General features: G+C 36.7%; 162 protein-coding genes, 7 pseudogenes and 1 CRISPR repeat array (2 of these 170 cut by a window edge). Of the genes and pseudogenes, 80 read left to right on the plus strand and 89 right to left on the minus strand.

All coding sequences use genetic code 11. The features are described 5' to 3' along the window. The 10 genes from F6K06_RS11270 to F6K06_RS11315 form a co-directional block, all read left to right on the plus strand. Positions 1–76: the 3' portion of a M23 family metallopeptidase gene (locus F6K06_RS11270; protein ID WP_124154554.1), read on the plus strand. The gene continues 842 nt to the left of window position 1, outside the view; 76 of the gene's 918 nt are visible here — the last part of the coding sequence; its start codon lies off the left edge, out of view; the stop codon is at positions 74–76. A 1,391-nt stretch (positions 77–1,467) separates the two neighbouring features. Beyond that, positions 1,468–2,247 carry an MBL fold metallo-hydrolase gene (locus F6K06_RS11275; RefSeq protein WP_124145321.1) on the plus strand — a complete coding sequence of 260 codons (780 nt, stop codon included), beginning with the start codon at positions 1,468–1,470 and terminating at the stop codon, positions 2,245–2,247. Positions 2,248–2,690: 443 nt separating this feature from the next. Next, positions 2,691–3,191, plus strand: a complete 501-nt coding sequence (locus tag F6K06_RS11280) for a DUF3122 domain-containing protein (RefSeq protein ID WP_124145320.1) — start codon at positions 2,691–2,693, stop codon at positions 3,189–3,191. A gap of 41 nt (positions 3,192–3,232) precedes the next feature. Next, positions 3,233–3,568 carry a cytochrome c6 PetJ gene (gene petJ, locus F6K06_RS11285; protein WP_124145319.1) on the plus strand — a complete coding sequence of 112 codons (336 nt, stop codon included), beginning with the start codon at positions 3,233–3,235 and terminating at the stop codon, positions 3,566–3,568. 414 nt (positions 3,569–3,982) lie between these two features. Then, positions 3,983–4,159, plus strand: a complete 177-nt coding sequence (locus tag F6K06_RS11290) for a hypothetical protein (protein WP_161564562.1) — start codon at positions 3,983–3,985, stop codon at positions 4,157–4,159. A 1-nt stretch (position 4,160) separates the two neighbouring features. Beyond that, the gene (locus F6K06_RS11295) at positions 4,161–4,271 is read left to right on the plus strand and encodes a GTP-binding protein (protein ID WP_124145318.1); all 111 of its coding nucleotides are present in this window, start codon (positions 4,161–4,163) and stop codon (positions 4,269–4,271) included. Then, positions 4,264–5,247, plus strand: a complete 984-nt coding sequence (locus tag F6K06_RS11300; protein WP_287241019.1) for a GTP-binding protein — start codon at positions 4,264–4,266, stop codon at positions 5,245–5,247. The genes F6K06_RS11295 and F6K06_RS11300 overlap by 8 nt, the downstream gene beginning before the upstream one ends. A gap of 123 nt (positions 5,248–5,370) precedes the next feature. Next, on the plus strand, positions 5,371–6,009 hold the full coding sequence (gene folE, locus F6K06_RS11305) for a GTP cyclohydrolase I FolE (protein WP_287241021.1): 639 nt from the start codon (positions 5,371–5,373) through the stop codon (positions 6,007–6,009). Positions 6,010–6,291: 282 nt separating this feature from the next. Continuing rightward, entirely contained in the window at positions 6,292–6,429 is a 138-nt protein-coding gene (locus tag F6K06_RS11310) for a hypothetical protein (protein WP_240038973.1), read from the plus strand. 193 nt (positions 6,430–6,622) lie between these two features. Beyond that, the gene (locus tag F6K06_RS11315; RefSeq protein WP_161564561.1) at positions 6,623–8,065 is read left to right on the plus strand and encodes an ATP-binding cassette domain-containing protein; all 1,443 of its coding nucleotides are present in this window, start codon (positions 6,623–6,625) and stop codon (positions 8,063–8,065) included. Positions 8,066–8,182: 117 nt separating this feature from the next. On the opposite strand, the gene F6K06_RS11320 is transcribed toward F6K06_RS11315, so the two are convergent. From F6K06_RS11320 to F6K06_RS34535, 13 genes and pseudogenes are all read right to left on the minus strand, one after another. After that, entirely contained in the window at positions 8,183–9,331 is a 1,149-nt protein-coding gene (locus tag F6K06_RS11320) for a glycosyltransferase family 4 protein (protein WP_124145314.1), read from the minus strand. Positions 9,332–10,029: 698 nt separating this feature from the next. Further along, positions 10,030–10,461 carry a type II toxin-antitoxin system HigA family antitoxin gene (locus tag F6K06_RS11325; protein ID WP_287323240.1) on the minus strand — a complete coding sequence of 144 codons (432 nt, stop codon included), beginning with the start codon at positions 10,459–10,461 and terminating at the stop codon, positions 10,030–10,032. Then, positions 10,415–10,717 (minus strand): type II toxin-antitoxin system HigB family toxin, encoded by a 303-nt coding sequence (locus tag F6K06_RS11330; protein WP_287241026.1) that lies wholly within the window; start codon positions 10,715–10,717, stop codon positions 10,415–10,417. The genes F6K06_RS11325 and F6K06_RS11330 overlap by 47 nt, the downstream gene beginning before the upstream one ends. 367 nt (positions 10,718–11,084) lie before the next feature. Next, complete coding sequence (locus tag F6K06_RS11335) at positions 11,085–12,620, minus strand: MFS transporter (RefSeq protein ID WP_287241027.1); 1,536 nt, start codon at positions 12,618–12,620, stop codon at positions 11,085–11,087. A 194-nt stretch (positions 12,621–12,814) separates the two neighbouring features. Next, on the minus strand, positions 12,815–13,699 hold the full coding sequence (gene recO, locus F6K06_RS11340; protein ID WP_124145311.1) for a DNA repair protein RecO: 885 nt from the start codon (positions 13,697–13,699) through the stop codon (positions 12,815–12,817). 314 nt (positions 13,700–14,013) lie between these two features. Beyond that, the gene (gene deoC / locus F6K06_RS11345) at positions 14,014–14,697 is read right to left on the minus strand and encodes a deoxyribose-phosphate aldolase (protein WP_287241028.1); all 684 of its coding nucleotides are present in this window, start codon (positions 14,695–14,697) and stop codon (positions 14,014–14,016) included. A gap of 545 nt (positions 14,698–15,242) precedes the next feature. Next, positions 15,243–15,431 carry a 30S ribosomal protein S21 gene (gene rpsU, locus F6K06_RS11350; protein WP_011613894.1) on the minus strand — a complete coding sequence of 63 codons (189 nt, stop codon included), beginning with the start codon at positions 15,429–15,431 and terminating at the stop codon, positions 15,243–15,245. 317 nt (positions 15,432–15,748) lie between these two features. Next, positions 15,749–16,387 (minus strand): Uma2 family endonuclease, encoded by a 639-nt coding sequence (locus F6K06_RS11355; RefSeq protein ID WP_287241029.1) that lies wholly within the window; start codon positions 16,385–16,387, stop codon positions 15,749–15,751. A 69-nt stretch (positions 16,388–16,456) separates the two neighbouring features. Further along, entirely contained in the window at positions 16,457–17,098 is a 642-nt protein-coding gene (locus F6K06_RS11360; protein WP_287241030.1) for a Uma2 family endonuclease, read from the minus strand. Between the two features lie 83 nt (positions 17,099–17,181). Beyond that, on the minus strand, positions 17,182–17,436 hold the full coding sequence (locus F6K06_RS11365) for a type II toxin-antitoxin system ParD family antitoxin (protein ID WP_287241031.1): 255 nt from the start codon (positions 17,434–17,436) through the stop codon (positions 17,182–17,184). Between the two features lie 53 nt (positions 17,437–17,489). Then, positions 17,490–23,627 carry a hypothetical protein gene (locus F6K06_RS11370; RefSeq protein WP_287241032.1) on the minus strand — a complete coding sequence of 2,046 codons (6,138 nt, stop codon included), beginning with the start codon at positions 23,625–23,627 and terminating at the stop codon, positions 17,490–17,492. A gap of 329 nt (positions 23,628–23,956) precedes the next feature. Continuing rightward, a complete protein-coding gene (locus F6K06_RS11375; RefSeq protein ID WP_375340272.1) occupies positions 23,957–25,000 on the minus strand; it encodes a hypothetical protein in 1,044 nt (347 codons plus the stop codon). A gap of 174 nt (positions 25,001–25,174) precedes the next feature. Beyond that, positions 25,175–25,498: pseudogene (locus F6K06_RS34535) on the minus strand (ATP-binding protein); the annotation flags it as partial. 474 nt (positions 25,499–25,972) lie between these two features. Between F6K06_RS34535 and F6K06_RS11380 the strand changes: the two are divergent. Then, complete coding sequence (locus F6K06_RS11380) at positions 25,973–26,890, plus strand: Rpn family recombination-promoting nuclease/putative transposase (protein WP_287241033.1); 918 nt, start codon at positions 25,973–25,975, stop codon at positions 26,888–26,890. Between the two features lie 394 nt (positions 26,891–27,284). Here F6K06_RS11380 and F6K06_RS11385 read toward each other — a convergent pair whose 3' ends face one another. Beyond that, on the minus strand, positions 27,285–28,154 hold the full coding sequence (locus F6K06_RS11385; RefSeq protein WP_124145305.1) for an MBL fold metallo-hydrolase: 870 nt from the start codon (positions 28,152–28,154) through the stop codon (positions 27,285–27,287). Positions 28,155–29,633: 1,479 nt separating this feature from the next. Here F6K06_RS11385 and F6K06_RS11390 point away from each other — a divergent pair. The 3 genes from F6K06_RS11390 to F6K06_RS11400 all read left to right on the plus strand — a co-directional run bounded on the left by F6K06_RS11390 (position 29,634) and on the right by F6K06_RS11400 (position 34,791). Next, on the plus strand, positions 29,634–31,784 hold the full coding sequence (locus F6K06_RS11390) for a Tex family protein (RefSeq protein WP_124147688.1): 2,151 nt from the start codon (positions 29,634–29,636) through the stop codon (positions 31,782–31,784). A gap of 1,359 nt (positions 31,785–33,143) precedes the next feature. Then, a complete protein-coding gene (locus F6K06_RS11395; protein WP_287241035.1) occupies positions 33,144–33,938 on the plus strand; it encodes a radical SAM protein in 795 nt (264 codons plus the stop codon). A gap of 223 nt (positions 33,939–34,161) precedes the next feature. After that, positions 34,162–34,791, plus strand: a complete 630-nt coding sequence (locus F6K06_RS11400; protein ID WP_124147687.1) for a 4Fe-4S single cluster domain-containing protein — start codon at positions 34,162–34,164, stop codon at positions 34,789–34,791. A 1,151-nt stretch (positions 34,792–35,942) separates the two neighbouring features. Here F6K06_RS11400 and F6K06_RS11405 read toward each other — a convergent pair. Together F6K06_RS11405 and mnmE are read right to left on the minus strand one after the other, a co-directional pair. Next, entirely contained in the window at positions 35,943–36,335 is a 393-nt protein-coding gene (locus F6K06_RS11405; RefSeq protein ID WP_287241037.1) for a hypothetical protein, read from the minus strand. Positions 36,336–36,751: 416 nt separating this feature from the next. Continuing rightward, positions 36,752–38,131: a tRNA uridine-5-carboxymethylaminomethyl(34) synthesis GTPase MnmE gene (gene mnmE, locus F6K06_RS11410; protein ID WP_287241039.1), complete on the minus strand. Its 1,380-nt coding sequence runs from the start codon at positions 38,129–38,131 to the stop codon at positions 36,752–36,754. Between the two features lie 355 nt (positions 38,132–38,486). Here mnmE and F6K06_RS11415 point away from each other — a divergent pair, with 355 nt between their 5' ends. The 6 genes from F6K06_RS11415 (at position 38,487) to F6K06_RS11440 (ending at position 46,975) form a co-directional block, all read left to right on the plus strand. Continuing rightward, positions 38,487–38,651 carry a hypothetical protein gene (locus F6K06_RS11415; protein ID WP_161564749.1) on the plus strand — a complete coding sequence of 55 codons (165 nt, stop codon included), beginning with the start codon at positions 38,487–38,489 and terminating at the stop codon, positions 38,649–38,651. Positions 38,652–38,804: 153 nt separating this feature from the next. Further along, the gene (locus tag F6K06_RS11420) at positions 38,805–39,356 is read left to right on the plus strand and encodes a DUF2062 domain-containing protein (RefSeq protein ID WP_124147684.1); all 552 of its coding nucleotides are present in this window, start codon (positions 38,805–38,807) and stop codon (positions 39,354–39,356) included. 681 nt (positions 39,357–40,037) lie between these two features. Beyond that, entirely contained in the window at positions 40,038–40,337 is a 300-nt protein-coding gene (locus tag F6K06_RS11425; RefSeq protein WP_287241042.1) for a hypothetical protein, read from the plus strand. 477 nt (positions 40,338–40,814) lie between these two features. Further along, a complete protein-coding gene (locus F6K06_RS11430; protein ID WP_287241044.1) occupies positions 40,815–42,251 on the plus strand; it encodes a tetratricopeptide repeat protein in 1,437 nt (478 codons plus the stop codon). A 651-nt stretch (positions 42,252–42,902) separates the two neighbouring features. Then, positions 42,903–45,116 (plus strand): serine/threonine-protein kinase, encoded by a 2,214-nt coding sequence (locus tag F6K06_RS11435; protein ID WP_240039198.1) that lies wholly within the window; start codon positions 42,903–42,905, stop codon positions 45,114–45,116. Between the two features lie 1,043 nt (positions 45,117–46,159). Continuing rightward, a complete protein-coding gene (locus F6K06_RS11440; RefSeq protein WP_124147682.1) occupies positions 46,160–46,975 on the plus strand; it encodes an S-adenosyl-l-methionine hydroxide adenosyltransferase family protein in 816 nt (271 codons plus the stop codon). A gap of 516 nt (positions 46,976–47,491) precedes the next feature. Here the strand turns inward: F6K06_RS11440 and F6K06_RS11445 are convergent. Further along, positions 47,492–48,247, minus strand: a complete 756-nt coding sequence (locus tag F6K06_RS11445) for a phycobilisome rod-core linker polypeptide (RefSeq protein ID WP_124147681.1) — start codon at positions 48,245–48,247, stop codon at positions 47,492–47,494. 205 nt (positions 48,248–48,452) lie between these two features. Further along, positions 48,453–49,043 (minus strand): phycobiliprotein lyase, encoded by a 591-nt coding sequence (locus F6K06_RS11450; RefSeq protein ID WP_124147680.1) that lies wholly within the window; start codon positions 49,041–49,043, stop codon positions 48,453–48,455. Between the two features lie 239 nt (positions 49,044–49,282). Between F6K06_RS11450 and F6K06_RS11455 the strand changes: the two genes are divergently transcribed. Continuing rightward, positions 49,283–49,453 carry an NblA/ycf18 family protein gene (locus tag F6K06_RS11455; RefSeq protein ID WP_124147679.1) on the plus strand — a complete coding sequence of 57 codons (171 nt, stop codon included), beginning with the start codon at positions 49,283–49,285 and terminating at the stop codon, positions 49,451–49,453. Between the two features lie 433 nt (positions 49,454–49,886). Here F6K06_RS11455 and F6K06_RS11460 read toward each other — a convergent pair whose 3' ends face one another. The 3 genes from F6K06_RS11460 to F6K06_RS11470 all read right to left on the minus strand — a co-directional run bounded on the left by F6K06_RS11460 (position 49,887) and on the right by F6K06_RS11470 (position 54,589). Then, the gene (locus tag F6K06_RS11460; RefSeq protein WP_124147678.1) at positions 49,887–50,651 is read right to left on the minus strand and encodes an RNA polymerase sigma factor SigF; all 765 of its coding nucleotides are present in this window, start codon (positions 50,649–50,651) and stop codon (positions 49,887–49,889) included. Between the two features lie 1,508 nt (positions 50,652–52,159). Then, positions 52,160–52,990: a photosystem II manganese-stabilizing polypeptide gene (locus F6K06_RS11465; RefSeq protein WP_287241050.1), complete on the minus strand. Its 831-nt coding sequence runs from the start codon at positions 52,988–52,990 to the stop codon at positions 52,160–52,162. Positions 52,991–53,290: 300 nt separating this feature from the next. Next, positions 53,291–54,589, minus strand: a complete 1,299-nt coding sequence (locus tag F6K06_RS11470; RefSeq protein ID WP_287241051.1) for a transposase — start codon at positions 54,587–54,589, stop codon at positions 53,291–53,293. A 321-nt stretch (positions 54,590–54,910) separates the two neighbouring features. Here F6K06_RS11470 and F6K06_RS11475 point away from each other — a divergent pair, with 321 nt between their 5' ends. Further along, a complete protein-coding gene (locus F6K06_RS11475) occupies positions 54,911–55,213 on the plus strand; it encodes a hypothetical protein (RefSeq protein WP_287241052.1) in 303 nt (100 codons plus the stop codon). Here F6K06_RS11475 and F6K06_RS11480 read toward each other — a convergent pair. Further along, positions 55,208–56,383, minus strand: coding sequence for a calcium-binding protein (locus F6K06_RS11480; protein ID WP_287241053.1), 1,176 nt, complete (start codon positions 56,381–56,383; stop codon positions 55,208–55,210). The genes F6K06_RS11475 and F6K06_RS11480 overlap by 6 nt on opposite strands. 81 nt (positions 56,384–56,464) lie before the next feature. Here F6K06_RS11480 and F6K06_RS11485 point away from each other — a divergent pair, with 81 nt between their 5' ends. The 3 genes from F6K06_RS11485 (at position 56,465) to F6K06_RS11495 (ending at position 57,723) form a co-directional block, all read left to right on the plus strand. After that, positions 56,465–56,794 (plus strand): hypothetical protein, encoded by a 330-nt coding sequence (locus F6K06_RS11485; RefSeq protein ID WP_124147674.1) that lies wholly within the window; start codon positions 56,465–56,467, stop codon positions 56,792–56,794. 308 nt (positions 56,795–57,102) lie between these two features. Then, positions 57,103–57,249, plus strand: a complete 147-nt coding sequence (locus F6K06_RS11490; RefSeq protein WP_161564748.1) for a hypothetical protein — start codon at positions 57,103–57,105, stop codon at positions 57,247–57,249. A gap of 243 nt (positions 57,250–57,492) precedes the next feature. Then, positions 57,493–57,723: a hypothetical protein gene (locus F6K06_RS11495; RefSeq protein WP_124147673.1), complete on the plus strand. Its 231-nt coding sequence runs from the start codon at positions 57,493–57,495 to the stop codon at positions 57,721–57,723. Positions 57,724–58,126: 403 nt separating this feature from the next. Here F6K06_RS11495 and F6K06_RS11500 read toward each other — a convergent pair whose 3' ends face one another. Continuing rightward, a complete protein-coding gene (locus F6K06_RS11500) occupies positions 58,127–58,789 on the minus strand; it encodes a phosphoribosylanthranilate isomerase (protein ID WP_124147672.1) in 663 nt (220 codons plus the stop codon). A 181-nt stretch (positions 58,790–58,970) separates the two neighbouring features. Here F6K06_RS11500 and psaK point away from each other — a divergent pair, with 181 nt between their 5' ends. Further along, on the plus strand, positions 58,971–59,252 hold the full coding sequence (gene psaK, locus F6K06_RS11505) for a photosystem I reaction center subunit PsaK (protein WP_124147671.1): 282 nt from the start codon (positions 58,971–58,973) through the stop codon (positions 59,250–59,252). Between the two features lie 1,186 nt (positions 59,253–60,438). Next, positions 60,439–61,644, plus strand: coding sequence for a site-2 protease family protein (locus F6K06_RS11510; protein WP_124147670.1), 1,206 nt, complete (start codon positions 60,439–60,441; stop codon positions 61,642–61,644). Positions 61,645–62,711: 1,067 nt separating this feature from the next. Here the strand turns inward: F6K06_RS11510 and F6K06_RS11515 are convergent. From F6K06_RS11515 to F6K06_RS11525, 3 genes are all read right to left on the minus strand, one after another. After that, on the minus strand, positions 62,712–62,837 hold the full coding sequence (locus F6K06_RS11515; RefSeq protein WP_287287167.1) for a hypothetical protein: 126 nt from the start codon (positions 62,835–62,837) through the stop codon (positions 62,712–62,714). A 23-nt stretch (positions 62,838–62,860) separates the two neighbouring features. Continuing rightward, positions 62,861–63,697, minus strand: coding sequence for a bifunctional 2-polyprenyl-6-hydroxyphenol methylase/3-demethylubiquinol 3-O-methyltransferase UbiG (gene ubiG, locus F6K06_RS11520; protein ID WP_124147669.1), 837 nt, complete (start codon positions 63,695–63,697; stop codon positions 62,861–62,863). A 186-nt stretch (positions 63,698–63,883) separates the two neighbouring features. Further along, positions 63,884–64,354, minus strand: a complete 471-nt coding sequence (locus F6K06_RS11525) for a tetratricopeptide repeat protein (RefSeq protein ID WP_124147668.1) — start codon at positions 64,352–64,354, stop codon at positions 63,884–63,886. Positions 64,355–65,081: 727 nt separating this feature from the next. Between F6K06_RS11525 and F6K06_RS11530 the strand changes: the two genes are divergently transcribed. Next, entirely contained in the window at positions 65,082–65,813 is a 732-nt protein-coding gene (locus tag F6K06_RS11530; RefSeq protein ID WP_124147667.1) for a TIGR04283 family arsenosugar biosynthesis glycosyltransferase, read from the plus strand. Positions 65,814–66,009: 196 nt separating this feature from the next. Here the strand turns inward: F6K06_RS11530 and F6K06_RS11535 are convergent, their stop codons facing one another. From F6K06_RS11535 to F6K06_RS33910, 3 genes are all read right to left on the minus strand, one after another. Then, positions 66,010–66,174: a hypothetical protein gene (locus F6K06_RS11535; protein ID WP_161564747.1), complete on the minus strand. Its 165-nt coding sequence runs from the start codon at positions 66,172–66,174 to the stop codon at positions 66,010–66,012. Between the two features lie 226 nt (positions 66,175–66,400). Further along, positions 66,401–66,643 (minus strand): hypothetical protein, encoded by a 243-nt coding sequence (locus tag F6K06_RS33905; protein WP_124147666.1) that lies wholly within the window; start codon positions 66,641–66,643, stop codon positions 66,401–66,403. Then, on the minus strand, positions 66,580–66,771 hold the full coding sequence (locus F6K06_RS33910; protein WP_124147665.1) for a ribbon-helix-helix domain-containing protein: 192 nt from the start codon (positions 66,769–66,771) through the stop codon (positions 66,580–66,582). Before F6K06_RS33910 ends, F6K06_RS33905 begins: the two co-directional genes overlap by 64 nt. Positions 66,772–67,052: 281 nt before the next feature. Here F6K06_RS33910 and F6K06_RS11545 point away from each other — a divergent pair, with 281 nt between their 5' ends. After that, positions 67,053–67,955 carry a hypothetical protein gene (locus F6K06_RS11545; RefSeq protein ID WP_124147664.1) on the plus strand — a complete coding sequence of 301 codons (903 nt, stop codon included), beginning with the start codon at positions 67,053–67,055 and terminating at the stop codon, positions 67,953–67,955. A 284-nt stretch (positions 67,956–68,239) separates the two neighbouring features. Then, complete coding sequence (locus F6K06_RS11550; protein ID WP_124147663.1) at positions 68,240–68,848, plus strand: Npun_F5749 family FMN-dependent PPOX-type flavoprotein; 609 nt, start codon at positions 68,240–68,242, stop codon at positions 68,846–68,848. 31 nt (positions 68,849–68,879) lie between these two features. Here the strand turns inward: F6K06_RS11550 and cysE are convergent, their stop codons facing one another. Continuing rightward, positions 68,880–69,587 carry a serine O-acetyltransferase gene (gene cysE / locus F6K06_RS11555; RefSeq protein ID WP_124147662.1) on the minus strand — a complete coding sequence of 236 codons (708 nt, stop codon included), beginning with the start codon at positions 69,585–69,587 and terminating at the stop codon, positions 68,880–68,882. Positions 69,588–69,677: 90 nt separating this feature from the next. Here cysE and F6K06_RS11560 point away from each other — a divergent pair, with 90 nt between their 5' ends. Both F6K06_RS11560 and mrdA read left to right on the plus strand, forming a co-directional pair. Further along, positions 69,678–69,836, plus strand: a complete 159-nt coding sequence (locus tag F6K06_RS11560) for a hypothetical protein (protein WP_161564746.1) — start codon at positions 69,678–69,680, stop codon at positions 69,834–69,836. Between the two features lie 1,412 nt (positions 69,837–71,248). Next, positions 71,249–73,054: a penicillin-binding protein 2 gene (gene mrdA / locus F6K06_RS11565; RefSeq protein WP_124147661.1), complete on the plus strand. Its 1,806-nt coding sequence runs from the start codon at positions 71,249–71,251 to the stop codon at positions 73,052–73,054. Positions 73,055–73,751: 697 nt separating this feature from the next. Here the strand turns inward: mrdA and F6K06_RS11570 are convergent. The 3 genes from F6K06_RS11570 to F6K06_RS11580 form a co-directional block, all read right to left on the minus strand. After that, on the minus strand, positions 73,752–75,023 hold the full coding sequence (locus F6K06_RS11570) for an RNA-guided endonuclease TnpB family protein (RefSeq protein WP_287241064.1): 1,272 nt from the start codon (positions 75,021–75,023) through the stop codon (positions 73,752–73,754). Positions 75,024–75,379: 356 nt separating this feature from the next. Continuing rightward, a complete protein-coding gene (locus tag F6K06_RS11575; RefSeq protein WP_124147660.1) occupies positions 75,380–76,729 on the minus strand; it encodes an LCP family protein in 1,350 nt (449 codons plus the stop codon). 257 nt (positions 76,730–76,986) lie between these two features. Then, complete coding sequence (locus F6K06_RS11580; RefSeq protein WP_124155535.1) at positions 76,987–77,250, minus strand: hypothetical protein; 264 nt, start codon at positions 77,248–77,250, stop codon at positions 76,987–76,989. 32 nt (positions 77,251–77,282) lie between these two features. On the opposite strand from F6K06_RS11580, the gene F6K06_RS11585 reads away from it, so the two are divergent. Further along, entirely contained in the window at positions 77,283–77,405 is a 123-nt protein-coding gene (locus F6K06_RS11585) for a hypothetical protein (RefSeq protein ID WP_275670435.1), read from the plus strand. A gap of 186 nt (positions 77,406–77,591) precedes the next feature. Continuing rightward, positions 77,592–78,641, plus strand: coding sequence for a mannose-1-phosphate guanylyltransferase (locus tag F6K06_RS11590; protein WP_287241068.1), 1,050 nt, complete (start codon positions 77,592–77,594; stop codon positions 78,639–78,641). 1,069 nt (positions 78,642–79,710) lie between these two features. Here F6K06_RS11590 and F6K06_RS11595 read toward each other — a convergent pair. After that, the gene (locus F6K06_RS11595; RefSeq protein WP_192901301.1) at positions 79,711–80,052 is read right to left on the minus strand and encodes a hypothetical protein; all 342 of its coding nucleotides are present in this window, start codon (positions 80,050–80,052) and stop codon (positions 79,711–79,713) included. Between the two features lie 169 nt (positions 80,053–80,221). Between F6K06_RS11595 and F6K06_RS11600 the strand changes: the two genes are divergently transcribed. The 3 genes from F6K06_RS11600 to F6K06_RS11610 all read left to right on the plus strand — a co-directional run bounded on the left by F6K06_RS11600 (position 80,222) and on the right by F6K06_RS11610 (position 84,732). Continuing rightward, the gene (locus tag F6K06_RS11600; RefSeq protein WP_124143641.1) at positions 80,222–82,183 is read left to right on the plus strand and encodes a long-chain fatty acid--CoA ligase; all 1,962 of its coding nucleotides are present in this window, start codon (positions 80,222–80,224) and stop codon (positions 82,181–82,183) included. Between the two features lie 121 nt (positions 82,184–82,304). Beyond that, positions 82,305–82,754, plus strand: coding sequence for a YlqD family protein (locus F6K06_RS11605; RefSeq protein WP_124143642.1), 450 nt, complete (start codon positions 82,305–82,307; stop codon positions 82,752–82,754). 679 nt (positions 82,755–83,433) lie between these two features. Then, positions 83,434–84,732: a dihydrolipoamide acetyltransferase family protein gene (locus F6K06_RS11610; RefSeq protein WP_124143643.1), complete on the plus strand. Its 1,299-nt coding sequence runs from the start codon at positions 83,434–83,436 to the stop codon at positions 84,730–84,732. 211 nt (positions 84,733–84,943) lie between these two features. Here the strand turns inward: F6K06_RS11610 and F6K06_RS11615 are convergent, their stop codons facing one another. Then, on the minus strand, positions 84,944–85,111 hold the full coding sequence (locus F6K06_RS11615) for a hypothetical protein (protein WP_161564363.1): 168 nt from the start codon (positions 85,109–85,111) through the stop codon (positions 84,944–84,946). Positions 85,112–85,129: 18 nt separating this feature from the next. Then, a complete protein-coding gene (locus F6K06_RS11620) occupies positions 85,130–85,261 on the minus strand; it encodes a hypothetical protein (RefSeq protein ID WP_275670298.1) in 132 nt (43 codons plus the stop codon). 666 nt (positions 85,262–85,927) lie between these two features. On the opposite strand from F6K06_RS11620, the gene F6K06_RS11625 reads away from it, so the two are divergent. Together F6K06_RS11625 and F6K06_RS11630 are read left to right on the plus strand one after the other, a co-directional pair. Further along, positions 85,928–86,923, plus strand: a complete 996-nt coding sequence (locus F6K06_RS11625) for a zinc-dependent alcohol dehydrogenase family protein (RefSeq protein WP_124143644.1) — start codon at positions 85,928–85,930, stop codon at positions 86,921–86,923. Between the two features lie 770 nt (positions 86,924–87,693). Further along, positions 87,694–88,113, plus strand: coding sequence for a peptidylprolyl isomerase (locus F6K06_RS11630; RefSeq protein WP_124143645.1), 420 nt, complete (start codon positions 87,694–87,696; stop codon positions 88,111–88,113). Between the two features lie 234 nt (positions 88,114–88,347). On the opposite strand, the gene F6K06_RS11635 is transcribed toward F6K06_RS11630, so the two are convergent. After that, the gene (locus F6K06_RS11635) at positions 88,348–89,274 is read right to left on the minus strand and encodes a spermidine synthase (protein WP_124143646.1); all 927 of its coding nucleotides are present in this window, start codon (positions 89,272–89,274) and stop codon (positions 88,348–88,350) included. A gap of 443 nt (positions 89,275–89,717) precedes the next feature. Then, entirely contained in the window at positions 89,718–90,842 is a 1,125-nt protein-coding gene (locus tag F6K06_RS11640) for a class I SAM-dependent RNA methyltransferase (protein WP_287241076.1), read from the minus strand. 1,086 nt (positions 90,843–91,928) lie between these two features. On the opposite strand from F6K06_RS11640, the gene F6K06_RS11645 reads away from it, so the two are divergent. Next, complete coding sequence (locus F6K06_RS11645; protein ID WP_287241078.1) at positions 91,929–93,113, plus strand: CmcI family methyltransferase; 1,185 nt, start codon at positions 91,929–91,931, stop codon at positions 93,111–93,113. Positions 93,114–93,153: 40 nt separating this feature from the next. Here F6K06_RS11645 and F6K06_RS11650 read toward each other — a convergent pair whose 3' ends face one another. Both F6K06_RS11650 and F6K06_RS11655 read right to left on the minus strand, forming a co-directional pair. Next, positions 93,154–93,309 (minus strand): hypothetical protein, encoded by a 156-nt coding sequence (locus F6K06_RS11650; RefSeq protein WP_192901052.1) that lies wholly within the window; start codon positions 93,307–93,309, stop codon positions 93,154–93,156. A gap of 237 nt (positions 93,310–93,546) precedes the next feature. Beyond that, positions 93,547–94,155 (minus strand): hypothetical protein, encoded by a 609-nt coding sequence (locus F6K06_RS11655; RefSeq protein WP_124143649.1) that lies wholly within the window; start codon positions 94,153–94,155, stop codon positions 93,547–93,549. Positions 94,156–94,709: 554 nt separating this feature from the next. Here F6K06_RS11655 and F6K06_RS11660 point away from each other — a divergent pair. Then, complete coding sequence (locus tag F6K06_RS11660; RefSeq protein WP_287241080.1) at positions 94,710–96,437, plus strand: diflavin flavoprotein; 1,728 nt, start codon at positions 94,710–94,712, stop codon at positions 96,435–96,437. An 18-nt stretch (positions 96,438–96,455) separates the two neighbouring features. On the opposite strand, the gene F6K06_RS11665 is transcribed toward F6K06_RS11660, so the two are convergent. The 3 genes from F6K06_RS11665 to F6K06_RS11675 all read right to left on the minus strand — a co-directional run bounded on the left by F6K06_RS11665 (position 96,456) and on the right by F6K06_RS11675 (position 97,544). Next, positions 96,456–96,932 (minus strand): zinc ribbon domain-containing protein, encoded by a 477-nt coding sequence (locus tag F6K06_RS11665; protein ID WP_124155225.1) that lies wholly within the window; start codon positions 96,930–96,932, stop codon positions 96,456–96,458. 217 nt (positions 96,933–97,149) lie between these two features. Next, complete coding sequence (locus tag F6K06_RS11670) at positions 97,150–97,320, minus strand: hypothetical protein (RefSeq protein ID WP_287323242.1); 171 nt, start codon at positions 97,318–97,320, stop codon at positions 97,150–97,152. Then, on the minus strand, positions 97,308–97,544 hold the full coding sequence (locus F6K06_RS11675; RefSeq protein WP_287241084.1) for a zinc ribbon domain-containing protein: 237 nt from the start codon (positions 97,542–97,544) through the stop codon (positions 97,308–97,310). Before F6K06_RS11675 ends, F6K06_RS11670 begins: the two co-directional genes overlap by 13 nt. Before the next feature lie 451 nt (positions 97,545–97,995). On the opposite strand from F6K06_RS11675, the gene F6K06_RS11680 reads away from it, so the two are divergent. Beyond that, positions 97,996–98,856: a Tc toxin subunit A gene (locus F6K06_RS11680; RefSeq protein WP_124154591.1), complete on the plus strand. Its 861-nt coding sequence runs from the start codon at positions 97,996–97,998 to the stop codon at positions 98,854–98,856. Positions 98,857–98,875: 19 nt separating this feature from the next. Beyond that, positions 98,876–105,697, plus strand: coding sequence for a neuraminidase-like domain-containing protein (locus F6K06_RS11685; RefSeq protein WP_287241086.1), 6,822 nt, complete (start codon positions 98,876–98,878; stop codon positions 105,695–105,697). 798 nt (positions 105,698–106,495) lie between these two features. Here the strand turns inward: F6K06_RS11685 and F6K06_RS11690 are convergent. Beyond that, positions 106,496–106,627 (minus strand): hypothetical protein, encoded by a 132-nt coding sequence (locus F6K06_RS11690; protein WP_287241088.1) that lies wholly within the window; start codon positions 106,625–106,627, stop codon positions 106,496–106,498. A gap of 29 nt (positions 106,628–106,656) precedes the next feature. Between F6K06_RS11690 and F6K06_RS11695 the strand changes: the two genes are divergently transcribed. The 6 genes and pseudogenes from F6K06_RS11695 (at position 106,657) to F6K06_RS11720 (ending at position 117,208) form a co-directional block, all read left to right on the plus strand. Then, positions 106,657–108,378, plus strand: a complete 1,722-nt coding sequence (locus tag F6K06_RS11695) for a diflavin flavoprotein (RefSeq protein ID WP_287241090.1) — start codon at positions 106,657–106,659, stop codon at positions 108,376–108,378. Between the two features lie 1,895 nt (positions 108,379–110,273). Further along, complete coding sequence (locus F6K06_RS11700) at positions 110,274–110,690, plus strand: hypothetical protein (protein ID WP_124144148.1); 417 nt, start codon at positions 110,274–110,276, stop codon at positions 110,688–110,690. A 962-nt stretch (positions 110,691–111,652) separates the two neighbouring features. Further along, on the plus strand, positions 111,653–112,708 hold the full coding sequence (locus F6K06_RS11705; protein WP_287241092.1) for a glucokinase: 1,056 nt from the start codon (positions 111,653–111,655) through the stop codon (positions 112,706–112,708). A gap of 1,474 nt (positions 112,709–114,182) precedes the next feature. Continuing rightward, a pseudogene (locus F6K06_RS11710) lies at positions 114,183–116,711 on the plus strand (HEAT repeat domain-containing protein). A 48-nt stretch (positions 116,712–116,759) separates the two neighbouring features. Next, positions 116,760–116,945 (plus strand): hypothetical protein, encoded by a 186-nt coding sequence (locus tag F6K06_RS11715; RefSeq protein ID WP_205127307.1) that lies wholly within the window; start codon positions 116,760–116,762, stop codon positions 116,943–116,945. 20 nt (positions 116,946–116,965) lie between these two features. Continuing rightward, entirely contained in the window at positions 116,966–117,208 is a 243-nt protein-coding gene (locus tag F6K06_RS11720) for a UPF0175 family protein (protein WP_124144151.1), read from the plus strand. 365 nt (positions 117,209–117,573) lie between these two features. On the opposite strand, the gene F6K06_RS11725 is transcribed toward F6K06_RS11720, so the two are convergent. The 5 genes from F6K06_RS11725 to F6K06_RS11745 all read right to left on the minus strand — a co-directional run bounded on the left by F6K06_RS11725 (position 117,574) and on the right by F6K06_RS11745 (position 123,665). Continuing rightward, positions 117,574–119,073: a UDP-N-acetylmuramoyl-L-alanyl-D-glutamate--2,6-diaminopimelate ligase gene (locus F6K06_RS11725; protein WP_287241094.1), complete on the minus strand. Its 1,500-nt coding sequence runs from the start codon at positions 119,071–119,073 to the stop codon at positions 117,574–117,576. Between the two features lie 301 nt (positions 119,074–119,374). Beyond that, the gene (locus tag F6K06_RS11730; protein WP_287241096.1) at positions 119,375–119,650 is read right to left on the minus strand and encodes a glutaredoxin family protein; all 276 of its coding nucleotides are present in this window, start codon (positions 119,648–119,650) and stop codon (positions 119,375–119,377) included. 207 nt (positions 119,651–119,857) lie between these two features. Then, positions 119,858–120,568, minus strand: coding sequence for a hypothetical protein (locus F6K06_RS11735; protein WP_287241098.1), 711 nt, complete (start codon positions 120,566–120,568; stop codon positions 119,858–119,860). 1,178 nt (positions 120,569–121,746) lie between these two features. After that, positions 121,747–122,988, minus strand: coding sequence for a bifunctional ornithine acetyltransferase/N-acetylglutamate synthase (gene argJ / locus F6K06_RS11740; protein ID WP_124144155.1), 1,242 nt, complete (start codon positions 122,986–122,988; stop codon positions 121,747–121,749). Between the two features lie 398 nt (positions 122,989–123,386). After that, a complete protein-coding gene (locus F6K06_RS11745) occupies positions 123,387–123,665 on the minus strand; it encodes a methyltransferase (protein ID WP_353734942.1) in 279 nt (92 codons plus the stop codon). Between the two features lie 165 nt (positions 123,666–123,830). Here F6K06_RS11745 and F6K06_RS34540 point away from each other — a divergent pair. Beyond that, a pseudogene (locus F6K06_RS34540) lies at positions 123,831–124,985 on the plus strand (RNA-guided endonuclease InsQ/TnpB family protein). Positions 124,986–125,051: 66 nt separating this feature from the next. Here F6K06_RS34540 and F6K06_RS11765 read toward each other — a convergent pair. From F6K06_RS11765 to F6K06_RS11795, 7 genes are all read right to left on the minus strand, one after another. Beyond that, entirely contained in the window at positions 125,052–125,351 is a 300-nt protein-coding gene (locus tag F6K06_RS11765; protein WP_124154587.1) for a methyltransferase dimerization domain-containing protein, read from the minus strand. Between the two features lie 752 nt (positions 125,352–126,103). Further along, positions 126,104–126,298 carry a hypothetical protein gene (locus tag F6K06_RS11770; RefSeq protein WP_287241103.1) on the minus strand — a complete coding sequence of 65 codons (195 nt, stop codon included), beginning with the start codon at positions 126,296–126,298 and terminating at the stop codon, positions 126,104–126,106. Between the two features lie 38 nt (positions 126,299–126,336). Next, positions 126,337–126,531 carry a hypothetical protein gene (locus F6K06_RS11775; protein ID WP_124144159.1) on the minus strand — a complete coding sequence of 65 codons (195 nt, stop codon included), beginning with the start codon at positions 126,529–126,531 and terminating at the stop codon, positions 126,337–126,339. A 71-nt stretch (positions 126,532–126,602) separates the two neighbouring features. Further along, a complete protein-coding gene (locus tag F6K06_RS11780; RefSeq protein WP_124144160.1) occupies positions 126,603–126,797 on the minus strand; it encodes a hypothetical protein in 195 nt (64 codons plus the stop codon). 597 nt (positions 126,798–127,394) lie between these two features. Continuing rightward, complete coding sequence (locus tag F6K06_RS11785; protein WP_124144161.1) at positions 127,395–128,990, minus strand: glycoside hydrolase family 57 protein; 1,596 nt, start codon at positions 128,988–128,990, stop codon at positions 127,395–127,397. A gap of 486 nt (positions 128,991–129,476) precedes the next feature. Then, positions 129,477–129,977, minus strand: coding sequence for a pentapeptide repeat-containing protein (locus F6K06_RS11790; protein ID WP_161564416.1), 501 nt, complete (start codon positions 129,975–129,977; stop codon positions 129,477–129,479). A 720-nt stretch (positions 129,978–130,697) separates the two neighbouring features. Next, complete coding sequence (locus F6K06_RS11795; RefSeq protein ID WP_287241107.1) at positions 130,698–132,257, minus strand: NAD(P)/FAD-dependent oxidoreductase; 1,560 nt, start codon at positions 132,255–132,257, stop codon at positions 130,698–130,700. 370 nt (positions 132,258–132,627) lie between these two features. Between F6K06_RS11795 and F6K06_RS11800 the strand changes: the two genes are divergently transcribed. Next, the gene (locus tag F6K06_RS11800; RefSeq protein WP_287241109.1) at positions 132,628–140,058 is read left to right on the plus strand and encodes a LamG domain-containing protein; all 7,431 of its coding nucleotides are present in this window, start codon (positions 132,628–132,630) and stop codon (positions 140,056–140,058) included. 336 nt (positions 140,059–140,394) lie between these two features. Here the strand turns inward: F6K06_RS11800 and F6K06_RS11805 are convergent, their stop codons facing one another. The 3 genes from F6K06_RS11805 to F6K06_RS11815 all read right to left on the minus strand — a co-directional run bounded on the left by F6K06_RS11805 (position 140,395) and on the right by F6K06_RS11815 (position 144,872). Continuing rightward, positions 140,395–141,981: an NAD(P)/FAD-dependent oxidoreductase gene (locus F6K06_RS11805; protein WP_353734860.1), complete on the minus strand. Its 1,587-nt coding sequence runs from the start codon at positions 141,979–141,981 to the stop codon at positions 140,395–140,397. Positions 141,982–142,298: 317 nt separating this feature from the next. Beyond that, a complete protein-coding gene (gene ggt / locus F6K06_RS11810; protein WP_287241110.1) occupies positions 142,299–144,074 on the minus strand; it encodes a gamma-glutamyltransferase in 1,776 nt (591 codons plus the stop codon). A 552-nt stretch (positions 144,075–144,626) separates the two neighbouring features. After that, a complete protein-coding gene (locus F6K06_RS11815) occupies positions 144,627–144,872 on the minus strand; it encodes a hypothetical protein (protein ID WP_124146350.1) in 246 nt (81 codons plus the stop codon). 401 nt (positions 144,873–145,273) lie between these two features. Here F6K06_RS11815 and pgsA point away from each other — a divergent pair, with 401 nt between their 5' ends. Both pgsA and F6K06_RS11825 read left to right on the plus strand, forming a co-directional pair. Continuing rightward, the gene (gene pgsA / locus F6K06_RS11820) at positions 145,274–145,792 is read left to right on the plus strand and encodes a CDP-diacylglycerol--glycerol-3-phosphate 3-phosphatidyltransferase (RefSeq protein ID WP_287241113.1); all 519 of its coding nucleotides are present in this window, start codon (positions 145,274–145,276) and stop codon (positions 145,790–145,792) included. Between the two features lie 710 nt (positions 145,793–146,502). Next, a complete protein-coding gene (locus F6K06_RS11825; protein WP_124146348.1) occupies positions 146,503–148,431 on the plus strand; it encodes an ABC-F family ATP-binding cassette domain-containing protein in 1,929 nt (642 codons plus the stop codon). Positions 148,432–148,572: 141 nt separating this feature from the next. Here the strand turns inward: F6K06_RS11825 and F6K06_RS11830 are convergent, their stop codons facing one another. Next, positions 148,573–148,779, minus strand: coding sequence for a hypothetical protein (locus F6K06_RS11830; protein ID WP_287241117.1), 207 nt, complete (start codon positions 148,777–148,779; stop codon positions 148,573–148,575). 105 nt (positions 148,780–148,884) lie between these two features. On the opposite strand from F6K06_RS11830, the gene F6K06_RS11835 reads away from it, so the two are divergent. After that, positions 148,885–149,052 carry a hypothetical protein gene (locus F6K06_RS11835; protein ID WP_287308852.1) on the plus strand — a complete coding sequence of 56 codons (168 nt, stop codon included), beginning with the start codon at positions 148,885–148,887 and terminating at the stop codon, positions 149,050–149,052. Between the two features lie 504 nt (positions 149,053–149,556). Here F6K06_RS11835 and F6K06_RS11840 read toward each other — a convergent pair. Further along, positions 149,557–152,034: a putative PEP-binding protein gene (locus F6K06_RS11840; protein WP_124146347.1), complete on the minus strand. Its 2,478-nt coding sequence runs from the start codon at positions 152,032–152,034 to the stop codon at positions 149,557–149,559. A gap of 356 nt (positions 152,035–152,390) precedes the next feature. Here F6K06_RS11840 and F6K06_RS11845 point away from each other — a divergent pair, with 356 nt between their 5' ends. The 4 genes from F6K06_RS11845 to F6K06_RS11860 all read left to right on the plus strand — a co-directional run bounded on the left by F6K06_RS11845 (position 152,391) and on the right by F6K06_RS11860 (position 163,375). Then, positions 152,391–153,158: a ComF family protein gene (locus tag F6K06_RS11845; protein ID WP_287241119.1), complete on the plus strand. Its 768-nt coding sequence runs from the start codon at positions 152,391–152,393 to the stop codon at positions 153,156–153,158. A gap of 1,695 nt (positions 153,159–154,853) precedes the next feature. Then, on the plus strand, positions 154,854–157,358 hold the full coding sequence (locus F6K06_RS11850; protein ID WP_287241121.1) for an alpha/beta hydrolase: 2,505 nt from the start codon (positions 154,854–154,856) through the stop codon (positions 157,356–157,358). 1,084 nt (positions 157,359–158,442) lie between these two features. Next, positions 158,443–160,137, plus strand: a complete 1,695-nt coding sequence (locus tag F6K06_RS11855; RefSeq protein ID WP_287241123.1) for an alpha/beta hydrolase — start codon at positions 158,443–158,445, stop codon at positions 160,135–160,137. Between the two features lie 166 nt (positions 160,138–160,303). Continuing rightward, positions 160,304–160,717: a CRISPR direct-repeat array (repeat unit 47 nt; unit sequence TATATTCTGAGTCTGTTTCAAACCAAAAACTAAGACGTTATAGTTTT). 864 nt (positions 160,718–161,581) lie between these two features. After that, positions 161,582–163,375 carry a WD40 repeat domain-containing protein gene (locus tag F6K06_RS11860; RefSeq protein WP_124146343.1) on the plus strand — a complete coding sequence of 598 codons (1,794 nt, stop codon included), beginning with the start codon at positions 161,582–161,584 and terminating at the stop codon, positions 163,373–163,375. Positions 163,376–163,551: 176 nt separating this feature from the next. Here F6K06_RS11860 and F6K06_RS11865 read toward each other — a convergent pair. The 4 genes and pseudogenes from F6K06_RS11865 to F6K06_RS11880 form a co-directional block, all read right to left on the minus strand. Further along, positions 163,552–163,770, minus strand: a pseudogene (locus tag F6K06_RS11865) (methyltransferase); the annotation flags it as partial. A 321-nt stretch (positions 163,771–164,091) separates the two neighbouring features. Continuing rightward, entirely contained in the window at positions 164,092–164,385 is a 294-nt protein-coding gene (locus F6K06_RS11870) for a hypothetical protein (protein ID WP_124146342.1), read from the minus strand. A gap of 827 nt (positions 164,386–165,212) precedes the next feature. Then, positions 165,213–165,341, minus strand: a complete 129-nt coding sequence (locus F6K06_RS11875) for a hypothetical protein (RefSeq protein WP_275670418.1) — start codon at positions 165,339–165,341, stop codon at positions 165,213–165,215. Between the two features lie 139 nt (positions 165,342–165,480). Then, on the minus strand, positions 165,481–167,511 hold the full coding sequence (locus F6K06_RS11880) for a DNA polymerase III subunit gamma/tau (protein WP_124146341.1): 2,031 nt from the start codon (positions 167,509–167,511) through the stop codon (positions 165,481–165,483). A 1,032-nt stretch (positions 167,512–168,543) separates the two neighbouring features. On the opposite strand from F6K06_RS11880, the gene F6K06_RS11885 reads away from it, so the two are divergent. Then, entirely contained in the window at positions 168,544–169,542 is a 999-nt protein-coding gene (locus tag F6K06_RS11885) for a hypothetical protein (protein WP_240039098.1), read from the plus strand. Positions 169,543–171,585: 2,043 nt separating this feature from the next. Here the strand turns inward: F6K06_RS11885 and F6K06_RS11890 are convergent. Further along, entirely contained in the window at positions 171,586–172,323 is a 738-nt protein-coding gene (locus F6K06_RS11890) for a phycocyanobilin:ferredoxin oxidoreductase (protein ID WP_124146340.1), read from the minus strand. Positions 172,324–174,350: 2,027 nt separating this feature from the next. Here F6K06_RS11890 and F6K06_RS11895 point away from each other — a divergent pair. From F6K06_RS11895 to F6K06_RS11905, 3 genes are all read left to right on the plus strand, one after another. Then, a complete protein-coding gene (locus F6K06_RS11895) occupies positions 174,351–174,473 on the plus strand; it encodes a hypothetical protein (protein WP_275670417.1) in 123 nt (40 codons plus the stop codon). Next, on the plus strand, positions 174,463–174,603 hold the full coding sequence (locus F6K06_RS11900) for a hypothetical protein (RefSeq protein ID WP_287277082.1): 141 nt from the start codon (positions 174,463–174,465) through the stop codon (positions 174,601–174,603). The genes F6K06_RS11895 and F6K06_RS11900 overlap by 11 nt, the downstream gene beginning before the upstream one ends. Positions 174,604–174,950: 347 nt before the next feature. Beyond that, the gene (locus F6K06_RS11905) at positions 174,951–175,112 is read left to right on the plus strand and encodes a hypothetical protein (protein WP_161564641.1); all 162 of its coding nucleotides are present in this window, start codon (positions 174,951–174,953) and stop codon (positions 175,110–175,112) included. Between the two features lie 111 nt (positions 175,113–175,223). On the opposite strand, the pseudogene F6K06_RS11910 reads toward F6K06_RS11905, so the two are convergent. The 3 genes and pseudogenes from F6K06_RS11910 to F6K06_RS11920 all read right to left on the minus strand — a co-directional run. Beyond that, positions 175,224–175,451: pseudogene (locus F6K06_RS11910) on the minus strand (IS1 family transposase); the annotation flags it as partial. 54 nt (positions 175,452–175,505) lie between these two features. After that, the gene (locus tag F6K06_RS11915; protein ID WP_161564900.1) at positions 175,506–175,649 is read right to left on the minus strand and encodes a hypothetical protein; all 144 of its coding nucleotides are present in this window, start codon (positions 175,647–175,649) and stop codon (positions 175,506–175,508) included. Next, positions 175,619–176,074: pseudogene (locus F6K06_RS11920) on the minus strand (IS1 family transposase); the annotation flags it as partial. The gene F6K06_RS11915 and the pseudogene F6K06_RS11920, both read right to left, overlap by 31 nt. A 407-nt stretch (positions 176,075–176,481) precedes the next feature. On the opposite strand from F6K06_RS11920, the gene sbcC reads away from it, so the two are divergent. From sbcC to F6K06_RS11940, 4 genes are all read left to right on the plus strand, one after another. Further along, the gene (gene sbcC / locus F6K06_RS11925; RefSeq protein WP_287241130.1) at positions 176,482–179,532 is read left to right on the plus strand and encodes an exonuclease subunit SbcC; all 3,051 of its coding nucleotides are present in this window, start codon (positions 176,482–176,484) and stop codon (positions 179,530–179,532) included. Positions 179,533–179,939: 407 nt separating this feature from the next. After that, positions 179,940–180,398 carry a HEPN domain-containing protein gene (locus tag F6K06_RS11930; RefSeq protein ID WP_287241132.1) on the plus strand — a complete coding sequence of 153 codons (459 nt, stop codon included), beginning with the start codon at positions 179,940–179,942 and terminating at the stop codon, positions 180,396–180,398. Beyond that, on the plus strand, positions 180,395–183,100 hold the full coding sequence (locus F6K06_RS11935; RefSeq protein WP_287241135.1) for a ParA family protein: 2,706 nt from the start codon (positions 180,395–180,397) through the stop codon (positions 183,098–183,100). The genes F6K06_RS11930 and F6K06_RS11935 overlap by 4 nt, the downstream gene beginning before the upstream one ends. Positions 183,101–183,328: 228 nt before the next feature. Next, a complete protein-coding gene (locus tag F6K06_RS11940; protein WP_287241137.1) occupies positions 183,329–184,843 on the plus strand; it encodes a thioredoxin-like domain-containing protein in 1,515 nt (504 codons plus the stop codon). An 803-nt stretch (positions 184,844–185,646) separates the two neighbouring features. Here the strand turns inward: F6K06_RS11940 and F6K06_RS11945 are convergent. The 4 genes from F6K06_RS11945 to F6K06_RS11960 form a co-directional block, all read right to left on the minus strand. Next, complete coding sequence (locus tag F6K06_RS11945) at positions 185,647–186,396, minus strand: circadian clock KaiB family protein (RefSeq protein WP_339379759.1); 750 nt, start codon at positions 186,394–186,396, stop codon at positions 185,647–185,649. 174 nt (positions 186,397–186,570) lie between these two features. Beyond that, complete coding sequence (locus F6K06_RS11950; protein WP_124146335.1) at positions 186,571–187,866, minus strand: type IV pilus twitching motility protein PilT; 1,296 nt, start codon at positions 187,864–187,866, stop codon at positions 186,571–186,573. A gap of 288 nt (positions 187,867–188,154) precedes the next feature. Then, the gene (locus F6K06_RS11955; protein ID WP_287241140.1) at positions 188,155–188,286 is read right to left on the minus strand and encodes a hypothetical protein; all 132 of its coding nucleotides are present in this window, start codon (positions 188,284–188,286) and stop codon (positions 188,155–188,157) included. Between the two features lie 23 nt (positions 188,287–188,309). Next, the gene (locus F6K06_RS11960; protein WP_287241142.1) at positions 188,310–188,603 is read right to left on the minus strand and encodes a hypothetical protein; all 294 of its coding nucleotides are present in this window, start codon (positions 188,601–188,603) and stop codon (positions 188,310–188,312) included. 1,384 nt (positions 188,604–189,987) lie between these two features. Between F6K06_RS11960 and F6K06_RS11965 the strand changes: the two genes are divergently transcribed. From F6K06_RS11965 to F6K06_RS12005, 9 genes are all read left to right on the plus strand, one after another. Further along, on the plus strand, positions 189,988–190,722 hold the full coding sequence (locus tag F6K06_RS11965) for a DUF928 domain-containing protein (RefSeq protein ID WP_124146333.1): 735 nt from the start codon (positions 189,988–189,990) through the stop codon (positions 190,720–190,722). A 149-nt stretch (positions 190,723–190,871) separates the two neighbouring features. Next, positions 190,872–193,106 (plus strand): adenylate/guanylate cyclase domain-containing protein, encoded by a 2,235-nt coding sequence (locus F6K06_RS11970; protein WP_287241144.1) that lies wholly within the window; start codon positions 190,872–190,874, stop codon positions 193,104–193,106. Positions 193,107–193,260: 154 nt separating this feature from the next. After that, positions 193,261–193,395, plus strand: coding sequence for a hypothetical protein (locus F6K06_RS11975; protein WP_275670293.1), 135 nt, complete (start codon positions 193,261–193,263; stop codon positions 193,393–193,395). A gap of 204 nt (positions 193,396–193,599) precedes the next feature. Next, complete coding sequence (locus F6K06_RS11980) at positions 193,600–194,352, plus strand: glycosyltransferase family 2 protein (protein WP_124146331.1); 753 nt, start codon at positions 193,600–193,602, stop codon at positions 194,350–194,352. 1,052 nt (positions 194,353–195,404) lie between these two features. Further along, positions 195,405–196,445, plus strand: coding sequence for a Gfo/Idh/MocA family protein (locus tag F6K06_RS11985; RefSeq protein WP_205127467.1), 1,041 nt, complete (start codon positions 195,405–195,407; stop codon positions 196,443–196,445). 546 nt (positions 196,446–196,991) lie between these two features. Beyond that, positions 196,992–197,840 carry an FkbM family methyltransferase gene (locus tag F6K06_RS11990; RefSeq protein WP_205127466.1) on the plus strand — a complete coding sequence of 283 codons (849 nt, stop codon included), beginning with the start codon at positions 196,992–196,994 and terminating at the stop codon, positions 197,838–197,840. Positions 197,841–198,028: 188 nt separating this feature from the next. Beyond that, on the plus strand, positions 198,029–199,009 hold the full coding sequence (locus tag F6K06_RS11995) for an endonuclease/exonuclease/phosphatase family protein (protein ID WP_124146329.1): 981 nt from the start codon (positions 198,029–198,031) through the stop codon (positions 199,007–199,009). 127 nt (positions 199,010–199,136) lie between these two features. Continuing rightward, a complete protein-coding gene (locus F6K06_RS12000) occupies positions 199,137–199,886 on the plus strand; it encodes a DUF364 domain-containing protein (protein ID WP_192901170.1) in 750 nt (249 codons plus the stop codon). A 52-nt stretch (positions 199,887–199,938) separates the two neighbouring features. Beyond that, the gene (locus tag F6K06_RS12005; RefSeq protein ID WP_161564899.1) at positions 199,939–200,082 is read left to right on the plus strand and encodes a hypothetical protein; all 144 of its coding nucleotides are present in this window, start codon (positions 199,939–199,941) and stop codon (positions 200,080–200,082) included. A gap of 632 nt (positions 200,083–200,714) precedes the next feature. Here the strand turns inward: F6K06_RS12005 and guaD are convergent. The 13 genes from guaD to aroF form a co-directional block, all read right to left on the minus strand. After that, on the minus strand, positions 200,715–202,058 hold the full coding sequence (gene guaD / locus F6K06_RS12010) for a guanine deaminase (protein ID WP_192901169.1): 1,344 nt from the start codon (positions 202,056–202,058) through the stop codon (positions 200,715–200,717). A 244-nt stretch (positions 202,059–202,302) separates the two neighbouring features. Continuing rightward, positions 202,303–203,328 carry a sulfite exporter TauE/SafE family protein gene (locus F6K06_RS12015; protein WP_240041527.1) on the minus strand — a complete coding sequence of 342 codons (1,026 nt, stop codon included), beginning with the start codon at positions 203,326–203,328 and terminating at the stop codon, positions 202,303–202,305. Positions 203,329–203,832: 504 nt separating this feature from the next. Further along, positions 203,833–204,453, minus strand: coding sequence for a glutathione S-transferase family protein (locus tag F6K06_RS12020; protein ID WP_124146328.1), 621 nt, complete (start codon positions 204,451–204,453; stop codon positions 203,833–203,835). Positions 204,454–204,608: 155 nt separating this feature from the next. Beyond that, the gene (locus tag F6K06_RS12025; RefSeq protein WP_153183450.1) at positions 204,609–205,697 is read right to left on the minus strand and encodes an SGNH/GDSL hydrolase family protein; all 1,089 of its coding nucleotides are present in this window, start codon (positions 205,695–205,697) and stop codon (positions 204,609–204,611) included. A gap of 112 nt (positions 205,698–205,809) precedes the next feature. Continuing rightward, positions 205,810–206,928, minus strand: coding sequence for a cupin domain-containing protein (locus tag F6K06_RS12030; protein ID WP_124146326.1), 1,119 nt, complete (start codon positions 206,926–206,928; stop codon positions 205,810–205,812). 219 nt (positions 206,929–207,147) lie between these two features. Continuing rightward, the gene (locus tag F6K06_RS12035; protein WP_124146325.1) at positions 207,148–208,638 is read right to left on the minus strand and encodes a cupin domain-containing protein; all 1,491 of its coding nucleotides are present in this window, start codon (positions 208,636–208,638) and stop codon (positions 207,148–207,150) included. A 71-nt stretch (positions 208,639–208,709) separates the two neighbouring features. Next, complete coding sequence (locus F6K06_RS12040; protein ID WP_124146324.1) at positions 208,710–209,912, minus strand: 4-hydroxybenzoate 3-monooxygenase; 1,203 nt, start codon at positions 209,910–209,912, stop codon at positions 208,710–208,712. 80 nt (positions 209,913–209,992) lie between these two features. Beyond that, positions 209,993–211,768: an NAD(P)/FAD-dependent oxidoreductase gene (locus tag F6K06_RS12045; protein WP_287241157.1), complete on the minus strand. Its 1,776-nt coding sequence runs from the start codon at positions 211,766–211,768 to the stop codon at positions 209,993–209,995. A 20-nt stretch (positions 211,769–211,788) separates the two neighbouring features. Then, the gene (locus F6K06_RS12050) at positions 211,789–214,389 is read right to left on the minus strand and encodes a condensation domain-containing protein (protein WP_124154139.1); all 2,601 of its coding nucleotides are present in this window, start codon (positions 214,387–214,389) and stop codon (positions 211,789–211,791) included. A gap of 308 nt (positions 214,390–214,697) precedes the next feature. Beyond that, positions 214,698–214,952 (minus strand): acyl carrier protein, encoded by a 255-nt coding sequence (locus tag F6K06_RS12055; RefSeq protein WP_240039092.1) that lies wholly within the window; start codon positions 214,950–214,952, stop codon positions 214,698–214,700. Between the two features lie 49 nt (positions 214,953–215,001). Further along, positions 215,002–216,540, minus strand: coding sequence for a class I adenylate-forming enzyme family protein (locus F6K06_RS12060; protein WP_124154138.1), 1,539 nt, complete (start codon positions 216,538–216,540; stop codon positions 215,002–215,004). Between the two features lie 145 nt (positions 216,541–216,685). After that, entirely contained in the window at positions 216,686–217,264 is a 579-nt protein-coding gene (locus F6K06_RS12065) for a chorismate pyruvate-lyase family protein (protein ID WP_282433598.1), read from the minus strand. Positions 217,265–217,370: 106 nt separating this feature from the next. Further along, positions 217,371–218,468, minus strand: coding sequence for a 3-deoxy-7-phosphoheptulonate synthase (gene aroF, locus F6K06_RS12070; protein ID WP_287241162.1), 1,098 nt, complete (start codon positions 218,466–218,468; stop codon positions 217,371–217,373). Between the two features lie 519 nt (positions 218,469–218,987). Here aroF and F6K06_RS12075 point away from each other — a divergent pair. The 3 genes from F6K06_RS12075 to F6K06_RS12085 all read left to right on the plus strand — a co-directional run bounded on the left by F6K06_RS12075 (position 218,988) and on the right by F6K06_RS12085 (position 221,655). Further along, the gene (locus tag F6K06_RS12075; RefSeq protein ID WP_275670336.1) at positions 218,988–219,182 is read left to right on the plus strand and encodes a helix-turn-helix domain-containing protein; all 195 of its coding nucleotides are present in this window, start codon (positions 218,988–218,990) and stop codon (positions 219,180–219,182) included. Between the two features lie 117 nt (positions 219,183–219,299). Beyond that, the gene (locus F6K06_RS12080; RefSeq protein ID WP_240038898.1) at positions 219,300–219,596 is read left to right on the plus strand and encodes a hypothetical protein; all 297 of its coding nucleotides are present in this window, start codon (positions 219,300–219,302) and stop codon (positions 219,594–219,596) included. 754 nt (positions 219,597–220,350) lie between these two features. Further along, complete coding sequence (locus tag F6K06_RS12085; protein ID WP_287241204.1) at positions 220,351–221,655, plus strand: homoserine dehydrogenase; 1,305 nt, start codon at positions 220,351–220,353, stop codon at positions 221,653–221,655. 757 nt (positions 221,656–222,412) lie between these two features. Here F6K06_RS12085 and F6K06_RS12090 read toward each other — a convergent pair. After that, positions 222,413–222,890: pseudogene (locus tag F6K06_RS12090) on the minus strand (RNA-guided endonuclease InsQ/TnpB family protein); the annotation flags it as partial. A gap of 522 nt (positions 222,891–223,412) precedes the next feature. Here F6K06_RS12090 and F6K06_RS12095 point away from each other — a divergent pair. Then, on the plus strand, positions 223,413–223,775 hold the full coding sequence (locus tag F6K06_RS12095; RefSeq protein ID WP_124144466.1) for a rhodanese-like domain-containing protein: 363 nt from the start codon (positions 223,413–223,415) through the stop codon (positions 223,773–223,775). Positions 223,776–224,784: 1,009 nt separating this feature from the next. Beyond that, positions 224,785–225,885, plus strand: coding sequence for a heat-inducible transcriptional repressor HrcA (locus F6K06_RS12100; RefSeq protein ID WP_353734876.1), 1,101 nt, complete (start codon positions 224,785–224,787; stop codon positions 225,883–225,885). 546 nt (positions 225,886–226,431) lie between these two features. On the opposite strand, the gene F6K06_RS12105 is transcribed toward F6K06_RS12100, so the two are convergent. Beyond that, entirely contained in the window at positions 226,432–229,089 is a 2,658-nt protein-coding gene (locus tag F6K06_RS12105) for a CHAT domain-containing protein (RefSeq protein WP_287241167.1), read from the minus strand. A gap of 1,000 nt (positions 229,090–230,089) precedes the next feature. Then, positions 230,090–230,686, minus strand: the 3' end of a protein-coding gene (locus tag F6K06_RS12110) for a ShlB/FhaC/HecB family hemolysin secretion/activation protein (protein WP_287241169.1). It continues 1,074 nt past the right edge of the window; the window shows 597 of its 1,671 coding nt (coding positions 1,075–1,671); the start codon falls outside the window, past its right edge; its stop codon occupies positions 230,090–230,092.

Genomic DNA, 230,686 nt, shown 5'->3' on the forward strand with positions numbered 1-230,686 from the left:
TGAAATTAGATATAATTCTCCTTTTGGTTGGGTTGCTGAAAATCCTAATTCTTATATTGAAGTTATTTTTAAGTAGCTGAAAATAACTACTAATAAAGTGTAATTACTGATAAGTATACACCACTTAAATATTGACTCAATATATCTCTATTTTGCTTCTGTGTGTTATTAATAAATTTCTCTCCAGTAAATACCAATTTTTCCTGTTGGGATGACAACAAAAGCAAACTATGTCATAATTAATCTTAGGGGTCTTTTTGGTTTTTATAGGAAATGGTTAATAAGTTTCCTAGAAAAAATGAAGATATAATTGATTCCCAAACAATAAAAAACACACGAACTAGAATAAAAATTAGGAGTATAGATGATGATAAGCGTACCACTTTACTTAATGATGTTATGTTTCCTAGCTACTATTATCTGGGAAAAAGTAAAATATAATTCTGAAGCAGATTCTCAAAGCTAAATTCAGAACTCAGAAAATTTTTTCTCCTCCAATGGTTATGTACAAAATGATTTAAACTCCCTAAATTTACCGATCGAATTTGGTTATTTATGGAATATATAGCAGAAGTCAAGAAAGAAGAAAGCTTTACTTATCTAGGAGAGAAGGAATAAGGTTGAGTATTGATATTCCATTGTTTTAAATATTCCATAAGTCAAGAGTAATCATAGCAGTTACTATATATTCTTCCCCTATCTCTCAAGATTACTGCTATCTATAACTTTTATATAAGCAGGTTTTTTACGAAAGTTATCGGAAATATAAATTCACTTTTTTTGTTATATCTAAGTGGCATTATATCAATAGTCCTGATCTGAAGTTAATGAATATTAATACTCAATCCCCACCAGTAAAAGACCTTGAAAAAAAACACAAAATTTTACCTTGGTAAGAAACTTTTAGGATATTTTTTTCAAAGTTAATCACAGCTAGATTTAAGAAGTAATATCATGTGCGTTGGTATTGTTTGTATAAAAACTTGGGAAATATCTACTTTTTCTTTTTTTCAAATCTTCTTCCTTCTCTCCCAGATAACTAAAGTCTTCTTTCTTCCCTGAACTTTATAATACTGATCCTGCCGGACTTGATATCAGATATTTGCGAGCAAAATTCTCACACTGTTTACCCAGCAAATTTAATTAAACTAGACACAGTAATACTATCGAACATATTAGACATCTGGTAAAAATCCAAAATCAAAGCAATTCTTATCTATAAATTGTCAATTATTTATCCCTGTTACCTCTCTTTGTCCGCTACCAGGTGCATCTGCCGCCGACCCGGGGTCGCACCACTGTTCCCTGTTCCCTCTTTTCTGGAAATGTCTATTATTAATTTCCTCTACTCAGCTATCTGCGATCGCCTCTTAACCCTAAGCAACTGATGGCCGATGGACAATATCCCATCAATTGTAATAAATTGTTACAATAATGATTGAAAGATAATTTAATTTTATAAATATTATGCATCTGACTTGGTTAGATAGTAATTCCTGGTTAATTGAAATTGGAGGCAAACAACTCCTGCTGGACCCTTGGTTAGTTGGCCCCCTAGTTTTCGGTAATCTACCTTGGTTATTCAAAGGAGAGAGGCGTACTCCCCGTGCCATACCAGAAAATATAGATTTAATTGTATTGTCTCAAGGTTTAGAAGACCATGCTCACCCTCAGACCCTAAAACAGTTAAACAAAAATATTCCTGTAGTCGCCTCTCCCACTGCAGCAAAAGTAGTACAAGAGTTGGGCTATTCTCAAATAGTCACACTTGCCCATGGTGAGACATATTCTTTTGATAATAGTATTGAAATTAGAGCAGTTCCTGGTTCACTCGTTGGCCCAACTTTAGTAGAAAACGGTTACATTTTTAAAGACCTAAGCACTGACAATACAATCTACTATGAACCACATGGCAGCCATTCTGAAAAAATCAAAGAATTTGCTCCTATAAATGTGGTCATCACCCCTATTATAAATTTGAATTTACCGTTAGTCGGGCCGATAATTAAAGGAAATGAAAGTGCTTTACAAGTAGCTCAATGGTTGAAACCCCAAGTCATGTTACCTACAGCAGCAGGGGGCGATATAGATTTTCAAGGATTATTAATATCTTTACTCAAAGCAGAGGGTAGTGTGGAAGAAACACAACTTCAGTTAACCAAAAATAATCTGGATACAAAAGTAATAGAGGCTCAACCTGGAGAACGTTTTGAACTACAATTAGAACAGAGAGTATTAGCTAATTAGGGTTTGCTGAATAAATCTTTTGGTATGAGCTAGGAGTCAGGAGCAGGAGTCATAAGTCAGGATAAATGGGGAATTTATAGTAGATAGTCGGATATTTTCTCCCTTGATTTTTCTGCAATTATTCTGCCTTTTATCCTAACTTTTTGGTTGCTCAATCTTCAAAAGTTGCACTTTTTTTCGCTGTAAAAAATCTAAAACCTTTACCTGTCAGTGCTTTTATATTTAATCAGCATAGCAATAATTAAACTACATTTAATTAACAGCTTTTAATGATAGTTAGTATATTTTGAAAGCTGCTGACTATTAATGTTATGAAGCTAATTTTTGAAGATTTGAGGTTAATCATATTGTTAATCAAATGCTGCACAACTGACTTCTCCTAACCATAAAACCCTTTAACAGTTTACTATTCCCTATTTCCTATTCCCTAATGCTATAAAAGTATGATTAATTTTCGTTGGATTTTTACAGTCATATTATCCTTGTTTTTGATTATTGGTAATTCTCAACCAGCTTTAGCTTCTATTCATACTTACCCCGAATCTTCTACACAAATCATGTATCGTTCTCGGCAAAGTTTGCGAGACCTTTCAGATAGAGCATGGCAAACTGTACTATATAAAAGGATCAAATCTGGCAAACTAATAACTTTAAACTTACGATTGGTAGGATTTCCTGGAATAATTGAACTAGCTCATCCCCAAAAATTGCAAATTACTACTGGCACTGGTAATATCTGGAATGCAGAGGATATTTTGGTTGATTCTTCTTTTCCTGCTAATGTTGGAGAATATGACTTTTTGGAAGTAATGAAACACTTAAATTATGATGCTCCACTGCGAATAAATATACCTTTGCAAGGTGAAAAATCAGCAGAATTAGTCGTACCAATTTTTGCTGTTAAAGAATGGCATAAATTATTTGATGAAGTTAATTTTTGGTGATTTTTTATTGTATTAGTTTTCATTAATTAAGGAGAAAAAAAGTGAAAAAAATAATTACAGTTTGCTTATTAATATTCACATTGATAAACTTTATAGAAATACCTCCTGCATTAGCAGCAGAAACAGCGAAAGGAGCAGAAATTTTTCAAATTAATTGTGCTGGATGTCATGCTGGAGGAGGCAATATAGTTAGATGGTGGAAAAACTTAAAAATCAGAACTTTGAAAAGAAATAAACTAGATTCTGTTGAGGCGATCGCTTACTTAGTTAAGAATGGAAAAAATAATATGTCTGCTTACAAAGACCGTTTAACAGAAACAGAGATAGAAACTGTATCAGATTATGTATTGAAGCAGGCAGAAAATGGTTGGCATTAGTAAATATAGCTATAAGAGCTAATATTTAAACATTACACATCTCCAGAAAAGAGGAAGTAGAGAGTAGGGAGAAATAATTGATGATTAATGTACAATAATTAATTTTATTTTTGATTATTGGAGATGTCTATTATGGTGTATATGACTTACTGTTGCTTTATTCTTACCAATATGTGGATAAGTATAGCCAAGAATCTTTGTCAAAATTTACGCGTAAGGAAGAAGATTTGAAAAAAAGAAAAATATAGATATTTCCCAAGTTTTTAAACAAACTATGTCAATGGACATCACGATTATCCCACCAATTATCAATGCCCATTCAAAAATAAGATTGAGGCGTTTGTCACTCTATTAATGAAAATTTTCCCGAATCTCCATTGACCATTGACTAGATGTCAAATTTTGATTATGATCATGATTATCATAGAGACCCCAAAAGTAAAATATCCACATATTGAAGCAAATCAGCTCAAAGAATCTCTTAAGTCAACTAGAAATAGCAATTTTCCAGCTAGTCAGCAACCCATATTAACAATGCTTTTCTACGGAATGCTGCGCAAACAACCAGAGGTACTGATAACTGATAACTGAAATGACTGGTTTTCTTGTTAATGACAAAACAACCTTTCTCAATCGTATTCTTCAAAATCAACAAGATTTAAGAGTAGCTGTTTTCGTCAATGAATTTAGCCATAATGAATAATTCACTACAATTAGATATTCCTAAAAGAGGGATGCCAATAACAATAGTAACTGGATTTTTAGGCAGTGGTAAAACAACCTTAATAAATCAAATTTTGCATAATAAGCACAACTTAAAAGTTGCAATATTAGTTAATGAGTTTGGGGACATTAATATAGATAGTCAGTTATTAGTAGATATTAATGAAAATATGGTAGAACTTAGCAATGGTTGTATTTGTTGTACTATCAACGAAGGATTAGTAGATACAGTCTACGAAATTTTAGAACGGGATGAAAAAATTGATTATCTAATTATAGAAACCACTGGTTTAGCAGACCCCTTTCCAATTATGTTAACTTTTTTGAGTACAGAGTTAAAAGATTTAACTCACTTAGATTCTGTACTAACTTTAGTAGATTGTGAAAATTTTACACCAGACCATTTTGATAGCGAGGCAGCTTTTAAACAGATTGCTTATGGGGATATTATTTTACTCAATAAAACAGATTTAGTCTCCCGAGATCGAGTAGATTATTTAGAGTCTTATATTAAAACTGTAAATAATGGAGCTAGGGTTTTGAGAAGTGAGTACAGTAAGATACCATTATACTTAATTTTAGATGTAAATCTATCCAAGCTTCAACCTTATTCTCTAGAAGAGAATAATAATCAGCATGAACTACAAAAAATTCCTAAAAATCATCTAATAAATGATGGTTTTACATCTATTTCATTCCAAAGTAAAAGACCTTTTTCTGCCCTCAAATTTCAACATAATTTTCTAGATGAATTACCAGATAATATATTTAGAGCAAAAGGAATTCTTTGGTTCAAAGAAAGTGAATCAAAACATATATTTCAATTGAGCGGCAAACGCTATGATATGCAAGTAGAGGAATGGTCAACCACTCCGACAAATCAGTTAGTATTGATTGGACGAAATTTGAATCCATTAATGATTCAACAAGATTTAACAAACTGTCTAACTATGTGATACATTAAGAACGGTGATTATCAGAGAAATACAGATAATAATCCTCATAACTAATCTGAAATTTATGTTGGAAAATATCTGCTAAAACGTTCCAAAAAATATTAACCTTCAAACTTTCAAACTATGACTTTATCAACAGCTCCAGAATTTGTTTCTACCGATGAATTGAAAACAAAATCTCAGCCTCCTGTTACAGAAGCTGAAATGGTTCAAGCGGTGAGAACTTTATTAATAGGATTAGGAGAAAATCCAGACCGAGAAGGATTATTAGATACTCCCAAACGAGTTGTAAAAGCCCTAAAATTTCTCACTTCAGGTTATCATCAATCTCTAGATGAATTGTTGAATGGAGCTGTTTTTAATGAAGATATCTCAGAGATGGTTTTAGTTCGAGATATCGATCTTTTTAGCTCTTGCGAGCATCATATTTTGCCTATTCTTGGTCGCGCTCATGTAGCATATATTCCTAATGGAAAAGTAATTGGACTATCAAAAATTGCTCGAATTTGTGAAATGTATGCCCGACGTTTACAGGTACAAGAACGTCTAACAGCACAAATAGCTGATGCACTTCAAGGATTACTTCAGCCTTTAGGTGTTGCTGTAGTTGTTGAAGCAACTCATATGTGTATGGTCATGCGTGGAGTACAAAAACCAGGTTCTTGGACAACTACTAGCGCTATGCGTGGTGTTTTTGCTGATGATGTGAAAACTCGTCAAGAATTTATGAGTTTAATTAAGCATAGTAATTCTTTTCATTAGTTTTTTTAAGTTAAGCGACAATAATTAAAAGTTGATTGGTATTAAAATTTCTGATGATGCTAAGACAAAAAGCATTAATACTAAAATCAGAAAGGAAGAGACTTTTTGCCCCATACTTAGGATGGCTCCTATCGAGTTACCAAGTAGATGAGCATCAATAAATGTAACAGGACTTACGCACCCAAACAAGAAACCGGGTTTATTGCCCTAATTATTGTTTTTTAAAGCACGAAATTTAGTTGCTAAACCTGATTTTTGCGTAAGTCCTGTTTATTAATATTTATGTTTTTCCATGTTACGAAAATACCTAATGAATTAGGTGCAGAAATGACAGAAGGTGTGGAACTTTTTCAGATTCATTGTGTAGGTTGTCATGCTAATGGAGGTAATATTGTTAGATGGGAAAAAATTTCAAAATAGAGACTTTAGAAAAAAATAAACTAGATTTTGTGAAGGTGATCGCTTACTTGGTTAAGAATGGGAAAAATAATATGTAAGCTTACAAAGACTGTTTAACAGAAACAGAGATAGAAACTGTATATGGTTATGTATTGAACTAGGCAGAAAATGGTTGGTGTTAATATTTAATTTAGACCAACTTAGGATGCAAGTAATGCCAGCAGAATCAGAAAAACTAAATCGACAACCTGAAGACTTTCAGCAAGAAATAAAAAAGCTTATTCAAGATAATCAGCTTGATTTAGCTACTAAAAGAGTAATGGATTTTGCTGATGATTTTGCAGTTTATAAAAAACGTAAATATGAAGCAATTGATTTTCAGCGTCGCTATACTAAACTGAGAGAAGATAAACGAAAGTCTAGTTCTTCAGAAGAAACTATCAGGGAAAAATTTTCAGGTTTAACTTTTTCTGTTTTAGAATTTGTTGATTTAATAGTTGAAGAATATAGAAAAGATTACTCACCAATACCCACAGTTGTTCCTCCACAAGAAAATAACAATAAGTCTCCTTCCAAATCTAATTCAAAAGATAATACTACCAATGTTAATAAAAAACATCTAGACCAAGAAAATACCGAAAAAAATATACCAAAAACTTCATACGAACAAATAAAGGAATCATGGAAAAAGCAAAAAAAATCAAGTATTAAAAGCTCTAATATTAATGTAGTAGCTAATATAATAAATATCACCAAAAAATATTCAGGTAGATTAACAGACTTCCAGTTATCTGTATCGGGATTAGAATTAAAATTTGGTGAAATAACCTCTCTTGTTGGTGAAAATGGTAATGGAAAAACGACTTTATTAAGAATAATTGCTGGTGAGTTACACCAAACCAGCGGTATTATTAAATATCCAGGTTTGACAAAATCAAAAGATAAATCTTGGTACAAAATCAAACAACAAATAGCATACGTTCCTCAAGAGTTGCCACAATGGACAGGAACCCTAGTTGATAATCTGCATTTTGCAGCAGCTATTCATGGTATTAGAAGAAAAGAAAATGAAGATGAAGTTGATTTTATTCTCTGGCGACTTGGTTTAGATAAGTATAAAAATGCAAGTTGGAATGAGATTTCTGGTGGTTTTAAAATGCGATTTGCATTAGCTAAAGCATTAGTCTGTAATCCTCAACTTTTAATATTAGATGAACCTTTAGCAAATCTTGATGTTAATACTCAGTTACTATTCTTACAGGATTTAAGATATTTAGCTGATTCTTTTGCTCATCCCAAAACTATACTTTTGAGTTCACAACATTTACATGAAGTTGAAAATGTCACTGATAATATTATTTTTATCAAAGAGGGTTCTGTAGTTTACAATGGTAAATTAAAAAATTTTGGTGAAGATAGGGAAGAAAATGCCTTTGAATTAAGTTGTAACCTATCAAAAAATGAATTAATGGATTTACTTGAAGAAATATCATATACTCAGATTGAAATGGTTGCTCACAATCAATATATTATCAACACCTCAAAAAATGTTGGTAGTAATGAAATAATTAAATTTTTTCTTGATAATAATATTACCTTGAAATACTTTAGAGATATAAGCAGTTCTACTCGACGTTTATTTAAGACAGAAAAATGAAAAATCCACGGCTAATAATAGACTTTTTAAATCCTGGATTTCTCAAGAGATTGGATCGATATTTGTTAAGGTTTTAGCAAGTATTGATACTTGTTATGAATAGTCTGGAATGTGGGTCTAAATAAAACTACTTAACTTTAGATTTCTCTCTCGCAAAACTTCGCCATAAAGCATTTCCAATTGAGCAATATTTCCACTCAAAGTATAACGTTCTAAAACTCTCCGACGCGCTTTTTGACCCAAAATACTAGTTAACTCAGGATGATCCTTAAACAAAGGCAATAAAGTTTGCAACTGAGTAGTAACATTATGAGTATTTAAAATTATACCCGCACCATTCTCCAACACCTCACCATCAGCACCCGCATCCGTCGCCAAACAAGCCAAACCACAAGACATTGCTTCCAACAAAGCCAAAGACAAACCCTCAACCAAAGAAGGTAAAATAAACACATCCGCACCACGAAAAATTTCTATCCGTCGTTGTTCATCACTCACATATCCAAACCAACTAACTCCCTTCACATCGCTATAAAACATTTGCAAAGAAGCAGCTAATGGTCCATCACCAACAATAATCAAATGGCTACCATTTCCCATATCAGAATGTTTCCAAGCCTTAAGTAGAGATTCAACATTCTTAGCTGTGGAAATACGACCTAAATATAGGAATATACGTTGAGCATTTAACTCAGCCTTGAGACTAGACATACCAGGAGAATATTTATCTATATCAACCCCATTAGGAATTACTGCTACCTTTTGACTAGGGACTCCTAATTTCACCAAAAAATCTCTCTGTATTTCAGAAAAAATAATAACTCGGTCATAATGTGCCAAAAAAGGAGCATATAACTGATAAGCCAAAAATTGAGTCCCCGATTTTATATTGCGCGGTTTACTATCAAACTGGGCATGAAAAGTAGCAACTAAAGGAATATTTAGCTCTTCGCAAATTTCAGGCAGTAAGAAATCAAGAGGAGAAAGAGTTAAAGAAGCATGAACAATATCAGGCTTGAGTTTCTGTAAAGCCTCACTCAAAACTTTGCTAGATTTAAGACTAGGTATGGTGTAACCCTGAGATTTGTAGATACAAGGTAGAGACACTTCATGAAATCTTGGCCATTTATCAGGTTCATTATCTTCAGTAGCAAAATGAAGAAAGCTAACCTGATAGCCCCGGTCTAATAGAGCATTGGTTATTTCTCTAGAGTAGGTAACGTTGCCACAAAAAGGATATTTTTTTCCAAGCCAAGCAATATGCATTCAGATGAATAGGCAGATATTATTTTTGAGAGATTTTATCATTGATATAGCAATCCTATTTTATTCGTCTCAAAAATCTTACTGCTTTTTAGGGAACAGGGAACAGGGAACAGGTAAGAGTTTTAATTTTTTTATTTACTTTTTGATTACCCGCAACCTATTTAGAATTGCTATAGACAAAAACGCCTCAGTTTGTAAATAATACCACTTGCTATCTAAAAAGTTAGATAAGCTAGTTATTAGTCATAAGTCAGGCATTAAAAGTCAGAAGTCGGTATACTTAATGTTTGCTTTTTTCTCTCTGTATTTCATTTAATCCTCATTCCTGACTTCAGCGATCGCTACTTGTGAAAAGTTTTAATTATCAATCTGAACTTCTGATTTTAAAATTTTCAACTTTGTCATCAATCTCTGACAAAAAATAGGAAAAATTTCCTGAAATCGCCAACATAGTTTCAATAGTTTCAGCCTTTCCGTGATAGTATAAATGAACAATAATCCAAGGGTTTTTATTACCTAAAAATATTTTACAGCCTGAAACACTTATGATTTAGTTGCTTAGACAGGCGATCGCCTCATATTGATTTAAGGATGACGAACTAATTTTTTCAAGTTACCTATACGCTCGTTTGACGTATTTGCAATTATATGGTATCTAGGAGAATCTATCGAAATCAACTTTATCCATTAACTAAGACCTACAATTGAAAAATAGTTGGAGAGATTTGGAAATAATCTGCTAGAGCTTTTGACTGCCAGTTATTCAAAGAAAGTTTACCATCCATAAGCTGAGAAACTACCTCATCAGAACCAATAATTCCCACTAAATCTTGTTGACTAATTCCGCTTGCTACTATTAAATGCTGTAAAATTTCGTAAGGCTCTACCGGTGTCATCGGATAATTTTCAGTTTCATAGTTTTCTATTAACAAAACTAACAATTTATATAGAGCTTTTTCCTCCTGGGTGAGATTTTTAGCAAAAGTCAACTCTTCTAATACTTCCAAATATGCTTCGTATTCTAGTTCTGTTTCTATAACTTTTGGAGTAAATTTGATTAGTAAATCGCGATAATATGTTTGGTCAAAAGTAAGGGTCATCTTTCCATTTATTCTTGTCGTATTCAGCATGGGTTAAAAAGTATTTATAGTACATAGTTTGATTTTCGTAATTAATTCCAACAATCAAACGGTAACTATTTCCTTTAATATTAAAAACCGTAAAATTTCCTACAGCTTCAGCATCTCGATAAATTCTGCGAACTTCTTCTAAATTTTTCCACTTAGCACTTTTAACAGTTGCGTACCAAGCATTGACTTGCTTTTGAACATCATGCTGATGTGGTGCTAGATCGCGACGGAGATGTCTAATTGAAATTAGATGCATTTATAATTTCCTATGGGCTCTATTTAACAAGTAGTACCCAGTAGAAAAATTTTTGAGAAATGGTATTAGCCCTGCCTACACCCCAAATCTTAATCGGCTAGATAGGGCTTGCTGATTAAATCTAAAAGCATTGATACATAAAGACTTTAGCCTTTTTTGGGTCAAAAAAAGTGCGCCTGTTTCAGCTCTTCATACTCAAAAAGGAGCGTATTTTAGGCGCATAGTTGGGCAGAACAATTCTGAGACAATTCTTACCGAAAAATTGTGGGTATGTGCCTCCCCTTTTAAGGGGATAATAAAGAAAAATTTTCATCTCTTTGTCAATCCTCTTCTTTTCAAGGAGAGGTAATTATTCATTATTCATTATTCATTGTTGAATTCTACCTCCTCGCTCATTCCCATGTCTCCTGTCTCCTGCCTCCTGTCTCCTGCCTCCTGTCTCCTGTCTCCTGTCTCCTGTCTCCTGTCTCCTGTCTCCTGTCTCCTGTCTCCTGTCTCCTGTCTCCTGTCTCCTGTCTCCTGTCTCCTCAAAATTCGGTATAGAAAAGAAACTGAAGAAAATCCCTGCTAATATTGCCACCCCTGCCAAACCAAGAAGAACTGTCGATAAACCCAAAAAAGTTTCTGCAACTCCCGCTAAAGCCAAAGGTAAACTAAGAGCAATATTAACCGCATTATTCTGGAGACCAAATACCTTACCCCGCATTTCTTCAGGAGTTTCAGCTTGAACAGTAGTTTGCATCGGCACTCCCACTATTGCACCAAACATTCCCAAAATACCAATCAAACCCATACTCACCCACAACTGTTGGTTAAATATCGACAAACCAACTAAAGAACTTGCCATTCCTATAGATCCAATGAGACTGAGTTGGAAGTGAGATAACCAATGCCCAAGTTGACCAACTATTCCAGCACCTATAGCCATACCTATGCCAGCAGCAGCTAATAAAAATCCAAATTCTTCAGCCTCCATACCAGGAATAATTTCTGCCAAACGTACAGCTAATACTGCCAAAGCTGCAAAAATAGAAAATAAAATGATTTGTTGAATAATCGCATTACGAACTTGAAGATGATTTTTCAGATAATTTAGGCCATCTCCCAGGTCTTCCAAAATATGAGGTTGTTCCTTTTCACTTAAGTCCTTCTGTTCCCCAGTTTTGATTAAAATTAGTAATAAACCAGCGATCGCATAACTCCCTCCCACAACTAACTCTTTACCAATAGCTTCCCCTACACCAATTTTGCTTACTAAACTATCAGCCAATTCTAATAATGGGTCTCCCACTGCAAAACCAATAATTACAGAAGCCATCATAGTAGTTGTATATAAAGAATTAGCCGAAAGTAGATGTCGCTTTTCTACAATTAAAGGAATTACCGCTTGTTCAGCAGGGGCAAAAAATTGAGTTAGGGTAGAAACTAGAAAAGTTAAAAGTAACATTAAGCAAAATCCCAAAGGTAAATTGCCCAGGTTTAAATCGTTAGACAGCCACAATATTAGTGGCAGAATCAAAACTAATCCTCCTCTTAGTAAATTAGTGGCCACTAATACTATCTTTTTCGGCCACCTATCCACATAGACACCAGCTCCAGCTCCAAATAGCACCGCAGGAATAGTAAAAGCAATCATAATTGCCGATACCCATCTACTTATAGTTTGGTCTGCTGCTTGGAATTGATTAGCAATAATAGCGATCGTGAGTACCAGATAAACTTTATCTGCAAGTTGGGAAAATACTTGACCGCCCCAGAGGATTAAAAATTTACCATTTTTCAGTACTGGCAAAAGTCCACGTTCGGGTTCTATGTCTGCTAAGGATGCAGCCGAAATAGGGTCTGCTTTTGGTTGTGTTTGTTCTTTTTCTGTTGTATTTAACTCGGAATCAGACAATTGCATTTTTTATTAAAGGAGATATAGATTCTAAATAGGGCTTGCTGATTAAATATCAAAGCATTGACTGATATTGGTTTCAGCCTTTTTTAGTCAAAAAAAGTGCGCCTGTTTTTGGTCTGAAAAACTCAAAAAGCTAGTATTTTGGGATGATTATGGCAGAAAAATCACTCTTACAATTCTTACTCCTACCTCCTCGCTCATTCCCCTAACTCCTGTCTCCTGTCTCCTGTCTCCTGACTCCTACCCATACCAAAAGAATTTCCATACGCAAATCCTAAATAAGTATCGATAAGAGCCGCAGAGCGGATAGAGTAACCCAAATGATATTGAGTATATTTTCTTAAAAGTTTTTCAACGATGACCCAATCTTGATGAGAAGTAAGTTCTACCTGAGCGTTGAGCTGAGGTTGAGCTAACTGCTGAAATAGTGAAAGTTGATTGGCATTGAGCATAGTATTTATCCTAACTTGCTGCTGTGAAGATGAAATCACAGAAGTATGGGCAAGTTTAATGGTTCCACCTGAATCTATACTAAATCCCACTTGCCAATTAGGATGATTAAAGTTTGGCTGTAATGGACGTCCAGTAATACAACAGATTTGTACTTGGGGGGCAATTCCTTCTATGGCTAATAGATGATAAATGCCATGAGCTAGATATGATATAAGTTGGGTATGCCAGAGGCGGTCGGTTTTATTTTTTAGTTTTTCGATACGTTCCAAATGTTCGCTGAGAAGATAGAAAAGTTCTGCTTGGGGATGTTCGCTCAAGGCTTGATGGAGAACTAATTCTGCTAAGTATTGACCTGCTGCTAGTTTTCCTAAGTTTTGACTAAGACCCGCATAGGATAATATGGTTTCTGCTTGATTTATTCTATCAAGCGATCGCCCCTGGGAAATTAATAATTGATTTACGACAAATAGTTCACTTCTGCCCCCCAATTTGGATTTTGGCTTCCTCACTCCTGGTGCTACTACTCGAATCAAACCATATTCTGGAGTCAAAATGGTTAATAAACGGTCTGATTCGCCTATGGGTATAGCTTTAAGATTTATTCCAGTTGCTTTGTAAGTTCGGGACATATTTTCAGAAGGAAGAGGGAAGAAGGAAGAAGGAAGAAGAAGTTTAGAAGTCAAAAGTCAAAAGTCAAAAGTGAAGAAGAAGTTAGAAGTTAGAAGTCAAAAGTCAAAAGTCAAAAGTGAAGAAGAAGTTAGAAGTTAGAAGTCAAAAGTCAAAAGTAAAGAATAAGTTAGAAGTCAAAAGTCAGGATATCAATAATATTTAATTAAATAGTTATAGAGATCTCCAATAGTCAAAAATAAAATCAATTATTGCACTCTTATTCATCATATTCCCTTCTGCTTTCTACCTTTTGCCCTCTGCCTTCCTTCATGTCTTATTTTAATTCCGATTGGTCTTTTTGCTGTTTGAGCAATTCTAGGCCACGAGATGTACCTAACCGAGTAGCACCCACAGAAATTAGATCTACTGCTTGCTCATAAGTTTTAATTCCTCCAGCAGCTTTAATTCCCACATTAGTCTTGGTCATTTCTTTAAGCAGTTGCACGTCCGCCACCGTTGCTCCACCATACCATCCCGTATTAGTAACAATAAAGGCCACACCAGAATCCATTAAAACTTCTGTCGCTAATCGTTTCTCTGCTTCTGTAAGTAATGCCATCTCTAAAGTGGCCTTGACTGCTTTACCAGTTTCCTCTGAAATTTCCGCAATCTCCTGATGTAATTCATTAGTCTGGCCTGTTTTGATGTGACTCAAATTAATCATCACATCTAATTCTGAAGCGCCATTTTCTACTGCTTCTGAAGCTTCATATAATTTAGCTTGACCAGTAGTTTGACCATGAGGAAAACCAATCACAGTACAAACTTTTGGATGTTTCCCATGGAGAAATTCGGCTACTTGTTTGACGTAGTAAGGATATACACAAACTGAAGGAAACTTAAATTTTTCAGCGTCCGTACAGAATTTTGAAACTTCTTCTGGGGTGGCGGTAATTGTTAATAAAGAGTGGTCAATAAAAGGGGAAATATCTATAAGTTCCGGCTGTTCTACAGCCATTTTTTTCTCTCCCAAAATATAGTGTTAAATTCAGTTATTAAATTAATATTAATTTAGCAGAAAATAGTTACTTATAAATATTATTTTTGAGATATAGAGTTTTTCACCATAGGTGAGGTACAGTTGTTTTTTTCTTTGCTGTTGCTTGTTATCTAAAAACCATAACTTTGTACCTCACCAAATATTAGGAATTGCTAATGTTTAGTTCTTTTGTTGTTATACCAATTCCCAAAAGTATTGACTTCTTTAGGACAGTACTTCAGTTATTAACTAATTAGCACAAGTAATATCACTTTTTTACTAATTTCAGCTCAGTTCATGTTAATTATTCTTTTGTTTGCTTCTCCCCAACTCCTCAGCTCACCCACTCCCCAACTCCCCTGCTCAACAAAGTGTAGAAAAGTTTTTGAGAAATGGTATTAGTAGTGTCAGGGAGACGCCTGGGTGCGTCTCAACAACAGTTATCTTAACAGCTTCTTAATGACTTATAGACTTAGAAAGACACTAATTGACAACAAATTCAAATTACAATAAAGCAATAAAGATTAATAGCGGGAACGTCTTTTCCTTTGTTTCTGTAAAGCCATTGCTTTACGCTTCCGTTTTTCAATAGGGGTCTCAAAGTGGCGATGTTTTTTCATATCTGGGAATATTCCAGCTTGAGAAACTTGTCGCTTAAACCGACGTAATGCAGATTCAATTCCTTCATTTTCTCCTAGTATCACTTGGGTCATCTATGCATTATCCTCCTAATAGATATTTTGACTTTATTTTTGTTTTGTGGAGCAAAAGCAGTTAGTCTTTGCTAGTTCAGTTTACAGAAAGCAAGGTTAGCCAATTTTGGCTACTACTCTAAATCGCTCTAACAGATTCAAGTATATTAGCATAAATCATCTAATCTTTAAATAAGGAAGAAGGAAATGGTCTAATTGTGGTATAATTGAAATCAATACTTAAAGTAAAAAAAGAATAGGTGTTTGACTTATGTGGATGATAAATCTTTGAATCTTAGAGATGTTTTTCACCCCTATTCCCTATTCCCTATTCCCTGCTATTGAAACTGATTGAATAACCAAGTGTAAATTGGGATTTGATTTTTTTGACGAGTGCGTTGCAGTACTTCCTCTAAGAAAGAAATTGCTAAACCAGGCAAAACTTGAGATTGGTTAATTCTTTGACTACCTCTATTGGCAATGGCAAAGGCAATAACCTCCACATTCTGCACGTCAATTATCCAATATTCAGCAACATTCATTGCTTCATACAACAAGCGTTTTTCCCCTTTATCATCAGCAAGGGAAGTATTGGCAACTTCTATAACTAGGTTTGGTGGAGGATAAATATCTAGCTCAATAATAGATGTTTCCGGAGGAATTACATCTGCATTTTCTCCAATATAATAGGAAATGTCTGGTTGAGCTTCTCGAAGTCCAGTTTTGCGGTAAGTGCAATTATCTATACAGGTGAGGTTAATGCTTTTGATACCAGCAAATACATTAATTGCTGTGATGATAACTGCATGGTCTCTTCCGTGTTTGAATCCTAATGGTGACATTTCGATTCTGAGTTTTCCTTGATTGTAGTAACTTTTGGCTTTTTCGTAACTTGGGTCTTCAATAATTTGGATATATTCTTCCCAAGTTGCTGTTATCCAAGTGTCTGTGGGTAATTGTGTTTGAGTTTTGTTCATGGGTTTACAGGAAAAAAGGTGTATTTTTTATTATAGCTAAAATAGGCGATCGCTCTACCTTAGCAAATTCTACGACTGAAACTGATTGAATAACCAAGTGTAAACTTGAGCTTGATTTTCTTGACGACTGCGTTGCAGTGCTTCTTGCAATAAAGAAATTGCTAACCCTGGCAAAACTTGAGACTGGTTAATTCTTTGACTACCTCCATTGGCAATAGCAAAGGCAATAATTTCTACCTTCTGTACGTCAACTATCCAATATTCAGCTACATTCATTGCTTCATAGAGCAAACGTTTTTCCCCTTTATCATCAGCAAGGGAAGTATTGGCAACTTCAATAACTAGATTTGGTGGAGGATAAATATCTAGGTTAACCATAGAAGTTCCCCAAGGAACAACATCAGCATTTTCGCCAATGTAATAGGAAAGATCGGGTTGAGTTGCTTGACATCCTGTTTTGCTGTAAGTGCAATTATCTTTACCAGTCAGGGTGATGCTTTTCGTGACGGTAAAGAGGGTAATTGCTGCGACGACAAGTATATGGTCGTTAGAATGATCGCTTCCTAATGGTGACATTTCGATTCTGAGTCCTCCGTTGTGGTAGTAAACTTTGGCTTTTTCGTAACTTGGGTCTTCAATAATTTGGGTATATTCTTCCCAAGTTGCTGTTATCCAAGTGTCTGTGGGTAGTTCGGTTTGGGTTTTGTTCATGGGTTTACAGGAAAAAAGGTGTATTTTTTATTATAGCCAAAACTGGCGATCGCTTTTTTAAGAAAAATACTTTAGTTTTATTTTTACGATCGCTTGACACTTCTTTCTCGCACTGCTTGACGAATTTCATCCCAGTCTTGTGCAGTCATCGGTTCGGCGGGACCAGACTCTATACCTTGGATTAACTTTGTTTCTAAGCGTTGCTTGGTTTGGCGTTGTTGATCTTGCTGCACTAGGAGCATAAAATACTCACTGGCATTTTTATAACTACCAAGTTGTAGTTGTTCTTCGAGGTAGACTCGCAGGGAGTCGGGTAGAGAAATTATTATGTTTTCCATACGCTCGAATAATTATGAAGTTAAAGAATATAGTAGGGTTTTTGAGGAAGGTCTTAATCGCAAAGATGTTTTATATCTTCATTTTCAGTAGTTTTCAGATAAGCACTCGCCCAATTACAAGCACGGTTGAGTAAGTCGTCTAAGTCTGCATTTAATAGCAATACTCCTGACTGGTTTTGTACAGCGATCGCTTTCCCATCAGGACTAAATTTTTCGCCTAAGAATGAATTGGTTGTGTAGAGTTGGGTTTTTTTGGTAAAAATGCCATTGAGTAGATGGAGTGTTACTTTACCATAGTCGTGTTCGATGGCTAGGATATTACCTTTAGGACTGAAACTAATACTCTCAACTGACTCATTATCATTCTTGATCCGTTTTTTCCGTTTTTTCTTCTCAATATCCCATAATATAACAGTATCATTATTACTAACTGAAGCGATCATTTTGCCGTCAGGACTAAAAGTTGCCTTACTGACTATATCTGTATGATCCTTAAAAATGTCGATAAGTTTTCCGTCCAAACTCCAAACTTTTAGTGTTTCATCATCACTACCAGAGAGAATATGTTCACCATCAGGGCTGAAAGTTACAGTGTTTACCTCATCGTCTTCTTGAATAGTTCTGATTAACTGACCATCTCTCTGCCAAATTTTAATAGTTTTATCATCGCTACCAGAGACAATTTTTGTTCCATCAGGGCTAAAGCTAGTACTATTTACCCAAGCACTATGACCTTTGAAAGTTCTGATTAATTGACCATCAATACTCCAGAGTTTCAAAGGATATTCTGTTTTACCCCAAGCAATTGTTTTGCGGTCTGAACTATAGCCTAGAATTCCAGAAAACTCCTCACAAAATTCAGACTCTATAGGAGTTTTTAAATTTTTACCATCAAGCTGCCAAAATATTAAGGTATCACATTTATAGCCTTCACTAATAGAAGTAATAGTATTATCCTCATCTTCAAAACTAACTTCTTTTCCCTGAAAAGCTTTAAGATAATTACCTTTTTTATCCCAAAAAATGACTGTTTCTTCCCCATTAATATCGTTGTCATTACCAATAGAGGCAAGAATATTTCCATCAAGACTAAAAATTATTTCTTTAACAGGATATTTATGTCCTTGAAGAGTTTTTATTTGACTACCATCCTTACTACTCCAAAGCTTAATAGTCCGATCGTTACTAGCTGTAGCAATTATTTCACCATCAGGACTAAACTTAACATCATTAATTTCCCCATAATGTCCCTTCAAAATTGTGATTAATTTTCCATCACTATCCCAAAGTTTGACAACATTACTAGAAGTAGAAACAATAAAGTTACCGTCTGGATGTAAATTAATATTATTGATGCCATAATCATAAATTTGATACGGTTTTATGGGAGTTCCATCACTTTTCCAAAGCTTAATCGCACTATTTTCTTGTCTTTGATAATTATAGCTAAGAGTAATAATTTTCTTGCTATCCCGACTAAAATCTAAACTTCTTACTTTATCTATATGTTCTAGTTTGCGAATATAATTACCATTTATTCTCCAAATTTTGGCAAAATTATCATCACCAATAGAAGCAATAATTTGACTATCTGGACTGAAAATAACCTTTTCAACTTTCTGGTAATGCCCACCTAAATCTTTAATTAATTTACCATTAAGGTTCCATAATTTTACCTGATTATAGCTTTTAGTAGCAATTATTTGTTTGTCTGGACTGAGAATTATTTTTTCAATTTTTTTATTATCACCATCAAAAGAATTAATTAGTTGACCATTCCTACTAAAAAAATTCACTTTATCGTCGTTTATAACTGTAACAACTTGACTGTCTAGGCTAAAAATAATGTCTCGTAGTTGTTGATAATCTCCATCTAGTTCTGCAATTAATTTACCTTTGTTAGTCCAGAGTTTTATTTGATTGTAACTGACAGAAACAAGAATCTCACTATCTGGACTAAAAGCAAGTTTTTTTACTTCATTATGTTCTAGGCGTTGTAGGGGAAATCCTTTGCTATTCCACAACTGAATAAACTTATTATTACTAATAGCTGCAACTCTTTTTCCATCAGAACTAACACTAATATTTTTTACAGAGCCAGTATTTTTCTGTAAAGCTATTTCTCCCTTATCAATGTTCCACAGTTTAGGATAGTAACTGTAGTCAGTGCTGTTTGTAATGAAATTTTGATTGTCAGGACTAAAACTAAAAGTGTAAGAATTAGGTACAATTATTTTTGTTAGAAAATCTTGATTATTCTGTAAGACTTCTACTTTTCTCAAACTTTTGTTAATTCTAGTAATAGTTGCACTTAAAAGTCGATCAAAACTACTTATATGTTCTTTTCTATCAAGAAAAGGATGTTTCCATAAATTATCTAGTTGCCAAAATCTTACTGTATCATCTTCGCTGGCTGATACTAGAAACTTATTATTCGGGCTCAAACCAATATCAGAGATATTTTCACTATGCTTATCTGCTTCACCTAAATAGAAATAAAAGTCATCATTGTATCTGAAAAGTCCATTCACAAAATTTTGACGATGCTTTGAAACGTTAAATATTAATTGTCTATCATCACTAATAACATTATGAGTATAATCTTCTAAAGATTCACCATGTATTTTAATAAGTTCGCCATTCACTTTATAAACTTTAAAATCATTGCCTCGACTAGAAAAAATAATAGTTTCATCATCTATAAAGTCAATATTAGTCGTAGCATAATTATCAATATCTACTTCTTTTTCTTCATCAATAAACCAAAGTTTTACATTATCATAATCATCAGCAGAAGCAACAATTTTACCATTTGGACTAAAAGTAACTTGAGTAACAGGAGCAGTATGACTATCAAAAATTTTAACTAAATTACCATCTTTTATGTTCCAGATTCGTACTATTTTATCTTTGCAAGCTGTAGCTAAAAATTGATTATCTGGACTAAAACTAATATCCAAGACATCATCATTGTGTTCTAAAACTATAGGCTTTTTACTACCATCTATCCACCTAATTATTGCCCGATCATCTTTACCAACAGAAGCAACTATTTTACCATCAGAACTAAAGTCAACCTGGGTAATATCATCACTATGTTCTTTAAAAGTTTTTTCCTTTTGACTACCATCAACCCACCAAACTTTTACCGTGTCATCCTTACTTCCCGTAGCAATCATTTTCTCATCATTACTAAAGCTAACATGAGTTACATCATCCTCATGTTCTTCAAACCTATTAAACTCTTTTACTTCCTGAATTGCTGTACTTAATTCTGACAAAACTTGCAGCTTAGTTCCTGGAGTTGCTCCAAAGGATAACCATTTTAATTTCTTTCCTGCTTCAATAGCAGATACTAACCGATCTAATTCTGTATTATCCTTAGAAGCTGCACTTAAACCTGACAAATAACTGTTAATTCCGAATAAGGTTGCAGCAGTAGCAACTGCTCCTATTGTTAATAACATTCCCCCTAGAGTAAAAGCAGCACGACGGGCAGAATTTAGTTCTTTTCGTAACGCCTCATTTAACATTTTTTCTGTCTGTTTGCGCAGCTCTCTTTCCTTCTCCAACTCAGCAGATATCTGAGCCACTTCTGACATTTCTTTTCTGACAAAATATGCCAAATAATCGTGAACTAATTGATAATTCTCTGAAGGACTTGCGGGAATTCTAAAAACCAACCTAGACTGAACCAAAACAGTTAAAATTAATTCCATCCGTTCGGGTTTTTCTGTATATTCCTCTAGTTCCACCCGACTTTTGAGGGGGCGAGTATTATTCTCGTCTGTGAGGAAATATAAAACTACTTTTGCTAACCTTTCGTTCTCTGGTCCACAATACTTAATTACCTCTTCTAAATACCGCCCGACGAAAGCTTGTTTCGGACCATTTTCTTGATATTCTACTAAAGTTGTAATATTCTCATTTTGCAACTGCGACCCCACAATTTGTAACTCAATTGGTCGCACAGTATTCAAATTTCCTGCTAAATCTTTCACTAATTCATCTATTAATTCTGGGGTTAAAGTAAAAGTAGTTTGAGATGTTATCCCTTGAATTACCGACTTAGCATTTTTGATAGAAAAATCACCAATATAATAGATATGCTTTTTACTGAGAATGTCGTTATTAATAATATCTAAACTGACCAGACGATTACATTCTAAAAGATAGTTGATGAAATCTTCCCGCAGAGAAATAATTACATTGATAAAAGATATTTTCAAACATTCTTGGAGAAAATCATAAAATTGTAGTCGTTGATTTATATCCTTATTATTAAAGAAAAATTCCTCAAATTGGTCGAAGATTAAAACAGTGACTTTATTCTGCTTTTCCAGCGCTCTTAAAATTGACAGTAAGTCATCATTAGAAATAGTCTTCAAAGTCCCCCTTTCTAAGGGGGATTTAGGGGGATTATATTCCCTATTTTCCAACTCTGAAATAGCCTTTACCAAACTATCACCAAGATTTTGCCTCCAATTAGTATAAACTTGCTGCAAAACTGGCAAAATATCCCTAGAATCTACAGAGTCTCCTTTCAAAATAGGAATTAATCCAGCTTCCACTAAAGAACTTTTACCAACCCCAGAAGAACCATACAAAATTGTGAATCTATGGTGAGAAACTTTAATCCGACTGACTAAATTCTCCACATCTGGCAACCTACCAGAAGTAGCTATTTCTTGAGTTAGTTTTTTTGATGCTTGAATCGAGGATAAAGCTGGATTAGAACGATGTTTTCTTGGCTGTAATTTCCCGGCTCCAATGAAAGCTTTAATAGAAAATTGAGTCTCAATTTCTTGTTGTTCTAGTTTTTGATTAAATGCCCTTAAATAATCTCCTCTATGGAAATAACAATTTCCCAATTCTTTCAAAATCAACCGATAAAGTTCCGGGTCATAACTAGGTTTAGTAATACTTTTTGCTTCCTCTAAAGTTGTAACTGCTGTTTCGACTTGCTCAAGATTTTTTTGAGCTTTAGCTAAAGAAAATAAATACCAACCTTTGTGATAGTGGAGTTCCCAATCTAATACTGGGTTAGTTTTTTCAGAATCATTCGATATTTCATCAATAGATTCTGCTAGTAAAGATAATGCTTGTTCAGCTAATTCTTGAGTTTTATGCCAAACTTTTCGATTCGACTTAACTTCTGCTAAAAATCCATAAGTTCTTGCCATTCTAAATTTTGTTTGATGATTTTGATGAATATTTAAAGCCTTTTCAGCAACTTTTTCCAACTCATCCCAATCCAAAAGTCGATGATTAACCTCTGCCAAATAGTTAATAAATCTATCTACTAAATCACTTCTTTGAGCAAATTCAAAACAATCTATACATTCCTGAAAATAATCTTTTGCGCGTAGACAACTATGCTGATATTCCTGACGATTTTCTTCAGCATAGTCTCGCCACCATAAACCCAAATAAAATAACAAATATCCTTGTTTTACCAGATTATTATTTTGTTTCCACAACTCTAAACTCCGCTCATAATGTTGCCGAGATTCCTCCAAATCATCACCTAATCTTCCCAGAGCAAATTCTAAACTTGCTTCTAATTCTGACTCTATTTTTACCCCACCATTTAATAACTCTTGAAAAGCCGCCTTAAGTTGGATATCTGTGCAACTATCAAAATCATCTTTGCCCAGAAAAATATTCCCAGACTCAAAGGTTTTGCGATAAACATCTTCGCTAGTTGACCGAATAAAATCAACTACATTATTAGTAGAAGCTTCAAAATCAATTGTCACTGCCCAACTATAAAAATCTGGAGCCAAACGAATCATTTCAGCTAACACATTATCCGTCACCCACAGCACCAATGGAAAGTGAAAATTGTCGCTAAATTCTCCCCGAATTTGATTAGCACTAGGCAATAGTCGAGAAATTTCTTTCACAGACTCTAAACCCAATACCATTAAAGCTTGAAATTGTTCATTTCCTATTTGTTTTTCAATAGTAGTATAGAGAGTAATAGCAGATGGTTCTAAATTAAGTTGCTGAACTTTTAGAGAACAGATATTAGCTAATATTTGTATAAGATTATGTTGTAAACTCTTAAAATTACAACGAGCTAAAATCAAGGAAAAATTTTTCCCTTCAGCTTCAAGAGCAAAAGCTAATTCCTGTAAAGAATTTTGATTTTTATGTGAAAGATTTTCTAGTTTGTTTGGGTTTGTCATAGTGTTATATTGATTATGCTCGTAGTCGTTCCAGTAGTGGACTGTTTCACCTAAAATAGTGCAATAGACGTAGGTTGGGTTGAGGAACGAAACCCAACAAACGAAACCTAACAGTAGCAAGGTTTTGTTGGGTTTATCCTACGGATAAGCTACGCTAACACTGCCGTACCGCTACTTGGTGTGCAAGCTACAACCCAACCTACATTTTTAGGCGTGTTAGTCTACTACTGCTGAAAGCTAAGTGCTGTTTGCAGAGCATTCCGGTACGGAAAATGCTGATAGCTAGTTAAATTTGTTGGGTTTCCTGCGTCAACCCAACCTACGGTCTGTTAAATTAAATTTCCCAATTCTGCCAATATTGGATTCACTTGAAACCAAGACCCCTGACTGTCTCGATATTCATATACTAACCTAGTACCAACCAGAATTTGATATTCCCGATCACCCTTGACCTCTTGACTTTCTTGTACTTGACGCAGCAACTCCCACTCTTGATCGTCCACTCCCAACTTCATTTGATTACCTTTGTCCCGAATAACTCTTTCCAACCATTCACGAGAAAGTGGTAGTTTCCGCTCTTTTGTTATTAAGCTACGCAACAGTTGCAATAATTCGCGAACATGACCCCCACTAATTTGACAGAGGCGATCGAGTGTTTCTGGCGCATCGAAAACTTCCGAAATTAAACCAAGTCGCTGCTCAGGAGCTAAGTCAGGAAATGCTCTCGCCAAAACCATCTGTCGTAAATTCTTCATTCCCAAAGCACATTCATTACCATCTCGCAGTCTCACAGGCACCATTGGCAAAACTTTCGGTTCCACCGCTAGACGACTGGTGAGTCTATTGTAATCATTGGAAAACATCAGAGACAAAGGCATAGTATAAATAACATGACATTTGAGTAGGCGTAAATTTTCTCCTCTATCTACAAATAAGTATTCAGGTTGAGGGCGATCTCCAGATTTAATTATATTTTCTACACGATCAAGATTATCAACTATTACTACCAAACCTTTTTTTCCATATTGTTTCAACTTCTCAACGGTAGGTTCAATTAATTCTGTGTTGATAGTTTCCAGAATATTATCTGTTTGTGGTTCCAAATAATCTTTTAGTTTCTTGCGCAGTTCAAGACTCTTCTTCGTTTTAGCGGTAATTTTACCAATTCCCAAAACTAGAGAAACTCCCTCATCATCACTAGCTTTCACTTCCGCAATACCAGGCAAACCTGCTTCCACAGAAAACTTACCCTCGGAACTAGCGGAAATTTCACCAACCCCAGGCAGTTTAGCTTCCGCAGACAACTCTATCTCTGTTTGTAAAAGTCTGGTCGCTCCATCAATAATTCTTTGAAAACCTCTTGGTTGGGGCAAAGTTATTTTTTCTAAGCTCCCAATACTTTCTGTGACTCGACGAGCGATCGCCAACTTGAAGAAGGAGACAGGAGACAGGAGACAGGAGACAGGAGGAAAATTACATGGGGATTCTCACCCCAAGTAATTTTGAACACCGTGTAGACGGTGGGGTATTAAACCCACAAAGAAAATGATAATATCCCCAATATCAACATCGCCCATTTCCAAGTCTTGGGAAGATTCAAAATAAACCACATGAAATTCTGCTTTTTCTAAAGCTTCCTTCAGTCGTAATAATTCTGTAGATTTGCCACAACCGATATGACCTGTAAATAGTTCACAAGTAGGTTCATCTGGAGAAAAGAATGTGATGTTTTCCTGAAGTTCCTCAATAATTTTGCCACCCCGCACTTCAGAAAAATCTATGTAATACTTTTCGTCTTCTGGGCTATCTGCTTTCAGAACCTGACTGGGGTTTGTAGCTTGAAAAAATTTCTGTAAATCTAGTAATCCCATAATATTTAATGGCCAACTTAAAATAAGGAAGAAGGAAGAAGGAAGAAGGAAGAAGGAAAAAGCTTGCTTTGTCTGAGTTTTGAGATTTTGATATATCCTAACCTTTTGCGATATCCAAGCCCCCTAAATCCCCCAAAATTGGGGGACTTTTTAGAAGCAAATTCTTGTTCCCCCCAAAGTTGGCTTGCTCGGGGGGCAAAATTCAGTATCAAAAAACTTTTCAGATATCCTCTTAATCTATTCTATGTCTATGTACCTGAAGTTGCCACCTTGTCATTTTGAAAAGCATCACAAAAATTCAGAACTTTTTCAGGTAGTATTTCATAAAAAATTGTGATACGATATATATATTGGGCGTTGCTCGCCCATATGCATGACTTTTTATTCAACTAAAATTATAAAATTAATCAACTAAAGCGATCGCAACGTCATCCCAAAGCAACAAAAACTTCCTAAAACGCAATAAAAACTACCATGAAATTTATCAATCCCAAGGTCGATTATGCCTTCAAAAAAATCTTTGGCTCGGAACAAAGCAAAGATATCTTAATTAGCTTTCTCAATGCCATAATTTATGGAGGCAAAAAAGTCATTCAATCTCTCACAATTCTTAATCCCTTTAATCCCGGTCAATTAATCAATTTAAAAGACACCTATTTAGATATCAAAGCAGTTTTAGTAGATGGCTCAATTGTAGTTATTGAAATGCAAGTTGCTAGAATGGCTGGTTTCAACAAACGAGTAGCTTACAATTTGGCTAAAGCTTATGCCAATCAGTTAGAAACTGGAGAAGATTATCTGCTACTAAATCCAGCCATAGCCGTGACAATTACAGATTTTATTCTGTTTGAAAAAAAGGATGATTTTATCAATAAGTTTGTATTTAAGGAGGAGACTAAAAATTTTGAATGTCTTGATAAACAATTACGATTAATTTTCTTAGAGTTGCCGAAATTTAAGAAAGCTTTATCTGAGTTAAATACTTTGACGGATAAATGGATTTATTTTCTGAAAGAGGCTAACAGATTGGATAGTATTCCTGAAAATTTAGGAGAAGTTTCTGAAATAGAAAAGGCTTTAAATATTGCTAATAGAATTAATATGACGGTAGAAGAATTAGATATAGTTGAGCGTCGAGCAATTGCAATGCAAGATGAAAGAGGGCGGATAATTTATGCGAGAGAACAAGGGGAAGAAAAAGGAAGACTGAATCAAGCGATCGCTCTAGTTATGCGTTTACTGAAAAAACGTTTTGGAGAAATTCCAGAGACAATAAATAATCAGATTGAAGATTTACTTTTGTCAGATTTGGAAAGTTTAACGGAGGATATTTTAGATTTTAATAGTTTGGAGGATTTAGAAAGTTGGTTGGAGGAAAATTCGCCTTCTTAATTGAATAGATTATATCATGTGCCCCTTCTAGGGCAGATACCCTAGTGGATAATTACTTATAATAAAGTTTTTGTTTGTAGTTGGGCTTTAGCCCTTACAATACTTATATTATACCATCCATGAAAAAAGAATGTGTTCGAATAATAAGCATCATAAAAATACTTTCATCTCAAGTCTATTTGACGAAAAATATAATTTACAACATCAAAAATGATATTAAATCTATCTATTCAGCAATTCTGTTTGCGGAGCATTCCGTAGGAAATTCTAATAAATACCCTAACTATTTGTAGCAAACATTTATCAATTTGGTATTAGGACTAAAGCCCAACTACGAGCCTAGTTATAACTGTTCTACCTATTTTATATAGAGCGACATAACTGTTAGAAAAACTCATAATTTTTCCATCCAATTAATACACTTTTGTAACTGTTGTTCCATGGTTTTTGTATCAGCATAATATCGATGACCATGACCAGGTAATACCCACTCAAAACTATAAGGTATAAGTTTACCCATAGATTTAATTTGTTCTGACCAAGAATACCCACAATAACGGCGAAAAGCATAAAGTTGATTTAAACGACTAGACCAAGCTAGATGGTCGCCAGTAAATAAAAATTTTCCATATAGTAAGACTGTATGACCTTTACTGTGACCAGGTACAGGAATAATTAATAAATCAGGACTTAGGGAAAATGGTTCTGTTCCAGTTAATTTTATTTCTACATTATTAGTAGTTGAAGAAATATCATCTACATGAAGAATGCGATCGCAGTTAAAATGTTGTCTAAATTTTTGATGGTCTGCTACATCATCTTGGTGGGTTAAATACATATATTTAATTCCTCCCATTTCTTCCAAACGCTTCACTAATGGAGGTAAAAATTGGGGTGAGTCTACTAAAATATTCCCCTCTGGTCTGACAATAAAATAACTAGCTGCTCCAAAAGATTTTTCTGAATGATATCCACAATGATAAACATTATCTGCTACTAAAATTGGCAAGGTTTGCTGAATTTTTTTAATATCTTTTGGTGCTTCAATAGTACCGATAGAATTTGTCGGACAAGATAGTAAAGCTTGTATTGCTTCCTGTCTTTCTTTGTCGTTTTTTGGTTGATGATAAACTGCTGATTTATCTCCATTTCGATGAAAAACTGTAGGTGACATCCAGCGACAAGTATCACAGTCTATACAGGTACTATCAACGTATATATCGCCATTAATATTTTCAGTACGTCGTAATTTAATTTTAGCCATTTTTACCTATTCAAAAAAGCTTATTATGAATTATGATTAATTTTGTAAGCATTTAGCTATTAGCGGTCAGCGGTCAGCTTTTTATTTTTGCTTAACCTGTTAATAATAATACCATTTATCAAAAACTTTTCTACACTTTTTTAAGTAGGGGATTCATTAATGGATAATGGATAATGGATAATTGATAATTACTTCTCCCTAAAAGAAAGAGGATTGACTAAAAGGAAAAAAATTATTTTTTCCCCTTTCAAGGGGAGGCTTTAAACCTGAATTATTTAATTATTTAATTATTTTATTATTAATTCTTCGATAAGGGAGTGGGGGATTGGGGGAGAGACAAACATCAGAATAATTAGTATTAACTTGCTAATAATTAGGAAATAAGTTATTAGACCTGTATTAATTACTTGATAACTGAAGTTTCAGCCAAGTATAACATTACTTTTTGGTATTGGTATAATCCCTCTGACAAAGATAATTATATTCTGTATGTTGGAATAACCACAAGAAAAAATTTAGGAATTAGGGAGTAGGGAACAAGGGGAAAGAACGAAAAATATTCTCACTTCAACAGCTATATAATTTTTATTATGAATTGATATTAGCTTATGGCTGATAACTGATAGTTGGGCTTGAATGCTTACTTGATTTTAACATTTTCCGACAGGAATTCAGATGTAAGAATTTGAATGTTCCTTCAAAGTAGAGAATATAGCAGTTATCATGTTCATATATATTCATTTTTTTCTTTTTTTCTGCTCCCTGTTCCCTGTTCCCTTTTTCCTGTTCCCTGTTCCCTAAAATTCTCCAATATTTCACAAGTTAAATCATATTGCTATAAAAATAATGGATAATTGATAATTGATAATTGATAATTACCTCTCCCTAAAAACGGATAGCATTGAATAAAAGGAAAATTAATTCATTGTTTCTCCTCATTAGGAGAGTATTTTTACCTTAATTATTCGGTAAAATCAAAAAAAATATATTTATATAGATGATTTATGCTGGACATAAATAAAACTTTGGCTCAAGAATTAAATATCAATTCTCAAAGTATTAAAAATACTTTGGAGCTGTAAAAATAATGGATAATGGATAATGGATAATGGATAATTATCTCTCTCTAAAACGGATAGCATTGAATAAAAGGAAAATTAATTCATTGTTTCTCCACGGCGAGTGAGAGGATTTTTACCTTAATTATTCGGTAAAATTAGAAAAAATATATTTATATAGATGGTTTATGCTGGACATAAATAAAACTTTGGCTCAAGAATTAAATATCAATTCTCAAAGTATTAAAAATGCTTTGGAGCTGTAAAAATAATGGATAATGGATAATTGATAATTATCTCTCTCTAAAACGGATAGGATAGAATAAAAGGAAAATTAATTCATTGTTTCTCCTCATTAGGAGAGTATTTTTACCTTAATTATTCGGTAAAATCAAAAAAAATATATTTATATAGATGATTTATGCTGGACATAAATAAAATTTTAGCTCAAGAATTAAATATCAATTCTCAAAGTATTAAAAATGCTTTGGACTTGTTAAATGGAGGAGCGACTATTCCTTTTGTGGCTCGTTATCGGAAAGAATATACAAATTCTTTGGATGAAACTCAACTCCGAAATATATGGGATAGATTTACTTATCTTCAGGAACTTGAAGAAAGAAAAAAGGTAATTCTCAAAGCAATTAATGATGCTGGCAAACTTACCGATGAATTACAGGAAAAAATTGATTTATGTCTGCAAAAAACAGAACTTGAAGACCTATATCTTCCCTATAAACCAAAACGACGGACGAGGGCGACTATTGCTAAGGAAAAAGGTTTAGAATCTTTGGCAGAATTTATTAAATCTCTGAATAATCCTCAAGCAAAATCTACATCTATTGAGCAAGAAGCTGTTAAGTATATTGCTGAAGAAAAAGGAGTAAAAAATATAGAAGAAGCTATTCAAGGAGCATCTGATATTTTGGCAGAATCAGTGGCAGAAAAAGCTGAATTACGCTCTTATATCAGAGAATATTTTCTCAAATCTGGTTGTTTTAGTTCCAAAATTAAAGATGATTATCCTGAAGGTACGACTAAGTTTGAAATGTACCGGAATTTTCGGGTAAATGTTAAAGATATTGCTCCTCATAATATGTTGGCTTTGTTACGAGGAGAGAGTGAAGGGGTATTAAATTTAGAACTAGATTTTGACCGAGATTTTGTATTGTCTTATTTGGCAGATTCAGAAATTAAAACTAGAGTTAAAGAAGTCAGATATTTTTATCAGGAAATGCTCAAAGATGCTTTGAATCGCTTGATGAAAAATTCTTTAATTAATGAAGTTCGAGGGCAAAAGAAGGCCGAGGCAGATATTGAGTCAATTAAAACTTTTGAAACTAATCTAAAAGAGTTATTATTATCTCCACCAGCAGGAATGAAACCTACTTTAGGAATTGACCCAGGATTTAGAACAGGTTGCAAAGTTGCTGTGTTAGATGAAACGGGGAAATTCTTAAAATATCAAGCAATATTTCCCCATAAATCTGCGGCAGAAAAACAACAAGCTACTACAACTATTAAGCAATTAATTCAAAAGTACAAAATTGAACTTATTGCTATTGGTAATGGTACGGCAGGAAGAGAAACAGATGAATTTATGACTGAAGTAATTTCTACTTTAGATAAAAAACCAATAAAAGTCATAGTAAATGAATCTGGTGCTTCAATTTATTCTGCTTCTAAAGTAGCAATAGAAGAATTTCCTGACTTAGATATTACAGTGCGGGGAGCTATTAGCATTGGCAGACGTTTACAAGACCCTTTAGCAGAACTGGTAAAAATCGACCCCAAGTCTATTGGAGTCGGTCAATATCAACATGATGTAGACCAAAAATTGTTGAAGAAAAAGTTAGATGAGACAGTAGAAAGTTGTGTAAATTATGTGGGAGTAGATTTGAATACTGCCTCAAAAGAATTACTAATTTTTGTTTCTGGTATGAGTTCGACAGTCGCTAAAAATTTAGTTAAATATCGGAATGAAAATGGAGCTTTTAAGAATCGTCAAGAAATTTTGAAAGTGTCAAAATTGGGAGGGAAAACTTTTGAGCTTTGTGCTGGTTTTTTAAGAATTCGGAGCGGTGAAAATCCTTTAGATAATACAGCAGTACATCCAGAAAGTTATTCAGTTGTAGAAAATATAGCTCAAGATTTAGCTGTATCGATAAATCAGATTAATCAAATCTCAAATAGAGTAAAATCTCTGGATTTAAAAAAGTATGTAACCGATAAAATTGGCGAACCAACACTCAAGGATATTATCAATGAATTGGAAAAACCAGGACGCGACCCTAGAGCAGAATTTAAGTATGCAACTTTTCGAGAAGGCATCAAAGAAATTAAAGATTTAGAAGTAGGAATGGAGTTGGAAGGAATAGTAACTAATGTCGCTAATTTTGGAGCTTTTGTTGATGTGGGAGTACATCAAGATGGGTTAGTACATATCTCTCAGTTGGCAGATTATTTTGTTAAAGATCCAAAGCAAGTTGTGAAAGTTGGGCAAGTGGTAAAAGTAAGAGTTTTGGAAATAAATGAAAAGTTGAAACGAATTGGTTTATCGATGCGAAAGTAAGTTTAAATAGGAGTCAGTAGTCAGGAGTCAGGAGTCAGGAGAGAAGAAAGAAGCAAGAATAAAAAAGCAAGAAAGAAGAAGAAAGAATAAAGAGGAGGAAAAATAGATTTTTTTTATCACTAATTATCCGGACATGATATAAGTTCAAAATTCATATTATGGCAGGGAACAGGGAACAAAGAACAGAGAACAGGAACAGTGGGAAAAGCTTTTCTCTGTCTCAGGTTCATCATCAACATAAGTTAAACACCAACTCGTTCCTTGCGATAGACCAATTAAAAAAAATGTTACGAATAATAATGGCAGTGGTGGTGGATTGTAATTATTTTTGTTACCAGACAAATAGTGGGAGCATCTTGCTCCCGTAATCTTGTTCAATTATAAAAAATAAAATCAATTATCACACAGAAGTTACTAATTCTTTCCCCTATATGTTGTCAGTTTATTAATTTATGTAAAAAAACAGAATATTTGTATACCGCAATACTTCAAAAAACATCTACTTATATCTATCTTCTTAATAAAGACATTATAAATAGGTGAGCATAAATAAACGCAATATTAGAGGGCGAGTTTTTAGAACTCGTAAGCGCTTAAGTCAAAGCTTTCGGTTAAACCCTCTCCTACAATTTTTTTTACGTTTAATTAGACCTACCTACTTATACAGATTTTATGATTCGTTATATTATGTCCGGTTGATTACTTATAAATAAAATGACGGAGGAGTAAGGAGTCAGGGGTCAGAAGTCAGGAGGGAAGAAAGAAGCAAGAAATAAGAGGAGGAAAAGGAGGAAGTTTTTTTTATCACGCTCTTATCCGGACATGATATTAGAATATAAAAAATATAGTATCCCCCGATTAATTGAAATCCAGTAATGATGTATAAAATTATAGATATAGCAGTCGAAGAAAAAGTTAGAAAATATCAAAAGCTTCAAACTCAGACAACGTAAGATTTTTCCTTCTTCTTTCTTCCTTCTTTCTTCTTCCTTCTGCTATAAAAAACTGAAATATAGACTTGTGAATTCGACAAAAAATTATTTATATAGCGTTTTGATATGGGGTGTGGAGACCAAGTGCTATGAAAAAGGTATGGAGGGAATAGTAAAGGAGGGAAAACAGCATTAAATAGCAGCAAAAACAAGAATATAAGGTAATAGAACGGCGCACTTTTTTTATTAGAAAAAAACTCAATCTATATTTACATCTCAAATAAACACACTATAGATAATAAATAGACTTCTTGCAAAAGTTTTAATTAAATTAATTCAAGATATGAAATCAATAATTCCCTATTCCCTATTCCCTATTCCCTGACTTGTGCAAGAAGTCTAATGTGAGAAATAAAAATTAAATCAAATGATGACAAAATTAACTGATGAATTTATACCAGTCTATGGACCAGTAAAATCTTGGCGATATGGTCAGTCTCTAGGAATAGATCCCATAGGCAAAATTTCTACCTGTTCCTTCAATTGTGTTTACTGTCAATTAGGAGAAATAGAACAAAAAATAAGCGATCGCTCAGTCTATGTATCTACCACAGAAATATTATTAAGTCTGCAAAAATTTGCGCCGTGGGATGTGGATATTATCACTCTGAGTGGCAGTGGAGAACCGACATTAGCTCTGAATTTAAAAGAGATTCTACAAGAAACGAAAAAATTAACAAACAAACCCATATTAGTATTAACAAATGGCACAACTTTAACTAATCCAGAAGTTAAATTAGCCTTAACTTTAGCAGATCGAGTATCAATCAAAATAGACGCAGTAACTTCCAAACAACTACAAGGAATTAATCGACCCGCAGAAATATTAAATCTGTCAGATATCTGGGAAAATATCAAAGATTTTAGAGATAAATATCAAGGCAAATTAGCAATCCAAACAATGATTTTATCTCCATGGAATACTCAAACCAAAGTCGAATATATTAACTTGGTAAAATATCTCAAACCAGATGAAATTCAACTTAACACCCCCACTCGACCTAAACCAATAAAACGTCAATTAGATGGCAGAGGAAATCATACAGAAGATCGTCCTTATGCAGTACAAAAATTAAAGTGTATTAGCCTAGAAAAGTTACAAAATTTGGCAGAAGAAATTTACAAAAATACTAACATTCCTGTTCGTTATAAACAGAAATAACATCCTGGTTGTTTGATGATAAAAAAACAAGGTAAGCATTTCCTGCGGAATGCTGTGCAAACAGCTTTTTAATGAATGAAGCAAGCACTTGCTTAACTTCTACTACATTTTTAAACAAAGAATTGAAGCACAAGAGCAACGAGCTTAAATTGTCCACTAAAAGTAATAAAGCTGATAGCTGATAGCTGACCGCTGAATGCTTGCAAAACAAGTAAATAGAAATATGATTAACTTAATAGCCAAATCATCAACAATAACACCAGTAGAAATTTCATCAGAATATCTCAATATTATGGGCTATATTGATGAATCTGAAGTAAACGGACCTGGTTGTCGTGCTGTAGTATGGGTACAAGGTTGTAAACGTGGATGTGCTGGATGTTTTAATCCTGATTCTTGGTCTTTTGATATTAACCAATTAATCAGCGTTGAAGAACTAGCAAATAAAATATTAAATAATCCTCGGAACACAGGAGTTACCTTTTCTGGAGGGGAGCCATTTTTACAAGCATCAGCACTAACAGAATTAGCAAAAATCTTAAAAGCTCGTGGTTTAAATATAATGTCTTTTAGTGGGTTTACTTTACAAGAATTACAATCAAAAAATGCTCCAGTAGCTGCTCAAGAATTATTATCTCAGTTAGATATTTTAATTGACGGACCATTTATAGAAACCTTAGCTATTCACTCTCCTAATTCTCTAGTTTCTTCTAGTAATCAACGAGTTAGAGTATTTAATCCAGAATTGAAAAATCAATTAAATTGGGCAAGCGATCGCCTAGAAATTCATGTGCTTAAAGATGGCAGTCGGATATTTACTGGTTATTGGGGACAGTTAGGTTTGGGCGAGTAAAATAAATATTAGACCGCGTAGGGTGCGAAGCATTTTACGTAATGCACTATTCCACAGCAAAAAGGCGTGACAGTAAAACCAACTATTTCATCAATATTTAAAATTAGGCAAATACAAATGTAGATACTATATAATCCGCGCTTAGTAAGGTTTCCTGATTAATGTAGAATAAAACTTTTAAAACTTTTAAAAATTAGTTTTGCTCAAAATAAAGTATTCCTAGGTGCGGACAATTTTTCCGAAAAAGCATCAGCTTCCAATGTTAATTAATATCAATTTCAAGATATTTTATTTGACTTCAGCATCAATGTTCTAGCTTTTCTATCTTTGCCTTTAACAACTAATACCAATTACTCAAAATAATTCTATACTTCTTAAAAACTTTAGTTATTAAGTAATAATAATAGTTAATTAATGTTTTGAGCAATTATTTGTATGAAATCAAGGTATACTGTTCGTTATTTACCGAAAAATTGTGGGTATGCGCCTCCCTTTTTAAAGAGATAAAAAGCGGTCGTTAGCGTAGCTTCCCGTATGGTGGGATGGGGTTTTGCTCCGCAACATGTAAACCGAAGCTGCTCTGTCACTCTTCGGGTCTCCTCGCCATATCCAATCGACCAAGAGAAAAGAGACTGTTCCTTATGTAAATCCTCTAGCTTTCCTACGGAATGCTGCGCAAACAGCTAGAGGTACTGATAACTGTTAGCGAAGCTCCGACCATAGGAGGCTAACTGATAATTGATAACTGAAATGACCTACTCCCTATTCTCTACTCTCAAGAAAATGTAGCAAAAATGGGTCAGATAAGGTATAATGTTCATTATTTACCTACTCCCTATTCTCTACTCTGAGAATGGGAAGAAATTATAGCAATGTGCGCTGGCATATTTACAAATTACAGGAGATGTCCAATAGCTAAAAGTCTTATATTATCAGCCTTTTATTCCCCCTGTTGCCTGTTGCCTGTTGCCTGTTGCCTGCGCACAGCGCTATATTAGTCAGAAACAAAAAATATAGCAATTATTATCAGGTCTTGAAACTATACCATTGTACAATAAATTACCTCAACGATCGAGTTTCAAAACCTAAATTAGACTGCTATATTTTAAATTGAGAATCTATGAACTATATAACCTAGTAAAACAAAGAAATTATCTCTTCTTCTTAATGTTACGAGCCATGCTTGTAAAATCTATTTCAGAGTTAGAATTACTAATGCTACGAGGCTTTACAGTAGTAGGGGTAGTAGGGGTAGTTGAACTAGAAGAAATAGATGCGCTAGAAGCATAGGAAGCAGTTTTAGTTTCTCCTATAGTTTCTTTCACTTGCATAGAAGAAGCACTCTTTTCTGTCTCTCCTTCTATTAAATTAATCTTACCTGCTGCTTTGGGATAGCTCCTCTTAACTGCAATAGATTTCCGCATAAAGTTTACATCACCAAGACTACTTGCACTATCTGCATCTAGAAAAAAAGCTTCCTTTGGTTGGTTATCGTCCTTATTACTGCCAAATAGTCCAAAAAATGCTCCGATAAATCCACTCATCTGTTTTTACCTTTTGTATTATGTTGATATTGTTATGTTATGTAAAAGTTTATCATAAATTATCACAAATATTCACAAATTTTCTCATAATTTTTTCTATCTTCCAATAATAGTCATAAGTCAATAATCAGGAGTCATAAGTCAGGAGCTAGCGCCGCTACCCGGAAGTCAAAAGTCGGGCATCAAGTGCGTAATTTTGAGGTTTCCTCAGAATGTAAGACGCACTCAAAACAGTTAAAAGTATTGATTTGTAAGGCTTTTAGGAGTTTTGTAACTGATTAGTTATTTCTGCCATCCTGCACTAGGAAGATGCACCCGATGTCTAATAGATAATGATGACCCAAATGCCTAAATATTGAGATGACAGACAAAATAAAAAATATAGAGTAGAGAATAGATAGTAAAACTCTGAGAAATTATTTCCCGATACAAAAGCGACTAAAAATTTTGTCTAAAACAGACTCCGTTACATCCTCTCCCGTAACCTCTCCCAAAGCATAAATTGCTCCCCTTAAATCTATGGTCCAAAAATCTAGAGGTAAATTATTTTTAATTGTATTTAAACATTGTTCCAAAGCCACCTTTGCTCTAGTTAAAGCTGCTGCTTGCCTTTGATTAATAGCCAAATCTAGATTTTCTGCCTGCAAATTACCCAAATTTACAGAATTAATAATAGCTGCTTCAAGTTCCTCAATTCCTTGATTATTAATAACTGCTGTAGTCACAACATTCTTAATAGTTTCTGGATAAAAAATAGACTCCATAAATTCCGACTTAACCAAGTCAACTTTATTAATTATCAAAATTAAAAAACGATGTTTTACCTGTTGATAAATAACCTCATCTAACTCCGTCCAACCAGCACTAGCGTCAATAGTCAATAAAACAAGGTCAGCAGACTCAGCAGCTCGACGCGACCGCTCTACCCCCATTTTTTCCACCTGGTCTTCAGTTTCTCGAATACCCGCCGTATCCAAAACCTGCACCGGGATACCACCTACTACTAACTGAGACTCTACCACATCCCTCGTAGTGCCAGGAAGATTAGTCACAATAGCGCGATCGCTACGACTCCAGGCATTTAATAGACTCGACTTACCCACATTCGGACGTCCGATAATAGCCACCTTCAAACCACTTCGTAATAACTCACCCCTACTTGCAGTTGCCAGTATTTGTGATAAATTTACCAAAATATTATTAACTTCTTGAGCAATTGTAGACTCATCCAAAGGTGGTAAATCTTCCTCAAAATCAATACGAGCCTCTATCTCTGCTAATATATCAATACAGTTAGCCCTTAACTGACGAATTGGACTAGCTAACTTACCTTGTAAACCAGCCAAAGCAACTTGAGCAGCTACAGGAGACTGAGACCCCACAAGATCGGCAATACTTTCCGCCTGAGTCAGATCCAGTCGTCCATTTAAAAAAGCTCGTAAAGTAAACTCCCCTGGTTGAGCTAGTCGTGCCCCCGCCTCAATACATAACTGTAATACTTGTTGTATAGGGATAATTCCACCATGACAGTGAAACTCAACTATATCCTCACGAGTATAAGAACGAGGAGTCTTCATAATTAATAATAAAGCTTCATCTACTAACTGTCCAGTTTGGGGATGGCGAATATAACCATAGAGAATGCGGTGAGTCTCCCAAACCTGCTTCCCTGGTGCATGAAATAAGGTTTTGGCAATTTTCATTGCCTCAGAACCAGATATTCTGACTATGCCCACACTTCCTTGTTGGGGGATAATAGCGGTAGCGATCGCTGCAATAGTATTTCCAGTAGTCATTGACACTCCCCCGTCTATCTTTTGCGATTCATGTTTGTAGAGCATTCGGTAGGAAATTACCTATTTTCACCTTGGGGAGTCTATGTATCCCTGCTCTAAAAATATGTGGTTTTATAGTAGACTAAACCTACTTTTTGATCATTCTGACATATTTCTGTTTTTGATACAAGTAAATTACTTACAGCACTTTTTAGACAGCGTGAGGTACAGTTTTAAGGTTAATCTTTTTTCCCTACTGCCTACTCCCTAAAGTCCTAAAATTTTGTACCTTATCAACTTCAAAACTGCTGTGATTTTTGCCCTGATCATATCAAATCCGGTAGCATTGATGTAAAGAGGGTGGAGAGATGGGGAGATGGGGAGATGGGGACCCACACTTAACCCCTCCCATGAGGGAGAGAGTGAGAAAGATTTGGCAATGGCGCTGAGGATGGAACATTTTTTTATACCGAACCCGAGCAGATTTGATAATCAATTACCAGTTTTTGGCATAGTTATGCAGAAAATCAATATCCTGTAAAAAGATCGTCAGAAATAGAGATAATAGTTTCAGACTTTATTATCTATTTGAGGATTTTTCCCAATCATTTAGACTAACTATAATATTGAAGAAAGAAGAAGATAAACTCCATAAAAATCATAGTCATCAAAAATCAATTTACTTATATATTTTATGTTCAAAAATATCTCAAATATTTCACAAATTCCCCAGCAACTACTACCTAAGCAAGTCACAACAAAATATCCATCTCGTAGACATACACAAACAAAGTGGAATAGATACGGGCGATATTTATACTGGCGCTTCATTCGGATGCGGGGAACTCCAGAATATATTGCTAGAGGTTTAGCAATGGGGGTCTTTGCCGGATTATTTCCAATTTTTGGTCTTCAAACCATAGTGGGTATAGTACTAGCAACTTTGTTCCGAGGTCATAAAGTTGCTGCGGCTGCTGGTACTTGGGTGAGTAATCCCTTGACTTATGTGCCAATTTATGCAATTAACTTTCAAGTTGGTCAATTATTACTCAACTCTCAAGAGGAGTTCATGGCTAAAAGTATTATTTCATTTCAAGAGTTAATGAAATATGGGAGTAAGTTTGTAGCAGCCCTATTTTTAGGTTGTTTAGTAATGGGTCTAATTTGTGGGACATTGAGTTATTTTGTCGGGTTAAAATTGATTCATTTATGGCGTCGCCAGCGCCTCAAAAAAATGAGCAATTGATTGAGATGAAATTAATTTTTTTGAAGTTTATATAATTATTTAATTCTGACAATACAATCCGATAATTTTTGATGACTATAGTATCGTCAGCTATGATAAATAAACAGAAATAATGAATTGATATGATTTTACTAAGAGAGTAGCATTACCAAACTAAATCTTTTTACAGTCAAACTATATAAAGCTTTTCATGTTGACTTTACTGACTTACTCAAACAAACCTTGAATAGACAGGCAGAGAAAAATTAAAAAGCTAATAGCTGAAACCTAATTGCTACTAATTGCTATATATTGGCAGAAAATAGCCTATGAAAAAATAGGAAAAAAGGCTTAACTTTGATCGTGATTCTAGCAGGAGTAGTTGATAAAATTCCTCCTAAAACCTGAAACCTAGAACCTGAAACCTAAAACCTAAAACTTGACTCCTAGAACCTGACTCTTGACTACTAATTCTTTAATGTAACTATCTTTTTCAAATTTTATATATAGCAGTCCAAGGAAAGGTTAGGACATATAAAAAGCTTAAAACTCAGACAAGACCAGATTTCTCCTTCTGTCATAGATAACTAATCGCCTACCTACTTAAACGCCTTTTTCCTTCTTTCTTCTATCCTAGATAACTAAACATCTTCTTTCTTCTTCCTTCTGCCATAACACACATTTGTAATGGGGTAAAAATAGATGATAATTGACCAAATTGTAGATAAACGCTATCGTTTGATCAAACCTATAAATTCAAGTATCTTAGGACAAACATATCTGGCTACAGATACCCACCGTCCAAAATCTCCTCAATGCCTAGTCAGAGAAATTAGACTAAGCAATTTTAAGAAAGAAAATCGAGAAGTTATATTATCATTATTTCAAGAAAAAGCAGAAAAGATTTATCGTTTGAGTCAACACAATGGTTTACTTAACTTATTAGCTTATTCTGAAGAAAACAATACTATCTACTTAGTTGAAGACTATATAGTAGGTTGATCTCTAAATCAAGAATTAGCTATAGTTAAGTTTTTACCGGAAGTAGAAGTAATCAAAATATTAAAGGATGTACTAGAAATTTTAGCCTTTATTCATGGTCATGGGGAAACTCATGGAAAAATAACACCAGCAAATTTAATCAGGCGAGAGTTAGATGGAAAATTAGTCTTAATAAACTTTTGGTTAGAAAGAAAAATTACAAGAATTTTAGAACAAAACGAGGAATTATTAATCTCAAAAAATGGTAGCCAAAATAACTCTGATAGTTTACTTTATATACCATTAGAAGAAAGTCAAAAAGAGCTAGATAAAAATAGCGATATTTATGCTCTAGGAATAATTGCTATTCAAGCACTAACAGGATTATCTACTCAAGATTTACTCAAACAAAAGCAGACTAACAAGACTCTAGGACTAGAAATACCTTGGCAAAATCTACAAGTATGCTCTCTAAGTCTATCAAATATCATTGACAAAATGGTAAACAGTCAAGGTAAACAACATTATGACTCAGCTTCAGAAGCGCTTACAGAATTAAAAAACATAGTAATATTTACCAAGAAAAACATTCTCTCAAAACTAGAAACAATAATTACAGTGCCTCAAGAAATAGATACTCCCACACCACCACCTCAACTCAGAAACAACACAAAAATTAGACTTATTGCAGGTTTAATAGTGATAACCATAGCAGGAGTAGCGATCGCCTATTTCTGGCATTGGCAGTTTATATTCAAAGCACAAGCACTCTATAAACAAAGTCGAGAATTAGCTAAACAAGGAGAGCAACAAGCAGCGATCGCTAACTATACTCAAGCACTACAATTAAACCCACAAAATGCAGCCATCTATTATCAAAGAGGCAACTCTTATTATTCCCAAAGAGCTTATGAAAAAGCAATTAAAGACTATACAGCAGCTATTACGATCAAAGAAAATTATCACACTTATTATCAACGTGCCTTAACTTATTATGAATTAGGCGACAATGAAAAAGCGATTACCGATTTAACACAAACATTAAGAATTTATCCCAAGTATACTCAAGCTTATCAAAAACGAGGACTAATTTATGACAAAATTGGGGATTACAAAAATGCGATTCAAGATTATAGTCAATCAATTAAACTTAATCCTCAACATAGCGATGCTTATCTTCATCGAGGAATAGCTAGAGCAGCGATCGGAGACCAAGCAGGTGCAATAAGTGACTACACTCAAACCATAAAACTTAACCCCAGCAATGCACAAGCTTACGAAAGTCGAGGTATAGCTCAGTTTGAAATCGCAGATTATCAAAGTGCAATAGCAGACTACGACCGGGTACTAGAATTAAAACCAGATTATTCCGATACCTATACAAAAAGATGTAGTGCTTATCTAAAGCTAGCAAATTATCGAGCAGCAATTAAAGATTGTCACCAAGCAATAGAAATAAACTCTCAAGATTCTCTAGCATACCATAATCAATGTATTGCGTACTTAAATTTAGGAGAATATCAAAAAGCAGCAGAAAACTGTAGCATAACTATTGAGATGAATCCTGAAAATGCTGAAGCATACAAAAACAGAGGTAGAGTGCGGTCTGCTAGTGGTGATTTGTCTGGTGCTATAGAAGACTTGACCACAACAATCAAAATAAATCCTGAAAATTCTTTTGCCTACAGCGATCGAGGTCTAATTTTCTCAGATATAGGAAACTATCATCAAGCTATTGAAGACTTTGACCAGGCAATAACAATAAATCCGAGTAATGCCATAGCTTATTATAATCGAGGTATTATTCTTTTTGAGCTACAAGAGATACAAGCAGCAATAGCAGACCTTCGCCAAAGTGCCAATCTCTTTTTAGAGCAAGGCAGAACAAAAAATTATCAAAACTCACAAAATATGCTCGAAAAACTACTCCAATAATCAACTGCTTCAACAACCAAATTTTGCTACTTCAAAACCTGTAATATTTGTTTTCCTTGATTAAGTCTACTGACAAAATATTAAAATTTACCTACCACCTAATGCTAGTTCGATCAATGTTTGATAGAAATAGTTATACTTTTTCTAGTAGTTATGATTCTCAAATCAGAATAAATATAGCAGGGAACAGGGAACAGTGGGACAAACAATTTCCCCTGATTCGGATCATCATCCGCATAAGTCCTAACCTACCTGTCTATTCCTATATCTTAAATATTACTTATTAAGGTGAATATCCCTTACATCAAACCTCGTCTTTAAGGACAGAGTTTCAAAGAGATATCTAATGCAAAATCTTTTTAATTCCCCTGATTATTCATAAAATTATTTTTTAAAATTGGTATAATAACAATTTTATAAATCTTTGCTACAAATAGCTAGGTTATTTCTGAGGAGTTAACCCACCCCTAGCCCCTCCCAGTAGGGGAAGTCAGGAATCATAACGAATAGCTTTAATACCATTTATTAAGTCGTAAGTTATCTTTTTAGTCAAAGGGACATCTCCTGCATTTGTCTTTTGATTGCCCTTATTATTTGTAACATTCTTTTTTCAAAATGGTATAACACCTAAAACCTACCACCTACCACCTTATGAGTAACACGAACATGATTGGTCAACTTCTAGATGGACGTTACCGCGTCGTTCAAATCCTGAGTGCTGGTGCATTTGGACAAACCTATCTGGCAGCGGATACTCGTCGCCCTGGGCATCCTCAATGTGTGGTCAAACAACTACGCGCTCCTGGCAATAGTTATACAATAGTTAGAACTGCTCACCGTTTATTTAAACAAGAAGCAGAAATATTAGAAAAATTAGGTAGGCACGAGCAGATTCCTTTACTACTAGCTTATTTTGAAGAAAATAACCAATTTTATTTAGTTGAAGAATTTATCCCTGGAAAACCATTAAATAAAGAAATTATACCCGGTAAACCTTGGCAAGAAAAACAAGTAATCAAACTGTTGTTAGAAATTTTAGAAATTTTGGTATTTGTACATGAAAATGGCGTAATTCATCGGGATGTTAACCCATCTAATTTAATTAGACATCAAACAAATAAAAAATTAGTTTTAATTGATTTTGGTTCTGTCAAAGAAGTTAGTCATAAAATTGCAGCAGAAAATGGAGAGGTACAACGAACAATAGCGACAGGTACTCCTTCCTATATGCCCATCGAACAATTTCAAGGAATTCCTCAATTTAATAGCGATTTGTATGCAGTGGGCATGATTGGTATTCAAGCTCTGACAGGTATTCCCGGTAGCGAACTCCCTAAACTACAAGACCTTCGTCCATCAAATCCTAGTGGTATTCTCTGGCGAAATCGAACCCTATGTTCCTCAAATCTAGCTAATATTGTCGATCGAATGGTACATTACCATTACACAAAACGTTACCAGTCTGTAGAAGAAGTTGTGAAAGCGCTACAGAAAATTAGCAGTCGCCCTCAAAAATTGACAAAACAACTACCCAAAACTAAAAACAATCGAAATTATCAAACTAAAACAAGCTCACGGAGAGTGAAATCTCATCCTTTATGGTTTGTTTTGTTTGGTTTTGCCAGCGTGGGGGTCATTGCAGTGCTGATTGGGTTAGTGTATTTCTTGAATCGCCCAAACCCGGTCAAAGCAGAGAGGATATTTGAGAAAGGGATAGAAAATGCGAACAATGGTAATCAACAAGCAGCAATTGCCGCTTATGACAAAGCAATTCAACTAAATCCCAATGAAGAAGAATATTACTATAAACGTGGCAACGCTTACTATAACTTAGAAAATTACCAAAAAGCTATTGCTAACTATAGCAAGGTAATTAATTTGAACCCTAGCCATGTTAATGCCCATTTTAACAGAGGGACAGCTCGTTATGATACCCAAGATTATGCCGGAGCAATTAATGATTTCACTCAAGTATTGCGCCTCAAACCTCAAGATGCGGAAGCTTTTTATAAAAGAGGATTAGTTCACTACAGCTCTCAAAACTATCCCGCTGCTATTCAAGACCACACTCAAGCTATTCGACTGCAACCCAATAATATAGATGCTTACCATGGTCGAGGATTAGCTCGTGCTGCTAATAATGATTTACAAGGAGCAATCACAGATTATACTGAGATGGTTAGACTTGAACCCCAAAAGATAGATGGTTATTATAGTAGAGGCAGAGCGCGCTTTTTTATGGGAGATTATCAAGGATCTTTAGATGATTATAATAAAGTTATTGAAATAGACCCTGAAAATGAAGAAGCTTATGCTAATCGTTGCAGCACATATTTGAATTTAGCAACTTATGAAAAAGCTATATCTGATTGCACTAAAGCAATTACAATTAACCCTGAAAATGAAGTTGCTTATAATAATCGATGTATTGCTTACCTCAATATTAAAGAGTATGAAAAATCTATATCTGATTGTACAAAAACAATTGAAATTGCTCCCAAAAGTCCGTCAGCTTATACAAATAGAGGATTAGCTTACGCTTCGGCAAATCAACTGGAAAAGGCAATAGAAGATTATACTCAAGCAATAGCTATTAGTCCGAATAATGCAGAAGCTTATGCAAATCGTGCTAGTGTTTATTCTGAACAAGAAAATTATGAGCAAGCGATCGCTGACTATGTTCAAGCAATTCGACTTAACCCTGAATATGCTGATGCTTACTATAGTAGAGGATTGGTTAGAGTTAATCTTGGGGATAGAAAAGGAGCAATTAGTGATTTTGAAAAAGCAGCCAAACTTTATTTAGAGCAAGGTCGAACAGGAGGTTATAGAGATGCCCAATATCAAATTGAGCAATTGAATTAAATGGGGAAATGGAGAGATGGGGAGATGAGCATTTTTCTACCTGCTTGGTGCGCATTCCCTTGCGTCTGGCGTGCCCCGCGGGATCTGACCGCTTTCTAAGTCGATTGGATATGCCGAGGAGACGCGCTCTTGAGAGAGCCGCTACCTCTTACAGAGCTGCTTTCCTATGGTCATGCTGCGCAAACGCTAACGCTAACGCCATCCCACCCTACGGAAAGCTCGAATATCGACCGCTTGCGCCGTGCAACAGTGAGTGCAGTGCGTTGAACGGGTACCCCGACTTAAAGCAACTGCCGAAACCGAAGGGCATGGGGTCGCATCCGCTTTTTCCCCTATTCTATTTCTGAATTTCCTGACTTCTGAAGCGATCTGGAAGGAATATCCCAAATTTGCGTTCCGTTTCCAGTGTTCTCACTTGAATTTACACCTATCACCTACCACCTAAAAACTTTAACGTTCGCGGAACCCATAAGGGAGTTCTATCGTGCCGTGCTATTAAACGGACATAATATTAGTGTTTGATATCAAATCCGTTTAATTGGACATAAAAAAAATCTCGAATCGTCATAACTACGCTCATCTTTGTGATTCTCTCTCCTCCTGACTCCTGACTCCTAAAGACTTAACCAATCTATAACTGTTTAACCGGATTTAATATGACATAGATTGATGATGAACCCTAAGACAGGAAAATTTTTCCTACTATTGTCTATTGCCTATTGCCTGTTCCCTGTTGTCTGTTCCCTACTATAGTATCATGTTAGGCTGAAACTTATAAATAACTTAGCGAGGAGTCAGTCCTCAGCAGTAGGGGGAGGAAAGAAGAAAAGTAAAGATAATTGGCGTCGGTAAATGACAGGATGAAATTTGTAGGGGCAATCCCCCAATGATTAACCGGGGACGGTTACAGAGCGCTACCCCAAAATATAAATCATCCCATCAATTACCAACGCCAGATAATTTTAGTATTTATTCGGTACTGTCAGTTCTTAAATTTTATTTATAACTGATTATCCGAACATGATATAATATCAAAAATAATCATGTCTGATAGAAAAATAGTTACACTCTTAACTGATTTTGGATTAAAAGATGTTTATGTCGGTGTGATGAAAGGTGTAATTTATCAAATTAATCCGACAGTAACGCTAATAGACCTCACCCATGAAATTCCTGCTCAAAATTTATTTGCAGCAAGATTTTGTTTAAAAAATGCTTATCCCTATTTTCCCACAGGAACAGTTCACATAGCTGTTGTCGATCCAGGTGTAGGAAGTGCCAGAAGAGCGATCGCTATTCAATTATCAACAGGTTTTTTTGTCGGACCCGATAACGGTATTTTTAGTGGTGTGCTGGAAAACCTAGAAACACAAGAAATAAAAGTTGTGGAATTGACTAATTCTGACTATTGGCGCACAAATTCACCTAGTACAACCTTTCACGGTCGAGATATATTTGCTCCTGTTGGCGCTCATATTGCTAGAGGGGTTTCATTAGAAAATTTGGGAGAAAAAATTAACCCAGAAAGTTTAGTAAAATTACCTTTAAATAAAATTACTCTCACAGACTCAGGTATTGAAGGTTCAGTTCAATATATTGACTATTTTGGCAATATAATTACTAATATTCCCAGCAGTTATATTCAGGGTAAAACCTGGTTAGTTGTGATTCAAAAAAATGACAATCTTTCATCCTATAAAACTATAGTCAGTGGCAATACTTATAGTGACTGTCAACCAGGGGAAGTAATTGCAATTGTTGGTTCTCACGATTTTGTCGAAATCGCTGCTAATGCTAGTAGCGCTCAATCTCAGCTTAATTTGAAGTATGGAGATAAAGTTCAAATTACTCAACTCTAACTCAGCATTGTTTTTTTCAGTAGACATCTCTAAGTAGGGTTTGCAGCAAAAAGTCTTATGGGTGAGGGTAGGAGTCAGGAGTCAGGAGTCAGGAGTCAGGAGTCAGTATAAATGGGAATTATAGAGGAGGTAGGAGTAAGAATTGTCCCTTGATTTCTCTGCCATAATCGTCCCAAAATACTAGCTTTTTGAGCTTTTTCCACCGAAAAGCTAACACTTTTTTAGACATAAAAATGCTATAACCTTTATCTGTCAATGCTTTTAGATTTAATCAGCAAGCCCTAAGTAATAAAAAATAAAATCAATTATTGCACATAAATCATCATTTTTTTTCCCCCTACTGCAAAGCTGCCTACTGCAAAGCTGCCTACTCCCTCTTTTCAGTAACTAAAAACTTGTAGGGATAGAATACTCATGTTCCTAGTTTTGGCAAGTTAACCAAATACTCTGCACGAATATTCCATCCCTACAAAATTTAATCCCACTCAACAGAGGTGTTAGAGTAATAATCTTAAGTTATATCTTACGATAAGGTACCATACCAAGATTGATATTACCTAGATTAACTCGTGTTGATGTACCTTGAGCGTTTATACCCCGTGCTAAATCTAAATAAAGAGAAGGATTGCCTGCTGTAGGTTTCTTTTCTTGGGGAGTAAAGCGACGTAATTCATTTTGGTAAATTATTTGAGGGAAACCAAGAATACTCCGATAGTAGAAACCATAACGAGGTGTCTTTAGGTTAAAAGGAGTTTCTCCTCCATCTCTTTGGGGTATAACCCGACGACGCTGGTAAGGTACAGTATCAAAGCCAAAGTTGTCGAGGTATTCCTCGCTATTAACCAACTCATCAATGAAACCTTCGATACCTTTAGTCGCTACAACGATAGACCAAGCAATCTTTTCCTTTTCGCTGTAAACATCACGACCTAAAACACGTTGAACACATAACTCAACAAAGCGATAGTTGCTATTTGTATCGTAGTTGTTACGACGGAATGGATCGGAAATGACCAAACCACGAATAAAATCTCGAACTGTAAGTTGACCATTTTTGAGTTGAGATTCTAGGAAGATTTGGCGATCTCTCTTAAGAATCTGATGTTCGCTATAAATTTGACGATAAGCTGCCCAGATTAACTCATCCCATCCTGACCCAGAGGGCAAAGATTCGGCTGAATAAATCATTGGTTGGTCATCACCGGGGATTTCATAACCCGCAACTCGTGAGTTTTGACTGATAGGTTTGTATTCTAATAATGGAATCGCCACGTGAGAATCTCCTTAAATTATTAAATTTGATTTATCAAGTGTGGCCAGAGCACACTAAACCTTGCTGCGATTCAAAAAATTGCATCAATAGCCAACCTTTAGATTAAGGGATTGAGGCAATCCAAGTCTCACTTTTATTAACTTACGCAACAATCTGTAACAATTTTGATAGCTATTTGCTAACTTTGGGCATATTGTTATCTATCTACCAGCCAAAAGCAGAATAAAACTGTGCAGTATTCTGTGACGTTTCTATTTCACAATCTGAGTTGTTTTCCTCTACTCGAACTTCTGTACAAAATGTAGAAGTATTAAATCCACCAAACCGCTTCACTGCACTGGTTCGCATTCTCAGATTAGGGCTAGGAAACCAGAATCTTTCAATAGAACTCATAGTTTCATATTCTGTAATTAGATTTAGTCCATCTTCATCATCCATCTCAAACAGTCCCACTACTGGGACAATTTCTGCATAGCCTCGTTCTCGCAACATTCTGCCTTTTCTAGGATTTTCTGGATCTGGAACAATCGCAAATACAGTTGAACCTTTGTGATTTTCATCATCTTTATCCCAGGCCATGGAACCATCCCAAGTAACAAAAGCGCCTCCAGCAGCCAAACTTGGGTCAATTTCGTGCATTTTACAGATTTCTACTACTTTCGGATCTCCAGCACCCAAGCTAGTTACTTGAATATCTGAACTACCCATTTCTGCTTGTCTAAAGGCCAGATGATGGGTTGTTCGTTGCGATCGCCATTTACCAGCACTCTTTTGAAAAAATTCCATTGCATCCATTTGCCCTTCTCCATCTTTAGAATTTTTAGGATATTAGTTCTAGCCTAATCATCATAATACTTCTAGCTTTTATTAATTTAATGTTAACTTTTGTCGAATAAATTAGTTTCAAAATGTACATTATGGACAGTATGTCAAGTAAATGTTACGATAATTTACATAAGAGTCAATAAATCAACTTAACTGTGGCCTTAATATATAGGCCAATATCTATTATCTAGATAAGCAAGGAGTAAACTATGGAAATGTCTAACAGCTTAACTATGGAGCAACAGTTCAAATTACAAGTTCTACGGGAGCAAGTGAAAGGTTTAAGTCGGGAAGAAGCTCAAGAGTATTTAGTTGAAGTGTTGCGACAGACTATGGTTAAGGAGAATTTGTTTAAAAACTGGATGAAGGGCAAAATTTAACCGATGTTTCTCCATAAAGACAAGAATATATCGGTATTAAAAACTAACCCCGCCCATATCTAGTAGATGGGTGGGGTTTATACTTTTAATATCATGTTCGGTAGAACCGTTATAATATAGCGCTGTGCGCAGGCAACAGGCGACAGGGTGAATAAAAAACCTATAATATAAGACTTTTAGCTATTGGACAGTTATTGCAATTTGTTTGTAACCCACATTCCGCACTTCAATTTGTAACATGAAAATTAGTATAAAATCCGTAGCTTGCTTAAGTATTTATACTATATAAATTATCTTCATTTACCTTTATCAGGAGTCAAATTCTCAGTTAAATATTAAGCATAAATACTTACTGAATTGTTGATTTTTATTGACCACTATAATTTTCTTCTGACTTTTAACTTTTGACTTTTGACTTTTGACTTACCTTCTTCTACTGCATAATATTTTGCAAAGACTTTAACCCCTTCTTGATTCTTCGAGAAACAGTAACAGCACTAATCCCCATCCGCTCGGCGGTTTCCTTCTGAGTCAAATCACAGAGAAAAACAAACTCCAAAACCTTACGAGTACCTTCTTCTAGTTTGGCCAGTCCTTGCTGTAAACGAATTTGGTCTTCTTGAGCTAACTGAAAACTACGATACTGAGTATCTGGAACTAATTCTCCTAAACAAGTGGTTCCATTTGTTTCATCTTGAACTGGAGCGTCTAAACTTAGAGGAGCACGGTTACGACAAGCTAATTGAATTTCTTGCCACTGCTCTAAAGAAATATCCAATGCAGAGGCCACCTCTAAATCTGTAGGTTTCCGTTTTAACTTCACTCGGAGGTCTTGTATAACTTTTGTAGCCTGCCGATCCATAGCTAGCCAATTTCTGGGAATTCGTACAGAAGGACTTTTATCTCTTAGATAATGCTGAATTTCACCCCGGATATAAGGAGTAGCAAAAGAACTAAAGGCTCGTCCCTTCGATATATCAAATCGCTCAATTGCTCTAATTAATCCAATACAGCCTACTTGGAGTAAATCATCGTAGGTTTCAGTACACCTATTCAACCAATGGTAAACTTCCTTTCTTACAAGTCCAACATTAAGTTTAACTAATTGATTACGGAGATGATGAGAAGGAGACTGTTGATATTGGCGCAACAGTTCCAGGTTTTTACTTTTTAGTTTTTGAGTGATAGTGGTAGACATAGGTATATTTTGACACTCCACGGACTACAGTCGCGTGAATTATTCAGAGGAGCTTTATATCAGGTTAAAACCACGATTTCCACATTGCTCGGAACGGCTAAATTACCAGTACCGTACCGTACTACGCATACAGGAGCAGCTAACTAGGTGGTGCCAATAGCCACTACTCTCTCCGGTCTGGCGACCATTGAGGCTAATTTTTTTGGTTGTTATTTGATTCACTCGCTCTGAGGTACAACGTGCTGTCTAACGGCTGGAAACAGAGTGCTGGCAAGCACCTAGCCACCTTTTCGGTTAACTACCATTTAACCTGTATAGTCCATTAGATATCAGGCTTTCACGATGATTCAGAGGTCAATGTGTCTTTAGCAATCAATTATAACACATTTTTTTGACTACGGGTTAAAACCTGCCCAAGTCGTTTCCATCCACTACTTAAAAGACGGTGGTTTCCGACTTACCTAATTTTCAAAATAATTCTGATAGAAATTTAGTGATGGTAAATCAAATACGCACTATATTTTTACCAATTGATCATTGATAATTGATAATTGATAATTAACCCCCAAAGGTTTAAAGCCTCTCCTTTTAAGGAGAAAAAAGCGGTCGAGGGATGGCGTACTTCGGAGCGGGTCTGCAAGAACGGGTCTCCTCGCCATATCCAATCGACCAAGAGAAGAAATCAGATTTCCTGATATTTAGTTCCGTTACGGTTTTAACAAGAGTTAATTATCCATTATTCATTATCCATTATTAATTAATGAAACATCTTCTACTAGGAATTGTATGTTTATAAAATTATTGCTTTGGAATCTTGGATTGTGATATTAGACACAATTTATTCATAATAGTTTTAGTTATATTCTAAGCCTTTTTATCAGCAATATCGTAGTCGATGGTTTGATCTATTTTCTATATACTAAGTAGTTACTTGATTAACTTAATTAAGTATAAATATATTTAATATAGCGTTTCTCAAGTTACTGAGATACAGTTATTTTTCTATTCCCTACTCCCTACTCCCTACTCCCTACTCCCTAAAATAAAATAAACGAATTTTGTACCTCACGATTCTTGGAAATTGCTATAGGAGCAATAATTATTTTCAATAATAATATTTATTAGTTGTTTAAATATTTTTCTAATAAAATCTAAATCTAATAACAATAGAGGAGTGTTTAGCCCCTCTATACATATTCTTTTTTTCTGGTCGTTACCCTTCTATTGCGTGTTTAGTTTTAGGTTTTAGGAAGCAAATTTTTTAACTGCACTATTACAGAGCAACTACTGTTGAAAACTTCACAGTCACCAGGAGTAAAATTAGCCTTTTAGGGTTTAATTTTCTATAATTTTGGAACCTAAAACCTACCCCTTACAACTTTCAATGAAAAGACATTTTTAGGTGAAAAGAGACAGTTGGTTATCTTCACAAACTTTCAATTTTGATAGGTAGGGTCTTTAATCATATAAGTTGCACGAGCAATTTAATTTCAGACCCAATATTTAGCTTAAGAAGCTGTGTCTACCCTACCGTAAAAAGTACCACCAACTTTAACTTCTACAGCCTCTTTTGCACCTAAGTCTGTATCAGAAGGCTGAATTGCTTCAAAGATACCAGCAATTTCACCAGTTTCGCTGTCTACTTTAGAAATTCTCAGGGAAATTTCACCAGCTTTGAGACTGGTATCTGCAAACTTGACATTAGCTTTACTAAACTCTGTATCATCTGCACGATTTGGTAAAGCTACTGCATTATCATATCCTGAAGTAACACCACGACCCTTTGGATCTAGGAAGCTAGAACCTCGATAGGAAGGAACATTATAGATACCCTCAAAATCGATAGAGGTATTAATAGCAGAAACACCAGGCTGACTTTTAGCAATAAGTCCTTTGACGGTAAATAGAAAAGGTACTTCCTCACCACCTGGTAAGAGAACAGTTATAGCCTGAAAATCAATACCATATTGCTCCTTAAATGTCAATGCGTTATCTTCATCAAAGATCAGATCCCCTGTTACTTGGTCTAAGCTAGAAGTATATCGTGTCAATTTTCTTCCTTCTACAAATTCTGCTTTCTGGCGTTTGTTAGTAGGTTCTTCCTTGACAAAATATTCAGTTGGCTGTATGCACAAATCTGTCAAAATATAAGAGCTATCGCGGTCAAGGGCAATGGAACCACGAGCTGTTTCTGGTAACTCAGGACAGTTGTTAGCCAAACCAGTATTGACAATGTCATCATATGTAAGTGTTTGACTGTTACCTGGACCTTCTGAGCAAGCGGTCAAAAAACTCAAACACACAGCTAATAGTGCAGCAATTAAAGTGCGATACCTCATTGTTAACCTCAAGATTTAATATTCAACAATTAACTTTGCTACTGCGTTTTATGTTTATGCAGTATAAATAATCCGATTTTTGATTTTTGAATTTATCGGAAGTTAGGGCAATACAATCATAGTTGTACTTCACCTTCTCAAGTGGCTTTTGTCAGATTGACTCCCGGTGCTGAATTAAAAATTACAGCGCGGGATTCTCAAGCATCTGTTAGCATTTATTAGGTGTTTAAACTCATGTACATAAGCCCATTTCCTGAAAAAAGGACTTTGACTACTCCCCGGACTCAAGTCACGGGGATTCTAAGCAGATACTACGCAACACCGGTAATCCATGTTGCTTCGTTTCTTCTTAGCTGACCAAAGATACACTCTCTGGGGACAAGTCAAAGTGCCCCTACACAGTCGGCTTAAGTCTAAACTTAGCTTTCTGCTTACTTTTGTGATGATATTTGCAGCTCCATTACAGTCTGCATTCACAAAACAATTATTACCACTCCTATACAAACCACGCTTTATTCTTTTTCCTGATGGTTTCCAATCATTGGGTTTTTCACCATAATTAGGTAGATAGTCACCATCTAAAAATGAAGCAATACTTGTATAACTTTCTTCTGTTTCTATAAATATTATTCCATATTCATTGCACAACTGAGCTATTCTTTCTTTGAGTCTAGCTGTGGGAATTGGTACAAATTCAGAATTACTTTTTTTTCCTAGTTTGATTTGATTTTTCTGACCTTTATTCCAACCAAATACAATTGTACCAATAGAATTTTTTAAACAATGGTTAATGACTATTCTGGCTGCTTTATTTATACCGTCACGAATTTGGCGGTTACGTTTTTCAGTAATTGCAGCTAGTTTATTTGACCAAAATCCAGTCGGTTTATTTTCTTTGATAGTTGATACTTGTTTGTTGTACCAACGATTCATTGATTTGAGATGTTTACCATCCACAATTAAGCTAGTACCGACATTAGATACACAGGTCAACCAATTATTTACACCATGGTCTATTCCTAAGACATTATCTTGATTTAATTGAGGTTTAACTACTATTTCTTTTTCATAGACAAATTCCCAATAAAAACATTTGTTTCTCGGTAATATTCTCAGTTCTTTAATAGAAGCAAAGTTGAGATTACTCGGCTTATGAATATAAAAACAATCTAGACCAAACCAGCGCTTACAGGTATTACCTAGTGGTACTCTAATTTGATTACCTTTAAGTTTTAATGCTTGCTTGGGGTAACTAACTGTAGCCATTCCTCCTTTTTTTCTGTAGTTAGGAATTTTTGGTCTGTCTGATATTTTTCCTTCACTATAGGCTTTTATTAAACCATAATAAGACCTAAATGATTCAGCTACAGTTATCAATATTTGTTGTGCTGCTTGTGAATATAAAACTTTATAGTGATTGTTCTTTTTGTAGACTTTTTCCAAGTCAAACTTGCCCAGAGTTTTGTAAGACTTAAAAAATAATTGCCGACCATAATATATTCCCATGTTAGTGAGCTTGTGAGACTGTTCACATAAAAATGTTAAAATAGCAATTAATTCGGGATTTTTACCTACTAAAACTTGCTGACAAGAGTACATTTGAAACGGGGATTGGAAATTTTATTGTGGGTAATAATAGCACAGGACCACTTTGGTTGTCTAGTCTAAACAACTCACTCGTTTTCATCCCCCGGGTTAAAACACAGGGGCCTTCAACGTTGCTTTTCGGTAAATTAAAATTGCATCAGTAAATATGCTTAAGGTAGAATATCGCTGTAACTAATTTCAAATCAAATTAATATCTAGAAAAAGCAAGATATTTTTGAATTATCCATACGAGGACAAATTAATTTAGAGCCTGGTATTTATATGAATAGGTAAAAACTAATTAAAATAATTTTTTGATATTAATTGATAATTATGGATACAAATACAGACAATCAGTCAACACAATTACACAATGATTTACAATCATTGACACATTTGCTAAGAGCTTTAGCGGAAAATCATCACGACGATCCAATAGCAATGTTGGCTATGCTACGAACTCTGGAAGGTTTACATCGAGAACTCAGAGAAGGCTTATTTCAACAAGCATTACCAGATAATCGTCAAGCACTCTACAATTTACTTAAAGATATTGAAGCAAAGGGAGGTTGGCCTTATATTCCCAGATTAAGACTAAGTTCTATTTTAGAAAATTGGTCTAATGAAGATTTATAAAATTTCTTGGTCTGATGTAGACTCAGGTAAAGCTTGACTAATATTATCTATAAAGTCTTCTTCTGTAATTATTGAAGCTGGAACATTGACTAATACTGCTAATAATCTACCATTATCTATAGTAATCAATGTATCTCTGAAATTTAGACCTGTTCCCTGTTCAAAACTTAAGTCGCCAAAAGTTAAGTCACCATCTAAGGCCAAGAAATCTTCCAAAGGACTAAAATCATTAATCACATCAATATTACCTAATTCTCCAGGTAGGACAAATATATCGGAACCTTCGCCCCCGGTTAAGGTATCTTCTCCAGCATCTCCAAATAATATATCGTTGCCTCGATCGCCTAACAAGGAGTCATTACCATCACTACCTTGAAGTGTATCATCATCCTTTCCACCAAATAATGTATCGTCACCAATACCACCAATAACTAAATCATTATTCGCGTCACCAAAGAGGGAGTCGTTTTCTTGTTCTCCAAAAATTGTATCATTACCCTTTCCACCGCGAAGATTGTCCAAATTGTCTCCACCAAAAACTTGGTCGTTACCTCTATTACCATTAATAAAATCACTGCCATTAATTCCAAATAGAGTATCATCACCTGCTTCTCCAAATAGAGTATCATCACCACTACCTCCATCTAGAGAGTCATTACCATCACCACCAAAAAGAGAATCATTTCCTATACTGCCATTTCCAATATCATCTCCACTATCTCCAAATATTGCGTCATCGTCAATATTTCCAAAGAGACTATCATTACCTTGACTACCTCTTAATGTATCGTTACCATCTCCTCCAGTAACTAAATCAATTCCTTCATTACCAATTACGGAGTCATCTCCAGTCTGTCCAAATAATGAGTCGTTGCCTTCTTCTCCTGCTAAAAAATCATTTCCCGGACCACCTTCAATACTATCATCTCCAAGACCGCCTAATGCTGAGTCGCGGCCATCTTCTCCTTGTAATAAATCATTATCTTCACCACCAATTAAAGAGTCCGATCCAATGCCACCAATAACTTCATCTTCTCCTTCTCCACCATCTTGAGTATCATCTCCTGCTTCACCAAAAATGGTATCATTTCCACCAAACCCTTCCATTAGGTCAGGTTCTGGAGAACCTATTAAGAGGTTATCGTTGTTATCTCCTGATATATTGGCCATACTTTGGATACTCCTATGTTACTAATAATTTGATTGTTGAGTAAAGTCAGGTTTAAGTAGGTAGGTGGGAAAATTTACAAGTTGGCAGTAATTATAAATTTTTTCTCAGAATCTAGCACAATAGATTATTGGCTAGATAGACTTCTGATAGTATTTGTTAATCCCTGGGTATTTGCAATTCGTTATTTTTATATTTGGCGATATCTGAAGGGAAATAAAATTACATTAATAGAAGCATTTACTAGAGGCATAAAAAAGTCGTTTCCTATATTAATTGTGCCCTTGCTTGTATTTGCTCCTATTACATTTAAGCCAATTAAATTAATGTCAAGTCAATATTTTTTAATCTTACTTCTTTTACCAATGATTTATCTTGGAATACGTCTTAGTTTTTATTGGCATACTGTTTAATTGACGGTGTTTCACCTGTAAATGGAATTAGGTATAGTTGGAAATTGACTAATGGGTATTTCTGGTTAATTACTCGAGTTAACTTGATTTTATTTGCCATTGGCTTTTTGATAATATTTCCATTAACAATTATCGCAGCTTATGTAATTAAATTAGAAATGGTAAAAGATCTACTAAGTCTTCTTATCCAATATGTTTTAATTCCGATATTTTGGAGTATTATTTCAGTGGTAATTTATGCAGAATTAAAGAGAATAAAAGCCTGAATATTTACTATTCAGTAATTAGCAGTCAGCTTTTCGTGTGCAATGGTACTAAACAGTAATCAAACATTGAAGAAAGAAGAAGGAAGAAGGAAGAAGGAAGAAGGAAGAAGGAAGAAAAAATGGATGGGGACTCAAACCCCAACCAATTGTCAACACCGTGTAGACGGTGGGGTATTAAACCCAAAATAAAAAGATAAAAGTGAATCAAGAGTGTTGGAATAATTTATTGTTTTTTATCGGTTGTCCTGAATAGTAATTGTAAAGATACATATTTTTTAATTTCTTACCACACTCCCCTACTCCCCACACTATCTCTACTATTACTATGCACCACCACCTTTTTATCTAATACCCATAACCTCACTCTTTTCTTGCCGGACCTTGACTTTTTTGAGAGCGACTATTTAGGGTTTGCGCTCATAAGTCTTATGGGTGAGGGTAGGAGACAGGAGACAGGAGACAGGAGACAGGAGAAATGGGAACGAGCGAGGAGGTAGGAGCGGGCGTTTTGTCCCAAGATTGTTCTGCTCAACTCTTGACCAAAATCCTGAATTTTTGAACCATTACCACCTAAAACCTCGCACCCCCTCCAGACCTAAAATTGCTCAAACTAATACCAGTCAATACGCGCGATATTTAATCAGCAAACCCTATTTAAACTAATGGCTAAATGTTTACCCTGAATATTTATAGCGTTTCTCAGACTAATGAGGTACACCTATCTTTTATCTTTACTTCTATTCTATTCTATTCTATTCCCTATTCCCTAAAACAAATCAATTTTGTACCTCACCAATATGGGAATTACTATATGAGATATTTAATAACAATTAAGAATAATCAAAATCCTTTTATATTTTGACTCTTGTAGGTCCCCTTACCGACTGCTTCCCTACCTGAGTCTTGATTACTACTAAAATTTTATATCATGTCCGGTTGAATAGTTATAATTAGAGATCGTAGTAGGGCTAAAACCCTAAGTATAGATATAGATATTTTATGGGGTAGAGCAAAACTACAAACAAAAACTTTTAAACTTGTATCAGTCATAATACTTGATGTTTTTCTACACTTTAACCCTAAGTTGAGCCAAACTATTAAATAATTTTTTGACTTTAATTAAATCTTTATACCCAGGCGCTATTTCTACTCCACTAGATAAGTCTATACCACAGAATTTATGGCTAGATTCAATGATGAATTGTTGAATTGATACTGTGATATTTTCTGGTGTTAAACCACCTGCTAAAAACCAAGGACAAGTAGGGTGAAAATCTTTAAGAATTTTCCAATCTAAGGTTTGACCAGTGCCTCCTAATTTATCTGGATGATAAGCATCTAGGAGTAAAGTCTCGACATAATTTTCATAACTATTTACTCTTGTTAAATCTTGAGGAGATTTGATTCTGAATGCTTTAATTATTTCTATATTATCTGGTATTGATTGACGTAGCTGATGACAAAATTCTGGAGATTCGTCTCCATGTAGTTGTATGCCAGTCAATTGGGTCTGAATAATTATTTCCGATAAAAAATCAATTTCTGGGTTAACAAATACCCCGATTTTATCAATATTTTTTGGTAGTTGAACAACGATATTTCTGATTTTTTCTGCGGTAATATACCGAGGCGATGTTGGAACACAGATAAATCCTAAAGCTGTTGCTCCCATTTGAGCGATCGCTTGTCCTTGCTCTAATTTTGTAATCCCACAAATTTTTACGCGCATTTATTTTACCTGCTAAGAGCTTAATTGTACATCTTTGTATTAAAACTTAAGGTTATTGTTAATTATTAAAACAAATTATAGCTTCTTACTAAAATTTATTGATAATTTGCAAAACATAAATTGATTCAATCAAACATTTAAGTCAAATAGCCAAATTTCTGTGATTTAAGGAGATAAAAACTTGATTTACTCTGGCTTAATTTTAGCAGCACAATCTCAACCCCTCTCTGCAGAGTGGTCTCCAAAAGTAGCAATTGTAATGATAACTTGCAACCTAGTGGCAATTGTAATTGGTTACTATGCTATTTCCAAGAACAATCGTGGACAAGGGCCTGATTTACCAGTATCATTACCAGCCATTTTTACTGGGTTTGGCATACCAGAATTGTTAGCTACTACTAGCTTTGGTCATATTTTGGGGGCTGGAATAATTTTAGGACTTGGTAGTGCTGGTATGCTATAGACATAACCTGATTTTAGTTACAAGTATAGGGGGTATTCTTTTCGCACAGAAGAGATACCCCCATTTTTGATTTTCCAATAAAAGAAGGAAGAAGGAAGAAGGAAGAAGAAAGAAGAAAGAAGGACTGAAAGATCGAAAAAGTGGATGGAGATAGTCAAGCACTTGGTACTTCGTGTCTGATAACCTCAAGCAATTTTAAATACCATGTAGACGGCAGGGTATTATACTAATTTGATAAATATTTGCTACATTTTATTGAGTGGGGGAGTAGGGGAGTAGGGGAGAAGTAAAAACAAGAATAATTAACAATAACTAGCTAATAATTATCGAAAAAGTTATTCAGTCTGTGTTAATTACTTAATAAGTGAAGCACCACTTATACCATTTCTCAAAAACTTTTCTACATTTTATTGAGTGGGGTAGTAGGGGAGTAGGGGAGAAGTAAAAACAAGAATAATTAACAATAACTAGCTAATAATTATCAAAAAAGTTATTCAGTCTGTGTTAATTACTTAATAAGTGAAGTGCTGCCTAAGTATAACAATAATGCATGAGAATTAGTATTAAATATATAGTAATTGCATTTGAGTTGCGTAAAAAAACCTGGTCGCTTTTAGGCAACAGTTCATTAATTGATAATGGATAATTGTAAGTATTCAGCTATTAGCAGTTAGCCAGCAGTCAGCTATCAGCAATTAGTAATGAATAATTACTTCTAAGGTGTAATAACAATTTGATAAATGTTTGTTACAAATGGTAGGGACGTTGCATGCAACGTCCCTACGAAAGAAGGAAGAGGGAATAACGAAGAAGGGATAAATATTTAAAAAAATGGAAAAACGACATAAATAAATATCTAAAATGAACTAGACTAGCTATTTTTAAGCATATCCGATACAGGTCTACCTTTTTTGTAACATTCTTTTTTCAAATTGGTATAATCAGGGTACTTTGGGGGTAACTTTTTATTCTTTCTCAATTTCAAAGGTTGCTTTTACGCGGACTCAAAATTAATAACTTAATAGCTGATAGCTAATAGCTGACGGCTGAATGCTTACGGATAATTACCTCTGGTTAAAACCGTTACGGATATTGAATATAAGGAAATATCCTAGCACTAGATAAATTATATATAGTAGAACAAGTCAAAGTTTAAATAAATAAATAAATAATCAAACAAAACTTCATGCAGGCAGATTTGCGAATTGGTAATTTATTTGGTATCCCTTTATTTTTGGATTCTTCGTGGTTCGTCATTTTACTGTGGATAACATATATTAATATGCAAGACTATCAAGAGTGGGGATTATTTTTAGCTTTTGGAGCTGGATTAGTAATTGCTCTACTAATGTTTTTTTCTGTCTTATTACATGAATTAGCTCATAGTTTAGTTGCTATTTCTCAAGGGATGAAAGTTAATTCTATCAGGTTATTTTTGTTTGGTGGAATTGCTGGAATAGATCGAGAATATCGAACTCCTGGAGAAGCTTTTCAAGTGGCTATCGCTGGACCTTTAGTGAGTTTAGTTTTGTTTTTTTTATTGGGTTTAACTAGCCTTTTTTTTTCCACATCAAGCTTGGTTGGTGAACTAATAAATCGGGTAGCAGAAATTAATTTAATTTTAGCTATTTTTAATCTGATGCCTGGTTTACCTTTAGATGGTGGACAAGTATTAAAAGCTGCTATTTGGAAAATAACTGGTAGTCGTTTTGTTGGGGTAAGATGGGCGGCTAAAAGTGGTCAAGGTTTAGGATGGTTCGGAATTGTTTTGGGGTCGATTTTAGTTTTAGTAACTCAGAGTTATGGTGGTTTTTTGCTGGCTTTAATTGGTTGGTTTGCTATGCGTAATGCCAAATTTTATCGCCGGATAATTGATTTAGAAGAAGCGTTAATTAAAATTAAATCTGTAGAAGCAATGACGCGAGATTTTCGTGTGGTAGATGCAAATTTGACTTTGAGTCAATTCTCAGATAAATATTTTTTGAAAAGTTCTAAATTTTCCATTTATTTTGCTGCTAGCGAGGGTCGTTATCTTGGTTTAGTTTCTTCTGATGCTATTAATTTTATTGAAAGGAGTTATTGGGATACTCAAACTTTAAGGATGATTATATGTCCGCTAAATCAGATAGTTACTGTTTCGGAGAAAGCTAGTTTAGTGGAAGTTATTAACTGTATGGAATTTCATCAGCAAAAACATATAACTGTTCTTTCTCCTGCTGGAGCAGTAGCAGGTATAATAGACCGGAGTGATATTGTCCGGGCAATCAATAGATACTTAAAATTGAATATTTCAGAGGCAGAAATTAAGCGTATTAAAACAGAAGGTTGTTATCCTCCAGGAATGAAATTAGTAGCGATCGCTAAAGCTACTTATTTATCAAATTTAAAGTAATTTTTAAGAAGGAGTCAGGAGTCAGGAGTTAGGAGTTAGGAATTAGAAACTAGGAGAAATAGTTCTTCTGTATTTATTGAGCTGAAGCTTGGTTTTTAGTCAAATAAACATGATGTGCAAAGTCTTTCAATCACTCAAATAATTTGAAGAAGAAGTCAGGAGTCAGGAGTTAGGAATTAGAAACTAGGAGAAATAGTTCTTCTGTATTTATTGAGCTGAAGCTTGGTTTTTAGTCAAATAAACATGATGTGCAAAGTCTTTCAATCACTCAAATAATTTGAAGAAGGAGTCAGGAGTCAGGAAGGTTTAATAGCAAGAAAAAAAACTTAAATTTCCTATATATATTCATGCTTGGGTTTACACAAACGCGCCCCAAGGGAAATGATATTATACCATTTTGAAAAAAGAATATAGCGTTTATCAAATTAGTGATATAAAGTTTTTTTCTTTTTTTCTATCCCATGTTTCTCGAATTACTACTCCCTACCCCCTACTCCTTAATCCCTAAAACAAACGAATTTTGTACCTCACCAATATGAGAATTGCTATACTACTAATAATAAGGGCGATAAAAAGACTTTACAGAAGATGTTCCTGTGACAAAAAAAGAGAATTTCCCGCCTCACTAAAAACTGGTGTTTAAGCCATTTATTCTAACTCCTGACTCCTGACTTCTGACTTCTAAAAATGTCCCTTGAGCAAAAAAAGAGAATTTCCCACCTCACTAAAAACTGGTGTTTAAGCCATTTATTCTAACTCCTGACTCCTGACTCGGTCCTCCTGAATCCTTCTTCAAAATTACTTTTTTCCTAATAACCAATAGGAGACCATTTTACCGATAAATTGTGGGTATGCGCCTCCCCTTTTAAGGGGAAAAAATAAAAAAAATTTTCCTTTTAGTAAATCCTCTCCTTGAAAAGAAGAGGTAATAATTAATTATTAATTATTAATTATTAATTATTAATTATTAATTATTAATTAAAGTACAGTTATTTACTTTTGTTGTACTACTTAAGAGAGATCATAATCTAGATAGACTAAAAAATCAACTATTTGAGTTTACTAATTTATCTGGTAGTCCTGCATAGTAATGGTAAAGATATATATTTTTTAATTTCTCCTACACTCCCCACATTCCCCTCCTGGGAGGGGTTAGGCGTGGGTTCCCACACTCCCAAAACTCTCTCTAGCATTACTATACACCACCACCATTCATCTATGGAGTTTCCTTATTTTTCAAAGCCTTACCAATATACATAATTGACATATCATCATTAATATTAATTTGAAAAGAGCCAGTTTTTCGATATAACTGATAGTTAATAAAATTTGTTTTCCAGACTTGAATTAACTTCCGAATAAATATTTGTAACGACTTATCAAACTTGAGATTTTTTCTTAAAGTATTCAACTCTCCCAAGACAAAACCTATTTCTCCAAACAAATCAAAACCTTTCATTTCAACTTCAACAAAATCCAAAGATAACATCAACTCTTTCAACTCTTCTGGCAGAATAAATTTATCCCAATTATGAACCCCCTGGGGAATTAATCGTAATAAATTTTCCATCAACCAAATCATCATAAATCGAGATTGAAAATTACGATTTATCGTGTCATATAAAAAAATACCACCAGGTTTCAACACTCTATATATTTCTGAAACAACTTGACGATAATCAGAAACGTGTTCCAAAACATCCACACAAATAACAACATCAAAAGTATTATTTTCATAAGGCAAACTTTCAGCAATCCCAATTTTATAGTTAATATCCAGACTATTTTCACCGCTATGTTTTTGAGCAACTTCTATACATTTTGCCGACGAGTCAATACCATAAATTATTGCACCTCTCTTGGCCATAAATTCACAAGAAAAACCACCCCCACAACCCACATCCAAAACCTTTAATCCTTGCCAATGAGGAACATATCTATCGAAAAATTTAAACCTTGGTTGATTAAGATAATAAAGTGCATAAATTTTGGCATTTTTATCCCACCATTGATTAGCACTTAAGTCATAAAACTCTAGGTCATTTTTTTTCATTGTTATTAGGCATATTCAGAAAATAGGGATTAGGGAGTAGGGGAAAATTTTTGATTTATATAGTGCGATAATTAATTTAATTTTTTATTATCACCAGATGTCTCTTATATTTATTCATTAATTTTCAGAAAGAATTAATAAAAATTAGGAAAGCGATCGCTACACCTCTTCAGATCAATAATATATCTAACTTAACCTCGCCGTACATTCTAGAATTAACCTTTGATTTTCAATAGCATAAGGCTGAACTTCTAAAGCCTTTTTAAAAGCTAAAATAGCTTCTCGATATTTTCCCAATGCAGCATAACATAATCCTAAACCATGCAAAGCACCAAAATGAAAAGGAATAATTTTCACTACCATCTCACAATCTTTTATCGCCTTTCTATACTCTCCTAAAGTGTAATAAAGAACCGCTCTTCGATTCCAAGCTTCTGCAAAATCAGGTAAATCTTCAACTAATTTATTCAAAACTGCTTCTGCCTTAGCAACTTCTCCAACTTGCAGCAAATTTTCTGAGCTTCTAATTGCTTCTAAACCAGCAACACCTTTTTGTTCAAACCAAATCCGCCATAACTCACCCGTAGCTTTATTTCTAATTAATTCATCAGGATTTTTCAAGTCTTCTAGTAATTCTCTAATTGATGATTTATCCATAATATTAATAATCTTAATAATTGCTAATTGGCAAGGTTATCAAACAGTTTAATTCCTTGATGGAATAGCTATGAATGTAGAACTCGTATATGGAATTACTAATACCGTTTCACTAAAGTCAAAAGTCAAAAGCGAGTGCTAATTGGCGAGATTTCCTCAGAATTTAAGACGCACTCAAGACAGTCATAAGTCAAAAGTAAGATTTTAAGTACTTAAAATCTCTACTCTACAGTAATTTTAGTTTATTATTTGACTTAATTAGTTACCAACTATTTGTGACATTTTTTAAGTGAAATGGTATAACTACTAAATCTTATCATAATTTATCAAAATAATTGGGTTGCGTAACCCCGCCTTTTAAGGCGAAATATTTTTGGAGGCTTGCTCAAATCCCCGTTACAAAAACAACTTCTGACTTCTGACTTCTGACTTCTGACTTCTTTAAATACTTGCTATAATCTGACTTTTGATTGTACTGTTAGTTTACTTGACGTAGGTATTTCAGCTATATACTTACCACTTGTTCTATCCTAGAGAATTAAACTCCTTCTGACTTCTGACTTCTGACTTTTTACTTCTTACCGAGAAATTGTGGGTATGTGCCTCCCCTTTTAAGGGGAAAAAAGAAAAAAAAATTTTACTTTTAGTCAATCCTATCCGTTTTCAAGGAGAGGTAATAATTAATAATTAATTATTAATTGTTGAATTCTTCCTTCTTACTTAATTTATGCCCAATATTTCTATCATTATTCCTACCTTTAATGAAGCAGCTTATTTATCGCGTACCCTCAATAATCTTTCTGTACTTACTCCTCCAGCAAAAGAAATATTAGTAGTAGATAGTTACAGCGAAGACGATACAGTTTCTATTGCTCTCTCCTTTGGAGTTTCTGTCATTTATTCTCCTCAACGCGGACGTTCTATTCAAATGAATTTAGGTGCCCAAAAAGCAACAGGAGAAATTCTCTGTTTTCTTCACGCTGATACTATAGTGCCTAATGACTTGATTTCTATAATTTCCCAAACTTTGGCAAATCCAAATATTGTTTGTGGTGGATTTATTTCTATTATGTGTAATGCCAAAACTACTCGCTGGAGTATTGCCTTACATAACTATCTCAAAACTTTTTATGCTCCCCTAATTTTTCGCCCTCATCTATTTTTTAAAGGTTTGCGGATTTTGTTTGGAGACCAAGTAATTTTCTGTCGTCGTACAGATTTCTGGAAAGTTGATGGTTTTAATATTAATCTACCAATTATGGAAGATGCTGACTTATGTCTCAAGTTAGTTAAACATGGACGAATTTCTTTAGTAAATCGCTTTGTATATACTAGCGATCGCCGTGTAGCTAAGTGGGGAATTTTCAAAGCAAATTTTATCTATTTATTTATTGGTTTTTTATGGGGTTTTGGTGTCTCACCAACTTTTCTGAAACGTTTCTATCAAGATATTCGTTAAGAGACTGTTTATCAAAAAATACCGACCACATTACTGCGATCGGCTTCTTTGACTCTTTATTCTTCTTTGGTATTTGCTTTTAATTCCGCCTTCATCAACTCCAAAGCTTCAATCTCTTTAGCACATTTGACTATTTGTTCGTTGTACCAAGTAAAACAATTTTCAGCTTCTCTTTTCCTATCTTCCCAGGAGTTGATTAGGCGATCGAGAATTTTCCCAATTGTTCCACAGAAGAAAAGTTTAATTGAATCTCCCCTCTTCCAATTTTCTCCAGTAGAGCTGACCGACTCAAGCCCAGTTTTTTCGCTTGTTCCATCAACCCCTGTGCTGCTTCCGGTGTCACGCTGACTGAAAGTCCCATCTTGTACTGTCCGTGTTCCTTATGTTTGCTTTTCGGCATTCTCGTTTTCCATGATTTTCTTTTCTATATAGGATAGGACGATCTATATAAAATATTCTATATTTAATCTTGACAAACTTATAATTTTCTATATAGAATACTCTGGCAAACAAAAAACTGGCTTATGTATAATTTTTGACATAAAAAAAATACCGACCACATTACTGCGATCGGCTTCTTTGACTCTTTATTCTTCTTCGTTTGGGTCTTCCTCTTTGGCAGATTCGAGGAGATGAACCAACTCAACTTCTAAAGAGCGCATCTCCTCAAATACTTTAGATTTATGGGTATGATTTTCGATTAGCCGCTGTTCTAATCTTTTGCCATGTTCCTCTACATATTCTAGGTGTATAGACTGAAGAGTCCTTAAGCGGTCAAGAATTCCCCCAACAGTTGTTTTTGAGACCGTAATTCGGCCTCCTTTGTCCATAGCTCTATTAACTCGCTTTGACTGATTCCTAAAGCTGCTGATATTTGCTTCAAACGCTTCTTGGTTGTAGGGGTTACGGTTAAATGAATGCTGGCCTTCTTTTCCTGATGGATTGATTTTCTCGGCATTATATTTACTGCTTTTTTTCATTTTACATTCGTGAATAAATTTTACTCAAAACTCTTGACGTTTTTATTGTACGAACGTATTATATAAATAATCAATTAACAGACGTTATATTTTCAGGAGGTGAAGTCTAACAAAGCAGTCCAAACAGTTAAAACCTAATGCTTAACTGACATAGCCTTTAAATTTCTCAGTGACTATCTAATGGATATCTTTTGGGGTGAGGCAATAATGCTGCTAACTTCACCCCTTTCTAAGTAACCTAACTTTTTCTTACTTTTTTATGATTGGAAATTTATATGACCACAAATTCGAGACTCCTTTCAATAACCCAGAACTTCCCAACTGGGCAGATGGATATCTAGATAAATTTTGCGATTTGTTTTGGGACAATACCTGGAAAGAAGGCGATGAAGCGATCGCTTCTCTGGAAATAGATATGCTGGCCGACAGATATGCCTATATCAAAGAGGGCATGGCTTTGAGGGCTTTTCAAATTTATAAATTGTATAAAAATTTGGGGTATAAAACCTTCAAAGAGTATTGCCTTAAAGGCTTGAAAAAATCGGTCTATTACGTCAAACGAGTCATTAAAGCTGCTCAAATATCTTGGTCATTGATGCTGGAAGGATTTACCGAATTGCCAGACAACGTATCTCAAGCCCAAAAATTAGCCAGTTCTGCCAGTCAAGTTAGTGAGGAAGTTGATGAGACAGTGAGCTGTTGGCAAGAGGTTCTGGGTAAGGCAAAGCAAGAATCCAAACCCATTACAGCAAATTACATAGAAACTACTATTACTGGGGAAACTATACCGCCCCTCGCTACAGCAAAACTACCCAGAGACGTTTGGGATAAGTTAAAAGCTCAGGCCAAACAACAGGGAGTCAAGCCTGAAAAATTATTAGAAGATATTGTGGGGAATTATTTGGACCCAAAACAAGACTCTGACCCAGAGACTGAAGTAGAATCCGAGCCAGATTCTATAGACAAATCAAAAATCTCTATCTCTAAAACACCTAAGATTAAAGCCTGGGAAAAAGATTTACAGGATTTAGTCCAGGAAAAATATACTAACGAGGTTAACTACGACACAACCACAAACAGTTCCGCAATACCGGAAATTTTTCAATCAGATAGGGATATCTCCTCTGCCAGTAGAGGCCAAGTATGGCGACCTCCGACTTAAGGCCACTGGGAAAAAAACTTACTCCGATCATACTTATAAGAAATTGCCAATAATTCAGGCGTTCGCGGAGCGTGGCGTCAGCCATATTGCTCAATCGGAAAAGTCTCAACCAAAATCAAAACCACAGGCGATAGTTAATGTTGCTTCGGCCTTGGCCAAGTTAGAAAAAAGTTCCAGCACTTAAGACTTAATTTAGCGATCAGGTTATTTTCCCGGAGCGATCACCACATAATTAAAATTTAAGGATTAGTTAAACACAGAAAAAGCAAAAATAGCCAATAATCATGGAATTTCTTAACTTAGTAGAAGCAGAAAAACTAGCACCTTGGCGATCGCCCTTAGCCAGAGCTTTACATAGAAACCGAAGTCTAACTTATGCCCGTTATGTCCAATTAGCAACAGTCACTGCTGAAGGCCAACCCAAAAATCGTACCATCGTATTCCGAGGTTTTTTAGAAGAAACCAATCAGCTAAAATTCATCACTGACAGTCGTAGCAATAAAGTAGAACAAATCGAAAAAAATCCCTGGGCCGAAATCTGTTGGTACTTTCCCAAAACTAGAGAACAATTTCGCCTCACTGGGAAACTCTACCTAATCAAAGCAAATAATCCTGATCCTAAACTTGCTCAAGTCAGAGAAACAACATGGCAAGAAATTTCAGACAATGCTAGACAGCAATTTACTTGGCCTAATCCTGGAGAAAGTAAAGTAGAAATCGGTGCCTTTGAATTGTCCCCACCAAATCCTGCCTATCCCCTATCAAACTTTTATCTATTATTACTAAATCCAACAAAAGTCGAGCATCTAGAACTCAAAGGAGAGCCACAAAATCGTTGGCTTTATCAAATTGATAACTCTAAAACTTGGTCTACTCAAGATATAAATCCTTAAATTCCTTAGCCATAAAAAAATCTTGAATTGCTTAGTCTTGGGGATGACAGCTAGCATAATTAGCAGAAGATGCAGCGTCAGACTTAAGCACAATACACTGTGATAATTTACCTTGTAAATTTTCCACCTGTTGTTCAAGAGAATCAATTCGATCCACCAAAGCACGAATAACCTCAGCCTCAGAATCAGGCAAACTACCATGCTCTAAAGGATTTACCTTAACTCCAGAACGATATACAACTCTCCCAGGCACTCCCACAACAGTACAGTTAGAAGGAACATCCTTAAGTACTACCGATCCTGCACCAATACGAACATTATTACCAATATTAATATTACCAAGAACCTTGGCACCCCCACCAATAACCACATTCTCACCCAAAGTAGGATGCCGTTTGCCAGTTTCTTTGCCAGTACCACCCAGAGTTACTCCTTGGTAAATTAGGCAATAGTTTCCGACAATAGCAGTCTCTCCAATAACTACACCCATACCATGGTCAATAAAAACTCCTTGGCCCACAACAGCTCCTGGATGAATTTCAACCCCAGTCAAAAAACGGCCTATGTGGGAAATTAAACGAGGCAGGAAAGGAATTTTCAGACCGTACAAACCATGAGCTAGGCGATGAAATATTAAAGCCTGAAGACCAGGGTAGCAAGTAAGAACTTCCAACCAGTTACGAGCTGCAGGGTCTCTATCAAAGATAATTCGGAAGTCAGTTAGAAGGGTATTAAACACGAGAATTTACCATCTTTGCTTGAGCAGATCATTTAACATTATACTTAAGGGTGAATCAAATAAGTTGTTCAATTTTTTTCGGAAAATACTATGTCGTTATTCTTGATAACTGTGGTATTGTTCTTCAGTTGGTTATTCACTTCTATCTTTGTCTTGGAACCAATGGACTTCATGCAATGGCTGCATATTCCTCGATGGTTATTTCTGTCAATAATATTGTTAGTTGTTTCTTGGTGTTTAGGAGATTAATTATCGTCATTTATTGATGACTTTATTCTGATTATGGAATTGCATATTAGATATCAAGGATTTTCACTACATTTTGCTTTTGATGAAGCTCTAAGATCCAGTCTCATTAATTAGATGTCATAAAAATGCTTTTCTCTATTGTCTTTATTATTTCTCAAAATTATTCCTATTTTTTACTCTGTTATCCATGCTCCGGTATCCCTAACAATTTTTTTATTTGTAGGTATTTAAAAAAGAGGCATGATATAGCAATTAGATTCAACTCTTCATATTTTTTCTGTTATTATACCTCTTCCAATTTTAAAACTAAAAATTAATTGAAGAAGGAGACAGGAGACAGGAGACAGGAGACAGGAGGAAAATTACATGGGGATTCGCTCCCCCAAGTAATGCGTGAACACCCCCGTTGACGGTGGGGTATTAAACCCACAAAGAAAATGATAAATGATAATTTACTTCGTAAACATTCAGCTATTAGCAGTCAGCGTTTCCCTGCGGGATGCTACGCAAACAGCAATTAGTAATGAATAATTACTTCTCAGATTTAGGAAGGGGACTTTGGCAGTAACTTTGTATTCTTTCTGAATTTCAACGGTTGCTTTTACCTTCTCCAAAATTAATAGCTGATAACGCAGTTCCAACCATAGGAGACTAGCTAATAGCTGACGGCTATTTGCGCAACATTCCACAGGAAATGCTTACTATACTTCTTAATAAAAGTCAAAATTTGCTTTTTTCATTAGACATATCCGAAAAAGAAAAAAATACCGAAAAAAGCCACAAAAAAAAGGGTGCATCTCATATTTGCAAAAATACTTTTTTTTCCTATATATTCCCTATTCCCTATTCCATTTTGCCTGTTGTCTGTTGCCTAAAAGCGATAAATTTTTGGCTTTATTCAAAATTGAGATGCACCCAAAAAAAAGGAATTAATTTAAGAATAAAAGAAGAAAAATTCAAAATTAGCCAAAGATAGTAGTTGAACATCTAACAAGATTGTTAAAAGTTTTCAGAGTAGTTCAATAAAGATTCAGATTAAGAGGGAAAAAAATGAGCAAATAGTGAAGACAATATGTGGCTTAGTGAGACTGAACAAAGGAGGGTTAATCAGATAATCAAAAAAGTTGTAAACAAGAAATAAAAAAATCAAATATAAGGGGATACGCGACCCCTCCTAAAATTAAATGACAAGCTAGAAGTCCGAGATTTAAACCCAAGCTTTTAGCGCGCTGAAAACTGAGTGCTATTTGCAGAGCATTCCGGTACAAAAAATGCTGATAGCTAGTTAACTTTGATTACTTTGTTCTGCACTTTGAATTTTTATTTAAACTGCTGTAAAGTCTATCTAATTATCGTTTAACGACTAAAAGACAATTAATCTATTAGTCTATCTAATCATAAATCAATAAATCATGGTGCACGAATTTTCCTTTGCTTTTGGACTACGAAAAATAGAAGATAATAACCTCTCATCTCAAAAACATGAGTCACGCTCAATCTACCGAGCAATTGTGTTAATGCTATTAACCACAACCATAGTCGGTTTACAAGTTAGTCGTCTGGTTCAACTACAATTAATTCAAGGTCAACAGAATAGAGACCGAGCAGAAAACAACCGCATTAGGCCAATTTCAGTCCCATCCAATCGAGGACTAATCCTAGACCGTAATGACAAAGTCTTTGCATCTAATCGTCCCATCCGTTCCATCTATTTATGGCCAAAAGAACAATCCAAAGAGCAATGGAAAATTACTGCAGAAAAGCTCAGAACCATAATTGATATACCCGCCGAAAAAATCATTCAAAAAGTAGAGCAGGCTATAAATTCAGGAGAAAAGAATGTAAATATTAGCCATGAAGTGAATCGTGATACTTTTGTCACCTTACAGGAAAGAGCTGCGGAATTTTCCGGTGTAGAAGTGAGGTCGGAATCAACTCGTTATTATCCTCATGGACAATTAGCATCTCATATAATTGGATACCTTGGCGAAGCTACATCAGAAGAACTAAAAGCTAACCCAGAATATCAAATGAGAATGATGGTTGGTAGATTAGGGGTTGAAGCAAGTGCTAATAATTTACTTGGGGGAAAATGGGGTAAGCGTTTGATAGAAGTCAATGCCCAAAATCAGGAAATAGGTAGTCTCGGAGAAATTAAACCTCAAGCAGGAAAGACAGTAAAGTTAACTCTTGATATAGACCTTCAGAAAACAGCAGAAAAAGCTCTAGGTTTTCGTAAGGGAGCAGTAGTTGCTCTAGATGTGAATACGGGGGAAATTTTAGCAATGGCCAGTTATCCCAGATTTAACCCCAATGTGTTTACGAAACCTATGTCTCAAGCCAAATGGCAAAATATTCATAGTCAGGAGCAATCATTTTTAAATCGGTCTCTCCAAGGTTATCCTCCAGGTAGTACTTTTAAAATAGTGACTTCTTCAGCAGCTATGGGGTCTGGAAAATTTTCACCATACTCCCTTGTATATACTTCTGACTCGATTTATGTTGGAGGTATTAGTTTCAATGAACATAGTGGAGGATATGGTTCAATTGGTTTTAGAAGTGCATTAGCCTATAGTAGTAATACCTTCTTTTATAGAATAGGTATGGCTATTGGACCTCAAGAAATAATTAAATGGGCACATCAGCTTGGTTTGGGTGGTGAAAATTTAAACCTTTTGGGCATACCCGCAACATACAATGGTTTAATTCCTACTGAAGAAGATAAACGTAGGATTTATAATGATGATTGGTATTTGGGTGATACAGTAACTATGGCAATTGGCCAGGGTCTGGTTTTGGTGACACCATTAGAGTTGGCAGTAGCAGTAGCAGCGATCGCTAATGGTGGTAAACAGATTAAGCCTCACTTGTTAGCAAATGAAACGAATAGTCCAAAAATGAAGCCTACTCCCACAGGGTTGAAACCTGAACAGATAAAGATTATTAGAGAAGGGATGATTGATGCAGTTTATTATGGTACAGCACAATCTCTTAATGACGGTACTATTCCTCTGACAGGAGGGAAAACGGGAACCTCAGAAGTAATTGGACAAAGGTCTCACTCTTTATATGTTGGTTTTGGGCCAGCTTATCAGTCAAAAATTGCGATCGCTGTCATTGTGGAGAATGGAGGTTATGGTTCTGTTTCTGCTGCTCCTGTTGCCAAACAGGTTTTTCAAACTTATTTCAGCAAGTATAATGAAGATCAATCAAACTAGATTGTAACTTGGGATTTTATATTTTTGATTGAAGGAAGAAGAAAGAAGAAAGAAGAAAGAAGAAAGAAGAAAGAAGGAAGAAGCAAAAATCTTACGTTGTCTGAACAAGAAGTGTTCCTTTGACAAAAAAGAGAATTAATGACTTAAAAACTGGTATTGAAGTCATTAATTATGACTCCTGACTTCTAATACCATGTCCGGTAGCATCGGTATTGTAAGCGTGAAGGTAAGGAAGACCGAAGTTGGAAGAGGGAAGAAGACTTAAAAGCTTGAAAAAACTTAAGTTTCCTGTAGATATTCGCCCTTGATTTTACACAAACGATACCAGCGCACATAACATAATACCATATCCGGTTTACACAGGAGGTTGATTAAAAGGGTAAAGCAGCTATGCTGATGCACTACCCTAATTTGGAAAAAGAATGTTACGAACATAGGACTTACGCACCTCAAGGTATCTTCGTCATTGCGACCCATAGGGAAGAATCTCAACTCGTAGTTTTTCGTACCTCATGCGTAAGTCCTAGAATAAATAATCAGGGCAGTTAAAAGACACCTACAGCAAATGTCACTTGAAATAAAAATATAAATTCTGACCTAATAAATGGTATCAAAGCTTATTCATTCTGACTCCTAAGAAATAACCTAGTTATTTGTACCAAACATTTATCAATTTGGTATAATCCTTTTGTTTGATTTATTGGCGTTGGTGACATCCTCTCCGGCCTGAAGGCGCGGAGATTCCTACTGAACCGTAGCTCTTCGGTGGGTTGACGTTTTGCTGGCGCAAAGCTCCGCTAACACAGGCTGCTGCTAGCTTGACCCTAGTCTTATGCTTGCCTCCACGTCCGTTTAATGTCTCGGACTGCCTGCCCGCGACTAATATATTTATTGCTGTATTCTCGTCTCTGTCGTGTTTGGCACCACAATTAAGGGATTCCCATTCTCGCACTTGAAGGTCTAATTTGCCTCTACGAAAACCACAACATGAACATTTTTGAGTCGTCGCCTCCCAACGACTAATTATTCTCAAATCACGACCATACTTTTCTGCTTTTCCTTCTAAGAAAGTTCTAAATTGTCGCCAACCTAAATCAGATATAGCTCTGGATAATTTGCGGTTTTTTACCATGCCATAAACATTCAAATCCTCTAAAACAACTGTTTGGTTTTCACGAATTATTTTAGTAGATAATTTATGCAGAAAATCTGTCCTTGTATCTTTTAATTTACTATGAAACTTAGCTACTCTAGCCCGTGCTTTTTCATACCTTTTAGACCCTTTAGTTTTATTAGATAATGACTTACTTAACTTTCGATACTTCTTAATCCATTTTTTCAACGGTTTTGGTGCATCAATCTTTGTACCATTGCTGAATGTTGCAAAGGTTTTAATACCTAAATCTATGCCTACTGAATTATCAGTTTTTGGTAAAGCTTCTGGTTGTATTTCTACGACAAAACTAAGAAAGTATCTATTAGCTGAATCTTTAATAACTGTTACTGAGCTAGGCTCACTGGGTAGTTTTCTTGACCAGGCTACTTTCAGCTTTCCAATCTTGGCTAAATAAACTTGATCTTGGTGTACTTTAAACCCCCTCAAGGTAAACCTGGCAGTCTGTTTTGATTTCCTGGTTTTAAATTTGGGAGGTTTTATGGCTTGGCCTTTTGTGTGACCCTTTGTAGAACTGAAAAAGTTTTGATAAGCTTGGTTTAAATCATTCAATGATTGCTGTAATGGTACAACTGAAACCTCTGATAACCATTCTCTATCCTCCACCTTTTTAGCTTTAGTAATAAACTGTTTTTGTAGTTCAGAGTTAGCAGGTTTCTTCTCTCCTAATTTGTATTTTTCTTGACAGCAAGCTAGACTATCATTCCAGACAACGCGGACGCAACCAAATAGCTTTGCTAATCGGTATTTTTGTCCCGGTGTTGGATATATACGGTACTTAAATCTAGCTTTCATAGTATGACTTTAAACTAACAATATGATAACATAGTTGTTGAAGAAAAACCAATTTAAAAGTCGCCCTAGAAGGGCGAGGCTTCAAACCCCATTTTTCGGTGAAAAGAGGTATGATCTCATGTCTGGATAAGAGCGTGATAGAACTCTGTGACCTTTATGCCACCAAAAAACTTTCTCCTTCTACTCAGGGTTTCTGATTCTTTCTTCCCTCCTAACTCAGTCCTCCTGACTTCCCCTCCTGGGAGGAGCGCGCGGGTAGGTTGACTCCTAAAGAATTAAGATAAATATCATACACGCGCTTTACCAACGCCGATTTATTTGATTCCTCAAATAAAAACTATTTAGCTTAACTAGAACTACGGTGATTTATCCTGTTCCTGAAAAGCATTAATTATCTCAACCGAATCTTCCCCTAATCGAACAGTAAAATCAGAACCAATTTCACCAATAGAAGCAGGCTCAATATTACCAAAACCCAAAGCATTTTTCACAACTTCAGCAGACTCCAAATAACCCCCTTGAACAATAATTTGAGTCAAAGGTTCTTTGTCAGGCCAATCAGAAACTACATAAACATTGTAGAATCCTTGATCCCTCAAATATTGAGCAAAATTTGTCGCTGCTTGAGAATTACTAGAGGCATTTTGAACAGCTATTTTAGCCTCTAAAGACAAAGTTTCATTAACTTTTATCGGATAAAATAGATCGTTATAATTAAAATCTTCTAACTTGAAATTAAAATATTGTTCAAGGATTCGGTCTCGACCAGGTTGATCTATAATCCAATAGCTACTCAAATACTCATCACTAGAACTAGCTCTTCCTGGCAACATTACCATTCTCAAATCATCTCGTTCTAAATCAAGACTAAAACTTACCAAAGCTAACATTTCAGGAAAACTTAAATTAGTATCAACATACTTCAGCATTACCTGAATAATATGAGGCAACCGAGGTAAAACTGCCACATTAGTAACGCGGTTTCGGAGCGCCTTGAGCAAAACTTGTTGTCGTTGAATACGACCAATATCTCCATGAACTTCTTCTCGGAAACGAGCAAATTGTTCTGCTTGTTCACCATTGAGAGTTTGCCAACCAGACTTTAAATCTATTTTTAGCTGCTGAGTATTATCAGTATAAGACATAGGTTGAGGAACAAAAATTTCTACCCCACCAAGTTGTTCCACTAATTCTCGAAACGCTCCCTTACTAACTCGCACATATCGGTCAATCTCAAAACCACTTAAAGTACTCTCTAAAACACTTTCTACCAGTTCTGGCCCACCATAAACATTAGCTTCATTAATTTTAGCAATACCAACTTTGGGAATTAGGACTTGAGTATCTCGTGGTACTGAAAGTAAACTGACAGTCTGAGTAGTGGGATTAGCTTGTACTAATAGTAAAGTATCGCTACGACCCTCAAACACATCTGGAGAATTTTCTGCCACCCCTGAGACTTGGTCAATTCCCATCACCAGAATATTCATCGGTTGTGAGAGTTGGTAAGGCAGACCCTTACGCCATAGGACATCTGAAGTAAATTTCTGGAGTAGTTGGCTGAAAAACTGTGGTTCAACCGGAGCAAATAGAGCAGTTATTGCCCCAAAAGAAGTAGTTGTAGTTCCACTCAACACTAATACAAGTATCCAGAACCACAATTTGTGCCAAATAGACCGGGACTTAGTAGAAGAAGTATTATTCATAATAAAAGTTAAAAGTTAAAAGTAAGATTATTGGTGTAACTATAGCCGTTTGTGTCCAAGTTAATGGCTATAAATGGAATAAATAGGGCTTGCTGATAAACTATCAAAGTATTGACATATAAAGGTTTCAGCCTTATTATGTTTAAAAAAAGTCCCAGCTTTTCGGTCAAGAAAGCTCAAAAAACTAGCATTTTGTGCAGACAAGGACAGAAAAATTAAGGGACAATTCTTCCAACTACATCCTCTGTAATTCCCATTTATCCTGACTCGGTCCTCTCCCTCCTGGGAGGGGGAGGGGCGAGGGGTGGGTTGACTCCTACCCTCACCCATAAGACTTTTTCAGCAAACCCTAAATAAAGATATAGACCACTTCTGAATTGGTAATAATTAATAACTGAGTCTAAATGCCAACTACTCAATTCCCTACTTCCTAAAAACTGAGAATTTTGTATTTCACAAACTATTAAACCGCTATAATATTGAAAGTCTGAGAATCTCCTCAAAAAATCAGCAAATTCCATAGTTGGGTAATATCATGTCCGGTTGAACAGTTTTGAAGAAGGAGACAGGAGACAGGAGACAGGAGACAGGAGGAAAATTACATGGGGATTCGCTCCCCCAAGTAATTTTGAACACTCCCGTTGACGGTGGGGTATTAAACCCACAAAGAAAATGATAAAATAAATTAACGACGGAGGAGGACCGAGTCAGGAGGGAAGAAAGAAAAAGGAAGAGGAAGAACAGCAGAAGAAAGAGAAAGTTTTTTGATCACGCTCTTATCCGGACATAATATAACTTGGGAAAAACTGGCAATGAGAATTTAAGATTGAATAGTCTAATCTATTAATTAATCTAAAATCTGATGATACCTGTAATTCTTGCTGGTGGTAAAGGAGAACGTTTTTGGCCCTTAAGTCGAAAGCATCGACCCAAACAGTTTCTTTCTCTGGATGGCAGTGGTAAAAGTTTGTTACAAACAACAGCAGAGAGATTACTCTCATTATCTAACAATTGGGATGGTTTATGGGTTGTAACTTCGGCAATGTTGGCCGAAGGTGTAGCACAACAGTTACCCCAGATGCCAAAGGAAAATATATTGGCAGAACCAGAAGGAAGGGATACAGCTCCTGCTGTTGCGTGGACAGCTATAGAGACTGCACGTCGTTATGGGGAAGATGCAGTAGTGGGGTTTTTCCCTGCTGACCATTGGATCGGGGAACCGGAAGTATTCCAGAAGACCTTGGAGGCAGCAGCTGAGTTGGCAATGAATCAGGAGGCTATTGTTACCCTAGGTGTGAAACCCTCTTTCCCTTCTACAGGTTATGGATACATTGAACAGGGAAAAGAAGCAGGAAATTTTGGTGGGTTTGATGCTTATAGGGTGGCGCGGTTTACGGAAAAGCCTAACCGAGAGAAGGCTGAGGAGTTTTTAGCAACGGGTCGTTTTAGTTGGAATGGCGGTATTTTTGTGTTCCGGGTGGGGGTCATGTTGGCTGAGTTACGAAAATATGCGCCGACGATGATGACTGTTTTGGAGGCGATGGGTGCTGAGGGTTATTCTCAGTTGGAGAAGAAGAGTATTGATTATGCGGTGATGGAGAAGACTGACAAGGCTTTTGTGTTACCTGTGGCTTTTGGTTGGGATGATTTGGGTGATTGGAATGCTTTGGAACGTTTGGTTAAGGGTGATGGAGTGAATGTGGAGTTGGCTAATCATTTGGGGTTAGATACGGAGGGGTCGATTTTTTATGCCACGAGTGATGATGATGCTATTGTGACTATTGGTTTGGAGGATGTGGTTGTTGTTAGGGATGGGAATGTGACTTTGATTGTGAAAAAGGAGCGATCGCAAGATATTAAGCAAGTTTTGAAGAGTTTGGCTAATCATCCTAAGTTTAAGGATTTATTATAGTAGGAAGGAAGGAAGTAAGGAAGAAGGACTTACACACGGACGCTACCTGTAGGGGCAATTTATGAATTGCCACTACAAAAAACACGGCCTTGCTGAATCAAGGGATGAATCTAGAGCGGATAGAAAGTCTCAAAAATTAAGATATTGAATCAAAGTCTAATCAGCGATTTTGTTACTCTAATATCAAATCCGGTTGAATACTTATTATATAGTTGGCACAGATGGGGAGATGGGGAGATGGGGAGGTAGTCCGATTTAATATTGAAGTGTGGTATAGAATTATAAACATATACTGTATAACCGGATTCTATATAACTCTATATTCTTCGTAATTCCTGTTAGCTTTGGCGCAATTTAAAGCAGCTAAAGCAAAATCAACATTTGTCTTAGCTTGTAGATAATTTAATTGAGCGATCACTAACCTTGCCTCTTCGTGAAGAATTGCATCTCCATCAATTCCAGAAGACTGTAGAAAAAATATTAATTTCTTCTGTTTGGAAACTGTAGCGCTTTGTAGGTTGGGTAGAACGAAGTGTTAACAGAGCTTATCCGTTAGGATAAACCCAACAACAAGCTTGTGTATGTTGGGTTGCGCTATCACTTAACCCAACCTACAGTATTATAACTGCTTACTTCATGGATAGAGAGTTCAAGGGTTTTTTTCTTTTCTAGTAGCGTTCGCGGAGCGTTGCCTCAGCAGTATCGCCTCTCCCCAACTCTGTCGCTTAAAATTTCTCCAGCTTGCGTCTGCCTCGACTTTATCTTTAAGTCATCGAGGTTGCTGAGAGTTAAGTTGATTTTCAAGCATCTGGGAATGTCACTGCTTTTTTTCTCTAAAGGTTGACTCTCTACTTTTGGTATTGATACAGCAGAAGGAACTGGAATTGGAATTAGTTTGTTTGTAATTGCAGTACAGGCGGTGATTGAGGTAGAGAAAATCTCTTCAAAACCACCAATAAAACACCATAATAAACCTTAATTCATTTCCCATTACTTGAGGTATGAGATTTTGGGCAATATTTTCTATTCTTAATAATTCCCTGATACCCAAAAATTTTTGATGTCATTACTAAGGTAAAATTTGCTCTGGGAGAAAGCCATTATCTAACAAAATACTCTCTAAATTTGCACCATTAAAACAAGTTTTGGTTAAATTTTCTAACCCTAAATTATCTCGTTTAGCTAATATTTCTGATTCTTGCGGTTCACAATTTAATAAGTCTGCCATATCCCGCAAACTTCGACGATAAAATAGGGTATAACAAGCATGATAATTAATAATATCTGGATGATAAACTTCTGTAAAAGCAGCAACATAAGAATAACGAGCAATTGCTTCTGGTTTCAATAAATTATGAGCGTGTTGGTCAATGGCAGAAATATCCCAAAGTTCCATATTTCTTTGTCCCAAAATTATCTTTTACGATAGCGCTATGCGCAACTGAGAAGTCAAAAGTAATCTCTGGCTAATTTTTCCCTGTAGTTGAATATTCAAGTTGACAAACTGTCCCTAAAATTAGCAAACTTATCCAAAATTCTCAGATACTAGATTTATCACCAATAGTTTTAGGAAGCAGATAATGACATCTATACAATCTCCCACCTCCTGGCAAATGAGCGATCGCGAACGTGCCAATCTCAAGCAAGTAACAATCTACGATTCAGTTCAATCTCTCTCAGAAATATGGCCACTGGCTGCCAAACATTATAATCAGACCATCGCCCTCCATGACCCCCATGCCAAACCAGAAGTCAAATTTACTTATGCAGAATTAAACCAACAGATTCAAAAATTTGCTGCTGGTTTACAATCATTGGGGGTTGTCCCTACGGAAAATGAAGCGTCAATACCTCCGAGAGTGGCCTTATTTGCTGACAATAGCCCTCGGTGGATGATTGCCGACCAAGGTATTATTGCTGCAGGGGCAGCAGATGTGGTGAGAAGTGGGACTGCAGATATCGAAGAATTGGCTTATATTCTTCAACATAGTGGCAGTGTGAGTTTAGTCGTGGAAAATTTGGCCTTGTTGAAAAAATTGAGCGATCGCCTGCAAGACTTACCTATACATTTAATTATTCTGCTATCCGATGAAGAGCCAAACCCTGAGGAAAACCTACCTGTAGTCAAATTTTCTCAAGTCATTGCTACAGGAGAAGACCGCCCCCTGAAACCCACTAAGCAAAACCTGGAAACTCTTGCTACTTTGCTCTACACTTCTGGCACAACTGGCAAACCCAAAGGTGTAATGCTGACTCATGGCAACCTGCTCTATCAAATTAATGTTCTAGGGGCACTTATTCAACCCAATCCAGGAGAATGCAGCCTAAACATCCTACCTACTTGGCATACTTTTGGTAGGACAGGAGAATATTTTTTCCTCTCCCAAGGTTGTACCCAAATTTATACCAATAAACGTTCTCTGAAAAAAGACTTCCAAGAATATAAACCCCACTATGTGACCAGTGTGCCTAGAGTTTGGGAATTAATTTATGAAGGAGTACAAAAACAACTCAGAGAACAACCAGCCAATAAACAAAAATTAGCTCAATTTTTCCTGGGCATAAGTCAACGTTACATTGAAGCTAGGCGTATTAGTCAAGGATTAGTTTTGCAACTTGACCCACCATCTCAGTCTCAGAAATTGCTGGCTACTTTGCAAAGTTGGGTATTATTACCTCTTCATAGTCTGGGAGAAAAAATCATTTATCAAAAAATCCGCCAAGCTACTGGGGGTCGCCTGAAATTTGCCATAAGTGGGGGTGGTTCTCTAGCGATGCACTTAGAAAATTTCTTTGAAATAGTTGGTATAGGCTTATTGGTAGGATATGGTTTAACCGAAACTTCTCCAGTTTTGACTGTTCGACACTATTGGAACAATCTCCGGGGGTCTGCTGGTAAACCCATTCCAGCTACTGAGATTAAAGTAGTAGATCCAGAAACTAACAAAACTCTGACAGTTGGTAATAAAGGTGTGGTTTGGGCAAGAGGGCCACAAATAATGGCTGGTTATTATCAAAATCCCGAAGCTACTGAGAAAGTTATTGACTCCGAAGGTTGGTTTAATACTGGCGATATTGGTTGGATAACTCCAGATAATGATTTGGTATTAACTGGTCGGGCAAAAGATACAATTGTTCTGACTAATGGGGAAAATATTGAACCTCAGCCCATTGAAGATGCTTGTGCCCGCAGTCAATATATTGACCAAATTATGCTGGTGGGGCAAGACCAGAAATTTTTGGGTGCTTTAGTCGTGCCTAATATTGAAGCAGTGGAACAATGGGCTATTCAACTTAATCCTTCAGAATCTCAACCACAGATTGATTGGGAAAGTCAGACGATTCAAGAATTGTTCCGCCAGGAATTGAATCGGGAGGTAAAAAATCGCCCCGGATATCGGCCTGATGACCGTATTGGACCATTTCGCTTGATTCTGGAACCGTTTACGGTAGAAAATGGCATGACAACCCAAACGATGAAGATCAAACGTCCCACTGTCACGGACCATTACCGCGATATGATTAACAAAATGTTTGATTAATGACTTTGGAGATTTTAGATTTTGGATTGAGTATCATCTAGATGTTCTGAAATCTTAAAGTCTAAAATCAATATTCTCGTCCTTATGTGCAAACAAAAATAAACTGACAAGAACAATTTTTATGGAGTATTCTCAAACACAATTACTTTTAAAGCGAGCGATTAACGTTAGAGTAGTCGTTACCCCACGCTGGAAAGAAGAAGCCCAACAACAACTACAAACCCAAATTAATAATTTAGATAGCCAATTACAACAGATTGAAATACAAGGGCAAAAGGCAATTGCTGAAATTAGAAAGCAAAGTGTACAACCTCCAGGCCCTCAAGTACAACAGCAGATTAATAATATACAAGCACAGATCGGCCAAAAGAAAAATGAGTTTGTAGAGCAGAAAAATCAAGCTTTACAACAATTACAACAAGTACAAACTTTGGAATTAGAGCAAGAAGTTAGTCAAGGTCAAATTGAAAGTGTATTTACTGCGGATGTAGGAGATAATTTGATCAAGAAAATGCAAGTAGAAGTTCTCCTGCGTGATGGGGTAATTGAAGAAGTGCGAGGTGAGGTTTAGAGGGAAAAAAGAAGGTGATAGGTGTTAGGTGAAAAAAGTTTACAGTCCTATCCAAGACCTATAATCGGGAGGTGGCAGGTTCTAAGTGAGAAAAACCTAGGAATGAGGACTCAATAAAGTCCAGATTTTTTTTGAATAACTCACATAATTTTGAATTTGGATAATTTAACTTGTGTAGATAATAAAATCCTTATTCCTGACTGCGCTACCTACAACCTAAAACCTTCTTACTTAACACCCCAATCATATTGTGGACAACCCTCATGATGATCGGGTTTGACACAAGGGTTGCTCCAAACATTGTTATAGCAGGGAACAGGGAAAAGCGGTGCGAACCCGTGTCGGCGACAGATGTAACAGAAACCGCACCAAGATAAGAAAAAATGAAAAAAACATTTCCCCGTGTTTGATTCATAATCACTCTATGTCCTAACCAACTCGTTCTTTGCTATAGGTAAAATCTTATTACCTACAACTTACTTGAAAAAGGTGTTAGGTACTACGTGTTAGGTAAAATCTTGTTACCTACAATCTACAATCTATGACCTACGACCTTCCACCTTCTACTTGAAAAAGGTGTTAGGTACTAGATGTTAGGTAAAATCTTGTTAGCTACAACCTACCACCTTGAGAGCGTAGCGACAATTATTTATCAATAAAAAAACAACGGAAAACTAACATGATTAACGAAGTATTCATGCCTGCCCTTAGTTCGACTATGACCGAGGGTAAAATTGTTTCTTGGCAAAAATCCACTGGTGATTGGGTGGAAAAAGGAGAAACAGTAGTAGTAGTTGAATCAGACAAAGCAGATATGGATGTAGAATCCTTTTTCTCTGGATATCTGGCCAATATAATTGTAGAAGCTGGTGATGTAGCAGCCGTAGGGTCTACGATCGCTTTATTGGCTGAAACAGAGGCAGAAATTGAAACAGCCAAACAGCAAGGAGGTGCTACAACTAAGCAAGAAACTGCTCCTGCTGCTTCTACTGCTGCAACTGCCGTTGCTACAGTCCCCTCTTCTATCACAACAGAAACAAAAGAGAACAACGGTCGCCGTAATGGACGGATTATTGCTTCCCCTCGTGCTCGGAAGTTGGCCAAAAAATTGAAGGTAGATTTAAGTACTCTCAAAGGTACTGGCCCTCATGGTCGAATTGTGGCAGAAGATGTAGAAATGGCAACAGGTAGTACTCCAACTTCAGTTGCTGCATCTGCGAAGACCGCGACTCCCGTTATTCCTACTCAACCATCTATTCCTACTGCCCCACCTCCACCATCTGCACCTCCAACTCCGATAACTCCTGGACAAGTTGTCAAGATGAATACTCTGCAAAATGCAGTGGTGCGAAATATGATGGTCAGTTTATCTGTGCCTACTTTCCATGTTGGTTACACGATCGCTACAGATAACTTAGATGGGTTGTATAAACAGATTAAGTCTAAGGGTGTGACGATGACTGCGATGTTAGCAAAAGCCATAGCAATGACTTTGCAACAACATCCTTTATTAAATGCTGCTTATGTGGAAGGAGGTATTCAGTATCCTTCTGGGATTAATATTGCAGTGGCAGTGGCAATGCCTGATGGCGGTTTGATTACACCAGTATTGCAAAATGCTGACAAAATGGATATTTATTCTTTATCTCGCACTTGGAAAGGTTTAGTAGAAAAGGCGCGGGCAAAGCAGTTGCAACCGGATGAATATAGCACTGGTACGTTTACTCTTTCTAACTTAGGAATGTTTGGAGTAAATCAGTTTGATGCAATTTTACCACCTGGTCAGGGTTCAATTTTAGCGATCGGTGCATCTCAACCCCAGGTAGTAGCAACTGCTGACGGGATGATTGGAGTTAAGCGACAAATGCAGGTGAATATTACTTGTGACCATAGAATTATTTACGGTGCTGACGCTGCTGCTTTCTTGCAAGATTTGGCAAAGTTGATTGAAACTAACCCCCAGTCTTTGACTATGTAGGTGAGTAACGAGACACTGGTGGCATTGAGTTTTATGCCATCAGTGATAGCGCTGTGCGTAGGCAACAGCTCATCTGGCAACAGGGGGAATGAAAAACCGATTATATCAGATTTTAGCTATTGGATACCTCCTGTAATTTGTAAATATCCCAGCGCACATTGCTGTACTCCCCATCTCCCTACACTTCCCCATCTCCCCACACTCCCCACACTTAGGGTGGTGCTTCGGGGCTGAGAATAACAACATATTCCCCGCGATCGCTCTGCTGAATAACGACAACGGGAGGATGAGCATTTGGTGGAGCATTTTTTGGCAAAGAGGGGAATATGTAATATTGACCATCTCTATCGATTAGCAGTCGCCACTGGCAACAAAACAATCAACAATTACAAGCTCTCTATGCCAAAATAGAAGATGAATGGAGTACCCAACTTTCCGAACAAATTAACCAGTTACAAGCAGAAACCAACCAACTCGCTACCGACATTACCAATAAATACCCAGAAGTTGCCGAGCTTTTTGAATTCAAACCCGAAGATATTGACAAACTCAAAGCCAATATTGCACCGGATACCGTTGTTATTCAACCTGCTCTTTTAACTGGTATTGCAAATGTTCCCGATAGCATCGCCATATTCCTTGTTACCAGAGACAAACCCACCATAGTCAAAAAAGTACCCATTGATGCCGAAGAATTCGATCACCTTCTCACCGAATATCGCGCCCAACTAGAAAACCTCAACGATGACTACCATGACCTTAACCAAGAAAAACTCTACGACTATCTCATTCGTCCCATGGAAACAGAAATAACAGCTTATTCTCCCAAACAACTCGCCATTATTGCCACGGGAAAACTCCGCTATATTCCCTTTGAAACCCTCTACGACAAAGAATCAGTCAAGGATTGAAATCCATGGCTTGGCTGTATCTTGCCTGTTGCCTGTTGCCTAAAACCTAGAATTTTGTACCTCAAACTTTTTGGGAATTCCTATACCAGGTCTAATTAATTAGAGATAATAAAAATGCTCTTCATCAATTATCTTGAAAATCTATCAAATTTCCCCCGACTCTGTAGGGACGTTGCATGCAACGTCCCTACCTTCCTACTCCCTGTTTCCTATAGACAAAATATAAAAATTAATGTAAACTTAATGTTTTTACCAACAGAGTTTAAATCAGCGGAAAATCAACCATGAAAGCAGTTGTCATGACATCACCAGGAGCGCCGGAAGTTTTACAAGTGCAACAAGTTACTGACCCTGTAATTGAAAATGACCGAGAAATATTAGTGCGTTTGAAAGCTGCTGGAGTAAATCCTATTGATACAAAATTACGCACTCGTGGCACTTTTTTCCCAGACCAAAAACCTGCTATTTTAGGATGTGATGGTGCCGGTATTGTGGCAGAAGTTGGTAAAAATGTAGAAAATTTTCAAGTGGGAGATGAGGTTTATTTTTGTCATAGTGGCATTGGAGCAACTCCTGGAAATTATGCCGAATTGACTGTTGTTGATGAAAGATTTATGGCTAAAAAACCAACTTCTTTAACCTTTGTTGAAGCTGCTGCTGCACCTTTAGTTTTAATTACTGCTTGGGAATCTTTGTATGACAGAGGAAAATTAGAAGCTGGCAGAAAAGTGTTAATTCATGGTGGTGCAGGTGGGGTTGGTCATGTGGCTATACAGTTAGCAAAATTACAAGGCACTGAGGTTGCTACTACTATTAGTTCAGAAGAAAAAGCAGATTTTGTCAAAAGTTTAGGTGCAGATTTAGCGATTTTTAAGAATACAGATTTTGTGCAGGCCGTGTTAGATTGGACGAATGGGGAAGGGGTAGATTTAGCTTTTGATACTGTTGGTGGAAAAGTTTTTTATGACACTATTCCAGCAGTGAAAGTTTATGGCGATATAGTGACAATTTTAGAACCGGATACTAACTTAGGAAATTTGAAGATTGCTAGGCAAAGAAATCTGCGAATAGGGTTGGAATTAATGTTAACTCCAATGATGAAAGGTTTGATGGAAGCTCAAGTAGACCAAGCTAACATTTTGCAACAGTGTGAGCGGTTATTTGACCAAGGAAAATTAAATATTCATGTGAATAAAACTTTTGCTTTAGATGATGCAATAGAAGCACATCGAATGTTGGAAGCAGGGTCGATGGTTGGTAAAATTGTTTTGACTATTTAGCCACTACGCGGAAGTCAAAAGTCAAAAGTCAAAAGTAGGGAATAGGGGACAATTTAATAGGTTCTCAAGATAATTGATAAGAGCATTAATATTTACGTTTAATTAATTAGACTTGATATTAAATTTAGGATAAACAAAGACAAGATATCTGCTCCTAAAACTGTCTGAATATTATCTAAATTTTCGAGTTATTTTTGATTTGATTGAGAAGAATTTTAATTATTAAATGGCAAGTTTTATTGGAAATTAAAAGGCGTAATTTCAGTTATCAGTTATCAGTTAACAGTAGCTTCTGGAATAGGGAAGCTTGAAAATACGGAATTTTCTTTTCTTTATCCCCTTGAAAAGGGAGGCTTGAAACCTAATTTTCTGGTCAATAGTTAAGGCTGACTCAAAAATAGCTAAATATAACCAATACTAATTTATCTGATTGTTTTTCATAATAGTACAGCCAAAAAAATTTAGCTTGATCATGGCATATTTGCATAATTCTCCATCATTAACTAATTTATAGGTCAATTCAGAATTTAAAAGTTATAGCAAATGCCATTACTATTAGAACTTATAGAATATTTCAAACAAGGCAAGATTGACCTTCTTCTTTCTTAGTTATCCCTTCTCCTTTTTTCTTTCTTGCTTATCCCCTATATCTTCTTCCCTCTTCCCTCTTCCTTCTTCCTTCTTCCTTCTTTAAACGTCGCTAGACTAGAAAAATATTGTTGGTAAATAGCGTATAATACTACAAGTTAACTTGAGGAGAAATTCCAAACATGACACGAGCTATCATGGAAACTGAAAAGGGAATCATTAATCTAGAATTATTTGATAATGATGCTCCTAATACTGTGAAAAATTTTGTTGAACTAAGTGAAAAAGGATTTTATGATGGCTTAAATTTTCATCGTGTTATTCCTAATTTTATGATTCAAGGTGGTTGTCCTAACGGTACAGGAACAGGTGGCCCTGGTTATAAAATTAAATGTGAAATTAATAATAATAAACATTTGGCCGGAACTTTATCAATGGCTCATGCTGGTCGCGATACAGGCGGTAGTCAATTCTTTATTTGTCACTCTCCCCAACGTCATTTAGATGGTGTTCATACAACTTTTGGCAAAACAGAGGATATGGATGTTGTAAATGCTATTAGACAAGGTGACAAAATTCTTTCTGTGAAGATTGAAAAGTAGTTTTTCTCTGTTGATAAATTGAAGAAAATAGGGAGTGGGGTAGAGAAAGAAAATACATTTCAAAACCTTTCCTAATTAGACCAGTTTGATCTAGTTGTAGCTCTTTATTTATTATTATTAGACTAGGGATGTTTTGTGGAATGTCCCTACTTTTTTATCTCAGGACGGAATGCTGTGCAAACAGGCAGAGGTACTGATAACTGATAACTGATAACTGAAATGACTCCTTACTCCTTAAAATAACCAAGAATCAAAGTAATTAGCAGGTGAAGCAGTATCCTGGAGAATTGAAACTTGGTCTAAATTTAAATTTGATAATTCATCAATCATTTTTATCTCATTTGCTCTGTCAACTAAGGGAAAAGAAAATTGATGATAATCTTGAATAAATTGAGCTTTTTCTCTAATTTCTGCTTTATTCACAGGATAACTGCGAGTACCAATAATAATTGTATTTTTGCCGGTAGTATGACAGATATAAATAGAAGGAAAGACAGTTTTAATAGTTTTTATATACTCTGCTTCAAAGTCATTACTGTTTAATGTATTTACGATTATAACCCCAGATTTTGATAAATGGCGATCGCACAGCTCATAAAATTCTTTAGTAGCTAAATTATAAGACATATAGCCATTACCAAAAGCTACATCAATCATCATAATATCATACAGATTATCCCGGTCTTGTTGTTCTAAATATTCTCTACCATCCTGAATTTTTACCTTTAATCTGTCATTTAATTCTACCCCAAAAAATTTCTGAGCTATTGACAATATACTCGCATCAACCTCTGCACATTCAATTATTGTATCTGGAAAATAATGGTGAAAAACTTGAGGAATACTACCCCCTCCAAAACCTGCTATATAAATTTTTTGTGGTTGACTATTCCAGACCAAAGCTAACATCATTGCTTGAGTATAAGGAAAAATTAAATATGTGGGATTATCCAAATTAAGTATAGATTGAACCCAATTCATTTTTAAAGTTACTTGTTCTACTAATACCAATTGAATGATAAATTTGATTTTTTTTATAGTTAAAAAATGTATGCCAGAAGGTTGAGAAAAAATTATTCCATCTGGTTGTTCGTATACCCAAGAAATTCTTTGCTTAATCGCTTCTAAATTTTTAGTTTGCCAATATTTTTGATTATTCATTGTAATGGTCGTACATTGTCATTATATTTGTTACCAGAACAGTGGGAGCATCTAGCTCCCGTGCCAGGTATTCCTTTTTACTATTTACCATTACTATGCAGGACTACCCAATATTTTTATACCTAATTAAACAGATTTAATATAATACAGGAGATTCCACTTAAGTAAGGTACACCCATCGCGGGCAAGATGCCCGCACTTGCATTCATTCAATTGTTAATCTCTGTACTTCTTATACGAGGAATTTGCTATATAATTTCTCAAAAGTCGTGCATTGAGTTTACTCCAACTTCTTCTTTAATATTAGAAATTTCTAATTCCTAATATCATGTCCGGATAAGAGCGTGATCAAAAAAACTTTCTCCTTTTCCTCCTCTTATTCTTGCTTCTTGCTTCTTTCTTCCCTCCTGACTCCTGACTCCTGACTCCTGATCCTAATTTACTTAATACAATTCATATTTCAATAAAGTACAAGGAATTGCTCCATTATAAACAGGAATTCTCCGAGAAGTTCTTAACCCTACTTGTTTAGATAATTGTTTACTTCCTGTTAAAATAAATGCCGTCCATCCAGTAAAACGTTGTTTAAAAATATCCCCCAACATTTTATAAAGTTCGCCCAACTCTTCCACTTCTCCTAAACGTTCGCCATAAGGAGGATTACAAATAATAATTCCTTTATCTGCGGGAGGTTTTAATTTAGATAAATCTGTTTTAATAAACTTAATTTTATTTGCTACCCCACATCTTTCAGAATTAATTCGAGCTTGAAAAAGTACTTCAGGATTGCGATCGCTACCGACAATTATTGATTTTAATTCTGTTAATTGACTATTTTTAGCTTCTGTTAATAAATCTTGCCAAAGAGACTTATCAAAATCACGCCAATTCATCAAAGAAAATTTATTTCTCAACAGTCCCGGTGCAATATTTAATGCTTTTAAACTTGCCTCTAAAGGTAAAGTTCCAGAACCACATAAAGGGTCTAAAAAAGGTATATCTGGAGAATATTCTGCCATTTCTAAAATGGCTGCTGCTAAAGTTTCTTTCAGAGGAGCAAACCCCATTGCTAAACGATAACCACGCTGATGTAAACTACTACCAGAACTATCTAAACTGAGGATACAATTATTATTTTGAATATGAGCATTAATCAATATATCAGGATTTTTAGTATCGATATTTGACCTGTAGCGAAACTTTTCTATTTGTTGCTCAGTAATAGCATCTTTAATTTGTAGAGCCGTATAATGAGTATGCTTTAATTTGTCATTACTTCCCGTACAATTAACTGCTAATGTATTTTTCGGAGATAAATATCGCTGCCAAGGAATTTTTTTTACCTCTTTATAAAGTACTTCTCGGTTAACACATCGAATTTCAGCAATAGGAACTAAAACTCTAAAAATAGTCCTTGCCCAGATATTAACCCGATAAAGTAAAGTTTTATCTCCTGTAAAACTTACCCCAGTAAATTCTGGACAGACGTTTTCTGCTCCTAAACTTTCTAATTCTTGGGCAGCAATAGCTTCTAAACCTTTAGCAACTTTTGCATAGTATTGATTCATTGCCTAGAAATAATAATTTTGGTATTTACCCTACAATAACAGGATTTGATGGTAGAGTTGGAAAAATTGGATAGTTCATCTCAAATATTCGCAAAAATACTTTTTTTCTATTCCCAGTTCCTACTTTCTATTTTCCTAGAAAGGATAAAATTTTAGCTTTCTTAAAAATTGAGATGTACCCAAATTGGATGAAGCAATTTTTTCACTAATTGATTAATTGTTTCAGTGTTATAATTTAATAATTTCCTGATTTTTGTACTTGATAAAATCAATCAAAAAACTATAACCATAAAATTTGAGTTGTGAGATATTGGAAACTTTTAGGGAACACCAGAGCTAGGAACAGAGAAGAAGAAAAAAATGTATTATATGAATATAATAATTGCCAGATTCTATACTTTTAAGGAACACCTCAATTCTCACAACTGATTCCTAATTGCTATATTTATTTAACTCATTAAACTATAACCATAAGATTTGAGTTGTGAGATATTGGAAACTTTTAGGGAACACCAGAACTAGGAACAGAGAAGAAGAAAAAAATGTATTATATGAATATAATAATTGCCAGATTCTATACTTTTAAGGAACACCTCAATTCTCACAACTGATTCCTAATTGCTATATTTATTTAACTCATTAAACTATAACCATAAGATTTGAGTTGTGAGATATTGGAAACTTTTAGGGAACACCAGAGCTAGGAACAGAGAAGAAGAAAAAAACGTATTATTTGAATATAATAATTGCCATCTTCTGTATCCGCTCAATAAATAGGGGTAGACTACCAGTTTAGGAAGGATTTTATGCCATTTTAGGCTTGCCATTTACCTATTTACCCCGGATTATTGAGCGGTTACCATATTCTATACTTTTAATACCAAATTGAAATGAAGCTGCATAGAATAATATTTCAAGCAGAATTAACCGTAAGTAAGCCTAGATAAAGATAGATCGATTTAATGAATTTCATCATTCTATGCAACCTCATATAAAATTGGTATAAGGAACACCTCAATTCTCACAAATGACTCCTGATTGCTATATTTATTTAACTCTTTAATCATAACTATAAAAAATAAAAAAATGAAACCAAACCCAACTAAAACTTCAGCTAACTATAGTCACCTAATTTCTCAAATATTTCCAGAAAACCCTTACAATGGTTTTGATTTTCAACAATACCCAGAAGATTTGCAAGGTTGGAATGGTAGACATAAAGTGTTTGCTGAAATTATATCTGAAGTCAAACCTAAAGTGATTATTGAAGTTGGAGTATGGAAAGGACAATCCACAGTTCACATGGCAGAGATAGCTAAAAAAATTAATCCTGAAGTAATAGTAATTGCCATAGATACTTTTTTAGGTAGTCCGGAACATTGGAAACCAAAACACCCGAAAAATTTTCAACAATCTCTTCAGCTCAAGTTTGGATACCCTCAACTATATTACCAATTTTTAGCAAATGTGATGTGGAAAGGATTAGAAAAAAATATTATTCCAATACTACAAACCAGTGTCAATGCTGCCATAATGTTAAAAAATCTTGGAATTAAAGGGGATATTATCCATATAGATGCAGGTCATGATTTTGAAAATGTTTATTCAGATCTTGTCAAATATTGGGATTTGCTAACTGAAGAAGGAGTATTAATAGGAGATGATTTTGACCCATTTTGGCCTGGAGTTCAGAGAGCAGTGAAGTGTTTTTGTTCAGAACGCGAGCTTCAGATTATTGTAGATAAACCTAAGTGCATAATACGTCGTCAAAATAATGATGTTGAAAATAAAACTCTATTTAGTGGCAAGAAAATTAGAATATTTTTAATTGCAACTTTTGAAAATTTCTATGTATCTGTTCAAGATACTAAAGTAGTTGTACATGGAAATAATTTTAATCCTTTGATTAAATTAAAAGCTGTTGAGATTCCTGGCGAAAATGGTAAATCAGAGTTTTTTTTGACAACTAACGATGGCTATTCTTTATGTGCTGAAGATAACAATAATTTAGTTCTAAATAAATCCAAATTTAGCTCTTGGAAAAAGTTTAAAATAGAAAAACTATCTGATAATTATGTGGCTTTTTTATCTGCTCATGGCAAATATTTGTCTGCTGAAGCTAATGGAATAGTTACTGCTAATGCTAATCAAATAGGTCAAAGAGAAAAATTTAAGTTATTAACCCTTGATAGTGACATGATAAAACTAACAGAAAAATCAAATCAACCTTTTCTTTTACCCTTACCAAAAGAATTTTTCCAAACACCCTAATTATCAGCTTGCTGAAAGCTAAATCTTGAGAGTTGAAAGTTTACTTTAAAAGATCAACTCGATAAAGTAAAGTCTTATCCCCTGTAAAACTTACCCCAGTGAATTCTAGACAGATGTTTTCTGCTCCTAAACTTTTTAGTTCTTGGGCAGCAATAGCTTCTAATCCTTTAGCAACCTTGGCATAGTATTGATTCATTAGAATTGGGGAGTGGGGGAGTAGGGGAGTAGGGGAGTGGGAGAAATTTAAGTAATTTAAGAAATTATGAACACATAATACAGCATATTTCGGGCAAATGAGGTACAGGGTAAATGATGAAAATATTGTAGTGCAGGCATCTTGCCCGTGATGGGTGTACCTCATAACAACGGGATGCGCTGTATATAACCAGATTCTATGTAACTTCTTCCTTCTTCCTTCTTCCTTCTTCCTTAATTAAGGAGAACAATCTGAGATATAGCTTCCACTACTATCTCTAGAAACTATATATCCTTGATATGGATTTGTAACTTCTATAAACCTTTGAGTGCCACTACCAATTTCTTCATTTCCGGTAACTTCTATTCTCTGACCATTTTCTAGCACTCCAATTCTACGACTCGCTGAATTGCGTGACTCAAAAATATATAATCCATTTGGCCTGAGAATATAACAAGTTTTTAATTTAGCCCTTGCTTTAGCCTGGTAATTAATTACACGCTCTGTGAGGCCATTCTGTGTTATAGAATCTACACGATATTGGTCTGGGCTAACAATATATTCAATTCCTCGTACCGGGTCATAAGCTTCCCAAGAACTACCTCTTTTTGTGGCATTACCAACAATCAGCCAATCTTGCTCAGTTCCATTCTTAGGTTGACTAATGAATATATATTCACCCTTTTGAGTTTCGCAAATATTAATATTAAAGTTTGCCGTTTCATAATTTGCTTTTTGAGAGCCATACCCATAACAAAGCTGCGCCTGTGCTGATATTGGCAGAATCAGACTTCCCAGCACTAAAGCAGTTGTAACAACTCCCACGGTGGCTAATCGGTGTTTCATTGTTTCTCCTTTGTGCTATTGGATAGTAGCAAAACCCTATAACCTTACCATAATTTGATAAAAATATCTCCCAAAAAAGAAAATAAGTAAAGCATTATTTGATATTCTTAACTTTCTAATAAAAATTTCTATAAAAAACTTATAGTTAAATTGTGTAAAGATATTAAAAAGTTCTCAGCTTTCAGCAATAAGCTATCAGCCTAAGTTGACTTATAGCAGAAGGCAGAAGGCAGAAGGCAGAAGGCAGAAGGCAGAAGAAAAAATCTGACATTGTCTGAGTTTTCCACTTTTGATATGTCCTCTCCTTCCCTTCGACTGCGATAAATCCAAAAAAATTGAAAAGGAGATTTTAACTTCTCCTCAACTATCGAACTTACTACTAGGGATAAAAATCCTAAAATAGCTCCGAGCTATAAAACTTTTGGATATTTTTTTGGATATTTTAAGGTACAAACCTCAAAGCTGTTGACGGAAAATTCCGTAGAAAAAGCCGAAAACTGCTAGTTGAAAGCTTGTTAAAAATAAAATCAAAAAAAATTAGAGAGAAGTCTCTTATGGTAGCAGTAACAGACCGAGTAAAAAATAGACTAACAACGGAGACAAGTAAAATTGCTCCTGATACCATGGCCATTCGCTCCCTTGATTGGGACCGCGATCGCTTTGATATAGAATTTGGTCTACAGAATGGTACCACATATAACTCCTTTATTATTCGAGGAGAAAAAAATGCTCTGGTTGATACATCCCATGCAAAATTTCGTCAGTTATATTTAGACATCCTCTGGGGTCTAATTAAACCTACAGAAATTGATTACCTAATTATTAGTCATACCGAACCAGATCATAGTGGTTTAGCCAAAGACATTATCGAACTAGCTCCCCAAGTTACAGTTGTTGGGGCAAAAGTAGCAATCCAATTTTTAGAAAATTTAGTTCACATACCATTTAACAAACAAATTGTCAAAAATGGCGACCAATTAGATTTAGGCAACGGTCACGTTTTAGAATTCGTTTCTGCTCCAAATCTCCATTGGCCAGATACTATTTTTACCTACGACAGCAAAACCCAAACTCTATTCACCTGTGATGCTTTTGGGATGCACTATTGCTCAGACAAAACTTACGATGAAAATCTGAGTGACATAGAAGCAGACTATAAATTCTATTACGAATGTCTGATGGCCCCCAATGCTCGCTCAGTATTGAGTGCGATGAAACGCATGGCAAAACTGGGAGATATCAATACCATTGCCACAGGTCATGGTCCCCTACTACGTTATAACTTAGTAGAATTAACCAACCGTTATGAGGAGTGGAGCAAAGCACAAAGCAAAGCAGAGACAACAGTAGCAGTATTCTACACCTCTGATTATGGTTATAGCGATCGCCTCTCCCAAGCAATTGCCCACGGGATAACCAAAACAGGCGTTGCAGTAGAAATGATGGACCTCAAATCTGCCGACCCCCAAGAAGTACGGGAATTGGTAGAAATGGCAAAAGGAATCGTCATTGGGTCGCCACCAAGCACAGGTCCGGCAGCTAGTAGTATGGAAACAGCCATTAGCACTATTTTGGCAGCAGCTAACAAAAAACAGGCTTTCGGTTTATTTGAATCTGGTGGTGGCGACGATCTATCTGTGTATCCCCTTGCCAACCAATTAAAAGAATTGGGTCTCAAGCAAGCATTTCCCAATATTCTGATCAAAGAAACTCCTTCAGAATTAACCTACAAATTATGTGAAGAGGCAGGTACAGACGCAGGTCAACTTTTGAGCTTGAAGCAAAATATTAAGCAGATGAAATCTCTTGATAGCGATCTAGATAAAGCTTTAGGTCGTTTGAGTGGAGGTCTGTATATTATCACTGCGACTAAAGGCGAGGTTAGTAGTGCCATGTTAGCTTCTTGGGTAGTGCAAGCTAGTTTTAAACCACTAGGAGTTTCCATCGCAGTAGCAAAAGACCGGGCAATTGAGGCGCTGATGCAAGTAGGCGATCGCTTTGTCTTAAATGTATTGCGGGAAGATAACTATCAAACGCTCATGCGACATTTTCTGAAGCGCTTCCCACCTGGTGCAGACCGTTTTGCCGGAGTAAATACTCAAACTGCTAAGAATGGTAGTCCAATTTTAGGTGATGCACTAGCTTATTTGGAATGTGAAGTAGTAAGTCGGATGGAGGCAAGCGACCACTGGATTATTTATGCTGCTGTTGATACTGGACGAGTTAGTGACTCAGATGTTTTGCCTGCGATACATCATAGAAAAGTAGGTAATCATTATTGACATACTCCCGACGCTCTCCTACGGGAGAGCAAGGGATTCTTCAGCCAAAGAAGCTTTGACCGCAGTTTTAACAGAGGTGATGTCCTCCCCCTGTGTTGATAGCAATCCAATTTTTTGGATCAGGAGTGCTGAGTTATAATCTCTGTCTAACTCCTGTCCACACTTAGGACATGAATGCCTTTCATGTCGCGGAGCGAAACGCTCAGACAAGCTTTTGGGCACTTGATTCAAACATTCCCAACAATGCTGAGATGTACCTTTTGGGTCTACTTTGATAATTTTCTTACCTAGCTTCCAGGCAACATACTCTAATACTTCAAGAAATTGATAAGTTGCTGCATCTTGCAAAGACTTATTTAATCCTGATTTAGCTGATTGACCATTAGGTAAAAACTGACGATTTTTTCCTAGTTTAGCTTGACAGCGCCGGACTAAATTTACTATCTGTAGGTCTTCCAGGAATATCACACTTACGTCTACCACTGGTTTTACCATTCTTGTCAGGTTTGGTAAAATTATCCATTGTTGTCTGCACACGCTGGATAATATCTTGCAATACCTGAGAGTGTATAGATTTATATTCAGGGAAGAGTTTTTTTGTTTTCCCTAGGTCTGCTAACTGTACTGTTTCCCAGACTACATAACCATTTATTATGTTGGAATGCTTATCCGTTCTTAGAAACCTATGATAATCCATATAAATCTATGATTATCATTTTCTTTGTGGGTTTAATACCCCACCGTCTACACGGTGTTCAAAATTACTTGGGGGAGCGAATCCCCATGTAATTTTCCTCCTGTCTCCTGTCTCCTGTCTCCTGTCTCCTTCTTCAACTGTTCTATTCCTGTTTCTATCTGGCAACGTCGGCGTTATCCAGTCCACAGGCATTCACGGTCGTTCGCGTTAGCGTTGCGGAGCAAACTGACCGCCATAGCTAAATTTAACGCTGCATTCAAGTCTCGATCACAACTGAAACCACAGTTTTCACATTCAAAAACACGCTCTGATAACAATAGAGACTCTTTAACAGTTCCACACCTGCTGCAGGTTTTAGAACTAGGAAACCATCTATCAATGATGATTAACTCTGAACCATATAATATCATGTCCGGTAGCATCGGTCTTGTATAGCAAAGGTAAGGAAGAAGGAAGAAGGAAGAAGAAAGAGGGAAGAGGGAAGAAGGCTACCCTCGCAAGAAAAAACCATCATTTCCTGTAGATATTCACCCTTGGGTTTACACAAACGATATAAACGGACATGATATAATGCGTGAACACCCCCGTTGACGGTGGGGTATTAAACCCACAAAGAAAATGATAACTACAGGAAAACCGCAAATTTTAGCCCTGCTTTCCCATCCATCTGCTGATGCTTGAAACCTCTCGGTTGAGGGTTAAAACGTCTCGGTTTGTTGAATAACTACTAATAACTACAAATACTGAAACAAAGTTTTAAACAACTTAATCTCAAAAAGTCACCAGAAACTATATGTTGTTAATAACAGACAAGCTATAAAGTTCCAACCCACCTATTTAATTACGGACAAAAGACTAAATATGAATTACTCAATACTTAACCAAGAAGCTGTTCAACAACTGATGACTTCTTTTGGCTTTAACTCCCTAGATCAAGTAGACCAACTAGAAACAATTACTGACTATTACAATTATCTGGAGAAGACAGACCAAAAAAATTTGATGTCTAATGGTTCTCAGAATTTCCGTCATGCCAAACATATTTCTGCTGTTCTCAAAAATCAGGCTAGGGATACTCTGTTTGTTAATGAACCTGTTGCTAATACTCTGCGGGATTTTCGTTTACCTTTTGATGAACGAAATAACTCTATGGATATGTCTGTTAGTTCGCTGCAAAAACTACTGCCAGAGGAACTCGAGAGGACAGCACTAGAAGCTTTAAGTCAAGATGCTCCTACTCGCTACGTTAAACCTAGTTCAATTCAGTCTACTCAATCACCTGCGGCATATCTTAAGTATATTTATGATAAGGCTAAAGCGATCGAGAATGTTAATCCGGATTTTGATTTAATTGCTCGTCGTCCCGATCTAGAGGACTTGGTATTAAATGAAGATAATTTACATCAGGAAGTGACGACTCTGGAGTTAGCGAATGAGTTGTTAATTGCTCAATATTTGGATAAAAGTGGGAAAACAGAAGAAGAATTATACGAAAATCTCAAGTATACGTTTCACCCCTTAGAATTACCTTTCGATAAGAGTCACAGCGAGGTTCGTTATATTCTAGCAGCAATGCAAGACGGGATGAGTCTTAATGAAATAGCTCGTCGCATCAAAGAAAATGACTTTGCTCTCAATGATACAAATTTTACCTTAATACCTAACCTGGTAGATCGATTAAATCTGTATCAAAGGAAAATGGACTTACTGGGTATTTACTAAGAATGTTACCACTGGTGAAATGAAAATTTATGTCAATGGAACTCTTTGGCATAGTGAAGGAGACAAAAATCAACCAATCAATCTAGCAAATAAAGTAGTGTTGGGAAATTTTATTTCAAACAATGGTACTTTATCTAATAATTGGTACGAGGGTCTAGTAGCTCATCTTCAGATTTACAGCAAAGAATTATCACCAACAGAAATTAATAAAAAGTATCTTTTTCTGTCTCAAGTAGAAAGGTTCCGAGAAGCAACCAAACTGTCAATAGAAGAGTTCAATCAATTTTACCCTAACTACAGAGTCAAGGATGACGCAGATAACAGCTATGAAACAAATAAAGTCTATGGTACCTATATCAGTAACGGTCATAACTTAACTCTCAAGACAGTCGATGCAAAGTTAGTGATGGGCCATGATGACGGAACATATCTTAATCACGACTTCTTCTATCGCTTCAACCGCATCATTCGCCTCCAGAAAAGGACGAATATACCATACTATCAATTAGACTGGTTACTCAATACAATAGAAGATCAAGATGGACTGATCGATGATGACAGACTCAATGTTATTGCCCATTATCTAGACTGGAACCACAAATATCAATTTAGTGTAGATGAGTTTGTCGGTATACTCACAGAAATTAATAGTTATCGTCGCATGGGAGAACAAGAAACTTCTCTCCTGCGACAAATATTTGGCAATGCAGCACCAAAATTAGTAAAAGTTCTCAAGGATGGCAGTACAAAATTTGCTGATTTAGAATCTTCCCTCAAAGAATATTTGATTATCGGTTTGCGTATCACCTTTGCAGAATACAATGCTATTGTCAAAGTAATAACCAATAATGATGAAAATGCAAAATTTGACAAAGCAGCATTAGCACGAATGTACCGTTTAGTCAAGGTGTTTACATTATTTGGGTGGGGTATTGCTAAAGGAATTGAATTAGTAGAAAAATTAGGACTAATTGAGGTATTTGCTCATCCTGGACAAAAAGTCAGTGATGTATTATCAGCATTAGATAAACTGGTGTGGTTATCTGAGTGGATAAACGCAGAAGACAATAACCTGACAATAGATAATATTCTGACAATTTTAACACCACCGGATGATGCAGGAACTTTGCAAGCAACTGTAGAAGTAGAAGAATTTTTGGATTTACTTGAACAGGATATTGAGGAGCATCGAGTTGTAGAACAGAGTTTCACTAATTATGAAAGTTGGCAAATTATAGTAGAAAAAGCACCAGAAGAAGATCACGAAGGAATCGGTATCATGGGTATTCCGGCTGACATTTGGTATCAACTGTTGCAAGAGAACGAGCCAAAAATTATTGATAAGTATGGATTAGTTCTGAATGTTGAAAAAGCAAACATTGCAGAGGGAGTAACAAAAATTATCAAGGATAAAATAGAAGCAGCAGCAGAAAAAGGGTATCAACTAACGCTAACGGAATCAGCAGAAGGGCAAAAACAAGAACTAATTGTAGAAATTGCCAATTTCCAAAGACGACAACAAGAATCTCTTGCCAAAATTATTACTGAAAAACTCAGCGGACTTAGCTCGGAAATTATTCCTGATCTACTGCGATGGATGGGAATAGATTATTATGAAACACTCAAGCAACTTTTAGGATTGCAAGACAAAGAAGTACCAGAAAAACTGAGTCAAGACACTTTGAAATTACTGTACAACATTAATCGTCATGGAATAGTCATATCTCAGTTGGAGTTAGACACATATACAGTATCTATTGCTGCTGAAAAACCAGAATGGTTAGTGGAATGGTTAGTGGAAGAGATGAGTCATAAACTATCTCTGGAGCAAGTGTATTATCTGTATAAGTTCAAAACCCTATTGAATGCTAAAGTCAGTTCTCAACATTGGTTCGTATACTTAGCAGCAGTCAATGAGGGTGAACTTGAGGAAGAAGAACAAAATAAGCTATTAGCTGCGTTTTTAGATTGGTCTGTAGAAGATATTCCTAACTTAACCAATAAAATTACTTACAGTTTGGTGAAAACTGTACAACAAATAGAGTATCTACGTCGTCAGATAGAACTTTGTCAAGATTTGCATATTCAGGGAGAACAACTCCAATGGTTCCACCATTATGATATTATTCCTGATTTTTGGCAGCAAGTAGTTCCAGTAGTCAAATTAGGATTAAATCGTCAAAATGACGAAGTACGGAAAAAAACAGCTAAAGATGCTATCAATTTAGAACTCAGGGATGCTTTAGTTGCCAACTTTATGAATGAAGTCGTTGGTGAGAGTGAGTCACCAGCGCTGAAAGAGAAAATCAAGAGTTGGGAAGATATTTATCAATATTTGCTCCTGGATGTCAATGTTTCCTATGAAGTACCCACAACTCGTTTATTAGAATGTACAGGTGCAGTGCAGTTGTATATTAACCGGATGATCCAGGGAGTCGAGGATGCAAATTGGGAAAAGGGTCAGTTAGAGAATCTCAAAAAAGATTGGGATATATCACAACAATATCGGTTATGGGAAGCAAACAAGAAGTTGGGATTATATCCTTCTAATTATATAGAACCGACGTTACGTTTGCATAAAACAGAGATTTTCAAAACCTTTGAGGATAGTTTAGGTCAAGGGTCTCTGAATGAAGAGATGGTGCAGCAAGCAATTATGCAATATCTGCAGCAACTACAGCAGTTATCAGAGTTGCGGGTAGAAGGTTTTACTTATGAAGATTTAAGAGACTCTATTGAATTTTGTTTTACAGCAAAGGCAACTTGGGAAACAAATAGTTATTACTATCGGTTGTTGAGGGTTGATAAAGCGAAGTTGGAAGCAGGAAGTAAGTATGCTTTTGAGTGGGGTGATTGGATAAAAGCGGAGCTAGTATTTAGTCAGCAACATATTTATGGTGTAGCTCCCTGTTATGGTTGGAATCGATTGTATATGTATTGGTTTGAGTTATTTGAAACTCGTTCAGAAGATGGTGAGACAACAGAGTATTACTTGCAACCTAAATATTGTCGTCAAAATACTGATGGCAGTTTTGGGCAACCGAGGAATAGTGTTTGTTTTCAACAGAATATTGCAGACAATTCAAGTTTGCAACTTTATCTTCCACTTGATAAAATCGTTGATGGTAAAGTAATTGATTTATCAAAAAATAACCGTAATTGTAAGGTTCATGGTGGAGTAAATGTTGTTACTGATACCATGTTTGGCAGTTGTATAAGGTTTAATGGTGAAGAAGATCAGTATATAGAAATACCTAAAGAAGCTATACCAGATACTAATGAAATTACAGTTAGTTTTTGGGCTTACGGTGATAGTTCCGCATACCAAACTTCTATCCTATATGCAGTCAATGATCAGAAGAAAAGAATTCTCAACATTCATTTACCTTATCACACTCAATCTAATAATAAAAAATATATATTCTTTGATTGTGGTTATCCTGATAATTTGGATAGAATAAATAAAGTTGATTCTTCCGATCATTACCATAACAAATGGACTTACTGGGCATTTACTAAAAATGTTGCCACTGGTAGTATGAAAATCTATGTCAATGGAACTCTTTGGCATAGTGGTGTAAACAACAATAAACCAATCAATTCAGTGGAGAGAGTAGTATTAGGAAGATCTCCTTATGAAGATTACCTCTACAAAGGTAAAGTAGCTAACCTTCAGATTTACAACCGAGAATTATCGCCATCAGAAATATCAAAAATCGCTTCCCAAGGAATTAAGATTAATTATTTAGGAGAGAACATTGTAGAAAATCTACAAGTTAAAATCTATCAACCTTATTTTGACCAATCAAAACAACAGATATTAATGTATTTCTCTACTGGTGGTGTTGATAAGAATCTGTCCTTTTCCTCTGTTACTTCAAAAGAAGAAACAGTGGTGAACATCATCAGTAAAGTGCCTTCTAAAGACAATGAAATCCCAGAGGGTTATTATGAAATTGATAGGTCGCATCCCCCACAAGTAAGAATACAGCCAGAAAGTGCTACAAACTCTATAATTGATATGAAGTTGGCACCTCAAGTTTTATCTGAGGGTGGAATCCAGTTAAACTGGGAACTTGATTGCCGAGAATCTGATTACAATCTGATAAGAAACCGCTATGGTAAAGGCAGGAAGAGTGTTGACAGAGATGACAACAGTAATAACTCCCAGGAAAGTATCTGGGTAGAGTTGGCTGCAAGTGGCAACGAATTTGAGCAGAAAAATATTGAGCTAACTGGACAAGAAAACTCAGAAGGAAATAATCTTTTGGGGATCGGCAATAAAAAAGATTTTGTTCGGTTTAACCCACCAAATGAAAACCAAACAGAATTTGATATTACGTTTAAACTTTGCACCGACTGGAAAGATCGGTCTGCTCCTGACCAGAATAGAGATTCTAATCAAGGTAGAAAGGATACACTATTTACTTTTCGTGTCCATTATGACGATGGTACAAGCCAACAATCAGTCTTCGTCAGACAGCACACACAAGATAAACCTCATTTAGCTGACCAACGCTTTTTACTGTTTTCTTATAATGGCTCCTTTTATACAACAAATCTCTACTCTACAATCATTCAAAAAATAGTCGAACTAGCTAACCCATATTATGACATTCATCAACTCTTTAGTTTAGATAACCAAACAGGAAACGAATCTGGGGTTCCTCCCTACCTTCAAAAACTAGACAAGACAGAAACTTATCATAATGTCACCGAACCCAAACCTGATATATATGTAAATTTCTGGGGACCTTATGGCATATATGCTTGGGAAATATTCCACTACATTCCTTTAATGGTAGCTTACAAATACACTCAATCCCAGAATTTTGATTTAGCTAAGAAGTGGTTAAAGCACGTCTACGACCCTACCCTCAAAGATAATCCTTGGAGAAATAAACCTTTAAAAACGCTACCAGACGCAAATAGTCAGAGTGCCTTGGGGATCAATGACCCAGACGCGATCGCTCGTGAAAATCCCCTCTATTATCGTCTGTCTACCATTCGTCAATACATACAAAACCTGATAGAACAGGGAGATTACTATTATCGTCAGATTACCACAGAAACCCTGCGTCAAGCCAAAATGTATTATGTGGAAGCGAAAAATATATTCATAGAAGGGGAACAGTCTTTAGCAAACGTTCAACTAGGGGAAGACTGGAACGATCCGACTTTAGGAGATGTAGCAGATGTGGAGTTAGGGGGCGATTTTATAGAACCTTATGACGAAGAGATAATGAAAGTCTATCAGACAATAGAGCAACGGTTGTATAATCTACGTCATTGGTTGGCAATAGATGGAACACCGTTGAATATACCTCTAATTGCTCCTCCTATCGATCCCAGGGTATTGCAACAAGCTGCTCTTGCTGGAGTTTCACTAACACAACCTCAACAACAAGCAACAAGAACTCTGAATTATGATTTTGATGACATACTCGGTCGCGCTCGTGGTTATGTGCAAGATTTAATTAGTTGGTCAACTAATTTGTTGCAGTATTGGGAGAATTATGAAAACATCCAGTATCAAAACTTGGAAAGCAGTTTAATTTCCTTTGATTCAGCAATATTCATGCAGGAGAAAACAATTGAAGCTCTAGAAAAAAATATTGAGATTCAACGAAAGACGAAAAAACAAACTGAACATGAACGTAATTTTTATGAAGTTGAAAAAATATGGACAACTACTGTTGACGGTGCCCTGCAAGTCGCTTACGGACTGCTAATGGCAGAGAAGTACTTCTCAATACCAACGAAAGTATTGAAAGGAGCTTTAAAGTTAGTACCTCGTATATTTGGGTTTTCAATGGGTGGTTATGATGTTTCAGGACCAGCAGAAGCAGTTGATGATACACTGGAAACTAATATTGAGATTGCAGAAGTAATGATTGAATGGCTTCAAGGAACAGCGGAAATAGGGAAAAATTTCAGAGAACTTGAATTTAATGAGCATCAAACTACGATGGCAATAGAGATAATTGATCAGGAAATTGAGGTATCAAACATAGAATTAGAGATAGAAAGACAAGTCCTTGAAGATATTAAAGGGGACAAAAAGGACAGTGAAACATTGGCAGCATTTAATCAAAAACGTTTCACTAACGAAATGTTTTTCAAGTGGTACGTTGATAATTTGAAGCAACTTTATCGCACTCTGTTTGACCAGACAGTTAGTTTCTGTTTATTAGCAGAAAGGGTGTATCAAGAGGAAACAGGAGAAAAAACCATATTTATTCGACCTCAATGGGATGACGTTTATCATGGTTTATTATCAGGTCAGAAGTTGTTGCTCAATCTCCAACAAATGGAGTACAGTTATTTGCAAAAGACTCTCCATACCGACCAAGAAAATATAGGACGGACTTTCTCCCTAGAAGAAAAAGATGACAATATACTGGCAAGTCTCAAGACTCATGGAAAAGCTGTAATTCATATTCAGGAGTCTTGGTTTGATGAAGATTTTCCAGAGGAGTTCGGACGACGTATCCAGAGTGTTAAGGTGAAATTATTGGGGTTAGGAGATGGCGATCCTATTGCAGCAGAATTAACTCAAATTTCTAACCGATATTCTGCTAAAGAACGAACTTTGCAAAGGGTTTGTGCTTATGGGAAAATTAAGCTGTTAGGTGTGGAGACAGATACAGCAACAATGAAACCCAAGCAAAAAGGACGATTATTACCATTTGAAGGTTCTGGTGTAGAATCAACTTGGTTGTTATCTGTTCCCGCAGCGGTGAAGGCGATCCAGGAGAAACAAATCACATATAAGCATAAGTCTACCCTGGAGAACATTAAAGATATTGAGATAACTATTCGTTATACGGCGAAATATTAATTTTCGGCGTTGCTGATTCTGGGTATGATGCAAGCCCCCCTAACCCCCCAATGCGTGGGGGGAATAACAGCAGTTTTCATTTGGGTAGACCACAGTAGGGACGTTCCATGGAACGTCCCTACAGGTTTATTGTTTTTTTTAGGTACTCCTGCATAGTAATGGTATACAAGGAACAAGGGATACTTGGTACGGGAGCAAGATGCTCCCACTGCCATTACAATGCACCACCACCTTTTTTTAATGTGGTTATTGACCTGAAAACCTTTGTATGGTAATATTATGTCCCGATAATTAGTGATCAAAAACCTTGCTCCTTCTTAATACCTGAAAACCCTTTTCAGATTGATAAACCACATCGTCATCACCAAAAACCTATAGAATCCCTAAGGGTATCTTCATAAATATGCGCGTTTTTTGAGCTAGGAGACAGGAGACAGGAGACAGGAGACAGGAGGTAACCCACCCCTCGCCCCTCCCCCTCCCAGGAGGGGAAGAGGGAAGATGTGGGGAGAAATAATACAAAAAACACTCCTTCAGATGATTTTTCCTCAAAATTGATCCGCAAAAAGACTCTTATATCATGTCCGGTTGAACAGTTATAAATAAACGACGAAGGAGTCAGGAGACAGCTATACTGGAGACAGGAGGGTAGAAAGAAGAAGAAGAAGGAGAAAGAAGGAGAAAGTTTTTTTTATCACTAATTATCCGGACATGATATTACACCATAATTATTATAGCTATCAAATGGGTTCTATAAGGGCAAATGGCATTTGCTTCGCATAACTATCGTTAACGCTCCTACTTTGGTTCATTGACCTGAAAACCGCTGTAAAAAACTTCTTCTTCCCTCCTGACTCCTGACTCCTGACTCCTGACTCCTGACTTAAAGAAAGCGATCGCCCGAACATGATAAAATTTAGCATTATACATTATTTTTGTATAGACAATATAACTAAACTATGCTACAAACCACCAAAAAAAAAGACGTTCAAATTGTCATTATTGCTGAAGAAACAAAAGTTCTTCGGTCTCGTACTTGGGATAGACTAAAGTTTGAAGTCGAATATTCTCTACAAAAAGGCACTACTGCTAACTCCTATCTCATTCAAGCCGAAAAAACTGCCGTTATCGACCCTCCCGGCGAATCATTTACTAAAAACTACTTAGACTCATTGCAACTACGCTTAAATTGGCATCGCCTTGACTATATAATTCTAGGACACTTTAATGCTAATCGTGCTGCTACCCTCAAAGCTTTATTATCCCTCGCACCTCAAATAACTTTTGTCTGCTCAAACCCCGCAGCTTTAACTCTCAAAGACTATTTTAAAGAACAAGAGTTGAAAATTCAAATAGTTAAAGGTGAAGATACTCTAGACTTGGGCAATGGTCATCAATTACAATTTATTACCACTCCTACCCCTAAATGGCCCGATGGTTTGATGACTTACGACCCAAAAACTCAAATTTTGTTTACTGATAAATTTTTCGGCGCTCATGTTTGTGGAGACCAAGTTGCTGATGAAGGATGGAGTATCTACAGCGAAGACCGACGTTTTTATTACGACTGTCTTCACGCCGCTCAGGCAAAACAAGTGCTTTCTACCCTAGATAAAATTTCTGACTTGAATGTAAAATTCTATGCTTCCGGTCATGGACCAATGGTACGTTATGGGATGACTGAGTTAACAAATTTGTATCGGAAGTGGAGTCAGGAACAAAATTCGCGAGATTTGAATGTTGCCTTGCTTTATGCTTCAGCTTATGGTAATACTGCTACTATTGCTCAAGCGATCGCTAAGGGTTTAACTAAAGCAGGAGTAGCTGTAGAATCAATTAACTGTGAAGCTGCCACGTCTGATGAAATCAAGGAAGCAATTGAAAAATGTGATGGATTTATTATTGGTTCTCCCACACTTGGCGGTCACGCACCAACTCAAATTCAAACAGCTTTGGGTATTGTACTGAATACAGCTTCTAAGAGTAAACTAACTGGGGTATTTGGTTCCTTTGGTTGGAGTGGTGAGGCCATTGATATTTTGGAAAGTAAGTTAAAGGATGCGGGTTATAAGTTTGGTTTTGAAACTATTCGGGTGAAGTTTAAGCCAGACGATCTGACGCTTCAAACTTGTAAAGAGGCAGCTATTGATTTTGCTCAGACTTTGATTAAGTCTCGGAAACTTCGCGCTCCTAAACCTTCGGCAAGTGCTTCGGGAAGCGATCGCACAGCTCAAGCAGTGGGACGTGTTGTGGGGTCTTTGTGTGTGATGTCTGCTAGACGTGGAGATGTCACCAGTGCGATGTTAGCTTCTTGGGTTTCTCAGGCGACTTTTAATCCTCCTGGGGTGACTATTGCTGTGGCAAAAGACCGAGCGCTGGAATCTTTGACTCATACAGGCGATCGCTTTGTGTTGAATATATTGGCAGAGGGTAAACAATTGAGGAAGCATTTTCAGAAGTCTTTTGCACCGGGAGAAGATCGTTTTGTGGGAGTGGAAACCAAGGAAGCTGAGAATGGTTGTCCGGTTTTGACAGGTGCTTTAGCTTATTTGGAATGTAAGGTGGCAAACCGGATGGAATGTGGCGACCATTGGTTGGTTTATGCAGTAGTGGAGAATGGTCAGGTACTGAATGAGGGAGTAACAGCAGTTCATTTCCGCAAATCAGGTAGTCATTATTAAAACAGTTGTTGGGAAATAAGAATTGAAAAGGCTCAAAAGCTTACTTTATAGAGCTTTCATGGTTTTAAGGCTGAAAAAACACGATAAACTTTTACTAATAAGGGTTTTAGCAATTTTTTTAGCTTATATCATGTCCGGATAATTAGACATCTCTGAAAAAGATATAGACTTTTTGCACATAGCAGGCAACAGGCAACAGCTCCGGAAAGCAACAGGGAATAGATTTTTAGGAAAAATGTACCAAAAAAGATTTAGGGAACTGACTTTTACAACTCTAGCTTTTGTTCAATAAAGGGTAAGTTTATTTTCTGGAGATGTCTATTAGTTATAAAAAAACTTTCTCTTCTTCTTTCTTGTTTCCTGTTTTTTTCCTCGTGAATCCTGACTCCTGAGTCCTCAGTCGTTTATTTATAACTGTTCAACCGGACATGATATTACAGCGCTTTTCAAATTGATGAACCATATCTTCACAAGCAAAACCTTTTAGGGAAGTTCCATGGAACGTCCCTACTGTGGTCTACCCAAATGAAAACTGCTGTAATTCCCAACAACTCTAGCAATATGATTTTAGTTGTGAGATATTGGAGACTTTTGTTTTAGGTATGGAGGGAATAGGGAATAGGTATGGAGGGGAGAAACGAATACATATAGCGCTGTGCGCAGGGAACAGGCAACAGGGAACAGGGAACAGGGGGAATAAATTGCCGATAATATAAGACTTATAGCTCTTTTGCCCCTACTACAATTTGTAAATATACCAGCGCTCATTGCTATAAGAATAAGATAACTGCTATATTCTATTCTTTAAAGAAACACCTCAATTCTCACATCTGATTCCTGATTGCTATCTATTAGAAAAAATGCTCGAAGAAGGGGTAAACAAAATTATCAATGTAAGAATTGTGGTCGGCAAGAAGATTGAACATTATCAGGAGATGTTATTTTTACCAATCAAACTACTTATTTATTATTTGCTCATAGCAAAAACTTTCTGATATAATCAGGACTTATATCATGTCCGGCTAATTAGTGATAAAAAACTTTCTCCTTCAACTCCAGTTCTTCTTCTTCCTTCTTCTTCCTTCTTCTTTCTTCCCTCCTGACTCCTGACTCCTGACTCCTGACTCCTCCGTCGTTATTTATTTATAACTGTTCAACCGGACATGATATTACGCATGAGGTACAAAAAACTAGGATTTGAGATTGCTTTGCGTCCCGGAATGCTCCGCAAACCCTGTCGGTCGCTTCGGACAAAAATACGTTGTACTGAGAAGTCCTAATAATCTGAGTCAAATCCTGTAATTATTTGATTTAGCGATCGCTCTGTTAATTAAAAACCTTTGAATTTTTATTAATAAATAAGGAGTATATATGAACGGAGACTATACATAGGGTTTGCGCTCAAAAGTCTTTTAGTAGGGGTAGGAAAAACCCACCCCTCGCCCCTCCCCCTCCCAGGAAGGGAATACAGGAGAAAACCCACCCCTCGCCCCTCCCCCTCCCAGGAGGGGAAGACAGAAGAAATAGGAATGAGCGAGGAGGTAGGAGTAAGAATTGTCAATTTGGGATTTTTCTACCATAGTCAGCCCAAAATACTAGCTTTTTGCAGCTCTTGGCATCGAAAAGCTGGCACTTTTTTGAACCCCAAAAAGGCTAATACCTTATATTTATCAATACTTTGAGAATTAATCACCAAGCCCTACATAATATAAGGTGACAATTTCTAATTTGTCTACCGATATCTAAAAAATAAGTCTATTGAATGCTGGTTTCTGTGTGCCAAATTTAATTCTGGTGCTTTTATAGCGTGATCAATACGGAAACAAAATTTTGAGTTGGAAGAATTAATTAGGAAAGAAAATACACCACTCAAACAAATAAAGAAAGAGAAAAATATGAATATCAAAGCTATTGCTCTGGCATCTGTTATTGGTTTATCTACTCCTGCGGTCGCAGATATTACCTTAAATTCTCATAGTGCTTCTGCAATGCCTACCGACTTTGTCCGTCCAACTGGAGCTTTCATGGATAATAGCGAAAATTGGGTTGTTTGGCTGAAATTAGATGAGTTCGGAAACTATACCTATGAAGCTCAATCTCGAAAAACTGGCGCTTCTCTAACTTTGAAAAATGCCTCAATTACAGGGAATAACCAACGCTATACTTATACCTTTAGAAATGGAAGTCACAAATATATTATTGCTCACCGACCTAAAGACCCGTCAATCATCCGCCTGACTGTTGTCAACCCACAAGGATATGTAATATTAAACCGCCTGATGGAAAAGGTTGGTAATGATTGGGATGTCTAAAAACAAAGGAGTGATATTTTTGGCGTTGCTGATTGGCTTTGTTGCACAAAAGATGGTGTTTAGGGTAAGCTCCAGAGCTACAAAGTAGAAATCTAGTAAACTTCCAACTAAGGGAGTTTTTTGCGATTCCGGAACGGATCGCGGAGCGAATCGCTACTTTCATGCAACAAAGCCTAAAATTAGCAAAAAAGTGGTTTTGCTTGTACCGATCGGTTGACAACTGAAGTATTGCCCAAGTATAGCAATAATACATGGGAATTGGTATGATTTGCATTTATCCTGACTCCTGAAGACTGACTGCTACCCCTAGCAAAAGACTTTCCATAAGCAAACCCTAATTATTTAACCCAATATAGCGTTTCCCAAGCTAATAAGGTACAGTTGTTTTTCTTCTTGATCGATTCCTACAGAACCAGAATTACTACTCCCTACTCCCTAAAACCAAGGAATTTTGTACCTCACAAGTATGGGAATTGCTATATGATATTACATCAGCAACTAATATAGCGCTGTGCGCAGGCAACTGGTAATAGGCAACAGCTCCGGAAGGGGGAATAAAAAGCTGATAAGATAAGACTTTTAGCTATTAGACATCTGGTAAAAATCCAAAATCAAATCAATTCTCACACTAGATATATCAATTATTTCCCCTCCTGGGAGGGGGAGGGGCGAGGGGTGGGTTCCCTACTGCCTACAACAAAGCTGCCTACTCCCTCTTTTGGAGGAGATGTCTATTGGACAGTTCCTGTAATTTGTAAATATGCCAGCGCACATTGCTATATCATGTCCGGATAATTAGTGATCAAAAAACTTTCTCCTTCTCTTCTCCTTTCTTCCCTCCTGACTCCTGAGGACTGACTCCTCCGTCGTTTATTTATAACTGTTCAACCGGACATGATATAACTATAACTCAACAAGATATGATAATAAAAACTAAACAGTTGTTCAGGAGAATATAGTTTATGACATTGCTATTAGCTGGAGACATTGGCGGTACTAAAACAATACTACAACTGGTGGAAGCTAAACGAGAAGAATCCAAGGGGACTGTGGAATTTAAGAGCCTTTATGAGAATCGTTACTCTAGTCACGATTTTCCAGATTTAGTACCTATAGTACAAAAATTTTTGGCAGAAGCAAATGAGAAATTGGGACAGCAATTCCAACCAGAAAAAGCTTGTTTTGCGATCGCAGGTCCGGTCATCAATAATACTGTTAAATTAACTAACCTACCTTGGATGCTGGATGCTAAATTGTTAGAAAATGAGTTAGGGGTATCCCAAGTTAGCCTGATCAACGATTTTGAAGCAGTAGGTTATGGAATTTTGGGTTTAACTGACAATGATTTGGAGACTTTACAAGTTGGCGAACCTCAAGGTGATACTCCAATAGCTGTAATTGGTGCAGGTACGGGATTAGGAGAATGTTTTTTAATTCGAGGAGGAGGAGCAGTCAGGGTTTACGCCACAGAGGGGGGTCATACAGATTTTGCACCACGCTCTGAGTTAGAATTTGATCTATTAAAATATTTGTTAGCAAAGCATAATATAGACCGAGTGTCCGTAGAAAGGGTGGTTTCAGGCATGGGAATTGTGGCAATTTATCAATTTTTACGCGATCGCAAATCTGCTGCTGAATCTCCTGAAATAGCGGAAGTACTAAGAAAGTGGGAAACAGAAATTGGCTCAAGTGAAATTACAGTAGATCCTGGTGCAGTTATTGGGAAAGCTGCATTGGAAAAGAGCGATCGCTTGTGCGAGAAAACTTTAGAGCTTTTTGTGGAAGCTTATGGAGCGGAAGCAGGTAATTTAGCATTGAAACTTTTACCTTATAGTGGTCTATATATAGCAGGAGGTATCGCTGCTAAAATTCTGCCACTGATGAAGTCAGGTACTTTTATGGAAGCTTTTAACCATAAGGGGCGAATGAGAGTATTGTTAGAAAAAGTACCCGTTCATATTGTGTTAAACCCTAAAGTGGGATTAATTGGTGCGGCGATTCGTGCTTCTAATTTATAGGCAATGATACTAAGTAGGGGAGTGGGGGAGTGGGGGAGTAGGGGAGATTAAATATTGAAGTAATTGGGAGTTCGGTAGTTTTGGTACAAAAAATTACGATTAGACCATTTGAGGTGCTGTGAGAATTATTAAAACCCTGATTAATATTATGTCCGGATAATTAGTGATGCAAAAACTTTTTCTCGTAAGCGCCTTTTCTTCCCTCCTGTCTCCTGCCTTTCTTTCCGTACCGTTACTACCGATCACCTTAGCGAAACTGATGCAACTGTTGACTTTTGACTTAAAATACTACTGAATCTCCTAAATTCTAACTTTTAATTTAAAATTTCTCACTTTTAACTTTTGACTTATGATTAATTGGAGACCCTATCTAGAATCAATTTGTCGGGAATATGCCAAATGGTGGGAAGTTTATACTCTGACGGATGTGAGAGGAAAAAAGTCTCTTCAGCAACCTCAAAATATTTCCCCACTGTTGGATTTAGGTTTGATGGTACAAACTGTTGCGGAAGAAAAACAGAGGGAACGTCCAAAAGAGAAAATTGAACGGTTGACGGTTTTGGACGGTTTGCGCAAATATGCTCCAAATCATGTTTTGTTGGTGGGGCGGCCGGGGTCGGGAAAATCAACTGCTTTGGCCAGATTATTGTTGGAGGAGGCAACAAAGTTGATATCCCCCCTTAGTCCCAAAGAAGAATCCCCCCTTAGTCCCCCCTTTCCAAGAGGGGAAATAAGAGAAGGAGAAATAAGAAGAGATACTCCCCCCTTACAAAGGGGGGTTGGGGGGGATAAAACTTTTCCAAGGGGAGCAGAGGGGGATAAAACCTTTCCAAGGGGAGCAGGGGGGGATAAACCCAAAATTCCCATCCTCATCGAACTCCGCTACAGTCAATCTTCCATACTTGACAGAATCCAAAAATTTATCCACAAACACCACCCCACCATAAATATAGATACAGCAACTCTAGAAACTTTGCTCCGTCAAGGTGAGTTTTTGCTCCTATTCGATGGTTTTAACGAGATGGCATCGGAAGCGACACGACAAGAGGTGAGAATATTTCGGCAAGACTATCCCCAAACTGCCATGGTGTTTACGACGCGAGATTTGAGTCTGGGCGGAAATTTGCGGATTGAGAAAAAGTTGGAAATGCTGCCTCTGACGGAATCTCAAATGCGGAAGTTTGTCAGTGCTTATTTGCCTTTTGATGGTGAAAAATTATGGCAGCAGTTGCAGGGGAGGTTGCGGGAGTTGGGGGAAACTCCCATGTTTTTGTGGATGTTATGTGATGAGTTTCTCAAGGACAATAATCAAGTTTCTTCTAACATAGGATTACTGTTTCGTAGTTTTACTAAAGACTATAGGGATGATATTAAACAAGATGCACTGACTTATAAAGATTCCCGAATTTGGTGGGATAGGTTATTGCAGGAGTTGGCGTGGGTGATGACGAATGGGGAGTCGAAAACTGAGATTATGGTTGCTATTTCTCGGCAAAAAGCTGAGGCGGTATTGACGGAGTTTTTGCGAGGGGAGGTGGTTGCTCCGACTGACTGTGCGATGCGTTGGTTGGAGGATTTATTGGAGCATCATTTGATTCAGGTGGGAGATGATGGTCAGATTTCATTTCGCCATCAGTTGTTGCAGGAGTATTATGTGGCGGAAAGGTTGTTGTCGCTGTTGTCTGGTTTGAGTGACTATGAGTTGCAGTGGGATTATTTGAATTATTTGAAGTGGACGGAAGTAGTGGGGTTGATGTTGGGGTTGATGGAGGATGAGGTGTTAGCGGTGCGGGTGGTAAGGTTGGCGTTGGAGGTAGATTGGTTTTTGGGTGCGAGGTTGGTGGGAGGGGTGCAAGAGAAGTTTCAGGAGCGGGTGTTTGGGGAGGTTGAGCGGTTGGAGTTGCCTGTGTTGGTGAAGGTTAAGTTGGCAGGGTTAACAAAGTCTGATGCTGCTGTTCCGGGGTTGGTTAAATTATTGGAAGACTCAGACAAATATGTGCGTCGAGGTGCAGAAAAAGCTCTGGGTGAAATCCGCTCGAAAACTGCTGTTCCGGGATTAATTAAACTACTAGAAGACTCAGACTATCTTGTGCGTTATAGTGCAGAAAAAGCTCTGGGTGAAATTGGTTCCGAAACAGCAATTCCAGAGCTAATTAAACTCTTAGAAAACTCAGATTCTGGTGTGCATAGTGCAGCAGAAGCTCTGGGTGAAATTGGTTCCGAAACAGCAATTCCAGAGCTAATTAAACTCTTAGAAAACTCAGATTCTGGTGTGCGTCATAGTGCAGCAGAAGCTCTGGGTAAAATTGGCTCGGAAACAGCAATTCCGGAGCTAATTAAACTATTAGAAAACTCAGACTCTGGTGTGCGTGAAACTGTAGCAAATACTCTGGGTAAAATTGGCTCGGAAACTGTGATTTTTAAGTTGACTAAACTCTTAGAACATTCAAATACAGACTTGCGTAAAACTGCAGCATATCTTATAGAAAAAATTGGCTTGAAAAGTGTGAATTATAAGTCAATTAAACATTCAGAATACATAGAATACGACTATGATTATAAGATGAGTTGCATATCTTCTCAAGATGAAATTGATCCTAAAAGTGCTATTCGTGGCTTAATTATATTCTTAAAATACGAATACGAATACTCCAGTTCAATTTTCCCTTCTAGCATAGCAGATGCTTTAACTGAAATTATTGAATCAGAAATTGCAATTCATGGGTCAATTAAACCTCTAGAAGATATGGAATATCCAGAAGACATAGAATACATAGATATAATATGGGGTGTCATAAATAATTTGAGTAAAATTGGCTCAGAATTGGCAATTGAAGTTTTAATTAAAATCTTAATCTTAAACAAATATGATACAGATTTATTGTTTACAGTAGCGGATGCTTCAAAGAAAATAGTTTCAGAAGCAGCTATTACAAGTTTAAATAAAGTAATGATTCCTATGTTCATTGAACTTTTAGAAGATGAAGATACCGATCCAGATATTTACTATAGGGCAGTGGATATTCTTTTGGACATCGACTCACCTTCTGTAATTCCTGGGTTGATTCAACTCCTAAAAAGCTCAGATAATCATGTGCGTTGGGATGCAGCATATGCTCTAGATTGTCTCGGAACTGAAAATACAATTATTGAGTTGAATAAAAAACTACAGAGTGATAGCTTTTATAAAGCAAGTCTAGATAAAATTATTGAAATTATTCAAACCATCCAACAACGCCTTCAATACTACACAAAAATACCCATGTTTAATCCACTTTCTCACTACGCCCTACTAATAGGAGTCGGCAAATGCAAATACTCCAACTGGTCACTTCCTGTCACGGTTAAAGACGTTCAAGCCATCAAATCATTCCTCACAAAACCAGACTTATGTGGTTACATTGACAATGAAAATTATCTCCGGGTACTCTGCAATGAACAAGCAACAAAACAAAACATTTTAGAGAATTTAAAATGGCTCCAACAACAAGCAAAAAACGACCCAGATGCCACAATATTAGTCTATTATTCGGGTCATGGTTGGCTAGATAAATCAACTCAAAACTATTATTTAATCCCCCACGACACCAGTCCTGTAAAACGACAAAAAACAGCATTGCCAGCAACATAATTTAATAACGCCATCCAGCAAATATCCGCCCAAAAACTATTAGTAATTATAGATAGTTGTCACGCCCAAGGAATGGCAACTGCCAAAGAAACAGAGGAACTAGAATTACCGGAAAACTTCAGTCAAACCGCCCTCCCAGAAAACTTAATAGATGAATTAAAAACAGGAACAGGGCGAGCAGTTTTTACCTCATCCACAGGAGAAGAAAAATCTTATTATCAAGAAGAAATGAGCATCTACACACAACATTTTTTGGAAGCATTAAATGGTGCAAACAATAAACCAGGAGATAAATTTGTCACGGTTTCTAATTTAATGAATTATGTGGGAAAAACTGTTCCTGAAAGTGCTCGACAATTAGGTAAAAAGTAAACCCCTATTTTTGACTTCTCCCAAATAGATGATTTTCCGGTAGCGTTATTGTGTGGGGGTAAAGGTTTACCGGATGGTGGGTGGGAAGAGATTCAGTCAGAAGTTCAGGAGAATATTCGAGCGGGGCGAGATATTAATACTGCTGGACGCGATATTAATATGGGCGATAAAATTGACTTTTCTGGCACTATTGGAGAGATAAATATTGGTGATATTGGCTCAAAACGAAGCTAGTAAAATCATGTCCGGATAAAATGAGTTTATTAATATCAGATCAAATTGTACAAGCAAGTGGCTTGTCAGAAGATGAAGTATTAGTAGAAATTGTGATTATGCTTTTTCAACAAGAAAAAATCAGCTTAGGTAAAACCAGTGAATTATTGGGAATACACCGAATGCAATTTCAGAAATTAATTAGCGATCGTGGAATTTGTGTCCATTACGACGTAGCCGAATTTCAGGAAGACCTCAAAACCTTACAAACAGAAGGCTGGTGATGAATTTTGCCCCCCTAACCCCCCAATTCTGGGGGGAATAAAAATTCATTAGCTGGTCAAAGTCCCCCAATGCGAGGGGGATTTAGGGGGCGTAGACCAGAACCAAATTTTGCCCCCCTAGCCCCCCAATTCTGGGGGGAACAAGAATTCATTAGCTGGTCAAAGTCCCCCAATGCGAGGGGGATTTAGGGGGCGTGGACCAGAACCAAATTTTGCCCCCCTAGCCCCCCAATTCTGGGGGGAACAAGAGTCAATGTGCTTCTAAAAGTCCCCCTCGCATTGGGGGATTTAGGGGGCTTTGATGTAGCAAATAAAACTTCTCAGACAACCTCTAAGCGAAGCGCAAAACCCAACCCAGGTCTACTTTACTTTTGACTTAAACCATACTTATCTTTCAAAGCATCTCTTGCTTGCTCCCGGTCATCAAAATGGATTTTCTCTGTTCCCAAAATTTGATAATCTTCGTGACCTTTTCCTGCTATTAATACCCCATCTCCAGGTTTTGCTTCCATAATGGCAGTACGAATAGCTTGGGAGCGATCGCCTATTACTAAAGGCTTAACTTCTGGAGATATTCCCTCTAAAATATCCTGTAATATTTTTTCCGGGTCTTCAGTGCGGGGGTTATCAGATGTCACTACAGCTAAGTCTGATAATTCAGCAGCTATTTTACCCATTTTTGGCCTTTTAGTACGGTCGCGATCGCCTCCACAACCAAATACACAAATCATTCGACCGGGAATAAAAGGTCGTGCTGCCTTTAATAAATTCTCTAAACTATCGGGAGTATGAGCATAGTCAACTATGACGCTGACATCTTGCTCGTTACTAACCTGTACCTTTTCCATCCGACCAGGAACCCCAGGAAATTCTGATAACTGAGCAACGACCATTGCTAAATCTAAACCAAAATGTAAAGCTGCTCCCACTGCTGCCAACATATTAGATAAATTATACTGTCCTACCAGTGGCAAACTAAAAGGAATTTCACCTTGGGGAGTATGCAGAATTCCTTTAACTCCGGTGGGTTGATATTCTAAATCTGAAGCCCAAAAATCGGCGGAAGTGTTGCTCGTACTATAGCTCCAAACTTGCTCCGGTTCCATTCTGGCGATTAACTTTTTACCGTAGGGGTCGTCAGCATTAACTATAGCGCGATCCTTGAGATAGTCTGAGCTAAAAAGTAGCGCTTTTGCCTCAAAGTAATCATCCATATCTTTGTGATAGTCGAGATGGTCTTGAGTCAAATTGGTAAATACTGCCACCTCAAAACTACAACCCCAAACTCGCTTTTGATGTAGAGAGTGGGAACTAACTTCCATAACTCCATATTTGCTACCTGCTGCTACTGCTTGCGCCAGTTGTTTTTGCAATTCCACTGGAAAAGGTGTGGTGTAAGCTGCTGTTTCCTCAAAACCAGGCCAACGAGCGTAGAGAGTGCCGAATAAAGCAGTTGGTAGTTGAACGTTATTGAGGAGAAATTCTACTAAGTGGGTGGTGGTTGTTTTGCCGTTGGTGCCAGTAATACCTACCATCTTCATTTTTTGCCCTGGATAGTCATAGAATGCTGTAGCAACTTCTGGACAAGTTTGAGTCATGTCAGCAACTGGGATAACACATTCATTTTTTGGTTGGTGTTTTTGAGCTGCTTGTTGAGAAACTAAAGCTGCCACTGCACCATTAGCGATGGCGCTTTCCCAAAATTCTCCTCCATCCACACGGGTACCTGGCATTCCTAAAAATAAATCCCCTGTCTGACAAGCATGGGAATTTGTGGCTAAACCTTTGATTTCTGTCTCTAATGCAGGATGATTATTGGCAAGGGAAATACTGGGAACTTTTGCTAATAATTCTCTCAATTTCATGTTAGGAACTCCTATCGTTTTTTGCTAAAATTTAGGACTTTTTATCAACAGAATTTTTTGGTTATCAATACCACAAGTTTACCGAATAATTAATAATTAATAATTAAATAATTCTGGTTTAAAGCCTCCCCTTTTAAGGGGAAAAAAGCGGTCGATCCAATCGACCATTTGTAGACGCGGAGCTGCTTGTCTTGAGTATCCCCTATCATACGCCTTGAGAGCTGACCGCTGACTGCTGACTGCCGACTGCTATTTTCAACCAGAGGTAATTATCAATTATCCATGATCAATTATCAATTAATTAAAAATATTTTTGTAACATTTGCTGCAATTTTCTCACTGACATTCTGGGAGAGGGACGTGGTATGAATTGTTCAGTTGTGGTATCCGCTTCACAGACAGAAAGTACGGGCACTTCATATTGATATGCTTGAAACCAATCATCACGAGTGGTAATGTCTCTAATCTCTAAGTGGAATTTACAGGGGTTTTCAGAGTCTTTCAGTATTTCTTCGAGTTTTTCTTGGAGTCCTTCGCAAAGATGGCAACCTGGTTTACTGTATAAAATTAGGTTCATGGTTGAGATTAAATCCTTCAGCTTATATCAAATCTGCTTGAATACTTATTATATAGTTGGGAGTAGGGAAGTGGGGGAGTGAGGGAGTGGGGGACTAGGGGAGTAAAGCTTTAAACTCAGACAAAACAAGATTTTTCCTTCTTCCCTCTTCCCTCTTCCCTCTTCCCTCTTCCCTCTTCCCTCTTCCCTCTTCCTTCTTCAATGGATTTAATTTTGACCCCGTTTACACAAACGCTGCAAAATATTGCGACGAAAAGCTTGTAATTCTATAGAAGGTTTCTTAACTTTAAATACTTCTGATAAAGCGTCAGACCATAAATTACGTTCAGCAAAAAATTGAAATCTAGCAAAAGCGATCGCTTCTTTTGTCGCTCCTTGTTTGTTTAAATCTTGATCGAGTTTGGCTAAACCTTGAGTAATAGTTTCATGTTCTTCCACATCCATAATGCTAAAAGTTCTTTGTTCCATACCACCAATAGAATCTTTATCTTTACTCTCAAATGTTCTCCAACGATAAGTATTACCAGGTTCTAATTCTTCCCCAGTATAATCAACTATTTCTTCATTTTCTTGAATGTCAAAAGTCCACAAAACCTGATAGCTATTAGAGGGATGAATCTCAATTGTGTTTAATGGTCCTTGCCAAATAAATATAGGGCGAGTATTCCAAATTTTTCCTTCTACCTCTATTAGACCAGGAGAAACTAAACATAGGCCACCTCTAGAAGTACCCTCCTTCTGTTTTACTGGTGGGTCTTCATCGGATTGATTAAATACATCTTCAAAAGCTTTTTCCCAATTCTCATTAGAATTATTTTGTACTTGAGTAGTTTCTGCTATTACTCTTGGTAAATGTAAAGGCGTTGTTATTGTTAATGCTAAGAAAAATAACACCAGGTTTAATTTTTGATTGATCATAATTCTCGTTAATATAATTTAATTACAATTTTTATGAGTATTTATTCTTAGTTGAACAGAAATTATATCAAACATAGTTATAGCAATCCTAAATAGGTCGTGACAAATCAAAAAGTAAATAAAAAAGATGAAACTCTTGCCAGTTAAGTGTTCCCAGTTAAGTGTTCCCTAAAAAGCAGTAAGATTTTTGACACGAATAAAATAGGGTTGCTATAGTTAACTATACTATTTCCCTTTTCTCAATACAAATGATTTTCATAAATTCATATTATTTCAATAGTTAAAAAATGTTAAGACTATCATTACATTCTACCAATTAATGGGTTTAAATAAATTTGATGATTTTCAATACATGAATTACCATCTATTAAAAGGTATCTTAAGCTTTACTACAATATTATAGGCTAACTTTCCTGTAACTTTCCCGTCTTGCATAAGCTATTCTTACCCATAAATAGAGTCTTATATATACATCACTTTAATCAGGAACTTATCTACTTGTTGGAGATAAAGATATTGTTGGTGGCGATCGCTCCTCAAAACAACTCAAAAAGCCATCGCATCTCATCATATTTTTGTAAGCATTCAGCAGTCAGCTATCAGCTTTATTATCTTTAAAGGAGAAAAAAGCAATTTTATCAAAGCTTTAGAGTACGAATCTTTGTTTGAGAATGTAGTAAAAATTAAACGAATGCTTGCTTCATTCATTAAAAAGCTTATAGCTGAGAGTTATATCATGTCCGGATAATTAGTTATAAAAAAACTTTCTCCTTCTTCTCCTGTTGTTCTTCTTTATTACCTCTTTCCTCCTGACTCCTGACTCGGTCCTGCTGACTCCTCCGTAGTTATTTATTTATCACTGTTTAACCAGACATGATATTAATAGCTGAATGCTTACATATTTTTTCAGCAATAGACATCTCCAAAAATCAAAAAAAAATCAATTATCGTACATAAATTATCAGTTATTTCCCCCTCCATACCTATTCCCTATTCCCTATTCCCTCTTTTCTGGAGATGTCTAATAATATTACAGGACTTACGCACGGACACTAAATCCAGTGAGGGTGCCATTCAGAGCTTTGCGGAGCGCAAATGCCATTTGCTTCGCATAACTATCGTTAACGCCCCTACAGATGGTGCTTTCAAAGTCAATTTGCGTAAGTCCTGATTAATTATCAGGTAGTGTACTCAGCGTTAATTTTCACATAATCATAACTCAGGTCACATCCCCAAGCTTTCCCACTACCACCACCATCGCCAACTTTGACAGAAATTAACACAGTATCATCCTTCAAATATTCTCCCGCTGCTCTCTGTTTCAAATACTCGCTAGCAGCAGCTCGGTCAAAATCTAAAGGTTGACCGTTTTCCATCATCAAAAAGTCTCCCAACTTTATCTGTAACTGCTCCTGCTCAAACTTGACTCCAGCGCGACCAGCAGCTCCAGCAATTCTTCCCCAGTTGGGGTCGCGACCAAAAATAGCTGATTTTACCAGAGAAGATCCGGCAATAGTCTTAGCAATTTTATTCGCAGATGCTTCATCAGATGTTCCTGTAACCTGAACTTCCATCAGACAAGTGGCACCCTCTCCATCACGAGCGATCGCTTTTGCAAAATATACACAAACTTCTGTCAACATCGCCTCCAACTTTTCCGCCTCCACCCCCGCATTAGTAATAGCAGAGGTGCGAGATTGACCATTTGCCAAAGCAATTACTGTATCATTGGTACTCGTATCCCCATCAACAGTAATTTGATTAAAACTACGATTAACTGCTCTAGTTAACATCTCTTGCCATAATGGAGGAGAAACTGCTGCATCACAAGTTACAAATGACAGCATTGTTGCCATATTCGGATGGATCATGCCAGAACCTTTAGCAATACCACCAATACGCACCGGGCGATCGCCCATTTGAGTTTCCAGAGCAATTGACTTTGTGACTAAGTCTGTAGTAACAATAGCTTTAGCTGCTGCCTCTCCCCCTTCGGTGGAAACTGTAGAGACTAACTGGGGAATTGCTGCTTTGAGAGCATCCATTTTAATTCGTTTGCCAATAACTCCTGTAGAAGCTAGTAATATTGACTCTGGAGAAATATTGAGTGTTTTCCCCAATACTTCCGCGCTTTCCACAGCATCCTGCCAACCTAAACTTCCAGTCACAGCATTTGCTTGCCCAGCATTACACAAAATTGCTCTAGCACTTGGTTTAGCTTCTAGCTGTTGCCGACAGTAGTCCACACAAGCAGCTCGTACTTGACTTGTCGTGAAGACTCCAGCTGCGATCGCATCTACATCTGATAATATCAAGGCCAAGTCTGGTGCTCCAGAGGGTTTTAACCCCGCAGTAACTCCTGTTGCCCGATATCCTTTGGGAGCTGTTACTCCGCCAGTTATTACTTGCCAGTCTGACATTTTTCTTTCCTTGATTTGATAATTGTGCTGACTGGTAATTATAAATTATTTGGGGGGTATTACAGACTAAACTTCATCATAAATCTAGATTTTCATTTGAAGATCAAAAAATCAGTTGCAACTTCCTTTGATGGATATCTCAAAATTATTATAGATCGGGACTTACGCACGAGGCACGAAACAGAAGCGTTTGAGATTGCTTTCCGTTCCCGACTGCTCCGCAAACCCATAGGGTCGCAATTACGGAAATACGTTCTACTGCATAAGTCCTATTGATATTTTCTTGTTTGAGATATTCCATCAATCCTAATATTTGTGGCTACTCCCACAAGACCTTGCTATCATAAACTAGAGCATTTCGTTTATCCTTAAGTTTCTGTTCTTCAATAATTACTGCCTCAATTTCTTCTACAATCTGCTCGGAAACTCCCATTAAACCAGCCATTTTCCGACAACACCCCAGTCATAGTAGGATAAGCTTCAAGAATAGAAGATAGCAGTTTGCCATTACCACCACCCACATCAACCAATTTACCAATAGATGAAAAATTGTAAGCAGCTAAGATACTAACATTTACAACTCCTGAAAGATCTGTCATCGCCTGATCGAAAGTTTTTGCTGAGGCAGAGTTTTGCTTGAAGAACTCGTAAAAATTCATCCCATACAAGTTCTCCAAAGCGTTATCTCCTGTCTATATGCTATACATTATACTCCCCCAGACTTGATAATGTTCTTCTCCTAACATGATTGCATAGGTTTTTAAGGAGCATTGACTTAATCAAAGAATAACGATATAATAAGTTATAAACCGTACTATTAGATAGGCTGTGTTTAGAAGTAAATGAAATCTATTAGAACCAAGCTCAAACTTAATAACAAGCAGAAAACTCTGATGGCTCAACACTTAGGCTACTCACGTTTCTGTTATAATTGGGGTTTAAGTTTATGGAATGCTGCATATATTGATGGTTACAAGCCAAACATTCGTATAATTAGAGAGGTTTTTACTAACCACACAAAGCCTTTATATCCCTGGATGAAAACTTGTCATCTAAAGTTTACCAATATGCTTTCCGAAACTTAGGTGAAGCATTTAAAAGGTTCTTTAAAGGATTAGGAAAATACCCAAAGTTTAAAAAGAAGGGTAGGTCTGATTCTTTTCCTTCGGAATGCTACGCAAACACAATTGATAATTCTGGAAAACCAATAGAACTAAATGGATGGAATCATAAATTACCTTTTATTGGTATGGTCAAAACTTATGAACCCATTGAGGCAACAACTAAAAAAATCACTATTAGCAGACAAGCTTCGGATTGGTATCTCAGTTGTAGCTATGAATTTCGTTCTCACACTACACCCAAAAAAACTGATGTAGTAGGTGTAGATTTAGGTGTGAAAACCTTAGCGACATTAAGTGATGGAAAAGTATTTGAGAGTGTGAGATCGTATCATAAATTTGAAGCTAAGTTATCTCGACTGCAATACCTAAATCGTCATAAAGAGGTAGGCTCTGCTAACTGGAGGGCGGCACAACGGAAGATAGCCAGGTTGCATAGAAAAGTAGCAAACATCCGTAAAGACGCACTTCATAAACTGACAACATATTTAGCCAAAAACCACGGCAGTGTTGTCATAGAAGATTTAAACGTCAAGGGTATGTTAGCTAACCATAAGTTAGCGAAAATCAGTTAGCAGATAGTGATTTTATGAATTTCGGAGACAGCTTAAGTATAAATGCCAATGGTACGGCTCTAAGTTAGTAGTAGTTGATAGATTCTTTCCATCATCAAAAACTTGTTCTAACTGCGGTCACGTCCAAGATCTGCCATTAAACCTGAGAACTTATAACTGCCCAGATTGTGGGTTGTCAATAGATAGAGATTTAAACGCCAGTATAAATTTAAGAAAGCGAGTGCTAATTGGCGAGGAAACCTCAGAATGCAAGACACACTCAAGAGATGCGGTCGGCTCGACCGTGAATGCCTGTGCATGAATGCCTGTGGATGAGTAACCGCCGACGGCCTCAGTAGAAACAGGAAGTAAACATCAAGTTGTCACTTTATGTGACGCTTTGTATAAGTTTTATAGAGCAGTTAGGAACATCACTTTGCAAATATGCTGCTAGTGGAGTTAGCTGAAAATAGTGGGGCTGAGTTTCTGCAAAAATGCCGACACTGGCTAAAGCTCGTAACAGTCGATAAATTGCATCTTTGTTGGTATTAGTGGCACTGGCCAAGGCATCAGAGTGTTGTTCTCCGTCTTTGAGCAGATCGGCAATCCCGAGTTTTGCAGCAATATAAATACACTGTGAAATACGGTAACCTCGAATTGCTTCTAGTAGAGTTGTTGGAGATGGCATTGAAAATATATACTAACAGATAGTGAGTGAATATAAACTATTTTACAAGATGATCTCATCTCATGTCCATTAGTATAGTTTGTGTTAGAACTTACGCAGAAACCGGGTTTATATCAAATCTGTTGGCTTCGGAGTAATATAATTCAGTCGATCGTCATACAATGGGTAAGGGCGAATGGCCATTTGCGCTCCGCAAAGCTCCGAATGGCATCCCTACAATATAGGGCGAATACCATTCGCCCCTACATATTTAATACTGAATAACACCGATGCTACCAGATTTGATATTATCCACACATTTCCTGATTTGAAAGACAATAATCTGGGAAATCAACCCGGTTTCTTGTTTGGGTAAGTAATACCATGCCTGGTTGAATACTTATAAATAAACGATGGAATCCTCAGGAGTCAGGAGGGAATCAAGAAGAAAGAAGCAAGAAAAAAGAGGAGTAAAAGGAGAAAGTTTTTCGATCGCTAATTATCCTGACATGATATAAGTCCTGTTTGTAAAAGCTGGGGAAAGATCTACTATATTAGAGAAAAAATTTAGTCGCAACTTAACTACAGTAGTTAAGTTGCGACTAATGAGTCAAAAAAATCATATCATGTCTATTGGTATCGTTGGTGTAAAAGTTGAGGAAATATCTACCATATTTAAGATTTTCCTTCTTTTTTCTTTCTTCTTCCTTACTTTTGCTATACAAGACCGATGCTACCAAACATGATATCACTCAATTATTAGGAAAATATTTTTAACTCATAGAAGCATGACTACGGTCATAAGTAGTGACAAAACTAGGATGAGGTTTTCCTTGAATATTTCCCCAGTAATTATCTGCTTCCACGCCCACTTCTGTGGCGGTGCGGTTCAGCATTGACTGTTGACGATTTTTCACTAGGTTGTGATGACGGATCATTAAAGAACGAGCTTGATTTTCTACATACATATTTTTCATTCTCCTGTTGCTGACTTTTGATTTTCACTCTAGCTCATAGAAGCATGACTACGGTCATAAGTAGTGACAAAACTAGGATGAGGTTTTCCTTGAATATTTCCCCAGTAATTATCTGCTTCCACGCCCACTTCTGTGGCGGTGCGGTTCAGCATTGACTGTTGACGATTTTTCACTAGGTTATGATGACGGATCATTAAAGAGCGTGCTTGATTTTCTACCGACATATTTTTAATTCTCCTGTTTGATTAACTGTTGTTTGTTAAAGATTAATGATGATGGCAAGAAAGAAAATAAATTAGCTCATTGAAGCATGACCACGCTCATAATTTTTCCTAAAGCTAGGCTGTACTTTTCCTTGAATGTGGCCCCAATAGTTACTATTTTCTAAGCCCACTTCTACAGCTACTCTGTTTAGCATTGACTGTTGACGATTTTTTACTAAGTGGTGGTGACGTACCATTAAAGAGCGTGTTTGAGTTTCAGTAAACATATTTGATTTTCTCCCCTAATTATTGAACTTATGTTTGGGAAGCTTTTTTCCCTTACATTTTTATATTAACTAAAAATTCTGTAACTTTTGCTACAAAATGCTAATTATTTACAAATCTTTATTTTTATTAATTCTAAACGCTATATGTAGAGTTGCAATATATTAAACTTATATATGTAGCGTTCTGGCGCAATAAGGTATAGCGCTGTGCGCAGGCAACAGCTCATCTGGCAAGAGCTCATCTGGGGGAATAAATTGCTGATCATATAAGACTTTTAGCTATTTGGCCTCTCCTGCAATTTGTAAATATACCAGCGCTCATTGCTATAGAAGGAAAGGTGAGAAGGGGGAAAGTTTTTCGATCGCTAGAAATCTCCAATACAGCGCTTTTGCTAATTTATGAACCACATCTTCACAAACAAAACCTTGTAGGGACTAACCATAGGAACGTCCCTACTGTGGTCTACCCAAATGAAAACCGCTGTCATAAAAAAGAAAATAAATTATCCCACATAAATCATCAATTATTTCCCCTCCTGGGAGGGGGAGGGGCGAGGGGTGGGTTCCCTACTCCCTACTTCCTACTCCCTCTTTTAACTACTGAAAAAGTGGTTTGTACACTCGATAGTTGATTTGAGGAAAGATATTGTCGATCACCTCCAGCTTTTCCAACCAACCTGAATCAATCTTTCCCTGTAGAATATCTTCATAGAGCTTATTAAAACGCATCAAATGGGACCTTGTTCTCCGCACAGCATAAGAAACCATAGTCCCCGTACTCATAATAAAAGCCCAATCAGAAGATTGAGCCAGCAAAAGTTCTCTGGCAGCTTGATTTAATGCCCGCAACTCCAACTCATCTGCTGGTGTTCGTCCCGCCAACTCAATCATTCGCTCTGCAGTAGTATGTAGATGAGGATAAATCCAAGAGTTAGTATTATTGAGCCAATATTCATGAAAACCCTTATATCCCCAACTAGACTGTGCTGGAAGACAAACTTGATGTTCTGGGTGTTTCTGCAAATAATCTGCTAAATGAGTCATCCGATAAGTACTTTGGTCATACCAAGTTTTACGGAAGAGGAAATCCAAAAACCAAGGTCCTTCATACCACCAGTGACCAAACAACTCAGCATCGTAAGGAGAAACAATAATCGGGAGTTGCTCCATAATATGGTATAAATGCTCAACCTGGCGTTCCCGATTAAACATAAAATTGCCAGCGTGTTCCGCAGCTTTTTCCCTGGCCCAGTACGGGTCGTAAAGTTGTTTATCTCCTAATCCCAAGCCACGACCTGTAATTTTATGATATTTAATACCAGTATTCTTCCTCTGGCCATTAGGCATAATATAAGGCTTTATATATTCATATTCTGCTTCCCAACCTAAATCTTTATAAAACTCTCGATATTCTGTGTCTCCTGGATATCCTACTTGGGAAGACCAAACCTGTTGAGAAGATTCATGGTCTCTGGAAAAAACAGCTACTCCTGTTTCTGTAAATATAGGAGCATAACTACCAAATCTAGGCCGTGGTCGAGCATAGAGTACGCCGTGGCTATCTGTTAAAAAGTAACGTATCCCAGCATCTGCCAACATTCGCTCCAGACCTTCATAATAGGCACATTCTGGCACCCAAATCCCTCTGGGACGACGGCCAAAATTTGCTTCATAATCTTGACAAGCAACCTCTATTTGTGCCCAGACTGCCTCCGGATACATTTTCATTAGTGGAAAGTAACCATGAGTGGCCCCACAGGTCATAATTTCTAGGTTATTGCTGTCTTGAAACTGTTTAAATGCAGAAATTAAGTCGCAGTCGTAACGTTCCCAGAGTTCTCGAACATTATTGAAGTGGGTGGCGTAATGTTCTGCAAGGTAGCGGATATGACCGTTATGGAGATTGTGGTCATATTCTTTTTCTGCTAATTCTTCAAGTAAGCTTAAATGGTGTTCATAGCGTTCTTGTAATAGTGGGTCTCGTAGCATAGACACCAAAGGTGGTGTGAGACTCATAGTAATTTTAAAGTCCACACCATCTCGTTTTAATCCCTCAAACATTTGTATTAGAGGGACATAAGTTTCGGTTATTGCTTCAAAGAGCCACTCTTCTTCTAGGACATAATCACTTTCTGGATGTCTGACAAAAGGTAGATGGGCATGAAGAACAAAGGCGAGGTAGCCAATAGCCATAGTTTTTAAGGGTAATTAATAAAAGGGCGAGTTAAAATTGAAAATATTTACAATGTTTCAAGATTGTAAGGGTAAAGGGTACAAAAGTTAACTAGCTATCAGCTTTTAGCTATCAGCTATCAGCTTTTATCAAAATAATTGGGTCGCGCCACCCTGCCTTGATTGGCGAAATATTTTTGGAGCGAAGCTCAAGTCCCCTACTTCCCCTCCTGGGAGGGGGAGGGGCGAGGGGTGGGTTAACTTCTGACTTTTGACTTCTGAGTTCTGATCTCTGACTTCGTTAACGCTCTGGGTAAAAATCCCCGGCTTCTGAGCAACCGGATGGCCCTCGGAGGAGTTGAAATCTCCTTTCCGTTCCGGAATGCTCCACAAACAAAGGCATCTCAAAAAAATCTGCTGAAAGCTGTTTGCGCAGCATTCCGCAGAAAAAGCTGACCGCTGAAGTGCTTCTTTAATATCAATTAGTAGCTGATACCTTAATTAAGCCTATTTGTATTGATATATGCTGCCATCAGGTAAGATTGCACCGTTGAGCTGGGCATCGATGAAGCTAGCATTACTAATATCAGTGTCCCGCAAATCTGCTCCTCTTAAATCGGCATTCCAAAAAATGGCTTCTGTGAGGTCTGCTCCGCGTAAATTGGCCTCTTGAAGATTTGCCCCCCAAAAGTTAGTAGATTTAAGGATAGACTTTTGTAAGTTAGCTTCTTGTAAGTTGGCGCTCTCGAATTTTGCCCCTGTTAAATCTGTGTTGGTAAAGTTGGCTTTTTCAAGGTTTGTACCAGAGAAGTTAGCATTTTTTAATACAGAACCAGTCACGTTCATTTTCTTATAATTAGAATCACTGAGATTTATATCGGAAAGGTTGCAGAAAAAACATTCTTTTGAACGTTTTAAAATTCGTACTTGCCACTTTGTATATGCAACTACAGGTGTAGCAAAAGCTATGGAAAATAATAGGGTTGTTATTAATATTTTAAATTTCATTTTAGCCATTAATATTTGAAGACAAAATAAGCTTTAGATAGCTAAGTTTATTATAGCAAGCGAGAAGGAAGAAGGAAGAGGGAAGTAATACCAAGTGTGATAAATGTTTGCCACATTATTCTTGAGCAGGGGAGTAGGGGAGTGGGGGAGTAGGGGAGAAGTAAACATCAGAATAATTGAAGTATCACCTAAAGTTAAGCATTCTTTTTTCACCCTTGCTATAAGAAGGAAAAATATAGCTTTGTCTGAGTTTTAAGCTTTCGATATATCCGCGCACTTTCCTTCGACTGCTATATCAGTATTATTTATTTAGTATTTAGGAATAAGCTTGTGTCAAGAGCGATCGCTATCTTAACCGGAGCGACATTTATAATTACAGTACTTAGGAAAAATACTAAATTATATACAATTTTTAGGGGTAAACGGCCGTTTACCCCTACTGCTGAATGCTTAATTAATAAATATCTTTTTCAATCAAATTTATGACTTTCATATACAGTTAAAATCAACCAATATCATGGTAAGCATTTCCTGCGGAATGCGGAGCTAACAGCCGTCAGTTATTAGCTATCAGCTATTAATGTTGGGAAAGGTAAAAACAACCTTTGAAATTTAGGAAAGAATAAAAAGTTACTGTCAAAGCCTTCTGACCCAACCTGAGAAGTAATTATTCATTATTAATTGCTGATAGCTGACTGCTAATAGCTGAATGCTTAAATATCATATAAAAAACCAAGCTAAACTCCCTAAAATTAACATTAGCCCAAATACATATATATAAATAGTTGTTCTTTGAGCCATCGCCCATATTTCACCATAACTAAGTTGGTGGTTTTGAATCATCATAAAAGCAGGAGGACTAAAAATAAAAGGCAATATCCGACTCAACAATAACCGGATAAAAAAGTTGATAGTCCACAGTCTTTTTCGAGGAATATTTTGATTATATTGCCAAGGAAAAGCAGTTTGAGCTAGACGTATTAAAGGCTTTATATCTGGAGAACGCAAAGACTCAAATAATGGCAAAGCATCAGAGATAATATCATTAGTTTGAGAAAGTGCTTGATCGAGAATACACACATCCTCCAAGGCAGAATTGACACCTTGTCCAATATCTGGTGGAAAACAATGGATGGCATCTCCCAATAATACTACTCCACCATTCTCCCTTGTTGGTAACAACCAATGTAGCCCAGAACAATATTGAGGCAGAGGAAAATATCCACCCTCACTTTTAGCAAAGCGATCGCTTTCTTCTGGCAATATTATTTGATTTATTGGCAACTGTGGAAATGCTTTCTCTAGAAATGCGTATAATTTTTCACCATCTGGCAAATTCCAGATTTCATGGTTTGGTGGCCTAATAATATTTGCTGTTCTCGGTTCGTTGGGTTGAGCAAAAGGTAAAATTCCAAGGGAGAGAGAATGCTGAGAATCTGAAAATGCTCCACGGATAGCATAAGCCATTGTGGAGACTGCACACTCTGAACTATTATGTTCTATGGGAAAGTTTGGTTGGATAGTTAAAACTTTGTATTTCAAACCAGAACTTGCAGAAGGAAAAAACTGCATTTTAAATTTATCTGTACCAGAATTATCCCACTTATCTAAAGTTTGTCTAACTAAGGAATTAATACCGTCACAACCTACCAAAAGATGTGGTTCAAATTGATATGTTTGTTGATTATCTTTTTCTTTTAATACACCGTCTACAGCCAGTTGTTGACTGTTCCCATCTACTTTTTCGGTCCTTTGGTATTCCCTTCTTCCTTCTTCCTTCTTCCTTCTTCCTTCTTCAATAATTTCTTGAGCAATGATTTGTAGTTTGGAGTTTTCTTGTACTATTTTTAAACATTTTGTATTGAACAAAACGGTAATACAATGCTGCCAATTTTCTTCAATTTCTTGAAATAATAACTGCAAAAACATGCGACGCTGTAACCAATAAGCAGTTTTTCTATTGGGGTCTACTATGGGCAATTTTGATGTTTTGCGATTACCATCAGCCTTAATTTCTGTGAGGTAAAAGTCTGTATTAGGAACGCTAATTTTTGCTAATTTTTCAGTTAAACCTAATAAATCAGTAAATTTTTGACCGCGCCCATCTATTAAATAATGGAATGATTTATCAGGTTCATAAAAATCAGCAGCAGGTCGTTTTTCTAATACTGTAATTTGATGCCAACCACGTTTAGCTAACATTATTGCAGTGGCAAAACCAGCCGGACCTCCACCGATAATTACTGCATTTTGGTTCGAGTTTTTTGTTTCTGTAGACATAATATGAAATACTAAAATTTTTGCTACAAATACGCACGGGTGTTTCAAGGAGTCAGGAGTCAGAAGTCAAGAGGGAAGAAAAATTAATCAACGTTATTTGCTGGTGTAGGTGAGCGAATCTCACCCAAATCACCAACAAGAATAAATAATTATTATTCTCACAAAACCAGTCAATTTTTCACCCTCGCTTATATCTTTTAAACCATTAAACAATGGTTTTGAGGTACTTGTCACCCCGTGAGGCGGACATCCTTTGATAAATTTTTAATACGATTCTTTACGTAATGCTTCTTAATGCTTCGTTTTAGAATGATTTAGAGTAAAATTTTATCATAAATTATGTAATTTATTAATTTTTTTTAGTTATAAAATGTCTATAGTACCTACACCTGCATCTAAATACGAATTTCAAGAAATACGAACTATTGTTCATCAAGGGAACACTCTATTAATTGGTGAAGTATCAGTCAAAAATGGAAGAGCTAACAATGATGTAAGTAAAAAGCTAGTTTATAGCGTTTATGATGAGAGCGCCAACACAGAAAATAATGATACCCTTTTTCGCGATTTGGAATTCCCAACCATGGTACGAGGTAATGGACTCCAACTGATCGCCCTGGATGATGAATCGGTGGATGTTGATACTAAACAGCCGGGTAACTGGGTGGTTATTTCTGATGATACCTATCTCTATATATTTCGGGCCATAGCGAAAATAAATGACACCACGGGTAGCACTTTGCTCTATGCAAACCGGTATTTGTTAGTACCAACACCCGATGAAACCGAAGGTGGCAAAATCGACTATCTGTTGATACCAAAAACAGAATCCCGCTACCAGATAAGCAGGTTGAAAGATACTCCAGACAATGACCTAGATAAGCCATCATACAAAGACCTTGATGGGGAGTTTTTCCAAGAACCTCTGATGTTTTTTTCAGAGATTAACCCCCATAAAGGCTGGTTTACGGTAATACTGACACCTTCTGATCAAGGCAGTACCCGTCGTTGGTTGTTTTTTACAGGCAATAGCGATGACCAAATTCAAGCTTACTCGTTTTTGCGCAACACAGACGGTTGGCCGGATTTGCGGACTAAAGACTACGCACTACCGCTCTTTAGTCTAAGGGAAAGGGTTAGCCCCACTGATGCTAAAAAAGTAAAATTAATGGGGCGTCAACCAGCATCGCTTTATTTCCGAAGACAAGAAGAGTCCGATGATCCGAGCAAACCTAATATCACCAGTCCTAGGGTTATGTTATCGAATAAAGCTCAGGTAGATGAGGACGATACAGAAACGCTGGTGGCGATCGACTTTTCTCTGGCTGACAACGGCTTACCTATTATTCCAACAGTGGAAGAAGACGGAGAGCTTTATCTAGAGATAAAAGCAATCAAAGAAGCTAATACCGCACTGCATTTTGATGGTAATGCCTATGTTGATATCCCTTTTCATAAGACTACAGACGAGGAATTTACTTTTGAATGTTGGGTAAAAAATGAAGGGGCTAGTGGTAGTGGTACGATCATAAGTCGTGCAGTCGGAACAGGGGAAGATGAGCTACAGAAATCCGGGTTTGATCTGAGCTGGGATGTTGAAAAAAATTTACTCGAAGCGACGTTTTCACTTCGTGAAACAAAAAACCAGGATATTGAGACCTACAAATTTACAATTTCTACTCCTTCACCTTCGTTGTCTCAGTGGCACTACATTGCTGTGCGATACAAATTTGGAAGATATGATAATCATGCTGATACTGCATCAATGTCTGCCTCCTTTGTGATCGACGGCAAAAATCGTGGTGAACAAGAGTATATCCATCCCCACAGTATTAGCTCGCCAAACATTGACGCGAGGGGAGCAATTAATCTTGGTCAAAAAGTTGGGGAGCAAGAAACAAATTGGGTTGGATCTCTTGATGAAATTCGATTCTGGGATGTGAAACGCAATGACGATGATATTGTCAATAATATGTATCAAGAACTTTCTGATCCCACGTCTAAAGAAACACTCATTGGTTACTGGAAGTTTGACGATGCCTTTTCTGACAAGCCTTCTATTGCAGTCGATTCATCGCAATCAAAAGTCGATGGCATTGTATACGGGGCACGTTGGACAACCAAAACTGCCCCGGTTGATCCACCCGAAGGTCCAGATGTTATCCCCCAATTCAAAGGACTGTCTACAGGTATGGGGTTGTTAGATTTTACCAAAGGCGACACATTCACCCACCCTACCTTGTTGAGCGGTGCCGATGGCTTAGTCCATCTGTACATGGGTGTGACGCGAGGGGAGCAATCTATATTGGGCGCATTGCAATACGACACCGCCGTTTCCCGCGCGAAATATAGCCTCAATTGGACAGCAGTTGACCATGAAGAAATAACAGGTACGGTACAACTTTTTGCTCACGAAACTGGGCCAAATTTAAACCAGCCAAGCTTAGATCCTAATGCACCCAAACCGGTGGTGAGCGTTACAGCGGTTGTGGGTAACGAGGAACTGGTAGATGTTACTTTTGAAGCCCCAGCACCGCTCACTGATTCCGAAGAGTTTACCGCAGTCCCGCGCGCATTGCCAGAATTTGCACAGGTAATCAACGGTCTGGCCAGTGATGATCCGTTAAATCCAGATGTTCAGCGTGGCAACATCCCCTATTACGATTACTCTGGCACACGGCAAGCGATTGAGATCCCTACAAGGGAGGGGTTACCTATTTTGTTGGTGGTTGCCCGTGATGCTGAATTTCCCTCAGCATTACAGCTTACCAAGGCTACAGTAGGTGAAGATGAAGATGGTACAAACCTAAGTGTCGAAATGAAGCCAGTGTCGTCCGAAGGCATTGATCGTTCCTTCACCCCCCTTCTGACCATAAAACCCCTTAACCCCAATGCCCCGAGCTTTGTCCGTGATTTAATGGGGGCTGGCAGCGCAATCATTGAATTGAGCGGCGCAAAGCTGGTTAAATTGCCTACAATCACTGGGCAATTGTATTTTGTTTATGCCCCTGAAATTGAAACCTTTACTGTAACGGTTGAATTTTCGACCGGTGATTTGACAACGTGCAGCGTTGAAATTGAAATCACTTGGAGAGATCGCACCAACACAGAGCAATTGCAAAACGTGCCTACTGCACCAGCTCAGTTTGTGAATCATCTAAACACCGAAGCGCCAACCACCGGAGAAGACATTCGACGCCATTTTGTTGTGGTGGCAGCAAATACAGGCGAACGTATTGGTCAAGGGGAGTTGGTGGAGGAAACCCCTGCTCTTGCCCCATTTTTTAATATTGTTGGGCATTCGGTTGCTGGCAATGTCATGGCTGGTATCTATCAAACCAGCCCCAAGCAAGAACTCACACGCCACCTCTCTATTGATAACAATAATTCAACAGCATCAGTGTTCTTTCAGGTGATGCCCTATGATCCTCCAGAAGATGGTCGCCCCATTCACATTATGCCGATGAACGGCATTCAAACACAGGCAGGCAATTTTGGTGGCTGGGTTCCCACTCCTCCCACTACCATGGGTGACTTTACAAAAAACCAGGCAATTATTCCTTGGGGCGATACACCGAATCAGGAGGTGTTGCAGATTCCAGGGGATTTTACTTATGAGAGTTGGATTAGACAAACAGAGCTATCGGAAAAACAGAGATTATTAAACGTCAACGCGCCAGCAACTGATACACAATATACAGTTGGATTTGGGGTGGAGGAGAAAGCGCTGGCGCTAAGCATACCGCAAAATTCTCCAGAAGCTTCTGGAAAAGGTGAATTAGGAGCGCACGATAGAGTTACATTGACGTGCTGGTGGCAGCCTTTCCCCATGGGTAGTCAAGATAGAGTAAATTCGTCTATTGTTACTTTGTTTAGCTTAAGACAAAGGGAATCATCAGATACACTATCAATTACACTTGGATTCCAGATATTTGCTGTAGATGGAGAAAATAAGTTGTTTTGGGTCATCTTTCAGGAGATTATTAATGGCCCTAATTCTGGTGATATAATAAAGGATGTTCGTTTGACCCCAGGATGGTATTTTATCTCCTTGGAAATAGACTTAAAAAATTCCAATCCCTTGAAAATCTCCTGGCGGCACAAGGATGATCCTGAATTTAGCTCAAAAAGTATCAACATAGCTAGTCTGGAGTCTAATTTTACCATAATAGAGCAATTAACTATTGGATGGATAGGCAAATCGATGCCTTTTACTAATATTAAACAAAGTATTTCTAATCTAGCATTGTGGTCTGAGTTTCTCACCGACGATCAACTTAACTCACTTTATTGGTCTAACCCAATTACGGCAACTATACCAAACGCTTATCTATTCGGTTACTGGACACCCTCTAACTTGACCGATACAAAGTTGCCAAACCTTGCTCCCAATGGGAAAGAGCTAACAATAAACTTGTCGTCTGAAATAACTATCGAACCATGGGAGAAGCCATGGCAGCCCTTCTTCTTCTGCGGCGCTGGTTCATCATTTGCAAAAACCGACACCACTCCTGATGTTTTGGAAAGTATGCAAAATAATTGGACTCATGTAGCTGCTGTCTGTTCAAATAATCAGGCAGTGCAATTTGGTGATAAGAAGGCGGCAGTTGTCAACGACAGCGAAGATTTTGAATTTGAACAGGTATTGAGTATCGACGGCAGGTTTATAGCCGATGATCTAGAAGGTAATGCTAAGTATCTAGTTGCAAAGGGGGATAACGATGCTCAGAATTACTCTTACGCTCTGGCTATTGTAAATGGCAAACTAACATTTGCGGGCTGGTTAATTGATAATGATGGTGATAAAAATGGTTTTGGTTTTAGCTTACAGACGCAAATTGAGGTAGGCAAGCCCTATTATTTCGGACTCAGTTTTCAGCTCATTTCTAATAATGAAACTGGCGAGGTAACATTTACCCAGTCATATCCTGATGCTCCTGCTGGCACACCCAATACTGCAACGGTCGAGAGTTCCAGTAGGACGACCACAAATAAGTTGTTAGTTCATTTGGCATTGGCTCGCCTTGATAGAAACGTAGTTGGAGACATCGAAATTCAGCAATTTAATGATAACCTACCAGACAACAAAACATTTAAAATTCTTCCTACAACAAACCCTATTACAATCGGTAGCAACGCAGCGGAGCCGAGTCCGCAGAACCCAAATGCGCCGCTACAATATTTTGTCGGTAAGATAGCGGACTTACGCATGTGGTCCAGAGATATCAGTTCGGATTTTGTGCAGCCAAGCCAATACACAACCCCTCCAGCAGCTCTACAAGAGGGTTTGGAAGCCCACTGGCGCTGTAACGAAGGACAAGGTACAACACTAAAAGACTCAGTGGGCGAACATGACGCAACACTGGACAGCGTGACGATGTGGACAACTTCTCGACTGTCAACAGAGTTTGCGATCTATCTCAATGGCAAGGAAGTTGCTACTCAACCGATCTTAGCGAACCAAGTTCAAGACAACAATTACGGCACCAGACAATTCGCTATTGGATTTGTAGGCAGTTATCCCGATCCAGCAAAGAGCTGGCCGACAGAAATATTCCAAGGGCAAATGGACGAGTTAAGGCTATGGAACGTTCCCCGTAGTGCCGACGAAATTAATGATAATATGCACCTAGAATTATCTGGGAATGAAGATAACCTGATGGGTTACTGGCCCATTAGTGTTGGCAGTGGCAATATTATTAGCGATCGCAGTGGTTATGGCAATTACGCTACGCTGATCAACAGTAACCTTACACTATTTTGGTGGCAACCCGGTGAAGGTGAATACAGTAGCCCAATCGGAAATGAAGCGCCGCAGATCAAAAACCTGCTGCATGGCCCCACCACCCGCGCACAACAGGGACTTGCCACAACCTCCATTTCAGCTTCAGAGTATGGCGCACTTTATGTGGATGCAGACGGGATCACCCGAGGGGTACTGCGGCGGCTTTATGCCTACATTAATAGTGCAACAAAAGCATTGTCGATTTTGCCAGGGTTTAAAGTGGGCGATGCCAGCTTAACGTTTATTGGTCAAGCGCAATCAAATCCAACATTAATAGGTTATATCGAAGGGCCTCCCCCAGTACCCGGCGAGAACTTGACCCGCCCATACTACAGAAGTATTCCTCGCTACCAAGCCTATATGGGAATAGCCTCTGTTACCCTGACCGAAGATGAGGATGTCAGCTATAGCTACAGTGCGCAAAAAGACACAGGGTTTGATTCTTCATTTGGGTTCAATGTTGGATTTGTAGGAAAAAAGGAGCTAAAGAACGTAACTGCTCCATTAGGACTAGGCGTCGAGCAAGAAGCTTTAGAGGTTACAAATAAGGCTGGTTTGAGCACTAATTTTTCATATAGCTTGGGTTTTCTTGAAAGCGCACAAACCAGTATCGGAACAAAGTATTCTTTAACCAGTTATATTGAGGTTGGCGGCAATTGGGAGCCTATGCCAAAAGATAGCAAATTAGAACGTCATTACCTGATGGACAATTTGGGCTACGCATTAGTGAAATCCGGAGTTGCGAATGTTTATGCACTTCGACTTGAACGTACCAATACGCTGATTGGTATTCAAATGGCACCCGATCCGCGCATTGCTGAAGACTTTAATATTATTCTGTTTCCCATTAACCCCTTGTATACAAAACAAGGTACGCTCGATGGTATGCAAGGTTTCAACACCGATGATGACTATCCAGAGGCAAACATCCAGCGCGGTAGTTACTTCAAACCCTATGCTGCACAGGACTTAGAGCAACAGATTGAGGCTCATGAGGCATCAATTGAAGCAGACTATCAGGCATTTGATGCCGGTAAAAAGGGACGCCGTCAGGATACCACTCATTTTACCGAGGGCGATCCTGTTGATCCAGAATCCACTATTCAATCTGAAACCGATGCCGAATACGATTGGGAAAATAATCGTAGCAAGCGTAATTTGGTTAATACCTATGTTTGGACTGCTGGCGGAGGCTTGTTTGCCGAGCAGGAGCAAACAATGGCTAGTCGCCAGGAATCTCACTCTGGTAGCTATTCATTTCAAGGAATGGCTGGCATCTCAGCAAACCTTACCGGGGCATTTTTTGGCTTTGGTGTTTATATGGAGGCAAATGCGTTATTGGGTGGTCACATCCAAACCAATGTCACTAAACAGAAAGCAGAAGGGCGTGATTTTGGTTTGGCTATCAAAAACGATACAGAGGCATTTCTGGCCAAATGGTTGCCGAAGGAATCAGAGCCGGAAAATAATGGTGCAGCAGAGCCGGGTAAAGTAGATGCTTATCGTTTTAAGAGTTTTTACTTAGCACCCGATCGCGACCACTTTAATGAATTTTTTGAGACTGTTATCGACCCCAATTGGTTACTTACCAGTGATAGCAACGATGCCTTTGCGCTACGCCAAGCCAGGGCCTCTGCAAATCATGTTTGGCGTGTATTGCACCGGGTTACCTACGTTAGCCGAGTTCCTCCTGCTTTTAACCAAACCCCAGATGATACGGCAGTTCAAAAGAAACGTTCAGTAATTGATGCGCCCCAAAACGCCCTTTTAATTCAACTGGTCAATGATGTATTGACAGCTCTTGAGAAAACGGAACCTTATAGCCCTGAAGATATTGGGAACGCAGTGACAGAAGTCTTAGTCGGTAATTATAATTATGCTTTGGTCCATCATATCCCGTGGTGGGGCGATTTTCTAAGCAATGCTGCAAAAGACCTCAACAGTATAGAAGCGAAGGATTTAGCGCGTATTAAAATAACCGTATTATCTTATATGAAAGCATATTTTAGCACTTAGAAGAAATAACTTTGTCCATTCAATTATTAATCGGAGAGTTATTTTTTTCGGGGGAGGTCTATTCTACGGTAATATAGAACCCATTTGGGATCTTTCTAAGGGAGTCAGGAGTCAATAGGAAGAAAGGATGAGAGTTGGAATTATCTGGGGATAAGTAGGCATTTTATGTCTGCATCCCATGGAAGTAGAAAGTGCGATAACTGTATAACCGGATTTTATATAAACCCACGTTCGGGGGGCAAAAGAGAAATATTGGATGTTGTTCTCTACCAGATCTTCAGCTTTCCTACTTCTTCCCTCTTGCTTCTTCCTTACTTTCCGCTTACAATACCAATCCTACCGGACATACCCCAAACTTTCCAACATTTTCCAATGCTGAGAAACAGGTGCAAGAGTATTTGCTGCTATCATCCCACTAACTGCCACTGCAGGCAAACCTATTCCAGGAAAAGTAGAGTCACCACAACACAATAATCCTGGTAAAGGTGTATTTGGTCCAGGAAACAAACTCTCCCCGGAACGAATTGCAGGTCCGTAAGTTCCTCGGTGACGGTGGAGAAAACGTTCGTGAGTTAGTGGAGTACCGACCAATGTGACTTCACAACGAGAACGGACATCAGGTATGACCCGCTCCAATGCTTGCCACATTACCTCAGCTCGTTGTTGTTTTTGTTGTGCATATTCTTGACTCTTTCTATCCATACCATGCCAAAATTTATAAGGTTCATTTCCTGGAGTATAAACATGAATAACGTGTTTACCAGGTGGTGCAACAGTAGCATCTATCAAAGATGGAATGGATACCAACACAACATTTTGAGGTGCATCTATCTCATTCCAATGATTGACAATAATGTGGTGACACGCCAAGTCTGGTTTGATGTCTGTAGCATCAATACCTAAATGTAAGTGCATGAAACTATTACATTCCGGTGTCTCTTGTCGTTGTTCCCGAAAATATTTTGGCACCGCACTTTCTGGCAATAATTTTAAAGTATCCCAAATAGAGGCATTGGATATTACTGCTTCCTTTGCTCTAATTTCTGTTCCATTTCTTAAACCCACGCCAACAGCACGCCCATTTTTAACTAATACCTCTTCCACATGAGCATTCAACATTAATTGACCACCGTGACGTTTTAACCCACGCACCAAGGCATCAACTATTGCCCCACTGCCACCAATAGGATAGTCAAGTACAACTCCTGGTTTGTACCATTCGGCAAACATAAATGCAACTTCGGCCGCACTGGTACCATTTGCAGGTAAACCTGAAAGTAGGAAACAGAGTAAGTCAAGCCAGTTATTAATAAAAGGATCTGTCACAACATTTTCCATAATTTGGGAAAACGCTCCTGTTAACTTACCAACGTTGAAAATGTGTTTTGCCATAGCAGGTAGAAACTGCCCCATAGTCATTATTGCTCCTAAGTCAAAACGGAGAGAAGCTGGTGGAATAGCGATCGCTGCTTCTGCAAATGGAGCCATAACTTTTTGGAGTTGACGCCATTCTGCTACAGCACTTTCTCCTCTCAATTTTTGGAGAACATCACAAAATTGGTCTGCACCTACGGAGGTATTAAAGTCACCTTCTGGCAAACAACAACCCCAAGTGTCGTAGGTTACACAGGGGACTTTTTCGCCGATAGCATCCAAAACTTGTGCTAGTGGGTTGGTAGAGGGACGATAGGATAGACCAGAATGTAAAGATGGTCCAGAATCAAATTTATAGCCTTGATATTCAAAACTATGAGCAGCACCTCCAGCAATAGAGTGACTTTCGCAAACTATGACATTAAAACCATAGCGCGCTAGTAAAGCGGCACAACTTAGACCACCAATTCCACTACCGATTACAATTACATCAGTTTGAGACATTTTCTTTGGTAAATTTTTAATTTCTTTGATTTTAGTTAATATCATGTCCGGTTGAATACTTATAAATAACGGTTGTGAGGAGTCAGGAGTCAGGAGGAAAGAAAGGAGGAAGAAGGAAGAAGGAAGAAGGAATAAATATTGAAAAAAAGGCAAAAACAATATAAATAACTATCTAAAATGAACGAGAGCTACTATTTTTAAGCATATCCGATGACAGGCACTTTTTATAGCGTTCTTTTTTCAAATTGGTATAATTGAGTAATTAATTCAATCTACTCGCTCTATTCATTAAAGAAAACCCCCGCATCCTCTCCACTCCCCGCGTCACCGCGTCTCCCCCTCCCCACGTCCTCTCTACTCCCCTACTCCCCCACTCTCACCTCTCCTTCTCCACGAGGATCTGCTGCCGCTTCCAACACCCCACTCTCATTCACCACAACTACATTTGCATTTCCCCAACCATCACGGATTACAATATTATGTCCTCGCTGTTTCAACTCATTCACAGTTGCTTCACTAAACCCCCCTGTTTCCAAAAGTAATCTATCTGGCAACCATTGATGATGAAAACGAGGTGCAGATACTGCTTCGGCAGCATTCATTTGATACTCCAGTACATTTAAAACTACCTGCAACACTGTAGTAATAATTGTACTTCCTCCTGGAGAACCAGTTGCCATAATTAACCGACCATTCTGTGTCACAATAGTAGGAGTCATACTTGACAAAGGGGTTTTTCCTGGAGCGATCGCATTTGCCTCACCTCCTACTAGACCATATAAGTTTGGTACTCCTGGAGCAGCAGCAAAGTCATCCATCTCATTATTTAATAATATTCCTGTACCAGCAGCTACTACTCCAGCACCAAAGCTACCATTAATTGTATATGTCATACTAACAACTTTGCGCTCTCGATCCACTACGGTTAAATGAGTAGTATCTGGAGATTCCCAAATATAACGCTCTAGAGTTTCTGGTGAAGCGGGTTGTACTTCAGTGGAGGATCTGACTTGTTGGAGATTAATATTTTGACGTTGTTGTTGAGCATAACTAGGACTGGTTAATTCTCTGACAGGTACTTGTACAAAATCTGGATCTCCTAAATATTTGGAGCGATCAGCATAAGCAACTCGCATTGCTTCAGTCAGTAAATGGATAGTGTCAGGATTTTTATTGCCCCACTCTTGCAAGTTAGTTTCGCCGACAATATTCAATATTTGTAGTAGATGAACTCCCCCAGATGATGGTGGTGACATGGCACAAATTTCCGCTTGTCGAAAGTTACCACAGATAGGTTGACGCCAAATTGGTGTATAATTTTTTAAGTCTTCTAATGTGATTAAACCTCCATTGGCAGCCATATCATTAGCGACCGCTTGAGCAATTTTGCCTGTATAAAAGCTTTGTGGGTTTTTGGCAATGGTTTCTAGGGTCTGAGCTTTATCGTTTTGAATTAGTAAGTCTCCTGACTGATATGCTTCTCCATCTTTTGTAAATATTTCTCTTGCTGCGACGTTTTTGTTGATTACTTCTAAACGTCTTTCTAATCTATTCACGAAGCGATCGCTTACTTCAAAGCCATTCTGAGCATAACTAATAGCTGGTTGTAATAATTCTGACCAAGGTAATTTCCCATAGTTTTTATGAACAGTGTATAACCCCGCAACAGTTCCAGGTACTCCTACTGCTAAATGTCCATCTAAGCTTGCTCTTTTTTCTATTTCTCCTTGTGAGTTCAGGTACATATTTTGGGTTGCTGCTTTGGGCGCTCTTTCCCGAAAATCTAATGCTTGAATTTTATACTGTTTCTGAGTTTCAGGATTTTCTGGGGGAATTCCTAATAGCAAGAAACCACCCCCACCAATACCTGCGGAAAATGGCTCTACTACTGAAATAGCGAAGGCAGTAGCAATGGCTGCATCTACTGCATTTCCGCCTTTTTGCAGAATTAATTTTCCTGCTTCACTGGCTAAGGGATGAGCTGATACTACTATACTTTGTTTACTGCGTTTTAATTCTGCTATAGGTGTTACAGATTTTGGAGAGTTTTGAGTACATCCAAATAGTGAAATTGAAATAGTGAGACAAGTGAATAAGAGTATTTGGCTTTTCGTTTTAAGTAATGAAATCTGAAGCATTTAGCAATTATATAAAATTTATTCTAATTTATAGCAGAAGGAAGAAGGAAGAAGTAAGAAAGAAGAAGTAAGAAAGAAGAAGGAAGAAGACCTTTAGTTATTTAGGCAATTAGACATCTGGTAAAAATCAAAAATAAAATCAATTATTGTACAGAAATTCTCAGTTATTTCCACCTCCATACCTATTCCCTATTCCCTATTCCCTCTTTTCTGGAGATGTTTATTGGTTATCTACCAGAGAAGAAAAAGACTTGGGTCGTCTGAGTTTTGAGTTTTTGAGCTTTTGATATGTCTTAACCTTTCCTTCCACTGCTATATTCAATTTTTGACCTCTTCTCAATACCAAGACTATCCTTTGGCATGAGATGTGCGACTCGTTGGCCTAAAAGTTAGCTAAAATGTTTAGTATAATAGGCCATCTGATAGAAATCCAGCAGAGCTGTTACGCTTTCAAACAGGATTCAGTATTATTCCATAATTCTGTTCCTGATTCAACAATTAATAATTAATAATTACTTTTCTTAAAAATGACCGTTTTTATCTCAATAATAATTAGGATGCTTCACTATCTTCATCAAACAATTCTTTCAATTCTGTATCGAAAGTTTGCAGGACATCATTCAATTCAGCCTCTGGACAAGATGTAATTAATACATCAAAAACATCTAGCAACTTTGCGGCAGTCTCTCCTAAAGTGGGACTCATTCCCCAAACATCTTGCACCCAATCTTTAGGACGTTCCTTGTCAAAAATTAATCGTTCTAATAATTGCTTTGCTTCTTCTTTTGATACAGACATAATTATAATTTGAATCAGTGAAATTAATCTCAATAATTGTATAACAGAAGGAAGAATAAAGGGAGATGGGGGTATGGGGAGATGGGGAGATGGGGAGTGTGGGAAGAAATATATATCTTCAAATAACTATTCCCTATTCCCTTTTTCATCTAAATATTAGGTGGTAGATAACTTTTTTTGAGCTACAACCTAACTTAATAATTTTAAATAAATAAAACTTTTTGGCGTTGGTTATTTGAGGTATGATATCTTGTCCGCATAAGAGCGCTAACAAAAACTTTCTCTTCTACTACTCTTTCTTCTTATTTCTTCCCTCCTGACCCCTAAAGAATTAAGATTAATATCAAACACTAATTCAGCAACGCCAAATTTTTTAACAATTAACAATTACCACAATATTTATGAATATACCTAATTGGATTACCTTTTCCCGTCTTCTGGGAATACCTTTGATTCTTTACATTCTGAAAACTCCTACTAATCAGAATCTTTGGATCTGTTTCGTAATATTTTTAATTGCTTCAGTTACAGATTTTTTAGATGGTTATTTAGCACGAAAACTTAACCAAGTCAGCGACCTCGGTAAATTTTTAGATCCTTTAGCAGATAAATTATTAGTATTAGCACCTTTATTAGGATTAATTGAATTAGGAAAAGTACCAGCATGGGGAGTATTTTTAATTCTAGGTAGGGAGTTAACTATAGCTGGTTGGCGTGTTAATCAAACACAAATTTCAGGAGCTAATATTTGGGGAAAATTAAAAACAGTAAGTCAAATTATTGCTATTTCTTTGTTAATTGCCCCCTTACCTGAATTTTGGGCAACTCCGGCTATAATTATGTTTTGGATAGCTGTAGCTTTAACAATAGTTTCAGGAATAATTTACTTATGGCCTAATCAAGAAGTTAGTAATAGTTGAAGAAGGTTTTAGGTTGTAGGTTTTATATATAATCCGGTTATATAATATATATTGATAATTCTGTAATTACTTTAATATTCAATTTCCCCTACTTCTTTAAGAAGTCAGAAGGCGCGAAATTATATAGAATCTGGTTATATATTATATGTTGATAATTTCTTAAATTACTTCAATCTCCCCCACTCTCCCACTCCCCTACTCCCCTACTCCCCTACTCCCAAATATATGAATAGTTGAAGTATGTTTTAGGTAGTAGGTGCTAGAGTATAGCAATGTTAATTTTTGACTTTTTACTTTTGACTTAAAAAAAGAATCCGGTTATATAATGTATGTTGATAATTCTATAATTACTTCAATCTCTCCTAATTAATTTTTGACTTTTGACTTAAAAAGAGTGTAGCAATGTTAATTTTTGACTTTTGACTTTTAACTTAAAAAGTTAATTTTTGACTTTTGACTTAAAAAGTTAATTTTTGACTTTTGACTTAAAAAAAGAATCCGATTATATAATATATGTTGATAATTCTATAATTACTTCAATCTCTCCTAATTAATTTTTGACTTTTTACTTTTAATTTAAAAATACTGTAGTCATGTTAATTTTTGACTTTTTACTTTTAACTTAAAAAGACTGTAGCCATATTAATTTTTGACTTTTTACTTTTGACTTTTGACTTAAAATATTAACTTTTGACTTTTAACTTAAATAAATGAGTATATTCACACTTCAATCAGTAAAAAAAGACTTTGGCATCAAAGAAGTTTTAAGAGATGCTAACTTCAGTTTAGATGCTAATGACAAAGTTGGTTTAATTGGTACAAATGGTTCGGGAAAATCAACCCTATTAAAAATGATTGCTGGTTTAGAACCTATAGACGGTGGTCAAATTTTGATTAATCAAAATGCTAGAATTATTTATTTGCCACAACAACCAGATTTAGATGAAAATAACACCGTATTAGAACAAGTTTTTTCTGATAGTGGAGAACAAATGTTACTGGTACGAGAATATGAAGAATTATCGGAAAAATTAGCCCATCACCCTGAAGACGATCGACTAATGGCGCGTTTTTCTGAAGTAACTCACGCCATGGATAATACCAATGCTTGGGAATTAGAAACTAAGGCAAAAATTATCCTCACTAAATTAGGAATTCAAGATTTTGATGCCAAAGTTGGTAATTTATCTGGGGGTTATCGTAAACGTATTGCTTTAGCAGCAGCTTTACTTTCTGACCCTGATGTTTTGTTAATGGATGAGCCAACAAACCATCTAGATGCTATGTCTGTAGAATGGTTGCAAAGTTACTTAAATAGTTTTTCTGGAGGAATTTTATTAATTACTCACGACCGTTATTTTCTCGACAGAGTTACTAATAAAATTATTGAAATAGACCGGGGCGACCTTTTTACTTATACTGGAAATTATTCTTACTATTTAGAAAAGAAGGCTTTAGCTGAAGAATCAGTAGTTAGTTCTCAACGTAAACATCAAGGAATATTACGCCGGGAATTAGAATGGTTGAAGCGAGGACCTAAAGCTCGTAGCACTAAACAAAAAGCCAGGATTCAACGTATAGAAGAAATGCAAGGAACTGAGTTTAAACAAGCTTTAGGAAAAGTGGATATTTCTACTCCTGGTCGTCGAATTGGTAAAAAAGTTATTGAGTTAGAAAATGTTTGTAAATCCTACGATAGTAGAACTCTAATTAAAGATTTTACTTATGAATTTATTCCCGAAGATAGAGTCGGAATTATTGGTGGTAATGGGGTGGGAAAATCTACCCTGATGGATATTATTACAGGTAGAGTTAAACCTGATTCTGGCAAAGTAGAAATTGGTGGGACAATACATATAGGATATTTTGACCAACATTCAGAAAATTTGTTGGATGCTATGAATGAAAGTCAACGGGTAATTGATTATATTAAAGATGTGGCAGAGTATGTGGAAACTGCGGATGGTACTCAAATTAGTGCATCTCAAATGTTGGAAAAATTTCTGTTTCCTGGTAATCAACAATATGCTCCTGTATATAAACTTTCTGGAGGGGAAAAAAGACGATTATTTCTGTTGAAAGTATTGATGAGTGCGCCGAATGTTTTGATTTTGGATGAACCTACTAATGATTTAGATGTACAAACTTTGGCAGTTTTAGAAGAGTATCTGGAAGAGTTTAATGGTTGTGTAATAGTTGTTTCTCACGACCGTTATTTTCTTGACCGGACTGTAGATAGAATTTTTGCTTTTGAAGGAGTAGGAAATTTACGACAGTATCCAGGAAATTATTCTCTTTATATAGATTATAAAGAAGTAGAAGCAGCAACAAAAAAAGCTGTGGCAGTTGGAGAAAAGTCTAAGGAAATTTCAGTTAAGCAAAAAAAATCAGAAAGGGTTTCTTGGGATAAGAATAGGCAAAGAAAATTATCGTCAAAAGAAAAGCGAGAATATGAGAATTTAGAGAAAAAAATTGCTCAGTTAGAAGCGGAGAAGGCAAAGACTGAAAATGAACTTTATAATGCACCACCAGGAGAAGTAAGTGAAGTTCAAAAACTCCATGAAAAAGTAGAAAGTTTAGAAAAAGAAATAGATACTGCCACAGAAAGGTGGTTAGAGTTGGCAGAAATAAATTCTTAGAGGAATAGTTAAACTAATTAATAATTAATAATTAATAATTAGGGTTTGCTGAAAAAGTTTTATGAGTGAGGGGAAGAGTCAACCCACCCCTCGCCCCTCCTCCTCCCAGGAGGGGAAGTTAAGAGTTATAATAAATGGGAATTATAGAGGAGGTAGTCGGATATTTTTCCCCTTGATTTTTCTGTACTTGTCTACCCAAAATGCTAACTTTATTCTTCTAACTACTTCTTCAGCGCGGAAAAAATATATACCTAACCAGGGATATAAATGTGGTTTATCAGTCGGAAAATTCCGATAAACCAAATTCTCCTGACTTTCTTTAGCGCGGAAAAAATATATACCTACCACCTAGTACTTTCTTCTGATATTTTCCCGATTCTCCTCATATCCCCTTATCTGAAAATTATCTTTTTCTTTATCGGTTGAATTTTCTAATTCACCAGGGATATAAATATGGTTGATGAGTCTGAAAATTCCGATAGACCAAATTCTCCCGACTACTTCTTCAGTGCTGAAAAAATATGTACCTACCACCTAGTACTTTCTTCTGATATTTTCCCGATTCTCCTCATGTTGCCTTATCTGAAAATTATCTTTTTCTTTATCGGTTTAATGTTCTAGTTCACCCAGGATATAAATGTGGTTTATCAGTCGGAAAATTCCCACGAACCAAATTATCCTGACTACTTCTTCAGCGCTGAAAAAATATATACCTATTACCTAGCACCTTGTTCTGATATTTTCCCGACTTTCCTCATCTCCCCTTATCTGAAAATTATCTTTTTGTTTATCGGTTTAATGTTCTACTTTATCCGGAATATCAATGTAGTTTATCAGTCGGAAAATTCTGATAGACCAAATTTTTCTGACTACTTCTTCAGCGCTGAAAAAATATATACATATCACCTATCACCTTCTTCTAATATTTTCCCGACTCTCCTCATATCCCCTTATCTGAAAATTATCTTTTTCTTTATCGGTTTAATGTTCTAATTCACCAGGGATGTAAATATGGTTGATGAGTCGGAAAATTCCTATATACCAAATTCTCCTGACTACTTCAGCGCTGAAAAAATATATATCTACCATCTAAAACCTATCACCTAAAAACCTAAAACCTAAAACCTAAAACCTACCACCTAAATTATTAATTTGAGCTGCTTCTAAAATTAAACGTTGTTCCGCACGAGCAATTGAATTATAAGTTTTATCCACAGCATCAACATTCACAGAAATAGAAGTAATACCCCACCGGATTAAATTATCTATTATTTCTGGATATAAAGCAGGAGCATCACCACAAATAGAACAAGGAATACCAGAAGTTTTAGCCTGAGAAATTAATTGTTGAATGGCTCTCATTACTGCTGGTTGACGAGTATCAAAAGCACTTGCCATTTGTTCTTCTTCTCGATCTACACCTAACAATAATTGAGTTAAATCATTAGTACCAATAGCAATACCCCGAACTCCAGCTTTGACATATTCAGGTAGTAAGAATAAAACTGATGGTACTTCTGCCATAATCCAAATTTGGAAATGATTGGGTCGATTTTTCCATTGAGTTTGAATGCGATTCTGACAAAATTGAAATTCTTCTACAGAACGTACAAATGGTAAGATTAAATGAACGTTAGTATAACCCAATTCATATACTTGAGATAAAATATCTATTTCTAAATCTAGTAAACTTGGTTCTAGCATATAACTGAATGTACCATGTCGTCCTAGTATAGGATTAGAATAATTAGTCCGATGATTATGAAGATTTGCCTCGGTCTGGTTATCTTGGTTTCCAGAATAATTAGTTATAAATTCTTCTGGAGTTTTAGTAAATACTTTTTCCCCATCGCTAGAGTTAAATAATGCTAAATCAAGAGAACGATAAAAGACTGGTTTTGGAGTAAAAGCTGCGGCAAATTGACTAAGTTTCTTCACCATTAGACCGACTAATTCTGATTGACGGCCTTGTTGTATCCACCATAAAGGATGATGATTTTCTAATAGTTCAATAGCCATTAATTCTGAACGTAATAATCCTACTCCATCTATCAGTGAATCTTGAACTTTTTTAATTGAATTAATTTGACTGAGATTAACGAACAATTTAGTTCCTATTGGCAGTAATTTTTGATTTTTAAGAGAATTTTCTACTACTGGTATGTCAGGTTTATGAGGATAATATTTATCTTCTTTTGCCAGATATATTTGCCCATTATTGCCGTCAATTAATAAATAGTCACCTGTTTTAATTATATTGGTAGAATTAGTTGCTCCGACAATAGCAGGAATCCCAATTTCTCTAGCTAAAATTGCAGCATGACTTGTGATACCACCCTGTTCAGAAATAATTCCAGAAACTTTTTTCAGTAATGGTAAATAACTCGGAATAATTACAGGCACAACTAAAATTGCTCTGTCAGGAAATTCTTCTACTTCTGGAGGAATATTTTTAATAACTATAGCTTTAGCTGTTACTTTTCCTGATGATGCTACTATGCCTTTGATAATGGGATGTTCAGTATTAGGAATAGATATTGATTTTTCTTCTTTTGCTGATTGTGGCAATTTTGCCAAAGTTTTATCCTCTTGTGGAAATCTTTCAAAATCTGTGATTAAGAGTTCAATTTTTGCATCATTAGACCTTTGAGAAAAACTCCATTTTACTCCGAAATTAGTACCGATACTATTGACTATACCCTGAGTTAATTGAATTAATGATTGTAATTGCTTTTCCTCTAAAACAAATTCTTTTTGTATTTTTTCTGGCAATAAAAAAATTTGCAGTGCTGCTAAAGTTTTGGGAAAAGGAATTTGAGTATGATAATTTCCTTGCCATGTATCTGTATCGCTCACTTTAACAATTCTTGCATCAGGGTTATAAACGATAGTTTTATTACCTAATTTCTTGTTTTCTACGGTGCAATTTTCAGCAGAAATAATATAAGAATCAGGTATAACTTGTCCCAGTTCAATAGATACTCCTAAACCATGAGTTGCTTGAATTTCCCAACTATTAGTAAAAGCTTTAATATTTCCCGAAGCGATCGCTGACTGTATGGGTTGTACTATAACTACTGGTTGAAGTTGTGGAATTTCAACTTGCTGACTATGCCAATATAATAAACTTTTAGCATTAAATATTTCTGCCCAAGCTTGTTTAATTCCTGGGACAAACTCTTCCGGTATAGCTTGACAAATTATTGGTTCTAATATGCCTAAAGTTTTTAGGCGAGGAGATGCTAAGACAAGCTGAAAAATTAATACTTCGGCATTGAGATTTTTAATCGCAGACTCTAGAGATAAAAATAAGTCTGATGGTAAATCAGTAGATGCAATATTGTAGTTAATTGATTGAGAAATTTGTTGTAATTGCTGATAGTTATTGACATTAAAATGCAAGGCATAATTGGGGAATTCAAGTAATAATGGGTCAGACCAATCAATACATTGTAAAAATTGCCAAAAACTATTTGCCGGAATGACAAAACCAGAAACAATTGGATAACCTTGCTCCATGAGATGAGCTAAATAAAAAGCTCTTTCTCCCACTGTTTTCCAGTCTGAGGATTTAATTTTATCTAGCCAGTAAAACTTATGCACAAAACTATTGATTTGCTGACATCAAATGTTAAAAGTAATAGTAGTCTCTAGATTTACCTAGTTGCTCAGTATCCAACATCTTTTTACCTAACTCTAATTCTATAATTCTATCAGTAAATAATTTTGTATCAGAGTAATAGTAAATTATTAACAGATAAACATAAGAAACTATAGCAATCAGGAATCAGATGTGATAATTGAGGTGTTACTTTAAAGCATAGAATATAGTTATTCTTTATGTCTTCATTTCTTCCCTATTTCCTATTCCCTATTCCCTAAAACAAAAGTCTACAATATCTCACAACTAAAATTATATTGCTATATTTAATATTTTAGACTTTTTAAAGGTTTTCACAATGATTAAATTTCTCTGGAAAAAAATACTTAAACCATTTCTGAATATATTTCTTAAGTATAACTGTCCTCTTTGTCAGAGACCAGCAGACAGAGAGTTCTGTAAATATTGCGAAAGACAAGTTTGGCAATGTCAATTTCCTCATGGAGGACAAACATTTCCCGGAAAAATTCCAGTATTTATCTGGGGCGAGTATAAAGATAGTCTCAAACGAGCGATCGCTGCCATGAAATATCAGGATAACCCACAAATAGCAATACCTTTGGGACATTGGTTAGCGGATGGATGGTTAAATTCCCCAGTTTCCAAAAGGCAAGTAGGGACAACAACTCTTGACAAAATCGTCGTTGTACCCATTCCGATGCACAAAAAAAAGCTGAAAGAGCGAGGTTTTAATCAAGCGGAATTATTGGCAAAAAGCTTTTGTGAATTGACTGGTTTGCAGTTACGGCGAAATGGCCTGGAAAGAGTGAAGCAGACCCAAGCATTATTTGGTTTGTCCAGGGGAGAGAGGTTGAAAACGGTTAAGGATGCTTTTACTGTAGGGAAAGATTTCCGCAGGAGTCGTCCCCGTAGTTTAGTGTTGTTAGTAGATGATATTTATACAACAGGTGCAACGGTGAATTCTGCAATTAAGGTTTTGCAGAAAGCAGGTATTAAAGTTGTGGGAGTTTTAGCGATCGCGACTACTAGAAAACCAAGTCCTCATATCGTTTCACTAAAGTCAAAAGTCATAAGTCAGAAGTCAGAAGTTAAAAGTCAGAAGTGATATTTTAGGTACTTAAAACTTTTACTATACAGTAATTTCAGCTTATTATTTGACTTCATTTGACTTCATCAGTTACCAACTATTTGTGACATTTTTTAAGTGAATTGGTATCAGAAACCACGGTTATAGCGCTACGCGCAAGTCAAAAGTCAGAAGCTAGAAGTTATCCCTGACTAACTTTGAGCATTTATAAATGTCTGCACCCCATTTGCGTAGTGCTATAAAAAGTCAGAAAGTGGTGAAAAAACCTAGTCTCCAAAATCAGAATGAGGCTAAATATAGGGGGTGGTTTGAGTTAAGTTAGGTTGGAAATATTATGTTTATATTTACTAAGGAGGAGTTAGGAGGGAAGAAGAAGGAAGAGGAGAAGAAAGTTTTTCTAACTAATTAAATGGACAGAATATTAAACCTCGTTCTTAATGGTAAAGTCTTAAATCTTTGTAGTTCATTTACCTAAAAAAGGATATGAGTGTTTTTTAGAGAAAAAATTTTGACAATAAATAGGTAACTAACGAACCTTTTAGGGAGGTCGCACAGTTGTTATCTGCTGTAGTAAATATTTATCTAAATATTCTTGATATAAATATAGGAATCCTAAATTGGTTGTGAAAATTTTTATAATAGTTAATCTGAACTGAAAACTTTTAAAACTCTGTAGGTTGCCAATCCGAAGATTCTCCTACCTGACTCCTAACTGCCATCAAAATATTACAATTTAAATAGGATTGCTTATAGTCAATATTTACACAAAGACACAATCTTATAGCAATTTATCTAAAAACAATTATCTAAATCAAAAAAGTAGTTTTTAGGTAAGCATTCAGCAGTCAGCTATCAGCTTTATTACCTTTAGTGGGCAATTTAAGCTAGTTGTTCTTGTGCTTCAATTCTTTGCTTAAAATTGTAGTAGAAGTTAAGCAAATACTTGGTTCATTCATTAAAAAACTGTTTGCGTAGCATTCCGCAGGAAGAGCTGACCACTAATAGCTGAATGCTTACCTTTTTAGTTACTTACTTTTTTGATTTATTGATCAATCAAGAAAAAAATTAAGAGCGCACAATAGATCAGATATTATTTTCATCAAGCTGCTTTTTTATTAATTGATTTTTTACAAGATTTAACCACAGTCCATTTTCCTGTTGTCGGGTCACAATATACTTTAAAAGGGTTAGATTTAAGTGATTTATAACTATTTTTAGGCTCCATAGTGTACTCCTGATTTTTTGATATATATCACTACGCAAATAGGACACAGACTTTTCTCTGCTTCCTACTTCCGGACAACCAAAATTTTCGTCAAACGCCAAAAAATGTAGTGCTATATTATTATAGTTTCAAAAAAATTACTAATACTACATTTTTAAACAAAGAATTGAAGAATAAGACAATGAGCTTAAATTGTCCACTAAAGGTCATTTCAGTTATCAGTACCTCTGCAATAAGGAGGCAAGAAAATGCGGAATTCTCTTTTCTCTTGGTCGATTAGATATAGCGAGGAAACCTGCTCTTATCAGAGCTGCTCCGAATTGCGCCATCTCTCGACCGCTTTTTATCCCCTTAAAAGCGGAGACTTTAGACCACGATTTTTCAGTAATAAAGCTGATAGCTGATAGCTGATAGCTAACCGCTGAATGATGACATTAATACATTGTTCTGAAGTTAAGAATATTTGAAGTTTTTGGTGATTTAAAAATATGAGTAAAAAGCCTAGAAAATTAAAATTTTTTTTGACAACCACTCTAGTAATAGCATCGGTCGTTAGCTTTGATTTTTTGCAAGATCTATTCAAACCAAAACCAGTTGATGCTGCTGAAAGGATAGTATTTAAAGTTCCGAATTTCACAGATTTATATATGTCTGTAGATTCTCTAGAAGTCTTTGCTAAAGAAGGAATAATTAGTAATGATTTTGCCTTTTATGCTGCTTTTATGGAAGAAGAAGATTTGGCAAATTTGCAGAAAGTATTGCAAAAACGTTTTGACATTCCCCCTGAATTAATTTCTCGTCTGACAAATATGGCAATGGGAGAAGATTTTCTCAAATATTTTGGTCAGTTAGTACAAATTAACCCCGATATTAATGGTTATGATGCGATAAGAACAGCTTTAATAGAAGCTGCATCAGATCCAGAAGAAGGATTTACTATTATCAATGTTATTAAAAAATTTCCCGCAGAAACAATCAGAATAAGTACAAATTTTTTATCTGAGTTTTCTAATGAGTTAACTACTTTTAATGAGTATCGAGATACTTCAGTTACAGCAATTATTGAACAGACAGAAAAACAAGTTGCTACAGACCCAAAAATTGATTATTCTCAACTTGCAGATTTGAGTAAACCAGGTCCCTATAAAGTCATCAAAAAATCTATTAGTTTTGAAATAAGTGGTTTACGCCAAACTTACACAGGTTTAGCAGGTTCTTATAACCTTGAAGCTGATATTTATTTACCCGCAGGAATTTCTCAACCAGTACCATTAGTAGTCTATAGTCATGGTTTTGGAGCTGAGAAAAAAAGTATTCTTTTAGCAGAACATTTAGCATCTTATGGTATTGCATTAGCTGGTGTAGAACATTTAGGTAGTGACTTAGCATATCGCCAATCTTTTTTAAAAGGAGAAGTTGATATAGATATTAGTCCTATTGAATATCTTAGCCGACCATTAGACCTGAGTTATTTATTAGATGAACTGGAAAAGTTAGTTGAAACTGACCCTGACTGGAAATCGAAACTTGACCTAAATAAAGTAGGTGCATTGGGAAATTCTTTTGGTGCAACAACAGTCTTATCTTTAGGAGGTGCAAATATTAATTTGCCCAGATTAAATCAAGAATGTGACCCGGAAAATTTGAGTTTAAATATATCAGTATTATTGCAATGTCGTGCCAATTATTTACCTCCTTCAAACTATCAGTTAAGAGACCCTCGTATCAAAGCAGTTTTTGCTTACTTTCCTCTAACAAGTGTAGTTTTCGGACCTGAAGAAATGAGAAATATTTCTGTTCCTACTCTAATGATGGGAGGTAGTCACGATCTTCTCACCCCAGGAATAGAAGAAGATGTTCATCCTTTTATTTGGATGGATAACCCAGATAAATATTTAGCTTTTTTGATTCCGGGAACTCATTTTTCTACCAGCACTTTAATACCTGGTTTGCCTGAAATATTACAGGGACCAACACCAGAAGTAGGACAGTATTATCTCAAGAACTTGAGCGTAGCTTTCTTTAAAAAATATCTAGATAATCAATCAGAATATGAACCATATTTAACTGCTTCTTATGGGAAAGTTATGAATAAAGATTCCCTAAGTTTGAATTTAATTCAATCTTTAAAAGCACAACAATTAGAAACTGCTTATGGTAATTCTCCACCAAAACCGATCGTACCTCCAACTGTTACTGCTCAAGTTCCTAAAAGACAAGAAAGTATCTTAGAAGAAATTCAAAGAACTGGAGTAATGAAAGTAGCAATTAGAAGAGACGCTACTCCTTTTGGTTATGTAAATAATACCGGAGAATGGGCTGGTTATTGTGAAGATATAATTGATGTTTTTGCTCAAAAAATTGCTCAAGAATTGAAAATTTCCACTGGAGTTAAAGTAATAAAAATTCCATCGAATCTAGAAAATCGTTTTCAGTTAGTTCAGAATGGTAATGTACATTTAGAATGCGGTCCAAATACTATTAGAGATGATGTGATAAATGTGGCTTTTTCTAATCCTTTCTTTGTCACAGGAACGAATTTTCTAGTTGCTAAAGACACAGAAATAAATCCTAATAGCAATTTAGCAGGAGTTAAAACAGGTGTCTTGAGAAATACTACTACAGAAAAATTTATTCAAACAAAATATCCTGAAACTGAAGCAATTTATTTTGAAGGTAATACAGGGGTGAATCAAGCTGTAAAATCTTTAGCTAAAGGAGAAATTCAGGCTTTTGTTAATGATGGAATTTTATCTATCGGGGAAGTAGTCAGGCAAAATTTAGATATTAATAATTACAAGTTAGTTCCAGAAAAACCTTTAACCTGTGATTTTTATGGGATGATTATTCCGAATAATGACCCAGAATGGCAAAATAAACTTAACTCTTTTATTGATGGCGATAAATCTCAACCCATTGATGAAAAATGGTTCAAAAAGTTGTTTCCTTATCAGTTAGAAAATCTAGATTATTGCGTGAATCATAAAAAGTAATTTCAGTTATCAGTTATCAGTTATCAGTTATCAGTTATCAGGTAAGCATTTCCTCCGGAATGCTGCGCAAACAACAGTCATCCATCAGCTATCAGCTATTGCTTTTAGTTTAGGATAAAAGCTTTATTAATTGTCTTACTACAAAAGTTGCTTTCCTTACTCTTAAAGTCAGTTGTTAATTTAAATACTGTTCTTAAGGAGAGAATCTTGTTGCTGATAGCTGACAGCTAATATCAGTTTTATAAATCTTTGCTACAAATATTTAGGTTACTGCTTAGGAGTCAGGAGACAGGAGTCAGGAGTCGTATGGGGATAGGTTTGATACCATTTTTTATGTAGTAATTTATCTTTTTCGTCCAATAGATATTTTCTATAAATTACTTTAATATTGCTTACTATATGTAAAATTATTTTTTCAAAATGGTATAATATCTGAATGCTTACCTTATCAGTACCTCTGTAATAAGGAGGCTTGAAATATGGAATATTCTCTTTTCTCTTAGTTGACTGGATATGGCACCTAGCCATCCCTCAACCGCTTTTTATCCCCTTAAAAGGCTATGCTTTATAAACACCTTTCTTAACATAAAATTTGATAAAATAGACAAGTTATGTATTGGCATTTGAGAGGATTTTTGCGGATAAAAAGTGCATTGAAAAATACATTTTTTTGATAACTTAAGTAGGGCTTGCTGATTAAATATCAAAGCATTTACGGATATTGATTTTAGCATTTTTTTGTCGAAAAAAGTGCAAGCTTTTCAGTCTAAAAAGCTCAAAAAGATAGTATTTTGGGATGATTATGGCAGAAAAATCAAGGGACAATTTTTCTGACTACCTCCTAATTAATTCCCCTAATTCCTGAATTCTGAATTCTGAATTCTGAATTCTGAATTCTGAATTCTGACTCCTACCCCTACCACTTATACTTTATTCAGCAAACCCTAAGTAGTTTTGCTTACCTATCTATACTCTTTCTCCCTTCTCCCCTGCTCCTTACTCCCCTGCTCCCCACAAGGTTTTCAGAAGTTCCTTATCAGGGATAGCTTAAAAGGGGAGGTTTTAAACCTTAATTATTCGGTAAATGAGTAGCAAAATTAAGCCTGATTTTTCCATCAAACGTCAGAGAAAAACTAAAAAAAGGATGTTTTTATGGTTACTGTCCCTCGTCTTAGTAACCACATCACTTGTGCTAGTAAATTTCTCAGCTAAAGCAGCAGAACAGATTCATTTTAATTACGGTTTGCTGAAAATTTCTGTATCTCTCACTGCTTTAGAAACTTATGCTGAAACAGGTAAAGTTGAAGATGATTTAAAGTTATATTTCCTATTGATAGATGCAGAAAATCAGCAAAAACTGAGAAATGTACTCCAATTTAATCTGAATATTAATCCCATGCAACTTGCTCAAGGTTTGTATTCCCCTATGGGAGAAAAATTACTCCAATATTTAGGAGAAATGATTCAAACTCAAGGTAGAAATAATGGAGCGATCGCTCTGAGAGAGGCTTTAATTAAAACTGCGAAATCTCAAGATTTTACACCTATCAATGTTTTGCAAAACTTTCCGGGAGAAGTACAGTTTAATATTCGGAAAATTCTGGCAGTAAATCGAGAATTTTCTGCCTTACTTGAAGATACAGAAAAACTACTTAAAGAAGTTAAACAAATCACATTAACCGCTGCTTCTACAGAAGAAAAAATAGATTTTTCCACATTGCCAGACTTACGCCAACCAGGCAATATTTCCTTCTATCAAGAAACTCTAACCCTCAACGATAAAAGTCGTAACCGCCAATTTCTAATTAATCTTTATTTACCATCTAACCAAACACAAACTCAAACTATTCCACTAATTATTCTTTCCCCTGGTTTAGCAGCAAAACTTAGTCAATGGCAACATTTAGCCATACATTTAGCCTCTCATGGTTTTGCCGTAGCAAAAATACAACATCCAGGCAGTGACTTTAATCATTTTCAAGCTTTTCTAGAAGGAAAAGAAACAGAAATATTTCAACTCAGAGAATTTATTAATAGACCCCTAGATATTACCTATTTATTAGATGAACTTGAACGTCGCAATAAACTTCAATATCAAGGAAAACTAAACCTAAAAAATGTCGGCATGGCAGGTCAATCTTTTGGTGCTTATACAACATTAGCTTTAGCAGGAGCAAAAATTAATTTTGCACAACTAAAACAAGATTGTTTACCCCAAATTAAATCTTTAAATCCCTCCTTATTTTTACAATGTCGTGCTTTAGACTTACCTCAAAAAAATTATGATTTACGAGATAAAAGAATTAAGTCAGTATTAATTATAGACCCAGTAAATAGCAGTATATTTGGTAAATCTGGTTTAAGTCATATTAATATACCGATTTTGTGGGTTGCTGGTAGTGAAGACCAATTAACCCCCGTAGTAATAGAACAAGTTTATCCCTTTACTTGGTTGCCAGTAACAGAAAAGTATTTTATGTTGACAAAAGGAGCAAAACATCTAGATTTTAATATTACTGAAATTCAAAATGTAGAATCTGTAGATGATGATTCTTTAAATCAGTTAGTTAGTGCCAGTTCCCCAGTAATTAAATCTTATATTGATGCTTTTAGTTTTGCATTTTTTCAGACATATCTAGAGAATAATTCTGATTATTTAGATTATTTAAAATCTTCTTATGCTGTAGCTATTAGTGAAGAACCTTATACTCTTGGTTTTTTATCTGCTTCGACAGTAGAAAAGTTAATTCCAGCTTTAGTTAAAAATATTTTCTCCTAGTCTAACCTATATATATATCGTGGGAGATATTTTAGGTTTTGTGCTGGCCTTTCTAGTTGAGAAGTTAAAAGTTAGGACTCAGTACCTTCTGACTTTATCCAAAATCTAAAAACTAAGACGTTGTAGTTATAATGAAAAGCCAATCAAAATAGAGTCGGGCGATCGCTATATTCTGAGTTGGTCTCAAACCAAAAACTAAAACGTTGTAGTTTTTGCACTAGGAAAGACCGAAGTTGGAATCAACAAAAATATTGCCTTATATTCTGAGTCTGTTTCAAACCAAAAACTAAGACGTTATAGTTTTCGTACTACCGAAAGACCGAAGTTTGAATCAACAAAAATATTGCCTTATATTCTGAGTCTGTTTCAAACCAAAAACTAAGACGTTATAGTTTTCGTACTACCGAAAGACCGAAGTTTGAATCAACAAAAATATTGCCCTATATTCTGAGTCTGTTTCAAACCAAAAACTAAGACGTTATAGTTTTCGTACTACCGAAAGACCGAAGTTGGAATCAACAAAAATATTGCCTTATATTCTGAGTCTGTTTCAAACCAAAAACTAAGACGTTATAGTTTTCGTACTACCGAAAGACCGAAGTTGGAATCAACAAAAATATTGCCTTATATTCTGAGTCTGTTTCAAACCAAAAACTAAGACGTTATAGTTTTCGTACTACCGAAAGACCGAAGTTGGAATCAACAAAAATATTGCCTTATATTCTGAGTCTGTTTCAAACCAAAAACTAAGACGTTGTAGTTTTACGGACAAGGAAAGACAGAAGTTGGAATCAACAAAAATATTGCACTATATTCTGAGTCTGTCTCAAACCAAAAACTAAGACGTTATAGTTTTCGCACTACCGAAAGACCGAAGTTGGAATCAACAAAAATATTGCTCTATAGTTAACCCACCCCTCGCCCCTCCCCCTCCCAGGAGGGGAAGTAGGGAATTTGAGCTTCGCTCCAAAAATATTTCGCCTTAAAAGGTGGGGTTGCGCGACCCAATTATTTTGATAAATAAATACTTATTACCAACTCAAGAAATTTTTTTTTGAAAATTCAAATAATTTGAGTATATAGCAAGGAACCAGTTGGTTAGGACATAGATTAATGATGAACCTTCAAGAATTAAGAATTTAGAATTACCTCTCCTTTAAAACGGATAGGATTGACTAATCATGAAATTTTTTCTTCTCTTGGTCGATTGGATATGGTTAGGAAACCCATCCATCCCACCCTACGGGAAGCTCCGCTAACGACCGCTTTTTATCCCCTTAAAAGGGGAGGCTTTATACCACAATTTTTCGGTAAGACAGAGAAATACTCTTCCCACTGTTGCCTGTTGCCTTGCCCTATAAAACTCTTGAGTGGCCCAACACTTTGTTAAATTGAAAATTGAGATAATATTTCTGTTATATCCCCCTATATTTGGCTGCTGAAAATGTACACTCACTCCAATCAATTGCAAGTAGTTTTACCTAGCTTAAAAGAAGCAGGAATTACTCAACGAATAGCCTTGGGACATATCTACAAAATCAAATTCCTGAATAACGATTTATTAGTAATCTGCGCCAGTGGTGGTACTAGCTTATACGATATTAATAATTGGCAACGACTGTGGGATATCGACTCCCCGGCAAAATGTGGCACAATAAGTCACGATGGTACAACACTAGCATTAGGTTGGGGTCAAAAAATTTATATTTGGGATTTACGGCAAAGGCAACTTTTGCGACAACTGCAAATACAAACTGATGATGATATAACAATAACTTGTATTGCCATTAGTTCTCAAGGTCAGTTTCTTGCCTGTGGAGATAATAAAGGTACTGTCAGGTTTTGGAATTTAGCATCGACAACAGAGACTCCAGCGATACAATTATCTTATTCTGAAGAAGAGTTAGAAGTAGTGAGTGTAGCGATCGCCTCCCATGGTAAATTTCTAGCAGCTACATTTATAGATATAGGTGATCTTATAGTCTGGGAAATAACATCTGCAACTCAAGTAAAAACGATGGCAGGGGAAACAGACTTTCCCTCTAATTTTGTATTTTCTCGTCCAGACGGCAGATTAATTGTTTGCGGGAGTAATGGTTTACATATATGGGATATGGTAGCAGGAACCGAGTCAAAATTTCTTGACTCATGGCATAACAATGCTGCTATTAGCTCTGACAGTCGCCTCCTAGCTGCTGATAATCAAATCTGGGAGTTGGCATCGCAAAGAAACATAGTCACATTACCCGGTCATCCTAATTACATTGGTAGTATTGCCTTTAGTCCTAATAGTGAATTTTTGGCTGCTAGCAGTTACGATCGAGTAAATATTTTAGAAATTCCATCGGGAAAAACGATGACAGTGCTGGAAACTCAAACAAATTTTTTCATCAAAAAAGTGGCTTTTAGTTCTGATGGAAAATTTCTAGCTATTGTCAGTCGTAATCAAATCCAATTATGGAATATCCTTTCTGGAGAAAAGATCGAAACAATAGTCTCAGATATGGAGTGGGTGCAAACAGTTACATCTAATAACTCAGATGATTATTGTTTTGTTTTTGGCAGTAGTCTGATTTCTGATGGCAACTTTAATCAGATATGCTTGTGGAAAAATCAATCAAAAACTTATATTCAGATACCGCGAAATAGTTGCCCGAAAATTATTGCTATCAGTCCAGACCTAAAATTAGTAGCGTTTATTAATTCAGAACATCATCTAAATTTATGGGAAATTGCATCAAAGCAAGTAGTCAAAAGTTTTTTGGGACATACAGACTATATTCAAAGTGTTGTTTTTAGTTCTGACGGTAAGTTTATGGTCTCTGGTAGCGATGATGGTACTGTGAGGTTATGGGATATTGCTTCTGAGACAGAAATCAATATTTTGGAGAGTCGCGTTAATTGCATAAGTAATGTTGCGTTCAGTAACGATGGTCAGTTTCTAAGCTTTAGCAGTTGCGAGCAAGTGCATTTATGGAATATGGTATCTCAGGATGAAGTTACAATTTTAGAAGGATATGACAACTTAGTAGAGAGTGTTGCAATTAGTCCTGATAGTAGGTTTTTAGCTGCTGGAGATAGGGATGGTATTGTCAAGTTATGGGATACAAAATCAGCTACAGAAATTAAGGTATTGGCTGGACATACAGATACTGTGAATGATATTGCTTTTAGTCCAGACAGTAAATTGATTGCGACTGGGAGTGAGGATGGAACAGTGAGATTATGGCAAATTTAGAAGATATAGCAGAAGGAAGAAGGCGTTTGGTTATCTAGGAGAGAGGGGAGAAGAGACGTTGCATAATTGCGGGATGATAATCAGATTTGCACGTATCTGAAAATGTTGATAGATCAAAACAAATTTTTTGACACATATTAAAATCATCCTATGATGATGCAACGCCCAATTTTAATCTAAACCAAAATAAATTCTGACTTTAAACCTAAATGATAAGTAAGCTGTCTAATTTCTTGCTCGTATATAGGATTCATAATAATAATTATTTCTGGTTGATAATCTTTTAAAAATTCTGGAGAAACAATCTTTTGACCAGCTCCAGCAATATACATTCCTTGTTTGCGAGAATTTAGGTCTACAACATATTCAATATCATTATATTCTTTCAATAAATTTAAAAAAGTTACCGAAAAATTGGGTTTAAAGCCTCCCCCTAAAAGGGGGACTTTATGTTATGCTTAAAAAAGCGCAAAGGTATTCAACCGCTCTAAAAACCTATAGCTACCTAACTTGTAGCGTTTGCACCTTGAAAACTAGAGTTATGGGGTTTTGTACAGGAATGCTTGTACTTAGGAATTGCTCTAAGCAACAAGTATCAGAGAACCAAAGTTTTTTTAAGGTTTGAACTGTACCGTAGGGCATAGGTCCACAGGCTCTTGGAATAGAGCAAACGCGCAGGCGTGAGAACCATCTCTGGGTTAGGTGCCGCAAGGTGTTTAATTTAAGTGGACTCGTTGTTGGCGTAGCCTTGCGGAACGCAAACCAAGAATCCTGGTTTCAGGAGAATCTCCGCGCCTAACAGCCGGAGAGTATGTCAAACCTTTTGAACCAGCACCCCAAACTACTACTTTTTGATGTTTTTTAGTTATTTCATCAAATTTTTGTTGCCATTTGTTAATTAATTGATTAAAAAGATGATTAAATTTAACAGCTCCATCACCAATATTTTCCACCTCAGAAATTATTTGACTTTCTTCCTTTGCACTTGTTGTAGCAGGAACAGCTTCCAAACATAAAAATTGCCCCTCAAAAGTTTCATAAACATCTTTCTTTTTTCTTATTACTTCTTGCTTCTTCTTTCTTCCCTCCTGACTCGGTCCTCCTGACTCCTCCGTCGTTTATTTATCAGTATTCAACCGGACATGATATAATATCAAATCTGGTTAAACAGCCATAGAATGGTTAAGTTAGGAGTCCTCAGGAGTCAGGAGACAGGAGTCAGGAGGAGAAAGAATTACAAAGATGAGGGTAGTTATGACGATTGAAGATTTTTTTTATGTCCAATTAAACGGACATGATATAACCTCATATTTTGGCACAGTTATAGTTGAATTTATACTCAGCAGCAGTGAGCAAGTCTTTTTGAGCACTATAGCGCTGCGCGCAGGCAACAGGCAACAGCTCCGGAAGGCAATAGGGGGAATAAAAATCTGTTTGCGCAAGCATTCCGTAGGAATCATATAAGACTTTTAGCTATTGGACACCTCCTGTAATTTGTAAATATGCCAGCGCACATTGCTATATCAATACTTACTCAAGTTTTCTAACTTTTACATACTACATTTTGTCGTGCGGAATGTGGGATTTAAGGAACGTCCCTACTGTGGTCTACCGTGCAGGAAAACCGCTGTAATGCTGAGTGCTAGAGTTGGTAAACATACTGAGCAGTTCATTGAGGAATTGATCGTCAACACAGAAGGGAAAATTAACTCTAAACAATGGCATACTGATGATTGAGGAGGGTATGAAGGAGTTCTACCCCCATTGGTAGAACACATCATTGGTAAAGACCAGACACAGTAATTGGAAGGCACAAATGGAATTATCAGACAGCAGACTAGTCGATGGTATTGCCGACAGAATAAATTTGGCAAGCTCTGGCAACAAATGGAGGTAACAGTAAGCTTGGCGTTCGCGGAGCGTGGCGAAACGCTGTATCCCCTACTTCAATTGGATTTGGGTTCATAGTAGAAAGGATAGTACAGCAGCACAAAGGGCAGGATTAGCAGTTGCTCCTTGGAAGTGGAAAGACTTAATTGCTTTTCCCACACTTTGCGCTCTGCACTACCGAATATTTTTTCCAGACGGTATAAGCTACCAGCTAGTTAAAATATAATATCATCATCAAGTTCAAGGTCTTCATTTTTTTCTGGCTCATCTATGCCAATATTACTATCTTCAGACTCAAAAATCTGAGAGTTAACCGATAACTGAGAAGACTCTGATGCAGCAGATAAATCAGTTTTATCTGCTGATTTAATTAACTCTATATCTACTATTTCTCCCTGAAAAAAATCAGCTATTCGGCGAGTGGCAACTGCTACAGTTTGTCTTTCTTTTTCAGGAGATTTTTCCTGTTTCGCTACATTATCCAACTGTGGTTGAAACAAAGAAATATCTGGCATAGATCTGTTTTCTCTGTCCGATTTTATTGTATTAGATTTTTGGATTGTTTCTGGTTCATCTTCTATAACTTCATCATCAGAGTTAGAGGTTTCTTGATGTTTTTCATGGTTAGTTATGTTTCTTTCTCTTCTACTATTATTGGGATAAATATTTTCACTAACACTTTGATTTTTTCCCTTGGTATTTGTTACTTCTACTTTAACTTTTACCGCAGTCTTAAAAACCTTCTCAAACCCAGCTTCAATATTAGCAACTTTAGACATTACCATTTTCTGCCATTTATCAGAACTAACACCAATACGCGCTACTTGATTGTTAAACCCTAATAATATAACTTGAGGCTGAGGTTGAAGTAGTAACTGTTGGGTACTTAATTTAACTTCAGCAAGTACCCTTTGCCAAATTTCTTGTAAATCAACTTCTTTAGGATTAACATTAACAGCTTCCGAAGGAACTAAATTTTCCTCATTTTTTGATGCAGTCGGAATTTCTTTTACCTCCGATATTTTCTGTTTTGGAGGTGAATAAATAGGAGGCTTTGCTTGTGGTTGACTAGAACTTTTAGAAGTACTTTGAACCGAAATATTTTGACTTGTTTGTCTTTGAGGTAACTGTTCGACTATTACCCTCGAACTTGCCAATGCAGCAGGCAATAATCCCAACAAAGTGACCTCCAACCATAAACGAGGTTGAGTCGTATTTTTAATTTGTACTTCAGAAGTTTGTAAATGCTTTTGACCGGCTAAAATAGTGCTAATATCCCATGTTTGAGAAACTTGACAAAGTTGTTCCCAAGTAGATTTTGTCAACGCCACTAAATTTCCATTTGTCGGTGCAGTTTTTGCTATTAATAAATCTCGGTAAAATCCTGCTAAATTTTGTAATACAATAATCGGTTCTCGACCCCGATCCATTATTTGACGAGTACATTCCAAAACTTCCGTAGAATTATCAGAGGCGATCGCTTCTAAAAGTAACATTAAATCTCGCTCTGGCACTGCCCCTACCAAGTCCCATACTCGTTCAACTGTAATCTCACCTGCCAATAAACTCAACTGGTCTAACAAACTTTCTGCATCTCGCAGTCCACCTTGAGCAATTTGAGCTATCATTTGGACAGCTTCAGTGGTAATTTCAATTTTTTCTTCCGTAGCAATTTTTTGCAAGTGTCCAACCATCGCTTCTAGAGGAATTCTGCGAAAGTCAAACCTTTGACAACGGGAGATAATAGTCGGTAAAACTCTCTGAGGGTCTGTAGTTGCCAGAATAAAGACCACTCGGTTTGGTGGCTCTTCTAAAGTTTTGAGTAGAGCATTAAAAGCTGACACAGATAACATATGGACTTCATCGACCACATATACCTTATAACGACATTGAACAGGTGCAAACTGGGATCTTTCAATCAATTCCCGAATGTTGTCCACACCAGTATTGCTAGCTGCATCAATTTCTATTACGTCCAGAGTTGACCCTTTTGTAATACCTATACAAACATCACAAGTACCACAAGGACTGGGGGTAGGATGGTCATGGGAGAGACAGTTGAGAGATTTGGCAAAAATTCTGGCGCTGGAAGTTTTCCCTGTACCTCTCGGTCCTGTGAATAGATATGCTGGAGCTATTCGTTCAGTATGGATAGCATTTGTGAGGGTTTGGGCGATCGCTTCCTGACCCACTAAGTCAGCAAAAGTCTGAGGACGATATTTGTGATGGAGGGGTTTGTAGGCCACAATTCAGAAATAAGAATGATTTCGTATATTCTAGTTTGATTAAAGTAATCAGCAATACTAATTTCTTGTTTTTTTTCAGTATTTCTGCTGAAAATTTTGATGATATTTTAGTTATATTGTCTATGACAATTTATTCCTTTACAAAGGTTTTAACAATTTATGTATTTTCCCTAATTTATATAAAGTATAATATTTACTATTACTATTATAGAGTAGTAGTTCAAAGATTTTAAATATCTTACTTAATTTTTGTGCATAAATTAAATGTATGTCTAATTTCTAATATGATTCCTAAATGATGAGTTAACTTTTAGAAAAATTTTTTGAATAGCCTTGATTTTTTGAGTAATCTTGAAAAAGTTCTAACTTAATTTAGAATTGCCTATCAATTTCTATGAGGCTGGAAAATTGGCTAGCTGGTTTAGGATTTATTTTTGATTATTTAGACAATCAATCTTTACTTGACAATAAGCATTCAGCAGTCAGCTATTAGCTATCAGCTATTGCTTTTAGTTTACGATCAAAGCTTTATTAATTGTCTTACTACAAAAGTTATATCCCTTGCCCTTAAAGTCTATATTAATTTCAACACTGTCCTTAAGGAGAGATCCTTGTTGCTGAGAGCATACAGCTAATAGCTATTTGCACAGCATTCCGCAGGAAATGCTTACACTTTACAGAAAATCAAACAAAAAAACTCTAGATTTTATATGATACTTTGTGGATAAAATCAATCAAAAGCTAGTGGATAACCATGAGATATTATCAGAATTTAAGGCGGCCTAAAAACAGATAAAAATAAGACAAATTTATAGTTTATTTTCTGTAATATATTTAAAATTCAAATTATCAAGATGCTTACTATACCTGTAATTGTAGTAATTTTTAACCTGTTTATAGTTTTTTAGCCAATCAATAACTTCAACTATTTTCTACCAACTATAACCATCAGGTATTTATCCTGAAAATATTAACTCCCTGATTTTAACTTTAAATTTCTGTAAATTAATTGTCAAATTTTATTTAAAACCTATGTTAACACCAATTACTATTGTGGAACCAAGGTTAACCCAAGCTTCACCAGCACCACAAGTAACTTTGCAAAAATCAGAATATATTTGGATGGCTGCATCTGGACTACTATTACTATTAGTGATTATTATGGGTATATTCCACCAAGTAAAAATGAAGCAATTTAATAAAAAACTAAATATGGAAGGATTTAGAAATAAAGACCTGCGTAAAAAATATAAATTGGCTGTAGCAACTATCTCAAAAATGGAAAAAAATCCTGACCTAATCCATTCGCGAGAGTTTAACTTAGACTACTTAAGAATGCGGATGGTAGAGGAAGTTTTTCACTTTGCTATTGTCAATCAAATTAAGGTAAAAGTTAAACAACAAATTAGTATTGTATTGCGTCCTACTCCATTAGCAGCAGGAGAAAAAGGAAACCCAAGTGGGCGACAAATTGATTCTATGTTTGATGTAGAATATGATACTGGGGAACCAGGCAAAGATCTGAAAAAAAGAGTGTTATTTCGGGTGTCAATCAAACTAACAAAATTACCAACTCAGGCAACTTCTCAAACTATTAATCAAATTATTGATTGTTTAGAAACCTACCTTAGTCCTAGTGACGATCATGATAATTGGACTCCTACTATTCAAGGTCGAATTGTACATATTGATTGGGATCAAAAAGCAAAACCAACACCGATGTTGGTACTAGAGCAATCTAATGATGGAGTTCTATTTCGTACTAACCGACCAGCAGCAAGAAATGTTAGTCCACCTCCACCTCCACCTCCACCTCCACCTCCACCTCCACCTCCATTCAGATCAACTGTAAGTAAAAGAAATACTACTAAAGGAGCAAGAATGCAGGTATCTACAAAAGGGAAAATAAAAGGTGCAATTAAAAATAATGTTAAAAATACTAAAGGAGCAAGAATGCAGGTATCTGCAAAAAGGAAAACAAAAGGTGCAATTAAAGGTAGTGTATCAAGAAAGTGTGGAAATGATTCATAATGCCCATGTACGCGCATATAGAAACCTCACAAGTCAGTAGTGACGAATTTTGGTCATTTGTCCAAAAAAAAGCGAGTGCGTAATTCTGGGATCTCCCCAGAATGTAAGACGGACTCAAAACACAAAAACACTGTCAGATGAATGAATTGACACTCATGTGATTGTTGGATTGGGATGACTCAAGCATCCAGAACGTGGATTAATTTTGGCCACTCGTGTCAGCAAACACACTGACCAGTTCCGATACAGAATTAATCACCAACACAGAAGGGAAAACTAACTGACTGGCAGTGGCATACTGATGATTAGGGTGGGTATGAGCGAGTTTTGCCTCCAGAAGTAAAGCATATCAAGTTTAAAGACCAGACACAGCAGATAGGTAGGTGGCATCGCACCCCAGAATAAATTTGGTAAGGTCTGGGCACAGACAGAGATAACGGTTAGGTTAGCATTCGCGGAGCGTGGCATCAGCAGTATGGCCTACTTCAATTGGATTTGGGTTCATAGTCGCAAAGAAAATACTGCTGCACAAACAGCTGAGGAACGCGTTCGCGGAGCATTGCAGAGCGCAGTATCACTCCTTAGAGTTGGAACGACCTAATTACTTCTCCCACACTTTGCGCTCTGCACTACCCAATTAAAAATAATGCTAAAAATACTCAAATTCGGAAATAATTAAAGTCAGGAAAAAGGAACAAAGAAGAAGAAAAGCAGACTTCAGGAATCATGTAGTGTAGCGAAATGTTAATGAGTGGAAATTGACTAGTTTGATTTTATTGTGTTTAAATATGCCTAGCTTAACAGGTAAAAATCTTCAATTTTAACTATCAGGTTAGCAACATTTAATATCATGTCCGGTAGCATCGGTATTGTATAGCAAGAGTAGGGAACACCGGAGCTGGGAACAGGGAACAGTCAGGAATACTTAAGAGCAAGAAAAAAACTTAAATTTCCTGTAGATATTCACCTTTGGGTTTACACAAAGGATACCAGCGGACATGATATAACGAAGTCAGAAGTCAGAAGTCAGAAATCAGGAGTTATTTTTGTAACGGGGAATTTGAGCAAGGTTCCAAAAATATTTCGCCTTAAAAGGCGGGGTGGCGCGACCCAATTATATCATGTCCGGTAGCATCGGTATTGTATAGCAAGGGTAGGGAACACCGGAGCTGGGAACAGGGAACAGGGAACAGGCAAGAATACTTAAGAGCAAGAAAAAAACTTAAATTTCCTGTAGATATTCACCTTTGGGTTTACACGAACGATACCAGCGGACATGATATTATTTTGATAAAATGCGATAATTGCGAGTAAAAATAAATATAATTTTCTTCTTTTTACTAGCTAAATTTTGCAGAATTTAAACTATCATAATTTCAACTATATTTATACCAGATTTACTATCTAAAGCAACCGTGGGTTCATCTACTGCAATACTAACTTAGGTTTAATTATTAAAGCATGAGCGAGCTACCCTTTACTTTTGCTCGCCATATAAACTCTTAGGGTAGTAATGTACTCATTCTCCTAATCCTATTAATTCTAAAAATTTCTATGATTTGATGTACAGTTTCTGCCTAAAAAATTGGGTTTAAATTCTCAATACATTTGCACATTTTGCGTCGCATTTATAGCAGGGAACAGAGAACAGGGGTGTCACCCCGCGTCGGCGACAGACGCAAATGGTCAGAACCCGGTAAGGTTTCCTCGTCTGGAAATACTTTCAGCCGAAAAAGTGTTTCATTCTTATTTGAAATTACTATACAATTTAGATTAGCTACTGACTCTCGAATTTGTTGAGTTGTAGATATGTTTAATCGAAGGTCTCTACAATCTTTAATATATATTAAATACCATGTCCGGATGATTAAATATAGTAAAAATGTTATCCTCTAAATCTGGAAGAAATATCCCAAACTTCTGCTCCGTTTCCAGTGTTCCCTCTTGAATTTACACCTACCAACTAAGAACTTTATTCTCACTAATTAAGCGGACATGATATAACAAATCAAAAAAAATTATTCGCAATTTCTTTTGTAATCATTAATCAGGACTATCAAATAATACAGTTGTCAAATAATAATCTGTCCATTCAGGCCCAAAAGCTTTTTCCAAGACTCGGCGAGTTTTGTCGTTTTGTCTCTGCTGACTAGAGTAATGGCGTTGAGCTTTAAGAATCTCAAGTTGTTGTTCTGAGGTAACAGGTTTTTGGGCGATCGCTTGTTGGCAATGTATTTCTAGGTAAGATTCCACTATAGATAGAAATTTTTGTTCTTCGTCTAAATCACTAGGTCGTATGAATAGACAAAATTCTGAAAATATTTCGCCCCATTTAGGAAGTTGGCGAGGATAAGAAAATTCTTTTATTGGTAAGTTTTTAAGTTGGTAATTATAGACTTGTGGCAGTTTCCTTTCTTGATTGAGGGGTGATAGATCGACTACTGCTGCACTTATTTGACCTCTTGCTCCCACTAAATCTGTGCCAAATATAGGTAGGGCATAACTTGTTCTAGGAAACATTACGCAGTGTAATATATCTAAGCTTTGACCTACTTTGGCCAGTTCCAGATGTAGCTTGCGGAACTGGGAGGTTTGATAACATTTGTTTTCTATTGTTAGTTTTTCTCCTTCGAGACGGCCTTCTACATACCCTAGTTCTGCGGGTAGGTAATATGGTTGTAAGTCCAGGTAACGTTGCCAAATTGCTTCTATGGTATCTGCTAGTTGGCATATTAAGGGGTGCTGTTGTTCTCGTAGTGATGGAATTGATGTTTTTAACATTCTAGTTATAGGCCAATTAGGTGTAATTTTACTATCTTAGCTTTTTTAGATTTTAGATACTTACTTAATTAGTAGTTTGTATATTCATTAGAATCCCACAATTCTACCTCATTGTCTCAATAAAAATCAGAAATCGAAAGGATAAATTATTATAAATAGAAAGTGAGGTGAAAATTGATGGTGAACTTGGGAAGTATTTTCTTGTTTTCTGAATACTGCGATTGCTGTCTAGCATATAACGGTGTTCAAAGTTATTAATTTTTCAATTCTTAACACCATATATTGTTACTTTCCTAAATACTAAATTATCTCCTAATCAGAGTTTTACTTAGATTTTAATTATATAGTAAATATGACTAAAATTTAACCTATATTTACAATCTCAAAGGTATTGAAAAGCTATTCAGTGAAGTTTCGTTAAATTAACTTGCATAGTTGATTGATAGTGCTAAATTAAAAACATGAAGAAGCAAAAAGGCTTCTTTAGCAGATGTCAAAAGTTAAAATAATAACTTAGGAGGTAACAAAAAACTGTTTAACCTGTTCATCATCTGTTCATTTAGATTCCAACAGCTACCAACGGTGGTTGATATTTCCTCAAATATTTGTAGGGGAGCAATGAATTTGAATTTTTGAAAAATTCTAACTCTATTTAATATTGAATAATGTAGAGGAAATTACTCAGCCAAGGAGGAAAAAAAAAGCTGTTAAATTTTAAGTTAATCTCAATACAAAGTCGGAATAACACCCATCTAGAAAGCGAATACTTCCTAAAAATTTGGGATTAGTACAGTGAATTTAAAGCTGTGCATCCAAGACCTAAAGAGGAAAAAAGGAAGTAATAAAGTGAGTATAGGTGGGTGTTATTGTTTGAAAAGATTGACTTAAAAAAATAAAGTAAAGTTTCGTTAAATTGTCTTGTAATTATTAGTAACAGTGTTAGATTAGTAATTGAAGCAGCAAAGCTTCAAACATTCATAACCTCATCTTCTTCGATCAAAGAGTTATAACTTAATACTGAGTGTTAAGGTTTTGACCGAGAAACAGGTTGTTGTCAACCTTAATTGTTAGTTAAGTAGTTGACATTAAAAATAAGGAGGAAAAAAATACTGTTAACTCTAGTTATCTGTGTGATTCAACAACAGCAACTTCTTTGGCAGAAGCTGATAATTCCTCAAGTTGTAACGGTAAGGAAGTAAAGATTACTCAAGTTGAGATTTGAGTTAAACTTCATTTAAAATTCATTAAAACAGAGGAAATAATTTCAGGAACTCAGGAGGTTACAAAGCTGTTAAATCTACGAAAATCTGTCTCCTTAAATAATCAAAAACAACGCCAAAATAGAAAACTAATACTTCCTTAAATGGTAAAAGGGGAGCAATGTAACTAAGATTTATTTTATGACTTAGTGCAACTCCAGAAATAATCCAGAAATTGAAGGAAGTCACTGAGTGAGTAAGACTGAGGCGTTGTTTTTGTATGGGGAAAAAATTAAGTAGCGAGCGAGAAATAATATCAAATTCCCTTGAACAGTTATAAATAACGACGGAGGAGTCATAAGTAATAAGTTAGGAGTCAGGAGTCAGGTTTCAGGAAGAAAGAAGCTATCCCACTATTTTTAACAAGTTTATTTGTTTAAGTAAAATGTGTTTTAAAAGCTTGATTTTTCGTTTTTAACTATCAACATATTTAGAGTTTTTAGCAAAAGTATTATTAGTGGGATAGGTTAAAGAATGAAGAAAGAGTAGGAGGAGGAGAAAGTTTTTTTATCACTAATTAAACACACATAATATCAGATAAAATTAGGTTGAAGAACCTCACTTCAATTTAGTAGTCAGTAGAGAATGCTCAACCCTATTTTTTCTGAATCAAATTAGATTTTAAGACCTCACACTCTAAGCGATCACCATCTAAGTATTTATCTCCTTTTGAGCGACTTTTCATTGACTATATTTGATTATAACTTGTAAGTAAACCCCTAGCGAAGCTCTATATAATAACATTTGTGCGTTTCAGTCAGTGTAATTATGAGCAAAAGTAAAAGTAAACCTAAACCTTGGGATGAAAATTGGGAAAAATTTGAATATATTGGTGGTGGTGGTCAAGACAAAACTTTTTCAGGAAGATATTCCTCTCTACATGGTGACTGAATTGATAGAAGGAAGTAGATTAGAAAATTTTGTAGCAGAAGGTGTAATGAATATCTTTGATGCTGTACATTTTACACTCAAATTATTAGATATTTTTGAATATTTTCATCAAAGGAATATAATTATATAGAGATATTAAGCCTGACAATATTATTATTATAAACATTGAAGTGAAGTTATGCAACCGGATTTGATATTACGGCTCAAAACGAAACAGATAAAACCCTCAAAAAACAGCTCAATTGGCACGACTGTAAATTTCGATAAATCAATAATATTTAGGTTTTTAAATGAAGTTGAACTTGTTTAGCACCATTGAGAAATAGAAGCTCTCTAATACCAAGGGTGAAAAAAGAATGCTTTTGTTAGGTGAAACTTCAATTATTAAGTTTAGGTGAAACTTCAATTATTAAGTAATTAACACAGGTGGAATCACATTTTTGATAATGATTAGTCAGTAGCGTATTAATAATTCTGATGTTTACTTCTCTGTACGGGCGAACGGCCGTTCGCCCCCTACTACCCTACTCCCCTACTCAAGAAAATGTAGCAAACATTTATTACCCTTGGTATAATACTTATCATCTAACACCAGGGAAACAAGTTTATAAATCAACTTTTAGCGATCGCCACCCCTAGAAAATTTACATATAGTGTAAACAAGAAATTAATCACACCAAATGTAGAAAAAATGAGATTTAGTCTACCATAGGAAGCTCAATAATTGGCGTTGTCAGATTAAAAGATGAATTATAGGGACAGGGTGGGAACAGGGACCTCTTTAAACTTAAGGTAATGAATCAGTAGTCAATTGAGTGCTTTAACATTTCAACAGACTTGGAATAGCACAAGGTTTTGCTATCTAACATAGCTCAGTAATGACGTAGCGCGTGTATTTTCTCCCTCTACACCAGTCATGTAAGTCTTGCTCACAATCTGATCTCCTGCCGGAATAAATTTGCTATAAACTGGATTACCATTCCTCACCCAAAAGTAATATCAAATCCGTTTAATTGGACATAAAAAAAATCTTCAATCGCCATAACTACGTTTATCTTTGTAATTCTTTCTCCTCCTGAGGAGGTCCGACTGACTCCTGAGGACTCCTAACTTAACCATTCTATGGCTGTTTAACCGGATTTGATATAACATTTCCACCAGGAAATAGTCTGCCATAGTACCATAAATGTTTCTGCACTATGGTTACCTACTACCCAACCTAAAATCCCGGTGGGAAAATGGTCTACAGCAGCTCCTGTGCCAGATTTGATTTTTTTTTCCGACAAAGGTTTCTAGTTGATCCAATTCTCCGACCTCTGGCATAGTTTCTGCCTCATAGGCATCTGGTAGAAGTGTTCCCACAAGTTTGACCCCATCAATAATCGTTGTGCGTGAAACTCCTGTAATTCTCTCTATGGCACGAAAACCCATGCCATTAACATACACTTTCCAGCAGTTGCGCTTGGCATCATCACTATATCCGTATGGGTTGATATTCTGGGATCAATTGACGGCCACACTTGACACAGATATAATTTTGCTTACCTTTTCACGTGACCATTTTTATGGATGTGGTGACTGTGGCATTCTGGACATTCCATGACATCTCTCCTTGAACTCTAGACGCTGATCATTCTCTGAATTATCTTCTTTTCTGACAACGCCCAATAATTTATATTTGCAGATAGAAACCTAAGCACAATAGTTATTTTTTTGTGCTAATGTAAAATGTGAAAAATATAACCAGACTAATATAGTTGTTTTCTAAAAAGTAACGTAGAAAAGAAAGCAAAAACTAGGGTGAATTAACATCAACCAAATTAGTTAAAACAAAACTCAGTGAAACATTATTTTAGTCAGGACTTACGCAAATTTACCTTGAAAGCGCCATATGTAGGGGCGCAATTCGGAGCTTTGCGGAGCGCAAATGGCATTCGCCCTCATTAGATTTAGTGTCTGTGCGTAAGTCCTGTTAATAAATCTTGACAACTAAAAGTGCGATAACAAAATGATTCCTCAAAAATTGCAACTAAAAAATTTCCTCAGCTATCAGGAAGCAACTCTAGATTTTACAGGTCTGCATACTGCCTGTATTTGCGGACCAAATGGTGCAGGAAAATCTTCTCTACTGGAAGCGATCGCCTGGTCGGTGTGGGGAAATAGTCGCGCCGCTACTGAAGATGATATTATCAGTCTGGGAGAAAAAGAAGTACGGGTAGACTTCACCTTTAGCAGCAACGGTAATGTTTACCGTGTTATTCGTGGTCGTCGTCGGGGAAGTTCAGCTACTCTAGAATTTCAAATTAGCACTGGTTCCCGGTTTAAAAGTCTGACTCAAAAAGGTGTCCGTGCAACCCAACAAACTATTATCCAACATCTCAAACTCGACTACGACACATTCGTGAACTCAGCATATCTGCGTCAAGGTAGAGCAGATGAATTTATGCTCAAACGTCCTAATGAACGGAAAGAAATTCTTGCCAACCTCCTCAAACTTGACCAATATGACACCCTTGGGGAAAAAGCTAAAGATACTGCTAGGCAGTTCAAAGCAAAAGTGGAATTACTTGAACAGACCTTAGAAGTAAACCAAAAACAACTCGAACAAAAAGAAGCGATCGCTAAACAACAGACTCATCTCCAAACTACCCTTACTCAACTCCAGCAACAACAAGAATGTGATAAAGAACGACTCAAACAACTGCAAATTCAACAAAACCATCGTCAAACCTGGGAAAAACTACTGCACGGACAACAACAACAATATGACAAACTGGTGCAAGAATGTTATCGCCTCCAACAGGAACTCAAAACTACCCAACAACAACAAGACGAACTATTAGCAGTTTTGCAACAGGAAAATGAAATTAAAGCTGGATATGCTCATTTCCAAAACTTGCAAACTACCGAAGAGAATTTATCTGCAAAATTTAGAACCCATCAAAATGCTCTGAACCAGCGTCAACAACTCCAGGAAAAACAACGTCAACAACTGCAAGAAGTACAAAACAAAATTCAGCAACATCAAGCACAGTTAAATTCTCTCAAACAACAGGAACAAGAAAATTTAGATATTTTGAGCAAACGTGCTGATATTGAAACTGCTCTGGAACAACTACAAACTGCCAGAACAAAATTAAATGAACTAGACAAATTACAGGTGGAAGTTACCCCACTACAACAACAACGCCAAAAATTACAAACTGAACTGGAACGGGAGCAAGCACGTTTGAGCGCTCGTTTGGAAGAACTCAATTCTAGAGTGCAGCAACTCAGAAAAACTCAACGGCAAAAGCAACCTCAACTACAGACAGCATTACAGGAAGTAGTAGAAGAAATTTCTAAATTAGATAATAAGCGAGTTTATCTGCGACGGGTACAGGAAAAAGGACAGGAAAGACATCATTTTCTCGAACGTTTAGTTCGCAATAAAAAAGACTACGAAACTAGACTTACCGAGTTAGATCAAAAGTTGAAATTATTAAATAAAGGTACCGATAATATTGAAATAGGAGTGACAGAGTACCCACCTTGTCCATTATGCGATCGCCCTTTGGATGAACATCACTGGAATTTAGTTGTGAACAAACATCAGAGTCAGCAAAAGGAAATTAGAGATTTATTATGGGTTACACGGGAACAACTAGCTATTTCTGAGCGGGAAATTCAGGTTTTGAGAACAGAATATCGGCAAATAGAAGGAGAGTTAGAGAAATATGATGAGTTACGGGAATGTCGAGGTAGTTTACAAGCGCAGTTGGATAATATTGGTAAAGATGAAACCTTGTTGCAAGAGTTAGTAAAAGAAGTAGCAGAAGTAGAGCGATCGCTACAGACAGGAGATTTTGCAGTTAATTTATATGCTGAAATTAGCATTTTAGAGGAAAAAATTCAACAGCTTAATTATGATGACCGGAGTCATAGTTTAGCTAGACAAGAAGAGAAGAAATTAAGGTGGGCAGAAATTAAGTATGGGCAGATAAAAGATGCAGAGACAAAGTTGGGGAAAATTAGGGTTCATCTGCCAGAAATTGAAGGGCAAATAGTTAGTTTAAAACAGGAGTTGGAGCAGCAAAAACAAACTTCTCAAGTACAACAGCAAATTATTGTGATTGAGAGAGAAATTGCTGAAATTGGATATGATTTAGAAGAGCATAATTGTGTGAGGTCTGAATTGAGAAAGACACAATTTTGGTTAACTCGTATCGAAAAATTATGTCAGGCTCAAAAACAATATCCCCACCTACTAAAACGAATTAATGAATTGAAGGAAGTTATAGAAAATCAGCAACAAGATTTAGCAGGAATTAAAAGCCAGATTTTTACTTTAAATCAACAGTTAGAACAAACTCCTGATGCGGATGAAAAGATTCTATTTTTAGATAAAAAAATTCAAGACCGTCGTCGGCAGTTAGATGAACAGTTGGGAAGTTTAGGAAAAGTAGAACAGCAGTTACAACATTTAGAGAAATTGAAAGTTCAAACCAGTCAACAATTGGAACAATTAAAAACTGCTAAACGGCAATATCGAGTTTATCAAGAATTATCTTTAGCTTTTGGCAAAAAAGGTATTCAGGCGCTAATGATTGAAAATATTTTGCCACAGTTAGAGGCTGAAACAAATCAGATTTTGGCAAAATTAAGTGGTAATCAATTACATATTCAATTCGTGACTCAAAAAGCCACAAAAGGAAGTAAAAAAAATAGTAAATGGATAGATACATTAGATATTTTAATTGCAGATACTCAAGGAACAAGACCTTATGAAACTTATTCCGGTGGAGAAGCTTTTCGAGTTAACTTTGCCATTCGTTTAGCATTGTCAAAATTATTAGCACAACGTTCTGGAACTGCATTACAACTGCTGATTATTGATGAAGGATTTGGCACTCAAGATGCCGAGGGATGCGACAGATTAATTGCAGCTATTAATGCCATTTCTTCTGATTTTTCCTGTATTTTAACTGTGACTCATATTCCTCATTTTAAAGAAGCTTTTCAGGCACGAATAGAAGTTAGTAAAACCCCTCAAGGTTCTCAAATTATGTTATCTGTTTAAAGAAGGAAGAAGAAAGAAGGAAGAGGGAAGAAGCAAGAAGGGATTCATTAATTGATAATGGATATAGGACTTTTAGCTATTAGACATCTCCAAAAATAAAAAATAAAATCAATTCTCACACAAAAATTATCAATTCTTTCTCCCTACTGCCTACTGCCTACTGCCTACTGCCTCTTTTCTGGAGATGTCTATTAGACACCTCCTGCAATTTGACTGATATCATGTCCGATAGCATCAATATTGTATAGCAAAGGTAGGGAACAGGGAACAAGGAACAGTCAGGAATACCTAAAAGCAAGAAAAAAATTTAAATTTACTATAGATATTCACCTTTGGGTTTACACAAACGTGCCCCATCGGACATGATATAATTATCCATTATCAATCAATGAAAAGAGGTCTAGTTTTTGCCAAATACGCCAGATACTTATGGCAGAAGCATTCAGTTAGGTGCTTCTCGTCGTCGTCTTGAAGATGCTAGAGTGCTGCATAGTCAAAAACGATGGAATGGTGCTATTTATATGGGTGGTTATGCTGTTGAATGCGCTCTAAAATCTCTCATTTGTTATCAGGAACCTACAAATAATTTTAAGGATACAAAAGTATTTAAACAGGGATTAAAAGGTTCAGATTTACATAGTTTGATAAAGTTATTAGATGCTTTACCAAATATACAAAGAGTCATTGAATCTCCACAAATAAATAACCCTTACAGACAAGCATGGATAACAGTTACATCATTATGGAAAAATGATGAATTACGATACTCAAATAGAATGGGCGATGAAACTGAAGCTAACAAATTTATTAATGCAGTCGAAATACTACATAGATATTTATTAAGCAAACAAGGAGAAAGCCAATGACAGATAGAAAAGCATTAATGCAGCAAATTCAAGAACACTTAAATCAAAGTTTATTACCTGAAGATTCACAGGTTAAAGTCAAGGTAAAAAGAACCTCAATAGGTTGGCTGAAAATTCTAATTATTACCAGTTTATTTCAGGAACAATCTTTAGAAGAACGCGAACAAAAGATTGATGAAATATTAGTGGGTATAGACTTTCATTTAAGCAAATACCCTATTTTAAGTTACGACTTATTAACTCCTGAAGAAGCAACAGAGCAACCTCCTGAATATACTCAACTTCAGTTACCTTTATGGTCAGATATTTTAATGTCACCAGAACCAGAGGAACCAAAAGAATCAGATGAAGAAGATGTTTTTGAGACTCCTTTAATAGCAACTTTTTATTCTTTTAGAGGAGGAGTTGGTCGTTCTACTGCACTAGGTTTAGTTGCCGGAATATTAGCTACTGAAAAAAAACGTCGAGTAGTAATAGTAGATTTTGATTTAGAAGCACCAGGAATTTCAATTTTATTGGAGTCAGATATTGAGCAAATTGATAGAGAAAATTATGGTGTATTAGATTATTTGTACCAACGTTTTCTAACTCCAAAAGAAAATTTTCCTCCTATTGAAAGTTGTATTTATCAAGTAGAATTAAAAGCCCGTGGCGAACTATTTTTAGTTCCGGTTGGAGAATATAATGAAAATTATATTCATCGTTTAGCTGAACTAGACCGGGGAACTTTACAGGCTTTTTATCGCAGAGAAAATAATCCTGTTGAACAGCTAATTGAAGATATTAAAGAGCAACTAAATCCTGATGTAATTCTAATTGATGCTCGTCCTGGATTTAATGATACTAGCGCTATTGCTTTATTAGATTTAGCCGATTTGGGAATTATCTGTTTTTCACCCACTGACCAAAGTTTTAAAGGATTAAGTTGGATTGTACAAACTGTTAGTAAACAATGCCAATATCGAGGCAAACCAGATTTACGTTTTGTACTGACACCTATGCCTGCTGTTGCTGCAGAACAACGTCAAATTTGGATAAGTAAAGTTGAAGATTGGATAGAGGAAAATTGGGGGTTATCAAGTGGTATAACAGTCGGCGAACTTTACTATGAAATTAACTACAATCCTAACATTAGCACTTTGTCAAGTCTCGTTAATAATTTACCTAAAAGTTTGCTAGATAATTATCTCCCAATTGCAGAAGTAATTGATGCTAGTTTACCAGATGTTCAACTTGGCATTACAACTGACTCTATTGTTCAGAAACCTACCAAAACAACTATTTTATATGAGTTGAATTTTGTAGCAGCAACAGCACAAGAAATAGAACCAGAAAAAATTCCAGAAATATTTCAACGTACAGAAGATTTCCCTAAATTTTTAAGTGATAAAAATTGGCTAATTCGAGGTGCTAAAGGTACAGGAAAAAGTATATTATTTAGATTGTTTGTAGAGCAGCCAGAAGAAGCTAAAAAACTAGCTAGTTATTATTTAGATATCAGCAATGTTAATTTTGTTGCTGGACATGGTAAACCTACAATCAAAAGCTCTATTTTAGAGGGTGGTGCTCTAGGTAGTTATGAACGTGAGGTGGGCAATGATTACTGGAAAGATTTTTGGTTAAACTATGCTTTATTGCAATTATGCTTTTCTTTGCCAGAGTTACATTCACTCCCTAATATTGATGACAATTTAAAAGCATTAATAACTACTGAGAAACCTAGAAGTGCTGATATAGTTTCATGGTTAGTTGAACAAGCAAAATCTTCAACAGCTAGTCTCGAAACTTTTGATCAAATACAAGATATTAACTCATGGTTGCAACAAAATAACCGACGAGTTTGGCTACTCTATGATGAGTTAGATGTAGGGTTTGGTTCTAATCAAAAAGACTATCAACGGCGAAGGAAAGCATTAGAAGCTTTGCTCGCTTGGTGGTTAGAAAGTGGCATTGATCTTAAATATATTGTGCCTAAGATATTTTTACGAGAGGACATTTGGAATCAACTTAACTTTACTAACAAAGGACATTACGTCAGTGGGCGATCGCTTGAGTTAAAGTGGGAAGAAGCCGATCTATGGAGACTTATACTACGCCAATTTATGAATAATTCTCGCAGTCTTAAGCAAACTATTAATGAGGAATTAGGAGTAAAACTTGAACGACTTGAGAACATTGAGTTAGAGCAATTACGCAAAAGTCTTTTTCCTTTGTGGGGAGAAAAGATGGGTAGTGGTAACAAGAGTTACATTCACAACTGGGTACGCAAACGAACTGCTGACAGTCAAGATAACCGCTTTCCCCGAAGCTTGATATTGCTTTTAGAGGAAGCAGTCAAAATAGAGAAATCTCAGTCAAGAGAATATACTACTGATGAAAGAATTTTGCGCCCAAAGTCTTTAATTGATGCTTTACCAGAAGTATCTAAGCAGCGTGTCAATGAAGTGCGTAACGAATATCCTGAACTGGAAAAATTATTGGATAAACTCCAAGGTGAACGCTCCCCCATTGATGAAAATCGACTAACACAAATATGGGAAATTGAAGGTACAGAGTTAACTACTCGTCTTAAGGAAATGATTGATGCAGGTATTTTCCAAGAATATTTGCGCCGTAAAGATCCCTCCCAAACTGCTCGTGTTTATAGTGTTGCTGAATTATATTTGTCTGGACTGGGTATGACTCGCAAGGGACAACGTTAGGTAAAAAATCTAATGAATAATGGATAATGAAAACTATAGCGCTCAGGAATGATTTATGAGATGTTTAAGAACAATTAAGATAAATCAACATTTTTTTATATTACGTCACTCCCCCAGAATTACAACTAAAATCTTACAACTGAAATATGATTGCTATATTTCTAATTATCCATTGCTAACATAGTTTCTTTCCACTCATAACTTTGTACTGTCCAGTTATTAATTATTATGTCCCGTATCAGAGCACCTAAACTACCCCAAAATTATCCCTGGCTAAATACAGACAAACCCCTATCCCTCGAATCTCTAAAAGGACGAGTGGTTATCCTCGACTTCTGGACTTACTGTTGCATCAATTGCCTCCACGTTCTGCCAGACCTAAAATTCCTAGAACAAAAATATCCAGATAGCCTAACTATTATCGGCATCCACTCAGCAAAATTCGAGAATGAGAAAGATGTGGAAAATGTCCGTCAAGCTATCCTCCGCTACGACATTGGACATCCCGTGTTAGTAGACAGTGGCTCGAGAGTTTGGCAACAATATGCTGTTCGTGCATGGCCGACTTTCAAAATTATCGATCCAGAAGGGTATATAGTGGGGTCTGTTTCTGGTGAAGGTAAACGTGATGTCTTGGATGAAATTATTGGTAAGTTGATAGAAGAACATCAAGACAAAGGTACTATTAATTTTAGTGAAGTTAGCTCAATTCTAGAAAAACAAAAGCAACCTTTGACTACACCTTTAGCTTTTCCGGGTAAAGTTCTCGCTGATAGTGATACTAATCAATTATTTGTCGCTGACTCAGGACATCATCGTATTGTTGTTAGTACTCTTGAGGGAGAGGTTCTACACATTATTGGTAGTGGGAAAGCAGGATTAATTGATGGTTCATTTTATGAAGCTCAATTTTTTGCTCCCCAAGGTATGACTTTTGATGCCAAGAATCAAATTTTATATGTTGCCGATACAGAAAATCATGCTTTACGCAAAATTGATTTTACAACTCAGCAGGTGGAAACTATTGCAGGTACTGGAGAAAAAAGTTCTCAAATTTCACCTCATAGTGGAGTTGCTAGAGAAACTAGACTTAATTCACCTTGGGATGTGGACAAGATAGGCGATCGCATTTTTATTGCTATGGCAGGTTCCCATCAAATTTGGCTGTTGCAACTGGATACTGGGATGATTAGCACTTATGCAGGGACTGGTGCAGAAGCTTGTGTAGATGGCTCTCTGACAGAATCTGCTTTTGCTCAACCTAGCGGTATTAGTACGGATGGCAATGAATTATTTGTGGCTGACAGTGAAATTAGTTCTATTCGAGCAGTAGGTATTAATGAGCATCCGAAAGTGCGGACTATTTGTGGTAGTGGAGGACTATTTGGCTTTGGCGACAAAGATGGCCGAGGTCCAGAAGTTTTGCTACAGCATTGTTTGGGAATAGAATATACCCAAAATTATGTCTGGGTTGCTGATACCTATAATCACAAAATTAAGCGGGTAGAATATCACGCAGGTTTATGCCTTACCATGTTGGGAGATGGCACCGCCGGTCATCAAGATGGACAAGGTATTAATTGTCAATTTTTTGAGCCATCAGGATTAAGTGCGATCGCGCAACATTTATTTATTGCAGATACAAATAATTGTATTATCCGTAAGGTTGAGCTAGATACCTTGGAAGTCACAACCGTAAATTTTCCTGGTTTGTGCGCTCCTGATGTCTGTTTACCTAGTTAGGGTTTGCGCTCAAAAGTCTTGTAGTAGAGGTAGGAGACAACCCACCCCTCGCCCCTCCCCCTCCCAGGAGGGGAGAAATGGATCGGGAGCGAGAAGGTAGGAGTAATATCAAATCCGGTTGAACACTTATTATATAGTTCGGGGGAGTAGAGGAGTAGGGGAGTAGGGGAGATTGAAGGCTTTAAGTATAGTTATAAACATATACTATATAACCGGATTCTATATAACGCCTACAACCTACAACCTAAAAACTGTATTATCACTAATTAAGCGGACATGATATAACAATTGTAAGAATGATTTTTCTGCCCAACTATGAGCCTAAAATACGCTCCATGCATGAGTATGAAGAGCTGAAAACCAGACACTTTTTTCGACCCCAAAAAGGCACTTGTCTTTATATGTCAATGCTTTTAGATTTAATCAGCAAGCCGTAGTTAGTGAATTGTTAGTATACAAGCATTACCAGCAACTAAAAAATTCATCTTAGCTGCTGGAATGTCATAGGTTGTTTCATACTATAGCACTACAAGAATTGGTTAGAGGTCGTTTGTAAAGAATTATGAAGTGTTTTTACCCCTGGCAAATTGGGTATTTCAGCCTATAAATCTGGGATAAATAACCAAGTTGTTACAGTTTAAAGGTCAATCATTGTATACTACAAAACTTTACAAACAGTCTCTTAGGACATTTTTCAATGCTAAAACCCTTTGACAGTTTGCTATTCCCTGTTCCCTATTCCCTAGCGCGTAGCACTATAAATTTGAAAAGTTTTACTACCAAACGCTAAAAAAATCTAACATTTAAAATCTAGAATTAACACCTTCCAACAACTTAATAATTTTTTCCACATCATTAAATTCCCCAACAATTCTCCGCACAGGTAGAGGCCAAACCCTAATCAGCGTAGGAGTAGCAGTAATTTGATCTGCTTCAGCTTGTTCCGGATTTTGCAACACATCTATTACCTTTAAAGTATAAGGATGAGAAAGAGACTTTTCTAATATTTGGTGCAGACTCTTGAGAGTCCGCTCAGTGCCAATATTGTTACCCGATACAAATAAGCGAAGAACAGACCCTTGAACTTTTGGTTTTTCTAGTTGTAGGTCGAGACTGGAGGTCAAAAATTTCTCTGGAGTTGAATCCAGATTAACCTCTTGCTGCTCAAGATGTACAACAAGGTCATGATTTTCCCAGAGTTGAGAAAACTGGTCGTAATAACTAGCAATTACCATTGGATTACAAAATTCCTCTGACCAAGGAGCAGGTTGCCAAATCAAGTCATCAGTCTTAAAAATGGCATTAAGTAATATCTGATATCTTAAGACTGGAGCATAAGCTTCAGCAGAAACTTGGACTTTTTGAGTGCGATGGTCTAACCATTTATCAATAGTTGCAGTGTATCCTGGTATTAAGAAATGAGGTGGTTCTGATAACCCCAATATTTCTTGTAGCTCTACACAGAGGTGTAGATGCCATCGATTTTGTTTACTTGGGTCTATACAATAAATTAAATCTCCCCCAGGTGTAAACAAGGCAATACCCTTGAACAACAGGGGAAATTTTACTGGAGCTGGTTTCAAGAAAATCAATTAGGATCGACTACAGACTTTTGAGTTTTTCCATTAAACTCAACTGCTTAAGGCATTAGCTTAACTTAAAACTGTAACCTTAACTTATACTCTAGTTCATCCTGAGAACTTAAAATTTAAAACTTCACAATCTTTTTAAATTCTACCTCGTAACATCATAGCCATTTCATTTGGGTAAGGAGATTGATCTATTGCTGTTTCTTCTGTAATTCGACCTTCTTGGTAAAGCTCAAACAAAGACCTATTCATAGTAATCATACCTTCATAAGTATCTTTGAGCATAATTTGGTTAATGTCTTCATACTGGTCTTTAATAATATATTCCTTAATTACATCAGTATTAATCAAAATGTCATGGAAAGCTGCCCGCTTACCATCAGTAGTTTTGCACAACAACTGAGCAATAATTGCTACCAGAATTTCTGAAAGAGCTAATTTAATCGCTGGTTGCTCCTCAGCAGAAAACATATCCAAAATACGAGTCAGAGTCTTGATGGCACTGTTGGTGTGCAATGTTCCCATCACCAAATGTCCTGTAGAAGCAGCTTTAATTGCAATTCCCACCGTTTCCTTATCTCGAATTTCCCCTACTAACATTAAGTCAGGGTCTTGACGGAGAGCACCTTTAAGAGCATTGAAGAATTTTAGAGTATGTCTACCTACTTCCCGGTGCTTGATCAAACATTTTCGGCTTTCATGGACAAATTCTACAGGGTCTTCGATAGTGATGACATGATAAGGAAAAGTATTGTTCATATAATCAATCATCGCCGCCATGGTGGTGGACTTACCACAACCTGTAGGTCCGGTCACCAAAATTAACCCTTTATGGTAATGGCAGACTTTCTTCAAGACTCCTGGCAATTTAAGTTGTTCCATAGTTAGGATTTTAGATCCAATCAGTCGTAAAACCATCCCTGGACCTGCAAGAGAGTCAAACAAGCTAATCCTAATCCTGACAAAACCTAAGTCCGCAGCACCATCAAAGTCAAGATTTTCTTGGAATCGACGAATTTCTTCATCTGTAAGAATTTCTCGCAACCAAAACATAAAGGTGTTCAAGTCAGTTTCTGGATATTCAAGCGGTAGAAGGTCTCCAAGTTTGCGGAACCGTGGTATTTCTTTCACCCCTAAATGAACATCTGAAACACCTTCTTGATTAGCTCGCCGGACAATATCTGTCAGCGGAATTTGTCCATAACCCAGTTGTGGACTACCAGGAGTTGCTATTTGAGGTACTGGTGCTGTTTCCGTTGGAGGAATTAGTTGTTGAGAAACAGGTGTTGATGATGCTGGAGGATCGGCAGAAGTTGGAGGAGATGTTGGCGGTCTTCTTGCTGCTGGTGGACTAGGTGGAGCTGGGGGACGCGGTAAACCACGGCCTCCTGGAGGACGAGGAGCTGGGGGACGAGGTGGTGGTGTTTGTGTCATAGTTGCATTACCTTGCTGAATTCGGATATTGCAGTCAACAAATATATTCTAATTCTAATGGCAAGTTAAAATGGGTAGTATTTAAAATATTTAATTATTTTTTGGATACCAACAACATTAGGCTTAAAAAGGTTTATTGCCTACTTAAATTTATTGTTAAGTCTTACTTTTTTAAATTGCTATTACTAGAGTATTATTTGACTTTTTAAGACTTCAATAATGATCGGTAAATTTAATTTAATTCCTTATTTTTGGCTGTAAAATACTTGTATTATTTATCTTTATCCCTTATGGGTTTAATAACCCATCATCACCTGTGGTGCAAATGCGGTTGCTGGGGTTAGAATCCCCATAGACCACATTTTTATGACTCCTGTACGTCACCAATCCGACGGCTCCCCTACCTGACTCCTTCTTCAAACCTGATTTTTTTTAAATTTCACTTAATTGCAATTTTGTCTTATTTTGATCTTCATACCATTTCTCAATCTCAAGTTCTTAATTATACATCCATTTTCAGATACTTCTATTCTATTTTTTAGATATTTATTAGCAGGTTGATTTTGAAGTTTAGTAGATTGAGGTTTGTTCAGTTTTAATATATTGTTTGCTTCATGATCTGAGAATTTTTGATTTTGAGTATAATTTTTTGACAAAGAAGGATACTCAAAAGATATTATTAAAAATATAGGTATAACAGAAATCAAACCGAGTTGTTTTAATAATAAAATAGTCATACTACCTCATTTCTTAAATCTGCTACTGTAAATGTCAGGTTGCTTGAGCGACAGACTCAAAATATTAATGGCTTTGAGTAATAATTACTAGCCTGATTTGAGAGAATATGTGAAAAGTATTTACAGCTTTTTTCACTTTAAGGAAAATAACCTTTGCATTGCTACTTTTAAGCTAGAATATATACTTTGCCCAAATAAAAAGCTGTATTTATATAGAGTAGCTTAACTATCTTTTCACCAGGTTGGAACTATTCAAAAAGAGAGGCCGGATAAGTAGACAATTTTTGTATACATCACTAACAACTTTATATAATACATCTCCTAAAAAAACAGACTATTGTTAAAAATTTTTGTGAGATATTGTCAATTAACTCAGTATTTAAAGATGTTATTTATCACTCATCAGTTAACAGTTAATATTTTTAACAGGTTAATACCCCCACGTTTCTGCTTGAAAAGTGCGTGCTGCACCTTTGTGGCGGGTTGCTCATTTTCCATCATACACCTGAATTCCGCAGTTCCTCCCCAGAATGCTAATTAAATAATTGTTAACTGTTCACTGATTCAAATGGTAGCTACACCAACAAATCAAGATTTTCCTAAATGTTGTTCTATTTTGTCTTCCTTGATGACTATACTTAATCAGTTTGCCTATCCTCTCAGATCTATTTTAGATTTACTTTCTGATGATCCCTTACTTAGTATATCAAATCCAACAAATCCAATTTCGCTAAATATAGAATTTTCCCAAAAAAATGTTAGTTTTAGAGGAAATTACTGGAAAAATTTAGTAGGACTTTACCTCTATCCATAAACTTTTTTATCAAGATCAAAATTTAATCTTTTTTCCTTTTGGTTGCTGATATAGCAATCCTATTTTATTCGTGTCAAAAATCTTACTGCTTTTTAGGGAACACTTAACTGGGAACAGAGAACAGGTAAGAGTTTCAGTTTTTTTATTTACTTTTTGATTTGTCACGATCTATTTAGGATTGCTATATCGATCTTTAAGTTAGTATATGAAGAACAAATTACAACAATTTTTTGATCTTCTCACTCCTCTACTGCAAGATATAGCGTAAATATTTTTTGTGGTTTTTTCTATTGATTAGCAATATTTAATAGGTTATATCATGTCCGCTTAATGAGCTTTCAAAAAAGTTTATTCTGCCCTATCCTTCTTGACTCTATTCTTTTTCCTGACCTCTAATCACTTCATGTATAAAAATTCAACTGCATCTCAGATTAATTATCAGTAATAATCTATCAAAGATAAATAATTAAAAGTATGAAGTAAATTAATATATCGATAAAAACTGATTTAGAGATATGTTAAAATTATACAAAATAGTGAAAATATCAAAAAAAGGAGATATCATTGATTATGGCGAGGCAAAATATCAAGTTTTGGGGACTTTTGGCTTTAGCTACATCCCCAATTATTGTAACTTTTTCAGGCGTGCAGTTAGTACAAGCACAGTCAACCGCAGAATTGTTGATTAGTGTAGAATTTCCTTCTGGGCCACAAAGAGCAAGCTCAGGAAGAACAAGAGGTGGGGGTACTCGCGCTCCAGAATCCTACTGTACTCCTGGTCAAACCAAATTGACAGCCTTAATGCCAGGAGATAATGTCGGAACAACAGTTGCCGATCATCCCAAGTTTTTCGTGTATGTTCCCGAACACAAAGCAGAGTCAGCAGAATTTGAAGTATTTGATAAATCAGGTAAGAGCATCTATTTAACTAAATTAGATATTTCCGAGACTTCTGGTATTGTGAAACTTGCCCTGCCAAAAAATGTAAGTTTGACAACTAATAAAGAATATACTTGGAGATTTGCTATGATTTGCGATGAATGGGATCACAGTGCTAACGAATCTGTTGAAGGAATTGTCAAAAAAGTAGAAATCAGTTCAGACTTAGAAAATAGCTTAAAAAATGCTAGTCCCCTTGAACAAGCAGAAATATATGCAAAAGCAAAGATTTGGAATGAAACGATCGCTACCGTGGCCGAGTTACGCAATTCTTACCCAACAGAGTGGGAAGAATTACTCACATCAGTAGGATTACACGAGATTGCTTCTGAACCCTTTGCACCCTGCTGTCAAGTAGAAGAATAAATTAAGTTAGCATTGAAATAGCTGTCAGTAACTAAGTTGAGTCTGGTAAACTACTCTCACATTGATTTCATGGTAAAGGTGGGCAGATAGATCTGTTTTTTTTTACCCTCCCCCAAAAACTTTTAATTTCTACAGAGCAGCTTACACCAATGTTATGGAATAAATGCAAGAATTTTTTTTATCAGTGGTATGGTGTATGGATTACCGCCCCCACCGTAACAGGGTTAGTAATTATACTACGTTTTCTTGGCTTACTACAAGCTTGGGAATGGGCAACTTATGACCAATATATGCGATTACGGCCTTTGGAGAGTCCAGACAATCGCATTGTGATTGTAGGTATTAATGAAGATGATGTCAGAGCAGTCGGGCAGCCAATTTTTCCTGACGCTATTTACGCTAAATTGCTGAATAAATTAAAAGCAATGGAGCCAAAAGTTATTGGTTTAGACATTTATCGAGACTTACCTGTAGAACCTGGCCATCAGGACTTAGTGAAAGTATTCCAGTCTACCTCCAACTTGGTAGGAATTAAAAAAGTAGTGGGGGAAAGGCAAAATGACGTATTAGAAGCACCACCAGCTCTGGAAACTAATCATCAAGCAGGTGCTAATGATGTAAAGGTAGACCCAGATAAAAAAATTCGACGAGGCTATTTATATATCACGCTACAAAACGGAGAAAATGTCTGGAGTTTTGCTTCTCATATTGCTTTGCGTTATTTAGATACTCTTGATATTAGTCTAGAGAAAATTGATGGTGACAAATTTCTGCTAGGAAAGACAATAATAGAGCCATTTGAAGCCAATGATGGTGGTTATATTAGAGCAGATGCAGGTGGTTATCTAATGCTTTTAAACTACCGGGGTCCGAGTCGTTACTTTGAGATTGTTTCCATGATGGATATTCTTGAAGACAGAGTGCCTGCTGATTGGGGTCGCGATCGCATCATCTTGATTGGAGCAGTCAGTGAAGGCTTTAATGATTTATTTTCTACTCCCTACAGTAGTAACTTAATTAAAACTCTAGAACCCATGAGCGGGGTAGAAGTTCATGCTAATCTAATCAGTCAACTAATTAGTTCTGCTATGGATGGTCGTTCTCTGATTCAGATTTGGGGGGAACCTCTTGAGTGGGCGTGGATTTTATTCTGGTCTTTGGTGGGAGCAGCTACAACTTGGAAATGGCGTACTGCTGGTGGTGTTAGCTATTTTTCTATTTGGAAAGTCTTGACAATGTTCGCTTCAGGTATAGTCTTATTCGCTAGCACCTATACTGCTTTTGTATGGAATTGGTGGTTGCCAGTAATTCCTGCGTTTTTAGGTCTGACTGGATCAGCAGTTACAATTACAACTTATATTGCTCGTACTGCACAAGATATTCGCAAAACTTTTGGTCGTTATTTAACTGATGAAGTAGTGGCTACTTTATTAGAAAGTCCAGGAGGATTAAAGCTAGGAGGTGAACGCCGAAACATCACAATTTTAACTTCTGATTTAAGAGGATTTACTGCCACATCAGAACGTATAACACCAGAAGAAGTTGTGAAAATTCTTAACTTTTATCTGGGATATATGGCAGATGTAATTACTAAGTATCAGGGAACTATTGATGAGTTTATGGGGGATGGAATTTTGGTTTTATTCGGTGCCCCTATAACTAGAGAAGACGACCCGGTAAGAGCTGTTGCTTGTGCTATTGATATGCAATTAGCTATGGAACCTGTGAATAAACAGATGAAAGAATGGGGTTTACCGCCATTAGAAATGGGAATTGGTATTAATACTGGAGAGGTTGTTGTTGGTAATATTGGCTCTGATAAACGAACAAAATATGGTGTGGTAGGCAGTCAGGTAAATTTAACTTATCGGATTGAATCTTATACTACAGGTGGTCAAATTTTAATTTCTGAGACAACCTTAAAAAATGTGGGACCGATAATTAAAATTAATGATGAAAAAGAAGTAATGCCAAAAGGAGTTAAAAAACCAATTACGATTTATGATGTTGCTGGTATTGATGGTAAATATAATTTATTTTTGACAAAAGAAGAAGAACATTATCTCCCACTCACAGAAACAATATCTCTAAATTATGTAGTATTAGATGGCAAAAATGTCGGTGATTGTTTGCAAAAAGGAAGCTTAATCAAATTATCAGAAAAAGAAGCAGAAATTCAGGTTGTGCAAACACGAGATCATCTTCCACCAGCTTTGATTAATATTAAGCTTAATTTTATCTGGGATGGAAAAGAAAGTGAGGATGTTTATGGCAAAGTTTTAGAGAAATCAGGAGAAAATGGTAATTTTTATATTCGTTTTACGGCTAAACCTCCAAATGTTTCTGCTAAATTAGAATCTTTGTATAAATCGCTGCAAAGTTAGTGGTTAATTTTTAGTAGTATTAAGTCTGATTGATGAGTTTTGATAGTTCAAATATTTGGTATGATGTCATTTTAGGTAAAACACCGCTTTGTTACACAAAAGATGACTATAAAAAAACTATAAAGAATAAAGATAGTTCAATAATTAATAATTATTGAAGAAGGAGACAGGAGACAGGAGACAGGAGACAGGAGACAGGAGACAGGAGGAAAATTACATGGGGATTCTAACCCCAAGTAATTTTGAACACCGTGTAGACGGTGGGGTATTAAACCCACAAAGAAAATGATAATTAATAATTAATACCTCTTCTTAAAAAGAAGAGGATTGGTTAAAAGGAATTTTTTTGTTCTCTTGGTCGATTGGATATGGCGTACTTCCGAATGCTCCGCATTCATGTCGGCGACAGCCGTTAATGTAGTTGTGCGCTAGCTAAACGACCGCTTTTTCTTCTTGAAAGGAGAGGCTTTAAACCTTAATTTTTCGGTAATATATGTTAGAGTTAACAAAAAAAGCACCAAGTTATCAAAAAACAGCAAGTGTAATTATACCCACCCGAAACGAAGCTGGTACTATTGAAGATTGCATTACTAAAATGCCAAAACTAGGCAAACATACAGAAATTATATTTATTGAGGGTAATTCCTCAGACAATACTTGGGAAGAAATTAAGAGAGTTAAGAGTTTATATGAGGAGCAATGGGATATCAAAATATGTCAACAGAATGGTAAAGGAAAAGGCGATGCTGTTCGTCAGGGTTTTAACATGGCAACAGGTGATGTTCTGATTATTCTAGATTCTGACTTAACTGTTCAACCAAAAGAATTAACCAAATTTTTCGAGGCGATCGCTTCAGGTGATTGCCAATTAGCGAATGGATCGCGACTTACCCATTCAGTATCATTGAAAGCGATGCCATTGGTGAATCAACTTGCTAATCGCTTTTTTGCTAAACTGTTATCAATTGTATTGGGAGTTGAAATTAAGGATGCCCTTTGTGGAACTAAAGCTATTACCAAAGAAAACTATCTCCAGATAGTTGCTAATTGGCAAAACTTTGGTAAATACGATCCTTTTGGGGATTTTGATTTGCTCATTGGGAGCAAAAAATTTGGCTTAACTATTCAGGATGTTCCTGTAGAATATTTACCAAGAACTTATGGGAAATCAAATCTTAAACATATCCAAGGCGGTTTCCAACTTTTAAAAATGATTTTATATACTGCTTCAGAGGTTAGGAGGTGAGAAATTAATGCAATAATGCAATTTTTTCAGAAATTTTTAGTATTTATCTATAGCCTAGTTAATAATACTGGTTTACTAAGAAATCTATAGACTTGATTTTCTCTAAAAGCTGATAGCTGTTTGCGTTTGCGTAGCATGACCTAGGAAAGTATTCCGGAACGGAAATGCTAAAAACTAATACCTATTTAAGTAGGGCTTGCTGATTAATTCTCGCGCGTATTGAAAGATAAAGGCTCTAGCCTTTTTGGGTTGGAGAAAGTACCAGCTTTTCAGTGGAAAGAGCTGCAAAAAGCTAGTATTTTGGGCTGATTATGGCAGAAAAATCTATGGACAGTTTTTCCGACGACTTCCTCTATAATTCCCATTTCTCCTGTACATCGCTAATCCGACGGCTCCCTTAACTGATATCAAATCCGGTTGAATAGTACTTATATATAGTTTGGGCAGTAGGGGAGATTGAATATTGAAGTCTTATCGAGAATTATGAACACATATTATCAAAATAATATGGGTCTAAAACCCCGCCTTTTAAGGCGCAATATTTTTGGAGCGAAGCTCAAATCCCCTACTTCCCCTCCACGGTCGGGGTTAGGGGTGGGTTAACTTCTGACTTCTGACTTCGTTAAATCACCAGATTCTATATCATCCAAAAATTTCAATAACTATAACGTTGTAGTTAAGGGTCAGACCCCTCATAATAACTATAACGTTGCAGTTAAGGGTCAGACCCCTCATAATAACTATAACGTTGCAGTTAAGGGTCAGACCCCTCATAATAACTATAACGTTGCAGTTAAGGGTCAGACCCCTCATTTAGTCTCCAAACCCTCATATAAAATCAGGTTAAACACTTAATTATATATTTGAGGGGGATGGGAAGATAGGATATAGGAGGAGATTGGATATTGAAGTCTAGATAAAATTATGAACATATATTATGTAACCGGATTCTATATGACTCCTGACTCCTACCCTTACCAAAAGATTTTATTCAGAAAACCCTAAGTAGTAATATTTTGGTGTCACTCATGTAGATAAATGACCAAATTCCCATGCCTGAGCAGCCACGACCCATAGTAATTATCGGTGCTGGTGGCATTGTATCCGATGCTCACCTACCAGCATATCAGATCGCTGGTTTTAAGGTAGCAGGAATTACCGATATTAAGCAGGAGAAAGCAGTCTCGCTAGCTCAAAAATTCTCCATTCCTAATGTTTACGCTAGTGTTGAACAAGCTGTAGCTCATGCTCCAGCAAACACAGTCTTTGATATTGCTGTACCAGCTTCGGCTTTACCGGGACTGCTGCCCAAGTTTCCGCGAGGAGCTGGGATATTGATCCAAAAGCCCATGGGCGAGGATCTAGCTCAGGCACGTCAGTTATTAAGTATCTGTCGTGAACGGGAGTACACTGCGGCGGTTAATTTTCAGTTGCGCACGGCACCGCCTGTGATAGCAGCTCGCCATCTGATCGAAGAAGGTAACCTGGGCGAACTTAACGACATTGAGATGCGAGTCACAGTTTACACCCCCTGGCATTTATGGGACTTCTTGGAAAAGTGCCAGCGAGTGGAAATTCTTTACCACAGCATCCATTATATCGACCTGATCCGCTCATTCTTGGGAGACCCCAAGGGGGTTTACGCAAAAACAGTAAAGCATCCTAAGATGATGAAAATGTCCTCAGTGCGCACGACCTTAATGTTGGACTATGGCGAATTTGTCCGGGCGACTATCAATACCAACCACTGTCATGAGTTTGGTCTGAAACATCAGGAATCATATTTGAAATTCGAGGGCTCCCAAGGAGCGATCAAGATCCACTTGGGCGTGCTGATGGATTATCCCAAGGGAACTAACGATGAATTTGAAGTTTGCCTGTTGCGGGGGGAGCAGGAAGCGGAGTGGCAAAGCTACGAGATTCGCGGGTCGTGGTTCCCAGAAGCTTTTATTGGTTCCATGTCCAGTCTGATGCGCAAGTTGGAAGACCCATCTCGCCCCTTGCCTACTTCGGTGGAAGATGCCTTCGTCACCATGTCCTGCGTCGAAGCAGCCTACCAGTCCAGCGAGGGAGGTGGGGTTCCTCTTCACTGAAGTCAAAAGTCAAAAGTCAAAAGTCAAAAGTCAAAAGTAAGATTTTATAGATTCAAATACCGTTTCACGGAAGTCAAAATTCGTAGGGGCGAATGGCCATTTGCTGACGCAAAGCTGCCGCTAACGCCCGTACAAAAGCGAGTGCGTAATTCTGAGGTTTCCTCAGAATGTAAGACGCACTCAAGACAGTCAAAAGTAAGATTTTATAGACTCAGAACTTTGACACTACAGCTACTTCAGGAAAGTATTTCACATCTTTAAAGTGAATTGGTATAACGTGTCATTGGAGAAAAATATTGAAAGGCTTAACCGAAAAAGTGGGTCTGAAGCCTTCCCCTTTCAGAGGGACTTTTGCTAAGATTTCTGTAGGATGATATTAATTAACGAATGGTAATTTTACCAAAAAATAAGGTCTAAAGCTTCCCCTTTTAAGGGGATGAAAAAATTAAGTTTCCGTATTTCAAGCCTCTGGGTTTCCTAGGTCATGCTGCGCAAACAGCCAGAGGTACTGATAACTGATAATTGATAACTGATAACTGAAATGACATGGTGAGACTTGCAACTGAGAAAAAAATCACAATTGCCCGATTGATTAGTAATTTGATTGTTGGGGTGAGGGCAATCTTTGGGCTTTCATCTATTACTAAAGTATATCGTCGAGGTTTACGTTGGTCTCTTGATTTAAAAGAGGGTATCGATCTTGCGATTTATTTAGGAGTTTACGAACCAGAAACAATCAAGGAACTAAAGCGTATTGTCAAACCGGGAGATGTTGTTGTGGATATCGGTGCTAACATCGGCGCACTAACCCTTCCCTTAGCTCAATATGTGGGAGTTGATGGATGTGTTATTGCTTTTGAACCAACCTCATGGGCCTATGGTAAGTTACAGAATAACTTATCTTTAAACCCTCATTTGCTTAATCGGGTTAAGACTGAGCAGATGATGTTACTAGAGGAGGAAAAAGAACTGCCATCTTTTGTGTATTCGAGCTGGAATCTGTCGGCGAGCGAGGACAAACTGACGCACCCACAACACAAAGGAAGATTAATGACTACTGATGGGGGTCAAGGGATATCACTTGATGGATATTTCGAGAAGAATCCCCACAATAAAGTCGATCTGATTAAATTAGATGTGGATGGCTATGAACTAGCTGTTCTCAAAGGTGCAAGGAAACTGCTTTTACGAGATTCCCCCAAGATAATTCTTGAGATGGCTCGTCAGAATGAGGAAGAGGAAAAACAATTAGAGAAATTGCTTGCTGAGTTAAAAGACGCTCAATATCGACTGGTACATTTAACCGCTAAATATCCAATTATGATGACAAAGGAGGCGATCGAAAAATTATGTCCTCCTGGTGGAAGTATAAATGTTCTCGCACTTCCTCAATAAAACCATTCCAAATCTAATTTTGGATATCTTTATTAATATCATGTCCGGATAATTAGCGATCAAAAAACTTGCTTCTCCTAAGACCTTAAAACTTTCTCCTCTTCCCTCCTGACTTCTGACTCCTGAGGACTGACTCCTCCCTACTTATTTATAACTATTCAACCGGACATAATATAACAGGAAATCTAATGGATATTTTGGGGATAGAAAAACTACTATACTTGATTTTTGTCATTACCATCGTTTTAGTGACTCTATGTTCTCTGGCAAGTTATTTAGGGAAGTTTCATTTTCTGCTCGAACTAACCTGCCATTTTAAAATCCAATATACATTTCTTAGCTTGTTGGGGATCTCGTTTTTTTTATGGGTTGGCAATTATCTCTGGTTGCTGATTAGTTTATTCTGCCTGACGATTAATTTGTTAGAAGTAATCCCGTTTTATATTTCCCGAAATATAATCAAAGATGGGAGCGTTCAAAAAATCAGATTTTTGGAAGCGAATGTCTTCTATATGAACCAACAGTATGAGCGATTAATCTCTGAAGTCAAAGAAGAAAATCCCGATGTAGCCATATTTATAGAAGTGACTGATGCTTGGGCAGAAAAATTAGAACTTTTACAACAAGATTATTCTTATTGGGTGATTCATCAAGATCCACAAATTGCTTTCGGTAAAAATATAAATTTGGGAATAGCAGTTTATAGTAAGATACCTCTAAAAAATACATCGATACAAGATTTAGGAGGAGGAAGAAAAACCGTAAGTACCCAAGTTGAGATTCAGGGAAAAACTCTCTCAATATTAGCAACCCATCCTACTTGGAGTATTGGAAAATATAAGTTTAATTTGAGGAATAAACAACTATCAGAAATTGCCAGTTATGTAGCAAGTCAGAAAAGCTCAATTGTAGTCATTGGGGATTTGAATATAACGATGTGGTCTCCATATTACAAAGAGTTGATTCGTAATTCTGGACTGTATAATGCACGAACAGGCTTTGGTATGATTCCCACTTGGCCAAGCTTCATCCCGTTATTATCTATTCCAATAGACCATTGTTTGGTAAGTCAAAATATTAGGGTTGTCAAAATAAAAAGTGGTAAAAATATAGGTTCAGATCATTTACCTTTAATCACAGATTTAATCATTACTGGTAACAGAATATAAATTTGGTAGTCCTGTATTTTGTTCAAGTACAAATCGTGGCATTATATTAAAATAATCCCTAAAATTTGGCAATTTTGACTCAAATCTAACTTTTGAATTTTGACTTTTGAATTTTGACTTTTAAACTATGGTGCATCCAAAAGAAATATACGACTTATTATTAGATTACGGCAACACAAGTACTCCAATCAAAGAAATATTAATTGGTTTAACCTGGACTTTGTGCGAAACAGAAGGCATTGGTTTATGTATGAGTCCAGGTACAGTTACACGCACATTACCTTGGTCAGGAACTCTGGTAAATAAACCTGTGAAAGAGTTGGCATCCTGGTTACGCTCTTGGAATAGCTTTGAGGCAACTGTGGGAATGGCAGCTATTAATGCTGAGATAAATGGGCAATCTCGACTTCCGACTCAAGCGGAACCCTTATCTCCATACGGACCAGGAAATTTGGCAGTATTTGAATATTTTCTACCAATGATTCGGGGAAAAAAAGTTGTTATTATTGGTAGGTATCCTCGGTTGTCTCGTTATGAGAATGAGATGGAAATAACTGTCATCGAACGGCAACCGGGAGCAGATGATCTTCCCGACACTGCATCAGAATATTTATTACCGGAGGCGGAATGGGTGTTTTTGACAGCGACTTCTATTGCTAATAAGACCTTTCCTCGGTTAGTGGAGTTGGCAAAAAATTCTCAGTTAGTTTTGATGGGTCCGACTATGCCTTGGTTAGCAGAGTTAAAGGAATTTGGGATTGATTATTTGGCAGGAGTTACTGTTAGTAATGCTGAAGTTTTAAGACAAACTGTTGCGGAAGGGGGTGGGGTAAGAATTTTTGAAACAGGCGTGCAATATCATGTATTGAAGTTGTAGTATAGGAGGCAACAGCGGTGCGACCCCCCGTCGGTAGCAGACGCAAGGGAAGGTGGATCAAGAGAGGGAACAGTTCAAGGTAGTGGTGCATAGTAATGGTAGAGAGAGCGTGGGGAGTGTGGGGAGATGGGGAGTGTGGGAAGAAATTAAAAAATATGGCGTTGGTGATTTGAGGTATGATATCATGTCCAGATAATTAGGGATAGAACTCCGTTCCGCGCTCTGCGTTAACGTGCTTTGTGCGCCAGCAAACAAAAAACATTCTCCTTCTGTTCCTCTTTACTTCTTCTTTCTTCCCTCCTGACTCCTAAGTAATGCGCGATTAATATCATACACGCGCTTCACCAACACCAAAAATATATATCTTCACCATTACGCGAGTAGAACTACCCAGTTCAAATAAAAACACTATAAGAGCTTTATTATAACTAATTAGGGTTTGCTGAAAAAGTCTTATGGGTGAGGGTAGGAGTCAGGAATCAGGAGTCAAGAGTCAGGACAAATGAGAATTACAGAGGATGTAGTTGGAAGAATTATCCCTTAATTTTTCTGACCTTGTCTGCACAAAATGCTAATATGCATGAGGTTTCTTGACCGAAAAGCTGGCACTTTTTTTCAACCTAATATCATGTCCGGATAATTAGTTATAAAAAAACTTTCTCCTTCTTCTCCTGTTGTTCTTCTTTATTACCTCTTTTCTCCTGACTCCTGACTCCTGACTCCTGACTCCTCCGTAGTTATTTATTTATCACTGTTTAACCGGACATGATATAAGAAGGCTGAAACCTTTATATGCCAATGCTTTTATAGTTCATCAGCAACCCCTAATTAAATGGACATAATATTAGGTTCATAAACTAAATTTCCTGCTAAATAAGTAGCTTTAACTACTCGTTCATCTCCCAAAATAATCAGGGTAAATAATTCATCAATAATGTCAGTTAATAAATCGGAATTATTTCGAGAATTCCGCAACTTTAACAACGGAGTTACTCTGGTATCTAGCACAACTAAATCTGCTTCTTTCCCTACATCAAAATTGCCAATTTTATCTTCCAGGGATAGAGACTTTGCTCCTCCTAAAGTAGCCAGATAAAAAGCTTTTAAAGAAGATAAATTGTTCTCTTGTAATTGAGATACTTTATAAGCGTCGTTCATAGTTTGAAATATTGAAAAGCTAGTGCCACCTCCCACATCTGTACCTAAACCAACTTTCACTGGAGTTTGTTGAGATTTTGCTGTGTGTAGTTGGAATAAACCACTGCCTAAAAATAGATTTGAAGTCGGACAAAATGCAATAGTTGAACCTGCTTGTGAGAGTCGATTAAATTCAGAATCACTGAGATAAATACCGTGGGCAAAAATTGATTTATTACTAACTAAACCAAACTTTTCATAAACATCTAAGTAGTCTTTACTATTAGGAAAAAGCTGGGCAACTTTCTCAGTTTCAGATTTTTGTTCAGATAAATGTGTATGTACATACACATCTGGAAATTCTTGTTTGAGAACTCCAGCTAGATGTAGTTGTTCTGGGGTAGAAGTAATGGCAAATCTCGGAGTAATGGCGTATAGAAGTCTGCCTTTACCATGCCATTTTTTAATCAAATTTTTGCTATCTTCGTAGCTAGTTTCTGGAGTATCCAACAAATAATCTGGAGCATTCCGATCCATGAGCATTTTACCAGCAATTATCCGCATATTTCGTAGTTCTGCTACTTCAAATAAGGCATCAACTGACTGAGGATAAACTGTGGTTAAAACTAAAGCACTTGTCGTGGCATTTTTTAGTAGTTGATCTAGAAAAAAGGATGCTATTTGTTGAGCGTAGGTTTGATCTTTAAATTTTCCTTCTGCTGGGAAAGTGTATTTATCTAACCATTCCAAAAGTTGTTTACTAGAGGAGGCAATTATTTCTGTTTGGGGATAATGGATATGAATATCGATAAATCCTGGTAAAATTAGCATTCCTGGATAAGAAATAATAGGAATTTCAGGATATTTAGGCTTTAATTTGTCGTAGTTTCCTAGTTCTTGAATTATGCCTCTGGAGATAATCATTAAACCATCATGAATATAACGAACGGTTTCTAATTCTGGATAGTAAAACGGATCTGCAACAAAATCTAGGAATGAACCCCTGATGGCTGAGATGTTAATATTTTGATTCATTTTTATCTGATATTTTGGTAAGAGTATATATGAAGAAAATGGGTTGATAAGCTTGAGTTAAGTTTGCAAGGAAGAAGGAAAAAGGGTTTAGTTAGAGCTTGCTGATTAAATCTCAAAGTTTTTACAGATAAAGGTTTTAGCCTTCACGGCAGCTATGATTTTCTTCTAAAATTCTGTCTCCTGTCTCCTGACTCCTTCTCCTATACTACATTTTGTGGTGCGGAATGTGGGTTGATCCTTTATCTCACAATAGTTTTGAAATGCTTGTCACCCCTTGAGAAGAGCATCTTAGTTTTGTGCGATACATGAGATAATAAAATGAAGTAAATAAAATCAGGGCAAACAATCCAGCCGAAACTACGGATGTTGTGAGCGGAATCAACAATAAAGAAGTCAACAATTCAATTCCAATTAAACTAATCAAAATCCAAACCACCATTTGACGTTCCATCAGACTACAAAGAATTGCTCCTGTTGGCGCACCAACTACCACAACCGGAACCGCCGCTAACCAATAATTACTGACGGGAGTAACAAAATCCCCCAGGATAAAGTTATGAATTAAAAAGCCTGTGACGGCATTAATTGCCATCAAAATCACTGAAGTAGGAGTGCTAACTTTCTCACACAAACCAAATAGTAACACCATTACAGAGTAGGCAAAAACATCCATTCCACTTCCGACTAAACCGCTAATCATACCACCCATTAATCCGACGACTAGAGATAAAATTTTTTCTCGTTTACCCCAGTGTTCAATAGTAAATTTCCGTTCATTCTTAGTTAAATTTAAGTGAATTAAAATGAGGGCAAAACTGCCAATCATCATTGTAAATGAAATTTTTATGACTTCGGGAGGAAGTAAAGGAGCCAGAAAAGCTGTTCCCATAAAAATACCTGGAATTCCCCCTAAACTCACCCAACGAATTAACTTCCATTCTACTTGAGTTTTCATAGCCACAATCGTAAAAGATGCGGCACTCATGCCAATACTTTGAATGGCTAAAGAAAAGAGTTTTGCATCAGGGGGAGAGACGTGAAGCCACTTTGTTAAAGCTGGAAAAGCAACTGCGCCTCCTCCCATACTTGTCGCTCCTGCAACCATGGAACCAAAGACCATTGTGAAGGCAAATTCCCAATGTTCAATCAGGTTATAAATAGCTCGACTAGGTTCAAGAATAATCAGCCAGCTTGTCCAAACTGTGAGTACACACAATAGACTATAACGAATGGAACGTTGGGATAAAATCAACTGAAATAATGAATACATAAACTTTAAACTATTGAAGATTATTTTTTTATAAAAAAGCTAATTTTATCAGCTTTTTGATTGCGGCTTTGATCAAATATAATTAATATCCCTTAAGTTGATTATTAGTAAACAAATTGATATAATATCATCCTAGGTTAAATACTTATACTTTGGCAGAGGAAAGGCAGAGGGCAGAAGGCAGAAGGCAGAAGGAAGAGAGCAAAGTTTGAAGTGAAGAAGTTTTTATAACTAATCATCCGAACATGATATAACAGGGATTAAAAATCCTCATATTTTATTACTGATTTAAAAAACAGTCAAAAAAAACAACTCGTGAGTTGAGTTTTATCAGTTGTAAAAATTTTGCAAATCAGTTTATCCTCAAAAAGTGATGGGTTGTTGATATTTGATGAATAGTGTTTTTCAATAGACATCTCCAGAGATGTCTGGAATCATAAAATTACATAATGCATAATATTTCTGTTGAAATAGCACCAGACATCTCTATCTATTGTGATGAACTTAGAAAGGAAGAGGTCCAGGAACTTGAATTCCTTTCTGAACCGCAGGACGTTCTGCAATTTGATCGTGCCATGCGATTAAGCAGGAAAACTGATCGAAGCCAAATCCCATACGTTTAGCAGTATAAACCCAACCCCAATGGGCAATATCTACAATAGAGTATTCATCACCGCAGAGATATTTTTGCTGCTTCAAACGTTGTTCAAGGACACCATACAGCCTTTCAGTTTCTTTGGTATAGCGTTCAATTGCGTAAGGGATTTTTTCAGGAGCAAACAAGGCAAAGTGCGCTCGTTGTCCGAACATTGGTCCAATAGAAGCCGCTTGGAAAAACAACCATTGAATTGCTTCCCAACGACCTTGAGTTGATTGTGATACTAACCGTCCAGTTTTATCTGCAAGATAGAGTAAAATTGCACAGGATTCAAATACCGTTTGTCCAGTTTCTTGATCTACAATTACTGGAACTTTAGCATTAGGATTGAGTGCAACAAATTCTTCTTTGAATTGTTCTCCCTCATAAACATTTATATGCTTTACAGTGTAAGGGAGTTCAAGTTCTTCCAAACAAATAGAAATTTTGTGACCGTTTGGGGTATTGTGTGTGTACAGTTCAATCATTGAAGACTCCTAGGTTGAGCAGTGAAATTTTCAGTTAACTTGATGTGAAAGCCCCCTAAATCCCCCAATTTAGGGGGACTTTTAGAAGCAAGTTGACTCTTATTCCCCCCAAATTTGGGGGTCTAGGGGGGCAAAATGTCAGTATTCCGGATAATTTATCTTGTTTTTTTTGATAAGTTATTACTCAAAAATAATAATGCCAATACAATCACCAATCCGGAATTAAAAATTGAAGGTTCAGGTACAGATTGACGGGGATATTCTTGAGTTGCTTCGACAATACTCAGCACTTCAGAAACCTCAGAAAGAGATTTCTGAGCCTGATTTGCAAATAAATTATGAGAACGGACAGTAGGATGAATCGGATTCCAGAATACAAATTCATCAGGATTGGTTGCATTCGTATCTAAAAAAGCCTCTGTGACATTAGAAAACCCAAAGTTAGCTGGATTTTCTATAGCTTGATTCAGGGCTGAATACATATCAACCTGAATAATATTGATATCTGAATTTTGTTCAACTTCTTCTAAAGCTGTTTGCAACGCTGCATTATGATCTTGAGTAACTTGTGCCAGTCTTTGCTGAACTTCAGGAGAACCATTAACAGCAAGGGGAATTGCACCTAAATCAAAAAGATTAGGTATCATAATATTTTTTGCCCCTGCATCGGCTAATTTATCAATTGTTGTTAATAAGTTGGTAATGGGTGTATCAACTTCCGTTAGACTTAAACCCACATAATCATTACCGCCTCCCCAAACCATATAAAGTGCATCGGGATCGGCAACAGGATTTTCGGCGACAAAATCATCAATTTGTGTTTGGATTCCGGGTAAAGGCAGTAGGTTATCGGGTAAAACATCTGTTCTCGGATTGAGAACATTATCGGTTCCTGTCGTTGCACCTCCATAGGCGACATTATTTTCAGGATTTATCTCTAAACCCAACTCAGGGATTAAAGTTTCAATCCAAATTATCCCATTGGTAAAACGTCCTTCAAAATTTGGAAATTCTGGAAAAATACCGTTAGTCAGTTCAAACAAATTCCCATCATCAGAAAAACTATCTCCAAAGACATAAACATCGCTAAAAAGTTTGCCGGGAAGATCACCCTGATATTGACCAACTGTTAGGTAATGATCGAGGGGACTGTTGGCAGTACCATTTGCGATCGCATCAGCCACTTCTGGATATTGAGAAAGATAAAAATCTTCATCAAAGATTTGATCGATAGTGATGCTCATCAAAAATTTCTCCTTGTCCTAGTTGAGTTATCAATTTAAGTCCTGGAGCAGGATTTTTTCCACTCCAGTTTTTATTTTCTGAGATTAAAAAAGTCTGACGCTAAACTTCTGTTTATACAGTTTTAGAAGACTTTGTTTTAGATGAATTAAACATGAAACTACGTTCTACATTCCATTGATTTGACTTGCGATTTTTGAGCATTAAACCTGCACCGATTGTACCAAAAGCTAACAAACCAACAGGGAAAGAAGACTCAGGGATTGATCTTGTCCTAATAATAGCCTGGTCTGCTAGCAGACCAATAGAAGCTCCACCCGTAGGATTTTTTAAGAATAAGTCAATGGTGTTAATGTCATTAGGTAGGGGAATATTTACCCTTTGAAAACTCTCGCCAATACCAAACTCAATTGGGATTTCAGTTCCAGTACCTAGAAAAATGCTACCACCAACAATATCCTCAACAGCACCAGTGCGGATTACATCTACTGTTGCGACAGAAGACCCTTCCTCAGTGAAGAATTGATTACCGGCAAACTCTAGTGAGCTAGGAAATATAAGCCCGTTTGCTGGGGCGGCTTCCAAAAGTTCTTCAGGATTTACAGGAGGTTGATTAAATGGATCTGTTACGGGCTGACCGACTTCCCGGAAAAAGTCTTCAACTCCTGTAGGTTCATAATAAATGAGTAGCCTCGCCAAATCTGATGTCTGATTTCGGAAGGCGTGCTTGCCATTTTCGGGGCCAAAAATAAGCGTTTCAGGTGGTGTCAGTGCTGTTTGGTCTTCTAATTGAAACTCTAAAGTACCATCCAGCATGAAAAACCACTCAGCTTCATTTTCATGGAAGTGTAATGGAGTACCACCACCAGGGACAACAACCACATCTAATAGGGTGTATTGTTCATTAGTGGTCTCGCCTGTTTCAACAAAGGAAATTCGTCCACCTGCAACCCATGCAGTTTCTAAATCTTGGTAGAATAAAGATGTCGCTGAGATATCATCTAACCCGGCTACATAATCAGTGATAGCCGTGGGAATGGGGCCATTCAAAAAATCATAGATATCAATCGGGCTAGATGTTTCTGTCGAGCTAGATGTTTCTGTTGAGGAATCCTGTTGTTCATGCTCATGGAAATGTAAACCAACGTGAGCTTGTGCGGGGAAACTGATTCCTAAAGCTAATAGAAATGAGCTAGCGACGTAAAATGCGGTAGACTTAGTTTTTGTATTCATTAATAAAAATAGTTGCTGGAGACCCACACTATAAAGTGTGTTTTAGTGTTGGGAGGAAAGCAACCAGCATATAAATTACTTTCCCCTAAAATTTGAGAACAAACTTAATTGATCGCCCGAAGTGCACCATTAAACTTTTTACATCTAGTAGTCAACTCAGAAGTATCAAACAATGACAATTGAATTGGGCTATCTAAGTTCCCTCTTTTCTGGAGATGTCTAATGATTTACTGATTTACGATTTTTATTCAACAGAGCGCCTGCACTGCAAGCCATGAGTAGTAAACCAGAAATCAAAGAAGGCTCAGGAATATTTACATTGTCTTGATCATCTGGAGTACCAAATGTCATAACAAAATCTTCTAATTTAGAGGGATTATCAGTCGTAAATAGTAGAGTGCGAGCGGAAAATGTTTCAAAGTTACTAAAACTGTACTTGCTTCCTTCTGGCAAGTAAATAAAGGTATCCGGATCGGCACTAAAGGATTGATCGGCAACATTAATAGTTAGCTCTCCATCCAACGTGTAGAGTGCTAAATCGGTTGGAGCTGTTAATAATTCTTCAATCCCTGAGTTTTGTTCGGGAATAAAGACATCAAATAATGAGAGCAGTCCTTCCGTTTGATTCAGGTTAGCAACCTGTGTATAATTACTTCCACCTAACCAAAAAGAATTCGGATTCGGATCAGGGAGTAACAGAGGAAAATCATCCGGAGAATACCCATCAATTAAGGTGTAAGTATTATCCTCACCCAAGGTGAAAAGGGCTTTATTTTGTAGGAGTGCAATACTGGTATCAATCGGATCAACTAAGGTCAGTTCAAAGTTCTGATTTTCTGCACCTTCAATACCAGTAATCTCTAAGTTTTGAATTCGTTCTCCATCCCCAAAGGTAACAGGAATTTCAGCAACAGTTGAGTCATCTTCAGGATTACTAACAATCAGTGTCGCACTCGCTTCTCCATCAGCTTCACCCGGACGAATTACAACAAGTTCAGGATCACCCTCTTGCGTAATTCCAAATTGAGGGGGAGTAATGAGTAATGAGTCAGGTGCCACTACCCCAAAATCCCTCAACAGTTGGAAGCCACCCTCTAATAATTCAGGTGTTGGAAGTTGAGGAAAAGGTGGATTATCAGAGGTTCCCGGTTGACCCAAAAGTTCAAATAGGCCATCAATTCCAGCCGGGATTACAAACTCTATGTGACGGGCAGGTTCTTCACCCGCATTAACAAAAGCATGGAGAACATCTTTCGGTTTAGAAATGAAGGTTCCAGGTGTCGCAGTAAAGAGTTGGTCTTCAAGTTGATAGGTTATTTCTCCCTCAAGAACGTAGACAAACTCATCTTCAAGGGTGTGATAGTGAGGTAGTGGTCCACCCGGTAAGGTAATGAAATCAAAAAGTGCTAACTGACCATCAGTATTGTCACCAATTTCAACAAACTCTGCGTTGTCACTGAATAGCCAAAAGCCCGGACGGTCTACATCAGGTAATACAACTGGAGTGTCACCATTTGCTGTGATTTCAAGAGTATTTGAAGCTTCAGTAGCATTGGTCGGAATGGTAAAAGAAGAAACATTTGAGGAATCCTGTTGTCCATGCTCATGGAAATCAAAACCAAAGTGAGCTTCTGCTGGAAAACTGATTCCCAAAATTAATAGAAATGAACTAGCGACGTAAAATGCGGTAGACTTAGTACTGGCATTCATGGGTATACCTGCTAAAAATTTTGACAATGTAATGGTCTGAAATTCCCTGGTCTCCCAAGGAATCTCGAAAATTATACAATACCAACGTAGTTTCGGGCAAAATTCTTAGCAAATGTTGATGAAGTTGTTAATTGAGAGAGCTTAGATTCACTGAGTTTACGTCGAAAACGTACATCCTCTAAATCCTCTCCTTCCGGTGAGTGCAACATTGTTAACAAGCTGTAGGAGAATTCTTGAGCACGCCAGATGTAGGGCAAGCGAATTTCGGAGTAGCGGTTTAGATAAGAAAGATCGTGGTTTTCGAGATAGTAGCTAATCAATGTCTCTGCTAAAACTCCCGCATCTTGCACCGCTAAATTTAAGCCTTTTCCACCCATTGGGGTAATAATATGAGCTGCATCTCCTGCTAATAATAATCGTTGATAACCCATGGGTTCCATCACATAATTCCGCAGCTCCATAATACGCTTTTGAAAGATTTCGCCTTCATTTAACGGACATCCTTCTTTAGCAAGCCGCTGGTGTAAATTAGCCCAGATGTGCTCATCTGACCAATCTTCTAAAGTATCGGTGCTGGGAATTTGAAGGTAATAGCGAGAAATCTTGCTATTGCGAAGCATATGAGCTGCAAAACCATCTGGATGTACACCATAAAGAGTATACTGGGCTGAAGGGGGAGCGTAGGCTAAAATTGCTAACCAGCGATAGTTGTATTGTTTGCTGTAAATCTCTACAGCTTCAGGGGGAACAGATTGACGAGCTAACCCATGATAACCATCACATCCAGCTACAAAATCCGCTTGAATCGTTACAGTTTTTTGACTATCTAAATCATAACATTCAACTTCGACTTTGTCATCACTTTGAACAATCTTTTTTCCTTCATGATGAAAAAGTAACTTACCACCATCCTTGATATATTTTTCAATCAAATCATCGTTGAGATCACTTTGAGGATAAACATAATGAACATCTCCTCCACTTAAGCTTCCATATTCAAAAGTTAGGCTTTTATCAGGATAGCGAAACTCACAAGAACCGTGAGTATAAGCATTTTTCAGCAGGGTATCCGCCAGGTCATTTTTTTTAAGGACTTGAACTGTTGTACTTTCAATCACTCCGGCTCGTCCTCTGGCATAAATTTCTTCACGATTATACTTATCAATCACAATACAATCGATTCCATTTCTGAGCAAAATATTGCCGAGAACAATACCAGCTGGACCGCAACCAAGAATACAGACTGAGGTTTTTAACTGTGTGGTCTTTGTCATCGTAAACTCCTAATTTTGGTCAATCTTTTGGAAAAGAGGTGGGTATTTCACTCACCTCATTGATGATAGAAAATGAATCCTTAAACCGTAACAGGTTGCTTAACAACTGAAGGGAAGTGAATCTTTTTTCGGAGTTGTTGAGTCATTGGATGCAAGTCACGGGGTTGAGTTCTGGGGCGGAATAATCCATCCTTTTCCCATCGGTGTTCATTGAGGCTAATTGCCCAAGCATTTAACCAGGCAGACTCCGGAAAATCAGCTAATTTTTCAGGCATTGTATCTTCAAGTGCCATGCGAAAAATAACCTGGGCAAGTTCCTCAAACATTTCCAAACTAGCAATATGATCATCAATGAGTTGCTGTTCCGTTTTATTGGATTGTAAATTCCGCGATCGCAATTGCTTGATGAAATCCATTTCTAAGTAATCAAGATACTCATAAGTTCCCCGATTTTGCGAGAGTTCTGCCCAGTCTATAAACAACTTTTGCATCCGGTGAGCTAACAGAAAAAATCGACCTGAACCTTGACGAATTTTTGCCCGTTTTTCAGAGTCAAGGAAAATCGAATTAAACATCAGAGGCGCACTAAATGCCCAGCCAGATAGGGTATCCCAAATCACCTTAATTGCCATTACCAAATCTTTATCAAAGCAGGAGTAAACCTTATGGATATTATCTTTTACCCCTTCAGCATAGGTGAGTAAAAATCGATTGGCTTCCGCGACTATTTCTGAAGTCAACTTATCTTGCAAATCCGCTTCAATCATCTGAGTGACGAGAGAATTTCCAAATCCAATTAGGTCAGTACCAGGAGAATAGAAGGGATCGGGAAATACTCCAGCTTCACCAACACAAGCCCAACGATTATTTGAAAAAATTTGTTTAGAGGAATAGCTATAGTGAGGCATCTTCATAAATTTTTGAGTTGAAATCCCTTGAAGATGATTAGCTAAAGTAGGTTCATAGGTTTGGAGCCAATTAAATGTTTTTTCCTCAGTGTTATGTTGTTTGAAAGGATGAACCGTTTCATCAGTGACAATCCCAATACTGGTATAGTTATTGGGGAGGGGAATCATCCAAATCCAGTAGCCTTTTCCACACAAGTGATTGGTTGAATAATATCGTTGATTTCCCGGGACACGCTCATGCCAGTTTTGGTTACTTTTGGGAACAAAATCACTGACATCAACCCGTTCATTGACCCAGAACCAAACCGCACTATGTTTAGAACTATTTCGTTGAGCTAAACCCAGTTTTTTCTGCAAAAATCTACGACGACCCATCGCATCAATAACCCATTTAGCTTGAATGGTATTCTTTTGCTTCGTGTCATCTTGAGTGTAAACAATTTCATGGAAGTCTTGATTATTTTCAGATAGGATCATATCAAGAACCTTGCAATTTTCTAAAAATTCAATTCCTGCTTCGATGTTTAAGTTTCGCAGATCATTTTCAAACTTACCTCGGTCAATTTGATAGGAGGAAGGAGAATGAAATTTAGATAGTCCGAGTTCAGGACGTTCTTCAAATTTACCTTGAGCATCACCTAAGAAGAAACGCAGTCCCAACTTTGGCATATGATTCAGTTTGAAATAACCATCACCAAATTGGAGTGTTTCAGCCAGATAATAGGAACCCACTTCAACCGTTGATTCTCCAACTTTAAAAGCACCTTCAGGTAGAGGTCGAGCCAAACGATCTAGGACAATAATAGAAAGATCGGGCATTGTTAACTTCAACTGTCTAGCTAAAGTAGAACCCGCTAAACCACCACCGCAAATTGCTACATCATAAGTCATTGTATTCATTGTGAAATCTCCTGCTGTATTGAGAGTAAACATTATTTCGGTTAACATTAATTCAAGGAAAAGTGAGACTAACCTAAGCAAGCTTTTAAAATCTCAGCTAAGACCTGTACATTTGGTCGATCAAAAATTGAATAATGGTCTCCCGGTACATCGTAAATTTCTAATTTATCCCTAGAAAAATTACTCCAACCATGTTCAGGATCACGAGTTTCCCAATCTGCTTGATTCGGTAAATAAAACTTGTTGAATTTAGCAGATTTTTTAGCCCGAAACAGGGTAATTTTACCGGAATAAACTTGTGGTGAATAAACCCACTTTGCCTGCATATTCGCCTCAGCTACGATCGCACGACTGAGATGATGAGGTAGAGGTTTTCCTAAACCTAGATAAAGCTGGCAAAGGATTGCTTGCAGTTGGCGTTGAGTAACGTCTTTGAGTTCCTCAAATAGTGACTTGGATAGTCCCAATTGGGATAAGTATTTGAAGTAGTGTTGGTTTCGGAATACAAGGCGAGGAAAAGCACTTTTATTGAAAGTGTCAAACATCACCAGTAATGCCACCTTTTCTCCTTGTTGTTGAAGTTGTTGTGCCATCTCAAAAGCAATCGTACCTCCCATAGAGTTTCCCCCTAGAAAATAGGGACCATGGGGTTGAACACTGCGAATTTCTTGAAGATAATTAGTCGCCATTGCTTCGATTGTAAAGTCAGGCATTTGTTTGCCATCTAACCCTTTAACTTGCAATCCATAAAACGGTTGTTCTGAACCTAGAGATTTGGCTAATTCTCGTAAATTCAATACATTTCCTTGTTGTCCATGAATGCAGAAGAAAGGGGGTTTAGAACCACGAGGTTGAAGTGGAACTAATGAAGACCAAGGGAGAGAAGATTCGTTTTCAGCAAGAATTTCGGCTAGTTGTTCAATGGTTGGAGATTTTAGTAGTGTTGCCAAAGGTAACGTTTTACCAAAGGTTTGTTCAATTTGAGTAAACAAACTCATCGCCATTAAGGACTGTCCACCTAAATCAAAGAAGTTATCTCGAATTCCAATGGATTCAATTCCTAATACTTTACTCCATAATTGAACGAGTTTGAGTTCAGTTGAATTGCGGGGTGCAAGATAAGCAGGTTTAGAATAATTACTGGGTGGTTTTAATGTAGATTGATTGGCTCGTTTCTCCTCTAATTGTTGTTGTTCAGTTGCGCTCAAAGGGAGTAAATCCAAGATAGACTGCTCTGGATTGATTAAAATGTTTTCCAGAATAGTACGATAATGCTCCTGCATTTTAGCAATGGTTGCTTCCTCAAATAAATCAGCATTGTATTTGAATATAGCAGCAAAAGTATCACCTTCTGGAATCAGATAGAGATAGAGGTCAAAATCCGCTGTTCCGCTATCAAGATTAAAGGTTTCGACATTTAAATCGGGTAAGTTTAAGGTATGAATTGTTGTATTTTGCAGTGCAAACATCACCTTAGATAGAGGAGTTTGCAGTAAATTTAGAGCGTTAATAATTTCTTGAATGGGTAAATCTTGATAAGCGTAACCTCCGGAAACAACCTGACGAACTTGACTCAAAAACTCCCGAAACGTTTGGTTTACGTTCAACTGTGTCCGTAGAATCAGTAAGTTCGCAAAGTAACCGATTAATCCCTTTGTTTCTTTCCGACTCCGATTCGCAATTGGACTACATACAAAAAAATCGTCTTGGTCAGAGTAGCGATATAATAGCACATTAAATGCAGCTAATAACGTTGCAAATAATGTTGCTCCTTGTTTTCGACTGAAGCTTTTAAGTTGAGTCGTGAGTTCAACAGAAAGTAACTGTTTATTGTAGGCACTAGAATGGGTAGGATTAGTCGGATAAGGATAGTCAGTTGGCAGCTTTAAGGCTTGTAAATTATCGCCAAGTTGTTGCTTCCAATAGTTTAGCAAAGTCTCTTTAAACTCACCTTGAATACATTGACGTTGCCAAACCGAAAAGTCCGCATACTGCACTGGAAGTTCTGGTAGTGGTGAAGATTGACCGAGAGAAAATGCTTCGTAGAGTGTTGATAACTCCTGAAATAAAACTCCTTTTGACCAAGCATCGACGATAATATGGTGAACATTCAGTAACAGAAAATAATCCTGTTCATCAAGTTGAAAAAGTGTTCCTCGAAACAGAGGCAGTTGAGTCAATTCAATCGGTTGCTCAATATCTCCCTTCACTAATTCCATTACCTTATTTTCCCGTTGTTTTTGAGGGAAGTTCTGTAAATTAATTACAGATAAACGAAAGGAAAAAGAGGAGTGAATGACTTGAGTTGGTTGACCTTCAACTAAGGTAAAAGTCGTTCGCAAAGCCTCGTGACGTTGAATAAGTTCATTCAGACTTTGCTCTAAAGCTAATGGATTAAGTGAACCGGAAATGCGAAACCCAAATGGCATATTATAAGCAGCAGCTTTACTTGGTTCCAACTGTTGTAAAAACCATAACCGCTCTTGAGGAAAAGAGAGAGGAAGTGGATTTTCTCGGGAAACAGAGACTAAGGGTGGAGCTTGATTTTGTAAGCTAATGACCGTTCTCATTGCTTCCCATAGCTCCTTTTTAGCAGCCACTGATTGAGTTGAATTATTGGTAACTGGAGAAGTTTTCTGTTGTTTTTTGTTTAATGTTTCGAGTGACATATTATATCATGTCTGGTTGAATAATTACACTTTGGAGGAAGGAAGGCAGAAAGCAGGAGGCAGAAGGGAAGAAAGCTATGGGTAGGGTGTGTTAGCGGTAGCGTAACGCACCGAAACCCTAAATAGATTGTTAAAATTTAACAACTTTTCTTTTCTTCAATCATCTCCACAATTGTTGAGATATTTTGAAAGTTCTCAAAACTAATCTCACTCACATCTAACTCAATTTCAAAATTCTCTTGCAAGCTATGGGTAGGGTGTGTTAGCGGTAGCGTAACGCACCGAAACCCTAAATAGATTGTTAAAATTTAACAACTTTTCTTTTCTTCAATCATCTCCACAATTGTTGAGATATTTTGAAAGTTCTCAAAACTAATCTCACTCACATCTAACTCAATTTCAAAAGTCTCTTGCAAGTTAGAAATTAGAGTCATCGTGTTAATTGAATCTAGACCCAAGTTGAAGATATCTACATCGTCTTGCAACTCTTCTAAGGTCACATCGGGTAGAACTTCCAAAACTAACCCTTGAACTTGTTCTTGAATTCTTGTAGTTGTAATCATGGTATTATGCTCGTTAAAAAATTAGTATTTGGACTGTGATGATATCGGTTTAAACTAATTCCTTTCTCAGAATTTTTCCGAGTGGACTTTTGGGAATATCTGGGCGAAATTCAATGATTTTGGGAACTTTAAACTCCGCAAGACGCTGCTTACAAAATGAAAGAATCTCTTGGTCGTCAAAATTTTTTCGACTTTTTTTGACAATTACAGCTTTAACCAATTCGCCAGCATAAGATCCTTTTACACCAACAACAACAGCTTCTTTAATGTGAGGATGATTCATCAAAATATCTTCTACTTCTATCGGGTCAACTTTGCGACCTCCGGTATCAATGAGCAGCTTCTTGCGACCAGTAATATACACTCGACCCCACTCATCTTTTTTCCCTAAATCACCTGTATAGAAACATCCTTCCTTAAAGACTTGTTGATTCAGTTCTGGCTGATTAATATAACCTTGAGTTAGAGAGCGACTTTTGATCACAACTTCTCCACTCATTCCCATGGGTTGCTCATTTCCACTTTCATTAACAATTTTGAGTTCAACATTATTGAGCGGAAATCCAACAGAGTGATAAATTTTGTTGATGTCTTCCTCTAAATTAATTGCCACAGATCCAGCCTCAGTACAGCCATAAAGCTGTCGAATAGGAATCTTAAATCGCTGCCAAAACTTATCAAAAATGTCTTTGGATAAAAAGTTTCCGGCTGAAAAGCATAATCTCAAACTAGATAGGTTCACCAAGGTTTTTGTTCGAGTTTCTGCTAAAGCATTGAAGATATAAGGTACTGCCGGAAAGATGGTAATCTTCTCCGTTTTAATCAGTTCAAAAATTCGGGGGCACCGGAAGACAAAGGGAACCTCAACAGGTGTACCATCCTTCTGCAAAACCTGTTCTAAAATAACTAAGGTTGCACCATTACAAGTGGCTGCGAGGAGACAATTTCCTAACCCATGAGCATGATACATCGGAACTGCACAAAGAATATTATCTGAGGGCTGAATTTGGGTGGTTTCTGCGAAGTTTTTTACCTCATGGCAAAGACTCGCCTGGGTGCGTGCAATTCGTTTTGGTTTCCCCGTTGAACCGGATGAATATTGATACAGAAGATCAGAAGAAAGAGCTTTTTCTGAATAGTCTTGATGTTGAAATTTTCCTGGCAGAATTAGATGGTATATATAGTGGCTTTCGGGATAAACACCATCCACAACAATCAACTCAATTTTTCGGTCAATATTTGCAATAATATCCTGACAAATTTTGGCACGTTTGAGGTCAGTAATTACTGCTTTTGCCTTGCTATCCCTGAGACAATAACTCAGTTCTTCGGCTTTGAATAAATGATTGAGAGGCAGAACAATTCCCTGTAACTGAGCAACAGCATAGAAGCTATAAACAAACTCAGGACAGTTGGGTAAAACGAAAGCGACACAATCACCTTTGCCGATTTCTAGAGAACTTAATCCCTCACTTAATCCTTGAACTTTGAAGTTAAGTTGCTCATAACTAATTCGGGACTCATTATAGACAATTGCTGTATGTTTGGGAAAGGAATGAGCCGCTTCTTTCAACTGTTTAATAATCATAATTTTACCTCTATTGTGCCACTTGAACAACCGATGCTATTAGACATCTCTTCCAAAAGAGGGAGTAGGGAGTAGGGAGTAGTGGGAAAGAATTGATAATTTCTTTACGATAGTTGATTTTCTTTTTTATTATTGGAGATGTCTATTAGAAATTTCGCCTAAAACTATTTTCCGGAAACTTCTCTGTAATCATCATGGTGTACTGATGATTGGAGATGACGCAGTAGCTTCTATACAGGAGATTGTCTTTGGGTTGAATCTGGAAATAATCTGCTAAATCCCCTGCATGTTCTTTGCCAAGTTCGACATTTTCTTTGAAGATTTCCACTTTGTTCTCGATCCAGAGTTTCCCAATGGGAGTTTTGGTCTGTAACAGTTGGTTTCGCATTTTTTCATTCAGTCTGTCGAGAACTAAAATTGAATCCGCATAGACATAGTTGCGGTCACTCATCTTACCTTGAAGTAGCACTTTGCGAGCGATAACTTCTGTGCCTTTTTTGAGGTTCATCGGCACGATGTCTTCTTCAAGTTGAATCTCGTCTTCAAACAGCTTTTTGATTTTGATTGCTTCCCCCGAGTAAGCTTCAATCATATCTGTAACAGTGCCGTTTGTTGTGAGTAATATTCGCTGAAATGGGCTGAGTAATACAGGTTCGATGTAATTCCGCTTTCGCGGAAAGTGTTGGGAAAAAATTGGTCTTAAGACTAGGGTTTGAGCGTTCATATGCATTATTTTTCTAGAATTGGCTAAAAAGACATGTTTGATCAGATATTGTGAGTTGAATCAATCTAAGTTAGCCTTCAATTTTTCCTTCAACTCACAACAAAATTTAAACAATGGCACTTAATTTTTTGGTGGCTTGAGGGGATGAAGGGGCGAGGGCTAACTTTTCTGGCCAACGACCCACTGTTTTACCAATAACTGTCATTTCTTGCATCAGGTCTTGATAGCGATGAGGTGTCAAGGATTGAGGACCATCAGACAGAGCTTGGGAAGGGTTGGGATGAACTTCTATCATCAGAGCATCAGCTCCTGCTGCAATTGAAGCCATTGCCATTGCCGGGACGTATTCGGCTTTACCTGTCCCGTGACTGGGGTCAATCATAATGGGAAGGTGAGTCAGTGTCCGCAAGACAGGAATCACGGATAAATCGAGGGTATTCCGGGTATATTTGCGGTCATGGGTGCGAATTCCCCGTTCACACAAAATAACATTGGGATTTCCCGCTGCTAAAATATATTCAGCCGCCATTAACCATTCCTCAATGGTTGCTGACATTCCCCGCTTCAGCAGAACCGGTTTCTCTTGAGCACCAACTTTTTTTAATAGAGAAAAGTTCTGCATATTACGAGCACCAACTTGGATAATATCTGCAACAGCTGCTATCTTTTCGATGTCGGATGCATCCATTACCTCGGTGATAATTCCCAAGCCAGTTTCTTGACGTGCAATGGCTAGCAATTCCAAACCACTCTCACCATGTCCTTGAAAAGCATAAGGAGAAGTCCGAGGTTTGTAAGCTCCACCACGTAGGAAATGAGCACCTGCTGCTTTAACTTGTTGGGCGGTTTCGACAATCATCTGTTCATTTTCAACCGAACAAGGACCGGCAGTTTGAACGATGGGACTGTGTTCGCCAAAAGTAACAGAACCGTTCGGTGTCTCAACAATAATTTCACTGGGTTCACCATGTCGGAAGTCTCGACTTGCGCGTTTAAAGGGATGTTCAACTCGTGAGACTTTTTCAATAAAAGGACTGACAGCTTGAATTTTTAAGGGATCGAGTTCAGCCGTTTCACCGACTAAACCAATAACCACTCGGTGTTTGCCGATGATTTTTTCGACGCTGACTTTGTATTGGGACAGTTCGTCTTTAATGTGTTCAATTTCGACTGTCGGAGTGGCTGCTTTGAGGACAATTATCATGCTTTATTTCCGTTGAGATTGGGTTTGCTGAACAGAATGATGGAGAAAGGTTTGAGATAGCAGATGTGGGTTAAACTAACATCTCTATTTCTGTCCCTGCCACCAGTTCTATTTCTATATCTGTAAATGGCTTAAAACTAGAGAAACTGTAATAACGAATTTACGTCATTTGAGCTAGTATTAATCTCAGGAATCAAGTTGTTTCCTGTAACTGTAAAGATGCGTATATCTGGTCTAAGTTAGGTTATGCATTTTTGAGAAGTTGGCTTCAAACTAGGGAAACTATAATTAAGTACCAAGTTTTCTGCATTTACTAAGCTGAAAAGGAATTTACGCCATTTCACCTAGTATTAATCTCAGGAATCAAGTTGTTTCCTGTAACTGTAAAGATGCGTATATCTGGTCTAAGTTAGGTTATGCAGAGAGTGAAAAAAATCGGGGGAGCATTGACTTAATCAAAGAATAACGATATAATACGTTAAAAAGTGGCTCTATTAGACAGTCTGGGTTCACTCATACATGAAATCCATCAGAACCAAACTCAAATTAAATAATAAGCAAAAAACTCTGATGGCTCAACACGCGGGTTATAGCAGATGGTGTTATAATTGGGGGTTAAGTTTGTGGAATGCGGCTTACAGGGATGGTTATAAACCTAATGCCCGTAAACTCAGAAAGGTTTTTACTAATCAGACAAAACCTCTTGAACCCTGAATGAAAAGCTGATCATCTAAAGTTTATCAATACGCTTTTCCTACGGAATGCTGCGCAAACATCAGTTTAGGTGAAGCGTTTAAAAGATTCTTTTCCTGCGGAATGCTTCCCTACGGGATGCTACGCAAACGCAAACAAGGATTGAGTAAATATCCAAGGTTTAAGAAAAAAGGTAAACATGATAGTTTTCCAACGGAATGCTACGCAAACACAATTGATAATTGTGGAAAGCTAATAGAATTAAACGGATGGAACCATAAATTACCTTTTATTAGTATTGTCAAAACTTACGAACCTATTGAGGCAACAACTCAAAAAATAACTATTAGTAGACAGGCGTCAGATTGGTATCTTAGCTGTAGCTATGAATTTACTCCAAAATTAACACAAAAAACTACTGACGCGTCAAGCTGAAAATAATGTATTAAATTTTTTAGTAGGCGTTGCTGAATTAGGGGATGAATATTAAGTGGGGTGGGATCCTGCCCGTCCGAAAATATAAGGAACGGGCAAGATACCCATTCCACAGAACTATTAAAATCATCCCGCATTTATGCAAAGCCAATTTTTTAGTATAATTCTTACTATGACTAAGGTTTGGAGAATTTTCCTAAAACACTATTTCAAGCTTGACGCGCTACTAGGAGGGGTTATATCATGTCCGGATAATCAGTTATAAAAAAACCTTCTCCCTTTTAACTTTTCTTTCCCTTCTGCATTCTGCCTTCTGCCTTCTACCCTCTGCCTTCCCTCCTCCAAGGCGTTGCACAGCGACGAATGATTTGAGATTTTTGATTGAATTGGATTGTGGATTAATCAATTGCTAGAATGATTAATTAATGGTTATTTTTAGTCAAAGTCTAAACTAATTTTTGGCAATATCATTCCAGAATGTGCAACCCCCCTCCAAAGTATCACTATTCAAGCGGACATGATATTAGGGATGGGTCTCCATCTCCCACACTCAAGAAAACATAGAAAAATTTTTGAGATTTGGTATTACTCTCAGCGCTTCCCTACTCTTTGAATAACCAGTATTTAACCGGACATAATATTTTTCCTAAAAAGACTATTTTTTGTTCGATTTATTTGTTAATATTTAGGATAGTATTCAGCTATTATGGCTGAACCTTGCTCAAAATATTTAATTCATTATGGGTTAACAATCGTGGGATTCAAAATTGGTTTGTTGGGATTAGGTACAGTCGGTATAGGGACAGCAAAAATTTTGCTATCCCCAGAAGGTCGTCATCCTTTAATTCAGGAACTGGAAATACATCGAGTGGGAGTGCGCGATATCTCCAAAACCAGAGATATTAATCTACCTTCAGATATTTTAACAACAGATTTAGAAGCGATCGCTACTGACCCACAGATAGATATTATAGTAGAACTTATCGGTGGGTTGGAACCCGCAAGAAGCCTAATGCTCAAAGCTATTGCCCATGGCAAACACGTCGTCACCGCCAATAAAGCTGTGATCTCTCGCTATGGTCCAGAAATTTTTGAAGCAGCGAATGAAAAAGGTGTTTATGTCATGTTAGAAGCAGCAGTGGGTGGCGGTATCCCTGTTATTCAACCCCTCAAAGAATCTTTGGGAGTTAATCGCATTCATTCGGTTATCGGTATCATTAACGGGACAACTAATTACATCCTCACCAGAATGCAAAAAGAGGGAGCAGACTTTGCAGATGTTCTTGCCGATGCTCAAAATTTAGGTTATGCAGAAGCTGACCCCACTGCAGATGTAGATGGGTTAGATGCCAAAGATAAAATCGCAATTTTGGCTTCTCTTGCTTTCGGTGGTCTAATTAAATTAGAAGATATTCATTGCGAAGGTATTCGTCAAGTAACGGCAGCTGATATTGCTTATGCTGACAGACTAGACTTTGTCATCAAATTATTAGCGATCGCCAAATGCGACCCCAACAATACCAACCCCACCACAGACGAATTACAACTGAGAGTACATCCTACCCTCGTGCCAAAAACTCACCCCCTCGCAAGTATTAATGATGTTTATAACGCTATCCTGGTAGAAGGAGAACCCATTGGACAAGTAATGTTTTTCGGGCCGGGTGCAGGTTCAGGTCCCACAGCAAGTGCAGTTGTTTCCGACATTATGAGTATCGCTGCCATCCTCAAAACAGAAACTGAACCTATTGCTCACCCATTGTTAAGTTGTACTCATCAACATTATTGTGAAACAGCATCAATGGCAGAACTTGTTACCAGATTTTATGCCCGCTTCCTGACAAAAGACCACCCTGGTGTTATTGGTAAACTGGGTACTTTTTTTGGCAGTCATGATGTCAGTTTAGAATCTGTAGTGCAAACAGGAGTACATGATCGACTTGCAGAAATAGTGGTTGTCACCCATGATGTAAAAGAAGGTAACTTCCGGCAAGCATTAGAGGAAATTCAATCATTAGATGTTATTGATAGTATTCCTAGTGTATTGAGGGTGTTGTAGAAATAAAAAAAATCCGATGGCAATTAAACATCAACGCCCGAAAAAATTAACTTCAACAGGACTCACGCATAACCACCATTTGTAGGGGGCTAACGGTCGTTAGCCCCCTACAAATGGTGTATAATTTCGTATGCGTGCGGGCTTTGTTGCACAAATAGAGCAAATAGGGTAAAAATAACAGTGCGTGGTACAACAAACCGAAACTAAGATTAGATATGAGTAATATAGAATCCGGTTAATTAGACATTGCAAGTAACGGTTGACGATCACCAGTGGAACTGAGTTACTGCCCGCAAGATTTCTGGTTGTTTGATGAGCTGGTAACAGCGATGGCAGGTAGACGACTGATTAGTTAAAATATAGATCAGTTATACTTGATCATAACACCTAATTTGACTGGAACTAAACTTTCTTTATATTCTCTTTATGAATCAATGTGATTGATGTTGTTAAATCCTGATAGTCAGAGAATTTGACATCACATTTTCCACAGAGCTTCCCAAATTCACAACTTGCAGATCCCTAATGTTTACGTTTAGCGGCAAGCCTATCTTTACCAAAAATCATCCAATAAACTTGATCTTTTCCAATTTTTGTATTCTTTCGTCATCATCAGGAGTTTCATCCGGTATATCTAAGGGGTTTACACCCCCTGTCATGTCAATAATTTGTTTCAGAGTATATGGCTTATGCTGCTTCATAAAACCGATATAAAACGTCACATAGAGTGATATTCTACTGTTTACTTCCTGCTTTCCTACGGAATGCTACGCAAACCACCGGAACTGTCGGCAGCACTCCGTCCACAGGCATTCACGATCAAGCCGACCGCATTTCGCAAATTGATACTTGCGTTTAAATCTCTATCTATTGACAAGCCACAGTCAGGGCAATCATACGTTCTCAGGCTTAACGGCATATCTTGGACGTGACCACACCTGCAACAAGTCTTTGATGATGGAAAAAATCTATCTACTACTACTAACTCTGAACAGTACCATTGGCATTTATATTCTAGCTGTCGCCTGAACTCGTAAAATCCTTGGTTTGCACCCACCCCTCTAGCTCCCCTCCAGGGAGGGGATGGGGGTGGGTTATGGTTAGATAACATTCCACTAACGTTCAAATCTTCTATGACAATTGTGCCGTGGTTTTTGGCTTGCGTATGTTGTCAATTTATGAAGTGCATCTTTGCGGATGTTCGCTACTCGCCTATGCAGCCTAGCTATCTTAAGTTGTGCTCCCCATCTTCGTCAAGAAAGAAACGAGACACCTCAGGCTGATCGATGGTATCCAGGTATTCCTTCAAGCCTGCATTGATGCTTGCTTGTGTTGTAGATACAACAAATTCGTATTTATATCTGTCGGATGAAAGGTATGATTCGTTAGCTACCACAGTCCATTAGGAGTAAAATTGCTATTAAATTTTAATACAAAATGGGCAGTAGTTTTAAGAGGCATTAGTCGAACAGTGAATTTGGCCTATAATACGGTAGATTAGTTTAGTGAGAGCTGCCTCTCAAAAAGCGAGTGCCTAATTCTTGGGCCTCCCCAGAATGTAAGACCCACTCAAGACACAAAAAAACTCTCTCATACCAGAATATTTAATCAAGAATAAGCGATGGCAAACTTCAAAAATTTGTCTACTTGACTAAAATAAGAAAAAATTATATAGTTTTACACTAAATTTATAGTAATGTTGAAAAGCTTTCTATAACTCGACCGTTAATACAAAGTCATTAACTCCACTCTCTCAAATGTCACAACAATCTTCCGAAGGACCTTTACTAGATATTACTGTCGAAGAACTAGCAGACCGGTTAACAGATGGTATTCCTGAAAATTTACAATTAGTTGATGTTCGGGAAGATCGAGAAGTAGAAATAGCTTCTATCAAAGGTTTTAAAGTTTTATCTTTAAGTAAATTTTCTGAATGGTCAGACCAAATTCATGTCCATTTAGACCATGAGAAAGAAACTCTAGTCTTGTGTCATCATGGTATACGTTCAGCTCAAATGTGCCAATGGTTGAAGAGTCAGGGTTTTACAAATGTGAAAAATATTATTGGTGGTATTGATGCCTACTCAATGGTAGTAGATAAAAGTATACTTCGCTATTAGTCAGAATTCGGAACTTTTCATTTCCGGCAAACTTTAGTTACCTAAGAGCTGATTTATCATTTTCTTTGTGGGTTTAATACCCCACCGTCAACGGGGGTGTTCACGCATTACTTGGGGGAGCGAATCCCCATGTAATTTTCCTCCTGTCTCCTGTCTCCTGTCTCCTGTCTCCTGTCTCCTGTCTCCTGTCTCCTTCTTCAAAAAGTAAATATTAAGAGGCTGAATTTCTTACAGGACAAAGGTTTTACCGATTGTAGGCCAGTAAAGTAGAAATTTATGAGACCTAGATAGCATAAGAGTTTTCCTGCGGAATGCTGCGCAAACAGCTCAGTTAATAAATCAGCTCTAACATAAAATATTGCAAATTTTATATTTGCTACGGTTGGAAGATTTTAGATCAAATCCGCTCGGGTTCAGTATAAAAAAAATGTTCCATTTTCAGCCATTGCCAAATATTTCTTTATTTCCCCACATTCACCTCCTGAGAGGGGTTGGGGGTAGGTCCCCACACTATGAATCTAATTACACCAATGTTACCGGATTTGATATAAAGTTCTCAATTACAGGAGATTTCAGGTAAATGATATACACAGAAGAATGGTAAAGTATTTGTAGTGTAGGCATCTTGCCTGCGACTGGTGTACCTTACTAATCTGAAATAGGCTGTATCTTGAGAAGAGAATTTTTATTACGTCTAATTAATGAGACTTGATATTTAGACAGAGAAATATTTTTCGTTGTTGCTTGTTGACTCACAGGAGTGCGCTACCAGATACTAGCTTGGTTTGCTCAGATGCCCACAGGTGGCGCTTCCTTCCCATCTTTATTGTTGACACGGAGTTGCACCGCTGTTCCCTGCTATATCTACAAACTAAGATAAATATGAGTAGATAATAACGAAGTATAAGTTATATAAAGAAAAATAACTTTGGTGTTATGATTAACTAACATCATATTTTTTGCTATTGTCTGGCACTTTACCTAATATACTTTCTCTACGTCCATGTCACTGCAAGTTAATCTTAATAATCGTCATCAACATATACTATGGGCAACAGTTCGTCATTATATTGCAACGGCAGAACCAGTTGGCTCCAAATCTCTAGCAGAAGAGTACAATCTCAGTGTTAGTCCAGCGACAATTCGCACTGGGATGAGCTTTCTGGAAAAAATAGGACTTTTATATCAACCTCATACTTCAGCTGGAAGAGTTCCTTCGGACTCAGGATACCGAATATATGTTGACCAATTAATGAAACCTTCAGAAACTCTGGCTTTTGAAGTTGAAGAACTTTTACAAAAACAATTGAATTTGCCAGAAAGTCGCCTAGAGGCCCTACTTCAAGGATCGGCTCAAATTTTGGCTACTCTAAGTGGTTATATTACCCTAGTGACAATGCCCCAAACTGCCACCGCTAAGTTACGACATCTACAACTGGTACAAGTGGAAGCAGAAAAAATCATGCTAATTGTGGTAACAAATACCTATGAAACTCAGTCTCTGATGATGGACTTGAGGGCTGTAAATCAGAAAAAACATGGCAAAGATTTACCAGAGAATTCTGTACTGCCTGACCCAGAAGATATTGACAGAGAGTTACAAATATTATCAAATTTTTTGAATAGCCAACTACGAGGACGAGCAATAGGAGAATTATCTTCATTAGATTGGACGGAGCTAGACCGGGAGTTTGAGAAGTATGCTGAGTCAATCAAAAATCTGTTGGAAAGTTTAGCTCTCCGTTGTCAGACACCAGAGTACACTAGGATTCTGATTAGTGGCATAGCAGAAGTATTGCGTTTACCAGAATTCTCTAAAATGCAACAGGTTCAAACTATTATTCAACTATTAGAAGAAGAACAGGAGCAGTTGTGGCCTTTAATATTTGAAGTTCCCAGTACAGATAACCAGGTGACAGTAAGAATAGGTTCGGAAAATCCTCTAGAACCCATCCAAGGTTGTGCCCTGATTTCTGCAACTTATGGGAATGGGACAACTCCACTGGGAAGTGTAGGAGTTTTGGGGCCAACGAGAATGGTTTATGAGAATGCGATCGCCATAGTTAAATCTACAGCAGATTTTCTCTCAGAAGCTATTGGAGGAAGTTAGAAGTCAGAAGTCAAAAGTTAGAAGTCAAAAGTTAGGAGTAAGTAGGGAAGAAAGTTTTTTGTTTAGCTGGCGCACAACACACGTTAACGCTACGCGACAGGTGAGGTGCAGCATTCCGTACCGAAAACGTGGAGCGCAGAATTGAGTTCTATCAGTAATTATCCGGACAAGATATCATACCTCAAATCACCAGCGCCATTATTCGTAGCATTCTTTTTTTATTTTTATAATCATGTCCGGATAATAGCACGATAAAAAAACTTTCTCCCTTCTAATATCAAATCCGCTCGGGTTCGGTATAAAAAAAATTTTCATCTTCATCCAATAGCAAATGTTTCGCGCATTCTCTTCCCTCCTGAGGAGGTCCTTCCCCTCCTGGGAGGGGGAGGGGGGAGGGGTGGGTTGACTCCTGACTCCTAAATTAACTATCTAATTACAGCGATGCTACCGGATTTGATATAACCTTTTCTTTCCTCCTGATTCCTGACTTCTAAATTTTAACTTCTAACTTCTCACTTTTAACTTTTGACTTTTGACTTTTGACTTCTATAACCAATTCCCTACTAAAACAAAAGTTGACCAAAAGTAGGGATGCTCAAATTCTGAATTTACCTCTCTTATTTGAGCGTCTCGTAAAATTTTTCGTTGCGCTCGACGTAAAGCTTCTGCTTTAGTGATTGTTGAGTCGGTCAACTGTTCATATAAATTTTTCATCAACACAGCAGTTGCTTCATCACTCACATACCACAGACTAGCAATGGTACTTCTTGCTCCTGCTCTGACTGCAACTCCCGCTAACCCCAATGTTGCTCGCTCATCTCCAGTTGCAGTACGACAAGCACTCAATACTAATAATTCTACAGGACGCGTTTGTTGAACGCCAGATTTAATCATACTTCGTAACTCTTCAACATTAATCCTATCATCCCAGGTCAGAATAAATGTATCTTCAACATTAGAACTAAATTCGCCATGGGTTGCAATGTGAATTACTTGGTAAGGAGTATCAGCGACTTCGGTATTAGCTTCATTTTCTGTAAACAACTCATTTAGCAAAATCTCACTAGAAGCTTGAGCTTGAATATCTTTTAACTCTTGTCTCACATTTGGCAGTGGTGGAAAACCTTGACGACTTTCAGTTATTCCCATTCCCAGTACTTCCAGTTTTTTTCGTGCTAGTGGTTTAGGATCGATTAATTCTAGACTAGGAGCGATCGCCACATTATAGTTCTGAATTACATATTCCTTACTATCATCATTATAAAGACTAGCTAAAGGAATACTTCGCAACCTTCCTTCTAATACAAATACTAAGGTTTTTATCTGACTATCTCGCAATAACTCTTCAGCAGGATAAATTAGCCATTGATAAATTTCTGCCGCAGGTTCCAAATAGTTTTCAATAAAAATTCGCTTTTGCGGAAATGTGAGAGCTGTTAGCATAGTTTCAATTTTTGAGTCTACTTCCGCTCTTGATATATTAGTGCTGTAATAAACCAAAGGTTTTTCTGGTATGGCTAATATTACTGCCAAGCGATCGCGCAAAATTATTGTATAAAAAATAGCTGCATTTTTGTCTACGCGGTCTACTTCTACAGGTTTAGTATCTAAACAAGCATTACGAAAAAAATTATCTAGTTCAGCTAACTGCAAAGCTTCAATTACTTGTCGTGCTTGTTTCAAATTTTTTTGATTAATATCTTGTTTTCCAGGTGTAGAAGGTTCTAAAAGTAACTCTACTAATTCACGATAAATTGGTTCTACACTATCCCTAAAATCAAACTTTAATTCTGAACTAACAGCAACTATATCACTCCGCAAAGCTTGGAGATTTTTTACTGATTGAGAATAAGCTAGTATCGCTTCGTTTTTATTTCCTGTAACTGTTAAAATCCGACCTAATTGCCATTCCCACTGATAAGAAATATCAGCAGCATTAATACTTTGAGCCAAAATTAAAGCTTTTTCTGTTAACTCTCTAGCCTCATTCCATTGCTGATTATGTTCATATAAAGTTCCCAAAGTTCCTAAACCATAAGATTCTGCCCTTGCATCTTCTAAACTTCTTGCTTGTTGTACTGCTGTAACTAAGTAATCAGCAATTTTTGCTGGTGGATATAATGGTTTATTACTGTCATTTGCGAAAACTTCTTTTCTTAATTCTATTAAATTCTGAGCCAGATTAATTCTGGCATAAATACCTGGCTGAGAAGCAGATAATTGGTTTAACAAATCATCTATATTTGTGACTAATTCTGTTGCCGTTAAATATTGCTTTTGTTCTACAGATAAATTTAACTGATTGAGCATTGCTTGAGTTTTAATTTCTACTATAGGTGATTCCTGAATAGCTCGTTGATAGAATAAATTAGCAGCTTGGGGATTATCTAAAAGGATAGCTGTATTACCTAAACTAATTAAAATTATCGCTATTTCTTCTGTTGCTTGTAAATTTTCTGCTATGACTAAACTAGACTCTAAAACTTTTTGAGATTCTGATAGTTGACCTATTCCTCGAAGCACATCACCCAAACTTTGTAGTGCTTTTGCTTTAATTATTGTATCTGGTTGTTCTTCCAGATTTTGTTTAGCTCTTGTTAATTGTTTAAATGCTTGAGAATATAAACCCAAAGCTTGTAAAGCCTGAGCTTGATTAATTCCACTACGAGTAAACCCTAAATAATCGTCAATTTTTTCATAAATTTGACTGGCTTCTTTCCAAGTATCTAAAGCTACTTCTGCTTGACCAATAGATAATTTTAACTGACCTTTTACTTCTAGAACGCTAGCTGTAATTTTTTCAGTTTTTTGAAGATTTGATGTTTGTTGGATTAAATTTAAACAATTATTTAAAGCTGCTTCAGCATCTTGCCATTTTCCTAGTTTGAGATAAACTAAACCTAAATTTCTTAGCGCTCTGATCTGACTATAATTATCTCCTTGAGTGGCATAATTATTAATAGCTACTTCTAACAGAGGTATACTTGCAGAAAAATCTCCTTTTTCAAAAAGTTTTTGTGCTTGTAGTTCTAAATTACTAGCTGATATGGTCAATGCTTGAGTTAGTACATCCCCATTTATTTTACTTTTTTTAACTAGATTATTATTTAGGTAAACTGCCTGAACTTGCTTTACTTGAATACCTAAAATTAAGGCAGAAGGCAGAAGGCAGAAGGCAGAAGAAATAAGAAAGACTTTAAGCATATATTTGCTACAAAATAATTTAGAATTTAGAATTTAGAATTTAGAATTACCTATTCTTATAAAGAATATCATGTTCGGATAATCAGTTACAAATATAGCAATCAGGAATCAGATGTGAGAATTGAGGTTTTCCTTTAAAGCATAGAATATAGCAGTTTTCTTATTCTTATACCAATTTGAAAAAAGAATGCTACAAAAATGTAGACATCGATCGGATATGCTTAAAAATAGCTAGTATAATTTATTAAAGTCTCCAATATTTCACAACTCAAATCATATTGCTATAAAATTTAATAATTGACAGTATCAACTGTACCAAATAAATACTGAAATTATCTTTATTTTTATCCAATATTTCCTCTTTTTCTCCTTTCTTCTCTCCTGACTCCTGACTCCTGACTCCTGACTCCTCACAACAGGTATTTATAAGTATTCAACCGAACATGATATAAGAGGATTTATACCTGAATTTTTCGGTAAAGCATAAAATTTTATGAAAGTATTTTTTGAGGAAAAGTATTATCTTAATTTTTGAGAAAATTAGTATATAGCAAAGAACGAATTGGTGTTTGACTTATGCTGATGATAAACCTTAGACAGAGAAATGTTTTTCCTACTGTTGCTCGTTGCCTGTTGCTTTTTGCCTATTCCCTGTTCCCTGCTATAGTATTTTTTTTCGAGCAAAATATAATCAATTATCTAATATTATATTTTTTATAGCTTAAAAATTTGTGAACATTTAATTAATTAATAAATAATTATGGCTTACTGATAAAATATCAAACCATTGACAAGTAAAGGTTTGAGTATTCTTTAATTCCCAAAAAGTGCACTGGTTTTAATCTAAAACCCTCAAAAAGTTAACATAAAAGGCAAACTAAGGAAAGAACAATCTTGGGACAATTCTTACTCCTACCTCCTCGCTCATTTCCCGTTTCTCCTGTCTCCTGTCTCCTGTCTCCTACCTCTACCAAAAGACTTTACCATGCGCAAACCCTAATTAGAAAGCTCTGTATTTCAGATAAAAATATATCCCTTCTTCCTGTAATGAATCTCCATTTGTCTCTATATCTACAAAAGGTATTCCCCAATCTAATTGAGCCGAAAAACGAGTTCCTACTTGAATTCTTAAACCCACACCTACAGAAGATAAAGTTTCCTCTACTAATTCAACTTCATTACTATTCCAAACAGTACCAAAATCAACAAAAGGAGTTAATTGTAAAGTAGCATCCAAGTCTCGCACCCGCAGAATAGGAAACCGAAACTCACTAGAAATAAACAAACCATTATCACCAAGTAAAGCATCTTGACGATATCCCCTCACACTTAATCCACCTCCCAAGCTAAACTGTTCTTGGGGAAACAAACTTCTAGGTGCTAATTGAATATCTGACCGAATTAAAAAAACTGTATCTGGTGCAAATAAACGTAAATATTGTGCTTGTCCCCGCCAAGAAAAATATCTCCCATCTGGAGCATTACTATTAACAGTAGCATCAAAAGCATTTATTCCTAGAGAAAATTCTGACCGTGCCACAAACACATCATTAGTACTCCTAGAAGTATATTCCTGAAAAAAACGAACTGAAGAAAT

The organism is Okeania sp. SIO1H4, from assembly GCF_010672695.1.
Lineage (GTDB): Bacteria > Cyanobacteriota > Cyanobacteriia > Cyanobacteriales > Microcoleaceae > Okeania > Okeania hirsuta.

Coding starts and splice junctions, on each gene's coding strand:
- F6K06_RS11725 (WP_287241094.1), bottom strand. CDS start 119,073: ATGAAATTGAGAGAATTATTAGCAAAAGTTCCCAGTATTTCCCTTGCC.
- F6K06_RS11940 (WP_287241137.1), top strand. CDS start 183,329: ATGTCCCGTATCAGAGCACCTAAACTACCCCAAAATTATCCCTGGCTA.
- F6K06_RS12055 (WP_240039092.1), bottom strand. CDS start 214,952: ATGATTACAACTACAAGAATTCAAGAACAAGTTCAAGGGTTAGTTTTG.
- F6K06_RS11605 (WP_124143642.1), top strand. CDS start 82,305: ATGGAGTATTCTCAAACACAATTACTTTTAAAGCGAGCGATTAACGTT.
- F6K06_RS11625 (WP_124143644.1), top strand. CDS start 85,928: ATGAAAGCAGTTGTCATGACATCACCAGGAGCGCCGGAAGTTTTACAA.
- F6K06_RS11690 (WP_287241088.1), bottom strand. CDS start 106,627: ATGTATAATGCTAAATTTTATCATGTTCGGGCGATCGCTTTCTTTAAG.
- F6K06_RS11780 (WP_124144160.1), bottom strand. CDS start 126,797: ATGTTTACTGAAACTCAAACACGCTCTTTAATGGTACGTCACCACCAC.
- F6K06_RS11885 (WP_240039098.1), top strand. CDS start 168,544: ATGTTAACACCAATTACTATTGTGGAACCAAGGTTAACCCAAGCTTCA.
- F6K06_RS11460 (WP_124147678.1), bottom strand. CDS start 50,651: ATGTCTACCACTATCACTCAAAAACTAAAAAGTAAAAACCTGGAACTG.
- F6K06_RS11650 (WP_192901052.1), bottom strand. CDS start 93,309: ATGAATCAATACTATGCCAAGGTTGCTAAAGGATTAGAAGCTATTGCT.
- F6K06_RS11905 (WP_161564641.1), top strand. CDS start 174,951: ATGTTTACTTCTCTGTACGGGCGAACGGCCGTTCGCCCCCTACTACCC.
- F6K06_RS12105 (WP_287241167.1), bottom strand. CDS start 229,089: ATGCTTAAAGTCTTTCTTATTTCTTCTGCCTTCTGCCTTCTGCCTTCT.
- F6K06_RS11510 (WP_124147670.1), top strand. CDS start 60,439: ATGCAGGCAGATTTGCGAATTGGTAATTTATTTGGTATCCCTTTATTT.
- F6K06_RS11325 (WP_287323240.1), bottom strand. CDS start 10,461: ATGCTGAATACGACAAGAATAAATGGAAAGATGACCCTTACTTTTGAC.
- F6K06_RS11735 (WP_287241098.1), bottom strand. CDS start 120,568: ATGATCAATCAAAAATTAAACCTGGTGTTATTTTTCTTAGCATTAACA.
- F6K06_RS11610 (WP_124143643.1), top strand. CDS start 83,434: ATGATTAACGAAGTATTCATGCCTGCCCTTAGTTCGACTATGACCGAG.
- F6K06_RS11405 (WP_287241037.1), bottom strand. CDS start 36,335: ATGAGTGGATTTATCGGAGCATTTTTTGGACTATTTGGCAGTAATAAG.
- F6K06_RS11950 (WP_124146335.1), bottom strand. CDS start 187,866: ATGACACAAACACCACCACCTCGTCCCCCAGCTCCTCGTCCTCCAGGA.
- F6K06_RS11420 (WP_124147684.1), top strand. CDS start 38,805: ATGTTCAAAAATATCTCAAATATTTCACAAATTCCCCAGCAACTACTA.
- F6K06_RS11860 (WP_124146343.1), top strand. CDS start 161,582: ATGTACACTCACTCCAATCAATTGCAAGTAGTTTTACCTAGCTTAAAA.
- F6K06_RS11720 (WP_124144151.1), top strand. CDS start 116,966: ATGAGTTTATTAATATCAGATCAAATTGTACAAGCAAGTGGCTTGTCA.
- F6K06_RS11355 (WP_287241029.1), bottom strand. CDS start 16,387: ATGAACAAAACTCAAACACAATTACCCACAGACACTTGGATAACAGCA.
- F6K06_RS12030 (WP_124146326.1), bottom strand. CDS start 206,928: ATGAATACAAAAACTAAGTCTACCGCATTTTACGTCGCTAGCTCATTT.
- F6K06_RS11440 (WP_124147682.1), top strand. CDS start 46,160: ATGTCTGATAGAAAAATAGTTACACTCTTAACTGATTTTGGATTAAAA.
- F6K06_RS11855 (WP_287241123.1), top strand. CDS start 158,443: ATGAGTAGCAAAATTAAGCCTGATTTTTCCATCAAACGTCAGAGAAAA.
- F6K06_RS11320 (WP_124145314.1), bottom strand. CDS start 9,331: ATGCATATTGCTTGGCTTGGAAAAAAATATCCTTTTTGTGGCAACGTT.
- F6K06_RS11915 (WP_161564900.1), bottom strand. CDS start 175,649: ATGGCAGACTATTTCCTGGTGGAAATGTTATATCAAATCCGGTTAAAC.
- F6K06_RS11330 (WP_287241026.1), bottom strand. CDS start 10,717: ATGCATCTAATTTCAATTAGACATCTCCGTCGCGATCTAGCACCACAT.
- sbcC (WP_287241130.1), top strand. CDS start 176,482: ATGATTCCTCAAAAATTGCAACTAAAAAATTTCCTCAGCTATCAGGAA.
- F6K06_RS12060 (WP_124154138.1), bottom strand. CDS start 216,540: ATGATTATTAAACAGTTGAAAGAAGCGGCTCATTCCTTTCCCAAACAT.
- deoC (WP_287241028.1), bottom strand. CDS start 14,697: ATGGCTGTAGAACAGCCGGAACTTATAGATATTTCCCCTTTTATTGAC.
- ubiG (WP_124147669.1), bottom strand. CDS start 63,697: ATGAAAAAAAATGACCTAGAGTTTTATGACTTAAGTGCTAATCAATGG.
- F6K06_RS12000 (WP_192901170.1), top strand. CDS start 199,137: ATGGTGCATCCAAAAGAAATATACGACTTATTATTAGATTACGGCAAC.
- F6K06_RS11470 (WP_287241051.1), bottom strand. CDS start 54,589: ATGTACTCTTGTCAGCAAGTTTTAGTAGGTAAAAATCCCGAATTAATT.
- F6K06_RS11660 (WP_287241080.1), top strand. CDS start 94,710: ATGGTAGCAGTAACAGACCGAGTAAAAAATAGACTAACAACGGAGACA.
- F6K06_RS11535 (WP_161564747.1), bottom strand. CDS start 66,174: ATGGGACTTTCAGTCAGCGTGACACCGGAAGCAGCACAGGGGTTGATG.
- F6K06_RS11490 (WP_161564748.1), top strand. CDS start 57,103: ATGGTACTAAACAGTAATCAAACATTGAAGAAAGAAGAAGGAAGAAGG.
- F6K06_RS11550 (WP_124147663.1), top strand. CDS start 68,240: ATGGAATTTCTTAACTTAGTAGAAGCAGAAAAACTAGCACCTTGGCGA.
- F6K06_RS11630 (WP_124143645.1), top strand. CDS start 87,694: ATGACACGAGCTATCATGGAAACTGAAAAGGGAATCATTAATCTAGAA.
- F6K06_RS11335 (WP_287241027.1), bottom strand. CDS start 12,620: ATGCAATTGTCTGATTCCGAGTTAAATACAACAGAAAAAGAACAAACA.
- F6K06_RS11980 (WP_124146331.1), top strand. CDS start 193,600: ATGTTAGAGTTAACAAAAAAAGCACCAAGTTATCAAAAAACAGCAAGT.
- F6K06_RS11935 (WP_287241135.1), top strand. CDS start 180,395: ATGACAGATAGAAAAGCATTAATGCAGCAAATTCAAGAACACTTAAAT.
- F6K06_RS12075 (WP_275670336.1), top strand. CDS start 218,988: ATGAAATCCATCAGAACCAAACTCAAATTAAATAATAAGCAAAAAACT.
- F6K06_RS11805 (WP_353734860.1), bottom strand. CDS start 141,981: ATGATATTAACTAAAATCAAAGAAATTAAAAATTTACCAAAGAAAATG.
- mrdA (WP_124147661.1), top strand. CDS start 71,249: ATGGTGCACGAATTTTCCTTTGCTTTTGGACTACGAAAAATAGAAGAT.
- F6K06_RS11435 (WP_240039198.1), top strand. CDS start 42,903: ATGAGTAACACGAACATGATTGGTCAACTTCTAGATGGACGTTACCGC.
- F6K06_RS12080 (WP_240038898.1), top strand. CDS start 219,300: ATGCTACGCAAACGCAAACAAGGATTGAGTAAATATCCAAGGTTTAAG.
- F6K06_RS12015 (WP_240041527.1), bottom strand. CDS start 203,328: ATGTATTCATTATTTCAGTTGATTTTATCCCAACGTTCCATTCGTTAT.
- F6K06_RS11800 (WP_287241109.1), top strand. CDS start 132,628: ATGTCTATAGTACCTACACCTGCATCTAAATACGAATTTCAAGAAATA.
- F6K06_RS11970 (WP_287241144.1), top strand. CDS start 190,872: ATGTTATGGAATAAATGCAAGAATTTTTTTTATCAGTGGTATGGTGTA.
- F6K06_RS11515 (WP_287287167.1), bottom strand. CDS start 62,837: ATGCTAGAGAGAGTTTTGGGAGTGTGGGAACCCACGCCTAACCCCTCC.
- F6K06_RS12035 (WP_124146325.1), bottom strand. CDS start 208,638: ATGAATGCCAGTACTAAGTCTACCGCATTTTACGTCGCTAGTTCATTT.
- F6K06_RS11500 (WP_124147672.1), bottom strand. CDS start 58,789: ATGCGCGTAAAAATTTGTGGGATTACAAAATTAGAGCAAGGACAAGCG.
- F6K06_RS11300 (WP_287241019.1), top strand. CDS start 4,264: ATGAATAATTCACTACAATTAGATATTCCTAAAAGAGGGATGCCAATA.
- F6K06_RS11295 (WP_124145318.1), top strand. CDS start 4,161: ATGACTGGTTTTCTTGTTAATGACAAAACAACCTTTCTCAATCGTATT.
- F6K06_RS11400 (WP_124147687.1), top strand. CDS start 34,162: ATGATTAACTTAATAGCCAAATCATCAACAATAACACCAGTAGAAATT.
- ggt (WP_287241110.1), bottom strand. CDS start 144,074: ATGCTTCAGATTTCATTACTTAAAACGAAAAGCCAAATACTCTTATTC.
- F6K06_RS11425 (WP_287241042.1), top strand. CDS start 40,038: ATGATAATTGACCAAATTGTAGATAAACGCTATCGTTTGATCAAACCT.
- F6K06_RS11640 (WP_287241076.1), bottom strand. CDS start 90,842: ATGAATCAATACTATGCAAAAGTTGCTAAAGGTTTAGAAGCTATTGCT.
- F6K06_RS11680 (WP_124154591.1), top strand. CDS start 97,996: ATGAATTACTCAATACTTAACCAAGAAGCTGTTCAACAACTGATGACT.
- F6K06_RS11985 (WP_205127467.1), top strand. CDS start 195,405: ATGCCTGAGCAGCCACGACCCATAGTAATTATCGGTGCTGGTGGCATT.
- F6K06_RS11415 (WP_161564749.1), top strand. CDS start 38,487: ATGGGGAGATGGGGACCCACACTTAACCCCTCCCATGAGGGAGAGAGT.
- F6K06_RS11385 (WP_124145305.1), bottom strand. CDS start 28,154: ATGGCTAAAATTAAATTACGACGTACTGAAAATATTAATGGCGATATA.
- F6K06_RS11990 (WP_205127466.1), top strand. CDS start 196,992: ATGGTGAGACTTGCAACTGAGAAAAAAATCACAATTGCCCGATTGATT.
- F6K06_RS11560 (WP_161564746.1), top strand. CDS start 69,678: ATGTCGTTATTCTTGATAACTGTGGTATTGTTCTTCAGTTGGTTATTC.
- F6K06_RS11845 (WP_287241119.1), top strand. CDS start 152,391: ATGATTAAATTTCTCTGGAAAAAAATACTTAAACCATTTCTGAATATA.
- F6K06_RS11890 (WP_124146340.1), bottom strand. CDS start 172,323: ATGTTAAAAACATCAATTCCATCACTACGAGAACAACAGCACCCCTTA.
- F6K06_RS12045 (WP_287241157.1), bottom strand. CDS start 211,768: ATGTTAACCGAAATAATGTTTACTCTCAATACAGCAGGAGATTTCACA.
- F6K06_RS12040 (WP_124146324.1), bottom strand. CDS start 209,912: ATGACAAAGACCACACAGTTAAAAACCTCAGTCTGTATTCTTGGTTGC.
- rpsU (WP_011613894.1), bottom strand. CDS start 15,431: ATGACCCAAGTGATACTAGGAGAAAATGAAGGAATTGAATCTGCATTA.
- F6K06_RS11310 (WP_240038973.1), top strand. CDS start 6,292: ATGTTTTTCCATGTTACGAAAATACCTAATGAATTAGGTGCAGAAATG.
- F6K06_RS11895 (WP_275670417.1), top strand. CDS start 174,351: ATGAGCAAAAGTAAAAGTAAACCTAAACCTTGGGATGAAAATTGGGAA.
- F6K06_RS12050 (WP_124154139.1), bottom strand. CDS start 214,389: ATGTCACTCGAAACATTAAACAAAAAACAACAGAAAACTTCTCCAGTT.
- F6K06_RS11900 (WP_287277082.1), top strand. CDS start 174,463: ATGGTGACTGAATTGATAGAAGGAAGTAGATTAGAAAATTTTGTAGCA.
- F6K06_RS11995 (WP_124146329.1), top strand. CDS start 198,029: ATGGATATTTTGGGGATAGAAAAACTACTATACTTGATTTTTGTCATT.
- F6K06_RS11275 (WP_124145321.1), top strand. CDS start 1,468: ATGCATCTGACTTGGTTAGATAGTAATTCCTGGTTAATTGAAATTGGA.
- F6K06_RS11365 (WP_287241031.1), bottom strand. CDS start 17,436: ATGGAAAACATAATAATTTCTCTACCCGACTCCCTGCGAGTCTACCTC.
- F6K06_RS11430 (WP_287241044.1), top strand. CDS start 40,815: ATGGTAAACAGTCAAGGTAAACAACATTATGACTCAGCTTCAGAAGCG.
- F6K06_RS11370 (WP_287241032.1), bottom strand. CDS start 23,627: ATGACAAACCCAAACAAACTAGAAAATCTTTCACATAAAAATCAAAAT.
- F6K06_RS11695 (WP_287241090.1), top strand. CDS start 106,657: ATGCTACAAACCACCAAAAAAAAAGACGTTCAAATTGTCATTATTGCT.
- F6K06_RS11790 (WP_161564416.1), bottom strand. CDS start 129,977: ATGAAATTTAAAATATTAATAACAACCCTATTATTTTCCATAGCTTTT.
- F6K06_RS11635 (WP_124143646.1), bottom strand. CDS start 89,274: ATGAATAATCAAAAATATTGGCAAACTAAAAATTTAGAAGCGATTAAG.
- F6K06_RS11315 (WP_161564561.1), top strand. CDS start 6,623: ATGCCAGCAGAATCAGAAAAACTAAATCGACAACCTGAAGACTTTCAG.
- F6K06_RS11815 (WP_124146350.1), bottom strand. CDS start 144,872: ATGTCTGTATCAAAAGAAGAAGCAAAGCAATTATTAGAACGATTAATT.
- F6K06_RS11785 (WP_124144161.1), bottom strand. CDS start 128,990: ATGGCTATTGGCTACCTCGCCTTTGTTCTTCATGCCCATCTACCTTTT.
- guaD (WP_192901169.1), bottom strand. CDS start 202,058: ATGAATCAAAATATTAACATCTCAGCCATCAGGGGTTCATTCCTAGAT.
- F6K06_RS11645 (WP_287241078.1), top strand. CDS start 91,929: ATGAAACCAAACCCAACTAAAACTTCAGCTAACTATAGTCACCTAATT.
- F6K06_RS11965 (WP_124146333.1), top strand. CDS start 189,988: ATGGCGAGGCAAAATATCAAGTTTTGGGGACTTTTGGCTTTAGCTACA.
- F6K06_RS11850 (WP_287241121.1), top strand. CDS start 154,854: ATGAGTAAAAAGCCTAGAAAATTAAAATTTTTTTTGACAACCACTCTA.
- F6K06_RS11875 (WP_275670418.1), bottom strand. CDS start 165,341: ATGAACCCAAATCCAATTGAAGTAGGGGATACAGCGTTTCGCCACGCT.
- F6K06_RS11600 (WP_124143641.1), top strand. CDS start 80,222: ATGACATCTATACAATCTCCCACCTCCTGGCAAATGAGCGATCGCGAA.
- recO (WP_124145311.1), bottom strand. CDS start 13,699: ATGTCCCGAACTTACAAAGCAACTGGAATAAATCTTAAAGCTATACCC.
- F6K06_RS11590 (WP_287241068.1), top strand. CDS start 77,592: ATGATACCTGTAATTCTTGCTGGTGGTAAAGGAGAACGTTTTTGGCCC.
- F6K06_RS11730 (WP_287241096.1), bottom strand. CDS start 119,650: ATGAACCTAATTTTATACAGTAAACCAGGTTGCCATCTTTGCGAAGGA.
- F6K06_RS11835 (WP_287308852.1), top strand. CDS start 148,885: ATGGTTGATGAGTCTGAAAATTCCGATAGACCAAATTCTCCCGACTAC.
- F6K06_RS11765 (WP_124154587.1), bottom strand. CDS start 125,351: ATGCCATCTCCAACAACTCTACTAGAAGCAATTCGAGGTTACCGTATT.
- F6K06_RS11280 (WP_124145320.1), top strand. CDS start 2,691: ATGATTAATTTTCGTTGGATTTTTACAGTCATATTATCCTTGTTTTTG.
- F6K06_RS11570 (WP_287241064.1), bottom strand. CDS start 75,023: ATGAAAGCTAGATTTAAGTACCGTATATATCCAACACCGGGACAAAAA.
- F6K06_RS33910 (WP_124147665.1), bottom strand. CDS start 66,771: ATGCCGAGAAAATCAATCCATCAGGAAAAGAAGGCCAGCATTCATTTA.
- aroF (WP_287241162.1), bottom strand. CDS start 218,468: ATGATAATTGTCCTCAAAGCAGCCACTCCGACAGTCGAAATTGAACAC.
- F6K06_RS33905 (WP_124147666.1), bottom strand. CDS start 66,643: ATGGACAAAGGAGGCCGAATTACGGTCTCAAAAACAACTGTTGGGGGA.
- pgsA (WP_287241113.1), top strand. CDS start 145,274: ATGAATATACCTAATTGGATTACCTTTTCCCGTCTTCTGGGAATACCT.
- argJ (WP_124144155.1), bottom strand. CDS start 122,988: ATGTCAGACTGGCAAGTAATAACTGGCGGAGTAACAGCTCCCAAAGGA.
- F6K06_RS11775 (WP_124144159.1), bottom strand. CDS start 126,531: ATGTCGGTAGAAAATCAAGCACGCTCTTTAATGATCCGTCATCATAAC.
- F6K06_RS11360 (WP_287241030.1), bottom strand. CDS start 17,098: ATGAACAAAACCCAAACCGAACTACCCACAGACACTTGGATAACAGCA.
- F6K06_RS11960 (WP_287241142.1), bottom strand. CDS start 188,603: ATGACTATTTTATTATTAAAACAACTCGGTTTGATTTCTGTTATACCT.
- F6K06_RS11705 (WP_287241092.1), top strand. CDS start 111,653: ATGACATTGCTATTAGCTGGAGACATTGGCGGTACTAAAACAATACTA.
- F6K06_RS11700 (WP_124144148.1), top strand. CDS start 110,274: ATGAATATCAAAGCTATTGCTCTGGCATCTGTTATTGGTTTATCTACT.
- F6K06_RS11665 (WP_124155225.1), bottom strand. CDS start 96,932: ATGGTAAAACCAGTGGTAGACGTAAGTGTGATATTCCTGGAAGACCTA.
- F6K06_RS11655 (WP_124143649.1), bottom strand. CDS start 94,155: ATGAAACACCGATTAGCCACCGTGGGAGTTGTTACAACTGCTTTAGTG.
- F6K06_RS11580 (WP_124155535.1), bottom strand. CDS start 77,250: ATGGAATTTGCTGATTTTTTGAGGAGATTCTCAGACTTTCAATATTAT.
- F6K06_RS11390 (WP_124147688.1), top strand. CDS start 29,634: ATGCTGGACATAAATAAAATTTTAGCTCAAGAATTAAATATCAATTCT.
- F6K06_RS11475 (WP_287241052.1), top strand. CDS start 54,911: ATGGATACAAATACAGACAATCAGTCAACACAATTACACAATGATTTA.
- F6K06_RS12025 (WP_153183450.1), bottom strand. CDS start 205,697: ATGAGCATCACTATCGATCAAATCTTTGATGAAGATTTTTATCTTTCT.
- F6K06_RS11380 (WP_287241033.1), top strand. CDS start 25,973: ATGAAATTTATCAATCCCAAGGTCGATTATGCCTTCAAAAAAATCTTT.
- F6K06_RS11290 (WP_161564562.1), top strand. CDS start 3,983: ATGATTATCATAGAGACCCCAAAAGTAAAATATCCACATATTGAAGCA.
- F6K06_RS11545 (WP_124147664.1), top strand. CDS start 67,053: ATGATTGGAAATTTATATGACCACAAATTCGAGACTCCTTTCAATAAC.
- F6K06_RS11825 (WP_124146348.1), top strand. CDS start 146,503: ATGAGTATATTCACACTTCAATCAGTAAAAAAAGACTTTGGCATCAAA.
- F6K06_RS11480 (WP_287241053.1), bottom strand. CDS start 56,383: ATGGCCAATATATCAGGAGATAACAACGATAACCTCTTAATAGGTTCT.
- mnmE (WP_287241039.1), bottom strand. CDS start 38,131: ATGACTACTGGAAATACTATTGCAGCGATCGCTACCGCTATTATCCCC.
- F6K06_RS11395 (WP_287241035.1), top strand. CDS start 33,144: ATGATGACAAAATTAACTGATGAATTTATACCAGTCTATGGACCAGTA.
- F6K06_RS11525 (WP_124147668.1), bottom strand. CDS start 64,354: ATGGATAAATCATCAATTAGAGAATTACTAGAAGACTTGAAAAATCCT.
- F6K06_RS12065 (WP_282433598.1), bottom strand. CDS start 217,264: ATGAACGCTCAAACCCTAGTCTTAAGACCAATTTTTTCCCAACACTTT.
- F6K06_RS11465 (WP_287241050.1), bottom strand. CDS start 52,990: ATGAGGTATCGCACTTTAATTGCTGCACTATTAGCTGTGTGTTTGAGT.
- F6K06_RS11455 (WP_124147679.1), top strand. CDS start 49,283: ATGGAAATGTCTAACAGCTTAACTATGGAGCAACAGTTCAAATTACAA.
- F6K06_RS11450 (WP_124147680.1), bottom strand. CDS start 49,043: ATGGATGCAATGGAATTTTTTCAAAAGAGTGCTGGTAAATGGCGATCG.
- F6K06_RS11770 (WP_287241103.1), bottom strand. CDS start 126,298: ATGTATGTAGAAAATCAAGCTCGTTCTTTAATGATCCGTCATCACAAC.
- folE (WP_287241021.1), top strand. CDS start 5,371: ATGACTTTATCAACAGCTCCAGAATTTGTTTCTACCGATGAATTGAAA.
- F6K06_RS11675 (WP_287241084.1), bottom strand. CDS start 97,544: ATGATATTATATGGTTCAGAGTTAATCATCATTGATAGATGGTTTCCT.
- F6K06_RS11685 (WP_287241086.1), top strand. CDS start 98,876: ATGAAAATTTATGTCAATGGAACTCTTTGGCATAGTGAAGGAGACAAA.
- F6K06_RS11575 (WP_124147660.1), bottom strand. CDS start 76,729: ATGAATAATACTTCTTCTACTAAGTCCCGGTCTATTTGGCACAAATTG.
- F6K06_RS12095 (WP_124144466.1), top strand. CDS start 223,413: ATGTCACAACAATCTTCCGAAGGACCTTTACTAGATATTACTGTCGAA.
- F6K06_RS11795 (WP_287241107.1), bottom strand. CDS start 132,257: ATGTCTACAGAAACAAAAAACTCGAACCAAAATGCAGTAATTATCGGT.
- F6K06_RS11530 (WP_124147667.1), top strand. CDS start 65,082: ATGCCCAATATTTCTATCATTATTCCTACCTTTAATGAAGCAGCTTAT.
- F6K06_RS12020 (WP_124146328.1), bottom strand. CDS start 204,453: ATGATTGAACTGTACACACACAATACCCCAAACGGTCACAAAATTTCT.